The sequence below is a fragment of the Caenimonas terrae genome, assembly GCF_042655405.1.
Taxonomy (GTDB): Bacteria; Pseudomonadota; Gammaproteobacteria; order Burkholderiales; family Burkholderiaceae_C; genus Ramlibacter; species Ramlibacter terrae_A.
Map to the genome: position 1 here is coordinate 107854 of NZ_JBHSMF010000009.1, position 219303 is coordinate 327156.

Here is a 219303-nt window from a genome sequence, read left to right on the forward strand (position 1 = left end):
AGCCGGAGCCGGAGCCGTCGGCACCGCCAGCGCCGCCAGCGCCGCCCGCGCCGCCCGCGCCGTCGATCGCCACGCCGGCCCCGGCCGCCGCAGTGCCGCCGCCCGTGGCGGCGCGGCCGATCGCCGCCCCTGCACCGGCGCCGGAGCGCTCCTCCGCCGACGACCCGGACAGCATCGTGGCGCCGCCGCTGTATCCCTGGTTTCCGTCCGAGGTGCACGACTCGCAGCTGCCGCGCGAATCGCGGATCGAAGCGGAAGAGCCCGACCTGGACAGCGTTTCCTTCGTCCGCAAGGCGCGCCGCCAGGCCCTGTGGAAGCGGCCGCTGGTGCGGACGCTGCTGGTGCTCGTCCTGCTGGCGCTGGCCGGCCTGCTGGCGCTGCAATACGCGGTGCAGGAGCGCGACAAGCTGGCGGCCACGCAGCCGCGGCTGCGGCCCTGGCTGCAGCTGCTGTGCGGTCCGCTGCACTGCGAGATCCAGCCGCCCCGGCAGATCGACGCCATCGTGGTCGACAGTTCTTCGTTCAACCGGCTGCGCAGCGACGTGTACCGGTTGAGCTTCAGCCTGCGCAACCAGGCTGCGATGCCGGTGGCGATGCCTTCGATCGAGCTGACGCTGACCGATTCCCAGGACCAGCCCGTGATCCGCAGCGTGCTGGCGCCGCGCGACGTCGGCGCGGCGGCGGTGCTGGCGCCGGCCGGCGAATCGAGCAGCACCGTCGCCGTCTCGGTGGCGGCCGATTCCAGCGCCAGCCGCATCGCCGGCTACCGGCTGCTGGCCTTCTATCCCTGACCCAACTTTTTCCCCGAGGTTCTTCCCAATGGCAGCAGTGATTTGTGGCTCCCTGGCCTTCGACACCATCATGACGTTCGAGGGCCGTTTTTCCGAGCAGATCCTGCCGGACCAGCTTCACATCCTCAACGTGTCCTTCCTGGTGCCGGCGCTGCGGCGCGACTTCGGCGGCTGCGCCGGCAATATCGCCTACGCCCACAAGCTGCTGGGCGGGCGGCCGCTGCCGATGGCCACCGTCGGCAGCGACGGCACCGAGTACGTCGAGCGCCTCAAGGGCCAGGGCATCAGCACCGAATTCGTCAGCCAGGTGCATGACACCTACACGGCGCAGGCGATGATCATGACGGACCGCGACAACAACCAGATCACCGCCTTCCATCCGGGCGCGATGATGCAGGCGCACCGCACCAAGATCGCCGCCCGCAGCGACATCCGGCTGGGCATCATCTCGCCGGACGGCCGCGACGCGATGCTGCAGCACGCGGCGCAGTTCAAGGCGGCCGACATCCCCTTCGTGTTCGACCCGGGCCAGGGCCTGCCGATGTTCGACGGCACCGAACTCGCCGCCTTCGTCGACCAGGCCAGCTGGGTCACGGTCAACGACTACGAGGGCAAGATGCTGTGCGACCGCACCGGCCTGTCGAACGCCGAGATCTCGCGCCGGGTCCAGGGCCTGGTGGTGACGCTGGGCGCCGAGGGCTGCGAAGTCTGGGTCGGCGGCGAAAAGACGGTGGTGCCGCCGGTCAAGGCCAGGGAAGTGGTCGATCCCACCGGCTGCGGCGACGCCTGGCGCGGCGCGCTGCTGTACGGGCTGGAGCAGGGCTGGGACCTGCGCAAGTGCGCGGCGCTGGGCAACCAGATCGGGGCGCTGAAGATCGCCAGCCGCGGGCCGCAGAACTACGACCTGGGCACGCTCAAGTTCTGACAACTGGCGCGGCAGACCTCTAGCCGCGGGCCAGCGTGACGCCGCCGTCGACCACGATGGTCTGGCCCACCACGTAGTCGCCGGCGCGCGAGGCCAGGTAGACCGCCACGCCGGCCATGTCCTCGTCGATGCCGATGCGCCCGGCCGGGATGCGCCTGGCCGTTTCTTCCGCGTGGTCGCGCGCGATCCGGTTCATCTCCGAGGCGAACGCGCCCGGCGCGATGCCGCTGACCACGATGTTGTCCTGCACCAGCCGCAGCGCCATGCGCTTGATCAGGTGGATCAGGCCGGCCTTGCTGGCCGCATACGAATAGGTCTCCTGCGGGTTGACCGAGATGCCGTCGATGGAGGCGACGTTGATCACCTTGGCCGGCCTGAGCCTGCCCGCGGCCTTGAGCTGTTCGTGCAGCGCCTGGGTCAGGAAGAACGGCGACTTCAGGTTCAGGTCCATCACCTTGTCCCAGCCCTTTTCGGGAAAGGTGTCGAAGCTCTCGCCCCAGGCCGCGCCGGCGTTGTTCACCAGGATGTCCAGCGCCGGCTCGCGCGCGGCCAGGGCGGCTGCCAGGCCGCGCGCGCCTTCGACGGTCGACACGTCGGCCGGCAGCGAGATGCACGGCCCCAGCGCCGACAGCTCGCTGGCGGTCTGGTCGCAGGCCTGGGCCTTGCGCGAGGAGATGTACACCTTCGCGCCGTGGGCCAGCAGGCCGCTGGCGATCATGCGGCCGATGCCGCGCGAGCCGCCGGTGACGAGCGCGACGCGGCCCTGCAGCGAGAAGAGGTCTTTCATGGGGGCTCCTGGAATGAGGGCCCCAGCGTAGCCTCACGGTGGCCCTTGGCAATCACCTGCATGACAGCTGATCCGGCGGGCGCTACGATTCCGCCCGTTTGTGACCAATGGAGTGACCATGAAATTGAACGACACCCGCCGGGCCCTGATGCTTGGCGCGGCAGCGGCGACGCTGCTGGCGGCGTGTGCCACCACCGAGCGGGATGCACGCGCAGTGCTGGAGCAATCGGACCGCGCGATGGGCGCCGGCAAGCTGCAGACCCTGCGCTACGCCGGCCGCGGGGCAGGCGGCATCTTCGGCCAGGCCTTCATTCCCGAGCAGGCGTGGCCGCGCGTGGCGTACATGGCCTTTTCGCGCGACATCGACTACGCCAACGCGGCGATGCGCGAGGAGTTCGTGCGCACACGAACGCAATCGACCGGAGGCGGTGCGCTGCCGCCGCTGGGAATGGGCGACCAGCGCGCGGTCGGCCTGGTGCGCGGCACTTCGGCATGGAACCTGGCCGGCACGGCGGCCAGCGCCGCGCCGGTGGCGCTGGACGGCCGCATCCACGACCTGTGGACGACGCCGCACGGCGTGATCAAGGCGGCCCTGAAGAATGGCGGCACGGTCCGCACCGAAGAGGGCAAGTCGCTGGTCACCTTCACCGAGCCGGGGCGGTTCCGGGCGACAGTGTGGATCGGCGCCGACGGGATGGTGGAGCGGGTCGATTCGGTGCAGCCCAATCCGGTGATCGGCGACACGCGGGTGGTGACGCGCTACTCGAATTACCGGGATCACGGCGGCATCAAGTTCCCCGCCCGCATCGTGCAGGACCAGGGCGGCTTCAACGTGCTGGAACTGGACGTGACCGAGGTCGTCCCGAATGCCCCGGTGGCGATCGAGACCCCGGCGTCGGTCGCCGCGTTCACCGAGACTGTCACCGTGGAGAAGGCGGCGGATGGCGTGTGGTTCCTGGCGGGGGGCTCGCACAACAGCGTCGCCATCGAGATGAAGGACCACATCCTGCTGGTCGAAAGCCCGCTCTACGACGGCCGCGCGCAGGCGGTGCTGGCGCAGGCCAACCGGCTGGTGCCCGGCAAGCAGGTGCGCTCCGTCATCAATTCCCATCACCACTTCGACCACGCGGGCGGCTTGCGCGCCGCAGCGGCGCAAGGAGTGGCTCTGGTGGTGAGCGAGCCCTCGGCCGGCTGGTTCCGCCGCGTGCTGGCCAATCCGAACACGATCAGCCCGGATGCGCTGGCCGCGTCCGGCAGGCAGGCAGTGCTGGTGCCGGCGGCCGCGCCCCTGCACCGCATCGGGGACGAGACCCGGCAGGTCGAGATCCATCTGATCGGCGACAGCTTCCACGCGCAGGGCTACGCGATGGTCTGGTTGCCGAAGGAGCGCCTGCTGATCCTGGCCGACGAATACACGCCCGGACCGCCGAATGCGCCCCGACCGGCGCAGGTCAATCCGAACAACCTGAACCTGGTGCGCAACATCGAGCGGCTCAAGCTCGACGTCGACCGGATCCTGCCGCTGCACGGCAGGATGGTTCCGGTCTCCGAGCTGATGGCGGCGGTGGGCCGCTGAAACCCGCCGGCTCAGGCCGCGGCGCGGGCCCGGCGCCGCTCGAGCCAGGCCTGCAGTTCGCCGACCACGCCTTTGCGGAAGGCCAGCACGCAGACCACGAAGATGGCGCCGATGATCACGGTGACCCAGGAACCGACCCGGTCCGACAGCATGTCCTGCAGCGTGACCACGATGCCGGCGCCGACGATCGGGCCCAGGAAGGTCCCGGCGCCGCCCAGCAGCGTCATCAGGATCACCTCGCCCGAGGTGGCCTGCAGCACGTCCGTCAAGGTGGCGAAGCCCAGCACCAGCGCCTTGAGCGAGCCGGCCAGCCCTGCCAGGGCAGCGGACAGCGCGAACACCAGCAGCTTGTAGCGGTCCACGTCGTAGCCCAGGGACACGGCCCGCGGCTCGTTCTCGCGGATCGCCTTGAGCACCTGGCCGAACGGCGACGACACGATGCGCCGGATCGCCAGGAACACGGCGATCAGCAGGCCGAACACCAGGTAATACATGACCATGTCGTTGCGCAGGGAGACCAGCCCCAGCAGCGTGCCGCGCGGCACGCCCTGGATCCCGTTCTCGCCGCCGGTGAACGGCGCCTGCAGGCAGACGAAGTACACCAGCTGCCCCAGCGCCAGCGTGATCATGGCGAAGTAGATGCCGGAGCGCCGGATCGCCAGCAGGCCGATCAGCAGGCCGGCGACCAGCGCGGCCAGCATGCCCATCGCGATCGCGGGCAGCGTGCCCCAGTGCGGTCCGGTCACCAGCCAGCTGGTGACGTAGGAGCCCAGGCCGAAGTAGGCCGCATGGCCGAAGGAAAGCATGCCGCCGTACCCGAGCAGGAGGTTGAACGCGCAGGCGAAGATCGCGAACGAGTACAGCGTCATCAGGTACACCGGGTACACGCCCAGCCAGGGCATCACCAGCCCGGCCAGCACCAGCACCGCGTAGAGGGCGAGAAGGGGTCGTGACATTGCCTACTCCCTGCCGAACAGGCCGGCGGGCCGCAGCACCAGCACGATCGCCATGATGACGAAGACCACGATGTTGGACGCTTCCGGGTAGATGACCTTGGTGAAGCCCTCGACCATGCCGAGCGCGAGCCCGCTGACGATGGCACCCAGGATCGAGCCCATGCCGCCGATGACGACCACGGCGAACACCACCACCACCAGCGACGATCCCATCAGCGGAGAGACCTGGATCACCGGCGCGGACAGCACGCCGGCCAGCGCCGCCAGCCCGATGCCGGCGCCGTAGGTGAGCATGACCATGGTGGGAACGTTGATGCCGAAGGCCTGCACCAGGCGCGGGTTCTCGGTGGCCGCCCGCAGCGTGGCGCCCAGCCGGGTGCGCTCGATGACGAACCAGGTGACCAGGCAGACGGTGATGGAGGCGACGATCACCCAGGCCCGGTAGATCGGCAGGATCATGAATCCGAGGTTGAACACACCCTGCAGCGCGTCCGGCACGGCATAGGTCTGGCCGGAGGAGCCGAAACGCTCCCGCATCAGGCCTTCGAAGATCAGGGCCAGGCCGAAGGTCAGCAGCAGGCCGTACAGCGGATCGAGCTTGTAGAGCGGGCGCAGCAGCAGCCGCTCGATCACCATGCCGAAGGCGCCGACGACGATGGGCGCGAGCACCAGTGCCAGCCAGTAGTTGATGCCGAAGGTTTCCAGGCCGATCAGGGCGGCGAAGGCGCCCAGCATGTAAAACGCGCCGTGGGCGAAGTTGACGACGCCCAGCAGGCCGAAGATCACCGCCAGCCCGAGGCTGAGCATGGCGTAAAAGGAGCCGTTGACCAGGCCCAGCATCAGCTGGCCCAGGATCACGGGGATGGGGTAGCCGAAGATTTCGGTCATGTGAGATTGGTCGCCGCTTGAAAGTGGCGGGGCGCCGCTGCGGCGGCCCCGCCACGAACCGTCACTTCTTGGCGAACGGGCACTGGCCGGTGATCGGGCCGAAGGCTTCCTCGCCCGGCATCGTCTTGATCACCTTGTAGTAATCCCACGGGTACTTGGACTCGGCCGGGGTCTTCACCTGCATCACGTACATCGGATGGATCATGACGCCGTCGGCGCGCACGTAGCCGCCCTTGACAAACATGTCGTTGATCTTGTCCTTCTTCATCTGCGCCATCACCTTGTCCGCATCCGTGCTGCCGACGGCCTTGACGGCGTTCAGGTAGTGCAGGGTGGCCGAGTAGTAGGCCGCCTGGTTCATGGTCGGCTCCTTCTTCATGATGTTGAAGTAGCGCTTGGCCCAGGCGCGGGTCTCGGGGCTCAGGTCCCAGTACCAGCCGGTGGTCAGGTACAGGCCCTGGGCGGTCTTCAGCCCCAGGCTGTGGATGTCGCTGATGAAGGCCAGCAGCGCTGCGGGCTTCATCTTCTTGGTGATGCCGAACTCCTGCGCCGCCTTCAGCGAGTTGGTGAAGTCCTGGCCGGCGTTGGCCAGGCCCAGCACCTGGGCGCCAGAGCCCTGGGCCTGCAGCAGGAAGGAGGAGAAGTCGCTGGCGCCCAGCGGCACCCGCACCTCGCCCAGCGACTTGCCGCCGTTGGCCGTCACCACGCTGGTGGCCGCATCGCGCAGCTGGGTGCCGAAGGCGTAGTCGGCGGTCAGGAAGTACCAGCTCTTGCCGCCTTCCTTGACGATCGCGCTGGCCGTGCCGTTGGCCAGCGACGTGGTGTCGTAGGCGTAATGGATGGTGTAGGGCGTGCAATCCTGGTTGGTCAGCGAGGCGCCGGCGGCGCCGATCGCGATGAACGGCACCTTCTTCTGCGCCGCCACCTTGGCCATGCCCAGCGACACGCCGGTGTTGGAGCCGCCCAGGATCATGGTGGCGCCGTTCTGGTCGGCCCACTCGCGGAACTTGGAGGCGCCCAGGTCCGGCTTGTTCTGGTGGTCGGCCGACAGGAACACGATCTTCTTGCCGAGGACGGAGCCGCCGAAATCGGCGATCGCCATCTTGGCGGCTTCGACGCCACCCTGGCCGATCACGTCCGCGTAGACGCCGGACATGTCGTCGATGTCGCCGATGACGACTTCGTTGGCCGCGGCCATCGCGGCGGGGGCGGCAAAGGCGGCTGCAAGCGCCATGAACAGCGCGGTTCTGGAAAGATATTTCATGCTTGTCTCCTTAAATGAACAAAGGGAAGTGACGCTAGACACCGAGGAATTCATGCAGCATGTCCATCCGCGAAGCCAGCTCGCCCTGGGCGAACTGCTGCACGATCTTTCCATGCTCCATCACGTAGAAGCGGTCGGCCAGCGGCGCCGCGAAGCGGAAGTTCTGTTCCACCAGGACGATGGTGTAGCCCTTGGCCTTGAGCGTGCGGATCATCTCGGCCAGCTTCTGCACGATCACCGGCGCCAGGCCTTCCGAGATCTCGTCCAGCAGCAGCAGCCGGGCGCCCGTGCGCAGGATGCGCGCCACTGCCAGCATCTGCTGCTCGCCGCCGGACAGCCGGGTGCCGGGGCTGGCGGCGCGCTCCTTCAGGTTCGGGAACATGTCGTAGACCTCGGCCACGCTCATGCCGCCTGCGCCGATCACCGGCGGCAGCATCAGGTTTTCCTCGGCCGACAGGCTGGCGAAGATGCCGCGTTCCTCGGGGCAGTAGCCCACGCCCAGCCGCGCCACCTTGTGCGGCGCCAGCTTGATCGCTTCCTGGCCCTTGATGCGGATCGAGCCGGTGCGCGCGCCGGTCATGCCGACGATCGCGCGCAGGGTGGTGGTGCGGCCGGAGCCGTTGCGCCCCAGCAGGCAGACCACCTCGCCTTCGTTCACCGTCAGGTCGACGCCGTGCAGGATGTGGGATTCGCCGTACCAGGCGTTCAGGCCGTCGATGCGCAGGAGCTCATGGACCATCAATGGGCCCCCTGCAGCGCCGCGTCGGAGGTGCCCATGTAGGCCTCGATCACCAGCGGGTTGGCGGACACCTCGGCGTAGGGACCGTCGGCGATGATGGCGCCGCGCTGCAGCACGGTGATGCGATCCGCGATCGAGGACACGACGTTCATGTTGTGTTCCACCATCAGGATGGTGCGGCCAGCGGAAATTTTCTTGATCAGCGCGGTGACGCGGCTGACGTCCTCGTGGCCCATGCCCTGGGTCGGTTCGTCCAGCAGCATCAGTTCGGGCTCCAGCGCCATGGTGGTGGCCAGCTCCAGCGCGCGCTTGCGGCCGTACGGCAGGTTCACCGTCATTTCGTCGGCGTAGTCCTGCAGGCCGACGGTCGCCAGCAGCTCGCGGGCCCGCCCGTGCAGCGGCGCCAGCGTGCTTTCGGGCTTCCAGAAATGGAAGGAGTTGCCCAGGTTGCGCTGCAGCGCGGTGCGGACGTTCTCCAGCACCGTCATGTGCGGGAAGACCGCCGAGATCTGGAACGAGCGCACGATCCCGCGGCGCGCCGTCTGGGCCGGCCGCTCCTGGGTGATGTCGGCGCCGTTGAAGGTGATGGTGCCCGAGGTCGGGTGCAGGAACTTGGTCAGCAGGTTGAAGAACGTGGTCTTGCCGGCGCCATTGGGGCCGATCAGCGCGTGGATGTGGCCGCGGCGCACCTTCAGGTCGACGTTGTTGACCGCGACGAAGCCCTTGAACTCCTTGGTCAGGCCTGTCGTCTCGAGGATGAACTCAGCTGGCAAATCGCGCTCCTGCGGCATCGCACTCCGTGGGCCCGGGGGGTCCGGGCAAAGATGGCGAATCCTAGGGATCGTTGTTGCACTGCGATAGTGGGTAAAGCCCTAGGTAGTTGCGCGGACCCGCAGGCCGGCGGCGATGCTGTCAGAATCTGACGCGCAGCCGACGCTCACATGTTGCGCCGGTATTGGCCGCCGACTTCGAACAGTGCATGGGTGATCTGGCCCAGCGAGCAGACCCGCACCGCGTCCATCAGCACCTCGAACACGTTGCGGTTGTCGATCACCGCCTGCTGCAGCCGCTTGAGCATGGCCGGGGCCTCGCCGGCATGGCGGGCGTGGAATTCCTGCAGCCGCCGCAGCTGCCCCTGCTTTTCCTCGTCGGTGGAGCGGGCCAGCTCCAGCTTGTCCTGCACGGCGTCGCCGTGCGGGTTGCGGAAGGTGTTCACGCCCACGATCGGCAGCTCGCCGGTGTGCTTGAGCATCTCGTAGTGCATCGACTCGTCCTGGATCCGGCCCCTCTGGTAGCCGGTTTCCATCGCGCCGAGCACGCCGCCGCGCTCGGCGATGCGTTCGAATTCGGTCAGCACCGCTTCTTCCACCAGCTGCGTCAACTCCTCGATGATGAAGGCGCCCTGGCTCGGGTTCTCGTTCTTGGCCAGGCCCCATTCGCGGTTGATGATCAGCTGGATCGCCATCGCGCGCCGCACGCTGTCCTCGGTCGGGGTGGTGATCGCCTCGTCGAAGGCGTTGGTGTGCAGCGAGTTGCAGTTGTCGTAGATCGCGATCAGCGCCTGCAGCGTGGTGCGGATGTCGTTGAACTGGATCTCCTGCGCGTGCAGGCTGCGGCCCGAGGTCTGGATGTGGTACTTGAGCTTCTGGCTGCGTTCGTTGGCGCCGTACTTTTCCTTCATGGCCACCGCCCAGATCCGGCGCGCCACCCGGCCCATCACGGTGTATTCCGGGTCCATGCCGTTGGAGAAGAAGAAAGACAGGTTGGGCGCGAAGTCGTCCACGTGCATCCCGCGCGCCAGGTAGGCCTCGACAAAGGTGAAGCCGTTGGACAGGGTGAAGGCCAGCTGGCTGATCGGATTGGCCCCCGCCTCCGCGATGTGATAACCCGAGATCGAGACCGAATAGAAGTTGCGCACGTTGTGGTGCACGAAGTACTGGGCGATGTCGCCCATCACCTTCAGGCTGAACTCGGTGGAGAAGATGCAGGTGTTCTGGCCCTGGTCTTCCTTCAGGATGTCGGCCTGCACCGTGCCGCGCACGTTGGCCAGCACCCACTCGCGGATCTTGGCTGCCTCGGTGTCGGTCGGCTCGCGGCCGTTGTCGGCGACGAACTTGTCCAGGTTCTGGTCGATGGCGGTGTTCATGAACATCGCCAGGATGGTCGGCGCCGGGCCGTTGATCGTCATGGACACGGAGGTCGACGGGCTGCACAGGTCGAAGCCGGAATACAGCACCTTCATGTCGTCCAGCGTGGCGATCGAGACGCCCGAGTTGCCGACCTTGCCGTAGATGTCCGGCCGCGGGTCCGGGTCGTTGCCGTACAGCGTGACCGAGTCGAAGGCGGTGGACAGCCGCTTGGCCTCCATGCCGGAGCTGAGCAGCTTGAAGCGGGTGTTGGTGCGGAAGGCGTCGCCCTCGCCGGCGAACATGCGGGTCGGGTCCTCGCCCTCGCGCTTGAAGGCGAAGGTGCCGGCGGTGTACGGATAGCTGCCAGGCACGTTGTCCAGCATCAGCCACTTGAGGATCTCGCCGTGGTCTTCGTACTGCGGCAGGCAGACCTTGCGGATGGTGGTGCCGGACAGCGACTTGGTGGTGAGCGCGGTGCGGATCTCCTTGTCGCGGATCTTCACCACGTACTCGTCGCCGCCGTAGGCCTTCTGCATGTCGGGCCACTGCTGCAGCAGGTGCAGGGCATCCTTGTCCATCCGGGCCTTGCGCTGGCCGGCCAGGTCCAGCGCCGCTTCGGCGGCCGGCGCCCGGTCCGGCTTGTCGACCTTGAGCATGCGCGCCGCTTCCTTGAGCTGCTGCACTTCGCGCGCCAGGGTGGATTGCTCCTTGGCGCGCTTCTTGTAGCCGCGCACGGTGTCGCTGATCTCGGCCAGGTAGCGGGTGCGCGCCGCCGGCACCACCGGCGTCTGGTTGGTGCTGTGGCGCACCGTCACCGGCGGCAGCCGGCCGTCCTTGATCGGCACGCCGAGTTCGGCCAGCCGCGGCTTGAGCGCCTGGTACAGCGCGGTGACGCCGTCGTCGTTGAAGCGCGCCGCCATGGTGCCGAACACCGGCATCTGGTCGGGCGCCGTGGTCCAGGCTTCCTTGTTGCGCTGCACCTGCTTGGCGACGTCGCGCAGCGCGTCCAGCGAGCCCTTGCGGTCGAACTTGTTGATCGCCACGAATTCGGCGAAGTCCAGCATGTCGATCTTTTCCAGCTGGCTGGCGGCGCCGAATTCCGGCGTCATCACGTACAGCGGGATGTCGACGTGCGGCACGATGGCGGCGTCGCCCTGCCCGATGCCCGAGGTCTCGACCACGATCAGGTCGAAGCCGGCCAGCTTGCAGGCGGCGATCACGTCGGGCAGGGCGGCGGAGATCTCGCTGCCGAAGTCGCGCGTGGCCAGGCTGCGCATGAAGACCCGCTGGCCCTTGCCCCACGGGCCGATGGCGTTCATCCGGATGCGGTCGCCCAGCAGGGCGCCACCGCTCTTGCGGCGCGAGGGGTCGATCGAGATCACCGCTACCCGCAGGCTATCGTCCTGGTCCAGCCGCAGGCGGCGGATCAGTTCGTCGGTCAGCGACGACTTGCCGGCGCCGCCGGTGCCGGTGATGCCGAGCACCGCGACCTTCTTGCGCGCGGCCTGGGCCCGCAGTTCCTGCACCACGTCGGCGCGCAGCACGCCGTTCTCGATGGCGGTGATCAGCTGCGCCAGGGCGCGCCAGTTCAGCTCGCCGTTGCCCTGGATCGCGCCGAGGTCCTGCTTGGAGTAGCCCGACAGGTCCTTGTCGCAGCGCATCACCATCTCGCCGATCATTCCGGCCAGGCCCATGCGCTGTCCGTCTTCCGGGCTGTAGATCCGGGCCACGCCATAGCTGTGCAGCTCGCGGATCTCCGGCGGCACGATCACGCCGCCGCCGCCGCCGAACACCTGGATGTGCTCGCCGCCGCGCTGGCGCAGCAGGTCCACCATGTACTTGAAGTACTCCACGTGCCCGCCCTGGTAGGAGCTGATGGCGATGCCCTGCACGTCTTCCTGCAGCGCCGCCGTCACCACTTCGTCCACGCTGCGGTTGTGGCCCAGGTGGATCACCTCCGCGCCCATGCCCTGCAGGATGCGCCGCATGATGTTGATCGCCGCGTCGTGGCCGTCGAACAGGCTGGCGGCGGTGACGAAGCGCACCTTGTGGGTGGGGCGGTAGTTCGCGAGCGCCTTGAATTCGGCGGACAGGTCGGTCATGGGATGTCTCCGGGACGCGCCGGCGCGGCAGCCGGCGGCTTGGCAATCTTAAGCCGCGACCTTACTTGACGTTGACGTAAACGTCAATCGCTGCCCGAGCCGTCAGACCACCTTCACGCCCTTGATCGCGGGGTCGGGCGGCGGGTAGCGCAGCCCCAGCGAGGCCAGCTTGTCGCGCACCACCGTGGCGACCATCAGGTTGCGGTGGGTCTTGGAATCGGCCGGCACCACGGTCCAGGGCGCCAGCTCGGTGCTGGTGGCGCCCAGCAGCGCGCCGTAGGCGGCCATGTAGTCGCTCCAGTGCCGGCGCACCTCCAGGTCACCGGGCAGGAATTTCCAGGCCTTGCCGGGGTCGTCGATGCGCTCCTGCAGGCGCTGGCGCTGTTCGTCGGGGCTGAGGTGCAGCATGAATTTCAGGATCACCGTGCCGGTCTCCGCCAGCAGCCGCTCGAAGTCGTTGATCTGGCGAAAGCGCTGCTGCGTCTGCTGCGCGGACAGCGTGCCCTGCACCACCGGCACCAGCACGTCTTCGTAATGGCTGCGGTTGAAGATCATCAGCTGGCCGGCGCCGGGCACGCTCTGGTGGATGCGCCAGAGGAAATCGTGGGCCCGCTCCGCCGGAGTGGGAGCCTTCCAGCCGATGGTGTCGGTGCCCAGCGGGCTGACGCGGCTGAACACCCCGCGGATGGTGCCGTCCTTGCCGGCCGCATCCATCCCCTGCAGCACCACCAGCACCTTGAAGCGCCGGTCCGCGTACAGCATGTCCTGCAGCACGTCGATCTCCAGCGCCAGGGCCTCGACCTTCTCCTTGTCCCTGCCCTTGTCGCCGCTGGAAAACGGCTTGGCGCCGGGGTCGAACTTCGACAGGTCCACCGGCTTGCCCTCCTTGCTGCGCGGCTGCCATGGCGGCAGCGGGTCGGTCTTGCGGCGGGGACTGGCCTTGGTCATTGCTTGCGCGGCTCAGCCGCCGTAGAGGTACTTGGGCAGCCACAGCGTCATGCCGGGCCAGACGTACATGAAGACCATGCACAGGATCACGATCAACATGTACGGCATCATGCCCGCAAAAATCTGGTTGATGGTCACGTGCGACGGCGACACGCCCTTGAGGTAGAAGGCCGACATCGCCACCGGCGGCGACAGGAATGCCGCCTGCAGGTTGACGAACACCAGCACGCCCCACAGGATCGGGTCGATCTGGAAGTGCTGCAGCAGCGGCAGGAAGATCGGCACGAAGATCACGATGATCTCGGTCCACTCCAGCGGCCAGCCCAGGATGAAGATGATGGCCTGCGACACCAGCAGGAACTGCAGCGGCGTCAGGTTCATCGACAGCACCCAGTTCTCCACCACGCTCTGGCCGCCCAGCAGCGCGAACACGGCCGAGAACAGGGCCGAGCCGACGAACAGCCAGCAGACCATCGCGGTGGTCTTGGCGGTGAGGAACACGGCCTCCTTGATCTTCTGGAAATCCAGCGTCCTGGCCTGCCAGGCCATCAGGAAGGCGCCGGCGGCGCCCACCGCCGCCGATTCGGTGGCGGTGGTGATGCCGAACAGGATCACGGCAAGCACGACGAAAGTCAGGATGGCCAGCGGCATCACCGAGGTGATCAGCATGCCCAGGATCTCGAACTGCTCGGCGTCGAACTTCCAGTAATACAGGCCCAGCAGCAGCAGCGTGAGCCCGCAGGCGATCCAGAAGCCGATGTAGAACGCCTGCGGCACGGTCACTTCGTGCGCGGGATCGACCGCCGACGGATCGCCGAACTGCTTGAGCGGCTCGTCGACCGACGCGGAGGCGGACGGCGGCGCGGATTCGCTGCCCGGAGGCTCCTGGACGCCGGCCGAACCGGGCGGTTCCTGCAGCTCGCCGGCACCGGGAGGCTCCTGCAATCCGCCCGCCGGTTCCGGCGCCGCCACGGAGGCCGGCACGCTCGCTGCGGGCGCCGTCGCCGCCAGCTTCTCGGCCTGCGCCACCGGCTGGGTGGCGGCGAGGTTGTCCTCCTGTGAGTGGATCACCACGTACCACCAGATCGCGCCGAGCGTGACCGCGGCCAGCAGCACCGGCACCAGCGACTTCAGCAGGCTGGACGCCAGCCGGCTCCAGCGCACCGGTTCGACGCCCGCGGGCGGGCGCAGGGCCCGGGCCGGCGAGGCGACGGCGGCCAGCAGGGCGGGCAGCATGCGCGGGCCGTAGCTGCTGGCGATGTGCGCCACCCACGGCCGCACCGGTACCACCATCTGCGCCGGCGGCAGCTTGGGGGCGATCTTGGGATTGATCAGGACCCAGGCGATGATGTAGATGAGGTAAAGCAGGGCCAGGAAGAAGCCGGGGAACATCGCCGCCGCGTACAGCTTGACCACCGATTGCCCGGCCACCGCCGCGTAGACGATGATCATCACGGACGGCGGGATCAGGATGCCCAGCGTGCCGCCAGCGGTGATCACGCCGGCCGCCAGCCGCGTGTCGTAGCCGGCGTTGAGCATCGGCCGCATCGCGATCACGCCCATCAGGACCACGACGGCGCCGACCAGGCCGCTGGCGATGCCCCAGAAGGTGCAGATGATCAGGGTGGTGACCGCCAGCGAGCCGGGGACGCGGCGGAACGCGAACTGCACGGCGTGGAACATCTTGTCCACCAGCGCGCCCCGTTCCATCACATAGCCCATCAGCACGAACAGCGGGATCGACAGCAGCGTCTCGTTGGTCATCGCGCCGAAGGCGCGCTGCACCATCAGGTCGAAGATCCGGTTGCTCCAGAAATGCTGGGCCGGGTCGTAGAAGGCGACGAAGCCGAACATCATGCCCAACCCCATCAGGGTGAAGGCGGTCGGGAAGCCCATCATGATGACCACGACGATGAGCCCCAGCATCGTCATTCCAAGTGCGGCATTGCTCATTGTTAACCTTTCATGCCCTTGGACTTCTCGATGGCGAGCTGGCGCGATTCCTCGTCGACGTATTCGCTGGCGGCCAGCTGCTGCGCCACCACATCGGCCTCCTCCGCGTCCTTCAGCCGGGGCGGCCATTGCCCGGTCCTGATGCACACGATGCAGCGGATGATCTCGGCCACGCCCTGCATCAGCACGATGGCGCCGGACAGCGGGATGACGAACTTGAAGGGGTACAGCGGCAGCGGCGTGGCATTGAACGTCTGTTCATGCATGGCCAGCGAGTCCTGGTAGTAGCTCCAGCCGGCCCAGGTCAGGGCGACGATGCCGGGCAGGAAGAACAGGAAATACAGCACCAGGTCCAGGCTGGCCTGCCGGCGCGGCGGCATGCTCCCGTACAGGAAGTCGCCCCGCACGTGGCCGTCCTGCGCCAGCGTGTAGGCGCCCGCCATCATGAACAGGGTGCCGTACATCATGTTGCTGGCGTCGTAGATCCAGGCGGTCGGTGCGTTCAGGATGTAGCGCTTGAAGACCTCGATGCAGACCAGCAGCATCAGCGCCACGATCAGCCATGCGAAGGCCTTGCCGATCCAGGTGCTGATCAGGTCGGCCGTGTGGAGAAGCCGTTGAACGTTCATGGTGCCGCCGGGGTAACGCTGTCAAAACAAAACCAGCCCCCGGGCAGCGCCCGGCCGGCTGGTTTTCCGGGTTGGAGGGATGTCAGGCCTTCTTGCCGGATGCGAAGTAATGGTTGTAGGCCGTCTTGAAGTCGATGGTGTAGTCGTTGTGCCACTGGCCCACGCGCTGGGCGAAGGCCCGCTGCGAGTCCATCACCTTCTTGAACAGCGGGTTTTCGGCGGCCTTCTTGGCCACGGTCTTGTCCCACGCGACGAGTTGCGCGCGCAGCACCGCGTCGGGCGTCTTGTAGAACTTGATGCCCTGCTTCTTCATTTCCTCGTAGTCCTTGGCGTTGCGGTCAGCGTGCTTCCAGCTCATGTCGGCGCTGGAGGCCTGCACCGCGTAGTCGATGATCGACTTGAGTTCCGCCGGCAGCGCGTTGTACTTGGCCTTGTTGAACAGGATCTCGAACTGCTCGCCGCTCTGGTGCCAGCTTTGCAGCATGCAGTTCTTGACCACGTCGGGAAAGCCCAGCACCCGGTCGCTGGAGGCGTTGTTGAATTCGGCCGCGTCGATCAGGCCGCGGTCCAGCGCCGGCACGATCTCGCCGCCGGGCAGCGGGTTCACCGAGGTGCCCATCTCGGTGAACATGTCCACCGCCAGGCCCACGGTGCGGAACTTCAGGCCCTTCATGTCCTCCACCCTGGCGACCGGCTTCTTGAACCAGCCCAGCGGTTGCACCGTCATCGGGCCGTACAGGTAGGACACCACGTCCATGTTGATCGACTTGTAGATCTCGTCGAGCAGCGCCTTGCCGCCGCCGTAGTAATGCCAGGCCAGCACCAGGTTGGAGTCCAGGCCGAAGGCCGGGCCCGAGCCCCAGATCGCCAGCGCCGAATTCTTGCCATAGTGGTACGCCACCACGCCGTGGCCGCCGTCGAGCGTGCCCTTGTTCACCGCCTCCAGCAGCTGGAAGGCCGGCACCACCGCGCCGGCGGGCAGCACCTCGATCTTCAGCCGCCCGCCCGCCATGTCGTTGACCTTCTTGGCGAAGTCGTTGGCGTACTCGTGGAAGATGTCCTTGGCCGGCCAGGTGCTCTGGAAGCGGAACGACGTGGTCTGTGCGACCGCAACCATCGGCGCAGACATTGCACCCGCAGCGACGGCTGCGCCCTTGAGCAGGGTGCGGCGGCGAGGGGTTTGGCTTTGGCTCATGCTGGTCTCCTGGGTTAATGAATAATCGTCAGCACGCGATCTTTCGGCAGTCAGGTTCCCATCAGGAAGAGGGTTTCCACCAACGCGACGCCGGCCGATCCACGGTCCACTCGGCAGCACTAGGAGACAAACATGGACAGAAGGAATTTTTTCCACGGCACGGCCGCTGCGGCGGCGGCGGGCGCGCTCGCGGGTTGCGCGGCGCCGGCGGGGGTGCAGGGCGCGGCCCGCACGCCGTTCGCGGTGGCGTCCACCTACATCCCGGTGGTGGGGTCGGACGAGATGTTCCCGGTGCGCCGCATCTACTGCATCGGCCGCAACTACGCCGCCCACTCGCGCGAGATGGGCTCTGACCCGACGCGCGAGCCGCCGTTCTTCTTCCAGAAGCCGTCCGACGCCGTGCAGAACGTGGCGATCGGAACCATGCCGGACCATCCCTATCCGCCGCTGACGAAGAACTACCACTACGAGGCGGAACTGGTCGCCGCCATCGGCAAGGGCGGCCGCAACATCCCGATCGGCACGGCGCTGGAGCACGTCTGGGGCTATACGCTGGGGCTGGACATGACCCGGCGCGACCTGCAGCAGGCCATGGGCAACGAGAAGAAGCCGTGGGAGATCGGCAAGAGCTTCGACCATTCGGCGCCGCTGGGGCCGATCCACAAGGTGGCCCAGACCGGCCACTTCACCAAGGGCGCGATCTGGCTCAAGGTCAACCGCCAGCTCAAACAGAACGCCAACCTGGACCAGATGATCTGGTCGGTGGCCGAGCAGGTCGCCAAGCTGTCCGAGGCCTTCGAGCTGTTCCCGGGCGACATCATCTACTCGGGCACGCCGGCCAACGTCGGGCCGGTGGTGCGCGGCGACGTGATCGAGATGCACATCGACGGACTGCCGAACCTGAGCGTCAAGATCGTCTGACCGCGCCCTGCTGCATGGCTTGCGGTGCTGCCAAGGCTGGCAGAATCGGGCCATGCAACACCACAATCCGACCCCCAGCCCCGCCGCCGAGGCCAGGCCCGCCGACGGCTACGCCGGCGACGTGACGCCGCAACTGGCCTGGCAGTGGTGGCAGCAGGGCGATGCCGTGCTGGTCGACGTGCGCACCGACGCCGAACGCGACTGGGTCGGCTTCGTTCCCGGCGCCGTGCCGCTGGCCTGGAAGCAGTGGCCCGGCATGGCGGTCAATCCGGCCTTCGACGAGGGCATCAAGGCCGCGGTGCCGGCCGGCAAGAAGGCCGTGCTGCTATGCCGCAGCGGCGTGCGTTCCATCGCGGCCGCCAGGCGCGCCACCGAACTGGGGCTGGAGGCCTACAACATCCTCGAAGGCTTCGAGGGCGACGCCGACGACCAGGGCCATCGCGGCCTCAAGGGCGGCTGGCGCTTCCACGGCCTGCCGTGGCGCCAGGGCTGAGCGCGCGCTTTTCAAGTTCTTCCCCCAACCAACGAGTTTCCATGGCTGTCAATCTGTCCGTGCCGCAGGCCGGCAACCTCCATCCGGTTCCAGGCGTGCGCATCGGCGTGGCCGAGGCCGGCATCCGCAAGGCCAACCGCAAGGACCTCACCGTCGTGCTGATCGACGAAGGCGCGTCGGTCGCCGGCGTGTTCACGCAGAACCGCTTCTGCGCCGCGCCGGTGCAGGTCTGCCGCGAGCACCTGCTGCGCGGCAGCATCCGCGCGATGGTCATCAACACCGGCAATGCCAACGCCGGCACCGGCCAGGACGGTCTGGCGCGCGCGCGAGCCACCTGCACTGCGCTGGCCGCGCAACTGGAGCTGGCGCCCGAGCAGGTGCTGCCGTTTTCCACCGGCGTGATCATGGAGTCGCTGCCCGTGGACCGGATCGAGGCCGGCCTGCCCGCCGCCATCGCCGATGCGAAGCCGGACCACTGGCTGCGGGCCGCCGAGGGCATCATGACCACGGACACGCAGCCCAAGGCGTTCAGCACGCAGGTCAGCATCGACGGCGCGCTCGTCTGCGTCACCGGCATCAGCAAGGGCGCCGGCATGATCCGGCCCAACATGGCGACCATGCTCGGCTTCATGGCCACCGACGCCCGGGTGGCGCAGGGCCTGATGCAGCAGCTGGCGCGCGAGCTGGCCGACGGCTCCTTCAACCGGGTGACGGTGGACGGCGACACCTCCACCAACGATTCGTTCGTGGTCATCGCCACCAACAAGGCGGCGCACGCCGAGATCACGTCGCTGGACAGCGCGGCCGCCAAGGCGCTCAAGGCCGCCATGCTGGAGGTCGCGCGCCAGCTGGCGCAGGCCATCGTGCGTGACGGCGAGGGCGCGACCAAGTTCATCACCGTGCGGGTGGAGGGCGGCGCCAGCACCGAGGAGTGCCTGAAGGTCGCCTATGCGATCTCGCATTCGCCGCTGGTGAAAACCGCCTTCTTCGCCAGCGACCCCAATCTCGGCCGGATCCTGGCCGCGGTCGGCTACGCCGGCATCGCCGACCTGGACCAGACCAAGATCGACCTGTACCTGGACGACGTGCACGTGGCCGTCAACGGCGGGCGCAACCCGGCCTACCGCGAGGAGGACGGCCAGCGCGTGATGAAGCAAAGCGAGATCACCGTGCGCGTGGTGCTGGGCCGCGGCAGCGTGGCGGACACCGTGTGGACTTGCGACTTCAGCCACGATTACGTCACCATCAACGCCGACTACCGCTCATGAACGACAAATTCGAGCTGCTGATCGAGCGCGCCACCCAGCTGCTGGCGCGCATCGAGGCAGTGCTGCCGCAACCGCTCACGTCCCCCGACTGGAGCCAGTCGATCGCCTGGCGCTACCGCAAGCGCTCCTCGGGCCACGGCGCGCTGGAGCCGGTGCGCCACGTCGCCGACATCCGCCTGGGCAACCTGAAGGAAATCGAGCCGCAGAAGGAGAAGATCCAGCGCAACACGCTGCAGTTCGTGCAGGGCCAGCCGGCCAACAACGTGCTGCTCACGGGCGCCCGCGGCACCGGCAAGTCCTCGCTGATCAAGGCCTGCCTGAACGAATACGCGTCGCAGGGCCTGCGGCTGATCGAGGTGGACAAGGCCGACCTGACGGACCTGCCGGACATCGTCGACGTGGTCGCCGGGCGCGCCGAGAAGTTCATCGTGTTCTGCGACGACCTGAGCTTCGAGGACGGCGAGCCGGGCTACAAGGCGCTCAAGTCGATCCTGGACGGCTCGGTGGCGGCGTCCACGCCCAACGTGCTGATCTACGCCACCAGCAACCGGCGCCACCTGCTGCCCGAGTACATGAAGGAGAACCTGAGCTACACCCACACCGACGACGGCGAGGTGCATCCGGGCGAGGTGGTCGAAGAGAAGATCTCGCTGTCGGAGCGCTTCGGCCTGTGGGTGAGCTTCTATCCCTTCAGCCAGGACGAATACCTGGCCATCACGGCGCAATGGCTCTCCTCGTTCGGCGTGACGCCGGCCAGCATCGAGGCGGCCCGGGCCGAGTCGCTGGTGTGGGCGCTGGAGCGCGGCTCGCGCAGCGGCCGCGTGGCCTACCAGTTCGCCCGCGACTACGCCGGCAGGAATGCCAGCCCCTCCTCGGGCGCCGTGGCGCCGCCCGGCGCCGCCCGGCCTTCGTGAACAAGCCGGTGCTGGTGGCGCACGGCGAGCGGCCGCGCGAGGGTGGGCCGGACCGCAAGGAGGTGGAGGTGGCCGTCGGCGTGCTGCTGCGCCCGGACGGCGCCTTCCTGCTGACGTCGCGTCCGCCGGGCAAGGTCTACGAGGGCTACTGGGAATTTCCGGGCGGCAAGGTCGAGGCCGGCGAAACCGTGGAGCAGGCGCTGCGGCGCGAATTGCACGAGGAGATCGGCCTCACCATCGGCGCGGTGCATCCGTGGAAGGTCGAGCGGGTGGACTATCCCCATGCGCTGGTGCGGCTGAATTTCTGCAAGGTGTTCGACTGGCAGGGCGAGCTGCAGATGCACGAAGGCCAGGCCTTCGCCTGGGAAACGCTGCCGGTGCAGGTGGCTCCGGTGTTGCCCGGCACGGTGCCGGTGCTGCAATGGTTCGCGGACGAACGCCGGTTCACGGGCGCCACCCACTCGGGCGCCGGCTAGGCTTTCACTGCAGCTTGGCGTCGCCGAAGGGCTGGTCGTCCGGCGGCGCCTCGCTGGCCACGCGGAAGTCTTCGCTGGCCCAGGCGCCCAGGTCGTGGTTCTTGCAGCGCTCGCTGCAGAACGGCCGGTACGGATTGGCGGGGGAGTAGATGCTGTCGCCGCCGCATCCTGGGCAGCGGACGATGCGCGGCTTGGCGCCGGAGAAAGATTGCTCGCTCATCCCCTTGCGACTCAGGAACAGAGCGTCAGTTCAAACGTGGCGTTGTCGCTGCTGGGTTGCAGCCGGTCGCCGGCTTCCTCGAGCATCAGCCGCACCGAGACCATCAGGCGGTTGCCGCTGATTTCCGGCACCAGGTGCAGCTCCGGGTCGATCCGCAGGCGCAGCAGCTGGAAGGTGCGGCCGGTGGGCAGCGTCTGCTGGAACTGGCCGGCGCCCGCCATCACCTTTTGCGGCATGCCGGCCTCGCGCAGCAGGCGCAGCAGCATGTGGATCGATTCGGCCAGCGGCGCCAGCGTGGAGGCCCAGCGTTCCAGGTCGGCCCGGCGCGCCGCCGGCGCACGGTGCTGCCAGGCGTAGTAGGCGGGAAGGTCGAATTCCGAGGTGCCGCCCGGGATGCTGATCCGGCTGCGGATGCTCATCAGCCAGTCGTTCTCGGTCAGCGTCTGGCCGGCCTTGCCCGGCAGGTTGTTCAGGCTGGCGAAGCAGCCGTCCAGCTTGGCGATCACTTCGTCCAGCACCTTCTCGGCGATGGCGGGGTTGCCGCGGTAGCCGTTGAGCGCCTGCTTCTGCTTTTCCAGGTCCTTCATCACGTCGGACTTGAGGTCGGCGCGGGCGCCCACGTCCATCACTTCGAAGATGGTCGCCAGCGCATAGTGGTGGTCGACGGGGTGGTCGCGCGGAACCAGCAGGCTCAGCCGCCGGAACAGGTGTTCCAGACGAAGGTAGGTGCGGATGCGTTCGTTGAAAGGATATTCGTAGAGGATCACGCTGCTTCGGGTTCCGGCAAGGCCGCCATCATAGCCCGAAGCGTTTTGCAGCAAGCGCAACCTCGGCCTGCAACTGCAAGAGAGTGAGTCCTTCGTTGCAGATCACGACATCGGCGGCCGCCAGCCGCTGCGCGCGGGGCGCCTGCGCGGCGATGATCGCCTCCACCTGCGCCCGCGTCAGCGCGCTGCGCGCCACCACGCGGGCAATCTGCGTTTCCACCGGGCAGTCCACCACCAGGACCTGGTCCACCTGCCGGCGCCAGCGCCCGGACTCCACCAGCAGCGGGATGTCGAACACGATGCAGCGGCTGCCGCTGCCGTGCGCAGCCTGCACCTGGCGTTCGCTCTCCGCCCCGACCAGCGGATGGATGATCGCTTCCAGCCGCTCGCGCGCCTTCGGGTCGGCGTAGGCGTGCTCGCGCATCAATGCGCGGTCCAGTGCGCCGTCCACGCCGATGAAGTGCCGGCCGAACTCGCGGGCGATGTGGGGCAGGGCGGCGCCGCCGGGCGCCGTGACCGCGCGCGAAATCGCGTCGGCGTCGATCACCGCGGCGCCGAGCGCCGCGAACATCTGCAGCACCGTGCTCTTGCCGCTGCCGATGCCGCCGGTGAGCCCGACCCGCAGAAGCGGCATCACGCCGCCGCCGGGCCGCCCCAAGGCGGCGTGCGCCCCCCCGGGGGGCAGTGCAGCGGCAACGCCGCAAACGTGGGGGCCCACATACCTCTACAGCCCGATGGCGCGCAGGATCGAGTCCGGGCCGAAGATCATGGCCGTCAGGCCGGCGCCCGCCAGGAAGGGCCCGAACGGCACCTGGCCGCCCTCGCGCAGGCCGCTGGTGAATTTCATGGTGATGCCGACGATCGCTCCGATCACGGACGCCATCAGGATGATCGGCACCAGCGCGGTCGGCCCGAACCAGACGCCGAGCGCGGCGAACAGCTTGAAGTCGCCGAAGCCCATGCCTTCCTTGCGGGTGAGCAGCTTGAAGCCCTGGTAGACCAGCCACAGCGACACGTAGCCGGCCACTGCGCCCCAGATGGCTTGTGCGACGGGCACGCCGGTCCAGCGCAGCGCGGCGCCGACCAGCCCGGCCCACAGCAGCGGCAGGGTGATGTCGTCCGGCAGCAGCGTCGTGTCCCAGTCGATCATTGCCAGCGCCACGATGGCGGCGCTGAAGCCGCACCACATCAGGCCGGTCGGGTTGGCGCCCCAGCGCTGGATGCAATAGAAGAACAGCGCGCCGGTGGCCAGTTCCACCACCGGATAGCGGATGCTGATCGGCTGCTTGCAGGCGGAGCACTTCCCGCGCAACGCCAGCCAGCTGAAGACGGGGACGTTCTCGTACCACCGGATCTGGTGGCCGCACTGGCCGCAGCGCGAGCGCGGCACCATCAGGTTGAAGGGCGGCGCCTCGGGCACCGGCTGGCCCTGCAGGTCGGCGCATTCGGCCGCCCACTGCCGCTCCATCATCTTGGGCAGCCGGTAGATCACGACGTTGAGGAAACTGCCCACGAGCAGGCCCAGCACGCCGACCACAGCGGCGTCCAGCATCGCCGAACCGAACATCAGACGACCTGGCCCAGCTTGAAGATCGGCAGGTACATGGCCACCACGATGCCGCCGATCAGGCCGCCGAGGAACACGATGATGATCGGCTCCATCAGGCTGGACAGGCCGGCGACCATGTCGTCCACCTCGGCCTCGAAGAAGTCGGCCGCCTTGCCCAGCATGTGGTCCACCGAGCCCGATTCCTCGCCGATGGCGCACATCTGCAGCACCATGCTGGGAAACAGGTTCACGTTGGTCATCGCCACCGTCAGGCTGGTGCCGGTGGACACTTCCTGCTGGATCCGCTCGGTGGCCTTGGCGAACACCGAGTTGCCCGACGCGCCGCCCACCGAGTCCAGCGCCTCGACCAGCGGCACGCCGGCCGCGAACATCGTCGCCAGGGTGCGGGTCCAGCGGGCGATCACCGACTTGTAGATCAGGCTGCCGAACACCGGGATCTTCAGCATGACCCTGTCCATGAAGGCCTGCACCTTCTCGCTGCGTTTCCAGGCCTGCATGAAGAAGTAGAAGCCGCCGCCGATGCCGCCGAAGATCAGCCACCAGTACTTGACGAAGAACTCGCTCATCGCGATCACCACCAGCGTGGGCGCCGGCAGGTCCGCGCCGAAGGAGCTGAACACCTCCTTGAACGCCGGGATCACGAAGATCATGATCACCGCCACCACCACGAAGGCCACCACCACCACCGAGATCGGGTACATGAGCGCCGACTTGATCTTGGACTTGATCGCCTCGGTCTTTTCCATGTAGACCGCCAGCCGGTCCAGCAGGGCTTCCAGGATACCGGCGGCTTCGCCGGCCTCGACCAGGTTGCAGTACAGGTTGTCGAAGTAGAGCGGGTACTTGCGGAACGCCGCCGACAGCGAAGTGCCGGTTTCCACGTCGGTGCGCACGTCGTTCAGCAGCTTGGTGACGCTGGCGTTGGCGTTGCCGCGGCCCACGATGTCGAAGGCCTGCAGCAGCGGCACGCCGGCCTTCATCATGGTGGCGAGCTGGCGGGTGAAGATGGCGATGTCCTTGGGCTTGATGCGCTGGCCGCTGCGCATCCGCCGCTTCTTGATCTTGGTCGGCGAGACCCCCTGCCGGCGCAGCGACGCGGTGACCTGGTTCTCGCCGGCGGCGCGGGTTTCCCCGCGCACCTGCTTGCCGTTGCGGTCGCGGCCTTCCCATTCGAAGACGAACTCGGTGATCTTGGTTGCTGCCGTGGCCATGTCAGACGTACCCCTCGTGATTGCCCGTTTTATTCATTGGTGCAGCCCAGCACTTCCTCCAGCGAAGTGATGCCCAACCTCACCTTGTTCAGCCCGGAAACGCGCAGGCTGTTGACCCCTTCCGACTTCGCCTGCTCGGCGATCTCCATCGCGCTGCCGTCCTTGAGGATGATGCGCTGGATCTCGTCGGTGATCGGCATGACCTGGTAGATGCCGACCCGGCCCTTGTAGCCGTTGTTGCACATGCTGCATCCCACCGGGCGGTAGGGGGTCCAGGAGCCGTCGACTTCCTCGTCCTTGAAGCCGGCATCCAGCAATGTCTCATGCGGAATGTCGGCCGGCGCCTTGCAATTGGGGCACAGGCGCCGCGCCAGCCGCTGCGCCGTGATCAAAATCACGCTCGACGCGATGTTGAACGGGGCGATGCCCATGTTGCGCATCCGCGTCAGGGTGGTCGGCGCGTCGTTGGTGTGCAGCGTGGACAGCACCAGGTGCCCGGTCTGGGCCGCCTTGATGGCGATGTCCGCCGTTTCCAGGTCGCGGATTTCGCCGACCATGATCACGTCCGGGTCCTGCCGCAGGAACGATTTGAGCGCCGCCGCGAAGGTCAGGCCAGCCTTCTCGTTGACGTTGACCTGGTTGACGCCCGGCATGTTGATTTCGGACGGGTCTTCGGCCGTGGAGATGTTCACTCCCGGCTTGTTCAGCAGGTTCAGGCAGGTGTACAGCGACACGGTCTTGCCGGAGCCGGTCGGTCCCGTCACCAGCACCATGCCGTACGGGCGCTGCACCGCGCTGAGCAGCCTTTCCTTTTCCACCGGGTCGTAGCCGAGCGCGTCCACGCCCAGGCGGGCGCTGCTCGGGTCCAGGATCCGGATCACGATCTTCTCGCCGAACAGCGTGGGCAGGGTGCTGACCCGGAAGTCGATCACGCGGTCGGGGCCGACCTTGAGTTTCATCCGGCCGTCCTGCGGCACCCGCTTTTCCGAGATGTCCATCCGCGAGATCACCTTGATCCGCGATGCCAGCTTGTCCTTGATGGCGACCGGCGGCGAGGCGATCTCGCGCAGTTCGCCGTCCACCCGGAAGCGCACGCGGTAAGTCGTCTCGTAGGGTTCGAAGTGCAGGTCGGAGGCGCGCATCGTGAACGCGTCCAGCAGCATCTTGTGCAGGAACTTGACGACCGGCGCATCCTCGACTTCGGACGGTCCGGCCTGCTCCTCGTCGACCACCGCCGACTCCATCGAGGCGTCGTCGAACTCGAAGTCGTCGCCGATGATGCTGTCCATCTCCTGCGTGGCGGTGGTGGCATGCGCCTCCACCATCTTGGACAGCTTGTCGTATTCGGCAATGATCCAGTCCACGCCCAGCTGGGTGGCGAACTTGATCTTCTCGGCGGCCTGGCTGTCCGACGGGTCGGCAGTGGCGACGATCAGCCGGTTGTTGCGCTTGCTCAGGACCACCACGCGGTAGTCCTGGCAGATCTTGGTGTCCAGCAGGCCCTTGGGCAGGCGGGCCAGGTCGATCGCTTCCAGGTCCAGCAACGGCGCGCCGAAGGCGGTGGACATAGTGTGCGCCAGGTCCGAGGCCGAGACGGCGCCGGAGCCGGTCAGTTCCGCGATGAACCGCGTCCGGTTGGCCTGGGACTTCTTGTGGACGTCTTCGGCCGCCTTCTGTCCCAGCTTGCCGGCCGACACCAGCGCGCGGGCGAGACCGGGCAGGGCAACGGCGGGGGCGTCTGTAACGGCTGGGTCGACTGCTGCCATGTGAGAAGGATGTACTGAGGGTTGCGGCCGGCAGGGGCGCCGGGCGGTGCTGCAAATCATCGCTGATTGCCCTGCGACTGTAAATCGCTCGGTCGGTTCGGGCCGCCAAGTGTGGCGCCACGGGTTCACTGGGCGAAAATGACCGCATGAAAACCACCATTCCGCCGCCCGATGCGCACCAGGAGTTGCGCGAGGGGATGCGCGCGCTGTGCCGCGGTTTCGACGCCGGCTACTGGCAGCGGGTCGACCATGAGCGCGCATACCCTGAGGAATTTGTCACGGCCCTGACCCGGGCCGGCTGGCTGGCCGCCCTGATTCCCCAGCAGTACGGCGGCTCCGGCCTGGGCCTGGCGGAAGCGTCGGTGATCATGGAGGAGATCAATTTCTCCGGCGGCAACGCCGGCGCCTGCCACGGCCAGATGTACAACATGGGAACGCTGCTGCATCACGGCTCCGAGGCGCAGAAGCAGCAGTACCTGCCGGCGATCGCCAGCGGCAAGCTGCGGCTGCAGTCGATGGCCGTCACCGAACCGACCACCGGCACCGACACCACCCAGCTCAAGACGACGGCGGTGCGCAAGGCGGGCCGCTATGTCGTGAACGGCCAGAAGGTCTGGATCTCGCGCATCCAGCATTCCGACCTGATGATCCTGCTGGCCCGCACCACGCCGCTGGCCGAGGTGCGGAAGAAGAGCGAGGGCATGAGCATCTTCCTGGTGGACCTGCACCGGGCCATCGGCCACGGCATGGAGGTGCGGCCGATCGGCAACATGGTCAACCACGAAACCAACGAGGTGTTTTTCGACGACCTGGAGATTCCTGAGGAGAACCTGATCGGCGTCGAGGGCCAGGGCTTCAAATACATCCTGACCGGGCTGAATGCGGAACGCACGCTGATCGCGGCCGAATGCATCGGCGACGCCTACTGGTTCGTCGACAAGGCCCGGCGGTACGCCAGCGAGCGGGTGGTGTTCAACCGCCCCATCGGCCAGAACCAGGGCGTCCAGTTCCCGATCGCCGACGCCTACATCGAGACCGAGGCGGCCAACCTGATGCGCTTCAAGGCCTGCTCGCTGTTCGACGCCGGCCAGCCCTGCGGCGCCGAAGCCAACATGGCCAAGTACCTGGCCGCCAAGGCCTCCTGGGAGGCGGCCAACACCTGCCTGCAGACCCACGGCGGCTTCGGCTTCGCCCACGAATACGATGTGGAACGCAAATTCCGCGAGACGAGGCTTTACCAGGTGGCTCCCATTTCAACCAATCTGATCTATTCCTACGTCGCCGAGCACCTGCTCGGGCTGCCGAGGTCCTTCTGATGGCGCGCCCGCTCGACGACATCACCGTCGTATCGCTGGAACACGCGATCGCCGCTCCCTTTTGCACCCGCCAGCTGGCCGACCTGGGCGCGCGCGTCATCAAGGTGGAGCGGCCCGGCAGCGGCGACTTCGCCCGCGACTACGACCACCGCACCAAGGGGCTTGCCTCCCACTTCGTCTGGGTCAACCGCTCCAAGGAAAGCCTGACGCTGGACCTGAAGCAGCCCGCTGCGCTGGCGACGCTGAAGGAGCTGGTCGCCACCGCCGACGTCCTGGTGCAGAACCTCGCCCCCGGCGCCGCCGCGCGCATGGGCCTGGGCTACGAGGAATTGAGCCGGCGCCACCCGCGCCTGGTCGTGTGCGACATCTCGGGCTACGGCAACGACGGGCCGTATCGCGACAAGAAGGCCTACGACCTGCTGATCCAGAGCGAAGCGGGCTTCCTATCGGTGACGGGCACGCCGCAGGAACCGTGCAAGGCCGGCAACTCCATCGCCGACATCGCGGCGGGCATGTACGCCTACAGCGGGGTCCTTTCGGCGCTGATGCAGCGGCACAAGACCGGCAAGGGCTCGCACGTCGACGTGTCCATGCTGGAGGCGCTGGGCGAGTGGATGGGGTTTCCCCTTTACTACGCCTATGAAGGCCAGCCGGCGCCCACGCGCAGCGGCGCGTCCCACGCCACCATCTATCCCTACGGCCCGTTCCAGGCCGGCGACGGCAAGACCGTGATGCTGGGGCTGCAGAACGAGCGCGAGTGGAAGGCCTTCTGCGCCGAGGTGCTGCTGCTGCCGGCGCTGGCAACCGACGCGCGCTTCAGCAGCAATGCGCGGCGCCACGAGAACCGGGATGCGCTGCGCGACCTGATCGTCCAGGCGTTCGCGCCGCTGAGCGCGCAGCAGGTCATCGAGCGGCTCGACCAGGCGCAGATCGCCAACGCCCGCGTCAATGCCATGGCCGACGTGTGGGCGCATCCGCAGTTGCAGGCACGCGAGCGCTTTCGCAGCGTCGGCTCGCCCGCCGGCCCGATCAACGCGCTGCTGCCGCCGGCAGCCAACAGCAGTTTCGACTACCGGATGGATCCCATCCCGGCGATCGGCGAGCACAGCGAGGCGATCCTGCGCGCGCTGGGACACGGCGATGCCGAGATCGCCGCCTTGCGCGCCGCCGGCGCCATCTGAGAAGGCAGGCCCATGAGCTCCAACGCATTGACGCTCGGCGACCCGCTGCTGGACCAGGAGCACGCCGAGCTCCAGCGCCTGATCGATGTCCTGCAGGCGGCCCCGCCGGACGCAGCCCTGGCCGCGCTCGACGCGCTCAAGGCACACGCCGCGCTGCACTTCGGCCAGGAGGACGGCGACCTGCGCCGGCTGGGCGGCGCCAATGCCACCTGCCACCTGGACGAACACGCGGCGGTGCTGCGTTCGCTGGACGAAGTCAGGGCGGTGCTGGAGCGGCCACAGCCGCCCGCCGACCTGGTCGGCCGGCTGGCGGCAGAACTGTCTCGCTGGCTGCCCGAGCACGTGCAGGCGATGGACGCGGGTATCGCGTCCGTGCGCACCCGCGAGCGCTTCGGCGGCGCACCGGTGCAGCTGACCCGCCGCAGCGCTTCGTGACGGACGCGCTCAGCGGCGGGCGATGAGCATGCCCAGCAGCAGCCCGATGCCGGCACCTACTGCGATCGATTCCCAGGGGTGCTCGCGCACGTAGCCGTCGGCGCTGCGGCCGGCGTCGCGCGCGCTCTCCAGCATCGCCTCTTCGGCCGAGCCGATCCGCTCGCGGGCGCGCTTGACGCTGTCCTCCAGCCGGGCCCGGGCATCGGTGTAACCCTTGCTCGCGTCGCCGGCGGCGTGCCGCAGCAAGGCCTGCGCGTCCTCCAGCACCGTGCTGAAATCCTCCACCAGCCGGGACCGGCTCTTGTTCAGTGAATCGCTTGCATCGTTCATGGAAAACTCCTAGGTCGGTCGGCCATTTTGATGCACAAAGGCGCTGCCTGGGCACTGCGCCCGGTTGCGCCGGATCGGCGCCGGCAGAACAATGGGTGGTCCTCCGCTGGGCCGGCGGAGGCCTCGACCAGGATCAAAGGACGGCCCGCAAGGAGCAGACATGTACCAGCGAATCCTCGTTCCCGTCGACGGCAGCCCGGCCTCCGAGCGCGGCGTGCAGGAAGCGATCGGGCTGGCCGGCAAGCTCAACGCCAGGCTGCTGTTCCTGCACGTGCTGGACGACTACCCGATGCTGCAGGAGATGACCACGGCCGGTGCGCTGGACGCGATGCTCAGGGACCTGCGCCATGCCGGCCTGGACGTGCTGGCCAGGGCCCGGCAAGCGGCCGAGCAGGCCGGCGTGCATTGCGAAACGCTGATGCGCGAGGTGGCGGGCCGCCGGGTGGCAGACGTGATCGTCGACCAGATCGGCCTGCACCACTGCGACCTGGTCGCCATCGGCACCCATGGCCGGCGCGGACTGGCAAGGCTGGCCATGGGCAGCGATGCGGAGCAGGTGGTGCGGCACAGCCCGGTGCCGGTGCTGCTGGTGCGGCAGGCCGCGTCGGCAACGGGTTGATCTGCGTCAAGCCGGCGGGGCGGGCGGCTGCCTATAGTGGGCCAAGGAGAATGCTATGTCCCATCCTGCCGCCACGATCATCCATGAGGAACACGCCGCGGTCGCGGCCATGCTGCGATCGCTGCAGGCGATGGTGCAGCAGGGCCCCGGCGAAGCGCCGGAGCGCTTCTTCGACGTGGTGCGGGCAATGCTGTTCTACATCGATGAATTTCCCGGCCAGCGTCACCACCCCAAGGAATCGAACCTGCTGTTTCCCAGGGTGCTTCAGGTCTGCCCCGAGCTGATGCCGGTGATCGAGCAGCTGGAAAGCGAACACCTGTCGGGCGAAGGCAACGTGCGCGAGCTGCAGCACAAGCTCGCAGCCTGGGAATACCTGGGCGAGTCGCGCCGGCCCGACTTCGAGGATGCGGCCAGGAAATATGTGGACTTCTACCTGAACCACATGCGTGTCGAGGAACGCGAGTTGCTGCCGGCCGCCGAGCGGGCGCTGTCGGCCGCCGACTGGGCCGAGCTCGATGCCGCTTTTTCTGCCGACCGCGACCCGCTGGCGGGCGGCGTGCGCGAGGCGCAATTCGACCGGCTGTTCACCCGCATCGTGTTGCAGGCCCCGGCACCGATCGGCGTCGGGCCGAGCACCGAACGCCTGCTACCGGCCTGAGGCGGCCGGCGGCGGAAAGTCCAGCCGCTGGCGACTAGCGAAGCTGCGCTCCAGGCCGGTGACGGGATCGCGAAACGCGATGCTTTGCGCCAGCAGTCGCAGCGGATTGCCGGGTTCATCGCCCCCCTGGGGCAGCAGCGCCGGATAGATGCGGTCGCCCAGGATCGGCAGCCCCAACGCCGCCATGTGGACGCGCAGCTGGTGCCGCTTGCCGGTCAGCGGATGCAGGCGGTAGCGCGCGTGCGCGCCGCGTGTCTCGACCAACTCGATCCGCGTCTGCGCGTTCGCTTCGCGCGCCGCATCGACGGGCGCCTCGCGCATCTGCATGAAGTGCCCGCCCTCGACCAGGGTGCTCGCCCGCTCCAGCGGGAATCGCAGCAGCGGGTTGCTGGCGGCGATCGCCTGGTAGACCTTGGCGACCGCGCGGCCCGCGAACAGCGCGTGGTAGCCGGCGCAGGTGGCGGGCTGCTTGGCGAACAGCACGATGCCGGCCGTCTCGCGGTCGATCCGGTGCAGGGGGGTGAGGGCATCGAACCCGAGCTGGCGGCGCAAGCGCACCAGCAGGGTTTCCTGCAGGTAGTCGCCCGACGGCGTCACCGGCAGGAAGTGCGGCTTGTCGGCCACCACCAGCAGCTCGTCTTCGAACAGCACGCTGGCCCGCGCCGCGTTCGCCGGCTCGTTGGCAACCGTGCGGTAGTAGTACAGCCTCCCCAGGGGAAGATAAGGCTCGCCCGGCGCGACGCGGCGGCCGGTGCCGTCCACGACATCGCCGGCTTCCATGCGGCAAGTCCACTCGGCCATGGAGATCGCCGGAAAGCGCTGCACCAGGAAGTCCAGCAGGCTCGCCCACTGGCCCGCTGGCAGCGCCACCTGGCTGGGACCGACGCCGTCGCGGACCGGCAGCACCGGCTACTCCTCGGTCCCGGGTCCGGCCCCCACGGCCTGCGCCAGCCGCCTGGCCCGGGCCAGCCGCCATTCGCCGTCCGGTTCCTGGCCGTATACATCGTCGAGCGTGCTCGCGGTCTCCTGCAGGTGCGTGTCCAGCGCCACCCGGTTGTCGAACACGAAACATTCGCCGCGCCAGTCCAGCTGCGCGTCGGGCACCTGCTGGAAGTAGTTCAGGATGCCGCCTTCCAGCTGGTAGACCGGCATGTCCATCTCCAGCATCCAGGCGCTGGTCTTTTCGCAGCGGATGCCGCCGGTGCAGTACATCGCGATGCGCTTGCCCTGGGCCTTCCACTGCGCTGCGTGGGCCCGCACGTAGGCCGGGAAATCGCGGAAGTTGGTCACCTGCGGATCGATCGCGCCTTCGAAATGCCCGAGCCGGTATTCAAAACTGTTGCGGTTGTCCAGCAGCACCAGGTCGGGATCCTTGATCAGCTCGCGCCAGTCCTGCGGGCTGACATTGATGCCGGTGACGCGCGCGTCCACGCCTTCGATGCCCAGCGGCACGATCTCCTTCTTGACGTGCACCTTCAGCTTGCCGAAGGGCGGCGTCGTGCATGCGCTGCGCTTGAAGGCCATGCCCGCGAAGGCGCCGGCGAAGGCGGCGTCCTGTACCAGAGCCGCTTCGATGAAGTCGACGGCTTGCCGGGAGCCGGCCAGCATACCGTTGATGCCTTCGGTGGCGACCAGGATGCTGCCGGTCAGCCCGCCGAGCTGCGGCTGCGCCAGCAGCGAACGCAACGACGCGCCGACCCGCTCCGGGTCGGGCAGCGGCGCGAATCGATAAAACGCCGTATGGATCATTGATGAAATTCCTGGTCGGGGTGAGAGGATTCGAACCTCCGGCCTCTACGTCCCGAACGTAGCGCTCTACCAGGCTAAGCTACACCCCGATTTTTCCGCCGAGATCTGCGCCCCGGGCCTGAATCGCTTCAGTTGCGGCGCAGCAGCAGTTGAGCCGCCAATTGTAGCAAACCTTCGGACCATTCATTGCGCGGCAGCCGCTGCGCCGCTTCGATCGCACGTTGCGCCTCGTCCGCGGCGGCGCGCCGGGTCACGTCCAGCGCGCCGGTCTGGCGCACGATGGCGACGATGCTTTCGAGTTCGGCGGCTGCCCCGGTCTCCACCGCGTGGCGGATCAGCGCGCTCTGCTCGGGCGTTCCGCGCTGCATGGCCGCGATCAGCGGCAGCGTGGCCTTGCCCTCGCGCAGGTCGTCGCCCAGGTTCTTGCCCATCTCGGAAGCGTCGCCGTCGTAGTCCAGCACGTCGTCGATCACCTGGAACGCCGTGCCCAGGGCCTGGCCGTAGTCGGCGCAGGCCTGCTCGATCTCCGGAGAACTGCCGGCCAGCACCGCGCCTAGGCGGGCGCTCGCCTCGAACAGCTTGGCGGTCTTGGACCGGATCACCCTCAGGTAATCGGCCTCGGTGAGCGAGGCGTCATGCATGTTCATCAGCTGCAGGACCTCGCCCTCGGCGATCACGTTGGTGGCGTCGGCGAGGATTTCCATCACCCGCATCTGGCCGGCGTCCAGCATCATCTGGAAGGCGCGCGAGTAAAGGAAGTCGCCCACCAGCACGCTGGCCGGATTGCCGAAGCTTTCGTTGGCGGTGGCGCGGCCCCGGCGCAAGGTGGATTCGTCCACCACGTCGTCATGCAGCAGGGTGGCGGTGTGGATGAATTCGACCACTGCCGCCAGGTTGAAGCGCTGCTCGCCGCGGTAGCCCAGCGCGCCGCAGATCAGCAGCAGCAGGGCCGGGCGCAAGCGCTTGCCGCCGGCCGAAATGATGTAGCGCGAGACTTCGCCCACCAGGGGTGCGCCGGAGTCGAGCCGGTTGGCGATGACGACGTCGACGCTCTCCATGTCGCTCGCCACGAGGGCGAGAACGGAAGCGGTGCTGGAGGAGTTGGCGGTCAAGGCGGAAAAGCGGAAGGAATTGGCCGATTATAGGAAGCAGGGTGACCGTTCCCCGGCCGCCAGGGTGGCCCGTTGTTAGTGGGCGCAAACGGTGCTATAATTTTGGGCTCTGCGGAAATCCGTCCGCGGAAACTCTATTTCAAGAGGTCAACATGTACGCGGTCATAAAAACCGGGGGCAAGCAGTATCGCGTTGCTTCCGGCGAAAAAATTAAAGTAGAACAGATTGCTGCGGACGTAGGCCAGGAAATCGTGATCGACCAGGTTCTTGCTGTCGGCGACGGCAGCGGACTGAAGGTCGGCACACCCCTGGTGTCCGGCGCAACTGTGATTGCCACTGTCGTGGCTCACGGCAAGCACGACAAGGTTCGCATCTTCAAGATGCGCCGTCGCAAGCATTATCAGAAGCGCCAGGGCCATCGCCAGCAGTTCACCGAACTGCAAATCGGCGTGATCGCCGGTTAAGCCAATCAGGAGCAGCAGAAATGGCACAGAAAAAAGGCGGCGGCTCGACGCGAAACGGCCGGGATTCCCAGCCCAAGATGCTCGGCGTGAAGGCTTTCGGCGGTGAACTGATCACTGCCGGCGCCATCATCGTGCGCCAGCGCGGCACCCGGTTCCATCCGGGCACCAACGTGGGCCTGGGCAAGGACCACACGCTGTTCGCACTGGTCGACGGCCACGTGACCTTCGCGGTCAAGGGCCCGATGAACAAGTCGACGGTGAGCATCACCCCGGCGTAATCGACCTTCGATTCGCCTCGAAGCCCCGATTCGTCGGGGCTTTGTTTTTTATACTGTAGCCATCATGAAGTTCGTCGACGAAGCCTATATCGATGTTGCCGCGGGCGACGGCGGAGCCGGCTGCGTCTCGTTCCGTCACGAGAAGTACAAGGAATTCGGCGGTCCCAACGGCGGCGACGGCGGCCGCGGCGGCCACGTGTTCGCGGTCGCCGACCCCAACCTCAACACGCTGGTGGACTTTCGCTATTCGCGCCGCCACCACGCCAGGAACGGCCAGCACGGCATGGGTTCCGACATGTTCGGTGCGGCCGGCGACGACATCACGCTGAAGATGCCGGTGGGCACCATCATCACCGACGCCGAGACCGGCGAGGTGCTGCACGAACTGCTCAAGCCCGGCGAGATCATCACCATCGCCAAGGGCGGCGACGGCGGCTTCGGCAACATGCGGTTCAAGAGCGCGATCAACCGCGCGCCGCGGCAGAAGACCCCGGGCTGGCCCGGCGAGGGCCGCAAGCTCAAGCTGGAACTGAAGGTGCTGGCCGACGTCGGCCTGCTGGGGATGCCCAATGCCGGCAAGTCCACCTTCATCACGGCGGTGTCCAACGCGCGGCCGCGGATCGCGGACTACCCCTTCACGACGTTGCATCCGAACCTGGGAGTGGTGCGGGTCGCGCCGGAGCAGAGCTTCGTGGTCGCCGACCTGCCCGGCCTGATCGAGGGCGCTTCCGAAGGCGCCGGCCTGGGGCACCTGTTCCTGCGGCACCTGCAGCGCACCCGGCTGCTGCTGCACATCGTGGACATTGCGCCCTTCGACGGCGCCGACCCGGTGGCGCAGGCCAAGGCCATCGTGGGCGAACTGAAGAAGTACGACGCCGCCCTGTATGAAAAGCCGCGCTGGCTGGTGCTGAACAAGGTGGACATGGTGCCGGCGGACGAGCGCGAGGCGCGCGTCAAGGACTTCGTCAAGCGCTTCAAGCACAAGGGCCCGGTGTTCGAAATCTCCGCGCTCACGCGCGAAGGCTGCGAAAGCCTGATCAAGGCCGTCTACAAGCACATCAAGTCGCAGCAGGTTGCCGAGCAGCCGGCCACCTACATCGATCCGCGCTTCTCGGGCGACGCCGCCGAATGAGCGCCGGAGCTGCCTCCACGGTGCTTCGCGATGCGAAACGCATCGTGGTCAAGGTCGGCTCCAGCCTGGTCACCAACGAGGGCCGCGGGCTGGACGAAGGAGCGATCGGCGAATGGTGCCGCCAACTCTCGGCGCTGGCCCAAGACGGCCGCGAGGTGATCATGGTGTCCAGCGGCGCCATTGCCGAGGGCATGAAGCGCCTGGGCTGGGCCACGCGGCCGCACCAGGTGCATGAACTGCAGGCCGCTGCCGCAGTCGGCCAGATGGGGCTGGCCCAGATGTACGAAACCAAGCTGCGCGAGAACGGCCTGGGCTCGGCCCAGGTGCTGCTCACGCATGCCGACCTGGCCGACCGCGAGCGCTATCTCAACGCCCGCTCCACGCTGCTCACGCTGCTGCAGCTCAAAGTGATCCCGGTCATCAACGAGAACGACACCGTGGTCAACGACGAGATCAAGTTCGGCGACAACGACACGCTGGGCGCCCTGGTCGCCAACCTGGTCGAAGCGGACGCGCTGGTGATCCTGACCGACCAGAAGGGCCTGTTCAGCGCCGACCCGCGCAAGGATCCGGCGGCCGTCTTCGTGCACGAGGCGCGGGCGGGCGACCCGGCGCTGGAGGCGATGGCCGGCGGCGCCGGCTCCAGCCTGGGCCGCGGCGGGATGATCACCAAGATCCTGGCGGCCAAGCGGGCCGCCGGCTCGGGTGCTTCCACCGTGATCGCCTGGGGCCGCGAACCGGACTGCCTGCTGCGGCTGGTGCGGGGTGACGCCATCGGCACGTTGCTGCTGGCGACCACGCAGAAGAAGCAGGCGCGCAAGCAGTGGATCTCGGACCACCTGCAGCTGCGCGGCGCGATCACCGTGGACGAAGGCGCCGCAGCCAAGGTGCGCGACGACGGCAAGAGCCTGCTGCCGATCGGGATGACGGCGGTGGAGGGCGATTTCTCGCGCGGCGACGTGATTGCCATCCGCGACCCGCGCGGCGGAGAAATCGCCCGCGGGCTGGCCAATTACGCGGCGGCGGAGGCAAGGCTGCTGTGCCGCAAGGCCTCGGGCGACATCGAGCGGCTGCTCGGTTATGTGGCCGAGCCGGAGATGGTCCACCGGACCAACCTGGTCGTGACGCGCTGACGGCGGCTGCGCCCGCCGCGGCCAGCCCCCGCTACCTGTTCCAGAAGCGCCAGTTCACGCTGCCGCCCAGGTCGCGCACGATCTGCGCGGCCGACTGGTTGGCCGCATTGCCATTGCAGGCGCCGGTTCGGGCGATCACCAGGCTGTGGCGGGACGGCCGTGCCTCCGACAGCGAACGCCACAGGCTGTCCTTCACGGGAACCCAGCCCTTGTCCGGACTGTGCCGCGCATACAGCCGGACCTCTCCCGTGCTGCAGCGGATGCCCTCGTAGAAGGCATTGACCGCGCCGGTGTTGCTGGTGGCGACCACCACGTAGCGCACGATGCCGTCCGGCGTCAGGGCCACGGACGCGGGATCGACGCCGAAGCGCAGGGTCGACTCCGGGATGTCGATGGGCAGCAGCCGGTCCAGGCGCAGCGGCGCCGGCGGCGGCGCTTCCACTTCCTTCCAGTCCGGATCGGCATCGCTCAGCTGCGCGTGGGCCGCGCCGGCAACGATGGCAAGCGCCAGCGCCCAGGCTCTAGTTCGCAGCATGCTTGTCGTCCTGGGCCATGGCCTTCAACGCCGATTGTGGATCCGGCTCGAAGGTGGCCCCAGGCGGCAGCTCGAACGCTCCTCCCGGCATCTGGTCCATCCCGTCGGCGCCGTCGTGGTCGCGCGAGCGCATGCCGCTGCGCAAGTAGCGGTTGCGATGGTCGTGCCGGGGCAGGAAGCGGGCCAGTTCGGTCAGCGCCATCTCGTAGACGCCGCGCTTGAATTCGACGACCACGTCCAGCGGAACCCAATAATCGTTCCAGCGCCAGGCGTCGAACTCGGGATGGCTGGTGGCGCGCAGGTTTAGGTTCCAGTCGTGGCCAACCAGCTGCAACAGGTACCAGATCTGTTTCTGGCCCTTGTAGTGGCCGCGGGCGTCGCGGCGGATGTACCGGTCTGGCACCTCGTAGCGCAACCAGTCGCGGGTTCTGGCAACGATGCGCACATGCTCGGCGTGCAAGCCCACTTCCTCGTGCAGCTCGCGAAACATGGCCTGTTCCGGGGTTTCCCCCCGGTCAATGCCACCCTGCGGGAACTGCCAGCTGTGGGTGCGGATGCGCTTGCCCCAGAATACCTGGTTTTTCTGGTTGAGCAGGATGATGCCGACGTTGGGCCTGAAGCCGTCCCGGTCAAGCATAATCAAACCCCAAATTTTTAACTGAGTTCATTATGCACGCCGGTGCCCTGCGGGCAAGGGTCCGGCGCGGCGGAAGGACGTGTTTCGCCCCCCAATGAAAGCTTCCCAGTTCTTTATTTCCACCCTCAAGGAAGCGCCGGCTGACGCCGAAGTGGTCAGCCACCAGCTGATGACCCGCGCCGGCATGATCAAGAAGCTCGGCGCCGGCATCTACAGCTACATGCCGCTGGGCCTGCGGGTGGTGCGCAAGATCGAGGCGATCGTGCGCGAGGAGATGAACCGCGCCGGCGCCGTCGAACTGCTGATGCCGGTGGTGCAGCCGGCCGAATTCTGGCAGGAGACCGGGCGCTGGGAGGCGATGGGTCCTGAGCTGATGCGGGTCAAGGACCGGCACGACCGCGATTTCATCATCCAGCCGACCAGCGAGGAAGTGGTCACCGACATCGCCCGCCAGGAGCTGCGCAGCTACAAGCAGCTGCCCAAGAATTTCTATCACATCCAGACCAAGTTCCGTGACGAGCGCCGGCCCCGGTTCGGCGTGATGCGCAGCCGCGAATTCATCATGAAGGACGCCTACAGCTTCGACCGCGACATGGCGGCGGCCAAGGCCAGCTACCAGGTGATGGCGCAGGCCTATCGCGCCATCTTCGACCGCTTCGGCCTGCGTTACCGGGCCGTCGCGGCCGACAGCGGCGCGATCGGCGGCGACCTGTCCGAGGAATTCCAGGTGATCGCGGCGACCGGCGAGGACGCGATCGTCTACAGCCCGGACGGCGATTACGCCGCCAACATGGAAAAGGCCGAGGCGCTGGCGCCGGCCGCACCGCGCAAGCCTGCGTCCGCGCCGATGACGAAGACGCCGACGCCCGGCAAGGCCACCTGCGCCGAGGTCGCCGAACTGCTGCAGGTGCCGCTGAACACCACCGTGAAGTCGCTGGTTCTGGCCACCGACCAGGTCAACGAGCGCGGCGAGGTCGTCAAGTCCCAGGTCTGGCTGTTGCTGCTGCGGGGCGACCACGACATGAACGAGATCAAGGTCGGCAAGGTGCCGGGCCTGGACGCCGGCTTCCGCTTCGCCACGGTGGCGGAGATCGTGGACCATTTCGGCACCAAACCGGGCTATCTTGGCCCGATCGGCCTGAAAAAGCCGGTGAAGATCGTCGCCGACCGCGAGGTTGCTGTGATGAGCGACTGGGTCTGCGGCGCCAACGAAGAGGACTTCCACATCACCGGCGTCAACTGGGGCCGGGACCTGCCCGAAGCCGACGCGGTCGCCGACCTGCGCAACGTGGTGGAAGGCGATCTGTCGCCGGACGGCAAGGGCGCTCTGGCGATCGAACGCGGCATCGAGGTCGGCCATGTGTTCTACCTGGGCACCAAGTACAGCAAGCCGATGAACGCCACCTTCCTGGACGAGACCGGCAAGCCGCAGCCGATGGAGATGGGCTGCTATGGCATCGGCATCACCCGGCTGCCGGCCGCCGCGATCGAGCAGAACCACGATGAGCGCGGCATCATCTGGCCGGACGCGATCGCGCCGTTCACCGTGGTGATCTGCCCGATCGGCATGGACCGCAGCGCGGAGGTCAAGGCCGCCGCCGAGAAGCTGCACGACGAGCTGCTCGGCGCCGGGGTCGACGTGCTGCTGGACGACCGGGGCGAGCGTCCCGGCGCGATGTTCGCCGACTGGGAACTGATCGGCGTGCCGCATCGGGTGGTGATCTCCGACCGCGGCCTGAAGGAAGGCCAGCTCGAATACCAGCATCGCCGCGACAGCGCGGCCACCAAGGTGCCGGCGGCCGGCGTGTTCGAGTTCATCCAGGGTCGGTTGGCGCCGTGATCTCCAGGAGAAGGCTGCTGCTGGCTGCGCCGGGCGCAATGGCGGCGTGGGCGCTGCCGCACCAGGCGCTGGCCGGCGGCCAGGTGGAGGAGCCGCTGATGGACTCGGTGCGCACCGCCCTGAGTTCGGCGGTCGCCAATTCGGCGCCGCCGGTGCCCGAATTTGCCGACACCGATGCGCGCCTGCGCTACCTGCGCTGGCTGGGCATCATGAGCACGCGGCTGCGCAAGCGCCAGACCGAGTGGGTGGAGCGCAAGGAATTCCTGCAGACCGTCTGGTACGAAAGCCGGCGCGCCGCGCTGGACACCGGCCTGGTGCTGGGCCTGATCCAGGTGGAGAGCAATTTCCGCAAGTTCGCGCTCAGCCCGGTGGGCGCCCGCGGCTACATGCAGGTGATGCCGTTCTGGACCCGGGTGATCGGCGACGGCGACGCCGGCAAGCTGTTCCACATGCAGACCAACCTGCGCTTCGGCTGCGTGATCCTGAAGCACTACATCGACCGCGAGAAGGGCGACCTGTTCATGGCGCTGGGCCGCTACAACGGCAGCCGCGGCAAGCCGCAATACCCGGATGCGGTGTTCGCCGCCAGCCGGGCCTGGGATTTCCACGACCTGCCGGCGGTCGTCAAGTCGCCGGACCCGACCCGGCCGGCCGACCGCCTGCCCGGCGGGCCGAACTAGCCGCCAGCACGGCTACTGGACGAACCCCATCTTCACCTTCGACGCCCCGGCCTTGGGCAGGTCGTCGGCAGAGATGGCATCGCGCTGGTCCAGCCGCGCGTTGCCGAAGCCGGTCATCAGCGCGCGCCGCATGTCGCGCGGCGCCAGTTCCGCCAGCAGGTCCAGCAGGTCGTCGCCCGGTTCCGGCACGAAACCCTGGCCCCAGCCGTGCTCGGCGCGGATGCCGCGGTACAGGTTGCGCGCGATCTGGCGGGAAGCCTCGAACGACGGCGCCTCGATCTCGAACACGTTCATCCGGTTCATGATCGGCTCGGGGATGCAGCGCTCGTCGTTGGCCGTCATGATCCAGATCACCTGGCTGGCGTCGATCGCCACCTCGGCGAATTCGTCCATGAAGGAGCCGGCGGTGTCGTGTTCCAGCAGGCTGTACAGCGACCCGAGCGGGTCGTACTGGGCGTCGGCCGCCGCCTTGTCGATCTCGTCGACCACGATCACCGGGTTGGCGTACTGCCCTTCCACCAGGGCCTCGAACACCTTGCCGGGCTTGGCGCCCTTCCATTGCGAGGACGCCCCGGACAGCAGCCAGCCGGCCGTCATCGAGCTCATGGGCACCAGGTTCATCCCCGTTCCCAGCAGCTCCGCCAGCTTGCGGGCGAAATGGGTCTTGCCGATGCCGGGCGGGCCGAGCAGCAGCATCGGCGTCACTTCGAGCCCGTCGCAGCAGTCCTGCGCCAGTGCGACGTGGCGCTTGACGTCGTCGAGCGCGTCGGCGAAGTTGGGGAGCTGCTCGTAGAGCGAGGCCATGTCCGGCAGCCCGCTGGGCTTGACCTGGAAGCGCTCGGGGCCGCGCTCGAGCATCCGCTCATAGGTGCTTCGCAGGTTCTCGTGGTCCTTGCCCGGCAGCTTGGCGAGCTTGCGCTCGACGTCGTGCGGACGGAACACGTTGCGAAGGTTGGCGATCGGCAGCTTGAACGCTGGCGACTGCGGGGCGACAAGACTACGGGATTCCATGGTCCACACTCCTTACGACGACGGCCTCTGCTTTCATTTCAGCATAAGCCGTGCCAACCTCAGCGGGAGCGGGAAAGAAAGCGCGCCGCAATGTCAGCAATTGCCGACAGTGGCTGGCAGCCGCGTTGCGCGACTGCCAACGACTCACGAGGACTGCTGCGTGGCGCCGAGCACCTGCTGCAGTTCGCCGCTCTGGTACATCTCCATCATGATGTCCGAGCCGCCGATGAATTCGCCCTTGACGTACAGCTGGGGAATGGTCGGCCAGTTGCTGTATTCCTTGATGCCCTGGCGCACTTCGTCGTCTTCCAGCACGTTGACGGTGGTCACCGCCTTGGGGTCGACGCCGCAGGCCTTCAGGATCTGGATGGCGCGGCCGGAAAAGCCGCATTGCGGGAAACTTGCGTTGCCCTTCATGAACAGCAGCACTTCGCTGGTCTTGACGAGTTGGTCGATGCGTTGTTGCGGGTCGCTCATGGGAATCTCCTTGCAGGCCAGGCCTTTGACATTGGGGTCGATTATCCCCGTTCAAGCCATTGTCCGCCGGAGCAGCGTTCGATGCCCGCCAGGTCGCGCCGGCTGGCCACCGCGGTGAAGCCGGCCCCCAGCAGCAGCGCCCGGACGGCCGGGGCCTGGTCCCAGCCGTGCTCCAGCAGCAGCCAGCCGCCGGGCCGCAACCGCCCTGGAGCCTGGGCGACGATGGCGCGGAGATCGGCCAGGCCGTCGGCGCCGGCGGCCAGTGCCGACAGGGGCTCGTGGGCAAGAGCCGCCAGATGCGGGTCCCCGGCCGGCACATACGGCGGGTTGCTGACAATGATGTCGTAGCGGCCGGCCGTTCCTGTCAGCCAGGACGCCTGGCGCAAGGCGACGTCCAGGCCCAGCGCCTGCGCATTCGCGGTCGCCACTTCCAGCGCGCCCGGGCTGGCGTCCACCGCTTCCACGACGGCGTCCGGGCGGGCCTTCTTGATCGCCAGCGCGATGGCGCCGCTGCCGGTGCCCAGGTCAATGACGCGGCGAGGCCCGGATGCCGGCTCGAACCCGCGATGGTTGCCAAGCAGCTCCAGCGCCCAGTCCACCAGCGTCTCCGTGTCCGGCCGCGGCACCAGCACCCGCGCATCGACATGCAGCGCCAGCCCGAAGAATTCCTTGCGGCCGACGATATAGGCCAGCGGTTCGCCGCCCGCCCGGCGGGCGCACAGTTCCCGGTACGCCTGCGCATCCGCCGGCGCGAGAGCGTCGCCGTCGTGCGCCAGCACCCAGGCGCGGTCGGCCGGCGCCCGCCCCAGCGCGTGCAGCAGCAGCAACTGCGCGTCCAGCCGCTCCAGGCCCAGGGCCGCGGCCGCCGCCAGCGCCTGCGCGATGGTCATGCGCGGGCGCCGCCGGCCGCGCCGAGCTCGAGTTCCTCGAGCTGCTCCGCCTTGCGGGCCAGCCGCAGCGCCTCGATCACCTCGTCGAGTTCGCCATCCATGATGAACTGCAGCTTGTACAGCGTCAGGTTGATCCGGTGGTCGGTGAGCCGGCCCTGCGGGAAGTTGTAGGTGCGGATGCGGTCGGAGCGGTCGCCGCTGCCGATCAGGCCCTTGCGGGTGGCCGCTTCCTTTTCGGCCCGGGCGCTGCGTTCCTTCTCGTGGATCCGCGCCACCAGCACCTGCATCGCCTTGGCCTTGTTGCGGTGCTGCGAGCGGTCGTCCTGGCACTCGGCCACGATGCCGGTCGGGATGTGGGTGATGCGCACCGCCGAATCGGTCTTGTTGATGTGCTGGCCGCCCGCGCCCGAGGCGCGATAGGTGTCGATCCGCAGGTCGGCCGGGTTGATCTCCACCGCCTGCGCTTCGTCCGGTTCGGGCAGGGCGGCGACGGTGCAGGCGCTGGTGTGGATGCGGCCCTGGGTTTCGGTGGCGGGCACGCGCTGCACCCGGTGGCCGCCGGATTCGTACTTGAGCATCCCGTAGACCCCGACGCCGGGATCGGACCTGGAGCCGTTGCCCACCACGTGCACGACCACTTCCTTGTAGCCGCCGACCTCGCCCAGGCTCTCGCTGACGATCTCGGTGCGCCAGCCCTGGCGCTCGGCGTAGCGGGTGTACATGCGCAGCAGGTCGCCGGCGAACAGCGCCGACTCGTCGCCGCCGGTGCCGGCGCGGATTTCGAGGAAGGCGTTGCGCGCGTCGTCCGGATCCTTGGGCAGCAGCAGGCGCTGCAGTTCTTCTTCCAGCGTCGCAATGTCGGTCTCGGCCTCGGCGATTTCCTCCTGCGCCATCTGCGCCATGTCGGGGTCGTCCAGCATCTCCCTGGCGCCGGCCAGGTCCTTCTCGCGGTGCAGGAAGGCCTCATAGCGCGCCGCCACTTCGCTCACCTCCGAGTGCTCGCGGGTGAGCGCGCGAAAGCGGTCCATGTCGCTGACCACGTCCTGCTGCGACAGGAAGAAGTCCAGTTCCTGCAGCCGGACCGGGTAGCGCTCGAGTTGTTGTCTCAGGAATGGTTTCATGGATCCAGGGGAGGGGGCTTCGACTGGCTCAGCCCGAGCGGAGAGGCAGGGCGAACGAAGCCGTTCACCCTGAGCTTGTCGAAGGGCGCTAACGCTCTTTGCGCAGGAAGAAATGCTTGATGGCGGAGGTGGCGCGCTCGCGGGCGGTGGCATCGCCGGCATGCAGCTCCGCCAGCGCGCCGTGCAGCATCTTCTGGGTCAGGCCGCGTGACAGCGCTTCCAGCACGGCGTCCACGTCCTCGCCGCGGGCCAGCAGCTTGCGGGCCCGCGCGATCTCCAGCTGCCGCCACTCCTCGGTCTGGGCGTTCAGCTGCTGGATCAGCGGCACGCCGGCGCGGTGGTCCATCCAGTGCATGAAGCTCTGGACCCCGGCGTCGATGATCGCCTCGGCCTGCGCCACCGCCGCCTGGCGGTTGGCCTGGCCGGTCTGCACTACATGCGCCAGGTCGTCGACCGTGTAGAGGTACACGTCCTCCAGCGCCTTGACCTCGGGCTCGATGTCGCGCGGCACGGCCAGGTCCACCATGAACATCGGCCGGTGCTTGCGGGCCTTGAGCGCCCGCTCCACCGCCCCCAGGCCGATGATCGGCAGCGTGCTGGCGGTGCAGCTCACCACCGCGTCGAATTCGTGCAGGCGCGCCGGCAGGTCGGCCAGCCGCATCACCTCGGCGCCGAAGCGCCCGGCCAGCCGCTCGCCGCGCTCCAGCGTGCGGTTCGCGATCGCCATGCTCTTGGGATTCTTGGCGGCGAAATGCGTGGCCGCCAGTTCGATCATCTCGCCCGCGCCGACGAACAGCACCCGGATCGTGCCCAGGTCCTCGAACAGCTGGCCGGCCAGCCGGACCGCCGCTGCCGCCATGCTGATGGAATGGGCGCCGATCTCGGTGGCGCTGCGCACCTCCTTGGCCACCGCAAAGGAGCGCTGGAACAGCTGGTTCAGCGTCGTTCCCAACGCCCCGGCCTGGTCGGCGGCGCGCACCGCCTCCTTCATCTGGCCCAGGATCTGCGGCTCGCCCAGCACCATCGAGTCCAGGCCGCTGGCCACGCGGAACGCGTGGCGGGCCACCAGCCCGTCCCGCAGCTGGTAAGCATGCGAGCGCAGCAGCGACGGGGTGACGCCGCCCGAGCGGGCCATCCAGTCCAGCGTGTGTTCTACGTCCTGCTGGTCGCCGGCGCAGTAGATCTCGGTGCGGTTGCAGGTGGACAGGATGGCCGCTTCCGGCTGCCGGCTCAGCGAGCCCCTGAGCCCATGCAGGGTGGGCTGGATCTGTTCGACCGCATAGGCGAAGCGGCCGCGCAGGTCCACCGGCGCGGTCGTGTGATTGATGCCCAATGCCCAGACAGCCATGCCGGATTATAAAATTTGCCGGTGATCGCCGTTCTTGTTCTATCTCAAAGGCCCTGAAAGATGGGCCCACTCGACTTCTTCTGGCACCTGTGCGGCCTGCTGGCGCCCGCCCTGGGCGTGGGCCTGCTGGTGAGCCTGGCCGGCCGGACGCTGCTGCCGGAGGGAGCGCGGCCGGCCTCCTGGCTGGCAGCGTGGATGGTCGCTTTCCTGGCCGGCTCGGCCGCCTTGCTGGCCGGCCTGGCCCTGACGGGCCGCGACGGCACCATGGCGGCTTATGCCGGCCTCGTGCTGGCCTGCGCCACCAGCCAGTGGCTGCTCGGCCGCAGCTGGAGATGACGCGGCTGGGATAATCGGGCGATGCTGTACCTGCTGTCTCCGGCCAAAACCCTCGATTACGACTCCCCGGCGGGCGACCTGCCGCATTCGGAGCCGGGCTTCGTCGAGCTGTCCACCCGGCTGATCGAGGTGCTGCGCAAGAAGTCCGCCCGCCAGCTGGCCCGGCTGATGGACCTGAGCGACAAGCTGGCCACGCTCAACGTGGAGCGCTACCAGGCCTGGACGCCCGAATTCGGCCGCCACAACGCCAGGCAGGCCGTGCTGGCCTTCGACGGCGACGTCTACGACGGCCTGCGCGCCCGGGAGCTGGAGCGCGAGGACCTGGACTGGGCCCAGCGCCACCTGTGCATCCTCAGCGGCCTGTACGGCGTGCTGCGGCCGCTGGACTGGATGCAGCCCTACCGGCTGGAAATGGGCACCGCCCTGAAGGCCGGCAAGGCGGGCAACCTCTACCAGTTCTGGGCACCGCACATTGCCGCCTACCTGAATCGCCGGCTGCAGGCCGACCCGTCGCCGGTGGTGGTGAACCTGGCCTCGCAGGAATATTTCAAGGCAGTGGACACCAGCGCGCTCAAGGCCCGCGTCATCGACGTGGTGTTCGAGGAGCTGCGGCCCGGCGGCTACAAGATCATCAGCTTTTCGGCCAAGCGGGCGCGCGGGCTGATGGCACGCTGGGCCATCCAGCAGCGGGTGGCGACGCCCCGGACGCTGGAAGGATTCGCGCTGGACGGCTACGCTTTCGACGGCGCCGTGTCGCGGCCCGATCGCCTGGTGTTCCGGCGCAACAATCCAGCCGTGGAGGCAGCATGACGCAACAGATCACGCCGCAGCTGCGGCAATGGATCGTCGAACAGGCCCAGGCCGGCCACCAGGCCGAAGCGGTGCTCCAGTCGATGCTGGCCTCCGGCTGGTCGGAGGACGTGGCCGTGGAGGCGATGGAGTCGACGCTGCGCGGCCATCTGGAGGAAAAGGGCGTGGCATCGACCCTGCCGCCGCCGGTGAAGGTGCCGGACCTGCAATTGCAGGAAGCACCGCTGTACGTGGACGCCGGCGACCGCCAGGTCCATGTGCTCAACGCGATGGAGAACCCGCGCATCGTGGTGTTCGGCAACCTGCTGTCGGACCAGGAATGCGACCAGCTGATCGAGCTGGCCAAGCCGCGGCTGGCCCGTTCGCTCACCGTCGCCACCAAGACCGGCGGCGAGGAAGTCAACGACGACCGCACCAGCAACGGCATGTTCTTCCAGCGCGGCGAGAACGAGGTGGTCAAGCGGCTGGAAGCCCGGCTGGCGCGGCTGCTGAACTGGCCCGAGGAAAACGGCGAGGGGCTGCAGATCCTGCACTACCGCCCGGGCGCGGAATACAAGCCGCACTTCGACTATTTCGACCCGGTGGAGCCGGGCACGCCCACCATCCTCAAGCGCGGCGGCCAGCGGGTCGCCACCATCGTCATGTACCTGGCCGAGCCGGAGAAGGGCGGCGGCACCACCTTCCCGGACGTCAACCTGGTGGTCGCGCCCAAGCGCGGCAACGCGGTGTTCTTCAGCTACGACCGGCCGCATCCGGTCACCCGCACGCTGCATGGCGGCGCGCCGGTGCTGGCCGGCGAGAAGTGGATCGCCACCAAATGGCTGCGCGAGCGGCGGTTCGAATGAGGGTGGTCGCCAACGGCATTGCACTGGAGGTGGAGGACAGCGGCGCCGACGGCTCGCAGTCCGGCTGGCCGGCGGTGCTGCTGCTGATGGGCCTGGGCATGCAGCTGACGGCCTGGCCGCCGGCCTTCGTCCGCGCGCTGGTCAGCGCGGGCTTCCGGGTGGTGCGGCTGGACAACCGGGACATCGGACTGTCGCAGGACTTCGACCACCTGGGCCGGCCCAACCTGATGTGGCAGAGCGTCAAGCGCCGGCTCGGACTGCGGGTGCATGCGCCTTATTCGCTGCGGGACATGGCGCAGGATGCGCTCGGCGTGCTGGACGTGCTCGGGATCGGCCGGGCCCACGTGGTCGGCGTCAGCATGGGCGGGATGATCGCGCAGCGGGTTGCCCTGGCGGCGCCGGTGCGGGTGCTGAGCCTGACCAGCATCATGAGTTCCAGCGGCGCGCTCGACCTGCCCGGCCCGCGCGCCGACGTGCTGCGTGCGCTGCTGACCCGGCCGGCGGACCGCAGCGAGGAAGCGGCGATCGAGAACACCGTGCGCTTCTTCAGGCTGATCGGCAGCCCCGCCTTTCCCCTGGACGACCAGACGCTGCGCGACGCCGTGCGCGCGTCGATGAAACGCAGCTTCCATCCGGCCGGCACCTTGCGCCAGATGGTGGCCGTGATCGCCGACCTCACCCGCGCCGAGGAGCTCGCCCGCGTCCGGACGCCGACGCTGGTCGTGCACGGGCGCGACGATCCGCTGGTGCCTTACGCCTGCGGCGTGGACACCGCGCGCCGCATCGCCGGCGCCCGCCTGGTGGGCGTGACCGGCATGGGGCACGACATGCCGCCCGGCGTCATCGAACACATCCTGGGGCCGCTGCTGCCGCACCTGGAATCCGCGAGGAGCGCCGCTTGACCACGCCCGAACAATCGCTGCTGGGAAAGCCGGCGCCCTACGTCGACCGGTATGACCCGTCGCTGCTGTTCCCGCTCTCGCGCCGGCCCAAGCGCGACGAGCTGGGGTTGTCCGCCACGCTGCCCTTCTTCGGCGCCGACCTGTGGACCGCTTTCGAGCTGAGCTGGCTGACACTGCGCGGCAAGCCGCAGGTGGCGATCGCCCACGTCACGGTGCCGTGCGAGACGCCCAACATCGTGGAGAGCAAGTCGTTCAAGCTTTACCTGAACAGCTTCACCAACAGCCGCTTCGCCTCGGCCGACGAGGTGCGCGACCGCATCCGGGCCGACATCAGCGAAGCCGCGTGGCGCGGCGCCGCCACGCAATCGTCGGTCGGGGTCAAGCTGCTGCTGCCGGACCAGTTCGACAAGGAGCCGGTGCACGAACTGGACGGCCTGAGCCTGGACCGGCTGGACATCGAATGCACGGACTACCAGCCGCGGCCCGAACTGCTGACCGCCGCCTTCGACGAGAAGCCGGTCGACGAAACGCTGACCAGCAATCTCCTCAAGAGCAATTGCCTGGTGACCGGCCAGCCGGACTGGGGCAGCGTGCAGATCCGCTATTCGGGGCCGCAGATCGACCAGGGCGGCCTGCTGCGCTACCTGGTGAGCTTTCGCAACCACAACGAGTTCCACGAGCAGTGCGTCGAACGGATCTTCATGGACGTCTGGCGCCGCTGCAAGCCGGCCAAGCTGATGGTGTACGCCCGCTACACCCGGCGCGGCGGGCTGGACATCAATCCCTGGCGCACCAGCCATCCGGGCGCGCCGCCGCCCAACGTCCGCACCGCCCGCCAGTAGCCGCCGCCCGCCGCAGCGCAGCGGCTGCTCAAAGCTCGCGGAACGAGGCCAGCGGCGGCAGGTCGGGGAACACGCCGGCGCGCTTTTCCTTCATCGCCGTCACGGCTTCGCGCACATGGGCGTTGCTCCAGATGGCGCCCTGCACCCAGCCCATCTGCCTGAGCGAATCGTCCACCGGATGGTCGCGCGTGTAGTGGATCACCTGCTTGGTGCCCCAGATGGCGACCGGGGGCTTGGCGGCAATCTCCGCCGCGCATTGCAGCGCCGCGGCGACCATCGCTTCCTGCGTGTCGAACACCTCGTTGACCAGGCCGTGCGCCAGCGCCCGGGCCGCCGTCAGCCGGCGGCCGGTGTACGCCAGCTCCTTGACCAGGCCCAGCGGCAGCAGCTTGGGCAGGCGCTGCAGGGTGCCGACGTCGGCCACCATGCCGATGTTGATCTCCTGCACGCAGAAGAAGGCGTCGCTGGTCGCATAGCGGATGCAGCAGGCCGTGACCATGTCCACCGCGCCGCCGATGCAGCCGCCCTGGATCGCCGCGATCACCGGGATGCGCAGGGTCTCCAGCCTGGTGAACGTGGCCTGCATGTCGGTCAGCAGGTCGAAGATCGCGGCCCGGCCCTCGGGGCTGCTGTCGTCCATCGCGATCGCGCCGCCGAAGGTCTCCAGCGCCATGCCGGCGCTGAAGTGCTTGCCGGTGGAGGAGATCACCAGCGCCCGGGCCGTGCCTTCGCGGTGCAAGGTGGCGAGAACGTCATCGAGCTCGCGCCAGAAGGTGGGATGCATCGTGTTGAGCGTCCCGGGCTGGTTCAGCACGAGGTGGGCCACGGCGCCTTGCCGTGACAGTGAGAAGGATTGCATGGCAGTCTCCGGTTGCACGGAGACTGTAACGGGGCTTTAGCGCACCCAGTCGCAGCGCAGGCGGCGCGCCCGGTGCGCCCTGGTGCGCCAGGCGACGTACAGGCCGGGCGCGGCGATCGCCAGCACGCACAGCGGCACGGCCCACACCTTGTGCAGCGCGTAGGCCGGCAGCCAGCCGACCCAGCCCATCACCCACAGCGTCAGCATCGCATCCCACAGGTGGTATTCCAGCGGATTGTGGTGGCGGTGGCTCACGTGCCATTGCTTGATGCGTTGCAGTTCGGCGAGCGGCATGGAAATCTCCGGTGGCGGGCCTGTAAGTTTGGTGTCAGTTTTCAATGTAGGCCGCGGCCCGCGAGCCGTCAAACAAGCTGCGGGCCGGAAGCGGAAAAAAGCCCGCAAAGTTGCGGGCTCGTGTCGTCAGCTTCGCTGGAACAGCATCAGCCGCGATTCGGTGGTGGCGTTGTCGCGGTTGGCTGTGACCGACAGGTCGTAGCGCGTGCCGGGCACCGGCAGCGAACTGGCGTTGTCCCGCACATAGCGCGGGTTGAAGTCGAAGGCGAAGTCGCCGTTGGCGTCGGCCTGCACCGATTCCGACAGCAGGCGCTGCGCCACGCCGGCGTCGTAGCGCCGGCCGGTGGGCGGCACCGCGTCCACCTGCACACGCACGCTGGCGAACGGCACCGTGTGGCCGCGGATGGTCGTCACGTCAGTGCCGATGTAGCCGTTGTTCTGGTGGCTCACGATCGCCAGCGGCAGGCCGGAGGTGGGCGCGCCCAGCACCGACGAGCCGACGTCGAAGCTCCAGGACTTCTGCGCCACGTTGCCGGCCCGGTCGGCCGCCATCACTTCCACCGTGTGGTGGCCCGGCGGCAGCCGGTCGCGCAAGGAGAATTCGCGCGGCGTGATCTGCGCCAGCGAGGTGACGTCGCGGCCCGACACGGTGATGCGCACGGACTGCGGGTCCACGCCGGAGCCGGTGGCATCGAAGGTGCCGGACACCAGGGTCGGGCCGGGACCCACGGACTCGCCCTGGCGCGGCAGCAGGTTGCCGATCTGGGGCGGCCGGTGGTCGCTGACCAGCGGCAGGCTCAGCGTGGCGGTGGCGATGCGGTTGTCGTCCGCGCGCAGGGTGGCGGTGACGGGGCCGGCCGCCGCCAGGTTGTCGTGTTGGCGGACCGTGTAGGTCCCTTCGTAATGGCCCGGCCGCGTCTCGCGCATCGGCACGTGGGTGGCCACGCCTGGAATATCCAGCCAGGCCGTGGCGCCGGGAACGCTCGTCAGGCCGAACTGCAGTTCGGCGCCGGGCTCGGCCCGGCCCAGCGGTGCCAGCGCGAAGCGCTCGATGCGCAGCGGCGCGGCGCCGGATTGCACGACGATCGTCGAGGGCGGCGCGACGATGAGCGGTTGCGCCGGCGCGGCGGCGACCGGCGCCATGAAGGAGGGCGGGAAGGTGTAATTGGCCACCGCGGTCCGGCCGGCGGCCGTCAGGCTGACCTTGATCACCGCCGCCGGGTCGATGCGGTCGGCGCGGCGCACCGTGTAGCGCGCGCTGTATTGGCCAGGCGCGGTCTCCCTCAGTGCCAGCGGGGCGTCCAGGCCCGGGATGCGGGCGCTGGCCTGGCCGCCAGGCGTTCCCTGCAGGGTCAGGCGCAGCTGCGAACCCGCCGCGACGCCGTTGTCGGCATTGACTTCCAGGCCGCTGGTCTGGGGCGCAGCGGCCACGACGATGGTGCCGGCGGCCGATGCCGGCAGGCTGAACAGGCCCGCGTGCGCCAGCAGGCACAGCGCGGCGGCTTGACTTAGCAGATGTTTTCTCATCGCGACACCTCGGATGCAAAGTACGGATGCGTCCAAGGTAGGGCGGCATTGCCCGCCTGTGTGTAGTCCGAAGGGGCCGGCCGCGGTAGGAAGGGATTGCTCAGAACAGGTCCAGCGTGCCGGGCCTTGCCTCTGCCGTGTCGGCGCCATCCGGCGCCGGCGCTTCGTTGGCGGCCGTTTCCACCGCCGCGCCGGCCTTTTCCAGCTTGCCCACGCGCACGCCCAGCAGGCGCAAGCGGCGCTCGAGTTGCACGCGCTTGAGGCATTGGCCCGCCACCTGCCGGATGGTCTTGGGATCGTCGGTGAAGTGGTCGATGGTCTGGTCCCGGGTCGCGATCCTGAAGTCGTCGTAGCGCAGCTTGATGCCGATGGTCTTGCCCACATAGCCCTTGCGCTGCAGGTCGCCGGCCACCTGCCTGCACAGGTCGGTGAAGATGGCGCCCAGCTCGGCCCGGTCGCGCACCGCGTGCAGGTCGCGGTCGAAGGTGGTCTCGCGGCTCATCGACACCGGTTCGCTCTCGGTCACCACCGGCCGGTCGTCGCGGCCCCAGGCGGCGTCGTGCATCCAGGCGCCGTAGGACTTGCCGAAGTTGTCGACCAGCCACTCGCGTTCCTGGGCGGCGATGTCGCCCACGGTCAGCAGGTGCAGCTTGTGCAGCTTCACTTCGGCCTTGGGCCCGATGCCGTTGATCTTGCGCACCGGCAGCGGCCAGATCCTGGTACGCACATCGTCCTGGTAGACGATGGAGATGCCGTTGGGCTTGTTGAATTCGCTGGCCATCTTGGCGATCAGCTTGTTGGGCGCCACGCCGATCGAGCAGGTCAGCCCGGTCTGCTGCTGGATCGCCTTCTGGATCAAGCGGGCCAGCACCCGGCCGCCCTCGCGCTGGCCCCCGGGCACCTCGGTGAAGTCGATGTAGACCTCGTCCACGCCGCGGTCCTCCACCACCGGCGCGATCTCGCGGATGATGGACTTGAACTGGCGCGAGTACTTGCGCACCTCGTCGAAGTCCACCGGCAGCACCAGCGCGTCGGGCGCCAGCTTGGCCGCCTTCATCATGCCCATGGCCGAACCGACGCCGAACTGCCGCGCCGGGTAGGTCGCGGTGGTGATGACTCCGCGGCCCACGTAGTCCTTGAGCAGCGGAAAGGCCTCGACCGGGATTTCCGACAGCGGACGGTCCGAATACTTCTCCCGGATGATCTCGTCCACCTTGCGCCGGCCGCCACCGATCACGATCGGCAGGCCCCTGAGCTGCGGGTAGCGCAGCAGCTCCACGGAGGCGAAAAACGCGTCCATGTCGAGGTGGGCGATGCGGCGGATGGGGGGGTCGGCGGGCACCTCGCAAGCATAGCGAAGGGGCCGGCGCCGGCCGGGGCCTATAGTGTCCCTTGTTCAGCCACATCGCATTACGGGAGAAATCCATTGGCCGCATACGCAGTGAAACACATCGCTGAGGAGCAGGGCCCCCTGCTCGCGAACCTCAAGACGATCCGCAAGACCCCGCATTCCTACACCTCGCGCGAGCCCGAGGCCAGCGAGGCGGCGGCCGGCGGCGACGTCTACGTGGTCGAAGTGCGCAAGGAAAAGGCCCTGCGCACCTACTGGCTGGGCTACAAGTACCAGGCCAAGGAAAAGTACGCGCCGGCCGGCGGCGGCGTCTGGAAGGGCGGCTTCCGGTTCCGCAACTCCTGCACCCCCGGGGACCGCGCCGACGGCGTCTATTTCGAGGTGCTGCCGCAGATCACCGATTCGGCGCTGTGCGAGTGGTTGTCCACCCAGACCCCGATGGTGGTGTTGCCGCAGCCGATCGTCGACCAGCTCGAGGCCATGATCGACACCCACGCCGAGGCGGCACGCTACTACGCCTGAAGGCGGGAACGGGAACGGGAGCGGGAGCGGGAGCGGGGACAAGGACGCAGAAAGCGCAGAAGCAACGCAGAAAGCGCAGAAGGGGAAACCAGGTTGAATTGAATTCAATCCCACTGTCTTTCTGCGTCTTCTGCGTCCGGCTGTCCGCTTTCAGAGCCGCGCGCATACAACCACCAGCCCGATTGCAACCAGCGCCAGGCCGACCTGTTCGGCCAGGCCCAGCTTCTCGCGGAACAGGCGCCGCGACACGAGATAGCTGAAAAGCACTTCCACCAGCCCCAGCGTGCGGACATCGGCGGCGGGACGCAGCGCGAAGCCGGTGAACCATCCAAGCGAAGCCACGGCCCCCATGCCGCCCGCCAGCAGCGAGATGCGCCAGGCCTGGCGGATGCCGCTCAATGCCTGCGGCGCGCGCCACGCCAGCCAGCTTCCGAGCAGCAGCGATTGCAGGGCCTGCGCGCACATCACGCCCCAGGCCGCAGCCAGCCAGGGCGACAGGCCGGGCAGCTGCAGCGCCGCACCCCGGTAACCGACGGCCGACAGCGCGAAGCCGGCGCCCGAGGCCAGCCCCAGCACGGCAACCTTGCCGCCCCAGCCGCGCGCTGCCTCGGCCCCCGGCTTGCCGTTCGTGCCCTGCGGCAGCGACAACATCACCACGCCGGCGCTGGCGACGCCGATCGCCAGCAGCGTCAGCCAGGCCGGCACCTCGTGCAGGAACAGCGCCGCGAACAGTGCCACCTGCAGCACCTCGGTCTTGGAATAGGTGACGGCGACGATGAAATTGCGCTCCTTCATCGCGCCCAGCAGGAACGCGGTGGCGGCGATCTGGCTGACCGCGCCGAACGCCACCCAGGCGAAAAAGGCAGTCGTGAATGCAGGAAGCGCCAGCCCCGCCCCGGACAATCCCTGCAGCACGACCACCGCCAGGGCGGCGAACGGCAGGCCGTACAGGAACCGGACCAGGGTGGCGCCGAGCGTGCCGACCTGCGCCGTCAGGGTGCGCTGCGCCGCGTTGCGCGCGGTCTGGGCGGCGGCCGCCGCCACCACGATCGGAATCCAGGCCCAGGCGGCGACGGAAGATGCTTGCATCGAAGGGTTATAGCGGGTTGGCCGCGGCGCCGATTCTGTGCGACGCTCTCGGCATCTTGAAACGCACCAACCGCTTCGCCATCATCGGCAACGCCGGCTCCGGCAAATCCACCCTGGCCTGGCAACTGGCCGGCGAAATGGACCTGGCCCTGCTGGACCTGGACATCGTGGCCTGGGAACCGGACCGGGTCGCCGTCCCGCGGCCGCCCGACGTGGCGGCGGCCGACGTCCACAGCTTCTGCCGCTCCTATCCCGACTGGGTGGTGGAGGGCTGCTATCCGGGCCTGATCTCCACCGCGCTGAACTACCGGCCGCTGCTGCTGCTGCTGGACCCGGGCATGGACCAGTGCCTGGCCAACTGCCGCGCCCGGCCCTGGGAGCCGCACAAATACCGCTCGCGCGCCGAGCAGGACCGCAAGCTGGGCATGCTGATGGCGTGGGTGGAGGGCTACTACGAGCGCGACGGCGAGTTCTCGCTGGCGGCGCACGAGGCGCTGTTCGAGGCCTATCGCGGGCCCAAGCAGCGGCTGTCGCGGCTGCCGGGGCCGGACTTCCAGCCGCGCGGCATGGCCAGCTGGGGCCAGCGCTGAAGGCCGGACCCGCAGGGTTTCAGTAGGTGCCGGGCAGCAGGATCGACTTGTCCACCTTGTGGATGTCGGTGTGGCCGCAGAAGGCCATGGTCAGGTCCAGCTCCTTGTGGATGATCTGCAGCGCCTTGGTCACGCCTTCCTCGCCCAGCGCGCCCAGCCCGTACAGCATCGAGCGGCCGATGTAGGTGCCGCGCGCGCCCAGCGCCCAGGCCTTGAGCACCGACTGGCCGGAGCGGATGCCGCCGTCCATGTGCACCTCCATCCGGTGGCCGACCGCCTCCACGATCGCCGGCAGCGCGGAGATCGAGGAGGGCGCGCCATCGAGCTGGCGGCCGCCGTGGTTGGAGACGATCAGTGCCTCGGCGCCGGTATCCGCGGCGATGCGCGCGTCTTCCGCGTCCTGGATCCCCTTGAGCACCAGCTTGCCGCCCCAGCGCTTGCGGATCCATTCGACGTCGCTCCACGACAGCGCCGGGTCGAACTGCTTGGCCGTCCATTCCGACAGCGAGCCCATGTTCTCGATGCCCTTGACGTGGCCGAAGATGTTGCCGAACTGGCGCCGCGGCGTGCCCAGCATCCCCATGCACCAGCGCGGCTTGGTCATCAGGTTCAGGATGTTGGCCAGGGTCGGCTTGGGCGGCGCCGACAGGCCGTTGATGATGTCCTTGTGGCGCTGGCCGATGATCTGCAGGTCCAGCGTCAGCACCAGCGCCGAGCAGTTGGCCGCCTTGGCGCGGTCGATCAGGCTCTCGATGAAGCCGCGGTCGCGCATCACGTACAGCTGGAACCAGAACGGATGGCGGTCGGTGGCCTGCGCCACGTCCTCGATCGAGCAGATGCTCATGGTCGAGAGCGTGAACGGGATGCCGAACTTCTTGGCCGCGCGGGCCGCCAGGATCTCGCCGTCGGCATGCTGCATGCCGGTCAGGCCGGTGGGCGCGATCGCCACCGGCATCGCCACCTCCTGGCCCAGCATCCGGGTGCGGGTGGTGCGGTTCTCCATGTTCACCGCCACCCGCTGGCGGAATTTGATCCGGTCGAAGTCCGCTTCGTTGGCGCGGTAGGTGCTCTCGGTCCACGAGCCGGAATCGGCGTAGTCGTAGAACATGCGGGGCACGCGCTTCTTGGCCAGGACGCGCAGGTCCTCGATGGTGGTGATGACGGGCACGGGCTCTCCTCGGTTTGCAGGAATGCTACCGCCTGCCCCGGCCCGCGGCCTGAAGAAATCTCAGGGGGGACGAATTTCGTTCATCCCCCCAGGGGGCGCGGAATCAGCCGACCCGCACCGGCACGAAGATCTTGTCGGTGCCGCGCTGGATCAGCAGCGCCACCGACTTGCCGGCCTTGGCCATCATCGAGCGCACCTGCTCGATGCTGGTGACCGGCGCGCCGTTGACCGCCAGCAGCACGTCGCCCGCTTCGACGCCGGCGCGCGCGGCGGCACCGCTCGCGTCTTCCACCAGCAGGCCGCCGTCGACGCCGGCTTGCCGCTGCTCGCCGCGCTCCAGCGGCCGCAGCGCCAGCCCCAGCTTGCCGCCTTCGGTGGCGTCGGGCCGTGTGTCGTCCTGGGCCACCTTGTCGGCGGCGTTGGCCAGCCGCGGCGTCAGCTGCAGCCGGTTGCCCTTGCGCCAGACGTCCAGCTTCACCGTGCTGCCCGGCGTCGCCAGGCTGATGATGGCCGGCAGGTCACCGGAGGCGACGATGGGCTGGCCATCGACGCCGCGGATCACGTCGCCCGACTTCAGGCCCGCCTTGTCGGCCGGGCTGCCCTTCTCGACGCTGGAGACCAGCGCGCCTTCGGGCTTGTCGAGGTTGAACGAATCGGCCAGCGCCTGGTTCACTTCCTGCACCGCCACGCCCAGCCGCGCGTGCTGCACCTTGCCGGTGGTGACGATCTGGTTGCGGATCGCGGTGGCCAGGTCGATCGGGATCGCGAACGACACGCCCATGTAGCCGCCGGACTGGCTGTAGATCTGCGAGTTGATGCCCACCACCTCGCCGCGCGAGTTGAACAGCGGGCCGCCCGAGTTGCCCGGGTTGACGGCGACGTCGGTCTGGATGAAGGGCACGGCGCTGTCGTCGGGCAGCGTGCGGCCCTTGGCGCTGACCACGCCGGCGGTGACGGTGTTCTCGAAGCCGAACGGCGAGCCGATCGCCAGCACCCATTCTCCGACCCGCAGGCTCTTGACGTTGCCCAGGGCGACCACCGGCAGGTTCTTGGCGTCGATCTTGAGCACGGCGACGTCGGTCTTGGGATCGGCGCCGAGCACCTTGGCCTTGAACTCGCGGCGGTCGGTCAGCTTGACCGTCACCTCGGTGGCGTCCTTGACCACGTGGGCGTTGGTCAGGATGGTGCCGTCGGCGCTGACGATGAAGCCCGACCCCTGGCCGTGCATCGGTACGCTGCGCGGCACCATGCGGCCCTGGCCCTGCTGGAAGCGGCGGAAGAATTCGGACAGGTCGCCGCCCTGGAAGGCTTCGGCGCCCATCTCCTCGCCGCCGGTCTTGCGCATGCCGCTGACGCTGATGTTCACCACGGCCGGGCCGTAGCGTTCGGTGATGGCGGAAAAGTCGGGCGGCGCGATGGTGCCGACCGGGGCCGCGGCCACGGGCGCCGCCGCCTGGGCTGGTGCCAGCAGGGCGACTTGCGGCGCGGACGCGGCATTGGCGTGGTTGTGCAGCGCCTCGACGCCGGCGCCGCCGACGACGCCGGCAGCCAGCAGGGCCAGCACCAGCGGCGCGGACTTCATGGAAGCTTGGGACATGGGTTGCTCCTGGGAAAGGGATGGTGGAACGGTGGAAGGGATCCGACCACCCAACTGTGGCGCCGTCCGCTTAGGACAGCCTTAAGCCGGCCGCGGGAAGCGCACTTCGCAGCGCAGTCCACCCAGGCGGGGCGAGCTGTCGAGCGTGACGGTGGCGCCGTGGGCGTCGGCGATGGTCTTGACGATGGCCAGCCCCAGGCCGCTGCCCTGCGCATGGTTGCCGGGCACCCGGTAGAAGCGGTCGAACACCCGGTCCCGCTCGGCCTGCGGCAGGCCCGGGCCGCTGTCCTCCACGAACAGGCAGGGCGAGCGGTCGCGCAGGGCCAGCGAGATGTCGACCTGGCCGCCGTCCGGCGTGTACTTGATCGCGTTGTCCAGCAGGTTGCGCAGCAGGGTGTGCAGCGCCTCGGGCCGGCCCTGCACCTGGAGCGGCTCGCTGTCGCCGGCCGCCAGGCCCAGGTCGATGCGCCTGGCCTGCGCCTGCGGCAGCACGTCGGAGACCACCTGCCGCACCAGCTCCTGCAGGTCGACGCTCTGCGCCTCGGGCGGCTTCTGGCGTTCGCCCTCCTCGCGGGCCAGCGCCAGCAGCTGGCCGACCAGCTCGATGGCGCGGTCGATGCCGTCGTTGAGCCGGGCCACCGCGGCGTCGCGGCTGGCGTCGTCCTGCGGCCGGCGCAGCGCCTGGGCCTGCAGCTTGAGCGCCGTCAGCGGCGAGCGCATTTCGTGGGCGGCGTCGGCCACGAAGCTGCGCTGGGTGTCGAAGGCCTGGCGGGCGCGGCCGAACAGCAGGTTCAGCTCGCGCACCAGCGGCAGCATCTCTTCCGGCAGGTCGGCGTCGGGCAGCGGCGAGAGGTCGCCGGCGGTGCGCGAAGCCACCTGGCGCCGGGTGCGTTCCACCGGCGCCAGCGAGCGGTCGATCAGCCACCATGCGATCAGCATCAGCAGCGGCGCCAGCAGAGCGATCGGCAGCACCGCCCGCAGCGCCATCGCGCGCGCCCGGGCCTGGCGGGCGTCCAGGTCCTGCGCGATCTGCACCGTCTGCTCCGGCGTCTGCAGCGAATACACCCGATAGCGCACGCCGCCGGCGACGCCGTCGGAAAAGCCCAGCACCGCCTGCGCCGGCAGCTGCGAATGCGGCGAGCGGAAGATCTGGGCGCCGTCCGGGCCCCAGATCTGCACCATGAAGTCGTAGGCCGGATCGCCCGGCGACAGCGCCAGCCCGGGCGGCAGGCCGCCGCGCAGCGAGCGCGCCATTTCCTGCAGGTGCTCGTCGAACAGCGCGTCGGCCTGCGCCAGCGCGGTGCGGTAGGCCGTGCCGGCCTGCAGCACGGACACCAGCGCGATGGCGGCCAGCACTACCCACAGCAGCCGGCGCCGCAGCGACGGCGGGGCGGGACGGGTGCCGGCGGCCTGGCTCATTGCCGCGGCACCAGGTAGCCCAGGCCGCGCACGGTCTGGATCATGTCGGCGCCCAGCTTCTTGCGCAGGCCGTGGATGTAGACCTCGATCGCGTTACTGCTGATCTCGTCCTTCCAGCCGTACAGCTTCTGCTCCAGCTGGCTGCGCGAGAACACCGCGCCGGGCCGCTGCAGCATCGGCTCGAGCACCGCCCATTCGCGCGCCGAGAGCGACACCGGTTCGCCGTTGACGTCGGCCTCGCGGGTGGCGGGGTTCAGCGTGACGCCCATGTGGCTGAACACCGGCTCGGCCCGGCCGGCGCTGCGCCGCAGCAGGGCGCGGATGCGGGCCATCAGTTCGTCGGTGTCGTAGGGCTTGACCACGTAGTCGTCGGCGCCGGCGTCCAGCCCGGCGACCCGGTCGGCCACGCCGTCGCGGGCGGTGGCGATCAGCACCGGCATGGTCTGGCGCCGCGTGCGCAGCGAGCGCAGCACGTCCAGGCCGCTGCGCCCGGGCAGGCCCAGGTCCAGCAGCACCAGGTCGTAGTCCTCGCTCTGCAGGGCGGTGTCGGCCATCGCGCCCTCGCGCACCCAGTCGACCGCGTAGTGCTCCGCGCGCAGCGCATCGAGCACCGCCTCACCGATCATCGGGTCGTCTTCGACCAGCAGCAGTCGCATGGAGTCCTGTGGGTGCAAAGCCCGGATTATCCGGGCCGATGCTGAAACCAGGCTGAAGCGTGCACTTGTGCCAGCCGCATGAAGACTGAACAGTATATATTGTGACTTGTAAGTCTTGTTACCAGATCCCAATGCGAAACCAACTCCGATTCCTGTCCCTGCTGGTCCTCCTCGCCGCCGCAAGTCCGGCCGCCGTCATCGCGCAACCGATGGCCCTGACCGAGGCGTCCGAGCTGCTGAGCCATCCCTGGGTGGAACCGCCACCCAACCGCCAGCCCGAGGCCTACTTCACCAACCTCAGGGACGGCGACAGCCGGGTGGCGCCGTTCGTGCTGCGCTTCGGCCTGTCGATGCGCGGCATCGTGCCCGCCGGCAAGACGGCCGGCCGCGCCGGCCACCACCACCTGTTGATCAACCAGCCGCTGCCGCTGGACTTCAAGAAGCCGCTGCCTTTCACCGACCAGTACATCCACTTCGGCAAGGGCCAGATGGAAACGGTGATCAATCTCAAGCCCGGCACCTACAACCTGAACCTGCTGCTGGCCGACCAGGGCCACATTCCCTATTTCGTCTTCAGCAGGCCCCTGCGCGTGACGATCACGGCGCAGGACCCGAAGCTCACCCCGGCGGCGGTGCTGGGCCCGCGGCGGATCGAGATCCTGAACCTGGCCGACCAGCAGGCCGTGAAGGGCCCGTTCCGGGTCCAGTTCCACGCCAGCGGCTACAACATCTCCCACCGCGACGCCGGCGTGCCGGACAGCGGCCACTTCCGGCTGACGCTGGAGCGCGGCGGGCGCAGGGAATTGCTCGATTTCCGCCAGGGCCAGACCGAGGTCTGGCTCAACCCGCCGCGCGGCGATTACGCGCTGCAGCTCGATCTGGTGGACAACACCAGCGACCGGCCGCTGGCATCGGCGCCGCCCCTGCGGCTGAACGTCAGCACCAGCGCCGGCTTGTGACCCGGCCTCAGGCCAGGCGCTGCTTGTGGCGCTCGATCTGCAACCGCACCTGCGCCGGCGCGGTGCCGCCCAGGATGTTGCGGGCGTTGAGCGAGCCGCGCAGGCTCAGCACGCCGTAGACGTCCTTGTCGATCTTGGGATTGAACTGCTGCAGCACCGCCAGCGGCAGCTCCGACAGGTCCACCTGGTGCGAGATCGCCGCCTTGACCGCATGGGCCACCGTCTCGTGGGCGTCGCGGAACGGCAGGCCCTTCTTCACCAGGTAGTCGGCCAGGTCGGTGGCGGTCGCGTAGCCCTTGAGCGCAGCCTGCTCCATCGCCTCGGGCTTGACGGTGATGCCGCCGACCATCTCGGCGAAGATCCGCAGCGTGTCCTTGAGCGTGTCCACAGTGTCGAACAGCGGCTCCTTGTCTTCCTGGTTGTCCTTGTTGTAGGCCAGCGGCTGGCCCTTCATCAGCGTGATCAGGCCCATCAGGTGGCCGACCACGCGGCCGGTCTTGCCGCGCGCCAGTTCCGGCACGTCGGGGTTCTTCTTCTGCGGCATGATCGACGAGCCGGTGCAGAAGCCGTCGGCGATGTCGATGAAGCCGAAGCTCTGCGACATCCACAGCACCAGTTCTTCCGACAGCCGGCTGATGTGGATCATCGCCAGCGCGGCGGCGGCGGTGAACTCGATCGCGAAGTCGCGGTCGCTCACCGCGTCCAGCGAGTTCTGGCAGACGCCGTCCATCCCCAGCGTCCGCGCCACCAGCTCGCGGTCCAGCGGATAGCTGGTGCCGGCCAGCGCCGCCGCCCCCAGCGGCAGCCGGTTCAGGCGCTTGCGCGCGTCCTGCAGCCGCTCGGCGTCGCGGCTGAACATCTCCACGTAGGCCAGCATGTGGTGGCCGAAGCTCACCGGCTGGGCCACCTGCAGGTGGGTGAAGCCGGGCAGGATCACTTCCACGTTCTTTTCGGCGATGGCAAGCAACGCCTTCTGCAGGTCGACCAGCAGGCCGGCGATCAGGTCGATCTCGCCGCGCAGCCACAGCCGCACGTCGGTGGCGACCTGGTCGTTGCGGCTGCGGCCGGTGTGCAGGCGCTTGCCGGCATCGCCGGCCAGCTGGGTCAGCCGCGCCTCGATGTTCAGGTGCACGTCCTCCAGGTCGAGCTTCCACTCGAACTTGCCGGCCTCGATCTCCTGGCGAACCTGCGCCAGGCCCTGCTCGATGGCGGCGTGGTCGGCCTTGGAGATGATGCCCTGGGCCGCGAGCATGCCGGCATGGGCCAGCGAGCCCTCGATGTCGGCCTGCCACAGGCGCTGGTCGAACAACACGCTGGCGGTGTAGCGCTTGACCAACTCATTCATCGGCTCCGAGAACAGGGCCGACCAGGCGTGGGATTTCTTGTCGAGTTGGGAAGTCATGGGGCAATAATCGGGATCTGACCCCAATTGAGATGAAAGACTCGCAAATTTTATCGGCCTTCATGGAAGAGCCGCGCGCCCGGCCCAAGCCGGAGCGCGTGCTGGTGTTCGACGCCTGCCATGTGGGGGTCATCATGCGCGCGGTGCTGTTCGTCGAGGCCACGCTGATGACGGGGGCGATGTACGGCGCCGCCACGCCGATGGACTGGCTGCTGCGGGTCGCGCTGCTGACCGGCGCGGCGCTGCCGGCCACGCTGGCCTGGCTGATCGTCGCCTGCAGCCTCAAGGGCCAGCTGGAGCGCCTGTCGCCGCCCTGGCAGGCCGTGTTCGGCATCGCCCTGGGGGCGGCGGCCGGCATCTACGGCTGCGTGCTGCTGCGGCTCACGGGCGTCACTGCGTCGCCGCCGTGGCTGGCGTCCGCCATCACCGGGGCGCTGCTGTCCGCGCTGCTGGTGGCCGCGCTGATCCTGCGTGCCAAGGGCCGGACCCCGGCCGCCACCACCGCGCGCCTGTCGGAGCTGCAGGCCCGCATCCGGCCGCACTTCCTGTTCAACACGCTCAACAGCGCGATCGTGCTGGTGCGGCAGGACCCGGCGCGGGCCGAGACGCTGCTGGAAGACCTCAGCGACCTGTTCCGCCACGCGCTGGCCGACCAGGGCGAATCGGTGACGCTGGCCGAGGAAGTGGCGCTGGCCCGGCGCTACCTGGCGATCGAGCAGGTCCGGTTCGGCGACCGGCTGCGGCTCGAATGGGCGCTCGACGAGAACGCCGGCAACGCCAGGCTGCCGCCGCTGCTGCTGCAGCCGCTGGTGGAAAATGCCGTCAAGCACGGCGTCGAGCCCAGCCCCGAGGGTGCCCAGGTGAAGATCAGCACCCAGCGGCGCGGCGGCGTGGTGGTGATCAAGGTCACCAACACCGTGCCGGCCGGCCAGGGGCGGCGCGGCCACGGGGTGGCGCAGGACAATGTGCGCGACCGGCTGCGGCTGCTGCACGACGTGCAGGGTCAGTTCCAGACCGCCCTGGTCGACGGCATCTACCAGGTGCGCATCGAGGTTCCCGCTTGACAGGCTCTCCATGGAGGTTGCTATGACACTTCAGGTGCTGGTTGTCGATGACGAAACCCTGGCCCGGGCGCGGCTGCGAACCCTGCTTGGCGACTGCACCGCGCCGGCCGCCCATGTCGGCGGCGAGGCGGCCAACGCCACCCAGGCCATGGAGCTGCTGCGCCGCCAGGCCTTCGACGCGGTGCTGCTGGACATCCGCATGCCGGGCGCCGACGGCATGGCGCTGGCCCAGGCGATGCGGATGCTGGCGCAGCCACCGGCGGTGATCTTCGTGACAGCCCATGCCGAACATGCGGTGGAGGCGTTCGACCTGGAAGCCGCCGACTACCTGACCAAGCCGGTGCGGCTGGAGCGCCTGCAGATGGCTCTGCAGAAGGTGGAGCGATCGGCGCTCGCCAGCCGCGGCGCCCAGCCCGAGGCCGCGCCGGAGGTGCTGGTGATCCAGGACCGCGGACGCACCGAACGTGTGCCATTGCCGGAAGTGCTGTATTTCAAGGCCGAACTGAAGTACGTGACGGTCCGCACCGCGGCCAGGAGCTATATTCTGGACGCCTCCCTCAGCGAGCTGGAGGACAAGTACCCGGCGCAGTTCATGCGGGTCCACCGCAATGCGCTGGTGGCCCGCCACGCGGTCCGGGCGCTGGAAAAACATGACGATCCCGAGGAAGGCGAGGTCTGGGCGGTGCGCCTGAACGGCATCGACGAAGTACTCGCCGTGTCGCGCCGGCAGCTGTCTGCGGTGCGCGAGGCGCTGGCCGGCTGAACCCGGGACCGGGCGGTAAACGATTGGGAACGATGGACAAACACAACGACGACGAAGAGCAGACAGTTCCCGCCACCACCACGCCGCCGCCTCCGACGCCGTCACCTGCGACGCCTGCGGTCCCGGCCGATGAACGCACCCAGGTGCTGCTGCATGTTCCGGTGAACGTGCGCAGCGCGACGCTGATCGTGCTGGCGGCGCTTGCCGTGCTCGCCACCCTGCACCTGGCCAGCGACTTCTTCATTCCGGTGATGGTCGCCTTCATGTTCAGCCATGCGCTGGCGCCGGTGGTCGATGCGCTCGAGAGCTGGCGCGTTCCGCGCGCCATCAGCGCCGCGGTGCTGATCCTGGGCCTGCTGGGGGGCATCGGCTTTTCGGCCTACTCCTTCAGTGACGATGCCAATGCGCTGATCGCGTCGTTGCCCGAGGCGGCGCAGAAGGTGCGCGGCGCCGTGCGTGCGCGCCGGGACAAGCCGGAGACGCCGCTGGAAACGATGCAGAAGGCGGCAGCGCAGCTGGAACAGGCGGCGGAGGAAGCCAGCCCGGCCGCCACCGCGCCCAAGAGCAACGTGCAGCGGGTGGTGATCGAAAAGCCCCGCTTCGACCTGCGCGAGCACCTGTGGAACGGCACGATGGGACTGGTCAGGCTGGTCGGGCAGGTCGTGGTGGTCACCTTCTTGACCTACTTCCTGCTGCTGGCCGGCAATACGTTCCGGCGCAAGCTGGTCAAGATCACCGGCACCACCCTGTCGGACAAGAAGATCACGGTGCAGGCGCTGGACGAGATCGCCTCGCAGATCCAGCGCTACCTGCTGGTGCAACTGGTGACCAGCGTGATCGTCGGCGTCGCCACCGGCCTGGCGTTCTGGGCGCTGGGGCTCAAGCACGCCGTGGTGTGGGGCTTCGCCGGCGGCCTGCTCAATCTCATTCCCTACATCGGCTCGGCTGTCGTCACCGGCGCCGCGGCGCTGGTGGCCTTCCTGCAGTTCGGCTCGGTCAACATGGCACTGGCGGTGGCCGGCGCGTCGCTGGCCATCCACACCCTCGTCGGCAATCTGCTGATGCCCTGGCTGACCAGCCGCTCCAGCGCCATGAATCCGGTGGCCGTGTTCATCGGCGTGCTGGCCTGGGGCTGGCTGTGGGGCGTGTGGGGCCTGCTGCTGGGCATCCCGATCATGATGGTGGTCAAGGCGGTGTGCGACCGCGTCGACCACCTCAAGCCGGTTGGGGAACTGCTGGGGACCTGAAGGTCTGGGCCGGCCCGGCCGGCCCGTCGCCGCGCACGAGCAGCACCGCCTTGCGCGGCAGCTGGTCAAGCTCCACCCATTCGCCCCATGCCACTTGCCGGTCCGCGCTCACCAGCGAGCGCGGATGCAGGTCGCGCTCCCAGTGGATGCGGATGTCGCGTCCCTGCAGCTGCAGCCGGATCTCGAATGCCGGCCAGTGCGCCGGCAGCCGCGGCGACAGCGACAGCGCGCCCGGCCGCACCGACAGTCCCAGCAGCGTTTCCACCGCGGCGCGGTACAGCCACGCGGCCGAACCGGTGTACCAGCTCCAGCCGCCGCGGCCGACGTAGGGCGCTTCGCTGTAGATGTCGCCGGCAGTGACGTAGGGCTCCAGCTCGTAGGCGGCCGCCCGCGCGGGCAGCTGGCTGCGGTGCGCCGGGCTGATCGCCTGGAAGCTGGCCCATGCGCCCTCGCGGTCGCCGCTCAGGGCCTGCGCCATCAGGGCCCACACCGCGCCGTGCGAATACTGGCCGCCGTTCTCGCGCACGCCAGGCGGGTAGGCCTGGATGTAGCCCGGATTGTTTTCCGAATGCTGCAGCGGCGGGGTCAGCAGCTTGAGCAGGCCGGCCTCGTCGTCCACCAGTTGCCGCTTCATCGCCGCCAGCGCCGGGCCGGTGAACGCCGGCGTCGATGCGCCCGAGAGCACCGACCACGCCTGCGCGATCAGGTCGATCCGGCATTCGTCGTTGGCCTGCGAGCCCAGCGGCGCGCCGTTGTCGAAGAAGGCGCGCCGGAACCAGCCGCCGTCCCAGCCGGCAGCGTGCAGCGCCGCGATCCAGCCGTCGCGCGCCTGCAGCCAGCGGCGGGCCCGCTCGCCGTCGTCGCGGGCCTGCGCCACCGGCGCGAAGCGTTCCACCACCGTGCACAGGAACCACGCCAGCCACACCGACTCGCCCTTGCCCTGCTGGCCGACCCGGTTCATGCCGTCGTTCCAGTCGCCGGTGCCCATCAGCGGCAGCCCGTGCTGGCCGACCTTCAGGCTGCGGTCGATGGTGCGGGCGCAGTGCTCGTACACGCTGGCCGTGGCCTCTGACACCTGCGGCGTGTAGTAGGCGTCTTCGGCGCCGTCCGGGATCTGCGGACCTTCCAGGAACGGCACCTGCTGCTCCAGCAGGCCGGCGTCGCCGCTGGTCTCCAGGTAATGGGCGCAGGCGTAGGGCAGCCACAGCAGGTCGTCGGAGAAGTGCGTTCGCACGCCTTCACCGCCGGGCGCATGCCACCAGTGCTGGACGTCGCCTTCGGGAAACTGGCGGGCCGCGTTGAGCACGATCTGCTCGCGCAGCCGCTGCGGGTCCGCCAGCCCCAGCGCCATCGCGTCCTGCAGCTGGTCGCGAAAGCCCGAGGCGCCGCCGGCCTGGTAGAAGCCGGCCTTGGACCAGATCCGGCAGGACACGGTCTGGTACAGCAGCCACTGGTTGACCATGGCGTCGAACAGCGGGTCCGGCGTGCGCACCTGCACCACGTGCTGCAGCTGCGACCACCAGCGCTTGACCTGCGACAGCGACTCGAGCGGATCGCGGTTCTGCCAGCTGGCTGCCAGGTCCTGCGCGGCCGCCGCCGTCGTGCCGTGCCCCAGCACAAAGGCGAAAGCGGTGCTCTGGCCGGGCGCCAGCACCAGGTCGGCGGCCAGCGCGGCGCACGGGTCCAGCCCGGTGCCGGCGCGGCCGGCGAAACGTTCCGGCAGGCCCAGGCGGCCGGCGATGTCGAAGAACTCGGAGCGGTCGCAGGTCCATTGCGACAGCCGGGGGCCGCCGGTCAGCGTCACGAAGCCGGTGTGGCCGCCGAAGCCGGCGCGCTGCTCGCGCTGCTGGCCGAACACGGCCGGCAGGGTGGCCGATTTCCAGCTGGCGACGCCGCGCCGCTCGCCGCGGTTGGCGCCCAGCTGCCACTCCACCAGCGCCACGGCGCGCAGGCGCCGGCGGGTGGTGCCGACGTTCTCCAGCCGCACCCGCACGATCTTGGCCGGCTGCTCGCGGTCGGCGAAGAAGGTGGTCTCGACCTCGATGCCGTCTTTTGCGCTCTCGAACACGCTGTAGCCCTGGCCGTGCCGCACCCGCAGCGGCCCGCCGGCCCGGGCCAGCGAGAGCACCTCGCCGCTGTCCAGGTCCTGCAGCAGCCAGTGCTCCGACGCCGGGTCGGCCACCGGGTCGTTCGACCAGGCGCTGACCTGGTGCAGCCGGCTGTTGACCGACCAGGTGTAGCCGCTGCCGGTCTCCGACACCTGGAAGCCGAACCCGGGGTTGGCGATCACGTTGACCCACGGCCGCGGCGGCGCCTGGCCGGCCGCCAGGTCGAAGCGGAATTCGCCGCTGGGTGCGTCGAAGACGCCGGTCACCGGCGCCGGCTTGTCTTTCGCAGCGCCCGGCTCGATCGCCGCCGGCACGGGCGCCAGCGCTTGTGCCGCCGGGCCGGCCCACAGCTCCCGCAGCGCGGCCACCTGCACGTCCAGCGGCCGGCCGTCGGCGCTGAGGATCGCCCGCGCATGGCCGACCAGTGCCGCCTTCTCGGCCACCGACACTTCCTGCTCGCGCAGCAGGAAGAAGCCGCCGGCGTCGCTGCGCGGAAAGCTGTTCTGCACCGCCTGCGCCAGCCGGTCGCGCAGCGCCAGGATGTCGCGCTGCAGCGGCATCAGGTAGGAATTGGGTTCGCTGTTGAGAACCACCACGTCCACCGCCAGCCCGCCGAAGCTCCACCACGGCTGGGCCCGCAGCAGCGACTGCACCAGCGGGATGCCGTGCGACGAATGCACCCGCACCAGCACGATCGGCTTGTCGCCCGACAGGCCGAAGCGCCAGAGCGCGCGCTGGTCCAGCGGCGCCCGCTCGATCGGCGCCCGCGGCGCGCTGTACATCAGCGCGGTGGTGAGGTCCTGCAGCGCCAGGTTTTCTTCCGGCGCCAGCCCGAGGTCGCGCAGCCGCACCTGGGCCAGCGTCGCGGCCATGCGCTCGGCGCGCTCCACGTGCATCGACTGCAGGTAGCTGTCGATCCGCGTCTCCAGTTCACCTTCGTGCTGGGCGGCGGTGGTGGCGAAGGTAAGCCGGGCCAGCGCGCCGGGCGCCAGCCGCACCCGCACTCGCAGGCAGGCGACCGGATCGAGCCCGTTGACCGGCGCGCCGTTGCCGTCCAGCGCCTGCGGCGCCAGCGCGGGCGCCCACAGCGGGCGGTTGCGGCCACGGAAGCTGCGCCGGTCGGTGATGCATTCGATCGATTGCAGCTCGCCGTCGACGCCGGCCAGGAAGTGCGCCGCCGCGATCTCCGGGTCGCCGTGCAGGCGCGGCCGCCGGGTCATCACCAGCGCCCGCCATTCGGCCCGCCACACGCTCTGGATGAACAGGTTGGAGAAGGCCGGATGCGCCTCGTCGGCCGCCGCCGCCGCCAGCACCGGCTCGAAGCTGGAGACCAGCTCGTAGGTTGCCGCCGTGCGGCCGGTGTTGCGCAGCGTCACGATGCGCAGCTCGGTGTCGTCCTCGGGGCTGACCAGCACCGTGATGCCGGCCTCGATCTCGTCGCCGCGGGCGTCGAACTGCACGCGGTCGGCCATGAAGCGGGCGTGGTAGCGCCAGTCCGGGCCGGGCGCCGGGCTGGCCGTCAGCGAGACCAGGCCGGGCTGGCCCTCGCGCCGCAGGTAGAAGAAGCTGCCGTAGGCATCGCGCAGCAGGTCGTCGCGCCAGCGCGAGATGTTCTGGCCGTTCCAGCGACTCACGCCGGCTCCGTTGGCGCGCAGGGCGACGCTGTAGCGACCGTTGGACAGCAGGTGGGTCGGCTGCCAGCCGTCGGCCAGCGGCAGGACGCTGCGCGACTGGAACACCGGGTGCTGGCGGTTGTCGCCGGGCTCGGGCGGATGGCGCGGATCGGCGCTCTCCACGATCTGGCGCGGCGTGCCTTCGTGCAGCAGCATCTCGTGCGCCATCACCAGGGCATCGGCCGTGAACCAGCGCCGCGGCGCGTCGGCGCACAGCACGTTGCACAGCGCCACGATCGACATGCCGTGGTGGTGCGCCATGAAGGTCTGCACCACGCTGAAGGGGTGGTCGGCCGGCTGGCGCGAGACGGTGAAGTCGATCGACTCGTACATGCCCAACGCGCCACGCCCGCCCAGCACTTCCAGCCGCTGCAGGTTGGCGGTGGCGGCGGCCGGCTGGAACATGCTCGCCAGCAGGCTGGCGTAGGGCGCGATCACGCGGTCGCCCGGCGGCGTGCGGCGCAGCGCCAGCCGCGGCGCGCCGAACGGGCCGTATTGGAAGGCCAGCGAATGATCCTGCGCGAAATACGCGGACTCGGAGATGCCCCAGGGCAGCTCCATCGCCTCGCCGGTGGCCTGTTGTTCGGCGACGGCGGCGCAGGCGGCGGAGTGCAGCAAGCCGCCCACCGGCTCGGGCATCAGCAGCGAGGGCATCAGGTACTCGAACATCGAGCCCGACCAGGACTTCAGGCCCGCCGTCACGCCGACCGACAGGAACGGCCGGCCCAGCGTGCCCCAGTGGCGGCGCGGCACGTCGCCCTTGGCGATCGCGAACAGGCTGGTCAGGCGCGATTCGGACGCCAGCAGGTCGTAGTAGCTGGCGTCCAGCACCTGCTCCTGCACCCGCAGCCCGATGTGGAACAGGTGGCGCTTGCCGTCGTAGACGCAGCCGAAGTCCATCGCCATGCCCAGCGCGCGGCAGCGGCCGGCGATGGCCAGCAGCGCGGCCTGTGCGGCGCTGCCGTCGGTGCCCTGGCGCGCCAGTTCGCGGCAGGCCTGCGCCACCGTCAGCAGCAGGCCGGCCAGGTTGCCGCTGTCCACGGTCGACACGTAGGCCGGCGGCAGCACCGCCAGCGTGCGCGTGTCGTACCAGTTGAGCAGGTGGCCGCGGTGCTTTTCCAGCCGGTCGATCGTGTCCAGGGTTGCCTGCAGGCGGCTCGTGAGCTCGCCGGTGCTGATCCAGCCGAATTCGCGGGCGCAGCACGCCGCCAGCAGGTACAGGCCGATGTTGGTGGGCGAGGTGCGATGCGCGATCGCCTCTTCGGGCACCAGCTGCAGGTTGTCCGGCGGCAGGTGGTTGTCCTCGGCGCCGACGCAGCGCTCGAAGAAGCGCCAGGTGTCGCGGGCCAGCGCCTGCAGGTACAGGCGGTCCTTCTCGCGCAGGGCCTCCACCGGCACGCGCCCGGCCATCCGCGCCGCCCACCAGTTGGTCAGCGGCGAGCAGGCCCACAGGGCGAACAGCACGAAGCCGGTGCGCGGATACACGCCCCACAGCAGCGACGCGGCCGCCAGTGCGATGCACAGCAGCGAGACCGGCCAGTGCTGCCGCACGAAGAAGCCCAGGTCCTGGCGCGCGGCCGCCTGCGCCTGTGCGGCGGTGGTCCACTCCAACAGCTTCCGGCGGCTGACGGCCAGCCGCCAGAGCGAACGCAGGATCGCGTCGAGCAGCAGGCCGGCGTGCGCCGCCAGCTGGCTGAACTGCCAGGCGGCGCCAGCCAGCGCCCGCTGCAGTTCCAGCCGGCCGACGTGGAAGAAGTGGCGCCAGGCGATGTGCCGGCGGGTGGGCACCAGGCCGGCGAGCGCCGACAGCAGCGGCCCGGCCAGCAGGGCGCCGAACACCATCACGATGGCGCTGGCGGGACCCAGCGAGCCTTCGAACACCGACAGCGCCAGCAGCGCGGCGCAGGCCGGCTGCACCAGCGAGCGGCGCAGGTTGTCGCTCATCTTCCACAGGCCCAGGGAGTCGATGCCGAAGCGCTTCGCGTGCCGCATCAGGGGCAGCAGCTGCCAGTCGCCGCGGGTCCAGCGGTGCAGCCGCGAGGCGGCCACGCCGGGATGCTGCGGATACTCCTCCACCAGCGTGACGTCGCTGACAAAGCCGCAGCGCGCGATGCTGCCTTCCAGCAGGTCGTGGCTCAGGACCGCCTCGCCTGGCAGGCGGGCGTCGAGCACCGCGTGGCAGGCCGCGACGTTCAGCAGCCCCTTGCCGGTGAAGCTGGCGGTGCCGAACAGGTCCTGGTAGACGTCGGACACGGCGCTGTTGTAGGGATCCAGGCCGGCCTGGCCGGCGAACATCTGGTGGAAGCGGGTATTGCGGCCGTCGGCCGTCAGCGGCGTGACCAGCCGCGGCTGCAGGATGCCGTAGCCGGCCACCACGCGGCGCGCGCGGGCATCGATCTTCGGCTCGTTGAGCGGATGGGCGCCGATCGCCACCAGGTCGCGCAGCGCCCCCGGCGGCAGGCCGGTGTCGCTGTCCAGCGTCAGGATGAAGCGGATGCCGCTCGCCAGCCGCAGCCCCGGCGCCAGCGGCAGGAAGCCGTCCCAGCCGCCGGTGGCCAGCGCCCGCACCAGCATCTCCAGCTTGCCGCGCTTGCGTTCCCAGCCGAGCCAGCGCTGCTGGGTCTCGCACCAGCTGCGCGGCCGGTGGATCAGCAGGAAGCGCGGCGGCGCGCCCTCCGCTGCCGGCGAGCGGGCGTTGAGGTCCTTGAGTTGCGCCACGGCATCGGCCAGCAATGCAGCGTCGGTATGGAGCGTGGCCGCGTCGGCGTCGGCCCAGTCGGTCAGCAGCGCGAACTGCGCATGCGGTTCGCGGTTGGCCAGCCAGTGGCGCTCCAGCTGCGCCAGCAGCTCGCGGGTGGAGGCCGGCGAGGTGAGCATGGTGGGAATCACCACCAGCACCGCGTCCTGCGCCGTGATGCCCCCGGCCAGTTCCAGCCGCGGCAGCAGCTCGATCTTCAGCGACTCGGCCAGCAGCCGGTGCACCAGGGAGGCGGCCGCTTCCGATGCCGGCCAGGCCAGCAGGAACAGCGACAGCGCTTCCCACCAGCCGCCGGGCGCCAGGCGGTGCGCCGCCAGCCACAACAACACCCCGGAGCCCAGTGCGATCGCGAGTGTGTACAGCCACAAACGGGAGTGCCGCCGGCGCGGCGGGCGCGGCAGGTGCAGGGCGGCCGCGAGCGCGTTGCGGCCTTCGCCGATCAGGTAATAGCCGGCGGTGTGCTGCACCGGCGGGCCGCTGGAGGCCTGGGCCAGCGCCACCACTTCCTGCGCCACCTCGCGCTCGGGCCGGCGGCTCTGGCGCGCCAGCTGCTCCATGGCGCGGGTGATCTGCTGGCGGGTGATCTCGCTTTCCTGGCCGAAGCTGGGCAGCTGCCGCAGCAGCTGCAGCGGCCGGCTGACCGGCTCGATCAGTTCCACCCAGTCGATCTGGCCGATCAGCCGCAGCGTGGTGATGATGTTGCTGACGGTGAGGTTGGCAGCCACCTGGGCCGACTGGCTCTCCATCACCAGCGCCGGGCCGTCCGGGCAATGGCGTTCCATCCACTTCACCAGCGCCGGCACGGAGTCCAGATGGTCGATCGGCACCCGCTGCCACAGCTGCGTCAGCCAGGCCCGGCGCAGGCCGCAGCGGGTCATCTGCGCGTCCATGCTGTCCAGGTGTTCGTCGGTGACGTGCTCGGCGGCGTCGCCGACGGCATGCGCCAGGTCGCGCGCCAGCTTGCCAGCGGCGATCTCGTCGGCCATGCGGCGCAGGTTTTCCAGCAGCACCACCCGCAGCGTCGTCGGCAACGCCCACAGCTCGGACAGCCGCAGTTCGCTCACTTCCTGGTAGGCGTTGAGGAAGGCGGTGAAGGTCTGCGGATCGAGCACGCTGTCGGTGTGCGCCACGTAGGCCCAGGCGATGCCGTAGACCCGCGGCAGCCCGGCCAGCGGCTGGGCCGCCAGCTTGGGCAGGTCGGCGTAATAGCGGCGCGGCACGCCTTCGCGGATCTGTTCGAGCTGGGCCTCGACCAGGTGGAAGTTGTCCAGCAGCCATTCGGCCGCCGGCGTCACGTAGTGGCCGCTGCGCGAGGTCAGCGCGATCTGGTCATAGGCGCTGCGCAGCGCCTGCAGGTTTTCCTCGACCCGCGGAAAGAAGGGGGCGCCGCCGATCGGGCGCTCTTCCACCAGCTGGGCCCGTGCCAGGCTGCGACCGTGTTCCTCGAAGCGGTGGACGCCGAACAGTTCGGCGCGGATCGGCGGCTCGGTCCCGACGCCGCCCTGCAGGATGCTGCGGGCGTAAGGGGTGACCGGCCCCAGCCAGTCGACGGCGGCGCCGGCGCGGGGCGTCAGGCGAGCGCCAGCAGCAGGCACAGCCCGGTCGCTCCGACCAGCGCGCCGGTGGTGACGATGTGGCCGAAGGCCATCGCCTTGATCCACTCAAAGGCCGAGAGCACAGGCAGCAGCGAGCCGTGGCTGCGCTGGCAATCGTTCATGTGGGAGGCCAGGGCCATCATGTCGCTGGACACGATGGTGTTGATGTCGGCAGGCGGGTGGGCCTGCGCGTGGGCTGCGTTCATTGCTCGACTCCGGTGGTGTGCCCGGACAGGGAGCGCCGGGGGCGGCCTGTCTTGTCCAAAGGCGATCAGCCGATGGTACGCAGAATCCGGGAAAACGCTGTCGGACAAGACGAGCGCCGGCGTAGGACCTCTCCCACGCCGGCTGCCTCAGCCGGTGTTGCGCAATCCGGCCGCGATGCCGTTGATGGAGATGTGGATGCCGCGCTGGGCCCGCTCGTCGATCTGGCCGGCGCGGTGCCTTCGCACCAGCTCGACCTGCAGGTGGTGCAGCGGGTCGATGTACGGAAAGCGGTGCTTGATCGAGCGCTGCAGGCCCGGATTGCCGGCCAGCCGCTGCTTGTTGCCCGTGATCAGCTGCAAGGCCTGGGCGGTGCGGTGCCACTCGGCCTCGATCAGGGCGAAGATGCGCTTGCGCAGGCGAACGTCGGTGACCAGGCCGGCGTAGCGCGAGGCCAGCGCCAGGTCGCTCTTGGCCAGCACCATGTCCATGTTCGACAGCAGCGTGCGAAAGAAGGGCCACTGCTTTTCCATCTTCTGCAGCAGCGCCAGCTGCTCCTTGTCCACCGTTCGGGCGGAGCCGGTCGAAACCCCGGCGGCGAGGAACTCCTGCACCGCGGTGCCGAAGCCGTACCAGCCCGGCAGCGTCAGGCGGCACTGGCCCCAGCTGAAGCTCCACGGGATCGCGCGCAGGTCCTCGATGCGCTGCGAGGGCTTGCGGGACGCGGGGCGCGAGCCGATGTTCAGTTCGGCGATCTCGCGGATCGGCGTCGAGCTGAAGAAGTACTCGGTGAAGCCGGGCGTTTCGTAGACCAGCGCGCGGTAGGCCTTCATGCTGGCCTGCGACAGGCTCTCGGCCGCCTGCAGGAAGGCCGGCGGCGCGGTCTTGGTCGGCTGCAGCAGCGTCGCCTCCAGCGTCGCCGCCACCAGCGTCTCCAGGTTGCGCCGGCCGATCTCGGGATTGGCGTACTTGGAGCCGATCACTTCGCCCTGCTCCGTCAGGCGCAGCTGGCCGCGCACGGTGCCGGGCGGCTGCGCCAGGATCGCTTCGTAGCTGGGGCCGCCGCCGCGCCCGACGGTGCCGCCGCGGCCATGGAACATCCGCAGCTGGATGTTGTGCGAGTTGGCCAGCTGGTCGAACAGCTGGACCAGTGCGATCTCGGCGCGGTACAGCTCCCAGTTGCTGGTGAAGATGCCGCCGTCCTTGTTGCTGTCGCTGTAGCCCAGCATGATGTCCTGCTCGGCACCCGAGCGCTGCACCATCCTCGCGATGCCGGGCAGGGCGTAGAACTCGCGCATGATCGGCGCGGCGTTGCGCAGGTCCTCGATGGTCTCGAACAGCGGCACCACGATGAGATCGTTTTTGGCCTGCGCGTCGAGCGTGCCGTGCAGCAGGCCCACTTCCTTTTGCAGCAGCAGCACCTCGAGCAGGTCGCTCACGCTCTCGGTGTGGCTGATGATGTAGTGGCGGATCGCCTGCGGGCCGAACTGCTCGCGCATGCGCCTGGCCATCTCGAAGATCGCCAGTTCCTTGTCGCTGTGCTGCGAATAGTCGGCGCCGACCACCCGCAGCGGCCGCGCGTCGGCCAGCAGCCGCAGCAGCAGCGCCCGCTTGTCCTCTTCGGACAGCCTGGCGTAATGCGCCTCGACCCGCGCCGTCGCCAGCAGCTCCGCCACCACCAGTTCGTGCTGATCCGAGCTTTGCCGCAGGTCCACGGTCGCCAGGTGGAAGCCGAACACTTGCACCGCCCGCACCAGCGGATGGAGCCGCTGGGCAACGAGAGCCTGGGCGTGGTGCGCCAGCAGCGAGGCCTGGATGGTGCGCAGGTCGGCCAGGAAGTCCTCGGCCCGCGGATAGGGGTTCTGCGGCGCCACCGCATGGCGGGCCGCCTCGCCGCCGGTCAACTCCCTGAGCGTGGCGGCCAGCCGCGAGTAGATGCCGGTCAGCGCGCGCCGGTACGGTTCGTCCTGCCGGTGTTCGTTGCGGTCGGGCGAGCGCTCGGCCAGCGCCTGCATGTCGGGGGTGACGTCCACCAGCATCGCCGACAGCGACAGCTCGCCGCCGAGAAAGTGCACCTCGGTCAGGTAATGGCGCAGCGCCACTTCCGATTGCCGGCGCAGCGCGTATTCGAGGGTCTGGGCGCTGACGTTGGGGTTGCCGTCGCGGTCGCCGCCGATCCACTGGCCCATGCGCAGGAAGCTGGCCACCGGCTGGTTGCCCAGCTCGCGCTCCAGGTCGGCGTAGATCTTCGGGATCTCGCGCAGGAAGGTCGACTCGTAGTAGCTCAGCGCATTCTCGATCTCGTCGGCCACCGTCAGCTTGGTGAAGCGCAACAGGCGCGTCTGCCACAGCTGCATCACGCGGGCGCGCAGCTGCACCTCGTTGGCCGCCAGTTCGCGCGGCGCCAGCGCGTCCCTGGGCAGCGCGTGCGACTTGATCTCGTCGCGCGCCACCAGCAGGTTGGCGATGTCGCGCTCGGCGTCCAGGATGCTCTTGCGCTGGACCTCGGTGGGATGGGCGGTGAGCACCGGCGACAGGTGCGCGTGCGCCAGCATCTGCGAGATCGCGCGCGGCGCGATGCCGGCCCAGCGCAGCCGGGCCAGCGCCACTTCGATGCTGCCTTCCTGGGTCTCGCCGGCGCGTTCGTGGATGGCGCGGCGCCGGATGTGGTGCCGGTCCTCGGCCAGGTTGGCCAGGTGGCTGAAATAGGTGAAGGCGCGGATCACGCTGACGGTCTGCTCGCCCGAGAGCGACTTCAGCAGCTTCTTGAGCGCCTGGTCGGCGTCCGGATCGGCGTCGCGCCGGAACGCCACCGACAGCTTGCGGATGCGCTCGACCAGCTCGTAGGCGTCGACGCCTTCCTGGTCGCGGATCACGTCGCCCAGGATGCGGCCCAGCAGCCGGATGTCCTCGACCAGCGGGCGTTCGTTGTCGCGGGCCCGGCGCGTCGGCGTCGGGGAGTCCGTCGTGGGTTGCGGCATCGGTGGGTTCCTCGGGCAGCGCTCGAAATGGCAGGCGAGGCCCATGCTAGCATCGGCTTCCCCCACTGAATCGACCGCAGGCCCACGTGCGCAACCTCGTCATCGCCACCCGTGAAAGCCGCCTTGCGCTCTGGCAGGCGGAGCACGTGAAGGCGCTGCTCGAACAGGCCGGGCATGGCGTTTCCCTGCTGGGGATGACCACCCGGGGCGACCAGATCCTGGACCGCACGCTGAGCAAGGTCGGCGGCAAGGGCCTGTTCGTCAAGGAGCTGGAGACGGCGCTGGAGGAGGGCCGCGCCGACCTGGCCGTGCACTCGCTCAAGGACGTGCCGATGGACCTGCCCGAGGGCTTCGCGCTGGCCTGCGTGATGGAGCGCGAAGACCCGCGCGACGCCCTCGTCTCGCCGAAGTACGCGACGCTGGCCGAGCTGCCGCAGGGCGCGCTGGTCGGCACCTCCAGCCTGCGCCGCGTCGTGCTGCTGCGCGCGCTGCGGCCGGACCTGAAGATCGAGCCGCTGCGCGGCAACCTCGACACCCGCCTGCGCAAGCTCGACGAAGGCCAGTACGACGCGATCGTGCTGGCGGCGGCGGGCCTGAAGCGGCTGGGCCTGTCGCAGCGGATCCGCCAGACCTTCGAGCCGGCGCAGATGCTGCCGTCGGCCGGGCAGGGCGCGCTGGCGATCGAAGTGCGCAGCGCGCGCGCCGACCTGATGGAACTGCTGGCCCCGCTGGCCGACCAGCGCACCTGGATGGCGGTGGCGGCGGAGCGCGCGGTCAGCCGCGCGATGGGTGGCAGCTGCTCGATGCCGCTGGCCGCGCACGCAAGTTTCTCCGGCGAATACCTGCAACTGTCGGCGGCCTGGGGCGATCCGGATGCCGGCGGCCCGCTGGTGCGCGCGATGGACGCCGCTGCCGTGGCGGACCTGGAGCAGGCGGCGGCGCTCGGCACCGGGGTTGCCGCGCAATTGCGCGCCAGTGGCGCCCGCTGATATGGTCCCCGCTGATATGGCCCCCACGCTTGTCACTTCGCGAACTGCGCTGGACGTGCCGCCGCCGCAAGCAGCGGCTCTTCGCCCCGTCCGAGACTGCGCAGGCAGTCTCGGAGCCGCGGGACTCAGCCCCGCGGGGGCTTCAGTGCCCTTGGGGCGGCCCGGCGGGCTCTGATGCGCGTGCTCGTCACGCGGCCGGCGCGCGAAGCGCAGCGCTGGGTCCACGAACTGCGCCTGCTTGGCGTGGATGCGGCGGCGCTGCCGCTGATCGAGATCGCCCAGCCGCCCGACGAGGACCTGGTGCGGCGCGAGTGGGCCAGGCTGGACCGCTACCAGGCCGTGATGTTCGTCAGCGGCAACGCGGTCGAGCGCTTCTTCGCCTTGCGGCCGCCTTCGCTGCCGGCCTGGCCGCGGGCCGACGCCCGGGCCTGGGCACCCGGGCCGGGCACGCGCGACGCGCTGGTGCGCGCCGGCCTGCCTCTGGCGGCCGTCGACCAGCCGGATGCGAAGGCGACACAGTTCGACTCGCAGGCGCTGTGGGAACAGGTCAAGGCACAGGCGGTGCCCGGGTGCCGCGTGCTGGTGGTGCGCGGCGGCGATGCGGCCGGACAAGGCAGCGGCCGCGACTGGCTGGCGCGCCAGCTGGCCAAGCGCGGGGTCGAGGTCGACACCGTGGTCGCCTACAGCCGGCGGGCTGCGCACCTGACGCCGGCACAGCGCGAGCTGGCGCAGGCGGCTGCCGCCGACGGTTCGGTCTGGCTGTTCAGCAGCTCCGAGGCGATCGGCCACCTGCGCGCCGAACTCTCCGCGCAGGGCTGGGGCGGCGCTCGCGCGATCGCGACCCATCCGCGCATCGGGCAGGCCGCGACCGACGCCGGTTTCGGTGTTGTGCGCCTGTCACGGCCCACGCTGGCCGAGGTGGTCGCGTCGATAGAATCGATCCGATGAGTTCCGAGCCCGTCAGCACGCCGGTGGTGGAAGCCGTTCCGGCCGTCGCCGGCACGCCCGTCACCTGGACGCCGCCGCGCGGCATCACGCTGCCGCGGCCGGTGCTGTTCGTGCTGGTGCTGCTGACCGGGCTGGCGCTGCTGCTGAGCGCGATGCTGTGGCAGCGCCTGAGTTCCATCCAGGAGCAGCTGGCGCGCCAGAGCGCCGATTCCGGCAGCCAGGCGGTGGAGGCGCGCACGCTGGCGCGGCAGGCGCAGGACCTGGCGCGTGACACTGCGGCGCGCCAGGCGGTGATGGAGTCGAGGCTGTCGGAAGTGGCGATGCAGCGCACCCAGCTCGAGGAGCTGATGCAGAGCCTGTCGCGGTCGCGCGACGAGAACCTGGTGGTGGACATCGAGTCCGGGCTGCGGCTGTCGCAGCAGCAGGCGCAGCTGTCCGGCAGCGTCGAACCCCTGCTGGCCGCGCTGCGCACGGCCGACCAGCGGCTGGCGCGGGCCGCGCAGCCGCGGCTGTCGCGCCTGCGCGCTGCCATCGCACGCGACATCGACCGCCTCACGTCGGCCCGCGTCACCGACCTGCCGGGCCTGATGACGCGGCTGGACGAACTGGCGCGCGTGGTCGACGACCTGCCGCTGGCCAACGCGGTCGCCAGCAGCCGGCCGGCCGGCGACATCAAGGAGCAACTGCCGCCCGGCGCCACCTGGCTGCAGCGCAGCATGGCGGTGCTGCACGAAGAGACGCGGGCGCTGCTGCGCGTCAGCCGGATCGACCAGCCAGAGGCCGTGCTGCTGGCGCCGGAGCAGGGCTTCTTCCTGCGCGAGAACCTCAAGCTCAAGCTGCTCAACGCGCGGCTGGCGCTGTTGTCGCGGCAGACCGAATCGGCGCGGGCCGACGTGGCCGCGGCGGCGGCGGCGCTGAATCGCTATTTCGATCCCGCCTCGCGCAAGACCCAGGCCGCCGCCGGCCAGTTGCAGCAGATCCAGGCCCAGATGCGCAGCGTGGAACTGCCGCGGCTGGACGGCACCATGGCGGCGCTCGCCACCGCGGCGGCGGGGCGCTGAGGCGGCCGTATGCGAGCGGCACTCTGGCTCCTGGCCCTGTTCGGCGTCGCGGTGGCGATCGCCCTGTTCGCCGGCAACAACCAGGGCACCGTGACGGTGTTCTGGCCGCCGTACCGGGTCGACCTGTCGCTCAACCTGGTGCTGCTGCTGTTGTTCGCGGCCTTCGTGTTCCTGCACGCCGCGCTCGGCGCCCTGGCGGCGCTGTTCGACCTGCCGCGGCAGGCGCTGCGCTGGCGCGCGCAGCAGAAGGAGCGGGCCATCTTCGGCTCGCTGCTCGACTCGATCTCGCACCTGACGGCGGGCCGCTTCATCCGCGCCCGCAAGTCGGCCGAGGTGGCGCTGGCCCAGGAAAAGTCGCTGGCCGGCAGCGGCGACAAGCTGGCCAACGCGCCGCAGGTGCGCACCCTGGCGCACCTGCTGGCCGCCGAAAGCGCGCAGGCGCTGCAGGACCGGCCGGCGCGCCAGGAACACTTGCAGCAGGCGCTGGAACAATCGTCGGCGCGCGACGCGCAGGAGACCCACGAAGGGGCCTTGCTGCGGGCGGCCCGCTGGGCGCTGGACGACCGCGATCCGCAGGCGGCGATCGGCTGGCTCAAGGAATTGCCGCAAGGCGTGGCCCGTCGCACCGTCGCACTGCGGATGAAGCTCAAGGCCGCGCGGCTGGCCGGCCAGACCGGCGATGCGCTGGAAACCGCACGGCTGCTGGCCAAGCATCGTGCCTTTTCGCCGGCCGCCGCCGAGAGCATCGTGCGCGGCCTGGCGATCGATCTGCTCAATAGCGCGCACGATCCGGCGCAACTGCAGCGGGTCTGGACCGCGCTGGAGGCGGCCGAGCGGGCCATGGCCGAACTGGCGGTGCATGCTGCGCAGCGCCTGACCACGCTGGGCGGCGACGCCGTGCTGGCGCGCGAATGGCTGCTGCCGGTGTGGGAGCGCCAGGGGACGCTCGGGCCCGGCCTGAAGGTCAAGCTGGTCGCCGCGTTGGAGGATGGCCTGGACACGCTGGACCCCGCGTGGCTGGCGCGGATCGAATCGGCGCAGCGCGCCAACCCGCGCGACGCCACGCTGCAGTACCTCGCCGGCATGGCGTGCATGAAGCGCCAGCTCTGGGGCAAGGCGCAGCAGCTGCTGATGCAGGCCGCCATGGGCCTGCAGGACGTCCGGCTGCACCGCAAGGCCTGGCGCGCGCTGGCGCGGCTGGCCGAGGAGCGGGGCGACGCCGAGGCCGCGCAGCTGGCGTACCAGCGCGCCGCTGACGAATAGCCGGCGAACGTCATGCCGGCCACGGGCCGGCGTCCATACGCCACGCAAGAAAAAACCGCCGATCAGAGCGCAGGCATGGCCTCCTCCTGATCGACGGTTTGCTTCGTCGCGTCTGGGTCCCGGCCCGAAGGCCGGGATGACGGTTCTTACTGCTGCGGCGGGGTGCCCGGTTGCTGCTCGAACGGCAGCTTCAGCTCGCGCAGGTCGCGCTTGGTTTCCACCAGCACCAGCGGGCCCTCGTCCGCCACCGCGACCGGCGCGCGCTCGCGCGGGATGTGGATCGGCTTGGGCTCGGCGGCAATCGCGGCCTGCACTGCCGCGATCTTCTCGGCGTCGGAGTTGACCCATTGCAGGCCGGAGCCCTGGGCCACCTGCGCCAGCTCGCCGACCGGCAGCTCGAAGCGCTGCACGCGCGGCAGGCCGGCTGCGGCCACCGCCGGCTCCATGCGGGGCGCTTCGGCGCGCGGCGCCTGGGCCTCACGCACCGGTTCCGGCCTGGCGGCCGGCTCGAAGCGCGGTGCCTGCTCCTGGCGCGGTGCCTGCTCCTGACGCGGTGCCTGCTCCTGACGCGGTGCCTGCTCCTGGCGCGGTGCCTGTTCCTGGCGCGGTGCCTGTTCCTGGCGCGGGGCGGCGGGTTGCGCTTCCTCGCGGCGCGCAGCCTCGGCTTGCGCCATGCCGTTGCCGTTGGCATCCTGGCTGGCGAAGCCGGTCGCGTAGCGCTGGCCAACCGGCGGCTGGGCCATCGGCTGCTGCGGTGCCGCCACCGGAATGGCGGACTCGCTCATCGGCTGGGTGTCGCTGAAGCCGTCCTCGCGGGCCGGACGATCGCCACGCTCGCCGCGGCGATCGCGATCGCGACCGCCACGCTCGCGCGAGCGGCCACGGCGCGGCTCTTCGCCATCGGCCTGCGGACGCTGGCCGTCACCATGGGTGTGCGATTCCAGCACCGCGTTGGCGGCGACCGGCTCGGGCGAGCCGGCCTCGGCGAGGTCGCCGACGGAACCGGCGGCACCTGCCAGTGCATGCGCTTCCACGCCCGCTTCGGCCGGCTGGCCGCCTTCGGGGCGCGGGCCACGGTCGGTGCGGGGGCCGCGATCGCCGCGCTCGCGCCGGCCTTCGCCGCCACGCTCGCCGCGGTCACGCCGGCCTTCGCCGCGCGGGCCGCGCTCCTGGCGCTGCGCCTGCTCGCCTTCGGTGGCGGCATGGGATGGCGTGCCCGGGATGCCGATCTCCGGCGACTCCATCGGCGGGCGGCCTTCCTGGTCGCGGCGCGGACCGCGGCCTTCGCCGCGCGGTTCGCGCGGCTCACGCGATTCACGCGGCTCGCGGGCCTCGCGCGGCTCGCGCTGTTCGCGGCCCTCGCCGCCACGGTCGGCACGCGGCTCACGCGCTTCGCGGTTGTCGCGGCCTCGGCCTTCGCCGCCGCGTCCCTCGCCGCGGGCCTGGCCCTCGACGCCTTCGGCGCGCATCGGCTCGCGGCCCTCGCCCTGGCGCTGCTCGCCGCCACGGCCACCACGGCCGCCGCGCCGGCCGTCACCGCGGCCTTCGCCCCGGCGGCCGTCGCGGCGTTGCTCGCCATCGCGGCGCGGCTCGCCGTCACGGCGCGCTTCGCCGTCGCGGCCACCGCGGGCGCCTTCGCGCTTTTCTTCCTTCTTCGGCTCGACCACCGCAATCGGCTTGCCAGCCGGTGCCGGCGGCGCGCCGAACAGGCCCTTGAGCCATCCCATGAAGCCGGTCTCGGCCGGCGCCGGTGCTGCCACCGGGGCGGGCGCAGGCGCCGGTGCGCGCACCGGCGCCTTGGCGGCCACCGGTTCGACCGGCCTGGCGACCGGTTCCGGACGCGGCACGGCGATCGGTGCGGGCGCGTCGGGCAGCACGCCCTTGATGATCGGCTCCTGCTTGTTCTGGCGTTCCTGCGAGCGGCGCGTCACCGTCGTCGGATCTTCGATCTCTTCGGCCATGTGGTAGCTGGCGACGACGTTGTCCAGGCGCGGGTCGTCGTGCTTCAGGCGCTCGAGCCGGTAGTTGGGCGTCTCCAGCGTCTTGTTGGGAACCATCAGCACGTTGATGCGCTGCTTGAGCTCGATCTTGGCGATCTCGGCGCGCTTTTCATTCAGCAGGAACGAAGCGACTTCCACCGGCACCTGGCACAGCACCGAGGCCGTGCTGTCCTTCATCGACTCTTCCTGGATGATGCGCAGGATCTGCAGCGCGGAGCTTTCCGTGTCGCGGATGTGGCCGTGGCCGCCGCAGCGCGGGCAGGGGATGGACGCGCCTTCGGACAGGGCCGGGCGCAGGCGCTGGCGGCTCATTTCCATCAGGCCGAACTTGCTGATGGTGCCGAACTGCACGCGGGCGCGGTCTTGCCGCAGGGCGTCGCGCAGGCGGTTTTCAACTTCGCGGCGGTTCTTCGACTCTTCCATGTCGATGAAGTCGATCACGATCAGGCCGCCCAGGTCGCGCAGCCGCATCTGGCGCGCCACTTCGTCGGCTGCTTCCAGGTTGGTGCGGGTGGCCGTTTCCTCGATGTCGCCGCCCTTGATGGCGCGGGCCGAGTTGACGTCGATCGAGACCAGCGCCTCGGTGTGGTCGATCACGACCACGCCGCCGGACGGCAGCTTCACTTCGCGGGCATAGGCCGATTCGATCTGGTGCTCGATCTGGAAGCGCGAGAACAGCGGGGCGTCGTCGCGGTAGCGCTTCACGCGGGCCGCATGCTCGGGCATCACGTGCGCCATGAACTGCTGCGCCTGGTCGTACACGTCGTCGGTGTCGATCAGGATGTCGCCGATGTCGTGGTTGAAGTAGTCGCGGATCGCGCGGATCACCAGCGACGATTCCTGGTAGATCAGGAACGCGCCCTTGCCGCCCTTGGCGGCGCCGTCGATGGCGTTCCAGAGCTTGAGCAGGTAGTTCAGGTCCCACTGCAGCTCGGGCGCGCTGCGGCCGATGCCGGCGGTGCGGGCGATGATGGACATCCCGTTGGGATATTCCAGCTGGTCCATGTTCTCCTTGAGCTCGGCCCGGTCGTCGCCCTCGATCCGGCGGCTGACGCCGCCGCCGCGCGGGTTGTTGGGCATCAGCACCACGTAGCGGCCGGCCAGCGAGACGAAGGTGGTCAGGGCGGCGCCCTTGTTGCCGCGCTCTTCCTTTTCGACCTGGACCAGCAACTCCTGGCCTTCCTTGATCACGTCGCTGATGCGGGCCTGCGAGACCGAGACACCGGGCGTGAAGTAGCTCTTGGAGATTTCCTTGAACGGCAGGAAGCCGTGCCGGTCTTCGCCGTAGTCGACGAAGCAGGCTTCGAGCGAGGGCTCGACCCGGGTGACAACCGCCTTGTAGATGTTGCCCTTGCGCTGTTCGCGCCCTTCGATCTCGATTTCGTAGTCGAGGAGTTTTTGTCCATCGACGATTGCCAGCCGGCGTTCTTCCGCCTGCGTGGCATTGATCAGCATCCGCTTCATAGCGTCACCTCATTCTTTGTCAAACATCAACCTACAGACCCGTAGCGGGTCAACGATGCCTGGCAGACGCTTCGAAACGATGGAATTGGCGTGGCGCGACGCGAGCCGAGAGTTATCTCAGCAGGCGAAGCGGGGGCGCGTGGATGGTGGCGAAGAACGGGCCGCCGGGACGGCGGCGCTGGCGCGCTGCAGGGACTGCAGCAGCTTGCACCCGCGGGGAGCGGGCTGGCGGCGATTCCATGCCCTCGGCGGGGGCCTTAAGCCACCGCCAGAAGTTCAGGAGGAGTGCCATCAACACAGGGGTTCTCGCTTGATCCGCTGCCAGCGGGGAAAGCTGGCAGCTTGGTATTCCGTATCAGTGTTTCAAAGTATCGGCGGCTCCGGCGGCGGGGGCGGGCCATTGCGGCATCCAGCCTGCAATCTGCGCGCATCCTTCGACGGTGGCATCGACCTTCCAGCGCAGCCGGCGGCAGTGTGTGGACTAAACTCCAGACAAATCAACCACTTACAGCGTTACGCTAGTGAAACACATTATAGGGGGCAATGGCCCGCCTGCAACGCCGCAGGTGAAATGGCTGGAAGTTGATGAAGAATCGGCCGGCCAGCGCCTGGACAATTTCCTGATCCGCCACCTGAAGGGCGTGCCCAAAACGCACGTTTACCGGATTATCCGCAGCGGCGAAGTGCGGGTGAACAAGGGCCGGGCCGCGGCCGATACCCGGATCGAAACCGGCGACAAGGTGCGGCTGCCGCCGGTGCGGATGTCCGACAAGGCGGCCGACAAGCTCGAACATCCGGCGCCGGCGCGCGAATTCCCGATCCTGCTGGAAGACGAGCACCTGATCGCGGTGGACAAGCCGGCCGGCGTCGCGGTCCACGGCGGCAGCGGCGTCAGCTTCGGGGTGATCGAGCAGCTGCGCCAGGCCCGCCCGGCGGCGAAATTCCTGGAACTGGTGCACCGGCTGGACCGCGAAACCTCCGGCGTGCTGCTGGTGGCGAAGAAGCGCTCGGCCCTGACCAACCTGCAGGACCAGTTCCGCGAGCGGGAAACCGGCAAGACCTACCTGGCCCTGGTCAACGGCGCCTGGCCGGCCAGCAACAAGGTGATCGACGTTCCGCTGCACAAGTACCTGCAGGCCGACGGCGAGCGCCGGGTCAAGGTGGTGGGCAAGGACGACCCGGACGGCATGCGCTCCATCACCCTGGTGAAGGTGGCGCAGCGGCTGGCGGGCTTCACCCTGCTGGAGGTGACCATCAAGACCGGCCGCACCCACCAGATCCGCGTCCACCTGGCCTCGCAGGGCCACCCGATCGCCGGCGACGACAAGTACGGCGACTTCGACCTCAACCGGGCGCTGCAGAAGCAGGGCCTCAAGCGGATGTTCCTGCACGCCTGGCGATTACAGTTCAACCATCCGGCCAGCGGCGAGCGCATCGAACTGATGGCGCCGCTGCCGCCGGAACTCAAGAGATTTGCCGACCATGCCCCAGCAGCGCCCGCGCCGGTTTGACCTGATCGCCTTCGACTGGGACGGAACGCTGTTCGATTCCACCCAGATCATCGTGCGCTGCATCCAGCGCGCGGTGGCAGACGTGGGCGGCGCCGCGCCCTCGGACAAGGCCGCGGCGTACGTGATCGGCATGGGGCTGATGGAGGCGCTGGCCCATGCGGCGCCGGACGTGCCCCCCTCGAAATATCCCGAGCTGGGTCGGCGCTACCGCGTCCACTACAACTCCCACCAGAACGACCTGGCGCTGTTCGACGGCGTGCTGGCGCTGCTGGCGGACCTGAAGGAGCGCCAGCACGTGCTGGCGGTGGCCACCGGCAAGTCGCGCCGCGGCCTGGACGACGCGCTGCGGACGGTGGAACTGCGCAGCGTGTTCGACGGTTCGCGCACCGCCGACGAAACGGCGGGCAAGCCCGACCCCTTGATGCTGCGCGAGCTGATGGCCGAGTTCGGCTGCGAGCCCGCGCGCACCCTGATGATCGGCGACACCACGCACGACCTGCAGATGGCGTGCAACGCCGGCTGCCCCAGCGTCGGCGTCAGCTACGGCGCCCACGAGCCCGATGCATTCCACGCGCTCGGGCCGATGTTCATCGCCCACTCGGTGCCGCAGCTGCACCACTGGCTGCTGGACCACGCCTGATGGACGCGCAGGTGCCGCTGTGCAACTCCGCGGACCTCGTCGACAGCGGCGAGGCCGTTCCGTTCGACGTGGTGTACGGCGGCCAGACCTGCCGCGCCTTCGCGATCCGCTTCGACGGCCAGGTCCATGCCTACCTCAATCGCTGCGCCCACGTCGCCATGGAGATGGACTGGCAGCCGAACCGCTTCTTCGACGACAGCGGCCGCTGGCTGCTCTGCTCCACCCACGGGGCCGTCTATCGGCCGGACACCGGCGCCTGCGCCGGCGGGCCGTGCCGCGGGGGGCTGGTGGCAATCGCCCTGACGGAGCGCGATGGCGTGGTGCACTGGCATACTGCCCACAACCTCCACCCTCTCGAGTTCTGAAATGACGACCCCCACGCTCTTTTCATTCGCTGCCCCCCGAGGGGGCTTCAGTCTCCTTGAGGCGGCTCGGCGGAGACTGACATGAACGAATCGCCTCCAGGCGCCCCGGACACGACCCCGGGCGAACCGCGCGTCCCCCCGCCTTTCCCCACCGGGCTGTCCGCCCAGCCGCAGCCGCGCGCCGCCGGCTGGGAGCAGGCCACGATGGAACGCCTGATGTTCGCGACCCTGGAGGAGCAGCGGACGGCGCGGCGCTGGCGCAATTTCTTCCGGCTGTCCTGGCTGGCGCTGATCCTGTTCCTGCTGTGGGCGGCGTTCCATCGCGGCTCCCCGGCCGCCGACAAGTCGACGCCGCACACCGCGGTGATCGAGATCAAGGGCGAGATCGCCTCCGGCGCCGATGCCAGCGCCGAATTCATCGTCGCCGCGATGCGCGCCGCGTTCGAGGACGACGGTGCCAAGGCGGTGGTGCTGCTGGTCAACTCGCCCGGCGGCAGCCCGGTGCAGGCCGGCATCGTGTACGACGAGATCAGGCGCCTGAAGGCCAAGTACAAGAAGCCGGTTTACGCGGTGGTGGAGGAGTCGTGCGCCTCGGCCGCTTATTACATTGCGTCGGCCACCGACAAGATCTTCGTCGACAAGGCCAGCATCGTCGGCAGCATCGGCGTGCTGATGGACGGCTTCGGCTTCACCGGCCTGATGGACAAGCTGGGCGTGGAGCGCCGGCTGTTGACCGCCGGCGAGAACAAGGGCTTCCTGGACCCGTTCAGCCCGCAGACCGACAAGCAGCGTGCCTACGCCCAGGCCATGCTGGACCAGATCCACAAGCAGTTCATCGACGCCGTCAAGCTGGGCCGCGGCGCCCGGCTGAAGGAGTCGCCCGAGCTGTTCAGCGGCCTGTTCTGGACCGGCCAGCAGGCGGTGGACATGGGGCTGGCGGACCAGCTGGGCAACCTGGACTTCGTCGCCCGCGAAATCGTCAAGGCCGAGGAACTGGTCGATTACACCCGTCGCGACAACGTCGCCGAGCGGCTGGCCAAGAAGTTCGGCGCAGCCATCGGCGACGGCGCGGTGCACGCGCTCAAGGCGATTCCCAGCCTGCGCTGAGGCCCTGTCCTGAGCTTGTCGAAGGGCCTGTCCTGAGCTTGCCGAAGGCGCTGCCTGAGCCTGCTGAAGGGCCTGTCCTGAGCTTGTCGAAGGGCCTGTCCTGAGCTTGTCGAAGGGCTAGCGCCCGATCAGGAACACGGCCGGCGTGTCGTTGTCCACGGGCGCGGGCTGCTGCTTCCACGCTTTCACCGGCAGGCTGCGGTTGAAAGCCTGCGGCAGCGTCAAGCCGCTGCTGACCGCCAGCCGGGTGTTCTGCTGCAGCACCTGCAGCAGCGCCTGCCACATCGCCGCATTGCGATACGGCGTCTCGATGAACAGCTGGCTCTGGCCGGCCTTGAGCGCCAGTGCTTCCAGCTCCCGGATCCGCTTGCCGCGCTCGGCCGGCTCCTGCGGCAGGTAGCCCACGAAGGCGAAGTTCTGGCCGTTCAGGCCGCTGGCGGCCAACGCCAGCAACAACGAGACCGGGCCAACCAGCGGCACCACCTCGATGCCAAGATCGTGGGCGGCGCGCGCCACCGACGATCCGGGATCGGCGACTGCCGGCATGCCGGCTTCGCTCAGCAGGCCGATGTCGTTGCCGGCCAGGGCAGCGGCCAGCAGGGGTCTGGCATCGAAGGTTCCTGCGTGATCGCCCTTCTTGTGCACTTCGCGCGGCAGCTCGGTGATGCGCAACTCCTGCAGCGGCGCGGCCAGCGGATGCAATTCGTTGACGCGCTTGAGGTAGGCGCGGGCGCTCTTGGCGTTCTCGCAGATCCAGTGGGTCAGCTGCGCAGCCCGCGCCAGCGTCGCGTCGGGCAGCACGTCGCGCAGCGGCGCCTGCACCGCGCAGCCGAAGTCCAGCGGCGCCGGCACCAGGAACAACCGGCCCGGCGCCGTCACAGCAGCTTCACGCCGGCGGCGCGCAGCATCCGGCAGGTGCGGATCAGCGGCAGGCCCACCAGCGCGGTGGGGTCGTCGCTGTCGATTGCGTCGAGCAGGGAGATGCCCAGCCCCTCGCTCTTGGCACTGCCGGCGCAGTCGTAGGGTTGCTCCCGTTCCAGGTAGGCCTCGATCTCGGCGTCGGACAGGTCGCGAAAGCGCACTCGCACCGGGGCCAGCTCCACTTGCTGGAAGCCGGTGTCCTGGCACACAACGGCCACCGCCGTCTGGAACACCACGCTGCGGCCGCGCATGTGCCGCAGCTGCTCGACGGCGCGGTCGTGCGTGCCCGGCTTGCCCAGCGCCAGCCCATCCAGATCGGCAACCTGGTCCGAGCCGATCACCACCGCCGCCGGGAATCGCGCTGCCACCACCTGTGCCTTCGCCAGGGCCAGGCGCAAGGCGAGCTCGCGAGGGTGCTCACCGGCGTTGGGCGTTTCGTCGACGTCGGGCGAGGCGACTTCGAAGCGAAGGTGCAGGCGCTGCAGCAGCTCCCGCCGGTAGCGCGAAGTCGACCCGAGCACGAGCAAACGCTGCGCCGGTTCAGGGGATGGGGAAGGAGCGGCCGCAGACATGCATCGATTCTCTTACACTGGCCGCATGAAAATGGAGTACGACCCGCGGCGCCTGGACGTCAAGGCATTTGCCGAGGCAGCGGCGGAGCTGTCGGGCCAGGAGCGGCTCGGCGACCATTCGCGCCTCATGGCGGAAACGGCCGGCCGCGGGGCGGAGACGCGGCTGTCGTGGTCGGTCACCGGCGAGATGCGCAATCCGGCCCATGTCCATCCCGAAATCTGGCTGCACGTCGAAGCGGACACGGTGCTGTCGCTGACCTGCCAGCGCTGCCTGGCGCCGGTGGACGTGCCGGTGGCCGTGAAGCGGCCGTTCCGCTTCGTCCAGGACGAAGCCAGCGCGATGGCCGAGGACGACCACTCCGAGGAAGACCTGCTGGCATTGAGCCGCAGCTTCGACCTGATCGAACTGGTCGAGGACGAGCTGCTGATGGACCTGCCGGTGGCGCCGCGCCACGAGGTGTGCCCGGTCCCCGTGCAGCTGGCCGTGGAAGACCCGGGTTTCGAGGCCACGCCGGCCCCGCGCGAGAACCCGTTCGCCTTGCTGCAGCGGCTCAAGACCCGCAAAGGCGAGTAAAAACAACAAGTTGGGCTATAATCGTGGGCTTCGCGCCAACGCCTTCCGGCCCAACCGCGTCCCCTCCAATCCATCCACCGGTGGCCGCCCCAGCGGTCGCCCAAAGAGCTGCCCTTGCGGGCGGCGCCACCTCAGTTTTAGGAGCCCGTCATGGCCGTCCAGCAAAACAAGAAATCGCCGTCCAAGCGCGGCATGCACCGTTCGCACAATGCCCTGGTCACTCCCGGCATCGCCGTGGAGCCCACCACCGGCGAAATCCACCTGCGCCACCACATCAGCCCGACCGGCTTCTACCGTGGCCGCAAGGTGCTCAAGACCAAGAACGACGCCTGATTGGCTTCGCCTGCGGCCCGCGCTGCGCAACGCAGGCCGCGGGCCAGTCCTGACGCCGGAGGCCCGAAGCTGGTGGTTGCTGCCATGCGGTTCGCCCTACATTTGAGCCCATGACTACTCTGGCCGTCGATTGCATGGGGGGAGACCACGGCCCCCGCGTCACCCTCGCCGCTTGCCGGCAATTCCTCGAACGTCATCCCGATGCCCGGCTGCTGCTGGTCGGCGCCCCTGAGGCGCTGAAGGCCTTCAGCCACCCGCGTGCCAGCGTGGTGGCCGCGACCGAGGTCGTCACGATGGACGACGCGGTGGAGGTTGCGCTGCGCCGCAAGAAGGATTCGTCGATGCGCGTGGCGCTGCAACTGGTCAAGGACGGCCAGGCGCAGGCCGCAGTTTCTGCGGGCAACACCGGCGCCCTGATGGCCCTGGCGCGCTACCTGCTCAAGACCATCGAAGGCATCGACCGCCCTGCGATCGCGTATCCCATGCCCAACGCCAAGGGCGGCGCCACCACGGTGCTGGATCTAGGCGCCAACGTCGATTGCACCGAACAGCACCTGCTTCAATTCGCCGTCATGGGTTCGGCCCTGGTCTCCGCGCTGAACCACGTGGACCAACCCTCGGTCGGCCTGCTGAACATTGGCGAGGAAGTGATCAAAGGCAGCGATGTGATCAAAAAAGCCGGCGAACTGCTGCGATCGGCTGCCAATTCAGGTGATCTCAATTTCTACGGGAACGTCGAGGGCAACGACATCTTCAAGGGCACCACCGACATCGTCGTGTGCGATGGCTTCGTCGGCAACGTGCTGCTCAAGACCAGCGAGGGCCTGGCGACGATGATCGGCGGCTTCCTGAAGGAAGAGTTCTCGCGCACTCCTTTGACGAAACTTGCCGCGATCGTTGCCTATCCCGTGCTATCTGCATTCAAAAATCGCGTGGACCATCGCCGCTACAACGGTGCGGCGCTGCTTGGCCTGCGCGGGCTGGTGTTCAAGAGCCATGGATCGGCCGACGAGTTCGCCTTCGGCCAGGCGCTTGGCCGCGCGTATGATTCGGCCCGCAACCAGTTGCTGGACCGCGTTCAGGCGCGCATCGCCCACGCCCGGCCACTGCTGATGGGACCGGATGCAGAGGCCCCGGCAGCCGAAACTGTCATCAACGAATAGAACATGAGACGCTTCTCCCGCATCACGGGCACCGGCAGCTACCTGCCGCCGCGCCGCGTCACCAATGCCGACCTGGCGGCCCAACTGGCCGCCAGCGGCGTCGAGACCTCCGACCAGTGGATCGTCGAGCGCACCGGCATCCGGGCCAGGCATTTCGCCGCCGACGGAGTCACCAGCAGCGACCTGGGCGTCGAGGCGGCCAAGCGGGCGCTCGAGTCCGCCGGTGTCGCCGCCGGCGACATCGACCTGATCATCGTCGCCACCTCGACGCCGGACATGGTGTTTCCCTCCGCCGCCTGCATCCTGCAGCACAAGCTGGGCGTGGCCGGTTGCCCGGCCTTCGACGTGCAGGCCGTGTGCAGCGGCTTCGTCTATGCGCTGACGATCGCCGACTCGATGATCAAGACCGGTGCGGCCAGCAAAGCGCTGGTGATCGGCGCCGAAGTGTTTTCGCGCATCCTGGATTTTTCCGATCGCACCACCTGCGTGCTGTTCGGCGACGGTGCCGGCGCCGTGGTGCTGGAGGCGTCGGACACGCCCGGCATCCTGGCCAGCGACCTGCATGCCGACGGCAAGCACGTCGGCATCCTGTGCGTGCCCGGCACCGTGTGCGGCGGCAAGGTGATCGGCGACCCGCTGCTCAAGATGGACGGCCAGGCCGTGTTCAAGCTGGCGGTGGGCGTGCTGGAAGACGCTGCCCGCGCCACGCTGGAAAAGGCCGGCCGCACGGCAGCGGACATCGACTGGCTGATCCCCCACCAGGCCAACCTGCGGATCATGCAGGGCACGGCCAGGAAGCTGAAGCTGCCGGCGGAGAAACTGGTCGTGACCGTCGACGAGCATGGAAACACCTCGGCCGCGTCGATCCCGCTGGCGCTGGACCACGCGGTGCGCAGCGGCAAGGTCAGGCGCGGCGACACCCTGATGCTCGAAGGCGTCGGCGGCGGGTTCACGTGGGGCGCGGTCCTGCTGGATTTCTGAAGCGCGCGAACACACTTTCAGAATCAGAACAAGAAGCATGAAATCCTTCGCTTTCGTCTTTCCCGGCCAGGGCTCCCAGTCCGTCGGCATGCTGGACGCCTGGGGCGGCCATCCCGCGGTTGCCGCAACGCTCGCCGAGGCTTCCGACGCGCTGGGCGAAGACCTGGGCCGATTGATCGCGCAAGGCCCCAAAGAGGCGCTGGCGATGACCACCAACACGCAGCCGGTGATGCTGGTGGCGGGCGTGGCGGCCTATCGCGCGTGGCTGGCCGAAGGCGGCGCCGAGCCGGCCGTGGTGGCGGGCCATTCGCTGGGCGAATATTCCGCGCTGGTCGCCGCCGGCGTGCTGACGCTGGCGCAGGCGGCTCCGCTGGTGCGTTTCCGGGCGCAGGCGATGCAGGATGCAGTGCCGGCAGGGACGGGCGCCATGGCGGCCATCCTCGGCATGGACGCCCGGCGCGTCATCGAAGGTTGCGCGGACGCGGTTCGCAGCTTCGGCGTCGGCACCAGCGAAGTGGTGGAGGCAGTCAATTTCAACGACCCCGGCCAGACCGTGATTGCCGGCAGCAAGGCCGGCGTCGACAAGGCCTGCGAAGTGCTCAAGGCAGCGGGCGCCAAGCGCGCCCTGCCGCTGCCGGTGTCGGCGCCTTTTCACTCCAGCCTGATGAAACCCGCTGCGCAGAAGCTCAAGGCCAGGCTGGCCGAGACGCCCTTCGCCGCGCCGCGCATTCCGGTGATCAACAACATCGAGGTCAGCGTCGAAACCGATCCGGACCGGATCCGCGCCGCCCTCTATGAACAGGCCTTCGGCCCGGTGCGCTGGGTGGAGTGCGTGCAGGCGATCAAGGCGCGCGGCGTCACGACGCTGGTGGAGTGCGGTCCCGGCAAGGTGCTGGCCGGCCTGTGCAAACGGATCGACCCGGAACTGACCGGGCTCGCGCTGTATGACAGCGCGACCCTGGCGGACCTGAAGGGGCAACTGGCATGAGCGAACAAGTATTTGCCGGCCAGGTCGCGCTGGTTACCGGCGCGACGCGCGGGATCGGCGCGGCGATCGCACAGGAACTGGCGGCCCGCGGCGTCAAGGTCATCGGCACGGCGACGACCGCGGAGGGTGCCGCCAAGATCAGCGCGGCGCTTGGCGCTCACGCCGGTTGCCGCGGCGCAGCATTGGACGTCAATGACGGCGCCGCTGCCGAAGCACTGGTCGATTCCATCGTCAAGCAGGACGGCGGCTTGCAGATCCTGGTGAACAACGCCGGCATCACCCGCGACATGCTGGCGATGCGTTTGAAGGACGAAGACTGGGACGCGGTGCTGGACACCAACCTCAAGGCTGTCTTCCGGATGAGCCGGGCCGTGATGCGCACGATGATGAAGCAGCGCTACGGCCGCATCGTCAGCATCACCTCGGTGGTCGGCGCCTCGGGCAATGCGGGGCAGGCCAATTACGCAGCGGCCAAGGCCGGCGTGGCCGGCATGACCCGGGCGCTGGCGCGCGAACTCGGCAGCCGCGGCATCACCGTCAACTGCGTGGCGCCCGGATTCATCGAAACCGACATGACTGCATCGCTGCCGGCGGAACAGCAGAAGGCGCTCCTGGGCCAGATTCCCCTGGGGCACCTTGGCAAGCCGGCAGACATCGCCCACGCCGTCGCGTGGCTCGCTTCGCCGCAGGCCGGCTACGTGACTGGACAGGAAGTCCACGTCAACGGCGGCATGTACATGGCCTGAAATAAGTCAGGGCCGGTTCGTTCGCCCGGCCGCCGGGGACGGGGAAAGACCCCTGTCCCGGGTAAAATTGCGAATTCATTCACAACCCTTTGAGGGAACCATGAGCGATATCGAAGCACGTGTCAAAAAAATCATCGCCGAACAACTCGGCGTGGAGGAGTCCCAGGTCACCAGCGAAAAAGCCTTCGTGGCCGACCTCGGCGCTGACTCTCTGGACACGGTGGAGCTGGTGATGGCGCTCGAAGACGAGTTCGGCATCGAGATTCCCGATGAGGACGCAGAGAAGATCACGACGGTGCAAAACGCCATCGACTACGCCAACACGCACCAGAAGGCCTGATCGCGCATGAGCGGAGCCCAGAACCGTTTCCCGGAGGCAGCATGAGCCGGCGGCGCGTCGTCGTGACGGGGCTTGGCTGCGTCAGCCCGGTCGGGAACTCGGCGCAGGAGTCGTGGACCAACCTGCTGGCAGGCCGCGGCGGCATCGATTCGATCAAGAGTTTCGACCCGTCCAATCTGGCCTGCCGGTTCGCCGGCGAAGTCAAGAACCTCAACATCGGCGACTGGATTCCCGAGAAGGAGGCGCGCCACATGGACCGCTTCATCCACCTCGGGCTGGTGGCGGCGATCCAGGCGGTGAACGACAGCGGGCTGCCCACCGGCGATGCGCTCAGCGCCGAGGAGGCGGACCGCATCGGCTGCAACATCGGCTCGGGCATCGGCGGGCTGCCGATGATCGAGGAAATGCACGGTGAACTGGTCAATCGCGGCCCGCGCCGCATTTCCCCCTTCTTCGTGCCGGCGTCGATCATCAACATGATTTCCGGCCACGTGTCGATCCGGTTCGGCTACAAAGGCCCGAACATCGCCGTGGTCACGGCCTGCACCACGGGCCTGCACGCGATCGGCCTGTCGGCCCGGCTGATCGAATCCGGCGATGCCGACGTGATGATCGCCGGTGGCGCCGAATCCTGCATTTCGCCGCTGGGCGTCGGCGGATTCGCCGCGGCGCGCGCGCTGTCCACCCGCAACGACGACCCCAAGACCGCCTCGCGGCCCTGGGACAAGGACCGCGACGGCTTCGTGCTGGGCGAGGGCGGCGGCGTTCTGGTGCTGGAAGAGTACGAGCACGCCAAGGCCCGCGGGGCGAAGATCTACGCGGAGCTGGCCGGCTTCGGCATGAGCGGGGACGCCTTCCACATGACGGCCCCGGACGTGGACGGTCCGCGCCGCTCGATGGTCAACGCCTTGCGCAACGCCGCGATCAACCTCGACGAAGTGCAATACCTCAATGCCCACGGCACCTCCACGCCGCTGGGCGATCTGAACGAGACCAACGCGATCAAGGCCGCGTTCGGCGACAGCGCCAGGAAGCTGGTGGTCAATTCCACCAAATCGATGACGGGCCACCTGCTGGGCGGGGCGGGCGGCATCGAATCCGTGTTCAGCGTGCTGGCCATCCACCACCAGAAGAGCCCGCCCACCATCAACATCTTCAACCAGGATCCGGAGTGCGACCTGGATTACTGCGCCAACGAGGCCCGGGACCTGAAGATCGACGTGGTCGTGAAGAACAACTTCGGCTTCGGCGGCACCAATGGCACCCTGGTTTTCAAGCGCATCTGAGCGGCGCGCCGGGCACCGCCCGCCGCTGGTCTGAAACCGTTTCCATGCACAACGCGCCGGCCGTGACTTATCCGGTGGCGCGTCCCCGATTCGCCGGCCTGCTGGCAGCCGCGCTCTGGCTGGCCGGCGTCGCCGTGGCCCTGCTGTGGGTGCTTGCAGCGGCCAACCCCGGCTGGCGGCAGGCGCTGGCCGCCGCCGTGCTCGCCATGGCCGGCGGGTGGGTCCTGGCGTCCTGGCTGCGCTCGCCGCAAGGGAACCTGCGTTGGGACGGGACGGCGTGGACCGCGACCTTCGATGCCGGCCCGGGTGACGTGGAAGCGGCGATGGACTTGCAGCGGTGCATGCTGGTGCGCTGGTCCTCGCCCAGTTCATCACGGTGGCTCTGGCTGGAACGCAGCCGCGATCCCCGGCACTGGCTGGACCTGCGCCGTGCGGTATATTCGCGCCCCAGGCCGCCAGCGCGGCCTCCTGCGCGCCCGCCAGTGGCGACACCATGACCAAAGCCTCCGCACCGCCCACGCCATCCGACACCGACCTGATGCTGGTGGAACGGACAGTGGCGGGCGACCAGAAGGCGTTCGAGCTGCTGGTCATCAAGTACCAGCGGCGCATCGAGCGGCTGATCGGCCGGATGGTGCGCGACGTCGACCTGGTGGAGGACATCGCCCAGGAAACCTTCATCCGCGCCTACCGGGCGCTGGCGCAGTTCCGCGGCGACGCCCAGTTCTACACCTGGCTGTACCGGATCGCGGTGAACACGGCCAAGAAGGCGCTGATGGACCTCAAGCGCGACCCGCTGGTGTCGGAAAGCGCATTGCGCGGCGGCGGCGACGACGAAGATGAAACTTCCGCCGTGGAGAACGAACTAACCTCCTCGGAAACGCCCGAGACGGTGCTCGCCGCCAAGGAAATCGCAGGAGCGGTGAACTCGGCCATGGAGGCGCTGCCCGAGGAATTGCGCCAGGCGGTCACGCTGCGCGAGATCGAGGGCCTGAGCTATGAAGAGATCGCGGAAGTGATGAATTGCCCGATCGGCACCGTGCGTTCCAGGATTTTCCGGGCGCGCGAGGCCATTTCGGCGAAAGTCAGGCCCATGCTGGAGAACCAGACGGGCAAGCGCTGGTGATGCGCGAATTGGCAAGGTGATGCGATGGACAAGATGCAAATGCACGAAATGATCTCGGCGCTGGCCGACGGCCAGCTGCGCGGCGAAGCGCTCGAACGCACGATCGGGCTGGTCGCCACGGATGCCCAGGCCCGCGCCGCCTGGCACACCTACCACCTGATCGGCGATGTGCTGCGCTCGGGAAGCCTGGCCACCGGAACCGAGCCGGCCGCCTTCCTGGCCGGCTTCCAGGTCCGGCTGGAGCGCGAGCAGGCCAATCCCCGGCCGGAGGCGGGCGCGCCGGCGCCCCTGCCGGCGCAATCGCAGCAGGTCGTGCGCCCCAGGGGTGATGCCGCAAACGACGGCAGCTTCCGCTGGAAGCTGGTGGCAGGTTTCGCGTCGCTGGCCGCAGTGACGGCGATCGGGTGGACGGCGGTGGGCGATTCCATGCGGGCGCAGCAGCCGCAACTCGCCAGTGCGCGGCCGGCGGCCGCCGTCGCCTCGCTGGAACACCCGCCGGCAATGATTCGCGATCCGCGGCTGGACGAGCTGCTGGCGGCCCATCGCCAGCTCGGTGGCGGCGCTTCGGCGCTGCAATCGCCCGCGGGATTCCTGCGTAACGCGACTTTCGAGGGCCCGGCCCGCTGAAGGCGCCCGTCACGCATGCTCCAAGTTTCGCCCGCCTCGTCGCTTCGCCTGTTCGCCCGCCTGCTCGTCACCCTGGCTGCCTTGAGCGCGCTGGGCCTGGCCGGTGCCACGCCGCCGGCTGGCCATGCGGGCGCCAACGGCAGGAACACTGAACGCAGCGTGGGGGAATGGCTGCTGCGGATGCACGAGGCGTCGCGCCGCCGTAGCTATGTCGGCACCTTCGTGGTGTCGTCCTATGCCGGCGCGCTGTCCAGCGCCCGCATCTGGCATGCCTGCGAGGGCGACGTGCAGATGGAGCGGGTGGAAAGCCTCAGCGGCGCGCCGCGCGCGATCTTCCGGCGCAACGACGAAGTCATGACCTTCCTGCCGGAGCAGAAGGTGGCGCGCAGCGAAAGGCGCGAATCGGCCGGACTGTTCCCCAACCTGCTGACCGGCACCGAGAGCTCCATCCCCGAGTTCTATGGCGCGCGCACCGTCGGCACCGACCGCGTCGCCGGCCATGACGCCGACGTGGTCGAGCTCGCGCCGAAGGACAACCTGCGCTACGGCTACCGGATCTGGAGCGAGCGCAAGTCCGGCCTGGTGGTGAAGCTGCAGACGCTGGACACGGAAGGCAACGTCCTGGAACAGGCCGCGTTTTCCGAGTTGCAGCTAGACGCGCCGGTGCGGATGGACCGCCTGGCCCAGATGATGGCCAGCACCGACGGCTACCGGGTGGAGAAATCCGACGTGGCCAAGACCACCGCGCTGGCCGAGGGCTGGACCCTGAAGACGCCGGTTGCCGGCTTCAAGTCGATGAGCTGCTACAAGCGCCCGGCCAGCGACAACGCGATGCAGTGGATCTTTTCGGACGGCCTGGCTTCGGTGTCGCTGTTCGTGGAACCCTATGACCGCCAGCGCCACACGCAGGAGGGCTTGTTCGCCGCGGTCGGGGCCACCCAGACCCTGACCCACCGGGTGCAGGACTGGTGGGTGACGGCGGTGGGCGAAGTGCCGCCTTCCACCCTCAAGGCCTTTGCCACCAGCCTTGAGCGGCGCCGATAAGCCCCCAGATCATCCCGTGCCGCGAGATGCGAGAACCACTGTTGCCGCGCCGCATTCCCAGCAATATCCTTATCAAGAGGTCCATATGTTCCAGCTCGATTGGAAGAAATTCCGTGCCCATGCCCTGGTGAGCGCGCTCGCGCTCACCGGCACCGTGGCGCTGGTGCCGGCCCAGCCGGCGATGGCCCAGTCCGCGCCGCAGATGAAGGGGCTGCCTGACTTCACCGAACTGGTGGAGCAGGTCGGGCCGGCCGTGGTCAACATCCGCACGCTGGAGCGCGCCCGCCCCAGCGCCGCCGGCAGCGGGCAGATGGACGAAGACATGCAGGAGTTCTTCCGGCGCTTCTTCGGCCAGCCCGCCCCCGGCGCGCCCCGCCAGGCGCCGCGGCCGAACCGGCCGCAGCCGCAGGACGAGGATGCGCAGCCGCGCGGCGTCGGTTCTGGCTTCATCCTGACCTCCGACGGGTTCGTCATGACCAACGCCCACGTCGTCGACGGCGCCGAGGAGGTGATGGTGACGCTGCCCGACAAGCGCGAGTTCAAGGCCAGGGTGGTCGGCACTCCCGACAAGCGCACCGACGTGGCGGTGATCAAGATCGACGCCACCGGCCTGCCGGCCGTGAAGATCGGCGACGTCAACCGCCTCAAGGTGGGCGAGTGGGTGATGGCGATCGGCTCGCCGTTCGGCCTCGAGAACACCGTCACGGCCGGCATCGTCAGCGCCAAGCAGCGCGACACCGGCGACTACCTGCCGTTCATCCAGACCGACGTGGCGATCAATCCCGGCAATTCGGGCGGCCCGCTGATCAACATGCGCGGCGAGGTGGTGGGCATCAACAGCCAGATCTATTCGCGCTCCGGCGGCTTCATGGGCATCTCGTTCGCGATCCCGATCGACGAGGCGATCCGCGTCAGCGAGCAACTGCGCTCGCCCGCCGGCCGGGTCTCGCGCGGGCGGATCGGCGTGCAGATCGACCAGGTCACCAAGGACGTTGCCGAGTCGATCGGCCTGGGCAAGCCGCAGGGCGCCCTGGTGCGCAGCGTGGAAAGCGGATCGCCCGCCGACAAGGCCGGAATCGAGGCCGGGGACATCATCACCCGCCTGGACGGCAAGGCGATCGAGCGCGCCACCGATCTGCCACGCATGGTCGGCAACACCAAGCCGGGCAGCAAGGCGACGGTGACGGTGTTCCGGCGCGGCGGCTCCAAGGACCTGGGCGTGACCATCGCTGAGTTCGAGGCCGAGAAGCCGGTCAAGCGCGTGTCGGAGAAGGAGGCGGAAAAGCCCAAGGGTTCTGCCGCCGCCCAGTCGGTCGGCCTGGTCGTCAGCGACCTGACGGACGCGCAGAAGAAGGAAATGAAGATCAAGGGCGGCGTCAAGGTGGAAACGGTGGCGGAGGCCGCCGCCCGCGCCGGCATCCGCGAGGGCGACATCATCGTGGCGATCGGCAACACCGAGATCCACTCGGTGCGCGAGTTCGATGCCGTGATCGCGAAGGTCGACAAGAGCAAGGCAGTGCCGGTGCTGCTGCGCCGAGGCGAGCTTGCCAGCTACCTGCTGCTGCGACCGTCGCGCGGCTAGCGCAGTCCGGCGTCAAGGGCGCGAAGGCCCCAGCCCGAGGTCGGGTTTGGGGCTTTTTTTCGACGGCCGCTCAAATATTTATCGTGCAGTTTTGCACGATATAAAGTGTGCACTTGCTAACTTATAATCCTGGTATGCACGTTTTTCGATAGAATGCGAGGGTCGGTGGCGTGATTAGAGGCATATGCGCCATGCCCCAGACCACCATGCGGGATGAATGCAGACGCTCCACCGGCAGTCCACAGATCGCCCACACCTTGTCCAGACAGCTGCCCCCAGAATTTGTTGATAACCTGTGCATAAGAATCCTGTTGCAGCCCTGCAACGACCCTTCCCGGGCACCCCTCGCTCTGTACGCCCCGGGCTTTTTGCCTACAATGAAGCTCCAACTATCGCAGTTGCCATAGATTGTTGGTTCAGGGCGCGTCACCACTCGACGCGCCCTTTTTTCTTTCCGGCTGCCGTTTGAATTCAATCACTTAAGCGTTCCCGTTGATGAATCACATCAGAAACTTTTCGATCATCGCGCACATCGACCACGGCAAATCGACACTCGCGGACCGCTTGATCCAGCGCTGCGGAGGACTCTCGGATCGCGAGATGGAAGAGCAGGTTCTCGACTCGATGGATCTGGAAAAGGAGCGTGGGATAACCATCAAGGCGCAGACCGCGGCGCTCAAGTACAAGGCGCAGGATGGACAGGTCTACAACCTCAATCTGATCGACACGCCGGGCCACGTGGACTTCTCGTACGAGGTCTCGCGCTCGCTGTCCGCATGCGAAGGCGCGCTGCTGGTGGTCGATGCCAGCCAGGGCGTGGAAGCGCAGACCGTCGCCAACTGCTACACGGCGCTCGAACTCGGCGTCGAAGTGGTTCCGGTCCTGAACAAGATGGACCTGCCGCAGGCCGATCCGGACAACGCGAAGCTGGAAATCGAGGACGTGATCGGCATCGACGCGACCAACGCCATTCCGTGCTCCGCCAAGACCGGCATGGGCATCGACGAGATCCTGGAAGCGGTCGTCGCCCGGATCCCGGCGCCCAAGGGCAATCCCGACGGCCCGCTGCGCGCCATGATCGTCGACAGCTGGTTCGACAGCTACGTCGGCGTGGTGATGCTGGTGCGGGTGGTCGACGGCCGGCTGGCCAGGGGCGAGCGTATCAAGCTGATGGCCAACGACCTCCAGTACAACGCCGACAACCTCGGCGTCTTCACCCCCGCCAACGAATCGCGCCCGGCGCTGGAAGCGGGGGAGGTGGGCTACATCATCGCCGGCATCAAGGAACTGCAGGCGGCGAAGGTGGGTGACACTATCACCCTGGTCCGGCCCGGCACCGGCGGCGCCGCTTTCACGGCCACCGAGCCGCTGCCAGGCTTCAAGGAAATCCAGCCCCAGGTGTTCGCCGGCCTGTACCCGACCGAGGCCAACCAGTACGACTCGCTGCGCGACGCGCTGGAAAAGCTCAAGCTCAACGACGCCTCGCTGCATTACGAGCCGGAAGTGTCCCAGGCGCTGGGCTTCGGCTTCCGCTGCGGCTTCCTGGGCCTGCTGCACATGGAGATCGTGCAGGAGCGGCTGGAGCGCGAGTTCGACCAGGACCTGATCACCACGGCGCCGAGCGTCGTCTACCAAGTGGTCAAGCCGGGCGGCGAGATCATGATGGTGGAGAACCCGTCCAAGATCCCGGACCAGGGCAAGCTGGAGGAAATCCGCGAACCGATCGTCACCGTGCACCTGTACATGCCTCAGGAGTACGTCGGGCCGGTGATGACCCTGGCCAACCTCAAGCGCGGCGTCCAGCTGAACATGGCCTACCACGGCAAGCAGGTCATGCTGACCTACGAGATGCCGCTGGGCGAGATCGTGCTGGACTTCTTCGACAAGCTCAAGTCCGTCAGCCGCGGCTACGCCTCGATGGACTACGAGTTCAAGGAGTACCGCGCCTCCGACGTGGTGAAGGTGGACATTCTGCTCAACGGCGAGAAGGTGGACGCCCTGTCGATCATCGTCCACCGCACCCAGGCCCAGTACCGCGGCCGCGCCGTCGTCGCCAAGATGCGCGAGATCATCAGCCGCCAGATGTTCGACGTCGCGATCCAGGCCGCGATCGGGGCCAACATCATCGCCCGCGAGACCATCAAGGCGCTGCGCAAGAACGTGCTGGCAAAATGCTACGGCGGCGACATCAGCCGCAAGCGCAAGCTCCTCGAGAAACAAAAAGCAGGCAAGAAAAGAATGAAGCAGATCGGGTCGGTCGAAGTGCCGCAGGAAGCGTTCCTCGCAATCTTGCAGGTGGAGGAATGATGCCGGTATTGACCGCGGCGGTCCTGGCCGCCTTCGCCGGCTACGCCGGTGCCTGGTACCTGGGCATGGTCGAAGGCAACTTCGCGCTGCTGCTGTTCCTGGCGACCATCGTGACCGGCCTGTACTGGCTGGCCGAGCGCCTGTACTTCCTGCCGCGCCGGCGCCAGGCCGCCGCCGCCCTGGAGGCCCAGGCCGCCCAGCGCAAGGGCGAACTGGCCGCCCGCGGCATCGCCCCGGTGGACGCCGACCTGGCCACCGCCCGCCAGCGCCTGCTGATGCAGCCCTGGTGGCTGGACTGGACCGCCGGACTGTTCCCCGTGATCATCGCGGTGTTCGTGCTGCGCTCGTTCCTGTTCGAGCCGTTCAAGATTCCCTCCGGTTCGATGATCCCCACGCTGCTGGTGGGCGACCTGATCCTGGTGAACAAGTACACCTACGGGCTGCGGCTGCCGGTGCTGAACACCAAGCTCACCAACGGCACGCCGCCGCACCGGGGCGACGTCATGGTGTTCCGCTATCCGCCCAAGCCGAGCCTGGACTACATCAAGCGGGTGATCGGCGTGCCGGGCGACCAGGTGGCATATCTGAACAAGAAGCTGACCATCAACGGCCAGCCGGTGAGCAAGGTCGCACTGCCTGATTTCTTCGACGAAGACGCCATGCGCTACTTCAAGCAGTTCGAGGAAGAGATCGGCGGCAAGCGCCATCGCCTGCTCAATGACGACGACCGCCCGGCCTTCATCCCCGGCGTGGAAGACTTTCCCTTCAAGCAGAATTGCCAGTACAGTGTCGAAGGGGTCACATGCAAGGTGCCGCAGGGGTACTACTTCATGATGGGCGACAACCGGGACAATTCCCTGGATTCGCGCTACTGGGGCTTCGTGCCGGACAGGAACATCGTCGGCAAGGCGTTCCTGGTCTGGATGAACTTCAGCAGCCCCAAGCGCATCGGCGCCTTTGATTAGAAGTTGTTGTCAATAAACCGGCGGAAGGGTTCATCCATGAAGGATCAGATCAAGTCTCGGCAGGACGGCTTTTCGCTGTTCGGCTTCCTGTTCGTGGTCGGTGTGCTGGCGTGCGTCGGCGTGCTGGCCGCCCAGGCTTTCCCGACCGTGCTTGAGTACCAGGCGGCGCTCAAGGCGGTGCAAAAAGCCTCGGCCGGCAACACGGTCGGCGAAGTGAAAACCATCTTCGACAAGGCGGCGCAGATCGACGACATCAATGCGATTTCCGGCAAGGACCTGGTGGTGACCAAGGAGGGCGACAAGGTCGTGGTCTCCTTCGCCTACAACAAGGAAATCCACATGTTCGGCCCCGCCTTCCTGCTGCTCAAGTACGCGGGGCGGTCCAAGTAGAAGCCCGAGCCAGCGTGGATGGCGATCTGTCAGCGCTGCAGGATCGCCTGCAACACCGCTTTGCAGACCCGCGGCTGCTGACGCGCGCGCTGACCCATCGCAGCTTTTCGTCGGACCACAACGAACGGCTCGAATTCCTGGGCGATTCGGTCCTGAACCTGGCGGTTGCGGCGCTGCTGTACGGCCGGCTCAGCACCCTGCCGGAAGGCGAGCTGTCGCGCGTGCGCGCCAACCTGGTCAAGCAGGAGACGCTGCATCAGGTGGCGGTCGGCATCGGCCTGCCCAAGGTGATCCGGCTGGGAGAAGGCGAATCGCGCTCCGGCGGCAACAAGCGGCCGTCGATCCTGGCCGACGCGCTGGAAGCGGTGATCGGCGCCGTCCACCTGGACGCCGGCTACGGCGCCGCCGAGGCGCTGGTCCACCGGCTGTTCGAGGCGGTGGAGATCACGCCCCAGATGCCGGCGGCCGCCAAGGACCCGAAGACCGAGTTGCAGGAATGGCTGCAGGGCCGCAAGATGAAGCTGCCGATCTACCGCGTGGCTGCCACGCTGGGCGCGGCCCACAAGCAGACCTTCGACGTCGAGTGCGAGGTGCCGGAGCTCGGCGCCGTCGAGCGCGGCATCGGCGCCTCGCGCCGCGCCGGCGAACAGGCGGCCGCGGCAGCCATGCTGCTGAACCTGAAAGCGAAGACCAAATGACAGACGCCCCCGAAACCCCCGCCGCCCAACCTGTCCCCGATCCGGCGGCCGCCGGCCAGCGCTGCGGCCTGATCGCCATCGTCGGCAAGCCCAACGTCGGCAAGTCGACCCTGCTCAACGCCCTGGTGCAGCAGAAGATCAGCATCACGTCCAACAAGGCGCAGACCACGCGCCACCGCATCACCGGCATCCGCACGGTGGGCAAGGCGCAGTTCGTGTTCGTCGACACGCCCGGCTTCCAGACCCGCCACAACACCGCCCTGAACAAGTCGCTGAACAAGACCGTGCTCGGCGCCGTCGGCGACGTCGACCTGGTGCTGTTCGTGGTGGAGGCGGGCAAGTTCCTGCCGGCCGATGCCAAGGTGCTGGAGCTGCTCAAGCCGGGCATCCCGGCGCTGCTGGTGGCCAACAAGCTGGACGAAGTGCACCGGCGCGGCGACATCGCGCCCTGGCTGCAGGAGATGCAGAAGCGGCACGCCTTCACCGAGTTCGTGCCGATGTCGGCCAAGAACGCCAAGGACGTGGAGCGCCTGTTCGGCATCTGCGAGAAATACCTGCCCGAGCAGCCCTTCTGGTACGCGCCGGACGAGCTCACCGACCGCAGCGAGAAATTCCTGGCCAGCGAGACCGTGCGCGAGAAGCTGTTCCGCTTCACCGGCGACGAGCTGCCGTACACGTCGACGGTGGTGATCGACAAGTTCGAGGAAGAACCCAGTCCCAAGCACGGCCGGATGGTCAAGATCGCCGCCACCATCGTGGTGGAGCGCGACGGCCACAAGGCGATGGTGATCGGCGACAAGGGCGAGCGGCTCAAGCGCATCGGCACCGAAGCGCGCCAGGAGCTGGAAAAGCTGATGGGGGCCAAGGTGTTCCTCGAGCTGTGGGTCAAGGTGCGCAGCGGCTGGGCCGACGACGAGGCGCGGGTGCGCAGTTTTGGCTACGAATAGGCGGATCTCCGACGAACCGGCGTTCGTGCTCCACCGCTACGACTGGAGCGAATCGAGCCTGATCCTGGAAGTATTCACCCGCCGCCACGGCCGCATCGCCCTGGTGGCCAAGGGCGCCAAGCGCCCCAGTTCCAGCTTCCGCCCGGTGCTGTTGCCGCTGCAGCCGCTGCGGGTCAGCTTCGGCGGCGACGCCGAGATCCGCACGCTCAAGGGCGCCGAATGGGTCGGCGGCCAGGTGATGCCGACCGGCGATGCGCTGCTGTCCGGCTACTACCTCAACGAACTGCTGATCCGCCTGCTGGCGCGCGACGATCCGCATCCCGGCCTGTTCGACGCCTACGCCTCGGCGGTACAGGTGCTGGCCTCCGAGCATGGCGAGGCCCTGCAGCCGGCGCTGCGGGCGTTCGAGCTGGTGCTGCTGCGCGAGATCGGCCTGCTGCCGGTGCTGAACCTGCAGACCCCCACGCTGGCGCCGCTGCAGGCGCAGGCACGCTACAGCCTGGTGCCCGAGGGCGGCCTGGTGCAGGCCGCGCCGGGCGACGACCGCGCCAGCCTGGACGGCGAGCAATGGCAGCTGCTGCAGCTGGCGCTGGACGACCCCGCCCCGTTTTCCGCCACGCTGCCCGAGGCAGCGATGGTGATGGCGCAGCTCAAGCCGCAGCTGCGCACCCTGCTGCACTACCATTGCGGCGTGACCACCTTGCGCACCCGGCAGATGATGAAAGACCTGCAGGCCCTATAGATATGACACCCACGCTTGCCGCCCCCACAGCCCTGTCCGTCAACCTGAACAAGGTGGCGCTGGTGCGCAATACGCGCTCGCTGGGCATTCCCAGCGTGGTCCGGGCCGCCACCCTGTGCCTGCAGGCCGGCGCCCACGGCATCACCGTCCATCCCCGGCCGGACGGCCGCCACATCCGCAGCGACGACGTCCACGATCTGCACAGGCTGCTGCAGGCCTGGCCGCGCGCCGAATACAACATCGAGGGCAACCCGTTCCACAACCTGATGGACTTCGTGCGCCAGGTCCGGCCGCACCAGTGCACCTTCGTTCCCGACGCCGAGGGCCAGTCCACCAGCGACCACGGCTGGGACCTGGCGGCCGACGGCGACAGGCTGCGGCCGCTGATCGCGGAAGCCCGGGCACTGGGCGTGCGCGTCAGCCTGTTCATGGATCCCGTGCCCCGGGCCATGGCGGCCGCGAAGGCCATCGGCGCGGACCGGGTCGAGCTTTACACCGAAAGCTACGCCCGCGCCCATGGGACGGCGTCCGCCCGGCCCGTGCTGCAGGCATTCACCCATGCCGCACAGGCCGCGTTGGCCGCCGGCCTCGGCGTCAACGCCGGCCACGACCTGAACCGCGCCAACCTCACCGAATTCCTGCTGCAGGTGCCGGGGGTGCGCGAAGTGTCGATCGGACACGCCCTCATTGCCGATGCCCTGGAGCTGGGCTACAAGGCCACCGTGCGCTCCTATCTCCAGTGCATCGAGCAGGCGTTCGCCGCCTCCGCCGGCCAATGATCTACGGCCTCGGAACGGACATCTGCGACGTCCGCCGGATCCGCGCTTCGCTGGAGCGGCACGGCGAGCGCTTCGCCCGCAAGATCCTGAGCGATGCCGAACTGGCCACCTGGCACCACCGCAGCGCGCGCTGGCCCGAGCGCGGCGTGCGCTACCTGGCAACCCGTTTTTCGGCCAAGGAAGCGTTCAGCAAGGCGGTCGGGCTGGGCATGCGGATGCCGATGACCTGGCGGCTGTGCGAGGTGGGCAAGCTGGCCAGCGGCCAGCCCGTGATCGTGCTGCACGGCGGCCTCAAGGAGTGGTTCGATGCGCGCGGCCTGTCGGCCCATGTCAGCGTGACCGACGAGACCGATTACGCTGCCAGCTTCGTCGTTGTTGAAAAGAACAAACCATGAATGAACATGCCCCGCTGATCCTGGACATCGCCGGACCCGACATGACGCCGGCGGACCGCCGCCGCCTGGCCCACCCGCTGACCGGCGGCGTCATCCTGTTCGCCCGCAACTGGCGCAGCCGCGAACAGCTGGCCGACCTGTGCGCCGACATGAAGGAAGTGCGGGGCGACCTGCTGGTCTGCGTCGACCACGAGGGCGGGCGGGTGCAGCGCTTCCGCCAAGGCGGCTTCACGCACCTGCCGCCGATGCGCGCCCTGGGCGAGCTGTGGATGAACGACGGCGGCGGGCCCACCGGCAGCGGCGCGATGGCGGCCAGCAATGCCGCCACGGCGGTCGGCTATGTGCTGGGCTCCGAGCTGCGCGCCTGCGGGATCGACCTGAGCTTCACGCCAGTGCTCGACCTCGACTGGGGCGAGTCGGGCGTGATCGGCGACCGCGCCTTCCACCGCGACCCGCGGGTGGTGGCGCTGCTGGCCAAGGGCCTGATGCACGGCCTGCTGCAGGCCGGCATGGCCAATTGCGGCAAGCACTTCCCCGGCCACGGCTGGGTGAAGGCCGATTCGCACACGGACATTCCGGTGGACGAGCGCAGCCTGGTGGCCATCCTGGCCGATGATGCCGCGCCTTACGAATGGCTCAACACGGTGCTCACCAGCGTGATGCCGGCCCACGTGATCTACCCCGAGGTGGACCGGCGGCCGGCGGGCTTTTCCAGCCGCTGGCTCAACGACATCCTGCGGCGGCAACTGAGTTTTACCGGCGCCATTTTCAGCGACGACCTGAGCATGGCCGGCGCCCGCGTGATCGACGGCAAGCAGGTGAGCTACTCCGATGGCGCAGTCTTTGCGCTGAATGCCGGCTGCGACATGGTCCTTCTTTGCAACCAGTCGGTCGATGGCGGCGCTGCGGTGGACGAACTGCTCGACGGCCTGGACCAGGCCCGGCGCAACGCGCAATGGCGCCCCAACGGCGCCAGCGAGCAGCGCCGGCTGGCGCTGCTGCCCGGCAAGCCGGCGCTGCACTGGGACGAGCTGATGACCGAGCCGGCCTACCGCCACGCGCTCGACATGCTGCCCTGAGGCCGGCCACGGGGTTCAGCCCCAGGCCAGCTTGCCGTGCGCTTCCATCTGCGTCAGGTAAAGGCGCAGGTCGAACTCATACTGGTGGTACTGCGGCTCCATCCGGGTGCACAGCTGGTAGAAGGCCTTGTCGTGGCCCTTCTCCTTGAAGTGCGCCAGCTCGTGCACCGTGATCATCCGCAGGAACTCCGGCGGCCCGTCGCGAAACAGCGTGGCGACCCGGATCTCGCGCTTGGCCTTGAGCTTGCTGCCCTGCACCCGCGAGACGGTCGTGTGCGTGCCCAGCGCGTTGCGGATCACGTGCAGCTTGCTGTCGTAGGCCACCTTGCTCAGGGGCTCCGAGCTGCGCAGGAACTCGCCCTTGAGCTCCATCACGTAGTCGTACAGCGCCCGGTCGGTGCGCACCGCGTGGACGGATGGGTACTTCCGCAGCAGCAGTTCGCCCAGCTTGTCCTGCGCCAGCAATTCGCGCACCTGGTCCTGCACCGGTTGCGGATAGCCCGCGATGTAGTTCGGCACGCTCATCGGCGGCCGCCCACGTAGGCCAGGCCGGAGGCGACGCCGCCGAACAGGTCGCCCTCGACCACCGGCGTGCCCGGAAAGCGTTCGCGCAGCGAACGCTGGAACGGCCGCAGCGAGGACGAGCCGCCGGTGAGATAGATCGCGTCGAGCCGGCCGGGCGCCAGGCCGGCGCCGGCCACGCAGTCCGCCGCGCAGGCAACCACCTGGTCCAGCAGCGCCGCCAGGTGCCTGCCCATTTCGCCGGCGCCCAGCAGCGCCTGCAGCCCGGGCTCCACCTGCGCCAGGTCGATCAGCGCGGTCTGGTCGTGCACCGAGCTGTGGATCTTGGCCTGTTCCACCTCGCTGGCCAGCAGGTGGCCCAGCCGCCGGTCCAGCACCGTCATCAGGCGCTCGTGCAGGCCGGTGTCCGTGTAGCTGCTGCGCAGGTCGCGCGCCTGCCGCACCATCTTCGGCGTGTACATCCAGTGGATCAGGTGCCAGCTGGAGAGATCGAGGAAGCTCGGGCTGGGCACCTCGCGCCCGCTCGGGCCGAGGTGCCGGAACCCCAGCAGCGGCATCACCTGCTCCAGGTTCAGCTTCTGGTCGTAGTCGGTGCCGCCGATGTGGACGCCGGCCGTCGCCAGGATGTCGTCCGTCCGATCCGGCCGGGCCATGCGCCCGGGGCCGAGCCGCACCACGGTGAAGTCGGAGGTGCCGCCGCCGATGTCCACGATCAGCACCAGCGCCTCGCTCTTTATGCGGCGCTCGTAGTCGAAGGCGGCGGCGATCGGCTCCAGCTCGAACGCCACCTCGTCGAAACCGGCGGTGGCGGCCGCCTGCGCCAACGCGGCCTGGGCCCGCTGGTCGCGCTGCGGATCGTCGTCGACGAAATGCACCGGCCGGCCGATCACGGCCCGGTGCGGCGCGTGGTCCAGGTGCCGCGTGGCGCGCCCACGCAGCTCGCCGAGGAAGCGCGCGATCACCGCCCGGAAGCTGACCACGCCGCTGCCGATCGCCGTTTCCTCGTCCAGCAGGCTGCTTCCCAGCAGGCTCTTGAGCGAGCGCATCAGCCGGCCCTCGACGCCCGCCAGGTAGAGGGCAATGGCTTCGCGGCCGAAGTGGGTGCTGTGGTCTTCCGAATTGAAGAACACCGCGGTGGGCATCGCCGTGGCGGCGCCTTCCAGCGGCACCAGCCGCGCCAGGCCATCGGCGCCCAGGTACGAAACCGCGGAGTTGGAGGTGCCGAAGTCGATTCCCAGCGCCGCATGGCTGGCGCGCGCCACCATCGGCTTCAGCTCTCGCGGCGCAGCGCGGGAAACAGGATCACGTCGCGGATGCTGGGGCTGTCGGTCAGCAGCATCATCAGGCGGTCGATCCCGATGCCGCAGCCGCCGGCCGGCGGCATGCCGTACTCCAGCGCGCGCACGAAGTCGTGGTCGTAGAACATGGCTTCGTCGTCGCCCGATTCCTTGGCGTCCACCTGGGCGGTGAAGCGAGCCGCCTGGTCTTCCGCGTCGTTCAGCTCGGAGAAGCCGTTGCCGAACTCGCGGCCCGTGATGTACAGCTCGAAGCGCTCGGTGACTTCGTTGCGGGTGTCGTTCGCGCGCGCCAGCGGCGAGATCTCGGTCGGGTGTTCCATGATGAAGGTCGGCTGCCAGAGCTTTTCCTCCACCGTCTCCTCGAAATACAGCACCTGCAGCGACGCCAGCGAGCGCGCCGACAGCTTGTTCTTTTCCTCGGTCATGCCCAGCTTGCGCAGCGCATTGGTGAGCCATTCGCGGTTGTCCACGTTGTCGCCGGCCTCGGTGTGCTCGACGATCGCTTCGCGGATGGTCAGGCGCTCGAACGGCTGGCTCAGGTCCACCGGCTTGCCGCCGTAGCTCAGTTGCAGCGTGCCCACCGCCTTCTGCGCCGCGTCGCGCACCAGCGCCTCGGTGAAGTCCATCAGGTCGCGGTAGTTCCAGTAGGCCGCGTAGAACTCCATCATGGTGAACTCGGGGTTGTGGCGCACCGAGATGCCTTCGTTGCGGAAGTTGCGGTTGATCTCGAACACCCGCTCGAAGCCGCCCACCAGCAGCCGCTTCAGATACAGCTCCGGCGCGATCCGCAGGAACATCTCCTGGTCCAGCGCGTTGTGGTGGGTCACGAACGGCCGGGCGTTGGCGCCGCCGGGGATGGGATGGAGCATCGGTGTTTCCACCTCGAGGAAGTCGTGCTGCACCATGAAGTCGCGGATGCCGCTGATGGCCTTGCTGCGGGCCACGAAGCGCTTGCGCGCCGCCTCGTCGGTCATCAGGTCGACATAGCGCTGGCGGTACTTCACTTCCTGGTCGGCGATGCCATGGAACTTGTCGGGCATCGGCCGCAGGCTCTTGGTCAGCAGGCGCACGCTGGTGGCGTGGATCGACAGCTCGCCGGTGCGGGTCTTGAACACCTTGCCTTCGGCCGCGATGATGTCGCCCAGGTCCCAGTGCTTGAAGGCGGCGTAGAGCTCTTCACCCACCTCGTCGCGGGTCACGTAGAGCTGGATCCGGCCGCTCTGGTCCTGCACGGTGGCAAAGCTGGCCTTGCCCATCACCCGCTTGAGCATCATCCGGCCGGCCACCCGGGTGGTGGTGCCTTCGGCCGCCAGCGTTTCCGTGCTTTTCTCGCCATGCAGGCGCAGCAGCGTGGCCGCGTGGTGTTCCGGCTTGAAGTCGTTGGGGAAGGCCACCGCGCCGCCCTGTTTCTGGACCTCGCGCAGGGCCTTGAGCTTGTCGCGCCGCTCGGCGATCAGCTGGTTTTCGTCGATGACGGGGGCAGGCGCTGCGGGATTGTTCTGGTCGGACATGGGTGGGGAAGGTGTGCAGGCCGAAGCAGGCCGGGGCGGCCGGTGAGGGCCAAACCCCACATTTTAGTTTTTTGTGGGTGCCCGCTCACAGCGCCCTCGATAATCCAGCCCATGTTGCTGAAAGCGGGTGCGTTGTCCCTGGCCTTGCTGCTGGCCAGCCGGGTTCTGGGCCTGCTGCGGGAATCCGCGCTGGCGGCGACCTTCGGCGCTTCCGGGCTGGCCGACGTAGCGGTGCTGATGCTCACGCTGCCGGACTGGCTGGTCGGCGTGCTGGCCAGCGGGGCGCTCGGGTATGTGCTGTTGCCGGCCTGGGTCGGGCGCGAGCCGCAGCAGGTCGCCGCCAGCCAGCGCCGGGTCGCGCAGATCCTGCTGGCTGGCGCTGTCCTATTGGGGCTGCTGCTGATGCTGCTGCGCGAACCGGCCATCGGCTGGCTGGCCGGGGGCCTGCCGCCAGCGGCGCGGCCGGCGGCCGGCCAGGCCCTGGTGTGGAGCGCGCTGGCGCTGCCGGCGGCCCTGCTGGCGGCGCTGTGGACCACGCGGCTGCAGCACGAGCGCGACTTCCTGGGCATGTATTCGTCGGGCATCGTGGTGAACCTGGTGCTGCTGGCGGCGATCGCGCTGGCGGCGCTGGGCACCGGCGGCATGCAAGCGGTCGGCTGGCTGGGCTGGGGCCTGCTGGCCGCGATGCTGCTGCGGCTGGCCTGGCTGCGCTGGCGGCAGGGGCCGGTGGCGGCGCCCGTCGATGCGGCGCCGTCGGCGTCCTTGCCGCGCCTGGGCCTTTGGCTCTGGGCCGTGTTGTCCGCCGGCCTGCCGCTGGCGCTGCCGTTCGCGGCGCGCTCGCTGGCGTCGCAATCCGGCGAAGGCGCGCTGGCCACCTTCAACTACGCCTGGAAGCTGGTCGAGTTGCCGCTGGTGCTGGCGATCCAGCTGGTGGCCTCGCTGGCCTTTCCTGCCATCGCGACGGCACTGGCCGGCGCACCCGTGGGCGGCGCGCCGGCGTCGGCTGGGGTGGCGGTCCGCAGCGCCTTCGCGCTGGCCTTTGCGCTGGCCTGCGCCTGCGCCGCGGGCCTGGTTGCCGGCGCCCCGGCCCTGGCGCAGCTCCTTTTCGGCTGGGGCCGGATGGAACCTGAGGCGCTGGTGCGCATCGCCCAGTGGGCGCGGACCGGTGCCTGGAGCCTGTTGCCGCAGGCCGTGATCGCGGTCGCGCTCACCGTGCTGGCGGCGCAGGGGCGGATGCGGACCGCGGTGTTTGCCTATGCGCTGGCGCTGGCGGCCTTCCTGGCGATCGGCGCCGCTGGCGTGCGCGACGGCGGGGCGCTGATGGTGGCGCTCAACTGCGTGCTGGCCGCCGTGGCCGCGGCCACGGTCGTCGCGCTGGGGCCACAGGTGCGCCAGTGGCTGCCGTGGGGCGTGCTGGCAGCGGCGCTGGCCGTGCTGCTGGGGCTCACGCTGGCCGTGCGCCTGCTGCCGGTCCCCGCCAGCATCGTGCCCGGCCTGGCGCTGGCGGTCGCCGCGGCCTGCGCGGTGCTGGGCGCCAGCTGGCTGGCGGGCAGCGGCCTGCGCGCAGCGGCACGCGATAATTGAAACGCATGCTCGACCTGATCCAGATCACGAACGACCCGGCGTTCGCGCGCCGCTGCGACGCGCTGGACGGCATGCGCCTGTTCGTGGACCTGGAGCGGCTGGGCAAGGCGCAGCGGCAGGCCGGCCGCAACAGCTTCATCAGCTCCCACCAGGTCGATGACGTCGGCCGGATCAAGGCGCAGCTGCGGCGCTCGCGGCTGATGGTGCGCGTCAACCCGCTGCATCCGGGAACGCGCGCCGAGGTGGAGGCGGTGCTGGCGCAGGGCGCGGACATGCTGATGCTGCCGATGTTCGAGAACGCCGGCCAGCTGCGCGAGTTCCTGGCCCTGGTCGGCGGCCGCGCGCCGGTCTCGGCGCTGCTGGAAAACGCCGGTGCGCTGGCAACGGTGGAGGAATGGATCGCGGCGCCGGGCCTGTCCGAGGTGTTCGTCGGCCTGAACGACCTGCACCTGTCGCTGGGCCGGCGTTTCATGTTCGAGCCGCTGGCCGAGGGCCTGGTGGACCGCGTCGCGGCGCTGGCGCGGGCGCAAGGCCTGCGCTTCGGCTTCGGCGGCATCGCCCGGCTGGAGGAAGGCCTGCTGCCCGGGCGCGACGTGCTGGCCGAACACCTGCGGCTGGGCTCCGGCGCGGTGATCCTGTCGCGCACCTTCCATCGCAGCGACAGCAGCAACAGCTTCGAGGACGAAGTGGCAGCGCTGCGCGCCACCGAGGCGGCGCTGGCGCTGCGCACGCCCCAGCAGGCGCTGCAGGACGGGCGCCGCATCGCGCTGGCGATCCGCGGCATCGCGCAATCGATGGCCGAAGCGGCATGAAGCGCGCGATGGACCTCGTGCTCTCGTTCATCGCGCTGTTGCTGTTGTCGCCGCTGATGCTCGTGACGGCCGCCGCGGTCGCCGCGGACAGCGGGCGGCCGGTGCTGTTCGTGCAGCGGCGGGTCGGCCGCGGCGGCCGCGAGTTCGGCATGCTCAAGTTCCGCAGCATGGCCAGGGACGCCGCCGCCACCGGGCCGCACTACACCGCCAGCAACGATCCGCGGATCACCCGCGTCGGCCGCTTCATCCGCCGCACCAGCCTGGACGAACTGCCGCAGCTGCTGAACGTGTTCAAGGGCGACATGAGCCTGGTCGGCCCGCGGCCCGACCTGCCGGCGCAGCGCGCCGACTACAGCGAGGCCGACTGGATCGAGCGCTGCAGCGTGCGCCCCGGCATCACCGGGCTGGCGCAGGCGCGGCTGCGCTCGCAAGCGACGCCGGCCCAGCGGCTGGCGCTGGACCTGCAATACGTGCGCGAGTGCAGCCTGGCGCTGGACTTTCGGATCCTGCTGTGGACGCTGGCGCGGCTGCGCGGGCACGGCAGCAACTGAGGCGACAACGCGATGTGCGGCATCTTCGGCTACTGGGATCGCTCCCGCCGCGCGCTGGACGACAGCGTGCTCGAGACCATGGCGCGCAGGCTGGTGCACCGCGGGCCGGACGACCAGGGCATCCACCACCAGCCGGAGCGCGGCGCCGCAGTCGGCAACCGGCGGCTGGCGATCATCGACATCGCCGGCGGCCACCAGCCGATGGTCTCCGACGACGGCATGGTGGCGGTGGTGCAGAACGGCGAGATCTTCAATTTCGTCGAGCTGGCCGACATGCTGCGGCGCGACGGCGTCACGCTGACGACCAATTCCGACACCGAGGTGCTGCTGCGGCTGTACGAGCGCGAAGGCATCGCCTTCGTCAGCCGCCTCAACGGCATGTTTGCCATCGCGATCGACGACGCTCGCGAGGACGCGATGTACCTGGTGCGCGACCGCATCGGCGTCAAGCCGCTGTACATCGCCGACGACGGCGAACGCATGGTGTTCGGCTCCGAGATCAAGGCCATCCTGCCGGCCGCCGGCGGCGAGCGAACGGTGCAGGCCGTGGACCTGGAAGCCATCCACCACTACCTGAGCTTCAACTACATCCCTGCGCCCTGGACGATCTGGAAGGACGTGCGCCACGTGATGCCCGGCACCTGGATGCGCTTCAGCCGCACCGGGGTGCAGACCGAGGCCTGGTGGAGCCTGGCGGCGCAGCGCGAGAAGGACCACCGCTTCGAGGACTGGTCGGCCGAATTCCTGTCGATCCTGGACGACGCGACCCGGATCCGGCTGCGCGCCGACGTGCCCTGGGGCGCGTTCCTGTCCGGGGGCGTCGACTCCAGCACCATCGTCGCACTGATGACGCGCCACGTGGACCAGCCGGTCAAGACCTTCTGCATCGGCTTCGACGATCCGCTGTACGACGAATCGCCGTTCGCGCGCGAGGCGGCGCGCCGCTTCGGCTGCGACCACACCAGCGAGATCGCGCAGCTGAACATGCTGGACCGCTGGCCGGAAGTGCTCTATCACCTGGACCAGCCGCACGGCGACGCCTCGTTCATCCCGACCCTGCGCGTGAGCGAGCTGGCGGCCAAGCATGTGAAGGTGGTGCTCACCGGCGACGGCGGCGACGAGCTGTTCGCCGGCTACGACAAGTACGCCGGCTACTTCAGCCAGCCGGACGCTTTCACCCGGCCGCTGGCGGACTTCCACCGCAGCTATTTCGATTCGATCTCGCTGTTCTCGCCGCAGGCCAAGCAGGCGCTGTACCAGCCGGGCATCGCCAAGGGGCTGCGGGACGTCGACAGTTTCGCCGTCGCCGAGCCCTGGCTGCAGGAGGCGCAGCATTTCGACCGGATCAACCAGGTGCTCTACCTGGACATGCAGCTGCTGCTGTCGGGCAACAACCTGGTCAAGCCGGACCGGATGGGCATGGCGGTGTCGATCGAGGCCCGCACGCCGTTCCTGGACTGGCGGATGATGGAATTCGCGTTCCGTTCGCGCGGCAACACCAAGCTGCGGGCCGACGACAAGAAGCACTGGTACAAGCGGGCGGCGGCGCCGCTGATGGGCGGCGACCTGGCGTATCGCCGCAAGCAGATGTTCACCGTGCCGATCGGCGACTGGTTCCGCACCAGCAGCTACGACTGGCTGGCGGCCACGCTGGACAACAGTGATCTGGTCCACCGGCTGTTCCGCGCCGACGTGGTCCGCGACATGCTGGTGCGGCACCGCGACGGCAGTGCGAATTTCACCCGCGAATTGCGCGCGCTGGCGGCGCTCGCGCTCTGGGCCGAACAGGCGCTGGCTTGATGCAGCAGCCCATGGATTCGACTGCGCAAGAACAGGAGAGCGGCCATGGCCGACCCATTCAGGCTTGACGGAAGGACAGTGGTGCTCACCGGCGCGGCCGGCGTGATCGGCACGCAGGTGGTGCTGGCCTTCGTCGAGGCCGGCGCCAGGGTGTGCGCGATCGACCGCAACGCTGCGCTGCTCAAGCAGAAGCTCGGGCCCGAGCACGCCAGCCTGCTGCATTGCCCCGCCGACGTGTCCAGCCAGGAGGCGCTGCTCAAGGCCCGCAAGAAGCTGGAAGCGAAGTGGGGCCCGGCCGATGCCTTGATCAACAACGCGGTCGCCCGCTCCGCCAACTACTTCGAACCCTTCGAGACGGCCGACCTGCAGGAGTGGAACGAGGTGATGGCGGTCAACCTGGCCGGGGCCATGCTGGCCTGCCAGGTGTTCGGCGGTGCGATGGCCGAGCGTGGGCGCGGCAGCATCGTCAACGCGCTGTCGGTCTACGGCATGGTGGGGCCGGACCAGCGCATCTACGAGGGCTCGCAGCACCTGGGCAAGCAGGTCACCTCGCCGGCGGTGTACGGTGCCAGCAAGGCCGGCCTGTGGGGCCTGACCCGCTACCTGGCCACCTACTGGGGCAAGCAGGGCGTGCGCGTCAACGCGGTGTCGATGGGCGCGGTGAGCAGCGGCCAGAGCGACGAGTTCACCGCCAACTACGTGCGCCAGGTTCCGCTGGGCCGGCTGGCCGATGCCGCCGACGTCGCCGCCGCGATGCGCTACCTGGCCAGCGATGCCTCCAGGTACGTGACCGGCCACAACCTGGTGGTCGACGGCGGGCGCACCGCATGGTGAGCGGCGACGACGGCGGCCTGCCGCTCTGGCTGTTCGTTTCCTATGGTGGCGGCCACGCCAAGGCCTTGCTGCCGGTGGCGCTGCGGGCGAAGGAGCTGGGCCTCGCGCAGCCCGTCTACCTGGCGCTGACCACCGCTGCGGCGCCGGTGCGCGCCAGCGGCCTGCGCACGCTGGGCTTTCTCGATTTCCTGGAACCCGGCGACCTGCGCGCGCTGCACAAGGGCCAGGAGCTGGCCGCCCAGCTCACGGTGCAAGCCACCGACCGCCAGGAGTCGGTGGCCTACCTCGGTCTTTCCTATACCGAAATGGAGGATCGCCTGGGCGTGGACGAGGCGGCGCGCCAGTACCGCAAGTACGGGCGCCAGGCCTTCCTGCCGCTGGGCGTGCTGCGGCGTGTGATCGGTTCGCTGCGGCCGGCGCTGGTCGTGGCCACCAATTCGCCGCGCGCCGAACAGGCCGCCATCGAAGCGGCCCGCGGCCTGGGCGTGCCCAGCGTGTGCCTGGTGGACCTGCTCGGGATCTGGGAGCGCGACACCCTGGTGCGGCGCGACTATGCGGATGCCCTGTGCGTGCTGAACGCCGGCGTGCGCGACAGCCTGGTCGCCGCCGGACGCCGGGCCGGCGATGTCCATGCGACGGGCAATCCGGCCTTCGACTCCCTGCACGACCCGGCGATCCGCGCCGAAGGCGCCCGCCTTCGCACGCAGCTCGGCTGGGACGGGCTGCATGTCTGCATGTATGCATCGTCGCCGGAGCCCGCGCACTCCCCGGATGTGGAGGGCATCGGTGATCCGGCATTCCCGCGCCGCATCGAGCAGGCGCTGCTCGACGCGGTGCGCGCCAATCCGGCGCTGGCCCTGTGGATCCGCCGCCATCCGAGCGAGGCCGGGGCCGGCGTCGTGCTGCGCGAGCCGCATCCGCGCATCCGGGAGTCGACCTCCGCCATGCCGGTGCACGCATGCATCCACGCCAGCGACGAAGTCATCGTCACGGTCTCCACCGTCGGCGTGGAGGCAGCGATCGCGGGCAAGGTCGTCACGCAGGTGCGGGGCTCGATCCTGGACCACCTGAGCCCGTACCTGGCGCTGGGACTGGCCGACCGCGAACTCACGCTGGCGCAGCTGGCCGGTGCCTATGCGGGGCCGGTTCTTGCGCGTACCGCGGGGACATCCGCTCGCGCTGCATTCGCCGCCGGCGCCGCGACCGACCGCGTGGTGCAGGTACTGCAGTCGGTGCAGGGGCGCGGCCGTGGGCACTGAAGGCATGCAGGCGCTCACCCAGGCCCAGGCCGTCGCGCACTACGAGGCGATGGACCTGCGGGCCCGGCCGGCCACATTGCATCCGGGCTATGTCGCCGCGGATGCCAGCCGCGACCCGCGGCTGCTGCCGACCTATTTGCTGTACCAGGCGCAGGGACAGCGCTGGCTGCACAGCCTGCACCTGACGGCCATTCCCGGCACCGACCTGAAGGACGCTAGCTCGCCCTATGGCTACGGCGGGCCCTTGTCCACCTCCGACGACGCCCGATTCCTGGCGCAGGCCTGGCAGGCCTGTTCGCAATGGATGGTGCAGCAACGCGTGGTGGTCGACTACGTGCGCTTCCACCCGGTGCTTGGCAACGAGCGCTGGTACGGCGGCAGCGCCAGCGACAACCGGGAGGTGGTGGTGATGGACCTGCAAGGCGCGGACTTCGCGCTGGCCTACCCGCCGCGCCTGAAGCAGACCCTGAAGAAGGCGCAGCGTGCCGGACTGGTCTACCGCGAGACAGCGCTGGCGCCGCACGCACGCTCATTCGGCGCGTACTACCGCAGCGCCATGGCCGACATCGAAGCGGACCCGTTCTTTCTGTTCGGCGACGCTTATTTCGAGCTGCTGGCCGCCACCGGGCTGGCGACGCTCGGTGCGTGCCAGCGCGCCGGCGATGCGGACGGGCCCTGGCTGGCGGCCAGCGTGTTCCTGCAGGGGCGGGGACTGCGCGAGTACCACCTGGCGGCGACGACGGCCCAGGGGCGCGAGGTGGGCGCCTCGTCGTTCCTGTTGCACGAGGCCGCGCTGGCCGCGCGTGCCCTGGGCGTGCCGCGCCTGTATCTGGGCGGGGGAAGCAATCCGCGGCCCGACAACTCGCTGTTGTTTTTCAAGTCGTCCTATTCGGGCCGGCGGCTGCTTTACCGCACCGGCTCCAGCGTCTTCAGGGCGGCGGATTATGATGAATTGAAGCGGCGCTTCGCCGCGGACTGGTCCGCGCACCCGGAGCGGCCCATTTTCTACCGCAAGGTCTAGCGCTTCATGGCCTGGGATCGACTCAGGTGAAGCACCTGCCCGGGGACGGGAGCCGCAAGAAATTGAACAAGACCGCCAGGACCATCGCGACCATCTGCGCCCGCGGCGGCAGCAAGGGGCTGCCACGCAAGAACGTGCTTGCCTTCGGCGGCCGGCCGCTGATCGCCCACAGCATCGAGCAGGCGCTGGCCTGCCCTGCGATCGACGCCGTGTACGTCTCGACCGACGACGACGAGATCGCCGACGTCGCGCTGCGCCACGGGGCGCAGGTTCCGTACCGGCGGCCGGCCGAGCTCGCCTCCGACAGCGCCGCCAAGATCCCCGCGATCGAGCACCTGGTGCGCCACCTGGAAGCGCTGGGCGAGGTGATCGGTACCGTCGTGGACCTGCAGCCGACCTCGCCGCTGCGCGCACAGGCTGACCTGGCGGCGGCGCTGGCACTGGCGGGGCGGGCCGAGCTGGTGGTGACCGTGACCGAGCCTTCGCACAACCCTTACTACACCCTGGTGGAGGCCGGCGCGGATGGCCGGATGCACCTGAGCAAGCCCGCGGACTTCGCCCGCCGGCAGGATGCGCCGGCGGTCTGGGGCCTGAACGGATCGATCTACGTCTGGAGCCGCGCCGGCCTGGCGCACGCCGCCGATGCCGGGTTCTGGGCCGTGTCGATGCTGGCCTCGCCGATGCCGCGCGAGCGCTCGGTGGACATCGACGACGCGCTCGACTTCGAGCTGGCCGAGTGGTACCTGCGCCGGCAGCAGGCACTGGTGGCAGACTCGCGGCCATGAGCAAGGTATTCGTCATCGCCGAAGCCGGCGTGAACCACAACGGCAGGCTGGGCCTGGCGCTGCGCCTGATCGAGGCCGCCCACGCCGCCGGCGCCGATGCCGTCAAGTTCCAGACCTTCCGCGCCGAGGACGTGGTGACGCCGACGGCGCGCACGGCCGATTACCAGCGCGCCAACACCGGGGCGACCAGCCAGTTCGAGATGATCAAGGCGCTGGAGCTGGACGAGGCGGCGCACCGCGAACTGGCGCGCCACAGCGAGCGCGTCGGCATCGAATTCTTCTCCACGCCGTTTTCGCTGGAGGCGGTGGACCAGCTGGTGGCGCTGGGCGTGCGCCGCATCAAGCTGCCCTCCGGCGAGATCACCAACCGCCCGCTGATCGACAAGGCAGCATCGGCGCGCCTGCCGCTGCTGATGTCTTCCGGCATGGCGACGCTGGAGGAAGTGCGTACGGCGGTCGGCTGGATCACCGCACGCTGGCAGGCGATCGGCCATGCCCCGTCAGCGCAGTCACTGCTGCTGATGCACTGCACCTCCGCCTATCCGGCGCCGGCCGCCACGCTGAATTTGCGGGCGATCGCCACGATGGCGGCCGCCTTTCCCTGGCCGGTGGGTTATTCGGACCACAGCGAAGGCATCGAAGCGGCAACCGCAGCGACCGCGCTCGGGGCGACGGCGATCGAGAAGCATCTGACGCTGGACAAGGCGCTGCCCGGACCGGACCACCGCGCTTCGGCCGACGCCGCGGAGTTCGCGGCGATGGTCCGCTCCATCCGCCTGGTCGAGGCCATGCTGGGCGACGGCATCAAGCGGCCGGACCCGAGCGAGGCGAACACCCGCGATGTGGCGCGCCGCAGCGTGGTCACCACCCGCAGCCTGCCGGCCGGCCACGTGCTGGCCGAAGCCGACCTGGCCTTGCGGCGCCCGGGGACCGGCATCGCGCCGGACCAGTGGGAGGCGCTGCCGGGACGGCGGCTGGCGCAGGACGTGCCGGCCCATACCTGCCTGCAGTGGTCCATGCTCGAGGCCGACTGATGGCAGCAACGCGCCGCATCGCCTACCTCACCGGCACCCGCGCCGACTTCGGCCTGATGGCCGGCACGCTCAAGCAGCTGCACCAGCAACCGGACACGCAGGTGTCGTTGCTGGTCACGGGCATGCACCTGAGCGCCGAGTTCGGCATGACCGTGGACGAAGTGGAGGCCCTCGGGCTGCCGATCGCCGCGCGCATCGCGCTGAACGTCGACGACCGCAGCGAACTGGCCATGGCGCAGGCCGTGGGGCAGGCCGTGACCGGGATCGCGCAGGCGCTGGCGCAGCTGCGGCCGGACCTGCTGCTGTTGCTGGGCGACCGCGGCGAGATGCTGGCCGGCGCCATCGCCGCCCTGCACCTGGGCATCCCGGTGGCGCACCTGCACGGCGGGGAGCGCTCGGGCACCGTCGACGAGCCGATCCGCCACGCCATCACCAAGCTGAGCCACCTGCACCTGGTCGGCACCGAGGAATCGCGCGCGCGGGTGGTGCGCATGGGCGAGCAGCCACACAACGTGTTCATCGTCGGCGCGCCCAGCCTGGACGACGTCATCCAGCGGCCGCCCACGGCGCGCGAGCAGGTGCTGCAGGCGCTCGGCGTGCCGCAGGCGGCGCGCTATGCGCTGGTGCTGTTCCATCCGGTCGTGCAGGAAGCAGGTCGCGCGCAGGCGCAGGTGGAAGCGCTGGTGGAGGCGCTGCGCCTGCAGGTGCTGGCGCGCGGCATGCACGTGGTCTGGCTGGCCCCGAACGCGGACGCCGGCTCCGCCTCCATCGTCCAAGCGATGCAGCGCGCCGGCGGCAGCCAGGTGCATTGCGTCACCCATCTGCCGCGTGACCGCTATCTCGATGCGCTGGCCTGCGCCGACGTGCTGGTGGGCAATTCGTCGTCCGGCATCATCGAAGCCGCGTCGTTCGGAACGCCGGTCGTCAACATCGGCAACCGGCAGCGGCTGCGCCAGCGCAACGCCAACACCGTCGATTGCGAGGGCGATGCCGCCTCGATCGGCCAGGCCCTCGCCGCCGCCCTGCAACGGGGCCGTTTCGCCCCCGACAATGTCTACGGCGACGGCCGCTCCGGCCAGCGCATCGCCGCGCTGCTGGCCACCGTGCCCCTGCCCCCGTCGCTCCTGGACAAGTCCAATGCCTACTGAGACCCCCGACAACGTCCGCCGGCTCCTGGTGCCGCCCTCCATGCCGTGGCGCGATGCGGTCGCGCGGATGGACGAGGAGGCGCAGGGCATCCTGCTGGTGGTCGATGGCAAGGGCGCGCTGCTGCGCACCATCACCGACGGCGACTTGCGGCGGGCGGTGCTGGCTTGCGTTTCCGAGCAGGCGACGCTGGCCGACCTGCCGGGCCCGGCGCAACCGGTCGCGGTGCGCGAGGACGCAGGCATCGACGTCGTGCGCGGCCTGATGGAACAGCACCGCATCCTGCACGTCCCGGTGCTGGACGCCGGGGGCCGGCCGGTGGACCTGGTCCACGGCAGGGAGCTGGCCTCGCGCATCTGGCTGTCGTCGCCGCACCTGGGCGAGGAAGAAACGGCCTTCGTCGAGGACGCCTTCCGCACCAACTGGATCGCGCCGCTGGGCCCGCACGTGGACGGCTTCGAGCGCGAGCTGGCGGCCCACGTCGGCATCGGCCACGCGGCCGCCGTCAGTTCGGGTACGGCCGCCATCCATCTCGCGCTGATCCTGCTGGGCGTGCAGCGCGGCGACACCGTGTTCTGCTCGTCGCTGACCTTCGTCGGCAGCTGCAACCCGATCCTGTATTGCGGCGCGCAGCCGGTCTTCATCGATTCGGAGCCTGGCAGCTGGAACATGTCGCCGGCGGCGCTGGAGCGGGCGCTCGAATGGGCCAAGCGGGCCAACCGGCTGCCGCGCTGCGTCATCCTGGTCGACCTCTACGGCCAGAGCGCCGACATGGATGCCTTGCTGCCGCTGTGCGAACGCTATGGCGTGCCGGTGCTGGAGGACGCGGCGGAATCGCTGGGCGCGCGCTACAAGGGCCGCGCCAGCGGCACCTTCGGGCGGATCGGCGTCTATTCCTTCAACGGCAACAAGATCATCACCACCTCGGGCGGCGGCATGCTGGTGGCCGACGACCTCGCGCTGATGGACCGGGCCCGCAAGCTCGCGACGCAGGCGCGCGAGCCGGCGCCGCATTACGAGCACGTGGAGATGGGCTTCAACTACCGCATGAGCAATGTGCTGGCCGGCATCGGCCGCGGCCAGCTGCGGGTGCTCGACGAGCGGGTCGCCCAGCGCCGGCGGGTTTTCGAACGCTACCGCGAGGCGTTTGCCGACCGGCCGCAGGTGCAGTGGATGCCCGAGCCGGCGGGATCGCATTCGACGCGCTGGCTCACCTGCTTCATGCTCGCGGGCGGGCAGGCGCAGCGCCGGCGCGACCAGGTGCTCAAGAGCCTGGAGCGCCACAGCATCGAGGCCCGGCCGGTGTGGAAGCCGATGCACCTGCAGCCGCTGTTCCGCGGCGCGCCGTACTTCGCGCACGACGAGGGCTCGGACGTGGCCGCCTCGCTGTTCGACGCCGGCATCTGCCTGCCGTCGGGGTCGAACCTGACGGACGCCCAGATCGGGCACGTCATCGAGCACCTGCAACGCGCGCTGTCGGTCGCCGAGGAGCAACGTGCGCCGTCTTAGAAGCATCCTGCTCACCCTGGTCATCGACATGGTGCTGGTGCTGCTGGCATGGGCCGGCGCGTTCTGGCTGCGCTTCAACCTGGAGGTACCGCCGGAGTTCAGGGCGCTGGCGATCGAGTCGGCGCCCCTGTGCGTGCTGGCGTACGCCGCCGGCCTGGCGGCGGCCAGGGTCTATCGCCACGTCTGGTCGTACACCGGCCTGCCGGAACTGCGGCAGCTGACGCTGGGCGTGGCGCTGGGCGCCTTGCTGTGCACGGCCATGGTGCTGATGCTGCGGCTGCCGGCGTTTCCGCGCTCGGTGATGTTGCTGCATCCGCTGATCGCGCTGCTGCTGCTGGGCGCGGTGCGAATCGCCGCCCGCACGCTGGCCGAGCGGCGGATGTCGTTCCGCGCCGACGGCCGCCCGCTGGTGATCGTGGGCTCGCTCGCTGATGCATCCGATGCACTGCGCGCGCTCAAGGGCTCGCACCAGTGGCAGCCGGTCGCGATCGTATCGCCGGTGGCCTCCGAAGTGGGCCGCGCGATCCAGGACATCCGCGTCATGGGGCCGGTGGGCTCGCTGGCCGAGGTCTGCGCCGCCACCGGAGCCCAGACCGCGCTGGTGGCCAGCCCGCCAGGCTCGAGCGAGCGGCACGAGGCGCTGCTGGCCAGCTCCGGCGTGGCGCTGCTGACCATGCCGCGGCCGGACGAGTGGCTCAAGACCGAGAGCGCCGGCCCGCGCCGCATCGAGCTGGAAGACCTGCTGGGACGGGCGGCGGTGCAGCTCGACGTGGCGGGCCTGTCCGAGCTGTTCTCCGGCAGGACGGTGCTGGTGACCGGCGCCGGCGGCTCGATCGGCGCCGAACTGTGCCGGCAGATCGCGCGCTTCGGCGTCGCGCGGCTGGTCTGCGTGGATGTGTCGGAATTCGCCATCTACCAGCTCGAACAGGAACTGCGCGAGGCGCACCCGCAGATGCAGGGCGTCTACTACACCGCCAACGTGCGCGAGCTGGAGCGCCTGCGCGCCATCGTGCAGGCGCAGGCGCCGGCCGTGGTGTTCCACGCCGCCGCCTACAAGCACGTGCCGCTGATGGAGGAACTCAACGAGATCGAGGCGGTGCAGACCAACGTGCTGGGCACCCTGAACATGGCGCGCGTGGCCGGCGAGTGCGGCGCCAAGCGCTTCGTGCTGGTCTCCACCGACAAGGCGGTCAATCCCACCAACGTGATGGGCGCCAGCAAGCGGCTGGCGGAGCAGGTGGTGCAGGGCGTCGCGGCGCTGCATCCGCAGACGCAATACGTGTCGGTGCGCTTCGGCAACGTGCTGGGCTCCAGCGGCTCGGTGGTCCCGCTGTTCACCCGGCAGATCGCCCGCGGCGGCCCGGTGACGGTGACGCACCCCCAGATCGTCCGCTACTTCATGACGATCCCGGAAGCCTCGCAGCTGGTGCTGCAGGCGGGGCTGATGGGCGAGTCGGGCCAGATCTTCGTGCTGGACATGGGCGAGCCGGTCAAGATCGTCGAACTGGCCCGCATGCTGATCCGGCTGTCCGGCCGGACCGAGCAGGAGATCCCGATCACATTCACCGGCCTGCGGCCGGGCGAGAAGCTGTTCGAGGAATTGCTGGCGAGCGACGAGACCAGCGTGCCGACGCCGCATCCGAAGCTGCGGGTGGCCAAGACCTCCGGGCCGCTGCCGGAGATCGACGCCGTGCTGCGCTGGGTGGCGCAGGCCGGGCCGGCGCCGTCCGCCGCCGACCTGCGCGCCTGGCTGCGCTCGCTGGTGCCCGAATACACCGCCCCGCGCTGAGGCGCGCGATTCAGCCGGAAATGCCGGTGCGCGCGAGCACGTCGCTCACCAGCTCCAGCCGCACCAGCGGGTTGTCCAGTTCCATCAGCCGCTGCTTCAGTTGCACCGGCAGCGGCAGCAGCTCGCACCAGCGGTTCGCCACCCAGCCGCAATCGGCCAGCCGGTAGGGGCCGTTCAGCGGCATCTGGCCGCCGGCGCCGGCCTTGAGCTGCAGCGACTGGATCAGGCGGCCCAGCGCGTCCGCCGTGGGCTTGAGGTCGTCCGGCACCGGCACCGGCAGGTCGGCGCCCAGCCGTTCCACGTCTGCCACCCACAGGCCGTGGCGCAGCTGGTCGCTGGAGGTGATGCGAAAGCGCTGCTCGCCATGCGCGCGGATCACCATCAGCCCCGGCTGCGGCGTCTCGAGGTCGACGATGGTGGCGATGGTGCCGACCCGGGCGAACGCTTCCTTGCCGCCGGGCACGCGCACCTCGCTGCCCTCGGTCAGCGAGACCACGCCGAAGGGCGCGCCGGCCTTGTGGCACTTGCCGATCATGTCGAGGTAGCGCACCTCGAAGATGCGCAGCGGCAGCACGCCGCCGGGGAACAGGACCGTGCCCAGCGGGAACAGCGGAAGGGAGGTGAGGGTGAGTGCAGAAGACAAGAGAGCTTTCCGTTTCTGCCCGTTATCATCCCACGACCGAAACCTGGCGGCCCATGCTCTTCCAAATCACCTCATTCCTGCTCGACATCGCCGCCGGCCTCTTTGGCGGCGCCTGCCTGCTGCGGATGTACATGCAATACCAGCGGGTGCCGTTCGGCAACCCGGTCGGCCGCTTCGTGTTTGCGCTGACCGACTGGCTGGTGCTGCCGCTGCGCAAGGTGATTCCGTCGCGCGGTCGGGTCGATGCCGCCAGCCTGGTCGGGGCCTTCCTGATCGAGCTGGTGCAGTTCGCCCTGCTTTGGCTGCTGCTGCCGGGCGTGACGCCGCTGACGGTGCTGCCGCTGCTGGCCCTGTTCGGGCTGGTGCGGCTGGTGATCTCCGGCCTCACGGGGCTGGTGATCGTGTACGCGATCCTGTCGTGGGTGCAATCCGATTCGCCGCTGGTGGACGTGATCGACCGCCTGTGCGCGCCGCTGCTGCGGCCGTTTCGCAAGCGCATTCCGCTGGTGGGGGGCATCGACCTGTCGCCGCTGGCCTTGCTGGTGCTGCTGCAGATCGCGGCGATCGTGCTGGGTTATCTGCAGGCCGCCGTGCTGCTGCACTGACGGTTATTCGACCGCGTCGGCCGGTTGCCGCTGGAGCATCGCCAGCGCGTGCGACACGGTCTTGCGCAGCTCGCGCCGGTCGCAGATGAAATCCACCGCGCCCTTGGTCTGCAGGAACTCGGCGCGCTGGAAGCCTTCGGGCAAGGTGACGCGCACGGTCGATTCGATCACCCGCGGGCCGGCAAAGCCGATCAGCGCCTTGGGCTCGGCGATCACGATGTCGCCGACGAAGGCGAAGCCGGCGCTGACGCCGCCCATGGTCGGGTCGGTGAGCACGCTGATGTAGGGCAGGCCCTTCTTGGCCAGCCGGGTCAGCGCCGCATTGGTCTTGGCCATCTGCATCAGGGACAGCAGCCCTTCCTGCATCCGCGCGCCGCCGGTGGCGGTGAAGCACAGGAATGGCACCTTCTGCTCGATCGCCGATTCGACGCCGCGCACGAAGCGCTCGCCGACCACGCTGCCCATGCTGCCGCCCATGAAGTCGAATTCGAAGGCGGCGGCCACCAGGCTGATGCTGTGCACCGCGCCGCCCATCACCACCAGCGCGTCGGTCTCGCCGGTGTTTTCCAGCGCTTCCTTCAGCCGCTCCGGATACTTGCGGCTGTCTTTGAACTTGAGCGCGTCGACCGGGAGCACTTCCTGCCCGAGCTCGTAGCGGCCCTCGGCGTCCAGGAAGCCGTTCAGGCGCGCACGGGCGCCGATGCGGTGGTGGTGGCCGCAGGTGGGGCAGACGTTCTGGTTCTGCTCCAGGTCGGTCTTGTACAGCACCGTCTCGCAGCTCGGGCACTTGACCCACAGGCCTTCGGGCACGCTGCGGCGGTCGGCCGGATCGGTCTGCTGGATTTTGGGAGGCAGAAGTTTTTCAAGCCAGCTCATGCGGTCTCCTGGGACGGAACAGACGATTCTATGCGTCCAGCGCGCAACGGATCCCGCGCAGGAACTCAGCCACCGCGGCGATCCCCTGCGCCCGGGGCTGGCCGTCGAGCAACTGGATGATCCTGGTGCCGATGATGACGGCGTCGGCGCTCTTGCCGATGGCTCTGGCGGTGGCGGCGTCGCGGATCCCGAAGCCCACGCCGACCGGCACCTTCACGTGCGCGCGGATCCTCGGCAGCATCCGCTCCACCGCATCGGTGTCGAGGTTGCCGGCGCCGGTGACGCCCTTGAGCGAGACGTAATAGACGTAGCCGCTGGCCACCCGCGCCACCTGCTGCATGCGCTGGTCGGTGCTGGTCGGCGCCAGCAGGAAGATCAGGTCCATGCCGCTGGCGCGCAGCCTGGCGGCGAATTCCTCGCATTCCTCGGGCGGATAGTCGACGATCAGCACCCCGTCCACGCCGGCGGCGGCGGCGTCGCGCACGAAGCCGTCCTGGCCGTGCTTGAGGTCGTAGCGCTCCACCGGATTGGCGTAGCCCATCAGGACCACCGGCGTGGTCTGGTCCTTCTCGCGGAAGGTCCGCACCATCGCCAGCACCTGCGTCATGCCGATGCCCAGCGCCAGCGCCTGCTCGCCCGCCTTCTGGATCACCGGGCCGTCGGCCATCGGGTCGGAGAAGGGCACGCCGAGCTCGATCACGTCTGAGCCGGCGGCCACCATCGCGTGCATCAGTTCGGGCGTGGTGTCCGCAAAGGGAAAGCCGGCGGTCACATAAGGCACCAGCGCCTTGCGGCCGGCCTGCTTCAAGTCGGAGAAGCGGTTGGCGATGCGGCTCATTGCTTGGCGCCCTTCACCTGCAGGCCGCGCATGGAGGGGCGGTCGTAGAAGTCCGCGCCGGCCAGGTCGGCGACGGTGCCCAGGTCCTTGTCGCCGCGGCCCGAGAGGTTCACCAGGATCGACTGCTGCGGCGCCATCGTCGGGGCCAGCTTCATGGCATAAGCCAGCGCATGGCTCGATTCCAGCGCCGGGATGATGCCTTCGGTGCGGCACAGGTAATGGAACGCCTCGAGCGCCTCGGTATCCGTGATGCCGACGTATTCCGCCCGGCCGATGTCCTTGAGCCACGCGTGTTCGGGGCCGACGCCCGGATAGTCCAGGCCGGCGCTGATGCTGTGCGTCTCGGTGATCTGGCCGTCCTCGTCCTGCAGGATGTAGGTGCGGTTGCCGTGCAGCACGCCGGGGCTGCCGCGCTGCAGAGAAGCGGAATGCTTGCCGCTGTCCAGGCCCTCGCCGGCCGCCTCCACGCCGATCAGCCGCGTGTTCTCGAACGGGATGTAGGGGTGGAAGATGCCCATCGCATTGCTGCCGCCGCCGACGCAGGCCACCACGACGTCGGGCTGGGCGCCCGCCATCTCGGGCATCTGCTGGATGCACTCGTTGCCGATCACGCTCTGGAAGTCGCGCACCATCATCGGGTAGGGGTGCGGTCCGGCCACGGTGCCGATGATGTAGAAGGTGTTCTCGACGTTGGTCACCCAGTCGCGCATCGCTTCGTTCAGTGCGTCCTTGAGCGTCTTGCTGCCGGATTCGACCGGCACCACGGTGGCGCCCAGCAGGTTCATCCGGTAGACGTTCGGGCTCTGGCGCCGGACGTCGGCGCTGCCCATGTAGACCACGCATTCCAGGCCGTAGCGGGCGCAGATGGTGGCCGTCGCCACGCCGTGCTGGCCGGCGCCGGTCTCGGCGATGATGCGCGGCTTGCCCATGCGCCGGGCCAGCATGGCCTGGCCGATCACGTTGTTGATCTTGTGGGCGCCGGTGTGGTTCAGGTCCTCGCGCTTGAGGTAGATCTGCGCTCCGCCCATCTCGCGGCTGGTGCGCGCCGCGTGATAGACCGGGGAAGGGCGGCCGACGAAGTGCTTGAGCTCGTAGCGGAATTCCTCCAGGAACTCCGGATCGTGCTGGTACTTCGCATAGGCGTCGCGCAGCTCGTTGATCGCGTGGGTCAGCGTCTCGCTGACGAAGCTGCCGCCGTAGATGCCGAAGTGGCCGGCGACGTCAGGTTGTTGATAGGAGGGCATGTTGGTTCAGGGCAAGGAGCTGGTCGGCGGCACGCACGGCCGCGACGAACTGATGGATCTTTTCCGGGTCCTTGATGCCCTTGGACACCTCGACGCCGGAGCTCACGTCAACCGACAGCGACCTGCATCGCGGCCGGACCTGGGCGATCCCATCGGTCACGTTTGCAGGCGTCAACCCACCAGACAAGACGAGGTGAGCGTTGACGCTTGGTGGAAGACGTGACCAATTGAATGCCTTGCCGCCGCCGCCGTACCCCTCGACGTGGGCGTCGAGCAGGATGGCCTGGGCCTGGGGGAATGTGGAAGCGAAGTTTACCAAGTCGAAAGGCTGTGCCTGGTCCAGGGGAATGCGTGCCGCCCGCAGGAACGGCCGGGTGCCGTTGCCGGTGGCGGCCAGACATTGCTGCAGGGTCTCGTCGCCGTGAAACTGGACCACGCAGGCGCGCATGCGGGCGCAGGCCTGCAGGATCGTGTCGGTTGCTTCGTTGACGAACAGCAGCACCGGCGTCACGAAGGGCGGCAGGCGGGCCGCCAGTTCGGCCGCGCGCTCGGGCGCGACGTACCGGGGGCTGGGCGGGTACAGCACGAAGCCGACGGCATCGGCGCCGGCCGCCACCGCGGCATCGACGTCCTGCTCGCGCGTCATGCCGCAGATCTTGATGCGCGTGCGGTGCGCCAGCGGGTTGTGCGCGGTCATGGCAGCCAATCATACGCAGGGGTGCGGTCCGGCAGGCCCCAGTGCGGCTGGTAGACCGGCCCGAGGAAATACAGGCCGGCGGACGAGAAGGTCGGGGCCGCGGCGTCGCGGTTCCTGGCCCGCAGCACCTCGCCCATCCACGACGGCGGGTTCAGGCCCTGGCCGATCGCCAGCAGGCAGCCCATGAGGTTGCGGATCATGTGGTGCAGGAAGGCGTTGGCCTCGAAGTCGAAGCGCCAGTAGGCGCCGCGCCGCGTGATCTGCACGCGGGTGAGGGTCTTGACCGGGCTGAGCGCCTGGCAGGCGGATGCGCGGAAGGAGGTGAAGTCGTGCTCGCCCAGGACCTGGAGGGCGGCCTCGCGCATGGCCTCGCCGTCCAGCGGCCGGAACACCCAGCCGACCCGGCCGGCGTCCAGGCTGGGCCGGACCTTGGACTCCAGCACCAGGTAAGAGTAGCGGCGCGCGATGGCGCTGGCGCGGGAGTGGAATTGGTCCGGGACCGCGCGGGCCCATTCCACCGCGATGTCCCGCGGCAGGAAGCGGTTGGTGCCGCGCACCCAGGAAGACTCATCGCGCTGCAGGCCGGTGTCGAAATGGACCACCTGCATCAGCCCGTGCACGCCGGCGTCGGTGCGGCCGGCGCAGACGGTGGATACGGACTGGACGGTGAATTCGGCCAGCGCGGCCTCGAGCCGGTCCTGCACGGTGCGGCCCGAGGCCTGGCTTTGCCAGCCTTCGTAGGCCTGCCCGTTGTAGCTGATGCCCAGAGCCAACCTCATCGGCTTGCTCCGGGATCAGGGTCTTCCACGCACAGGGGAGGCGGGCGCGCGCCCGCTGCGGCGCCGGCGCCGGTTGCCGTCAGGTGATCTCGGCGAGGAAGCGCTGCGCACGGGTCTTGAGGTCGCCCGAGGCTTCGGCCAGCACTTCTTCGGCCAGGCTGCGGGCGCCGTCCGGGTCGCCGATGGCGTTGAATTCCTGCGCCAGCGCGAGCTTGGTCGCCAGCGGGTCGTCGCCGGCGCTTTCGACTTCGAAGCCCCCGGTGCTGCCGCCGCTGTCCAGGTTCAGCAGCGGGGCGTGGCCGGAATCGTGCGATGCCGCGGCCGCCGGGGCTGGGGCCGGGGTCGAGACGGAAGGCAGGTCCAGCGACAGCGAGCCCATGTCGAATTCGATCATTCCCGAATCGGGCTCCGGCGCCGCCGCCGCGTGGCCAGCCGGGGCAGCCTGGGGCGCCGAGGCGCTGCGATTCGGGCTGTTCGCGGAGGCCGTCAGGTCGGGCGCGTCCAGCCGTGCCGCCGTCGCTGCCGGCGCGGCAGTCGGCATGTCGAAATCCATGTCCAGCGAAGGCATCGGCTCGGGCGCTGCCACCGGCGCGGCCGCACGCATGGGCGCGACCGGAGCGGGGGCATGCGCTGCCGGCGCAGCGAGCGGCATGTCGTCGCCTAGCGAGAAGTCCAGGTCAAGGTCGACATCCGGATTTGCCGGTTCGGCCGCGGAGGGAACGGACACGGTCTGGACCGGCTGGGTGGCCGACATCGCGTTCACCAGCGCTGCGCCTCCGCCGACCGCGGCCGCCGCGGCCATGCTGCCTTCGGTGGGCTGGCCACCGGGGCGGTACAGCGGATTGCCCGGATCCAGTTCCTGGCCGAGCTCGCAGATATGTTCCCACTCCGGGCCTTCGCCGTGCGTCAGGCTGTAGGCCTCGGTGGCGACCAGTTCAAAGGCCTTGGCATCGCGCCGCTTGGAATAGATCTCCAGCAGCTTGCTGTGGATGGCCACGCGTTGCGGGTTGGTCCGCATCGCTTCCTTGAGGATTTCCTCGGCCTGCAGGTCGCGCCCGTAGGCCAGATAGACGTCCGCTTCAGCGACCGGGTCGACGTCGCCTGCGGCGTCGAGCTGGCTGGGCGAATAGACCATCGAGGAGCCGGTGGGGCTGCCTTCGTTGGTGTCGATGCGCTGGCCGCCGCTGGCGCCGAAGAAGGAGTCGGGCTGAAGCCGGCTTTCCAGGAACGAGCTGTCCACCTGCGACGATTTCTTGCGACGGCGGGCCCGGTAGAAGCCTACCCCCAGCAGCAATGCGATCAGGCCGCCGGCCGCGGCCGGAACAATCGGATTCTCGAGCAGGTCGTCCACCAGGCTGGTTTCCGCCGGCGCCGCCGGACGGGCCGCCGGCTTCGGGGCAGGGACGGCCGATGCGGTGGCGGCAGTGGGCGGAACAACGACTGGCGCGGTGATCGGCGCGGCATCGGAGGCGGCGCTCAACGCTGCGGAAGCCACTGGCGCCGGGGTTGGTGCGGGCGTGGGCTCCGGGGTCGGGGCAGGGGTCGGAGCCGGTGTCGGGGCTGGCGTCGGCGCCGGCGTGGGTGCAGGCGTTGGGGCCGGCGTCGGTGCAGGAGTGGGTGCCGGTGCCGCTGCCGGCCGGGCCGCTGTCGCAGCAGCGCCGATCGGGACGGCCGCGCCGGGTGCCTTCGCCGCGCTGGCGCCGCCGCGGGCGGCAGCCGCGCCGCTGGGGGCCGGAGTGGCCGCTCCACTGGCGGTTCCCAGCTTGTTCAGGTCCGCAATGTTCTTGTTCAGTTCGGCAACGCGGGTTGCCGCTTCCTTGGCCGAGCGCTCGCGGGCGATGCGGTCCTCGTTGGCCTTGGCCTGGATGCTGCCCTTGGACAGCATGAGCTTGTCGGGCGTGGCCGCGGTGGGCTTCTTCTCTTCTACGCTGGCCTGCACCTTGCCGGTGGCCTGGCGCTGCGCGGCCTCGATCCTGCTGGCCGGAACACCCTCTGCCAGCTTGCGGCGAAACTCGTTGAAGTCGCGGCTCTGCGCCACCACGGTCTGCCTGGCCTCGCCGGCCGGGACCGCACCGGCCTCGCTTGCCCCAGGCACTTCGAGCACTGCGCCGGCCTTGAGCCGGTTGATGTTGCCGCCGGCGAACGCGTCCGGATTGGCACGCAGCATGGCCACCAGCATCTGGTCGAGCGAGATGGTCGGCGGCTTGTTGGCGGCGGCGATGGCGCCGGCGGTGTCGCCGGGCCGGACCGTGACCTGCTTGCCTTCCGCTGCGCCGGGTGCCGCGGGGGCGGCGGCACGCGGTGCGGCCGGCGCGATCGCGACCGGCGCCCGTGGAGCGGGTGCGCCGCGCGGACCGGACGGGGCAGGGGCTGGAGCCAGCCGTGGAACGGGAGCGGCGGCGACAGCGGGCGGCGGTGCCACCGGTGAAACTTGCGCCGCGAGCGGGGCCGGAATCGGCTGCCTCAGCGTGGGCGGGTCGAACAGCAGCGTGTAATCACGCACCAGGCGGCCCGACGGCCAGCTTGCTTCGAGGATCAAGTCGACGAAGGGGTCGTTGATCGGCCGGTCGCTGGTCAGCCGCAGAAAGAATTTGCCATCCGGACGACGCTGCAGGGTGATCTGCATGTTCGACATCGCCGGGTTGTATTCCATCCCGGCAGTGCGGAAGGCGTCCGGCGAAGCGATCGCAGCCTTCAGGCCGGCTGCCTCTTCAGCGTTGATTTCCGGGATCTCGATATCGGCCCGCAGCGGTTCGCCGAGGGCGGACTGCACCGAAACCCGGCCGAGGGCAAGGGCTTGCGCATCCGTCGCGGGAATGCCCAGCAGGACCGCGGCGGCGACGGCAAGGGCAGTTGCCTTCCAATGTGGTTTTTCCATCGGATTTTGCGGCCCCACTGCTCGGTCTGCAGGCAGTTTTTTTCTCATCATGCGGACATTCGCCTCGGGCTGAATTTGCTAAAAATGACCTTAACATCAATGTCTTAGACTGACAAGCTGAGACATCTTTTAACTTCGGACCGAGCCTTTTGCGGCACTTCACGCGGGCTCGCATGTGGCCGCGAGACAACGGCCTGTAACACGACGCTACAGGCCCTTTGCGCTTAATGGTCCAGCAAAATGCGCAGCATGCGGCGCAGCGGTTCGGCGGCGCCCCAGAGCAGTTGATCACCGATGGTGAAGGCGCCCAGGTACTCGGGCCCCATCGCGAGCTTGCGCATCCGGCCCACGGGAATGGTGAGCGTTCCGGTGACGGCGACCGGGGTCAGCTCGCGAATGGTCGCTTCCTTGGTGTTGGGAACCACCTTTACCCAGCTGTTGTCGGCGGCGATCATCGCCTCGAGGTCGGCCAGCGGCACGTCCTTCTTCAGCTTGAAGGTCAGCGCCTGGCTGTGGCAGCGCATGGCGCCGACCCGCACGCAGAACCCGTCGACCGGTGTGGCCGGCGTGCCAAAGCCCGCGCCCTGGCCCAGGATCTTGTTGGTCTCGGCGCCGGCCTTCCACTCTTCCTTGGACATGCCGTCGCCCAGGTCCTTGTCGATCCATGGGATCAGTGAGCCGCCCAGCGGCACGCCGAAGTTGGCGACTTCATCGCCGGACAGCGACTGCTGCCGGGCCAGCACCTTGCGGTCGATTTCCAGGATGGCGGACTTGGGGTCGTCCAGCAGGGCCTTCACTTCGCTGTTGAGCGTGCCGAACTGGGTGAGCAGTTCGCGCATGTGCTGGGCGCCGCCGCCGGACGCCGCCTGGTAGGTCATGCTGCTCATCCACTCGACCAGGCCGGCCTTGTACAGGGCGCCCACGCCCATCAGCATGCAGCTGACGGTGCAGTTGCCGCCGATCCAGTTCTTGCCGCCCTTGGCCAGCGCGTTCTTGATGACCGGCATGTTGACCGGGTCCAGCACGATGATCGCGTCGTCCTTCATCCGCAGCGTGGAGGCGGCGTCGATCCAGTGGCCGGTCCAGCCGCCGGCGCGCAGCTTGGGGAACACTTCGCTGGTGTAGTCGCCGCCCTGCGCGGTGATGACGATGTCGCACTTCTTCAGGGCGTCGAGGTCGAACGCGTCCTTCAGCGTGGTTTCGTTCTTCGCCTGGGCCGGGGCCTTGCCGCCGGCGTTGGAGGTGGAGAAGAACAGCGGCTCGATCAGCCCGAAGTCGCCTTCGGCCTGCATGCGGTCCATCAGCACCGAGCCGACCATGCCGCGCCAGCCGACCAGGCCGACCAGCGGTTGTTGTCCATTCGTGAGTTTCATGTCGTACGCCCTTTATCAAGTCTTTGAACTTTTCCCCCGGCTCGTCGGCCGGGAGGGGCGAGACGAACCGGAGCTGACTAGCCCTTGGTGGTCTTCTTGGTCATCGCGGCCACGACGGCGTCGCCCATCTCGCGGGTGCCGACCTTGTTCGTGCCTTCCGACCAGATGTCCGGCGTCCGCAATCCGCAAGCCAGCACGGACTGCACGGCCGACTCGATCCGGTCGGCTGCACTGGGCTGGTTCAGGGAGAAGCGGAGCATCATGGCGGCAGACAGGATTGTAGCCAAAGGATTGGCCACGCCCTTGCCGGCGATGTCGGGCGCGCTGCCGTGGCTGGGCTCGTACAGGCCCTGGTTGCTGGCGTTCAGGCTGGCAGAGGGCAGCATGCCGATCGAGCCGGTCAACATGGCGGCGGCGTCCGACAGGATGTCGCCGAACATGTTGCCGGTCACCACCACGTCGAACTTCTTGGGCGCCTTGACCAGCTGCATCGCGGCGTTGTCCACGTACATGTGGTCCAGGGCGACGTCGGGATATTCCTTGCCCACCTCGGTCATCACGTCCTTCCACAGCTGGAAGGTTTCCAGCACGTTGGCCTTGTCGACGCTGGTGACGCGCTTGCCGCGCTTGCGCGCGGCCTGGAAGGCGACATGGCCGATCCGCTCGATCTCGGGGCGGGTGTAGCGCATGGTGTCGAAGGCTTCCTCAGCGCCCGGGAAGTTGCCGTCCGGCGAGACCCGGCGGCCGCGCGGCTGGCCGAAATAGATGTCGCCGGTCAGCTCGCGGATGATCAGGATGTCCAGGCCCGACACCAGCTCGGGCTTGAGGCTGGAGGCGCCCACCAGCTCCGCGTAGCAGATGGCGGGGCGGAAGTTGGCGAACAGGCCCAGGTTCTTGCGCAGGCCCAGGATGGCCTGCTCGGGCCGCAGCGGCCGGTCCAGCTTGTCGTATTTCCAGTCGCCGACCGCGCCGAACAGGATGGCGTCGGACTCCCTGGCCAGCTTGAGCGTGGCGTCCGGCAGCGGATGGCCGTGCGCGTCATACGCGGCGCCGCCGACCAGCGCGCTTTCCATCTCGAACTTCAGGTCCAGCGCCTGCAGCACCTTGACGGCCTCCGCGACGATTTCGGTGCCGATGCCGTCACCCGGCAGGACTGCGATCTTCATGATGTCTTCTCTTCTTCCAGTGAATCAACCGATGAGGGTGTGGGCCAGCCAGGGCTTCTCGGCCAGGCGGCGGGCTTCGAAGGCCTTGATCTTGTCCTTCTTCAGCAGCGTCAGGCCGATGTCGTCGAAGCCGTTGGTCAGGCAGTACTTGCGGAAAGCCTGGACGTCGAACGGGATCTCCTCGCCCTGCGGCTTGACGACCACCTGGCGCTCCAGGTCGATCGTCAGCTGGTAGCCGGGGAAGGCCAGCGCCTCGTCGAACAGCCGGGCCACCTGTGCCTCCGGCAGCGCGATCGGCAGCAGGCCGTTCTTGAAGCAGTTGTTGAAGAAGATGTCGGCGAAGCTGGGCGCGATGATCGCGCGGAAGCCGTACTGGTCCAGGGCCCAGGGCGCGTGCTCGCGCGAGGAACCGCAGCCGAAGTTCTTGCGCGCCAGCAGGATCGAGGCGCCCTTGTAGCGCGGCTGGTTGAGCACGAAGTCGGGATTGGGCTTGCGGCTGGCCGGATCCTGGCCCGGCTCGCCGTGGTCCAGGTAGCGCCATTCGTCGAACAGGTTCACGCCGAAGCCGGTCTTCTTGATCGACTTGAGGAACTGCTTGGGGATGATGGCGTCGGTGTCGACGTTCTCGCGGTCCATCGGCGCGACCAGACCCTTGTGTACGTTGAATTTTTGCATTTGTAACTCCTGAAAGCGGGGTCAAGGACGGCTGTCCGTCCTAAGCGAACTGCCGGATGTCGACGAAGTGGCCGTGCACGGCGGCGGCGGCTGCCATGGCGGGGCTGACCAGGTGGGTGCGGCCACCCGCGCCCTGCCGGCCCTCGAAGTTGCGGTTGCTGGTCGACGCGCAGCGCTCGCCCGGCTCCAGCCGGTCCGCGTTCATCGCCAGGCACATCGAGCAGCCGGGCTCGCGCCACTCGAAACCCGCAGCCTTGAAGATCTCGTGCAGGCCCTCGCGCTCGGCCTGGTCCTTCACCAGGCCGGAGCCGGGCACCACCATCGCCAGCTTGACGTTCTTGGCCACTTTCTGGCCGAGCTTCTTGACCACCGCGGCGGCTTCGCGCATGTCCTCGATCCGGCTGTTGGTGCACGATCCGATGAACACCTTGTCCACGTACAGGTCGTTGAGCGCCTTGCCCGGCTCCAGGCCCATGTACTTCAGCGCCCGCTCGATCGCGTCGCGCTTGCTGGCGTCCTTTTCCTTGTCCGGGTCCGGCACCCGGGCGTCCACGCCCAGCACCATCTCGGGCGAGGTGCCCCAGGTGACCTGCGGAACGATGTCGGCCGCGTTCAGTTCCACCACCCGGTCGAACTTCGCATCCGGGTCCGACTGCAGCGTCTTCCAGTAGGCGACGGCGTGGTCCCACTCGACACCGGTCGGCGCCAGCGGCCGGCCCCTGATGTACTCGATGGTCTTGTCGTCCACCCCGACCAGGCCGGCACGGGCGCCGGCCTCGATCGCCATGTTGCAGACCGTCATGCGGCCTTCCATCGACAGCGCGCGGATCGCGGACCCGGCGAACTCGATCGTCGAGCCGGTGCCGCCGGCGGTGCCGATCTTGCCGATGATGGCCAGCACGATGTCCTTGGCCGTCACGCCCGGCGCCACCTTGCCGTCGACCCTGATCAGCAGATTCTTCGCCTTCTTGGCCAGCAGGGTCTGCGTGGCCATCACGTGCTCGACCTCGCTGGTGCCGATGCCGTGCGCCAGGGCGCCGAAGGCGCCGTGGGTGGAGGTGTGGGAATCGCCGCAGACCACCGTCATGCCCGGCAGCGTCGCGCCCTGCTCGGGGCCGATCACGTGCACGATGCCCTGCCGCTTGGAGAGAAACGGGAAGTAAGCCGCCGCGCCGTATTCCGCCATGTTCTTGTCCAGCGTGGTGATCTGCTCCTTGCTGATCGGATCGGTGATGCCGTCGTAGCCCAGTTCCCAGCCGGTGGTGGGCGTGTTGTGGTCGGCGGTGGCGACGATCGAGCTCACGCGCCAGACCTTGCGGCCGGCGACGCGCAGCCCTTCGAAGGCCTGCGGACTGGTCACTTCGTGCACCAGGTGGCGGTCGATGTACAGGACGGCGGTGCCGTCGTCCTCGGTGTCGACGACGTGTTCGTCCCAGATCTTGTCGTAGAGCGTGCGTGCCATGGTTGCTTTCCTTTGGATTCGTTCAGGCGGCGGTTGCCGGCTCGGGCGCGTCGGCCCGGGCGGTGAGGTGGTCCACCAGCAGGCGGGCGGTGACCGGCAGGGTGGAAAAATCGCGGGCGACCAGCTCGATGCTGCGGCGGGCCCAGGCGTCGGTCAGCCGCACGCTCTCCAGGTCGCCGACGCCGTGCATCAGCTCGAAGGCGCGGCGCGGCATCACGCCGACGCCCAGGCCGTTGTGGATCATGCGGCACATCGCATCCAGCCCGGTGACGTGGATGCGCAGCCGGATGGTGCGGCCGGCGGCTGCCGCGGCATCGCGCATCGCCAGGTAGATCGAACTGTTCGAATGCAGGCCGACGTGGTCGCAGTCCAGCGTGGCCTCGAAGGGCACCGCCTTCTTCCTGGCCAGCGCGTGGCCGCGCGGGACGATCAGCACCAGCTGGTCCTCGCGGTACGGCAGCGTCTGCAGGTCGTGGCCCGGGCCGGGAACGCCGGTGTTGCAGATGCCGAGGTCGGCCGTGCCTTCCTGCACCGCGCGGATCACCTCGGTCGAGAGGTGCTCCTCCAGGTCCACCTTGACCTGCGGATGGTCCTTGACGAACTGGCCCAGGTCCTCGGGCAGGAACTGCACGATCGCCGAGATGCTGGCGTGGATGCGCACGTGGCCGCGCACGCCGTCCGCGTATTCGGACAGTTCGGCCTGCATCTTCTCCAGGCTGAACAGCACCGAGCGCGCGTGGTGCAGCAGGCTCTCGCCGGCCGGCGTCAGGTCCACGCCGCGGGTATGGCGGTACAGCAGCGGGGTCTCCAGCGTCGCCTCCAGGTCCGACAGCCGCTTGCTCACCGCCGACGCGGCGATGAACTCGCGCTCCGCCGTCTTGCCGATCGAACCGAGCTCGCAGACGGCGACGAACAGCTGCAGCGACGTCAGGTCGATGCGGCGGGCGAAGGAGCGGTCGGAGGGGCGCATTGCAATTCAAGTCATCGCGGTTGGCGATGAGAAGAGTATTTTCTCTCATCACGGCAGGCTTGGCCATCGCGAACCGCGATGCCCATCCTGCCGAGCCGGCTGTTTAGGCGCCAATGAAAAGGCCCGCCGAGGCGGGCCTGATCTTCCCGCCGCCGGGCTCAGCGCTTGGCGATGTCCGGCACGTCGCGCCGGGTGGCGCCGACATAGAGCTGGCGCGGGCGGCCGATCTTGTACTCCGGGTCGCCGATCATTTCATTGAGCTGGGCGATCCAGCCGACGGTGCGGGCCAGGGCGAACACCGCGGTGAACAGGCCGACCGGGATGCCGATCGCGCGCTGCACGATGCCCGAGTAGAAGTCCACGTTCGGGTACAGCTTGCGCGAGACGAAGTATTCGTCCTCCAGGGCGATCTTTTCCAGCGCCATCGCCAGCTTGAACAGCGGATCGTTTTCCAGGCCCAGCTCGCCCAGCACTTCCTTGCAGGTCTCCTGCATCAGCTTGGCGCGCGGGTCGTAGTTCTTGTACACGCGGTGGCCGAAGCCCATCAGCTTGACGTTGGAGTTCTTGTCCTTCACCTGCTTGATGAAGTCGCCGATCTTGTCGACGCCGCCGTTCCTCTGGATGTCGTGCAGCATGTTCAGCGCCGCCTCGTTGGCGCCGCCGTGGGCCGGCCCCCAGAGGCAGGCCACGCCGGCCGCGATGGCCGCGAACGGGTTGGTGCCCGACGAGCCGCACAGCCGCACCGTGGAGGTGGAGGCGTTCTGCTCGTGGTCCGCGTGCAGGATGAAGATGCGGTCCAGCGCGCGCTCCAGCACCGGGTTGACGACGTAATCCTCGCACGGCGTGGCGAACATCATGTGCAGGAAGTTGCCGGCGTAGGACAGGTCGTTCTTCGGATAGATGTACGGCTGGCCGGCGTTGTACTTGTAGGCCATGGCCACCAGCGTGGGCATCTTGGCGATCAGGCGGATCGCCGAGATCTCGCGGTGCTCCGGATTGTTGATGTCGGTGCTGTCGTGATAGAAGGCCGACAGCGCGCCGACCAGCCCGGTCATGATCGCCATCGGGTGGGCGTCGCGGCGGAAGCCGCGCAGGAAAAACTGCATCTGCTCGTTGACCATGGTGTGCATGGTCACGGTGCGGGTGAAGGTCTTCTTGACCTCGGCGTTGGGCAGCTCTCCGTACAGCAGCAGGTGGCAGGTCTCCATGAAGTCGCACTGCGTCGCCAGCTGCTCGATCGGGTAGCCGCGGTACAGCAATTCGCCCTTGTCGCCGTCGATGTAGGTGATGGCGGACTGGCAGGAGCCGGTCGACATGAAGCCCGGGTCGTAGGTGAACATGCCGGTCTGTGCGTACAGCTTGCGGATGTCGATCACGTCGGGGCCGACGCTGCCCTGGTAGACCGGCAGGTCGACGCTGGGGCTGCCGTTGCTGAACGAGAGGGTGGCTTTGTTGTCGGCGAGTTTCATGTCTGTTTCCTTCTGATCTGTTAGGGCCGCAGCAGCCCGAGGAGTTCTCTTATGTCGCTTGTGTCCGCTTCGCCTTCCGGTTCCTTGCGCCGCAGCAGCAGGTCCAGCAGGTCGTTGTCCGCCATCTCCATCAGGACGCCCATGGCCTGCGCCTGGCGCGCCGTCAGCTGCGCTTCGTGCTTCTCGAAGAAGCGCTCGATCAGCAGATCGTTCTCCAGCAGCCCGCGGCGGCAACGCCACTTCAGCTTGGAAAGCGCCCTGTCGCCCAGGGGCTGGTCGAGGCCGGTTTGCACTAGATTGCCCGGCGAACCATCAATTCCTTGATCTTGCCGATCGCCATCGCCGGGTTCAGCCCCTTCGGGCAGACGTCCACGCAGTTCATGATGGTATGGCAGCGGAACAGGCGATAGGGGTCTTCCAGATTGTCCAGCCGCTCGCCGGTGCCTTCGTCACGGCTGTCGGCAATGAAGCGATAGGCCTGCAACAGGCCGGCAGGCCCGACGAACTTGTCCGGGTTCCACCAGAAGCTGGGGCACGCCGTCGAGCAGCTCGCGCACAGGATGCACTCGTACAGGCCGTTGAGCTCCTCGCGCTCCTCGGGCGACTGCAGCCGCTCCTTCTCGGGCGGGATGGTGTCGTTGATCAGGTACGGCTTGATCGAGTTGTACTGCTTGAAGAACTGCGTCATGTCCACGATCAGGTCGCGCACCACCGGCAGGCCCGGCAGGGGCTTGAGCACGATCGTGCCCTTGAGCGTGAGCATGTTGGTCAGGCAGGCCAGGCCGTTCTTGCCGTTGATGTTCATCGCGTCCGAGCCGCACACGCCTTCGCGGCAGGAGCGGCGGAAAGACAGCGTCGGGTCCTGCGCCTTGAGCTTCATCAGCGCGTCCAGCAGCATGCGTTCATGGCCATCGAGCTCGATCTCGATGGTCTGCATGTAGGGCTTGGCGTCCTTGTCCGGGTCGTAGCGGTAGATCTGGAAAGTGCGGTTCATCTTAGAAAGTCCTGACCTTGGGAGGCACGGAGTCCACCGTGAGGGGTTTGAGGTTGACCGACTTGTACGACAGGCGGCTGCCTTCGCTGTACCAGAGGGTGTGCTTCATCCAGTTGGCGTCGTCGCGGCCCATCGGGGCGACCGGATCGTCGGTGGGGCGCTCGTAGTCATCCACCGTGTGGGCGCCGCGGCATTCCTTGCGGGCGGCCGCCGACACGATGGTCGCCTGGGCGCACTCGATCAGGTTGTCCACTTCGAGCGCCTCGATCCGCGCGGTGTTGAAGATCTTCGACTGGTCCTTCAGCGCGATCGAGCCGACCCGAGAGCGCAGCGCCGCGATCTTGGCGACGCCTTCGTCCATGCTGGCCTGGGTGCGGAACACGCCCGCATGCAGCTGCATCGCCGCGCGGATGTCGTTGGCCACGTCCTGCGAATATTCGCCGGTGGAGGCGTTGTCCAGCCGGTTGAGCCGTTCCAGCGAGCGGTCGGCGGCGTCGGCCGGCAGCGGCTTGTGGGCCTTGCTGCGGTTGTTGTATTCGGCGATGTGGTTGCCGGCGGCGCGGCCGAACACCAGCAGGTCCAGCAGCGAGTTGGTGCCCAGGCGGTTGGCGCCGTGCACGCTGACGCAGGAACACTCGCCCACCGCGTACAGGCCGTTGACGACCGCGCGGTCGTCGCTGCCCTGCTGCGTGACGACCTGGCCGTGGATGTTGGTCGGGATGCCGCCCATCTGGTAATGGATCGTGGGGACGACCGGGATCGGCTCCTTGGTGATGTCGACGTTGGCGAAGTTGACGCCGATCTCGTACACCGAGGGCAGGCGCTTGTGGATGGTCTCCGCGCCCAGGTGGTCCAGCTTGAGCAGGATGTAATCCTTGTTCGGGCCGCAGCCGCGGCCTTCCTTGATCTCCTGGTCCATGCAGCGCGAGACGAAGTCGCGCGGCGCGAGGTCCTTCAACGTCGGGGCGTAGCGCTCCATGAAGCGCTCGCCGTTGCTGTTCATCAGGATGGCGCCCTCGCCGCGGCAGCCTTCGGTCAGCAGCACGCCGGCGCCGGCCACGCCGGTCGGGTGGAACTGCCAGAACTCCATGTCCTGCAGCGGGATGCCGGCGCGTGCCGCCATGCCCAGGCCGTCGCCGGTGTTGATGAAGGCGTTGGTGCTGGCGGCGAAGATGCGGCCGGCGCCGCCGGTGGCCAGCAGCACGGTGCGCGCTTCCAGGATGTGCAGCTCGCCGGTTTCCATCTCCAGCGCGGTCACGCCGACCACGTCGCCCTCGGCGTCGCGGATCAGGTCCAGCGCCATCCATTCGACGAAGAAGCTGGTGCGTGCCTTGACGTTCTGCTGGTACAGCGTGTGCAGCATCGCGTGGCCGGTGCGGTCGGCGGCGGCGCAGGCGCGCTGCACCGGCTTCTCGCCGTAGTTGGCGGTGTGGCCGCCGAACGGACGCTGGTAGATCGTACCGTCGGGATTGCGGTCGAAGGGCATGCCCATGTGCTCGAGGTCATAGACCACCTCGGGCGCCTGGCGGCACATGAACTCGATCGCGTCCTGGTCGCCCAGCCAGTCCGAGCCCTTGACCGTGTCGTAGAAGTGGTAGTGCCAGTTGTCCTCGCTCATGTTGCCCAGCGAGGCGCCGATCCCGCCCTGTGCGGCCACGGTGTGCGAACGGGTGGGGAACACCTTGGACAGCACGGCGACGTTCAGGCCGGCGCGCGAGAGCTGCAGCGAGGCGCGCATGCCGGAGCCGCCAGCGCCGATGATGACGACGTCGAACTTGCGCTTGGTGATGTTGTTCTTGGTATAGGACATGAAGCTCACACTCTCCAGAGGACTTGAACGGCCCAGCCGGCGCAGCCCACCAGCCAGGCGATGGCGAAGACCTGGAGCAGCAGGCGCGCCCACACGGGCTTGACGTAATCCATCCAGACGTCGCGCATGCCGACCCAGACGTGCCACAGCAGGGCGCCGATGACGACGAAGGTCAACACCCTCATCCACTGGCTGGCGAAGATGCCGGCCCACTTGTCGTAGCCGATCGGTCCCCGGGTGAAAAGGACCTGGGCCAGCACCAGCAGCGTGAAAAGGGCCATCAGGCCGGCGGTGACGCGCTGGCTGAGCCAGTCGCGCATTCCGTAATGGGCGCCGACGACGATGCGCTTGGTGCCGTAATTGACTGCCATGTTGCTTCCTTGTTCTTGTTGTCGGTGTCAGTAAAGGCCGAACAGCTTGGCGCCGAGCACCACCGTCAGCGACAGGCTGGCGACAAGCGTGAAGGCGGCGGTCCTGCGGCCAGTGTCCTTGGTCACTGCGGCGTGGCTGGTGTCCATCCACAGGTGGCGCAGGCCGGCGAAGAAATGGTGCAGGTAGGCCCAGATCAGGACCAGCACCACCAGCTTGATGAACCAGCCGGGAAAGATGCCCAGGCCCTGGCCGAAGGCGCTGGTGAATTTCGCATACGAGATTTCGGAAGAGATCGACTTGTCGAACATCCAGATGATGAACGGCAGCAGAAAGAACATCAGCACACCGCTGACCCGGTGCAGGATCGACACCAGGGCAGCCAGGGGCATCCGGTAGCCGGGAAGGTCCGTCAGCACGTTGATGTTGCGGAATTCGGGCCGCTGCTTGGCTGGCTCTGTCATGGCTTGGCTTTCTTCGGGGAACGCATGAGGTTCTTGTGCTTGTGGAGATGCATCCAACCCAAAATTCTATTGCAATGCACAAACCGTCACAGGGACGTTGCCGATTCGCCGGTCAATTCAGGTCGTTGCGATAGTGGTGGGTGTCGGTGCGGTACAAGCCCCGCCGCAGTTCCATCGGGACGTCGTTGTACGTGTAGGCAATGCGTTCCACGCTCAGCAGCGGCATCTGCTGCGAGACCTTCAGCGCCGCCGCCTGCTGCGGGTCGGGCAGCACGGCGCGGATCTTTTCTTCGGCCCGCACCATGCGCACGCCGAACTCGAGCTCGAACATCGCGTAGGTCGGTCCCTGGTAGCCGGCCGCCTGTTCGGCAGTGAGTCCCTTGAAGGCATTGCCCGGCAGCCACAGGTCCTCCAGGATGGTCGGCACGCCGCCGAAGGACAGCACGCGCCGCACCTGGATCACCGGGTCGCCGGTGCGCAACGCCAGCGCCCGCGCCACTTCGGCGCTGGCGCGCACCCGCTTGCAGTCCAGCACCGCGCGCTGGGCCGGGCCTTCGCTGTCGCGATCGCCGCTGTCGGGCATCAGTTTCAGGAAGCGGTAGCGCACATGCTGTTCGGCGTGGGTGGCCACGAAGGTGCCCTTGCCCTGCCGGCGGATCACCAGGTTGTCGGCGGCCAGTTCGTCGATCGCCTTGCGCACCGTGCCCTGGCTGACCCGGAAGCGCGCCGCCAGGTCCATCTCGCTGGGGATCGCCTCGCCCGGCTTCCACTCGCCGCTTTGCAGGCTCTGCAGGATCAACTCCTTGATCTGCTGGTAGAGCGGGCTGAACGCCGGCGTCGCCCCGGCGGCGGGCTCCGCCACGGCGGGATCGGCCTGGGAATGGGGCGAGGTGGCCATGGGGCGGCAGCTTGTCGGTGGGCTCGTGCTGGGGGCGGAATTGCGTTGGAATGATATCTTATATAAGACATAAGACAAATTGACCGACGCCGGGTTTCGCGCGTAAAATCCTCGGGTTTTCCAGCGCTCCGGGGCCCGTTCCGGGGCACCCGCGGAAGCCAAGATTTCGCAACCTTCCTTCGGAGATTTCCCATGAGCAAAAAACCCGTCCGCGTCGCCGTCACCGGCGCCGCCGGCCAGATCGGCTACGCCCTGCTGTTTCGCATCGCCTCCGGCGAGATGCTGGGCAAGGACCAGCCGGTGATCCTGCAGCTGCTGGAAATCCCCGACGAGAAGGCCCAGAAGGCGCTCAAGGGCGTGATGATGGAGCTGGAGGACTGCGCCTTCCCGCTGCTGGCCGGCATGGAAGCCCACAGCGACCCGATGACCGCCTTCAAGGACACGGACTACGCGCTGCTGGTGGGCTCGCGCCCGCGCGGCCCGGGCATGGAACGCGCCGAGCTGCTGTCGATCAACGGCGCCATCTTCACCGCGCAGGGCAAGGCGCTGGACAAGGTCGCCAGCCGCAACGTCAAGGTGCTGGTGGTCGGCAACCCCGCCAACACCAACGCCTACATCGCGATGAAGAGCGCTCCCGGCCTGCCGCGCGAGAACTTCACCGCCATGCTGCGCCTGGACCACAACCGCGCGCTGTCGCAGGTCGCGGCCAAGACCGGCGTGAAGGTCGGCGACATCGAGAAGCTGACGGTGTGGGGCAACCACTCGCCCACGATGTATGCGGACTACCGCTTCGCCACCGCCAACGGCAAGGCCATCAAGGACATGATCAACGACCAGGAATGGAACGCCAACGTGTTCCTGCCCACCGTCGGCAAGCGCGGCGCCGCCATCATCGAAGCGCGCGGCCTGTCGTCGGCCGCCTCGGCCGCCAACGCCGCCATCGACCACATGCGCGACTGGGCGCTGGGTTCCAGCGGCAAGTGGGTGACGATGGGCGTGCCCTCCAACGGCGAATACGGCATCCCCAAGGACACGATGTTCGGCTTCCCGGTCACCACCGAGAACGGCAAGTACACCATCGTCAAGGACCTGCCGATCGATGCGTTCAGCCAGGAGCGCATCAACAAGACGCTGCAGGAACTCAAGGACGAACAGGCCGGCGTGGCCCACCTGGTCTGAAGGCTGCACCCCGCCGCATGAACGACTGGAATCCCGCGCTGTACCGCCGCTTCGAGGACGAGCGCACGCGCCCTGCGCGCGAGCTGCTGGCGCGGGTTCCGCTGGTCGACGCGGCGCGGGTCGTGGACCTGGGCTGCGGCCCGGGCAATTCCACCGAACTGCTGGTGCAGCGCTTTGCCGGCGCAGAGGTCAGCGGCACGGACAACTCGGCGCCGATGCTCGAAAGCGCCCGCCAGCGGCTGCCATCGGTGCGTTTCGGGCTGAGCGACATCGCGCACTGGCAACCGGCGCAGGCACCGGACCTGATCTATGCCAACGCCGCGCTGCAATGGGTGCCGGGGCATGAGGTGCTGATCCCGCGCCTGTTCGCTGCGCTTGCGCCCGGCGGCGTGCTGGCGGTGCAGATGCCGGACAACCGCGCCGAGCCGACCCACCGCGCCATGCGCGAGGTGGCGGCGCTGGCGCCGTGGGCGCAGGCGATCGGCGACGTCGACGCGCTGCGCTCGGCCGTCCTGCCGCTGGCGGCCTATTACGACCTGCTGGCGCCCCAGGCCGCACTGGTCGACGTTTGGCACACCGTCTACCAGCACCCGATGGCGTCGCCGGCGGCGATCGTCGAATGGGTCAGCGGCACCGGGCTGAAGCCCTTCGTCGAGCGGCTGCCGGCCGCCCTGCAGCCCGGCTACCTGGCGGAATACGAACGGCGCATCGCGCAGGCCTACCGGCCGCGGGCCGACGGCAAGCTGCTGCTGGCGTTCCCGCGCATGTTCATCGTGGCGCAGCGCAAGCCATGACCGACGCTGCTACCCATCCCCGCGCGGCGCTGCTCGGCGCCCAGGGCGGCGCCGTGGTGCTGCCGGTCTGCGACCACTACAGCGGCGTCGAGGTGCGCATGCGAAAGAGCCTGCAGCTGCAGGCCGAGATGACCGAGGAATTCGGCGCCTGCGTGTTCGACGTCACCCTCGATTGCGAAGACGGCGCGCCGGTCGGTGGCGAGCCCGAGCACGCCGCGCTGGTGGTGGCGCTGGTCACGCTGGCCAGCCCGAAGGCGCGGGTCGCGGTGCGCGTCCATCCGGTGGACCATCCGGCCTTCGAGCAGGACGTGGCCAGCATCGCCGGCAAGGTCGGCAACCGCCTGTGCCACATCATGGTGCCCAAGGTGGAATCGCCCGCCGACATCGATCGCGCTGCCAGGGCGCTGGACGCGGCCGGCGCCAAGCGGCTGCCGCTGCACGCCCTGATCGAATCGCCGGCGGCCGTCCACCGGGCGTTCGACATCGCCGCCCATCCCCGGCTGCAGTCGCTCAGTTTCGGGCTGATGGACTTCGTGTCGGCCCATGGCGGCGCAATCCCGGCCGAGGGCATGGGCATCGAGGGCCAGTTCACCCACCCGCTGGTGGTGCGCGCCAAGCTGGAGATCGCCTCGGCATGCCATGCGCATGGCAAGGTGCCCTCGCACGGCGTGGTGACGGAGTTCAAGGACAGCAAGGCACTGGGCAATGCGGCCCGCCGGGCGGCCCGCGAATTCGGCTTCACGCGGATGTGGAGCATCCATCCGGACCAGATCCGGCCCATCCTCGCCGCCTTCGCGCCCAGCGCCGGCGAAATCGAGACCGCCGCGAAGATGATCCTGGCCGCTGCCGCTGCGCAGTGGGCACCGATCAGCTTCGAGGGCAGGTTGCAGGACCGCGCCAGCTACCGCTATTACTGGCAGGTGCTGGAACGGGCGCATCGCACCGGCAGGTCGCTGCCGGCAGAAGTACGGGGCTGGTTCGACGCCGGCCCGCAGCACCAGAACACTCACGGAGCAGTTGCATGAAGTTCGCTATCGCCGCTTTCCCCCTCGCCCTGCTGCTGGCCACCGCGCCTGCGCTGGTGCAGGCCCAGGTCAACCACGCCGCCAAGAACACCGTCAAGAAGCGCGGCGGCAAGGTCGTGCCCAAGACCGTCGAGGAGAAGACGCCGATCGACGACGATCCGGCCGTCGTGCTGACGGACGCCGACCTGCTGGTGGCCAAGCAGGTGCTCACCGGCGACATTCCCTGCGAGCTCGGCGCCACCGTCCACATCACGCCGCACAAGCGCGAAGGCTTCTTCATCGTGCGCACCGGCATCCAGCGTTTCCGCATGCATCCGGTGGAAAGCAAGACCGGCGCGATCCGGCTGGAAGACCCGGTGGCCGGCGCCATGTGGCTGCAGCTGTCCAACAAGTCCATGCTCATGAGCCAGAAGATGGGCAAGCGCCTGGCCGACGATTGCATGAACCCGGCGCAGATGGCAGTGAACGAGGGGCTGAAGAAGAACCCGATCAACATCCTGGAGCCGGCGCCGGTCAAGGTGGTGGCGCCCGCCGTCGCCGTCGAATCGCCGGCTGCGATCGCCGGCACCGCGGCGTCGCCGCCGGCCACTCCCGCCTCCGCCGTCCCGCCGCCGGCGCCGGCTGCCCCGGAGACACCGTCGCCCGCCGCGGCCCCTGCCGGCACGGCACCTGCTGCGCCGGTTGTCCCGGCTGTTCCTGCCGCGACGACCAACTGACGCCATCCCTTTGCATTGAACGGAGAAGAACCATGTTGCAAGCCTATGTCGACCACGTTGCCGAGCGCGCCGCGCTGGGCATCCCGCCGCTGCCGCTGTCGGCCAAGCAGACCGCCGAACTGATCGAGAGCCTGAAGAACGTTTCCAGCGGCGAGGCGGAATTCCTGCTGAACCTCATCACCAACCGCGTTCCCGCCGGCGTCGACGATGCCGCCAAGGTGAAGGCGAGCTACCTCGCCGCAGTGGCGCACGGCACCGAGAAGTGCCTGGTGATCAGCCGCGAGAAAGCCACCGAGCTGCTGGGCACCATGCTGGGCGGCTACAACATCGGCCCGCTGGTGGACCTGCTGGACGACCCGGAAGTGGGCAAGGTCGCGGCCGAAGGCCTGAAGAAGACGCTGCTGATGTTCGACCAGTTCCACGACGTCAAGGAAAAAGCCGATGCCGGCAACGAGAACGCCAAGGCCGTGCTGCAAAGCTGGGCCGACGCCGAGTGGTTCACCAGCCGGCCCGAAGTGCCGGAGAGCATCAAGGTCTCGATCTTCAAGGTGGCCGGCGAAATCAACACCGACGACCTGTCGCCGGCGCCGGACGCCTGGAGCCGCCCGGACATCCCGCTGCACGCGCTGGCGATGCACAAGAACCCGCGCCCCGGCATCACGCCCGAGGAAGAGGGCAAGCGCGGCCCGGTGAAGTTCATCGACGAACTGAAGGCCCGCGGCCACCAGGTCGCCTACGTCGGCGACGTGGTGGGCACGGGCTCCTCGCGCAAGTCGGCCACCAACTCGGTGCTGTGGTTCACCGGCCAGGACATCCCGTTCGTGCCGAACAAGCGCTTCGGCGGCGTCTGCCTGGGCGGCAAGATCGCCCCGATCTTCTACAACACGATGGAAGACGCCGGCGCGCTGCCGATCGAACTGGACGTGTCGAAGATGGAGATGGGCGACGTGGTGGAACTGCGTCCCTACGACGGCAAGGCAATCAAGAACGGCGAAGTGATCGCCGAGTTCAAGGTCAAGAGCGACGTGCTGTTCGACGAAGTGCGCGCCGGCGGCCGCATTCCGCTGATCGTCGGAAGAGGTTTGACGGCCAAGGCGCGCGAGGCGCTGGGCCTGCCGCCCTCCACGCTGTTCCGCCTGCCGACGCCGCCGGTGGACAGCGGCAAGGGCTTCACCCTGGCGCAGAAGATGGTCGGGCGCGCCTGCGGCCTGCCGGAAGGCCAGGGCATCCGCCCCGGCACCTACTGCGAGCCGCGCATGACCTCGGTCGGGTCGCAGGACACCACCGGCCCGATGACCCGCGACGAACTCAAGGACCTGGCCTGCCTGGGCTTCTCGGCCGACCTGGTGATGCAGTCGTTCTGCCACACCGCGGCCTATCCGAAGCCGGTGGACGTCAAGATGCACCACGAGCTGCCGGACTTCATGTCCACCCGCGGCGGCGTCTCGCTGCGCCCCGGCGACGGCGTGATCCACAGCTGGCTGAACCGCCTGCTGCTGCCGGACACCGTCGGCACCGGCGGCGACAGCCACACCCGTTTCCCGATCGGCATCAGCTTCCCGGCCGGCTCCGGCCTGGTGGCGTTCGCGGCCGCCACCGGCGTGATGCCGCTGGACATGCCCGAATCGGTGCTGGTCCGCTTCAAGGGCCAGATGCAGCCTGGCGTGACGCTGCGCGACCTGGTCAATGCCATCCCGCTGTACGCCATCAAGCAGGGCCTGCTGACGGTGGAGAAGAAGGGCAAGAAGAACATCTTCTCCGGCCGCGTGCTGGAGATCGAGGGCCTGCCCGAGCTGAAGGTGGAACAGGCGTTCGAGCTGTCGGACGCGTCGGCCGAGCGCTCCGCCGCCGGCTGCACCGTGCACCTGAGCAAGGAGCCGATCATCGAGTACGTCAACAGCAACATCACGCTGATGCGCTGGATGATTTCCGAAGGCTATGCGGATGGCCGCACGCTGGCACGCCGCATCGCGGCGCAGGAAGCCTGGCTGAAGAACCCGCAGCTGCTTGAACGCGATGCGGACGCGGAATTCGCGGCCGTGATCGAGATCGACCTGGCCGACATCCACGAGCCGATCGTGGCCTGCCCGAACGACCCGGACGACGTCAAGACGCTGTCCGAGGTGGCCGGCGCCAAGATCGACGAAGTGTTCATCGGCTCCTGCATGACCAACATCGGCCACTTCCGCGCGGCCTCCAAGCTGCTGGAAAACAAGCGCGACATCCCGGTGAAGCTGTGGGTGGCGCCGCCGACCAAGATGGACGCCAACCAGCTGACCGAGGAAGGCCACTACGGCGTGCTCGGCACCGCCGGCGCCCGGATGGAGATGCCGGGCTGCTCGCTGTGCATGGGCAACCAGGCGCAGGTGCGGGAGGGCGCCACGGTGTTTTCCACCAGCACCCGCAACTTCCCCAATCGGCTGGGCAAGAACACCTTCGTCTATCTGGGCAGCGCGGAGCTGGCGGCCATCTGCTCCAAGCTGGGCCGGATCCCGACCCGGGAGGAGTACATGCAGGACATGGGCGTCCTCACCGCGGCGAGCGACCAGGTCTACCAGTACCTGAACTTCGACAAGATCGAGAACTTCAAGGCTGCGGCGGACACTGTCGCCGCGTGATGTCGCAATCCGCGCAGGCGGACATCTTCATCGAACGCAGAGGGCACTGAACAAGCGCTCAAGCCGCAGAAGAAGACCGTTGAGGGTTTCCTTTCTGCGGCTTCTGCGACCCTTTGCGCCCTCTGCGTTCCAGGTTGACTTCTGGCGCCCTCGACGCCGCTCAGCCCATGTTCAGTTCCTTGTGGTCGCCCATGGTCGGCGGGGTGCCGGTGACGGCGGCGGTGGCCATCTTCAGCAGCTGCGTCATCTTGCTTTCGTGGATGTCCCAGTACTCCGCGTGGTCGATGTGCACTTCGATCAGCTCCAGGTTGGGGTCTTCCAGGCCGCCCGGGAACCAGGCCTTGACCATCGGGTTGAACAGCCGCTCCTTCAGGGCGCGGTCCTCGCTGACGGTGGCCGTGCCGGTGATGGAGACCCAGGTGTCCTTGCCCGGATCGCCGTAGCTCAGGCCGACGTTGCCGTCGGCTTGCACCCGCTGTCCCAGTTCGGTGGCCTTGGAGACGAAGAAGTACAGCATGCCCTTCTCGTCGATCGCGCGGTTCTGCGTGGTCAGCGGATGCGCGTGCAGTTTCCCGTCGGCATGGCGGTGGGTGAACATCGCGAACTTCATGTCCTTGATCAGGTGCCACAGCTTTTCTTGCGGCGTGTCGGTCTTGCTCATTGGGGTGCGTCCTTGGCAGTCGTTTCGGGAGCCTTCGATCATGGGCCGACCGCAGAAACCCATGCGTCAGAAAATGACTTGCCGGTCTGTAGGCTTGCCGGCGAGCTCAGCCATGCAGGTGGCGCAGCGCCGCTGCGGTCGCTTCGTCGGCCGGGAAGAACGTCTCCAGCGCCAGTTCCTGCAAGGTGACGTCGTTGGGGCTGCCGAACACGGTGGTCGTGCTGATGAAACTCAGCACGCCCTGGTCGCTGCGAAACTGCAGCGGCACCGCGATGCCCAGGTGCTCGCCTTCCAGCTCCGCCTGCGGTCCGGCCGGCACCGGGTAGGCCTGCAGTTCCTCCAGCAGCGCGACCAGCGTGGCGTCGCCGGTCTGCTGGATCTGCTGGCGCAATCGCTCGAACAGGTGGCGCCGCCACTGCGCCAGGTTGACGATCCGCGGCGCCAGCCCCCGCGGATGCAGGCTCAGGCGCAGCACGTTGACCGGCGCCTGCAGCAGCGAAGGATCGGCCCCGGGCAGCAGGTGCGGCACCATGGAATTGGCCGCGACCAGGGTCCAGTGGCGGTCCACCGCCAGCGCCGGAAAGGGCTCGTGGCTTTTCAGGATCAGGTCCACGGCCCGGCGCGCCGCCGCCAGGGCCGGATCGTCCAGCGGCCGCTCGCGGTACATGGGCGCATAGCCGGCGGCCACCAGCAGCGCGTTGCGCTCGCGCAGCGGCACCTGCAGCCGCTCGGCCAGCCGCAGCACCATCTCGCGGCTGGGCGAGGAGCGTCCGGTCTCGACGAAGCTCAGGTGGCGGGTGGAGATCTCGGCGTCGCTGGCCAGGGCCAGCTGCGACAGCCGGCGGTGCTGGCGCCAGTGGCGCAGGTGCTCGCCGAAGGCGCGTGGCGGCGGGCGCGATGGAGCGCGGCCGGGAGAGGCAGAGGCGTTCATGGCCGCATGGTAGGAGCAAAGCGCCTGCCGTTGCACTACCTCCCAGGTCATGGACCGTGCGCATCCGCCGCCCAATCATGGCCGCACCTTCAACCCTCCAAGGAGATGTCCATGGCTTTGCTTTCCTCGCCCCGGTTCCTGCGCAACGTCCTGCTGGCCGATGCGCTGTCTTGCGTCGCCTGCGGCCTGCTGCAGGTCGCATTGACCCGCCCGCTGGAATCGCTGCTCAAGCTGCCGGCGCCGCTGCTGCTGGCGACCGGGTGGTTCCTGCTGGCCTATGCAGGCGTGGTGGCCGCGATCGCGACGCGCTCGCCGATCCCGCGCGCGCCTGTGTGGCTGCTGGTCGCCGGCAATGTCGGATGGGCGCTGGCCTGCGTTGCCCTGCTCGCCACCGGCGCCGCCGCGCCGAGCGCGCTGGGCACGGCCTGGGTGCTGGCGCAGGCGGCCACCGTCGCCGTGCTGGCGCAACTGCAGGCGATGGCCCTGCGGCGGCCGACGCCGCAGGCGGGCTGGGCCTGAGGCAAACGGGGCTTTCTTGTATGCTGTTTCACTCACCGCAGCGCACACAGAAAGCCTCCCATGACCCGCGTCTTCAATTTCAGCCCCGGACCCGCCACCCTGCCCGAAGCCGTGCTGCGCCAGGCCGCCGACGAGATGCTCGACTGGCACGGCAGCGGCATGTCGGTGATGGAGATGAGCCACCGCGGCAAGGAGTTCATCGGCATCCACGCCGAGGCCGAGAGCCTGCTGCGCGAGCTGATGGGGATTCCCGCCAGCTACAAGGTGCTGTTCATGCAGGGCGGCGCCATCGGCGAGAACGCCATCGTGCCGATGAACCTGATCGGCAAGACCGGCAGCGCCGACTACGTGAACACCGGCGAGTGGTCCAAGAAGTCGCTCAAGGAAGCGAAGACCTACGGCAAGGTGAGCATCGCCGCCAGCGGCGAGGCGAGCAACTTCACCGCCATTCCGAAGCAGTCGGAGTGGAAGCTCGACCCGAACGCCTCGTACGTGCACATCTGCTCCAACGAGACCATCGGCGGCGTCGAATACCACTGGACGCCGGACACCGGCGCTGTGCCGCTGGTGGCCGACATGTCGTCCAACATCCTGTCGCGGCCGATCGACGTCAGCAAGTACGGCCTGATCTACGCCGGCGCGCAGAAGAACATGGGCCCCTCCGGTCTGACGGTGGTGATCGTGCGCGAGGACCTGATGGGCCACGCGCTGCCGATCACGCCGTCGGCCTTCAACTACAAGACCCAGGCCGACGCCGATTCGATGTACAACACGCCGCCCACCTATGCGATCTACATCGCCGGGCTGGTGCTCAAGCACGTGAAGGAGCGCGGCGGCATGGCGGCGATGCAGGAGCACAACCGCGCCAAGGCCAAGGTGCTGTACGACTACCTGGACCAGAGCAGGTTCTTCAGCAATTCGGTGGCGCGCGACGACCGCTCGCTGATGAACGTTCCGTTCCAGCTCAGGGACGCCGCGCTGGATGAAGCCTTCCTCAAGGGCGCGCAGGCCAAGGGCATGATCCAGCTCAAGGGGCACCGGGTGGTCGGCGGCATGCGCGCCTCGATCTACAACGCGATGCCGATCGAGGGCGTGCGCGCCCTGGTGCAGTACATGAAGGAATTCGAGCAGCAGCATGGCTGACACCGCCGCTCCCGCGTTCCGGATCCTGGTGCTGAACCAGATCTCGGAGAACGGCTTGCAGCGGCTGCCGGCCGGGCGCTACCTGGCCGGCAAGGACATGGCCGACCCGCACGCGGTGCTGGTGCGCTCGGCCGACATGCACGCGCTGCAGATCGCGCCCACGGTGCAGGCGATCGGCCGCTGCGGCGCCGGCACCAACAACATCCCGGTCAAGGCCATGAGCGCACGCGGCGTGCCGGTGTTCAACGCGCCCGGCGCCAACGCCAACGCGGTGAAGGAACTGGTGCTGGCCGGCATGCTGCTGGCGGCGCGCAACCTGGCGCCGGCGCTGGCCTTCGTCGCCGCGCTCGATCCGGAATCCGGTCAGCTGGAGCAGGCGGTGGAGAGCGGCAAGAAGGAGTTCGCCGGCTTCGAGCTGGCCGGCCACACCCTGGGCATCGTCGGCCTGGGCAAGGTCGGCTGCCTGGTGGCTGACGCCGCGATCAAGCTGGGGATGAACGTGCTGGGCTACGACCCGGAGATCACGGTCGATGCGGCCTGGAGCCTGCCGGCGCAGGTGAAGAAGGCCGCCAGCGTCACCGAGGTGCTGAAGAACGCCGACTTCGTCAGCCTGCACGTGCCGCTGGTGGATGCCACCCGCCACCTGGTGAACGAGCAGAACATCGGGCTGATGAAGCCGGGCGCGGTGCTGCTGAATTTCTCGCGCGAGGGCGTGGTGAGCGACGCGGCGGTGCTGGCGGCGCTGGGTGCGCGGCAGCTGGGTTGGTACGTCTGCGATTTCCCGGACGGCAAGATCCTGCGGCAGCCCCGGGTGGTCGCGCTGCCGCACCTGGGCGCCTCCACCCGCGAGGCGGAAGAGAACTGCGCCATCATGGTGGCCGACCAGCTGCGCGATTACCTGGAGCACGGCAACATCGCCAACGCGGTGAATTTCCCCAGCGTCTCGATGGCCCGCGAATCGGCGTACCGCGTGGCGATCGCCAACGCCAACGTGCCCAACATGCTGGGCCAGATCTCCACCGCGATGGCGCAGGCCGGCCTGAACATCCACAACATGGTCAACAAGTCGCGCGGCGACATGGCCTATACGCTGGTGGACGTCGACAGCCCGGCCGGCGACTCGGTCCTCGCCGCCCTGCGCGCCATCGACGGCGTGCTGGCGGTGCGCTACCTGCCCGACGAACGCGCCAACTAGGGCGCCGGCAATGGCGCCGGCGCCAGGGTGAAGCGGAACACCGCGCCCTGGCCGGGTGCCGATTCGGCCCGGATCCGCCCGCCGTGGCGGCCGACGATGCGGCTGACGATGCTCAGCCCGATGCCCGAGCCCTCGAATTCGCTGGCGCTGTGCAGCCGGTGGAACGGCGCGAACAGGTCCTGCGCGTCCCGCATCTCGAAGCCGACGCCGTTGTCGCGCACGAAGAACACGGTGGCGCCGGTGTCGGGATCGACCTCCTGGCCGACCTCGATCGTCGGCAGCGCGACCCGCGCGCTGAATTTGGCGGCGTTGCCCATCAGGTTTTCCAGCACGATGCGCACCAGGCGCGGATCGGCCAGTGCATGCAGCTGCGGCGCGATCAGCACCCGCAGATCGAGCTCGGGGTGGGCCTGCCGCAGGCCGTCCGCCACCTCGTGCGCCAGCGCGCCTACGTCCACTTCGCACCGGCGCATCTCGTCGCGCGAGATGCGCGCCAGGTCCAGCAGGTCGTCGATCAGCTGGCCCATCCGCCGCGTCGCCAGCAACACCCGCTCCACCCGCGCGAGCGACGGCGGGTCCAGCCGCTCGCGGTAGTCCGCCAGCAGCTTGCCGATGAAGCCGGAGATGGTGCTCAGCGGCGCCCGCAGGTCGTGCGACACCGAATAGCTGAACGACTGCAGCTCCTGCAGCAGCTGCTGGCGCTCGCTGTCGTCGCGCGCGATGCAGTAGAACTCGCGCTGGTCCTCGGACCAGGCCGCCGACCAGACGATGCTCCTGCTGCCGCCGCCGCGGTCCAGCGAGCGGCTTTCCACCGCCGCCGTCGGATGGCCGCCCCGGGCGTCGGCCAGCAGCGCGATCGCGGCCGACCGGTCGTCCGGCGCGATCAGCGAAGGAAAGGCCCGTCCCACCAGTTCGGCTGCCCGCCAGCCCCACAGCTTCACGCAGGCGTCGCTCACCCGCACCAGGCGCAGCTCGGCGTCCAGCACGCAGATCGCGTCGAGCGAGTAATGGAAGATGCGGCCGATCTCGGAGGCGACCTGGCGCTGGCGCTGCTCGCTCTCGCGCAGCCGGCTGGCGGTGCGGCGCAGCGTCAGGATCCACAGCAGGCCAAGGGACAGCAGCAGCGCCCCGGCCAGCGCGACCGGCCGCAGCCAGGGCGGCAGCACGGTCTGCGGCTCGGTCGCGATCCAGCGCCGCATCGCCGCGTAATAGGGCGAGGACGGGTCCTGCTTGAGCGCCGCCATCTGGCGGTCCAGCGCCGCGAGCAGCGGCCGGCGCGCCCCGTGTGGCGCCGCGAAGAACAGGCCGGTGGGTGCGAAGATGATGGCCGTGTCCTCCAGACCGGCGCCACGGGCCCGGGCCGCTCCGTACAGCGGGTTGCTCACCACCGCGTCGGCCTGGCCGGCCACCACCGCCGCGAATGCCGACGCGTAGTCGGGAAAACGCACGATCGTCGGCGTGACGCCGAAGCTGGCTGCCAGGTCCGCGAAGAAGCTCTCCTGCACCGAGCCTTCCAGCACCGCAACCCGCCGGCCCTGCAGGTCCAGCAGCGAGCGGATGCCGCTGCCGGCACGGGCATAAACCTGGTTCCAGCTGGAAAGCACCGGTTCGCGCGGAAAGTCGAAGTGCTTCTCGCGCTCCGGGGTGCGGGCGACGTCGGGCATCAGGTCGATCTCGTCGCGTCCCAGCCGGGCCAGCCCCTGGGCGAAGGTGCCCGGGACGTACTCCAGGTCCCAGCCCTCGCGCTGCGCGATCGTCTCGATCACGTCGATGAACAGGCCCTGCGGCGGCTTGCCGGGCTGGTAGTCGACCTTGGGACTGTTCTGGTAGACGCCCACCCGGACATGCTGCGCGGCGGCCGGCACGGCAGCCACGAACGCCAGCACCACCAGGCACAGCAGGGTGCGCGCCGTACGGGCCGCCAGACCGGGAAATCCCATCGATCGAGTCCTTCCCGGCCGGGAAGGCCGGCGGTACTGCAAGCCATGATACCGGCCCGGCCGCGATGCCGCTGCGGGCGCTATTGGCACGGGCGAAACGGCACAATGAGGCAAAGCAACAATCCGAGGTCGAGATGCCCCATCCATTCGCCAATACCCTCAAGACTTTCCGCACGCCCTCGGGCAAGACCGGAAAGTACCATTCGCTGCCGCTGCTGGCCAAGCAGTTTCCCAAGGTCGCCCGGCTGCCGGTCTCGATGCGCATCGTGCTGGAGTCGGTGGTGCGCAACTGCGACGGCCGGAAGGTCCACACGGAACACGTGCGCCAGCTGGCCAACTGGTTCCCGAACGCCGACCGCACCGAGGAAATCCCGTTCGTGGTGGCGCGCGTCGTGCTGCAGGACTTCACCGGCGTGCCGCTGCTGGCCGACCTGGCGGCGATGCGCAGCGTCGCCGCGCGGCTGGGGCGCCCGCCCGGCTCGATCGAGCCGCTGGTGCCGGTGGACCTGGTGGTGGACCACTCGATCATGGTGGACTACTACGGGCGGCCCGATGCCATCGACCTGAACATGAAGCTGGAGTTCCAGCGCAATCGCGAGCGCTACGAATTCATGAAGTGGGGCATGCAGGCCTTCAGCACCTTCGGCGTGGTGCCGCCGGGCTTCGGCATCGTGCACCAGGTCAATCTCGAATACCTGGCGCGCGGCGTGCACCGCGGCGGCGACGGCGTCTACTACCCCGACAGCCTGGTCGGCACCGACAGCCACACCACCATGATCAACGGCATCGGCGTGGTGGGCTGGGGCGTGGGCGGCATCGAGGCCGAGGCCGCGATGCTGGGCCAACCGGTCTACATGCTCACGCCCGACGTGGTCGGCTTCGAACTGAGCGGCCGGCTGCGCGAAGGCGTGACGGCCACCGACCTGGTGCTGACCGTCACCGAGATCCTGCGCAAGGAAAAGGTGGTGGGCAAGTTCGTCGAGTTCTTCGGCGAAGGCACCCGCACGCTGGCACTGCCGGACCGCGCGACCATCGCCAACATGGCGCCGGAATACGGCGCCACCATGGGCTTCTTTCCGGTGGACGAACGCACCATCGAGTACTTCCGCGGCACCGGCCGCAGCAAGGACGAGATCGAGGCCTTCGAGGCGTATTTCCGGGCGCAGGGCATGTTCGGCATTCCGCTGGCCGGCGAGATCGACTATTCGCAGGTGGTGCGGCTGAACCTGGGCGACGTCACGCCCAGCCTGTCGGGGCCGAAGCGGCCGCAGGACCGCATCGAGCTGGGCAAGGTGGCGGACCAGTTCGCATCGCTGTTCTCCAAGCCGCCGGCCGAGAACGGATTCAACCAGTCGTCCGACCTGCTGATGACGCGCCACCTGGTGCGGTACGGCGGCGAGGCCCACGACCCCAAGGTGCCGTCCAATCCGCCGACGCCGCCGGCCGCGCCGCGCTTCGTCTACGAGATGGAAGCCAACAAGCCGACGCTGGCGTCCGCGCAGTTCGAGGCGCCCTCGCAGGACGTCTCGGTGCAAGACGTGACCATCGGCAACGGCGACATCCTGATCGCCGCCATCACCAGCTGCACCAACACGTCCAATCCCGGCGTGCTGCTGGCAGCAGGCCTGCTGGCCAAGAAGGCGGTGGCGGCCGGCCTGAGGGTGCAGCCGCACATCAAGACTTCGCTGGCGCCCGGCTCGCGCATGGTGACGGAATACCTCACGCAAACCGGCCTGATGGCGCCGCTGGAGCAGCTGGGTTTCGCGCTGGCCGGCTACGGCTGCACCACCTGCATCGGCAATTCGGGCGACCTGGCGCCCGAGATCAACGAGGCGATCAACAAGAGCGACCTGGTCTGCGCCGCGGTGCTCTCGGGCAACCGCAATTTCGAGGCCCGCATCCATCCCAACATCAAGGCCAACTTCCTGGCCAGCCCGCCGCTGGTGGTGGCCTATGCCATCGCCGGCACCGTGCTGCGCGACCTGATGACCGAGCCGGTGGGCAAGGGCACCGGCGGCAAGGACGTCTGGCTGGGCGACATCTGGCCGACCAGCGACGAGATCTACGCGCTGATGAAATTCGCGATGAACGGCAAGGCCTTCCGCGCCAACTACGGCAAGGTCAAGACCGAGCCGGGCGAGCTGTGGGAGAAGATCCGCGGCGTCTCCGGCGAAACGTACACCTGGCCCAAGAGCACCTACATCGCCGAGCCGCCGTTCTTCAAGGACTTCACGCTGGAGCCGGCGGCGGCGAAGAACGGCTCGCGCGACCCGAAGGGCGCGGACGCCGTGTCGGTGCGCAACGCGCGGATCATGGCGATGTTCGGCGATTCGATCACCACCGATCACATCTCGCCGGCCGGCTCCATCAAGGAGAGCTCGCCGGCCGGCCAGTGGCTGCTGGCCAACGGCGTGCCCAAGCCCGACTTCAACAGCTACGGCGCGCGGCGCGGCAACCACGAGGTGATGATGCGCGGCACCTTCGCCAACGTGCGGATCAAGAACCTGATGCTGCCGGCGCTGCCGGACGGCTCGCGCGAGGAGGGCGGCCTGACCATCTACCGCGGCCCGGACGGCGCGGCCGAAAAGCTGTTCATCTACGACGCAGCGATGAAGTACATCGCCGACGGCCAGCCGACGGTGATCTTCGCCGGCGAGGAATACGGCACTGGATCGTCGCGCGACTGGGCCGCCAAGGGCACTCAGCTGCTGGGGATCAAGGCGGTGATCGCGCGCAGCTTCGAGCGCATCCACCGCAGCAACCTGGTCGGCATGGGCGTGCTGCCGCTGCAGTTCCAGGGCAGTGACACCTGGCAGTCGCTGCGCCTGACCGGCGAGGAAAGGGTGGACGTGATCCCGTCGCCCGACCTCAAGCCCCAGAGCGAGGCCAAGCTGGTCATCACCCGCAAGGACGGCAGCCGCGACGAGATCCGTCTGGTGCTGCGCATCGACACGCCGATCGAGGTGGACTACTACCGGCACGGCGGCATCCTGCCCTTCGTGCTGCGGCAACTGCTGGCCGCGTGAAGGTCCTGGTCCTCGGCGCCGGCGTCATCGGCACCACCGCTTCGTACTACCTCGCCAGGGCGGGGCACGAGGTGACGGTCGTCGAGCGGCGCGAGGGCCCGGGGCTGGAAACCAGCTTCGCCAACGCGGGCGAGGTGTCGCCCGGCTACTCCGCGCCCTGGGCCGGACCGGGCGTGCCGCTGAAGGCGGTCAAGTGGCTGCTGATGCGGCACCGGCCACTGGTGATCCGGCCGCGGCTGGACCTGCACCTGGTGCTGTGGGGCCTGTCGATGCTGCGCAACTGCACGGCGGCCCGCTACGAGATCAACAAGAGCCGGATGGTGCGGGTGGCCGAATACAGCCGCGACGTTTTGCGCCAGTTGCGCGCGGACACCGGCATCCGCTACGACGAGCGCATGCAGGGCACGCTGCAGCTGTTTCGCACCCAGCACCAGCTCGATGGCACCGGCGCCGACATCGAGGTGCTCAAGCGCTTCGGCGTCGGCTGGGAATTGCTGGACCGCGACGGCTGCATCCGCCAGGAGCCGGCGCTGGCGCGGGTGAAGGACAAGTTCGTCGGCGGCCTGCTGCTGCCCGGCGACGAAACCGGCGACTGCTTCAAGTCCACCAGCGAGATTGCGAAGCTGGCGCGGGCCGCCGGCGTCAGCTTCTCGTTCGGCACCGGCATCCGGCAGCTGAACGCGCGCGGCGGGCAGATCGATTCGGTGGAGACGGATCGGGGTGCGCTCCAGGCCGACGCCTATCTGCTGGCGCTGGGGAGCTACTCGCCGCTGCTGCTGCGGCCGCTGGGGCTGAAGCTGCCGGTGTATCCGGTCAAGGGCTACTCGCTGACGGTCCCGATCGCCGACGCGCCGACGGCGCTGGGCCGGGCGCCGGAATCGACCGTGATGGACGAGACCCACAAGGTGGCGCTGACGCGGCTGGGCGACCGGATCCGCGCCGGCGGCACCGCCGAACTGAGCGGCTACGACCCGTCCTTGCACGTGGCCCGCCGCCGCACGCTGGAACATGTGGTGAGCGACCTGTTCCCGGCCGGCGGCGACGTGGCGCAGGCCAGCTTCTGGAGCGGCCTGCGGCCGATGACGCCGGACGGCACGCCGGTGCTGGGCCCGACGCCGCTGCGCAATCTCTGGTTGTCGACCGGCCACGGAACGCTGGGCTGGACCATGGCCACCGGCACCGGCCAGCTGATGGCCGACTGGATCAGCGGGCGCCAGCCGGCCATCGACACCGAAGGCCTGACGATCGCGCGCTACTAGCCGCGCGGGGAAAAGAAGGCCAGCTTGTGGCCGCGCGGCAGCTGCTTGAGGCGGTACTCCGCTTGCAGCGCTTCGCCCTTGCTGGCGTACTGCAGGGCGGCCAGTACCCGCAGCGGCGGGTTGGCGCGGGTGTAGCGGGCGCCGCGCCCGAACAGGTGCAGCAGGAAGCGCTGTTCGACGTCGCGGGCGATGCCGGCGTAGTAGCTGCCGCCCTCGCATTCGAGCAGGTAGAGCCAGTAGGGGATGGACGGCGCGGTCACGGCGCCGACTTTACCTGCCCCCCGGGTGTCGCTCAGAACTCGTATTCGGTCTGCAGCCGCAGCGTGGTGCGCGGCGAGGCGCTGGTGAGGCCGAACAGCAGCGCGGCGTTGTATCGCACGGCCTGCCGGGTCCCGACCTTGAGCTTGCCGAACACGGCCGGCCCGACCTGGTGGTCCTGCGCCGACGACGCGGCCCAGTGATCCCAGCGGCCGAACGAGCCGAAGCCCTGCGCGCCCCACTCGAAGCGCTCGGACGCGCGGTATTTGAGCTGCGCCTCGTAGTGCAGCTCGGTGTCGAACGGCTCGCTGGCCCGCACGTGCTTCTGCCACAGCAGGTTGAGGTTGCCCTGCACGGCGCCCCATTCGCTTTGCAGCAGCGGGCCGTACGTCACTTCGTAGCCTTCGGAGCGGTCTTTGGGCCGCTCGATCTCCAGCAGCAGGCCGATGTCCACCGGGTACTTGCCGGTCGGGGTCAGCTGGAACTTGTTCTCCCATTCGACGGCGTCGAACCCGCCGGCGGAGCCCGGCTCGCGCTTCCATTTTCCGTACAGCTCGGTGAACCACCACGAGGTCGCGCCCCAGCCGAAGCCGACCGAGGTGGCGGTGCCGCTGCCGCCGTCCTTGAACTTCTGCGCGCCCCACTTGAAGTCGATCTCGCGTTCGCCTTCTTCGACGATGGGCGTCTTCACATAGTCGTTGGGGCCGGCGCGCACGAAAGCTGGCGCGAGCAGCGGGCAGAGGACGGCGAGCGTCCCCGCCCATCGGGCGAATCGCATGAAGACTCCTGGAGAGGTGGGGGAAAGAAAAGTCCTAGCGCGCGCCGGCCAGGGGCCGGGCGGGTGGGCCGGCCGCGTCATGGTGCACGTGCCGGCGCACCTGCCGTGTGGCGAGCCCGATCACCAGCAGGGTGGCGACATAGAAGGCCAGCTGCAGGCCGGAAGGCGTCGCGTCGTAGCCGGCCAGCGCATGCAGCAGGATGCCCAGCGGCGACTCGGTCGCCAGCAGCCGCGAGCTGTCCCACACCGGCGCCGACCAGAGTTCCACCAGGCCGGACTGCGCCAGCGCACGCGCCAGCTGGCTGGCGATCGCGGCGGCCAGCACCACGATCAGCACGTTGGTCACGGCAAACAGGTGCTGCGGCTTGACGCGCGACAGGCCCAGGTAGATCAGCAACCCCAGCAGCACGCCCGCCGCCAGCCCCAGGGCAGCGGCCAGCACCATCGAGTGCGTGTCGGTGGCGGCGCCGGTGGCCAGGCCGGCCACGAACAGGACGGTTTCCGCGCCTTCGCGCAGCACTGCCAACGCCACGGCCACCGTGAGCGCCCGCGGGCCGCGGCTGCCGTCGCGCACCGAGGAGCCCAGCTGCTTCGCGTCCATGGACATCTCGCGGCCGTGGGTGGAAACCCAGATGCAGTGCCAGGCCAGCATCACCAGCGCCAGCGACAGGATGCCGACATTGACCAGGTCCTGGCCGATGCCGTCGGCCAGGGCGCTGACCTGGTCCGCCCCGGCGGCCAGCGCCAGGGCGCCCAGCACGCCGGCGGCGACGCCGCTGGCCAGCCAGCGGGCCCGTCCCGCCAGGCCGCGGGTCGCGGCCGCCACGATCCCCACGAACAGCGCCGCCTCGAGCGTCTCGCGAAACACGATCAATGCGGTGGCGAACATGGGGGTTGGTCCTGACAAGCTTATTCGGCGACCACGGCGCCCTTGGCCGTCGCTTCGTTGTACTCGCCGTAGAACTCGTACTTGCCGGGCTTGAGCGGGCCGATGAAGATCACGGCCTTGGCGCCGCCGGGAATCACCTTCTCCCGATTGAGCTTGTGGCTCTCGAATTCCTCGGGTGTCGGGTCCTGGTTGTGCACCGTCAGCTTGACGCGCTGCCCGGCCGGCACTTTCAGCTCCGCCGGCTCGAAGCGGTGGTCCTTGATGACCAGCAGCGCCTCAGCGTCGGCCGCCACGGCCAGCTGCGCCAGCCCCAGCACGATCGCGCCGGCGCTTGCCTTGATGAGACGGGAGGAGGGAAGAAATCGGGTCATTGGCCTGCTCTTGTATGCGTTGGCCAAAGTGTAATGCGAATGATTCGCAAACGCAAGCGCTGCCTTTCGAGCCCGGACCCGGGGCAGGGTGTCAGCCGCGCGCCTTCTCTGCGTCCAGGCTGGGATGGGGCTGCGACGGCTCCAGCGGAGTGCCCGCGGCCGCCTGCCGGCCGGCCTCCAGCGCCGCCTGCAGCCGGGGGACGACGGCCCGGGGGTGTTCGCCCAGGCCGCGCACGATGCAGACCCCGTCGGCGCCGCAGCGCGCGGCCTCGAACACCTTGTCGGGCTCCAGGATGCCGCCGATCGCCACCACCGGCGCGCCGGCCATGCGGCACCACCACGCCAGGTTGTCCAGTCCCTGCGGCCGCCACGGCATGGCCTTGGTCAGCGTCGGCCAGACCGGGCCGCAGGCGATGTAGCGCGGGCCCAGCACGCGGGCCCGGCACAACTCCCACAGGCTGTGCGAACTGATGCCCAGCGCCATGCCGGTGGCCGCCAGCTCGGCGCGGCCGGCGTCGCCCAGCGCCAGCACGTCCTCCTGCCCCAGGTGCACGCCGCGTGCCCCCACTTCGGCGGCAAGCCGCCAGTGGTCGTTGACGAACAGCTCGGCACCGGCCTCATCGCAGGCGGCGACGCTGCGCCGCACCTCGCCGCGCAGCATGTCGGACCACGCGGCGTCGGGCCGCTCCGGCGCCTTGATGCGCAGCTGCACGGTCTTCACCCCGGCCGCCAGCACCTGCTCCATGCGCTCGGCGCTGTCGACGATGGCGTACAGGTCCAGCCGCCGTCCGGGCCGCGATGCCGGGGCCGCGGTTGCCGGCTGCTCGCCCCAGGACAGCAGCGGCAGCGCCTGCGGATGGCAGGTCCGCGTCATCGCCAGCACCGCGGCGTCGGCGGCGACGAAGCCTGCGCCGAGCGCGGCCTCGAACTGGCGGGCAAAGCCGTCGCGGGTTCCTGCTGCCGCGACCGGCGTCAGCCAGCCACGCGCGTGTTGCGTCTCCAGCCAGCAGCGCAGGGCGCCGTCCGCATCCTGCTGCAGGTCCACGCCGGGGAACAGCATCATGGCGCGCCCCCGAGCAGCAGCGGCTCGCCGCCGACCGGCGTGCTGGCCACGGCGAAGTCCTGCTGCGCCATCACGCCGGCCTGGCGCGCGATGCGCCCGCCCTCGATCGCCAGCCGGAAGGCGCGCGCCATCGCGGCCGGGTCGCGCGCCTGCGAGACCGCGGAGTTGAGCAGCACCGCATCGAAGCCCAGTTCCAGCGCCTGGGCCGCGTGTGACGGCGCGCCGATGCCGGCGTCGATGATCAGGGTGGTGTCCGGCAGCCGCTCGCGCAGCGTGCGCAGCGCGAACACGTTGAGCAAGCCCTGGCCGGAGCCGATCGGAGCGCCCCAGGGCATCAGCAGCGGGCAGCCGGCATCGAGCAGCCGGCGGCAGCCGACCAGGTCGTCGGTGCAATACGGAAAGACGGTGAAGCCGTCCTTCACCAGCTGCGCCGCCGCCGCGTGCAGCTCGAACATGTCGGGTTGCAGCGTGTGTTCGTCGCCCACCACTTCCAGCTTGAGCCAGGGCGTGTCGTACAGCTCGCGCGCCATGTGCGCCAGCTGGATCGCCTCGCGCGCGCTGCGGCAGCCGGCGGTGTTGGGCAGCAGGCGGGCGCCGGTGTCCGCCAGCGCCTGCTGGATCACGCCGATGAAGCCGTTGTCGCCGGCCGCCGCCAGCGTGCGCTTCAGGCCCACGGTGACGACCTGGGTGCCGGCCGCGACGATCGAGTCGCGCAGCACCTGCGGCGATGGATAGCCGGCGGTGCCGAGCAGGAAGCGGCTGGTCATGGACACATCGCCGACCGTCCAGCAGTCGGCGCCGGTCGATGGAGTGGAAGCATTCATCGTCGTCATCACTTTCAATTCATCCGCCCACGATGGGCTGGAACAGCAGCACGGCGTCGCCTTCCTGCAGCACGCAGGACCCGCGCTGGCCGCGCGCCACGAACATTCCGTTCACCGCCGTGGACACCTTGTTCGGCGCGTGGCCGAGCGAATCCACCAGCGCGGCCAGGCTGCTGCCGGCGGGTACCGAGTGCGGCTTGCCATCCAGCGTCAGTGCAATCACGGTCAGTTCATTCATGGGCCAGCTCCGCTGTCTGTCGCGGCGCCAGGCCGCATTGCCGCAAGGCGTCTTCCACCAGCGCCGGCGCGATCAGCCAGCCGTGGCGGAACAGGCCGTTGATGCGCACCAGGCCGGACGCGCTCTCGATGTGCGGCTCGTTGTCCGGCAGCGCCGGCCGCAGGTTGACGTCCAGCCGCTGGATGCGCGCTTCGGCCAGCGCCGGCAGCACGCTGTGCGCGGCCGACATCAGTTCGACGGCGCTGCGCAGCGAGACCGGCGAGCGGTCCTCGCTCTCGATCTCGCTGGCGCCCACCAGCACGACGTCGCCGGGCCGCGGCACCAGGTACACCCGATGGCGCGGATGCAGCAGCCGGACCGGCCGCGTCAGTCCATGGCCCGGCGCGTGCAGCCATACGGTCTCGCCGCGCACGCCGCGCACCGGCAGTTCCGGCCGGCCGCCGGTGCCGCGCACGTCGAACACGAGGTCGAATCGCTGCTTGCTCCCGTCCTGCAGCAACAGCGTTCCGGGCGCGACCGATTCGACCGCCTGGCCCCAATTCCATTGGACCGCTGGCGCTTCGGCGTGGAGCGCGAGCAGCGCTGCAACCGGATCGATCTGGCCCTCGCCCGGCAGGAACCACGCGTGAGCGGCGCCGTGCAACGCCGGCTCCAGCTGCGCCAGTTGCGCCATTGACAGCGGCTGCGCATGCGCCGTGCCCGCGGGCGCAGCGGCCAGGCGTGCCAGCACCCGCTGCGCGCTGCCGGCGTCGCTGCGATGGGCCAGCAGCAGGCTGCCCTCGGTGCTGAATTGGGGCGGCGCCTGCAATTGCGCCACGATGGCGCGCCACAGCGCGATGGAGCGCCAGCCCAGCGCCGCCACGTCCGTGGAACTGGTGTCCAGTTCCGCCAGCGGGCTGAGCATGCCTGCGGCCGTGAAACCGGCGGCCTGCCGGCCGTCGAAGGTCGGCAGCGCATCGGCGGCCGGATCGAACACGCCGACGCGGTGGCCGGCCCGCGCCAGCTGCCATGCCAGCAGCCGCCCGAGCAGGCCGGCGCCGGCGATGCCGATCGATGCCTTGTCCTTCATTTCATCACCAGCCCACCGTCGACGAACAGCACCTGTCCCGTCATGAAGCGGCTCCAGTCGGAGGCCAGGAACAGCACCGGGCCGGCCACGTCCTCGGGCCGGGCGATGCGGCGCAAGGGCGTGGCGGCGACGATGGCCTCGCGGAAGTCCTCGCGCGTGGCGCTGCTTCCGTGCGTGGGATAGACCAGGCCCGGCGCGACGCAGTTGACGCGGATGCCCAGTGGCCCGAGTTCGGCGGCCAGGTTGCGGCTGAACCCGACCAGCGCGGACTTCGCCGTGGTGTAGTCGTGGTACGGCACCACCGGCCGCTCCACCAGGTCGCTGACGATGTTGACGATGCTGCCCTGCGCCCGCTGCTGCATGTGCGGGACCAGCGCCTTGCAGACGTTGTAGCTGGCGCCCACCGAGCCGTCGAACTGCGCCTGGTAGTCCTGCCATTGGAGCTCGCCGAACAGCTTGCGCCGCTGCGGATCGAAGGCGTAGGGGCGCAAGGCGTTGTTCACCAGCACGTCGATGCGGCCGGTGTCGGCCAGCACCTGGTCGACCATCGCCTGCACCGCGTCGGCGGAACCGACGTCGGCCTTCACCGCCCAGGCGTCGCCGCCGGCCGCCTTGCAGCCGGCGACCACCTCGGCGGCCGCCGCGTCGTTGCTCAGGTAATTGACCGCCACGGTGGCTCCTTCGGCGGCGAAGGCCTGGGCGATGGCGGCGCCGATGCCGCGGCCGGCACCGGTCACGAGCACCACCTTGCCCTCGAAGTTCATGGCCGGGGTCCCGGCAGCAGGTCGCTGCTCACCACATCCGACACCTTGATCGGGTGCTCGATCATGCCCAGCGAGCGATAGGCATCGGCAGCCTTCTGCAGCGATGCGAGGTCCAGCGCGCCGAGCCCCGACCTGGCCGTCGCAGGCGACACGCTGGCCGCGTTGCGCAGCTGGATCACCGCCAGGTTGGTCGCGCGGTCGGTGCCGTCGATGGCGCGCTTCATCGCCAGCGTCGCCGCTTCGTCGGGGTTGGCGATCATCCAGGCGGCGCTGTCGCGGTAGGCCTTGAGGAAGCGCTTGAGCAACTCGTGCTTCTGCTGGTAGACCGACTCGCGCACCACGAACATGTCGCTGGAGACGTTCAGCGAGTCCTTCACCTCCATCACGTTCACCTCGCCCAGGCCCTTGAGCCGGCCGACCAGCAGGCCGGTGTCGGTGGCGGCGGTGGCGTCCACCTGGCCTTGCAGCAGCGGCGCAAAGTTCAGCAGGCCGGTGACGACGATGGTGACGTCCGATTCGGCCAGCCCGGCCTGGTGCAGCAGCACCAGCAGGTGCTGCCGGGTGCCGCTGGACAGGCTGTAGACCCCGATCTTCTTGCCCTTGAGGTTCGACGGCCTGGTGATGTTGCGCGACTTGAGCGACACCACGTTGAACACGTTCTGCGGATAGATGTCGTAGATCGCGCGCAGCTTCTCGCCCTTGTCCAGCGCCGAGAAGAACGAGCCCGGGTCGGTAAAGGCGACGTCGGCCTGGCCGGTGAGGATGTTGCGGATGGCGTCGCCGCCGCCGGCGCCGGGCACGTAGGCCAGTTCGATCCCGTTGGCCTTGAAGATGCCCTTGTCCTGCTCCACCAGCAGGTGGGTGATCTCGGTGATGGGCTTGCTCCAGCCGGCCACCGTCACCTTCTCCAGCGGCGCCGCCGACTGGGCGGGGCTGGCGCCCGCGAGGCACAGGAGGGCGGCGGCCAGCAGAGCGGCACGGCGGAAAGACGAGAATGTCATCGAAGCTTCCTTCAGGGGGTTTGGGTATAGGGAGCGAGCAGCCAGCGCTCCAGCGAGAGCGTGGCCCGGTAGAGCGCGAGGCCCAGGGCGGCGATCACCACCAGCACGGCGAACATCAGCGGCGTGTCCATCATTCCCTGCGACGCGATGATCAGCGCGCCCAGGCCCTTGCTGGCGCCGATGAACTCGCCGACCACGGCGCCGACCAGGGCCAGCACCACGGCCACCCGCAGGCCGGCCAGGATGGCGGGCAGCCCGCTCGGCAGCTTGAGCCGCAGCAACGTCTGGCGCCGGCTGGCGCCCAGCATGCGGAACAGCTCCAGCCGCTGCGGGTCCACCTGCTGCAGCGCGGTGACGGTGTTCTCCATCAGCGGGAAGAAGCAGATCAGCGCGGTGATCACCACGGTGGAGGTCATGCCGAAGCCGAACCAGACGATGAACAGCGGCATCAGCGCCAGCTTGGGGATCACCTGGCTGACCACGATGTAGGGCTTGAGCAGGCCCTGCAGCACGCTCGATTCCGCCATCAGCACGCCGCTGGCGAAGCCGATCGCGCAGCCGATTGCCAGCCCGGCCAGCAGTTCCATGGCGGTGGCCAGGATGTGCGGCCACAGGTAGCCGCTGGCCAGGCCGGTCCACAGCGAGCGGCCGACCGCCGAGGGAGCCGGCAGCACCAGCGCCGACAGGCCCGCGGCGCGCGAGGCCAGTTCCCACGCCGCCAGCAGCACCAGCAGCAGGGCGACGGAGCCGACGCGCGACTGGATGGGTGTGAGCGTCATGCGGTGGCCAGGTCCATGGCCGCGCGCACCTGGGCGCAGTGGCGGTTGAAGGCGGCGCCGTAGCGCACCTCGGGCTCGCGCGGCTTGGGCACGTCGATGCGGATGTCCTGCACGATGCGCCCGCCGTCCATCACCGCCACCCGGTCGCCCAGGTAGACGGCTTCGGCGATGTCGTGGGTGACGAACATGACGGTGGTGCGGCGCAGGCTGCACATCTGCAGCAGGTCGTCCTGCAACTCGGCGCGCGTGATCGCGTCCAGCGCGGCGAACGGTTCGTCCAGCAGCAGCAGCGCCGGCTCCAGGATCAGGGCGCGGGCCAGCGCGACCCGGCTCTGCTGGCCGCCGGACAGCTGGCGCGGGTAGTGGCGCGCGTGGGCCGAGAGCCCGAGCAGTTCCAGCAGCCGGCCGGCCTTGTCGATCTCCTGCGCCGTCGGCGTGTGCTGCAGCGAGACCGGCAGCAGCACGTTGTCGATCACGCGGTGCCATTCCAGCAGCGTCGGCGACTGGAACACGAAGCCCAGTTGCGGCCCCGGCGCCAGCAACCGCCGGCCCTGCAGGCTGATGCTGCCGCTGTCCGGCCGCAGCAGGCCGGCCGCGAGCTTGAGCAGCGTGGTCTTGCCGCAGCCGCTGCGCCCGACCAGGCAATGGAATTCGCCTTCCGCGATGTCCCAGTCGACCGCCTGCACCACCGGCGGCCAGCCGGGATAGGTGAAGCTCACCTTGTCGATTTCGAGGAAGTGCATCGGTGCGCTCATTCGGCGTAAGGCGCGATGCGGTCCGCGGCCAGTTCGGCCGACTGCTCGATCTCGACCATGCGCACCAGGTCCAGCAGGTTGAAGCGGCCGTCGTGGTGCCAGCCGGCCTCGGGCGAGGTCATCGAGCCGATGGCCGCGATGCGCGTCACGCCTGCTGCGCCCAGTTGGTCCGCCAGCCGGTAAAGCTGCGCCGGCGCCACCGCCAGTCCGGCGGTCTGCAGGAAAGGGCGGTGCGCCTCCACCTGCGCGATCACGTCGTCGAGCGCGTCGACGGCGACGACCTGGATGCTGCGGTTGGCCGCCGTCGGCGCCAGCGAGCCGGCCAGGTCGGCATAGGACACACCCCAGTCCGCGCCCTCGGCGCCGACCAGTTCCACGCCGCTGCCCGCCAGCGCCTGCAGTTCGCCGGCCTGGCGCCAGCCGGCCACGGCGGCCGCGTCGTCCAGCGCCAGCGTCCGGCGCGGAAAGCGCCGCTGCAGGTTGGCCAGCTCGCTGGCGAGGTAGTGCGCAAACTCGCGCGGCGCCACCTGGCCGCCGCGCTCCACGTAGAACATGTGCGGCGAGTAGCAGCCCTGCTGGTCGTAGCGCATCACGTCGTGGGCCGCCAGCCGCGCGGTGGCCGGCCCGCGCAGGCTGTCCAGCGCCGCCGCGCCGATCATCCCGAAGCCCAGCTTGTGGCCATACGGCAGGAAGCGCGTCGTCACCGGCAGCTGGCGGCGGATCTCGTCCAGCGCCGCGTTGCCGCCGTAGGCCAGCACGGTGTCGGCCTGCGCATAAAGCGCGGCGGCCTGCTCCGTCTCGCCGCCTTTCCACCAGACCGCCGCCAGGCAGTCGGCCCACGGCGGATGGACCTCGGCCAGCAGCCGGCAGAACAGGCTGGCGAACAGCGGCTCGGCACTGGGCAGCTTGCCGATGCTGCCGGCCTTGACCAGCAGGCCGCAGGCCAGGCTCCACAGCGGCAGCGCCGGCACGTTGCCGGCCCAGGAGTGGACCAGCAGCTGCGGCCCGAACGCCCTGGCGGCGCCGCCCTTGGGCCGCGGCTGGAATTCGTCGAGCAGCTTGGGGTTGCCGAAGTCCTCGGCGACGAAGCGTTGCAGCTGCGGCGCGCGGAAGGTCTTGAAGAAGCCGGTCAGGCCCAGCCGCACCATGTCGGCGTCGTAGCCGCTGGTGACCGGCAGCAGGCGGTCGGCCTGCCGGCGGTACGGATCGGCCGGGTCCAGCAGCCGCGCGATGGCACGATCGATCACCTCGACGATCTGGGAGACGGTCATGGTGCGCAGGTGCAGGCGGCTCGCTTGCTGCACGCGCCGGGCCAGCGCCGTCATCTGCTGCGCGCTCAGCACCGGAACCTCTACCTCGGCCCGTCCGGCTGCCGACGCGAAGGCCAGCGTGCGCCACTGGACATCGCCATGGGCCAGGCCGGGCAGGTAGCCGGCGATGACGCGCTGGGTGCTCATGCCGCGGCCGCCGCCTTGATGAATTCTTCCACCGCCAGCGAGCAGCCCTTGGCCTGCGCGCCCTCGGCGCGCCCGAGCAGCAGGAAGCCGCCGTCGGCGGCGAGGCCGACGTCCTCGGTCAGGATGGTGGTGACCGAGTTGAAGTTGGCCAGGTCGCAGTGCGCCAGGATGCCGCGCTCGCCGGCCGGCACGTCGCGGCCGCTGAGCGGGTCCACGATGCGCGAGCGGATCCAGTGCGGGCCCGACTTGACCGAGGGCACCTGCGCGTTGCCCGCGTCGTAGAACTGCGTGCTCAGCTCCGTCATGCCGTACATGTTGATGCAGCGCGAGCGGTCGACGCCCAGCGCCTGCGAGAGCTGCGCATAGAAGGCGTCCAGCGGCAGCTCGCGCGACTGGCCCTTGTAGCCGCCGGTGTCCAGCACGCGGCTGCCGGCCGGCAGGCGGAACGAGCGCCCTTGTTCGCGCAAGGCGTCCAGCAGGTGGACGAAGCTGAAGCTGGCGCCCAGCAGGGCGAAGGGCGTTGCATTGCGCTGCGCCCTGGCGAGCGCTTCGCACAGGCCGGCGCTGTCCAGGCCCTGCGGGCCGACGTAGTAGCGGCTGTCGGCGGTGCCGAACTCGCTGGCCGCCAGCGCGAGGTAGTGCGCCAGCGACGAATTGGGCATCAGCTGTTCGTCCGGGAACAGGATCGCCATCTCGATGCGGGCGCTGCCTTGCATGAAGCGCCGGGCGAAGTTGCGCGTCATCGAGCTGTCGTACACCGCCAGCGTCGGATGGAAATGCCGGCCCTTGATGTCGCTGCGGGTGGTGCCGCTGGTCATGAACACGCGTTCGCCGGCCTGCGGCGGCCGGCTGCGCAGGCTCAGTTCCTTGAAGGCGTCGATCGGCACGGGTGGAATGCCGGGCCAGTGCTTCACGGTGCGCGGCGTGGCGCCGCGCCGCTGGCAGAAGCGCCGGTAAGGCTCGTCGCTGGCGTACTGGTAGGCGAACAGGCGCAGCGCCAGCGCGTCGAACTGCGCGTCGTCGCAACCGTCCTGCGCGATGAACGCCAGCACCGCGGCGACGACCTCGTCGTGATCGGAGATGCTGCTCATGTCAGTGCAGCGGCAGCAGCCGCATGGCTTGCGGTGCATGGGAATGGTTCAGGGGCCCGCTGCCGGCGCCGGTGCGCACCTGCGCGCCGGCCTCCAGCGCGGCGCGCACGTAGGCGCGGGCGAGTTCCACCGCCGGCTGCAGCCGGGCGCCGAGCGCGAACTGCGCGGCGATCGCGCTGGACAGCGTGCAGCCGGTGCCGTGCGTGTTGCCGGTCGCGATCCGCGGCGCCCGCATCCAGTGCGGCGCGCCGTCGCGCACCAGCAGCAGGTCGCTGACGGTGGCGCCGGCCAGGTGGCCACCCTTGAGCAGCACCGCCGGCGCGCCCATGGCCAGCAATTCGCGCGCCGCCAGTTCCATGTCCGCCTCGCTTTGCAGCGGCCGTCCCACCAGCAGGCCTGCTTCGTCCAGGTTGGGCGTGACCAGGGCGACGCGCTGGAACAGCTCGCGCACCAGCACGGCCTGGGCCTCGTCGTCGATCAGCTTGGCGCCGCTGGTGGACATCATCACCGGGTCGAGCACCACACGGGACAGACCGTGGCGATCGATTGCGGCGGCCACCGTCGCCACGGTTTCGGCGCTGTGCAGCATGCCGATCTTGACGGCGTCGACGCCGATGTCCTCGACGACCGCATCGATCTGGTCGCGCAGCATCTGCGCCGGCACCGAATGGATCGAGCGCACGCCCAGCGTGTTCTGCGCCGTCAGGGCCGTGACCGCCGTCATGCCGAAGCAGCCGAGCGCGGCGAAGGTCTTGAGGTCGGCCTGGATGCCGGCGCCGCCGCCGCTGTCGGAACCGGCGATCGACAACACGCGCGGATAGCGGAAGCGCGGGGGAGCGGCGGCAGGGACGTTCATCTGGATCCTTCGTGACCGTGACAACAGGTGCTCCGAAGGCCACCGGGACCCGGCAGGCGACGCCGCAGGGTCAGGGTGGAGGCTCTTCTTCCGCCGGCATTAACCGGTTCAAGTTCACGGGTTTGAATCTCAGCACTTGCGTGCACCCCGGAGCGGAGCCGATCTTACTCCCCTTGCGATGCGCTGTGCACAATCGCCCTCATGAGCAAGCAAGTCCTGATCGCGGGCGCCGGCATGGGCGGCCTGGCCGCCGCCATCGCCAGCGCGCGCGCCGGCTGGCATCCGCGCGTGTTCGAGCAGGCCGATGGCTTCGGCGAGGCCGGTGCCGGCATCCAGCTCGGGCCCAACGCGACGCGGGTGCTGGAAGCCTGGGGACTGGGGACGGCGCTGGCGCGGGTGGCGGCCTTTCCACAGCGGCTGGCGGTGCGCAGCGCCGGCAACGGCGAGGTGCTGGCCCAGCTCATGCTCGGCCCCGCGCTGCTGGAGCGCTACGGCGCTCCCTACGCCACCTTGCACCGCGCCGACCTGCATCGCGTGCTGCTGGACGGCGCTGCTGACGCCGGAGCGGAACTGCTGGTGCAGGCGCGCATCGAGCGCGTGCGCGAGGCGCCCGACGCGGTGCTGGTCAGCCTGGGCGGGCCGACCGAGATCGAGGGCGACGCGCTGGTCGGCGCCGACGGCTTGTGGAGCCGCGTGCGGCAGGAGATCTGGGCCGACGGGCCGCCGGTGTCGACCGGCCACCTGGCGTACCGCACGCTGGTCGCGCAACAGGACCTGCCGAAGTCGCTGCGCAGCGACGAGGTCACGGTGTGGCTGGGTCCGCGGCTGCACGTGGTGACCTATCCGGTGCGCGGCGGCGACTGGCTCAATGTGGTGGCGATCGTGCAGGGCGCGCTGACCGCGGAGCCCGAAGCCTGGGACCAGGCCGCGGCGGCCGGCGACCTGCAGCAGGCGCTAGGTGCGACCTGCGCCGCGCTGCAGGAGCTGGTGCAGGCCGCGCCCGACTGGCTGCTGTGGGTGCTGCACGAGCGGCCGCCGCTCAAGGGCGCGCAGGCGATGTCGCATGGCCGGGTGGCGCTGCTGGGCGACGCCGCGCATCCGATGCGGCCTTACCTGGCGCAGGGGGCGGGCATGGCGATCGAGGACGCGCAGGAACTGGGACGCTGCCTGGCGATGGCGCGCGACCGCATCGCCGATCCGGCCACCGCGCTGCGCCGCTATGCGCTCAATCGCTGGGAGCGCTGCGCCCGGGTGCAGCGCCAGGCCGAGCGCAACGGCCGGATCTTCCATGCCACCGGCCCGGTGCAGTGGGGCCGCGACCTGTCGCTGCGCCTGCTGGGCGAACGGCTGCTGGACCAGCCGTGGCTGTACCGGTGACGGCGGTCACGTCATCCCGGGCCTGACCGGGATGACGCGCCGGCATGACAGGACTCACAGGTCGGTGCGCAGCTTCCAGATCTCCGGGAACAGCACCACGTCCAGCATCTTGCGCAGGTAGCTGACGCCGCCGGTGCCGCCGGTGCCGCGCTTGAAGCCGATGATCCGTTCCACCGTCGTCACGTGGCGGAAGCGCCAGAGCCGGAACGCGTCCTCCAGGTCGGTCAGTTCCTCGCCCAGCTGATAGAGATCGAAGTACTGCTTGGTGTCGCGGTAGACGATCAGCCAGGCCTTTTCCACTTGTTCGCTCTCGGCATAGGGCTGGGTCCAGTCGCGCGCGATGTGGTCCTGCGGCACCGGCAGCCCGCGCCGCGCCAGCAGGCGCAGGGCCTCGTCGTAGAGCGACGGCGCCTCGTACGCCTGCTGCACCAGCGCCAGCAGGTCGGGCCGGTGCGCGTGCGGCTTGAGCATCGCCGCGTTCTTGTTGCCCAGGACGAACTCGATGCAGCGGTATTGCGCGCTCTGGAAGCCGCTGGAGCTGGCCAGGTACGGGCGGATCGCGCTGTACTCCGGCGGCGTCATGGTCGCCAGCACGTCCCAGGCGTGCACCAGCTGCTCCATGATGCGCGACACCCGCGCCAGCATCTTGAACGCGGTGCCCAGTTCGTCCTGCGCCACCGCCGCGATCGCCGCGTGCAGCTCGTGCAGCATCAGCTTCATCCACAGCTCGCTGGTCTGGTGCTGGATGATGAACAGCATCTCGTTGTGGTCGGGCGAGAGCGGCTTCTGCGCGCCCAGGATGGCGTCCAGCTGCAGGTAGTCGCCGTAGCTCATGTCGCGGCTGAAATCCAGCTGCGCCTTTTCCTCGCGCACGATGTCTTCCGGTGTTGGCGTCGGCTTCATGCTCAGGTCACCGCGTGCTTCTGGTTGAACTCGGGCCGCTCCCACTCGCTGCCGGCCAGCACCTGGCGCAGCTGCTCCACCGCGTTCCACACGTCGGCGAAGCCGGTGTACAGCGGCGTGAAGCCGAAGCGCAGGATGTCGTGGTCGTCCGTTCGGGCTGAGCCTGGCCTGTCCTGAGCTTGTCGAAGGATCGAAGCCCCGGCGCGGAAGTCGCCGATCACGCCGCGCGCGATCAGCGCCTGCACGATGGCGTAGGCGCCGTGCTTGCGCGTGAGGCAGACCTGCGATCCGCGCCGCCCATGCTCGCGCGGCGTGGCCAGGCCCAGCCCGTGGCCGGCGCAGCGCTCTTCCACCAGGGCGATGAACAGGTCGGTGAGCGCCAGCGACTTGGCGCGCACCGCCTGCATGCCGCCCACGGCTTCGGCCGCGACGAAGGCGTCCAGCCCGCACTCCAGCGCCGTCATGCTCAGGATCGGCTGGGTGCCGCACAGATAGCGCGAAATGCCCGGCGCCGGCCGGTAGTCGGGCGTGAACTCGAACGGCGCCGCATGACCCCACCAGCCGGCAAGAGGTTGCCAGAAGCGGTCCGCATGGCGCGGATGCACCCACACGAAGGCCGGCGCGCCCGGGCCGCCGTTGAGGTACTTGTAGCCGCAGCCCACGGCGAAGTCCGCCTTCGCCGCATGCAGGTGGACCGGCACCGCGCCCGCGCTGTGCGCCAGGTCCCAGACCGTCAGCGCTCCGGCGGCGCGCGCCTGCGCGGTGAGATGCGCCATGTCGAGCATGGCGCCGGTGCGGTAATTCACGTGCGTGAGCATCAGCACCGCGGTGTCGTCGGCCAGCGCCGCTTCGATGCGGTCGCTGTCCACCAGGTGCAGGTCGTAGCCACGCTGGCGGCACAGGGCCTCGGCGATGTAGAGGTCGGTCGGGAAGTTGCTGCGCTCGCTCACCACCTTGCTGCGCTTGGGTGCGTCCTGCCCGGCGATCTGCAGCGCGGCGCTCAGCACCTTGTACAGGTTGATCGAGGTGCTGTCGGTCGCCACCACCTCGCCGGCCTCGGCGCCGATCAGCGGCGCGATCTTGTTGCCCAGTTTCTGCGGCAGCTCGAACCAGCCGGCGCTGTTCCAGGAGCGGATCAGGCCCTGGCCCCACTCCTGCGTCACCGCCTGGACGACGCGCGCCGCCGCGGCCACCGGCATCGCGCCCAGCGAGTTGCCGTCCAGGTAGATCACGCCCTCGGGCAGCTTGAACAGCTTGCGCAGGCCGCGCAGCGGGTCCTGCGCGTCGCGCGCGAGGCAGTCTTGCAGTGTGGTCATGGCAGGTCGGAGGATGGCGCGGGATTGGGAATTTCGCGCAGGATGGCGCGAACGGGGGAGGCGTCCGCCGTCATCAGTTTCAGCGGCAGCGCGATCAGCTCGTAATCGCCTTCCGCCACGTCGTCCAGCACGAGGTTCTCCAGCACCCGCAGCCGGCGGCGGCGGATCGCCTGGTGGCTGGGCAGCTCCTTGCTCTCGGCCGGGTCGATGCTGGCGGTGTCGATGCCCACCAGCAGCACGCCGAGATCGGCCAGCTGCTCGATGGTCGCGGCGGCGAAGGCGGCGAGCTGCGGGTCCCAGCGCTCCACCGGCGCGCGCTCGTAGGTGCGCACCAGCACGCGCGCGGGCAGGTCCCTGGCCGCATGGGCGAGATGCTCCCATGTCACCAGCGGTCCCTTGCCGATCGCGTGGATCACGCGGCAGGGGCCGAGGTAGGGCTCCAGCGCCAGCTGGCCGGAGGTCTGGCCGGTGGGGTCGTAATGCAGCGGGGCGTCCGCGTGGGCGCCCACGTGGGGCGACAGCGTGATTTCGCTGACGTTGACCGGGCAGCCCGGCGCGATCTGCGCGGCCCAGCGCTGGCGGTACGGCGTGTCGCCGGGAAAGACCGGAGCGCCCTCCTGGACGGGGGGAGAAATGTCCCAGATGCGCGTGCTCATGGAGCGGAGTTTGCGCCGCCCGTTTCGGCCGTGGTGTCGGTTCCCGCCAACAGCGCGCAAAAATACTTGAGGCCTAAAGGATCGCCGCGGCCGGACCGCGGCCGGCGCCATCCTGCAAGCTGTGGAGGCGCCGCAACCGGGCGTCAACCCGCGCCGGCAAAGGCTCGTTGACCGGTCACTGTATGTCGATACAGGCCCGTGAAAGTCCCTCCGTTTCCAATTTCAGGAGCATCCCATGGAACTGCACACCGCCCGCGAGATCATCAACGTCCTGGCCCAGGGCATCCATCCCGTCACCGGGGAGATGATGCCGCCCGACAGTCCGTACAACGAGCCCCCGGTGATCCGCGCGCTGTTCGCGGTGTCCGAGGCGCTCCAGCAATGCGACGGGCCTCGGGGGCGGCGCGAGCCGCCGGCCAATGCCGGCAAGACCTGGACCGGGGAGGACGACGACAAGCTGCTGGCCGCCTTCGACGCCGGCCGGCAGATCAAGCAACTGGCGCTGGAGCTGGGCCGCAGCCGCGTCGCCGTCGAGGCGCGGCTGGTCAAGCTCGGGAGGATCGAGGGCCGGCCCGGCCTGCCGCTGCGGCCCGGCCACCAGCCCTGAGGGTCAGGCCACCTTGCCCAGCAGCAGGAACTCCATCAGCGCCTTCTGCGCATGCATCCTGTTCTCGGCTTCGTCCCACACCACCGACTGCGGGCCGTCGATGACATCGGCTTCGACCTCTTCGCCGCGGTGGGCGGGCAGGCAGTGCATGAACAGGGCATCCGGCCTGGCGGCGCGCATCATGTCCGCGTCGACGCACCAGTCGGCGAAGGCCTTGCGGCGTTCCTCGTTCTCCGCCTCGTAGCCCATGCTGGTCCAGACGTCGGTGGTCACCAGGTCGGCGCCGCGGCAGGCTTCCATCGGGTCGTTGAACACCTTGTAGCTGTCGCGGCTGCGGATGCCGGCCACGGCCTGGTCCACCTCGTAGCCGCTGGGCGTGCTCAGGTGCACCGTGAAGCCCAGCAGGTCCGCCGCCTGCAGCCAGGTGTTGGCCATGTTGTTGCCGTCGCCGACCCAGGCGACGACCTTGCCCTTGATCGAGCCCCTGTGCTCGATGTAGGTGAAGACGTCCGCCAGGATCTGGCAGGGATGGAATTCGTTGGTCAGGCCGTTGATCACCGGCACCCGCGAGTGTTCGGCGAAGCGCTCGATCTTGTCCTGGCCGAAGGTGCGGATCATCACCAGGTCCACCATGCGGCTGATCACCTTGGCGCTGTCCTCGATCGGCTCGGCCCGGCCCAGCTGGCTGTCGCCTGTCGTCAGGTGGACCACGGAGCCGCCCAGCTGGTACATGCCGGCCTCGAAGCTCACGCGGGTGCGGGTGGAGGCCTTCTCGAAGATCATCGCCAGCGTGCGGTCCGCCAGCGGGTGGTACTTCTCGTAGGCCTTGAACTTCTTCTTGATCGCAGCGGCGCGCTCGAACAGCCAGGCGTATTCGTCGGCGCTGAAGTCGCTGAACTGCAGGAAGTGGCGGATGGCCATGCTCATTCCGCGAGGAACTGCTTGACCAGCGGCACCAGCAGCGCAACGATCTCGTCGGCCTCCGCGATCGTGATGATCAGCGGCGGCACCAGCCGGATCACGGTGTCCGCGGTGACGCTGATCAGGAGGCCCGCCTCCGCGGCGCGGGTGGTCAGCACCGAGCAGGGCCTGGCCAGCTCCACGCCGATCATCAGGCCCTGGCCGCGCACCTCCACCACGCCGTCGAGGCCGCCCAGTTCGCGCGCCAGCGCGCCCTTGAGGTGGGCGCCGACGCGCGCCGCGTTCTCCAGCAGGCCGTCCTCTTCCATGATCCGGATCGTTTCCACGCCGGCACGCATCGCCAGCGGGTTGCCGCCGAAAGTGGTGCCGTGGTTGCCCGGCTGGAAGATGTTGGCGGCCTTGGGGCCGGCCACCACGGCGCCGACCGGCACGCCCGAGCCCAGGCCCTTGGCCAGCGGCATCACGTCCGGCACGATGCCGGCCCACTGGAAGGCGAACCACTTGCCGGTGCGGCCCATGCCGCACTGCACCTCGTCGATCATCAGCAGCCAGTTCTTCTGGTCGCACAGTTCGCGCACCTGCTGCAGGTACTCGATCCGCATGGCGTTGATGCCGCCTTCGCCCTGGATGGTTTCGAAGAACACGGCCACCACGTTGGGGTTGCCTTCGGTGGCGGCCTTGAGCGCGCCGATGTCGTTCAGCGGCACCCGGATGAAACCTTCCACCAGCGGCCCGAAGCCCTTCTGCACCTTCTCGTTGCCGGTCGCCGACAGGGTGGCGATACTGCGGCCGTGGAAGGCCTTCTCGTAGACCACGATCTCCGGCCGCTCGATGCCGCGGTCGTGGCCGAACTTGCGCGCCAGCTTGAGCGCCGCCTCGTTGGCTTCCAGCCCGGTGGAACAGAAGAACACGTTGGTCATGCCGGAGAGCTCGACCAGCTTGGCGGCCAGCTTTTCCTGGTTCGGCACGTGGTAGTAGTTGCTGCTGTGGATGATCTTGCCGATCTGGTCCTGCAGCGCCGGCACCAGCTTGGGGTGGTTGTGCCCCAGCGTGTTGACCGCGATGCCGCCCAGGCCGTCGAGGTAGGACTTGCCGTTGACGTCCCACACGCGCAGTCCCTGCCCATGCGACAGCGCAATCGGCACCCGGCCGTAGGTGTTCATGGTGTGGGGGGAGGACGCCTCGATCATTGTCATTGAATTCTCTCCATCAAACAAAAAGGGCTCAACGAAGTGAGCCGCTGAGGGTTGATTTTAGGCACAGAGCTTGCACGCGAAGGGTGAGGGATTCGCATCACAGCGATGCGCCGCGGGACCGGCAGCCGCCGGTCCCAAGTCTTATATAAGATACAATACTTGTGCACCGCAGCAACGGCCATCCCGGGGCGGCGGTCCGAGCACACGCCACCAAGAATGGTCTCCAACGACGCCAAAGAACTCTTCATCCAGGGCATCACCCGGGACGGGAAGACCTTCAGGCCCAGCGACTGGGCGGAGCGCCTGGCCGGCGTAATGAGCCAGTTCCGCCCCGGCGGCGCCCATCCCGGCAGCCATCTGAGCTATTCCCCCTGGTGCATTCCCACCGTGGTCAACGGCGTCAAGTGCGTCGTCGTCAACCGCGAGCTGCGCCAGCTGGAGCCGATGGCCTGGGACTTCGTGCTGCACTTTGCGCGCGACAACGACCTGCAGGTGGCCGAGGCCTGCCTGCTGCCGGATCCTCCGAAGAGCTAGTCAGTTGAGGACAGAGCGGCTCGCGCTCGCGCGCCGCCGGCCTGTCCCCAAGGTATTCGGGTGCCAGCAAAGCCGGGCCTTGCCCGGTTGTGCTTCGCCCAACAAAAAACCGCCCGAAGGCGGTTTTTTGCTTTGCTGGCAGCGCACCCGTACAAACGGCAGGCTGACGAATCAGCCTGGGCTGTTTGCCTGAAGCGTCAGGCGGCGGCCTGGGCCAGGGACAGAGCCTTGACCTTGGCGGACAGGCGGCTCTTGTCGCGAGCTGCCTTGTTCTTGTGGAAGATCTCCTTGTCGGCGACCTTGTCCACGATGGACTGGGCCTTGGCAAAGAGTTCGGTCGCCTTGGCCTTGTCGCCAGCGGCGACGGCCTTCTCGACGTTCTTCACCGCGGTGCGGTACTTGGAGCGCAGGGACGTGTTGGCTGCATTGAGCTTGACGTCCTGGCGTGCGCGTTTGCGGCCCGACGCGAGGCGGGGGTTCTTTTTCTTGGGTTTGGCTGAGGCCATGGTGTGAGTTCCTTGTGTTGAAGGATGATGCCAGCAAAGCCTTCCATTATAGGCGATCCCGTCATCCCGGCCGGCCAGGGGGAATCGGCCCGGGGGCGCGGGCTACACTCGGGCCGGTGTCCCTGCTCAAAGCCGCCTCCACCGTCTCCCTGCTGACCCTGGCTTCGCGCGTCACCGGCCTGGTGCGCGACGTCCTGATGAGTTCCGTGTTCGGCGTCAGTGCCCTCACCGACGCGTTCTACATCGCCTTCCGCATCCCCAACATGTTCCGCCGGGTGCTGGGGGAGGGCGCATTCAGCCAGGCCTTCGTCCCGGTTCTGTCCGCCACCCGGACGACCGACGGCGACGCCGGCGCCAAGAGCCTGGTGGACCACGTGGCTACGCTGCTGCTCTGGTCGCTGGTGGTCCTGTGCATCGCCGGCGTGCTGGGGGCGCCGCTGCTGGTCTGGGCGCTGGCCAGCGGACTGAAGAAAACGCCCCAGGCCTACGACGCGGCGGTCGTCATGACGCGCTGGATGTTCCCCTACATCGGCTTCATGTCGCTGGTGGCGCTGGCCGGCGGCATCCTGAACACCTGGAAGCGCTTCGCCGTGCCCGCCGCGTCGCCGGTGCTGCTGAACCTGGCCATGATCGGCACCATTGCACTGGGCGCGCCGTGGTTCCGCAGCCTCGGCATCGAGCCGATCTACGCGCTGTGCATCGGCGTGATGGGCGGCGGCGCGCTGCAGCTCGCCATCCAGCTGCCGGCGCTGCGCGCCATCGGCATGTGGCCGCGCATCGGGGCCACGGCTGCGGCCCTGCGCGAGGCCTGGGCCGACCCGGCCACCCGCAAGATCCTGGGGCTGATGCTGCCGGCCCTGCTGGGTGTCAGCGTGGCCCAGATTTCCCTGTTGATCAACACCCAGATCGCGTCTTACCTGCCGGCCGGCAGCGTGAGCTGGCTCAATTCGGCCGACCGCCTGATGGAATTCCCGACCGCGCTGCTGGGTGTTGCGCTGGGTGTGGTGCTGATGCCGCAGCTGGCGGCGGCGCGCGCCGGCGACGACCCCACGCGCTACTCCGCGATGCTGGACTGGGGACTGCGGCTGGTGGTGCTGCTGGCCGTTCCCTGCTCGGTGGCGCTGCTGGTGTTCGCCCGGCCGCTGGTCGCCACCCTGTTCCATTACGGCGCCTTCAAGGACACCGACGTCACCCAGGTGGCGCTGGCGCTGGGCGGCTATGGCACCGGCCTGCTCGGTCTGGTGGCGATCAAGGTGCTGGCCGCCGGCTACTACGCCAGCCACAACATGAAGACGCCGATGCGCATCGCGATCGTTTCCCTGGCGGTCACCCAGGCGCTCAATTTCGCGCTGGTGCCGCTGCTGGCCCATGCCGGCCTGGCGCTGTCGATCGGGCTGGGGGCGCTGCTCAACGCCGGCCTGCTGCTGGCCGGCCTGTTGCGGCGCGGCAGCTACCGGCCGCTTCCCGGCTGGGGCGTGTTCGCGCTGCAAGTGGTCGCCGGCAGCGCGCTGCTGGCGGTGTTCCTGATGTGGGGCGCCGCCAGCTTCCCGTGGACGGCGATGCGCGCGCAGCCGCTGCAGCGCGTGGGCCTGATGGCGTCCATGCTGCTTGGCGCGGGCGCTCTTTACTTCGTCGCGCTGGCGGCGGCCGGCCTGAAGCTGCGGCAGTTTGTCACGCGCTGAATGCGGGTGCGCGGCGGCCGGAACTTGACGGCCCCCGGCGCCTCCATTACAAAGATCTCATGCTGCTGAACTTGTCCGCTCCGACACCACTCGAGTACTTCAGCTCGCTGGTGCAGAGCGACGACCATTTTCCGCTGCTGGAAGCCGCCGCCAGCCTGGCGCAGGACGAATACCCGGACCTGGACGTGCAGCAGATCCTGGGCGACGTGGACCAGCTGCTGGCCCGCCTGAAGCGCCGGCTGCCGGCCGACGCGGCGCCCCTGCACCGGCTGCGGTCGCTCAACCAGTTCTTCTTCCGCGACCTCAGCTTCGGCGGCAACGTCAACGATTACTGCGATCCGGACAACAGCTACCTGAACGTGGTGCTGCGCACCCGGCGCGGCATCCAGATCTCGCTGGCCGTGCTGTGGATCGAACTGGCGCAGGGCCTGGGCCTTCATGCGCGGGGCGTGTGCTTTCCGGGCCACTTCATGGTCAAGGTCAACCTGCCCAAGGGCCAGGTGGTGATCGACCCGTTCACCGGCCAGTCGCTGTCGCGCGAGGAGCTGTCGGAGCGGCTGGAGCCGTACAAGCGCCGCAACGGCCTGGTCGACGAATTCGAGGTGCCGCTGGGGCTTTACCTGCAGGCGGCGCCGCCGCGCGACATCATCGTGCGCATGCTGCGCAACCTGAAGGAAATCCACCGCTCGCAGGAAGACTGGCAGCGCCTGATCGCGGTGCAGGACCGGCTGGTGATCCTGCTGCCCGATGCCTGGGCCGAATACCGGGACCGCGGGCTGGCCCATGCGGAGCAGGGCCACTCTGCGCAGGCCGTCGGCGACCTGGAAACCTATCTGGTGCACGCGCAGGACGCGCTGGACATCGACGCCATCGCCGACCGCGTGGCGGACCTGCGCCGCGCCCGCAGCTAGCGGCCCGGCGCCGGCCGCGGCCGCAGCGCCAGCAGGGCCAGGGCGCCCACCGCCAGCGCCGCGCCGGTCACGAAGGTCGTCCCCGGCCCCCGCAGGTCCCACAGCAGGCCGGCGACGCCGCTGGCGATCAGCAGGGCCACGCCGCTGACCAGGTTGAAGAAGCCGAAGGCGGTGCCGCGCAGGTCGTCCGGCGCGGTCTGCGCCACCAGCGTCGCCAGCAGGCCCTGGGTCATCGCCATGTGCAGGCCCCACAGCGCAATGCCGGCCCACAGCACCGGGCCGTCCGCGCGCCACGCGAGCAGCAGGTCGGCGGCCACCAGCGCCAGCATCCCGCCGGCCAGCAATGCGGTCTGGCTGACCTTGTCGGAGAGCTTGCCGAACGGATAGGCGCCGACCGAATACACCAGGCTCATCAGGATCAGCACCAGCGGCGTCCAGGCCAGCGCCAGCCCGCCCTGCTGGGCCCGCAGCACCAGGAAGGCTTCGCTGAAGCGGGCCAGCGTGAAGACCGCGCCGACGGCCACCACCCACCAGTAGTCGCGCCCCATGCGCTGCAGGTTGGCGTGCCGGATCGGGTTGGTCCGCTTCGCGCCCGGCGCCGGCGCCGGTTCGCGGATGGCGGTCGCCAGCAGCGCCACCGACAGCAATCCCGGCACCACCGCCACCCAGAAGACGGCGCGCACGTTGTTGGCCCACAGCAGCATCAGGCCGATGGCCAGCAGCGGGCCGAGGAAGGCGCCGACGGTGTCCAGCGACTGGCGCAGGCCGAAGGCGGCGCCGCGCATGCCCGGCGGGGCCAGGTCGGCCACCAGCGCGTCGCGCGGCGCGCCGCGGATGCCCTTGCCGACGCGATCGAGCAGGCGCGCCGTCACCACCAGCACCGGGCCGCCGGCCAGGGCGAACAGCGGCTTGGACAGGGCGCCCAGCCCGTAGCCGGCCACGGCCAGCGGCTTGCGCCGGCCCCAGTAGTCGCTGAGCACCCCGGAGAACACCTTGACGATCAGGGCGGTGGCCTCGGCCGCGCCCTCGATCAGGCCAACGGCCAGCGCGCTCATTCCCAGCGTGGTCACCATGAAGACCGGCAGCAGGCTGTGGATCATCTCGGAGGAGATGTCCATCAGCAGGCTGACGAAGCCCAGCACCCAGATGGCAGCGGGCAGCCGCCTGGCGCCCGCCGGCGTCGTGTCCATCGGGCTCAGCCGACGACCACGGCGGCGCCGGTGCCGCGGGCTGCGATGGCGCCGATCCGGTAGACCGTCTCGCCGCCTTCGCGCAAGGTTGCGGCGACCGCGTCGGCCTGCGCCGGGTCGACCACCACCACCATGCCGATGCCGTTGTTGAAGGTGCGGTTCATCTCGGTGTCGTCGATGCCGGCCGTCGCCTGCAGCCAGGCGAACAGCTCGGTCTGCGGCCAGCTGCCCTTGCGCAGGTGCGCCGCCGTGCCGTCGGGCAGCACGCGCGGGATGTTCTCCAGCAGGCCGCCGCCGGTGATGTGCGCCAGCGCCTTGATTCCCTGTCCTGAGCCTGTCGAAGGGGCCTGTCCTGAGCCTGTCGAAGGGGCCTGTCCTGAGCCTGTCGAAGGAGGATGCTTGGCCAGCGCCGCCAGCACGCTCTTGACGTACAGGCGGGTCGGCGCCATCAGCGCCTGCCGGAACGGCGCGCCGTCCAGCGTGGCGGGCGCGCCGGCGCCGCTGCGCTCGATGCACTTGCGCACCAGCGAAAAGCCGTTCGAATGGACGCCGCTGGAGGCCAGGCCGAGCACCACGTCGCCCGGCTTGACGTCCTTGCCGGTGAGGATCTTCGACTTCTCCACCGCGCCCACCGCAAAGCCGGCCAGGTCGTATTCGCCGGCCGGATACATGCCGGGCATTTCGGCCGTCTCGCCGCCGATCAGCGCGCAGCCGGAGAGTTCGCAGCCGCGGGCGATGCCGCCGATCACGGCCGCCGCCGTGTCCACATCGAGCTTGCCGCAGGCGAAGTAGTCCAAGAAGAACAGCGGCTCCGCCCCCTGCACCAGCACGTCGTTCACGCTCATCGCCACCAGGTCGATGCCGACGGTGTCGTGCATGTTCCACTCGAAGGCCAGCTTGAGCTTGGTGCCGACGCCGTCGGTGCCGCTCACCAGCACCGGCTCCTGGTAGCGCTTGGGCACCTCGAACAACGCCCCGAAGCCGCCGATGCCCGCCAGCACGCCCTCGCGCATCGTCTTTCGGGCCAGCGGCTTGATGCGCTCGACCAGCGCGTCGCCGGCATCGATGTCGACGCCGGCGTCTTTGTAGGAGAGGGGAGTTTGGGTCATGGAGTGGGGCTCGGGGGCGCCTGCGCGGGGCAGGCGGGCACGGCCCGATAGAATTTGCCTACATTTTAGCTACGCATGCAACCCACATCGACTCAGAAACGCGCGGCCGCCTGGATGCTGATCGCACTCCTGGCCGCGCTGGCCCTCTGGCTGCTGGGTCCGGTGATCACGCCGTTCGCCGTCGCCTCGGTGCTGGCCTATGCCCTGACGCCGCTGGTGGACCGCATCGACTCCCTGTGGAACGGACGGGTGCCGCGGGTGCTGGCGGTGATCCTGGTGGAACTGCTGTTCATCCTGGCGCTCTCGGGCATCGTGCTGATGACCGTGCCGATCCTGGCCAAGGAAATCCCGCTGATGCGCGAACAGCTGCCGCTGCTGGTGGACAAGCTCGACACCGTGCTGGCGCCGTGGCTGGCCCAATACGGCATCCACGTGGCGCTGGACGTGGGCAGCCTGAAGGCGCAGGTGCTCAAGTACCTCAACACCAACTACGAGGAGGCCTTCTATTCGCTGCTGGCCTCGCTCAAGCTGGGGGGCAGCGTGGCGCTGACCGTGGTGTTCAACGTGGTGCTGATCCCGGTGGCGCTGTTCTACCTGCTGATGGACTGGGACCGGTTCATCGCCAAGCTGCTGGAACTGGTGCCGCCCAACGCCCGGCCCAAGTTCGATTCCTTCACCCATGAGGCCGACCTGGTGCTGGGCCAGTACCTGCGCGGCCAGCTGCTGGTGATGCTGATCATGGCGATCTTCTACAGCACCGGGCTGGCGCTGTTCGGGCTGGACCTGGCGCTGCCGATCGGCTTCTTCACCGGGCTGGCGATGTTCATTCCGTACCTGGGCTTCGGCATCGGCCTGGGGCTGGCGCTGCTGGCCGGCGCGCTGCAGTTCGCCTCGGCCAAGGCGTTGGTGATGGTGGCCGTGGTCTATGGCACCGGCCAGGTGATCGAGGGCTTCTACGTCACGCCGCGCTTTGTCGGCGAACGCATCGGCCTGCATCCGCTGGCGGTCATCTTCGCGCTGCTGGCGTTCGCGCAGCTGTTCGGCTTCGTCGGCGTGCTGGTGGCGCTGCCGGCCAGCGCGGTGCTGCTGGTGGCGATCCGGCGGCTGCGGGTCGGCTACATGGCCAGCAAGCTGTACCAGTCATGAAGGCGTCCCGATGAAGCAGATCGCCCTGGACATCGGGCTGGCGCCCGGTCCGACGCTTTCGAGCTATTTCGCCGGCAGCAACGAGCCGGCGCTCAAGCACCTGCAGCTGTGGGCCGGCAGCCCGACCCGCTCGCCGGTGCCGACCTATCTGTGGGGCGAGAGCGCCTCGGGCAAGACCCACCTGCTCAAGGCGGTGGAGCATTCGCTGCGCGAACAGGGCGCCAGCGCCGGCTGGCTCGACGCCTCGGTCCACGAGCCGCCCGAATTCGACCCGGCCTGGGCGGTGGTGCTGCTGGACGACGTGCATCTGTACACCGCCGTGCAGCAGCATGCGGCCTTCAACTGGTTCGTCAACGCCCAGACCCACCAGCGGGGCGTGCTGGCCGCCGGGCTGCTGCCGCCGGCCGACCTGCAGCTGCGCGAAGACCTGCGCACCCGCCTGGGCTGGGGCCATGTGTTCCACCTGCAGGTGCTGCACGAGCCGGAGCGCCGCGCCGTGCTGCGCCAGGAGGCGGACGCCCGCGGCGTCTTCCTCGGCGACGACGTGATGGACTTCATGCTGACCCGCTTCTCGCGCGACCTGGGCAGCCTGGTGGCGCTGCTGGGCCGGCTCGATGGCTATGCGCTGCAGACCAAGCGCGCCATCACCATCCCCCTGATCAAGTCCATGCTGGAGAACGAGTGACTGCCAAGCCCGCCAGGAGCCGACTGGCCCTGTTCGATCTGGACCACACCCTGTTGCCGATCGATTCCGACTACGCCTGGGGCGTGTTCACCCAGGAGATCGGCTGGACCGACCCGGAGCTGTTCCGGCGCAAGAACGACGAGTTCTACCAGCACTACAAGGCCGGCACGCTGGACATCCACGAGTACGTGCGCTTCGCCACCGATGCGGTGCGGCAGAAGGGTCCCGTGGAGGCCGCCGCCGCCCACGACCGCTTCATGCGGGAGGTGGTGCAGCCGCACCTGCTGGAGGAGTCGATCGCGCTGGTGCGGCGCCACCAGCAGGCCGGCGACGAGGTGGTGATCGTCACCGCCACCAACGAATTCGTCACCTGGGCCATCGCGCAGGCCTTCGGCGTCACCGAGCTGATCGCCGTCGAACTGGAGCGCGACGGCGACGGCTGGATCACCGGCGCCATCCGCGGCGTGCCCTCGGCCCGCGAAGGCAAGGTGACGCGGGTGGAGCAGTGGCTGGCCGCCACCGGCCGCGGCTGGGGCGACGTCGAGACCACCTTCTATTCCGATTCCTTCAATGACCTGCCGCTGCTGGAGAAGGTCGACCACCCGGTCGCCACCAATCCGGACGACCGGCTAAGGGCCGTCGCGCAGCAGCGCGGCTGGCGCATACTCGACCTGTTTGACAAGAAATGATCAAGAAATTCATCGACAAGCTGCTGGGGAAATCCGCCAGTTCAGCCAGTAAGAACCGCTTCGGCAAGCGCCAGGAAGTGGGACCCGAGGAGCACGGCATCAACCCCGCGCTGGTGGACGAGCGGGCCCTGAACGTGGTGCACACCCTCAAGCAGGCCGGCTTCGAGGCCTACATCGTGGGCGGCGCCGTGCGCGACCTGCTGGTGGGCCTGCGCCCGAAGGACTTCGACGTCGCCACCGACGCCACGCCCGAGCAGGTCAAGGGCCTGTTCCGGCGCGCCTTCATCATCGGCCGGCGTTTCCGCATCGTCCACGTCGTCTATGGCCGCGGGCGCGAGCACGAGGTGATCGAGGTTTCCACCTTCCGCGCCTACATGGACAACGCCGCCGCCGAACAGGTGGCCGGCAACGAGAAGACCAGCAAGAGCGAGCTCGCCGGCATGAAGCACGCGGTTGATTCCACCGGCCGGGTGCTGCGCGACAACGTCTGGGGCCCGCAGGAGGAAGACGCCACCCGCCGCGACTTCACCGTCAACGCGATGTACTACGACCCCGAGACCCAGATCGTGGTGGATTACCACAACGGCATCAAGGACGCCAAGAAGCTGACGCTGCGCATGATCGGCGACCCGGCCACGCGCTACCGCGAAGACCCGGTGCGCATCATCCGCGCCGTGCGCTTCGCCGCCAAGCTCAATCCGCTGGGCTTCAAGCTCGACCCGAAGACGGCGGCGCCGCTGGTGCAGTCGCAGGCGCTGCTGGCCGACGTGCCGCAGAGCCGGCTGTTCGACGAGATGCTCAAGCTGCTGCAGACCGGCCATTCGCTGGCCACCATCGAGCAGCTCAAGGGCCTGGGCATGGCGCGCGGCATCTACCCGCTGCTGGACGTGGTGGTGGAACGCGCCGACGAGCCCTTCGTGAAGGCGGCGCTGCAGGACACCGACCGCCGGGTCGGCGAGAGCAAGCCGGTGGCGCCCAGCTTCCTGCTGGCCTGCGTGCTGTGGGCCGACGTGCGCGACGGCTGGGCCCAGCGCCTGGAGAAGAAGCAGCATCCGTTTCCGGCGCTGCAGGATGCGATCGACGACGTCTTCAATGCGCGCATCGGCGATGTCTCGGGCCGCGGCAAGCTGGCGGCCGACATGCGCGAGATCTGGATGATGCAGCCGCGCTTCGAAAAGCGCATCGGCAGCACGCCGTTCAGCCTGGTGGAGCAGCCGCGCTTCCGTGCCGGCTTCGACTTCATGCGGCTGCGCGCCGACGTCGGCGAGGTGGACGTGGTGCTGGCCGACTGGTGGCAGGAATTCAGCCAGGCCAGCGACGCGGTGCGCGAGGACCTGGTGGTCCAGGCGCGCGAGGAACAGGGCAAGGGCCAGCGCCGGGTGCGCGTGCCCAAGCCGCCGGTGGCGGCGCCGCGGGCCGACGACACCCCGGGCCGCTGGCCGTCCGCGTTCGCGCAGCGCGACGAAGATGCTGACGGCGGCGACAACGCCGACGAGGACGAGGGCCGGCCGCAGGACGGCGCCGAGGGCGCTTCCGCCGATGCGCCGCGCAAGCGCCGCCGGCGCCGCCGCAAGCCGGCCGGCGAGGGTGCAGCGCCCCGGCCGCCCGGCGACAGCGGCGGCCAGTAGGCGATGCAGGGCGCGCCGCAACGCGAGCCCGTCAGCGCCTGGATCGGGCTGGGCGCCAATCTGGGCGATGCGCGGCAGGCCGTGCTCGATGCGATGGACGCGATCGGCGCCGTGCCCGGCACCGCCGTCACGCAGCGCTCGTCCCTGTACCGCAGCGCCCCGCTGGAGGCCGGCGGACCCGACTACATCAATGCCGTCGTCGAAGTGCGCACCGCGCTGACCGCGCCCGAGCTGCTGGCGCAGCTGCAGCGCATCGAGCAGGGCGCCGGCCGCACCCGGCCCTACCGCAACGCGCCGCGTACGCTGGACCTGGACCTGCTGCTGTTCGGCGCCGGCTCGATCGCCAGCGCGCGGCTGACGGTGCCGCACCCGCGCCTGCAGGAGCGCGCCTTCGTGCTGCTGCCGCTGGCCGAGATCGCGCCGCAGGCGGTGCCGGCCGAAGCGCTGGCGGCCGTTACCTCCCAGGTCATTGCCCGCGTGACGTAGCGCGCCGACGATGGAGGCCTCACCACAAGGAGGTCTTCATGAGCGACACCGGCCTGATTGCAATTGCCTGCGGGCTGATCATCGGTTTCGGCGCCATCGGCGCCTGCCTGGGCATCGGCGTGATGGGCGGCCGCTTCATCGACGGCGCGGTCCGCCAGCCCGAGCTCATGGAACCGCTGCAGGTCAAGATGTTCCTGCTGACGGGACTGATCGACGCCAACTTCCTGATCGGCGTCGGCGTGGCGATGATGTTCGTCTTCGCCAACCCGTTCGGCAAGTAGCCGCTAGAACCAGCCGACCAGGCCCGACTGCTTGGCGTTCTGGGGATTGGAGCCGGCGGCCCGCACCCGGTCCAGCGCCTCGGCCTGGTCCAGCCCCAGCGCCTTGAGCACGCAGGCCGCCGCGGTGCCGGTGCGGCCCAGGCCGGCGGCGCAATGCAGCATCACCGCGTCGCCCTGGCGCAGCGATTGCGCGATGCGGGCGATCTCGCGCCGGAACCCGGGCGGATCGTCCGGCAGTCCGAAGTTGGGCATCGGCAGGTTCTGCCAGCGAAACGGCAGCCGGCCCTGGTCCAGCGCCGCGTGGTAGGCCGGCGAGAGTTCGGCCACTTCCTGCCGCGGCGTCAGGCACACCACCAGCGCCAGCCCGGCACGCCGGGCCTCGCTGTCGAACGCATGCCACGGCACGCAGCGGCCCGGCATGGAGGAGAGCCAGAGCGTGCCCGGGACATCGGGCGGCAGGGCGACGGGACGCAGCGTCATGCCGCGATTTTCCATCGCACGCCCGGCTACTGCGCGCCGCCGGAGCGCTTTTTGAGCACCTCGACTTCGCTCACCGCGGCCGCGCGGTTCCCCCACGAGGTGCGCAGGTGGGTCAGCACGGCGGCGACGTCGGCGTCGCTGAGCAGCAGCACGTAAGGCGGCATGCCGTACGGCCGCGGGTTGCCGGCGGTGGCCGGCGGGAAGCCGCCGTACATCACCACCTGCACCAGGTTGGAGGTTTCCTTCAGCTGCACCGCCCGGTTGCCGGCCAGCGGCGGATAGGCGCCGGCCACGCCCTGTCCCTGGTCGCCGTGGCACTGCGCGCAATGGTGTTCGTAGAGCTTGGCGCCGCGCTGCGCCTTGCCGGCGTCCACGGCGACCGCCGCTGGCGGCGGCGCCGTCGCCGTCGGCACCAGCCCCTTCATGAACACCGCCATGGCGCGCAGGTCGTCGGCGTTCCAGTGCTGGGTGCTGTTGAACACCACCTCGGCCATCGGCCCGAGCACGAAGCCCCGGGGCGAGATGCCGGTCTGCATCACCCGCACCACGTGCTCCAGCGGCCAGTCGGCCACGCCGGCCTCGGCCGCCGAGGTGAGCGATGGCGCATACCAGTTCTGCATCGGAATCAGGCCGCCCGACAGGTCCAGCATGTCGCTGCTGGCCCCCAGGGCATTGCGCTGCGTGTGGCAGGCGGAGCAGTGGCCCAGCCCGTCCACCAGGTAGGCGCCGCGGTTCCAGTCCGCCGAGCGGGCCGAATCCTGGACGTAGAGCGCCGGCCGGAAGTACAGCGCCCGCCACACCGCCAGCGCCGCCTGGGTGTTGAACGGCCAGTCCAGCGCGTGCGCCTTGTTCTGCTGTTTCGCCGGCGGCTGGCTGCGCAGGTAGTCGAACAGCGCGTCCGAATCGGCGCGCGTCACCATCGTGTAGTTGGGATAGGGAAAGGCCGGGTACAGCAGCCGGCCGTCGCGCGAGCGGCCGTTGTGCAGCGCGCGCCAGAACTGGCCGGCCGACCAGTTGCCCAGGCCGGTGGCCGGGTCCGGTGTGAGGTTGGACGAATAGAGGATGCCGAACGGCGTTTCGATGCCGCGCCCGCCGGCGTACGGCACGCCGCCGCGCGCCGTGTGGCAGCCGGCGCAGTTGCCCAGGCTGGCGAGGTAGGCGCCGCGCGTGACCTGCTGGGCGACCGGCGCCGCGGCCGGCGGCGAATCGTCGATCTTGTCCTCGCCGCGCACGTTCAGGTACCAGACCAGTGCCAGCAGCACTGCCACGCCCACCAACAGGCCGAGCAGCAGCCGTTTCATGGCGCCTGCCTCCCGGCCGGCAGGCTGGCGCTGCCGCAGGCGATCTCGGGCGGCTTCGGCAGCGAGGCGGCGGGATGGCTGTTCGCGCCCGGAACCTGCTGCGACAGCCAGGTTGCCACCGCGGTGATCTCGTCGGGCGCCAGCCGCCTGGCGACGTCGGCCATGCAGTCCGGCGCATGGGCGCGGCGCTGGCCGGTGCGCCAGGCACCGAGCTGGCTGGCGATGTAGTCGCGCGGCAGGCCGATCAGGCCCGGCGTGTTGGGCTGCACGCCGGTCAGCGCCGGCCCGTGGCACAGCGCGCAGGCCGGGATGCCGCGCTGCGGATCGCCCTGGAGCGTCAGCGACTGTCCCTGCTGCAACAGCGCCGGACTCGCCGCCGTCGCATGCGGCTGCACGTAGGGCAGGTCGAGCGCGGCGAAATACTGCGCGATCTCCAGCAGGTAGGCCTGCGACAGCGGATCGACCAGCCGCGTCATCAGCCCGTAGTGGCGGCGGCCGTCGCGGAAGTTCAGCAACTGGTTGTACAGGTAGCCGGCCGGCTTGCCGGCAATCCGCGGGTAGTAGCCGTCCGGGCCGGCCCGGCCTTCCTTGCCGTGGCAGGCGCTGCAGGCCAGGGTGCGCTGGGCCATGCTGTCCTCGAACACGGGGGCCGCGGCGGCGAGACTGGTGCCGGCGGCCAGCAGCACGGCGAAGAGAATGCGTTTCACGATCAGTGGAATCATGCCACCGCGAGTGTCCGCGTGCGGTCCCCGGGCGCTAGCGCGAGGGCAGCGAATCGAATTGCAGCAGCACGTCCGATTGCGGATAGGCCACGCACGGCAGGATGAAACCTTGCGCCTTTTCTTCCGCCAGCAGGCCCGGCCACGCGATGCGGTAGGAGACGCGGCCCTCGGCCAGCAAGCAGATGCAGGTGCGGCAGCTGCCGTTGCGGCAGGAGTTGGGCAGATCCAGGCCGGCGGCGGCAGCCGACAGCAAGAGCGGCTGCTGCGCCGGTGCGTCGAAGGCCGCGCCGCCCGGCTGGATCCGGGCCCGGAAGGTCGGCGTGGTCGGCGTCATCGGCCCCGGGTCGGTCATGGCCCATCATAATCAGCGCCCACATCACCGATTTCGAGATTCCATGCCCAGCTACAAGGTCCGCCCTGCCGTCGACAGCGACGCCGATGCCATCGCCGCGGTCCACGCCGCTTCCTCCCGCGCCGCCTATGAAGGCCTGGTTCCGGACCAGCACGAAACCCTGCCGATGGAAAAGCGCCGCGCGTTCTGGCGCGACGCCATCGAATACAGCGAGCCGCAGGTCCACGTCGCGATCGACGAAGAGGGCGCGCTGGTCGGCTTCGCCGGCTTCGACCGCTCGCGCGATCCCAAGTCCAAGCCCACCACCGGCGAGATCTGGGCGCTGTACGTGCTGCCTTCGCACTGGAACAAGGGCGCCGGCCTGGCGCTGTGGGACGCGACCCGCGAAGGCCTGATCGAGGAGGGCTGCACCGAGGTGACGCTCTGGATCCCGCTGCTGAACACGCGCGCCATCCGCTTTTGCGAACTGGCCGGCTTCAAGCGCGAGAACAACACGGCCAAGACGGCGGTGATCGGCGGCGTGAAGCTGGAGGAAATCCGGCTCAAGCGCAAGCTCGACTGAGGTCCGATGGCCTCCAGCCTGCTCGCGCTGATCGACGACATCGCCACGCTGCTGGACGACGTCGGCGTGCTGACCAAGGTGGCGGCGCAGAAGACGGCCGGCGTGCTGGGCGACGACCTGGCGCTCAATGCGCAGCAGGTCAGCGGCGTCAGCGCCGACCGGGAACTGCCGGTGGTCTGGGCGGTGGCCCGCGGCTCCTTCGTCAACAAGGCGATCCTGGTGCCGGTGGCGGTGGCGCTCAGCGCGCTGGCACCGTGGGCCGTCACACCGCTGCTGATGGCCGGCGGCGCCTTCCTGTGCTTCGAGGGCTTCGAGAAGCTGGCCCACCGGCTGCTGCACAGCAAGCACGAAGACGATGCGCAGCACAAGCTCCTGACCGAGGCGCTGGCCGATCCCGCGGTGGACCTGTGCGCGCTGGAGAAGGACAAGATCAAGGGCGCGGTGCGCACCGATTTCATCCTGTCGGCAGAGATCATCGCGATCACGCTCGGCACCGTGGCCGACAGCGACATCGTCACGCGGCTCACGGTGCTGTCGCTGATCGCAGTGGTGATGACGGTGGGCGTCTACGGCATCGTCGCGGGCATCGTCAAGCTCGACGACCTGGGCCTGTACCTCACGCGCAAGGCCGGCGCCGCCCGTGCGGTGGGCGCGGCCATCCTGCGCGCCGCGCCGTGGTTGATGAAGTCCCTGTCGGTCGCCGGCACCGCCGCGATGTTCCTGGTCGGCGGCGGCATCCTGGCGCATGGCTTCACGCCCCTGGGCCACGCGATCGAGGGCATCGCGCCAGGGCCGGCCCATGGCGTGGTCAAGCTCGCGCTCAGCGTGCTGGTCGGCATGGTGGCCGGCGCCGTGGTGCTGGGCGTCGTCACGCTGGCGCAGCGCCTGTTCGGGCGCGGCAAGGCCGCGGCAGCGTGACCCAGCAAGCCATGCTCGAGTGGGTGGAGCAGGAGCAGCCCCGCAGCGCGCGCTGGCGCTCGGAAGCCGGCAGCGCGCCGCCGCGGCGGATCCAGCCGGCCGACGACACGATGACCGCCGACGCGGCTTACCGGCTGGCCAGCGAGGGCACCGGCCTGCTGTGGCGCGGCGATTTCCAGAACGCGCGGCAGCTGCTGCAGGCGCTGGCGCGGCGCGCCGACCGCAAGCCGCGCAAGGGTGCCCCGGCTGGGCCCGCCGAACCGGGCGAGGCCTTCCACCGGCACCGCATGGCGCAGGGGCAACGAGCCCGCATCCTCTCGATGCTGCTGATCGAACTGGCAGGCGACTACGCCATTGCGCTGCGGCGCGCGCCCGACCTGCGGCTGGCCTGCGCCGAAGCCTGGGGCCCGCCGGACGGCATGCCGTCGGTGGCCTCGCTGCGCGAACTGCTCGGGCTGGTCGGCGCCCACGAGTGGCGCAAGAAGGGCGTGGAGATCGCCGCGCTCGGGCCGGCGCCGAACAACCGCATCCATGCCCATTACGGGGTGTTCTCCCCGGTGCGCGGCGAGTACATCGACCTGGTCGCGCAGGCGCCGCTGCCGGCCACCACGCTGGCGTTCGACATCGGCACCGGCACCGGCGTGCTGGCCGCGCTGCTGGCGCGGCGCGGGGTGCAGCGCGTGGTGGCCACCGACCAGGACCCGCGCGCACTGGCCTGTGCCCGCGACAACATGGCGCGCCTGGGCCTGGCCCAGCGCGTGGAGGTGGTGGAGGCCGACCTGTTTCCGCCGGGCCGGGCGCCGCTGGTGGTGTGCAATCCGCCGTGGGTGCCGGGCCGCGCGAGTTCGCCGATCGAACGCGCGGTGTACGACGAGGGCAGCCGCATGCTGCGGGGCTTCCTGGCCGGCCTGGCGGCGCACCTGGGACCCGGCGGCGAGGGCTGGCTGGTGCTGTCGGACCTGGCCGAGCACCTGGGGCTGCGCAGCCGCGGCGAGCTGCTCGAATGGATCGAGGCCGCCGGCTTGCAGGTGCTGGGGCGCAGCGAGGCGCGGCCGCACCATCCCAAGGCCAGCGATCCGGACGATCCGCTGCACGCCGCGCGCTCGCGCGAGGTGACGGCCTTGTGGCGGCTCGGCGCCCGCGGCTGAAAGGCCCGCGTCCTACGCCCGGCCCGGCGGGCCGCTGGTAACTTCGCCGGATGGACTTTTCCGCGCAATGGCTGGACTGGATGCAGTGGCCGGCCATGCTGGCCACGGTGCTGGCCGCCTGGCTGGTCGGCTCGGACCGCGAGCGCCGGCGCAGCGCCGGTTTCTGGGTGTTCCTGGCGAGCAATGCGCTGTGGATCGTCTGGGGGGTGCACGACGGCGCGATGGCCCTGATCGCGCTGCAGCTGGCGCTGGCGGCGCTGAACCTGCGCGGGGTGTTCAAGGCCAAGGCCAAGGTCAAGCAACAGGCGCGGCCGGCCGCCGCATCGTAGGTTGCCTCCTACCGGAGCTCGCGCCCTTGGCGGATAAGCAGGCTTGCTCGTCCTTCGGACAATGGTCCATCGCAACTCGAACTGCCCGGAGGGTGCCATGACCAGTCTTTCCCAGCCGTCACAGGCTTCGGCGTCCACGCCCTCGGGCATGGCCATGGCTGCGGCCGACTCCGGCTGGTCCGGCGCGATGGACGACATCGCGCTGGGCTGCGAGTGCGCCGATCCGGCGCTGCAGATCGCGATGTGGGGCCTGGAAGCGGGCGATGCCGGGCCGGGCGCCGTTTCCGTCTCCTGATGCCATGACGCCAGCCAAGCGACCCGCCCCCGACGACAGCCAGCGCAATCGCGACCGCGAGGACTTCTGGTCCGCGCTGCGCATGGGCTTGCTGGTGGGCGGCGCCGCGCTGGCGATCGGACTGCCGGCGCTGCACTACTGGAAGCGCCCGGTCCCGACCACCTTTCCCGCGCAGGCCAGCCAGGTGCAGGTGCAGCCGCAGGCTGTGCCGCCCGCACCCGCGGCGCCGGCCGAGGCCGCGCAACCGCCGTTGCGGCTGGCCTCGTTCGGCAACGAGCATCCCACCGACGCGGTGCGGCAGATTGCCAACTGGAGCGTCTACACCGGCGACCACAAGCAGATGGCGCTGGTCGTCGTCGACAAGAAGGATGCGCGGGTGTGGGTGTTCGATCCGCAGGGCAAGCTGGTCGCCAACACGCCGGCGCTGCTGGGGGCGGCGATCGGCGACGACAGCGTTCCCGGCATCGGCGAGAAGCCGCTGTCGCAGGTCCGGCAGGAGGAGAAGACCACGCCGGCCGGCCGTTTCATCGCCGAACCGGGCGTCAATGCCAGCGGCGAGGACGTGGTGTGGGTCAGTTACGACCTGGCCGTGTCGATGCACCGCGTGCGGCCGGTCGTCAAGGCCGAACGCCGGCTGGAGCGGCTGGCGTCGCCGACGCCGGCGGACAACCGCATCTCCTTCGGCTGCATCAACCTGCCGCCGAAGTTCTACGAGCAGGTGCTCAGCCCCACCGTGCGCAAGTACGGCGCCGTGATCTACGTGCTGCCGGAAACGCGCAGCCCCGCCGAGATGTTTGGCGCGTACGACGTGACGCCTGACACCCATCTCGCGCTGCGCTGAAAGCGCAGGTTCCGTCTTACAGCGGGGCGCGCCGGCAACTGACGTTGCGCGCCGCCCAGGCTCTTATGGTTGATGCAGCTGGGATCATCCAGCTCCAACCATCAAAGCCAATCAGGAGTCAGTTCCCATGAATGCATCCCGTCACCTCAAGACCCTGCTCGCAGGCGCCGCGGCCGTCGCCCTCATCGGCACCGCGATGGCCCAGGGCAACCCGCCCAATCCGGCCGTCAAGAGCGCCCCGGTCGGCGCCGGCCAGCAAAGCACCCAGAACACGCCCATGGGCACCACCGGCACCCCGGCTGGCGGATCGACCGCAACCGGCGCGACCAGCAACAGCAGCTCCAGCAACATGGGCACCGCCAGCACCGGCAACACCCCGTCGGGCACGTCGATGGGCTCGTCCAGCACCTCGGCCGACACGTCGATGACCCCGGTCACCAAGACCCACCGCGCGCGTCACATGAAGCGCGCTGCGCGTGCCGACCGCAACTGACAAGAACACGCTGTCACACTACAAGCGGGCCCTCGGGCCCGCTTTTCGTTGTGCGCGGCCTTCAGGCCGGGCGCCAGGGATTCTCCGCCACCGCGCAGCCGCTGATGCGCCAGCTCGCATCCGGCTGGCGCTCCAGCGCGAACAGCGCGATCCACGACTTGTCGTCGCCGTCGGTGATCTGCACCATCTGCAGCACGGTGCCGTCGTCTTCTTCCGGCTTGAGGAAGGCGAAGGAGGCCGGCCGGTAGACCATCGGATAGGCGCCGCGCACCATCGCCAGGAAGCGCAGCGGATTGCCGATCGCCTCGCGCACCGACGGAGTCGCGGTCTCGAAGGCGCTGTCGGCGTCGTCGTCGGCGAAGGCGTTGAGCTGCGCCATCACCACCTGTCGCACCGCCTCGGCGTCGGTGGGCGCCAGCGGCGTCGCGCTCGCATGCATCGAGGCAGTCGCAGCCCCGAACGCCAGCATCAGCAGCAACGCAAGACGAAACAAAGCCGGGCGCATGGAAGTCTCCCAACGTTGACCTTCAATCCAGAATAGGCGAGGGCGTCGGGTTGCCTGTAGGCAGAAGGCGCGGCGGCGCGTGGGACGCCGCAATCGGGCGCCGGGCGGAGAAACTGCCGGCGACGAGGACAGCCGGGCACGCTGGACAATGTTCTGACGATTCGCGAACCGCGGAGGTCCGATACCTGTCTTTGTAGCGCGTGGCCCGGCTGGCAACCGCAGTGTGTTGGGAGCCGCAAGGCCTTCTCGCAAGCCGCCCGCCCGACCGGCTGTAGTCCGGCTCCGTCAGCTCTTGCTCAGTCGAACAGCGCCTCGAAGCCGGCGGCCGGCTCGAAGCGCCGGTCGCGGTAATGCAGCCGCGTCGGGCCCGGCATGGCGCGCGTGGCCACCGGATGGCGCTCGTCGCCGGGATAGCTGATGACGCGCACGCCATCGAGCTCGAACGGTTCGGGCTGGATCACAGGCGGCAGCCGGCTGCGCGCCTGCTCCAGCACGCTGGCGACGCTGCGGTGGTGGCTGAGGTGCGCCAGACTCATGATCTGCGGCGGCGCCAGCTCGATCGCGCGGTCCCGGTACTGCTCCAGTGCCGCCCGCGGTTGCAGCCACACGCTGTCGGTCGCCTCGTGGTTGTCGTGCGTGGCCTGCTGGCCGGCCGGCACCGCGGCCACGAAGAAGCGGGTGTCGAAGCGCTTGTTCATCACCGACGGCACCCGCGGCGTGATCCAGCGCGTCCACGGCGTCAGTGCGCTCGCGTTCAGCCGCAGTTGCATCAGCGCCAGCATCTCGTCGAAGGCGCGGCCTTCGCGCAGCAGCGCCGTTGCCTGCGTCGCCAAGGCGGCATGCGCGCCGTCGGCGTACAGCAGGCCGGTCTCCTCGAACGCTTCGCGCAGCGCCGCCACGTAGATGCCGGCTGCGGCGACCGGGTCCAGCTCCGGTTCGCCGAGCACGGCGTGCAGGCGCTGCGGCGGCTGGTCCAGGTGCGCAGCCATGTCGAGCAGCGCGTCCTGCCGGTCCACCTTGCCGCCGGGAAACACATAGGCGCCGCCCAGCACGTCCGACAGCCCATGGCGCTTGATCAGGAAGACTTCGAGCCCACCGGGCGCGTCGCGCAGCATGACGACGGTGGCGGCGGCGCGGACCGGCCCGCTGACCGGTTCGTGATTGAGTTCCATCCGGCTAGGCTAGCAGAGCCGCCGCAGCTCACTGCGCCTGGCGGTTGCCGGAGGTGTGCCCGGCCATGCGGCTCAGGATCAGCTGCCTGGTGGCGAGCACTTCGCTCTCGAACGGTCCGCGCAGCTTGAGCGCTTCGTCCACCTCGCGCAGCGCCTCGGCATTGCGGCCCTGGTCGGACAGGGTCTGCGCCAGGTTGTTCATCGCCACCGTCGACTGCGGGTGCCGCTGCAGCGTCTGGCGCAGCACCTGGGCCGCTTCCGCCAGCGCGCCGCCTTGGTGGTGCAGGTTGGCCAGGCCGATCGCGGCCGGCAGGTTGTCCGGCCAGCGCACCAGCGCCGCCTGGTAGCCGGCGATGCTGGCCTGTGGGTTGCCGGCCCGCTCCAGGCCGACCAGCGCATTGATCCAGCCCGGTTCGGTGGCGGTGGCGGGAATGCGGTCCGGCGCCGTCACCACCATCGCCCAGTAGCCGCTTTTCATCCAGCTGCGCTCGAAGGCGGTGAACGGCATCACCAGCCGCGGCTCGCTGCCCGAATGCAGGTACAGGTCGCCGCGCTCGTAGTCGTAGCCGGTGAGCACGGAGTAATGCCATTGGGTGAAGAACTCGCCCACGTCCTGCAGCAGGATCACCGGATTGCCGGCCGCGACCTCGCGCAGCACGTCGGCGTAGCGCGGCGCCAGCAGGTAGCCGACCCGGCCCCAGCGGCGCGGTGCCGCCAGCATCTCCACCTGCAGGCTGCCCTGGCGCGCCGGCAGGTAGATCTGCCGCTCCAGCGGCTCGGGCGTGACCGCCACGCCGGTGTGCACCAGCACCGTGGCCATCGCCGCCGGGCCGCACTGGTTTTCCAGCTGCGGAAAGAAGGGCACCGCTGCGACCTGCGTCTGCCGCGGCACCCCGGCCGGCCAGGCGCTGCGCAGCGTCATCGTCTGCGGCACGAAGTAATTGCCGAACTGGGCGCATCCCGACAGAGCAACGGCGGCCGCGCAACAGACAAGGCCCGCGATCAGGCGGGCCCTGGAGCATGGACGGGCGGGCGCGCTGCCCGCCCCTGGCTTATCTGCGGAAAGCAAAGTACCAGATCAGTCCGGCAACCACCACCACGGCCAGCCAGCCGCCCGCATCGAGACCCCCCGCCGGTGCGGTGTGCATGTCGCCTGCCAGCTTGAGCACTTCCTGGTCGGTCATGGAGGCGACCCGTTCGCGGGCCATGGCGGGATCGATGCCCTGGGCCTGGAGCTGCGCGGCCGTCTCGGCCCGGTCCAGGACGCTCATCACCAGGCTGCGCTGGGTGGCTGCGCCACCGACAGCCGCGGCCTGCTCCGTCCCGATCATGCCGGCTCGCGCCGTCTGGAACGACAGCGCCATCATGGCGACGATGAGGACGCGGCAAGTGTTTTTCTTCAACGAGATCATCTTCAGGCTCCTAGGTTTGCAAGTTGGATGTAAAGCAGATCAGCGCTGCCGCCAAAAAAACCGGAGGTGGCGCGAGGTCAATATACGCCGCCCGATGCGCCTTGTGTACCGGCCTTGGCGGCCGCGCAACGCGGCCTGACAAACCGGTACAAAAAAGCGGCGGCAGCGGTCGCGGTGACGCACTGACGGGCAGCCCCGGCGGCTTCCTACACCGTGTTGCGCCGGGCGCGCGCCAAATGGCCGCACTTCCAGGAGAAACCGATGTTCAAGATGTTCGCCGCAGCCGGCCTCGCCGTGCTGGTCACGGCCTGCGCCGCGCCCGACCCGGTCTCGGCCAACGACCCGTTGCGGCCGGCGCGCGGCTCCACCGCCAATGGCGAGGCCATCGCCGCGGAATTGGGCTTCCACCCCCCGGTCTACCGCGCCAACAAGCCCGACGGCCCCAACTGAGCGGACGGCGCGGGCGGGGACGGCAAAATACCCGCATCCATCGACTCCCGAAAGCGCGTGCATGTCCCTGCTGGAATCCATCGACAAACAAACCGGGCCGCAGCCGCGTGCCAGCGTGATCGTGCTGCACGGCCTGGGCGCCGACGGCAACGATTTCGTCCCCGTGGCCAGGGAACTGGACCTCTGCGCGGCCGGCGACGTGCGCTTCGTCTTCCCGCATGCGCCGGTGATCCCGGTCACCATCAACGGCGGCTATGAAATGCGCGCCTGGTACGACATCCTGGGTGCCGACCTGATGCAGCGCGAGGACGAAAAGGGCCTTCGCAGTTCCCTGGCGCAGGTGGAAGCGCTGATCGAGCGCGAGAAGGCCCGCGGCATCGAGGCCGGGCGGATCGTGCTGGCCGGTTTTTCGCAGGGTTGCGCGATGGCGCTGCTCACCGGCCTGCGACACCGCGAACGGCTCGGCGGCATCGTCGGACTGTCGGGTTACCTGCCGCTGGCCGCCACCACGGCGGCCGAGCGCCATGCCGCCAACACGGCGACGCCGATCTTCCTGGCGCACGGGCGGATGGACCCGGTGGTGCCGCTGGACCGCGCGATCGCCTCGCGCGACGCCTTGCAGGCGCTTGGCTATTCGGTGGAATGGCACGAGTACCCGATGGCGCACTCGGTCTGCATGGAGGAGATCGCCGATCTCAACCGCTGGCTGCTCGGCGCCCTCGCGTCGGGCCGCTAGCCGGCGGCGCCGGGCACGACCCCGGTCGGTTCGTCCTTGCGGATGCTGTCGCGGTCGCGGTGGTGGTCGCGCAGCTTGCCCAGGCTGTGGTCGAGCGCGTGGAGCAGCTTGCGTGCCGCGCCGCGGAAGGCTTCGTCCTGCGTCTCGGCATGGTGGTTGACGGCGATCGGCTGGTGGCCGGCCAGCCGCGCTTCCATCATGCAGCGCTTGTCGGCGTTGGCGCTCTTGCCGCTGTTCTCGTCGCTGAGCTGGACCTCGATCCGGGTGATGTCCTGCTGGAAGCGGGCGAGCGTCTCGCTCAGGTGCTCGCTGGCCCAGCGCTGCAGCGATTCGGTGTTGTCGACGCCGCTGCCTGTATTGACCTGGATTTGCATGGAGGGTCCTTTCGTTGGGAGATGGCCCAGTCTGGAGCCCCGCCCGCCGGGCCGGCGTAGGACGTTTGCGGCAATTCAGCCGCCGGCCTCAGGGGGCCTTCTTCTTTTCCTTGCCGCGCGGCAGCACGGTGGTGGTCGGCGGCATCGGGCGGTCCGAGGCGAGCTGCCGGGGAGGGGCGTTGTCCTTCTTCGGTTTCTTGTCCATCTTGTTGCTGCGTTGATCGCCTTTTGCCATGGTCGTCTCCGGTCGTTCGTTGATGGGAATGCCTGGCCGCCGCCGCTGCGCGCGCTGCCGCGGCCATGGGGGCGATTCTGCCACCGCCGCCACTGGCTTCCCGGCGCGAAGCCGTGGGCCAGCAGGAAATACGCAAAGGTGTTAACTTCCGCCCCATCACGCCCCGGCCCACCAGACATCCCCCATGAGCAGCTTGCAGAACGCCCTCCAATCGCTGGGCCCCCAACGCCTTGCCGGCATCCGCCGCGGCATCGAGAAGGAGAGCCTGCGCGCCAACGGCAAGGACCTGGCGCTCACGCCGCATCCCGCCGCGCTCGGTTCGGCCCTGACCCATCCGCACATCACCACCGACTACAGCGAATCGCAGATCGAGCTGATCACCGGCGTGCACGCGTCGCCCGAGAACTGCCTGGAGGAGCTGCTGCACATCCACCAGTTCACCTACCGCGCGATCGGCGAGGAAACGCTGTGGGTCTCGAGCATGCCGTGCCGGCTGCCGGCCGACGAGACCATCCCGTTCGGCCGCTACGGCCAGTCGAACGTGGGCCGGGCCAAGAGCGTGTACCGCATGGGCCTGGCCAACCGCTACGGCCGGCGCATGCAGACGATCTCGGGCATCCACTACAACTGGTCGCTGCCCGGGGTCGGCAACGAAGGCTACTTCGCGCTGATCCGCAACTTCCGCCGCCACGCCTTCCTGCTGCTGTACCTGTTCGGCGCCTCGCCGGCGCTGTGTTCGAGCTTCGTCGAGGGCCGCCAGCACGAGCTGCAGGCGATCGGCGACGGCACGATGTACATGCCGCACGGCACCTCGCTGCGCATGGGGCGCCTGGGCTACCAGAGCGACGCCCAGGCCAGCCTGGCCGTCAGCTACAACAGCCTGGACGGCTACGCGGCGTCGCTGCACAGCGCGCTCACCCAGCCCTATCCGCCCTACGAGGCGATCGGCATCATGGGCCCGGGCGGCGAATACAACCAGCTGGCCACCAGCCTGCTGCAGATCGAGAACGAGTTCTACGGCACCATCCGGCCCAAGCGCGTGATCAAGCCGGGCGAGCGTCCGCTGCACGCGCTGCGCGAGCGCGGCGTGGAATACGTGGAAGTGCGGCTGCTGGACCTCAATCCCTTCGTGCCCACCGGCATCACGGCGCCGACGCTGCGCTTCATCGACGTGTTCCTGCTGCACTGCCTGCTGGCCGACAGCCCGCCGGATTCGCCGCAGGAGATCGCGGCGCTGGGCCGCAACCAGCACAAGACCGCCGCCTACGGGCGCCAGCCGGGGCTGGCGCTGGAGCGCGGGGAGGGCGAAGTGACGCTGACCGATTGGGGCTCGCAGCTGCTGGCGGAATTCGCGCCCATCGCCGGCGCGCTGGACGCGGCCCACCAGACCACCGATTACACCGATGCGCTGCGCTCGGCCCAGGCGCTGCTGGACGACCCGGCGCTGCTGCCCAGCGCGCGGGTGCTGGCGGTCATGGAGCAGGACTACGGCAATTCGTTCCTGTCCTTCACCAAGGCGCAATCGCAGCAGACCCGCGCCAAGCTGCTGGCGCTGCCGTTCAGCGCCGCCGAACAGGCGCGCTTCGCGGCGATGAGCGCACAATCGGTCCGCGACCAGAAGGCGATCGAGGCGGCGGACACCATGCCGTTCGAGATCTACCGCCAGCAATACATCGCGCCCGAACGCCTTGGATTGGGGCGAGCGGCCGTCGCGCCGGCGCTGGCTGCGGTCTGAGCGGGATCGGCCGATCCCGGTTACAATGGTGCCTTCGATGGCGCAGGCGATCGAACGCGCCGATCCAACCCTTCCAGGCGCCTGAAGTCTCCACTGCGCACGCGTCTCCCGGGCCATCCCAAGGCCTTTGCACCGGCCCCGCCAAAGCCGGACCAGCTTCCAGGACGCAGCCCCGGACCTCCTCGCGAGGACATGCCAACGGGTTCGATAAGCGCCGGCCCGCCAACGCGGGCTTCCTGCAAGACATTGCGGATCCGCCATTTGCGGTCCGCCCGAAGATTCCATGAACGACAAAGACAACATCACGGTGGGCAAGTACCTCGTCTCGCCCATCACCAAAGCGCTGGAAGACGGCTGGTACGCCTGCTCGGTCTCCATCCGCTCCGGCGCCGCCGGCGCCCGGCACGATCGCGTGCTGCGGCTGACGCGGCTGTTCCGCTGCCGGCTGGCCGCTGCCCGCCACGCCACGGCCGAAGGCCTGCAGTGGATCGGCCAGCGCCATCCCGCCATCCAGGGCGCCGCAGCCGCGGCCGCCTAACCAGAATTCAGGAGAATCCATGGCCAAGGAAGAATTGATCGAAATGAAGGGGCACGTCGACGAGGTGCTGCCCGACTCGCGCTTTCGCGTCACGCTGGAAAACGGTCACCAGGTGATCTGCTACACCGGCGGCAAGATGCGCAAGCACCACATCCGCATCATCGCCGGCGACAACGTGTCGCTGGAAATGTCGCCGTACGACCTGACCAAGGGCCGGATCACGTTCCGCCACATCGCCGGCCGCGCCGGCCCGCCGCCGGCCCGCCGCTAGGCAGCCCGGGCCGATGCCGCTTCGCGGCACGGTCCTACAGCAAGGGGCTGCTGCCGGGCCCACAGTCGGGCTGGGTAATCAGCCCGTACCCCAGGAGCCGGCATGTCCCGATTTTTCCCCCTGGCCGGCCGCATCCTCGCGCTGGCCATCGTTTCCCTCTTCCTGGCCGGACCCAGCCTCGCCGATGACGACTACGGCAACGGCAAGGGCAAGGGCAACAAGCATGGCGACAAGCACTCCGAGAAGGCCGAGCGACAGGCCGACAGGCAGGAGCGCAAGGGCGACCACCAGGAAGCAAAGCGCGACAAGCATCGCGATCGCGACGACGTGCAGGTCGGCCACTACTTCAACGACCACCAGCGCGAAGCCGTCCGCGGCTATTACGGCCAGCAGTACGGCGACGGCCGCCGTTGCCCGCCTGGCCTGGCCAAGAAGAACAACGGCTGCATGCCGCCCGGACAGGTCCGCTACGCGGTGGGCCAGCCGCTGCCGCGCACCGTGCCGGTGTACCAGGTGCCGCAGCCGGTGATCGTGCAGCTGCCGGTCGCGCCGCCCGGCTATCGCTACGTGCGGGTCGGCAACGACATCCTGCTGGTCTCGCCGCAGAGCCAGATGGTGGTGGACGCGATTTCCGGCCTGCTGCGCTGAGCGCCCGCGGACCGGGGCCGGTCACTCGGCCTTGATGTTCGCTTCCTTCACCACGCGCGCGTTCGCGGCGTGGTCCTTGGCGATCAGCGCCGCAAACTGCTGCGGCGTGCCCGTGCTGACCACGTTGTCCAGCTTGCGCAGCTTGTCCTGCAACTCCTTGTCGGCCAGCACCCGGTGATGTCGGCGTTCAGGCGCCGCACCACGTCGGGCGGCGTCGACGCCGGCGCATAGAAGCCGAACAGCGAGGTCAGGTTCGCCTCCGGATAGCCCAGTTCGGCCAGCGTCGGCACCTGCGGCATGGCCGCCAGCCGCTGCGGTCCGGTCACTGCCAGCACCCGCAGCTTGCCCTCGTCGATCAGGCTGTTGATGGTCGCGAACGGGTTGGCCACCAGCAGGTCGAACTGCCCGCCGGCCGCGTCGGTGACCAGCTGGCTGCCGCCCTTGTACGGCACGTGCGTCAGGTCGGCGCCCGACTTGCGCCGGATCTGCTCGATCATGATGTGGCCGAGCGTGCCGAAGCCGGAACTGGCGATGCTCACCTTGCCCGGCTGCGCCTTCGCCAGCGCGATCGCATCGGCCAGGCTCCTGCCCTTGAACCTGGGCGTGGCCAGCAGGTAGACCGGCGAGTACATGACCGAGGCGACCGGCGTGAAATCCCTGATCGGGTCGTACAGCACCTTCATGATGTGCGGGTTCAGCGTCAGCGGGCTGATCGCGGCGAAGGCCAGCGTGTGGCCGTCGTCGGCCTTGGCCACCGCGTCCATGCCGATGGTGCCGCCGGCGCCGGCCTTGTTGTCGACGATCACCGCCTGGCCCAGCAGCGGCGCCAGCTTGTCGCCGAGCATGCGGGCCACCACGTCGGTGACGCCGCCGGCCGGGTAGGGCACCACGATCCGGACGGGGCGGCTCGGCCAGTGCGGCTGCGCCAGGGCATGGCGCGCGCCTGCCAGGCCGGCCAGCAGGCCCGCCGCGAATTGGAGCGTGCTGCGGCGGCTGGTCACCGGTTCATGTCCTCGAGTTCCTGGGCGAACCATTGCCGCGCCAGCCGGTCCCAGAAGCTCGCGCCCAGGCCCAGGATGTCGTCGTTGAAATCGTAGGCGGCGTTGTGCAGGTTCACGCCCGGCTTGCCGTGCGGCCCGTTGCCGATGAAGCCGTAGCTGCCTGGAACCTTTTCCAGCATGAAGCCGAAATCCTCGGACGTCATCGCCGGCGGCACGTCGAAGTGCGCGTTGCCCTTGCCGACCATCGCGCCCATCACGGCGGCCATGAAGCGCGCCTCGTGCGGGTGGTTGACGGTGGTGGGATAGCCCGGCTTGATGGTCACTTCCGCACTGGCGCGGTGGGCCTGCGCGATGTGGCTGCTGATGCGCTGGATGCCTTCGACCAGGTGGTTCAGCGTGGCGGTGCTCAGCGTGCGGCAGGTGCCGTAGATGAACGCCTCGTTGGGGATGATGTTCTCCACCGTGCCCGAGTCGATCTTGCCCACCGTCAGCACCGCGCTATCGAGCGGATCGACCGTGCGCGACACCAGCGCCTGCAGCTGGCCGACGATCGCGCAGGCGATCGGGATCGGGTCCACCGTGGTGTGCGGCTGCGCCGCGTGGCCGCCCTGGCCGCGGATGCGGATCTGGAAGCGGTTGGCCGAGGCCATGATCGGCCCCACCCGCACGCCCATCTCGCCGGCCGGCAGCGCCGGCCAGTTGTGGAGCGCGAACACGGCCTTCACCGGAAACCGCTCGAACAGTCCGTCTTCCATCATCAGCCGGGCGCCGGCGCCGCCTTCCTCGCCCGGCTGGAAGATGAAGTGCACCGTGCCGTCGAAATCGGGCTTGCGCGCCAGCAGCGTGGCGCCGCCCAGCAGCATGGTGGTGTGGCCGTCGTGGCCGCAGGCGTGCATGCGGCCGGCGCTCTTGCTGGCGTACTCGAAGCCGTTGGCTTCCTGCACCGGCAACGCATCCATGTCGGCGCGCAGGGCGATGGCGCGGGCCGGGTCCGCAGCATTGGGCCCGGTCCCGCGCAGCGTGGCGACCAGGCCGGTGCCGCCCATGCCGCGATGCACCGGCAGGCCCAGGGCGGTGAGCCAGGAGGCGACCTGGTCGGCAGTGCGGTTCTCCTCGAACTTCAGTTCGGGATGGGCGTGCAGGTCGTGCCGGAAGTTGATGAGCTTGCCGAGGTAGGGCTGGATATCGGGGGATGATTGCATGCGCGCGCCGGGCCGCGCAAAAGGCGGCGCCGACGCTTCGATCTTAGCCGCTAGCCCGCCGCGATGCGGCCGGTCAGCGGATACATCGGGTCGTTGTAGCCGTGGGTCGATGCATAGCCCGGCGGCACCAGCTGGTCGACGAAACTTTCGTCTTCAGCATCGAGCTTGAGCGACAGCGCGGCCAGGTAGTCCTTCCACTGATCGAGGGTGCGCGGCCCGCCGATCACGCCGTTGACCAGCCGGTTGTTCAGCACCCAGGCGATGGCGAACTGCGTCGGGCTCATGCCGCGGCGTTGTGCATGCGCCTTGAACTGCTGCGACAGTTCCAGCGACTCGGGGCGGAACTCGGTCTGGTGGATGCGCATGTCGCCGCGCGCGGCGCGGGTGCCCGCTTCCGGCTCCGCGCCCGGCTGGTACTTGCCGGTGAGCACGCCGCGCGCCAGCGGGCTGTACGACACCACGCCGACGCCGTAATGCTGGCAGCAGGGCAGCAGCTCGGTCTCGATCAGCCGCGTCACGGCGCTGTACGGAGGCTGGCACACGACCGGCTGCGGCACGCCCATGCGGCGCGCCGTCTCCACCATCCGCGCGACCCGCCAGCCGCGGAAATTCGAGACGCCGTAGTAGCGGATCTTGCCGACGTCGATCAGGCGCGCCATCGTCGACAGCGTTTCCTCGATCGGCACCGTTTCGTCGTCGCGGTGCATGTAGTACAGGTCGATGTAGTCGGTGCCCAGCCGCTGCAGGCTGGCCTCCACTGCCTGCAGCAGCCAGCGCCGCGACAGGCCGCGGTCGTTGGGCGCCTGGCCGACCTGGTTGGCCACCTTGGTGGCGACGACCCAGCGGTCGCGGTCGGCGGCGATCGCGCGGCCGACGATGCGCTCGGACTCGCCCTTGGCGTAGACGTCCGCGGTGTCCAGGGCGTTGAGCCCGGCGTCGCGGGTGGCGTCGATGATGCTGATCGAATCGGCTTCGCTGGTCTGGTCGCCGAACATCATCGTGCCCAGCCACAGCTGGGGCACCTTCAGGCCGCTGTGGCCGAGGGGACGGTAGATCGGGGCGGTCGGCGTGCTCATGGTTGAAACTCCTTGAGCCGCGATTGTGCCGCCGCCGGCGCGGCAGGGGCCTCGGTTGCCGCGCCGCTGCAGCGGCGCCGGCGTCAGCGCATGTCGCTGCGGCGGAACACGTCGGTCTTGGCGAAGGAGGCGTGCGCAGCGGCATCGTGGCCGTTGCGCGGCGCCGCGTCCGGCGCCGCCGGCAGCGCCAGCAGGCCGGCCGGTTCGGTCGCGGCGAACTGCGGCGAGGACTGGGTGGCCGCGTGGCGCTGCAGGTCGGCGTCGCGGACGGCGAACAGGCGCTCGAGGTCGGCCTTGGCCTCGCGCCTGGAATCCTCGAATGCTTCAGGCACCGCCTTGCGGGCGGCCTGTCGAATGGCGGCCGCAGCAGCCGGCCTTGCTGCGGACGGATCGGGAGTTGCGGCCGGCCCCGAAATCACGATGGAGCCGCCGAGCAGGTCGGCGGGGTCACGATGCCTGAGGGCGGACTGGACGGCCAGTTCCGCCACGTCGGTGTCTTCCTCGCCGAAGGCGGAGGTCCAGATGCCCGGATGCGGCATCGGCGGGCAGGCGCTGTCGTCCTCCAGCGAGTACTGCCACGAGATGCCCAGCAGCCAGCGCTCGGCCAGCGGGTCCAGGGTCAGCACCCGCTTCCGGTACGCGTTCTCGAACGCGATGCCGTGCAGCATCAGCCGCGGGTCCCAGTGCTTGAGCAGCAGCCGGACGTGGATGCCGGGATCGCGTCCGCGGGACGTGGCGGCCAGCAGGTCGACTCCGACCCAGGAGCCCGGGATCCCGGCGCGGTTGAGCGTGTCGCGCAGCACCAGTCGCAGCAGTTCGCGCCGGCTGGAGTTTTCCTGCGACATCGGGCTCTTGGTGTTGAGCGTGGACGCGGGAACCGAGCTGGGGGCAGGTTGCGATGCCGGGTTGCCGGCAGAGTTCGAACTGGTAAAGATGCGTTTCAGGAAGCTCATTGCGTTCTCCGGTGGCAGACTGCGGGACCATCCCGGTTCGCCTACCTGTTACCAGGTTGTACTAATAGTAACAATATGTTTATATGGCCGCAATCCAGGCTCGTCTGATACGTGGCAAAAAGCGGTAATTTTTGGCCCCCCTGATCCGTTTTCACCTCCAAATACTCCATTCGAATGACCTCCACCCTGCCCCCCTACGAAGTCCTCCCGCGCGACCTGCAGCCCTACCGCGAGGGCAATACCGGCATCGACTACGTCCATCGCTTCGAGTCCGGCCGGGCCGGCCCGCACGTGCTGGTCAATGCGCTGACCCACGGCAACGAGTTCTGCGGCATGGTCGCCGCCACCCACCTGCTGGACCGGGGCATCCGGCCCAAGATCGGCACGCTCACGGTGAGCTTCGCCAACGTCGGCGCCTATGAGAGCTTCGACCCGGCCGAGCCGTTCAAGAGCCGGCAACTGGTGCAGAACCTGAACCGGATCTGGGCGGCGGCGGAACTGGACGGCACGGCCGACAGCCCCGAGCTGCGCCGGGCCCGTGCCCTGCGGCCCGCGGTGGCGCAGGCCGACCACATCCTGGACATTCACTCCACGTCGCAGGACGTCGTTCCGTTCTGGGTCTATCCGGCGTACGAACGCAATGCGGAGGTGGCGCTCGCGATCGGCCGGCCCCCGGTCCACCTGGTGATGCCCGGCGGCCTGGGCTCGGGCACGCCCCTGATCCAGCATGGCCGCCACGGCGACCCGCAAGGCACCGGCACGGCGATGGTGGTGGAGTGCGGCCAGCACTTCCTGCAGTCGTCCTCGGACCTGGCAACCCAGGTCGCGCTGGACTTCCTGGCCCACTTCGGCCTGATCGATGCCGATCCGGACCGTGCACCGTTGCCGCCCCAGCGCCGCTTCGAGCTGTTGCAGACCCACGTGATCAAGACGACGCAATTCCGCTTCGCCCGGCCGGTGGTCGGCTTCGAAGTGTTCGACCAGGGCGAGCTGGTTTACACCGACGGCGAGGATGAAGTGCGCTCGCCGGTGGACGGCTGCACCATCTTCATGCCCTCGCGCGAGGCCACGCCCGGCAAGGAGGCCGTTTACCTCACCCGCCCGATCGACTGAGCACGCAAGCGTGCCTCATTGGCTGCGGCCGAACACCAGCAGCAGGTTGTTGGCCGGCATCTGGTGGCGCGCCTGCAGCCGCAGCCCGACCTGGTTGGCCTGGGCCGCCACGTCGGCGAGCCGGCGGATGCCCCAGCGCGGGTCGCGCTCGCGCAGGCTGGCATCGAAGGCCAGGTTGCCGGGCGCGGTCGGCACGCCATCCTCCAGGTACGGGCCGTAGGTAATCAGTACCCCGTCCAGCGCCAGGTGGCGCGCCGCGCCGCGCATCAGGGCGGCGCAGGTGGGCCAGGGCGAGATGTGCAGCATGTTGGCGCAGTAGACGGCGTCGAAGGGCCCGTCGAACGGCGGGCCGCTGGACGGCCATTGCGGCGCCATCACGTCCAGCAGCACCGGCGACCGCACGTTGGTCAGGCCGGCCTGCTGGCTCCAGGCTTCGATCGCCGGCAGCGCCGGCGGATCGGCGTCGCTGGGTTGCCAGATCCAGCTGCGCATCGCGGCGCCGAACCAGGCCACGTGCTGGCCGGTGCCCGACGCGATTTCCAGGGCCGTCCCGCGCGCAGGCAGCACCTGCTGCAGCACCTCCAGGATCGGTTGCTTGTTGCGGTCGGCCGCGGGACTGCTCGCCAGTGGGGTTGTCATGGGGTCATTTTCTGCTTTCGCGCGGTAGAGTGCCGCCACCAACCAGAAGGAGACATCATGTCCGCGATTTCACCTGCATCCACCGGCCTCGCCGCCCGCTGGCGCTCGGCCCTGCTCGCCGGCCTGGCGCTGCTGGCGCTGGCCGCCAATGCCGCCGACTATCCGGCGCCGCACGAGGGCAGCTGGGTCGCCAGGGATTTCCGCTTCCACACCGGCCAGGCCTTTCCCGAATTGCGGCTGCATTACGTCACCGTCGGCGCGCCCAGCGGCGAGCCGGTGCTGGTCCTGCACGGGACCACCGGCTCCGCCGCCAGCATGTTGACGCCGGCGTTCGCCGGCGAGCTGTTCGGCCCCGGCCAGCCGCTGGACGCCAGCCGCTACTACATCATCATTCCGGACGCGATCGGCGCCGGCAAGTCGACCAGGCCGTCGGACGGCCTGCGCGCGAACTTTCCCCACTACAACTATGACGACATGATCCAGGCGCAGTACCGGCTGGTGACGGAGCACCTGGGCGTCAAGCACCTGCGCCTGGTGATCGGCAACTCGATGGGCGGCATGCAGACCTGGATGTGGGGCGAGAAATACCCGGGCTTCATGGACGCCCTGGTGCCGATGGCCTCGCAGCCGGCCGCCATGTCCAGCCGCAACTGGATGCTGCGCCGCCTGATCGTCGACTCGATCCGCAACGATCCCGAGTGGAACAACGGCAACTACACCAAGCAGCCGCGCAGCGCGCAGTTCTCGCAGGTGTTCTTCGGCATCGCCACCAGCGGCGGCAGCCAGGCCTTGTACAAGGCGGCGCCCACCCGCGAGAAGGCCGACCAGCTGCTCGACGCGCGGCTGAAGGCGGCTTACACCGGCGACGCCAACGACCACCTGTACCAGTGGGAGTCGTCGGCCGACTACGACCCGTCGCCCGGCCTGGAGCGCATCGAGGCCGCGGTGCTGGCCATCAATTCCGCCGACGACGAACGCAACCCGCCCGAGACCGGCGTGATGGACCGCGAGATGAAGCGGGTGAAGAACGGCCGCTACTACCTGATCCCGGCCAGCGAGCAGACCGCCGGCCATGGCACCACCGGCCAGGCCAGGTGGTGGAAGCAGCAGCTGGCCGACTGGCTGGCGGCCGTGCCGCACCGGCCCTGAGCCATCCACTATCCTCTGGGCCTTTCGCAGATCATTCGGACGGAGTTTTCATGGCTTTGGATTTCAAGGGGCGGGTGGCGATCGTGACCGGCGCCGGCGGCGGACTGGGCCGGCAACATGCGCTGGCCCTGGCCGCGCGCGGCGCGCGGGTGCTGGTGAACGACCTCGGGGGCGCCGTCAACGGCGAGCTGGCGGCTGGCGCGCAGGGCGCGGCGCAGAAGGTGGTGGACGAGATCCGCGCCGCCGGCGGCGAGGCGATTGCCAGCGTGGCGTCGGTGACCGACTTTGCCGCGGTGCAGGCGATGGTGCAGCAGGCGGTGGACGCCTGGGGCGGCGTCGACATCCTGGTGAACAACGCCGGCATCCTGCGCGACAAGAGCTTCTCCAAGATGGAGCTGGCGGACTTCCGCCTGGTGCTGGACGTGCACCTGATGGGCGCGGTGCATTGCAGCAAGGCGGTCTGGCCGCTGATGGTGGAACGCAAGCATGGCCGCATCGTGATGACCACCTCGTCCAGCGGCCTGTACGGCAACTTCGGCCAGGCCAACTACGGCGCCGCCAAGATGGCGCTGGTCGGCCTGATGCAGACCCTGGCGATCGAGGGCGAGAAGCACAACATCCGGGTCAACTGCCTGGCCCCGACAGCGGTCACGCGCATGACCGAGGACCTGTTCCCGCCCGACATGCTGCAGTCCTTCGGCCCGGAGGCGGTGGTGCCCGCGATGCTGGTGCTGGCCAGCGACGACGCGCCGACCCGCACCGTGCTGTGCGCGGGCGCCGGCGGCTTCGAGGCCGCGCACATCACGCTGACGCAGGGCGTGCACGTCGGCATGGGGCCCGATGCGCCGGAGCGGCTGGCCGCGCGGCTGGCGCAGGTGCTGGACCGCGCCGGCGAGATGGTGCCCGGCAGCGGAACGGCGCAGGGCGCCAACGAGATGCGGCTGGCGCGCGAGGGAAAGTAGGCGACCGATCGAACTCGTCGATCAGGAGGATGGCAGCTCCTGTTGTCGATCGACTGTCTTCGGACCGATCGCGTCCATCGCGACGCCGAGGTCGCCGACAAACGCCTCGAACGCTGCTGGCTGCTCCCCCGGCTGCATCCGCAGCAGCGCCGACGGATGCAGGGTCACCAGCACCGGCAAGCCGTCCTCGCGCTGCAGCCAGCGGCCGCGCTCCTGCGTGACGGCCACCGGCCGCCCCAGCAGCGAGCGCGCCGCCGTCGCGCCCAGCGCCACCAGCGCCCGGGGTTGCACCAGCGCGATCTCCTGCTCCAGCCACTGGGCGCAGGCGGCCGCCTCCTGCTGGCCGGGCGTCTTGTGGATGCGGCGCCGGCCCCGCAGCTCGAACTTGAAATGGCGCACCGCATTGCTGACGAACAGCGATTCGCGCGGCAATGCCAGCCGCGCCAGCGCGCGGTCGAACAGCTGGCCCGCCGGTCCGACGAAGGGCCGCCCCTGCAGGTCTTCCTGGTCGCCCGGCTGCTCGCCGACCACCATCAGCGCCGCGCCCACGGGCCCTTCGCCGTTGACGGCCTGCGTGGCGCAGGCGCCGATCGGGCAGCGGCGGCAGTGCTGCGTGGTCTGCCGCAGCTCCTGCAATGACTGCACGCTGGCTGTTGGCGGCGCATCAGGCACCGCCGGCGGCAGCCGCGTGAAGCGGCGCGCGGTTTCGCTGGCGGGCTGGGCGATCATCCGGCCGCTGCGCTCGCGCGCCTGCGCCGCCAGCGGGGCGATCAGCGCGGCTTCCGGCAGGTTGTGCCAGTACTTGCGCGGCATCTCCTTGCGCATCATCGCCAGCTTGAGCCGGGCCGGATTGAAGATGTTGCGGTAGTAGGTCAGCCACAGCTGTTCGCCGGCATCGGCCGGCGGCGCCTGCTCGCGCCCGACGCCGGGGCTGAACTGCAGCGCGCCGCCGGGCCGCCACTGCGCGCAGCGGTCCGGCGTCAGGATGGCCCAGCGCATCTGGGCGAAGCGGCGCATGAACCACGGCGCGTTGGCCTGCACGATGTGGTGCTCCGGCTCGAACCAGGCCACGTGCAGCGGGCCGGCAGCGTCGCCGTCGCCGACCTCGCGAAAGCGCACGAAGGCCCGCATCTTGTGGATGTCGTGTCCCACGGCATGCGCCATGTCGCGGGCCCGCAGCATGTCGGCGTCCAGCGGGTCGTGCCGCAGCTGCGGCTCATGCGCCAGCCGCCACAGCAGCCGGTAGAGCAGGGCGAAGCGCTGCGGATCGCGGTGCAGCACCACGCTCTCGCACAGCGCCAGGAACGACGCCGGCACCGCCACCTTCGGCGCCGGCGCGGCCGCAGCGGCTTCGGCCGGCGCCGCGGCGTCGGCGAACAGGTCGTCGCTGCGCGCCTGCGTGCTCCATTGCACTGCATCGGGCGCAACCTGCGCGGCCAGCAGCGCGCGGGCGCGTTCGCGAAAGCCCGCGAGATCCGTTTCTCCGGCCAGCCGCACGTGCATGGCTAAAACAGGGCGGCCTGCTGCGGCGCCGCCTTCGCGCCGAGCGCCAGCGGATGCCGCGCATCGACCACGCCGGCCGGCCGGTGGTCGGCCGCGACGACGAAGGGCAGCACCTTGTGGGTGGGCACCCGCAGGCGCTTGAGGTCGTCGGCGCGCAGCCGCCGGCCGCGCCGCGCCAGCAGCAGCCGGTCCACCGCCTTCACGCCCAGGCCGGGCACGCGCAGCAGCAGCTCGCGCGGCGCCAGGTTCAGGTCCACCGGAAAGCACTCGGGATGGGCCAGCGCCCACGCCAGCTTGGGATCGACCTGGAGCGACAGCATGCCGCCGCTGCCTGGCGGCGCGATCTCGCCGGCCTCGTAGCCGTAGAAGCGCATCAGCCAGTCGGCCTGGTACAGCCGGTGCTCGCGCACCAGCGGCGGCGCCTGCAGCGGCAGCGAGGAGGACGCATCCGGGATCGGGCTGAAGGCCGAGTAATAGACGCGCTTGAGGCGGTACGCGCCATAGAGCTGCGCGCTGGTGGCCAGGATGGAGGCGTCGTCCGAGGCGTCGGCGCCGACGATCATCTGCGTGCTC

General features: G+C 69.1%; 219 protein-coding genes, 1 tRNA gene and 1 riboswitch (1 of these 221 only partly in view). Of the genes, 110 read left to right on the forward strand and 110 right to left on the reverse strand.

Annotated features, from left to right (window positions below):
• Both ACFPOE_RS14175 and ACFPOE_RS14180 read left to right on the forward strand, forming a co-directional pair.
• Positions 1 to 791, forward strand: a 791-nt coding sequence (locus tag ACFPOE_RS14175; protein ID WP_376850775.1) for a DUF3426 domain-containing protein, incomplete at its 5' end; no start/stop codon positions are given.
• Positions 792 to 819: 28 nt separating this feature from the next.
• Positions 820 to 1716, forward strand: a complete 897-nt coding sequence (locus tag ACFPOE_RS14180; protein WP_376850776.1) for a carbohydrate kinase family protein — start codon at positions 820 to 822, stop codon at positions 1714 to 1716.
• 19 nt (positions 1717 to 1735) lie between these two features.
• Here the strand turns inward: ACFPOE_RS14180 and ACFPOE_RS14185 are convergent, their stop codons facing one another.
• Complete coding sequence (locus ACFPOE_RS14185; RefSeq protein ID WP_376850777.1) at positions 1736 to 2503, reverse strand: SDR family oxidoreductase; 768 nt, start codon at positions 2501 to 2503, stop codon at positions 1736 to 1738.
• Between the two features lie 118 nt (positions 2504 to 2621).
• On the opposite strand from ACFPOE_RS14185, the gene ACFPOE_RS14190 reads away from it, so the two are divergent.
• Positions 2622 to 4079 carry an MBL fold metallo-hydrolase gene (locus ACFPOE_RS14190; RefSeq protein WP_376850778.1) on the forward strand — a complete coding sequence of 486 codons (1458 nt, stop codon included), beginning with the start codon at positions 2622 to 2624 and terminating at the stop codon, positions 4077 to 4079.
• Between the two features lie 11 nt (positions 4080 to 4090).
• Here the strand turns inward: ACFPOE_RS14190 and ACFPOE_RS14195 are convergent, their stop codons facing one another.
• From ACFPOE_RS14195 to ACFPOE_RS14240, 10 genes are all read right to left on the reverse strand, one after another.
• Positions 4091 to 5035: a branched-chain amino acid ABC transporter permease gene (locus ACFPOE_RS14195; protein ID WP_376850779.1), complete on the reverse strand. Its 945-nt coding sequence runs from the start codon at positions 5033 to 5035 to the stop codon at positions 4091 to 4093.
• A 3-nt stretch (positions 5036 to 5038) separates the two neighbouring features.
• Positions 5039 to 5923, reverse strand: coding sequence for a branched-chain amino acid ABC transporter permease (locus ACFPOE_RS14200; RefSeq protein ID WP_376850780.1), 885 nt, complete (start codon positions 5921 to 5923; stop codon positions 5039 to 5041).
• 61 nt (positions 5924 to 5984) lie between these two features.
• Positions 5985 to 7187, reverse strand: coding sequence for an ABC transporter substrate-binding protein (locus tag ACFPOE_RS14205; protein WP_376850781.1), 1203 nt, complete (start codon positions 7185 to 7187; stop codon positions 5985 to 5987).
• Between the two features lie 34 nt (positions 7188 to 7221).
• The gene (locus tag ACFPOE_RS14210; RefSeq protein ID WP_376850782.1) at positions 7222 to 7926 is read right to left on the reverse strand and encodes an ABC transporter ATP-binding protein; all 705 of its coding nucleotides are present in this window, start codon (positions 7924 to 7926) and stop codon (positions 7222 to 7224) included.
• Positions 7926 to 8699, reverse strand: coding sequence for an ABC transporter ATP-binding protein (locus ACFPOE_RS14215; RefSeq protein ID WP_376850783.1), 774 nt, complete (start codon positions 8697 to 8699; stop codon positions 7926 to 7928). Before ACFPOE_RS14215 ends, ACFPOE_RS14210 begins: the two co-directional genes overlap by 1 nt.
• Before the next feature lie 164 nt (positions 8700 to 8863).
• Positions 8864 to 12157: a fused isobutyryl-CoA mutase/GTPase IcmF gene (gene icmF, locus ACFPOE_RS14220; protein ID WP_376850784.1), complete on the reverse strand. Its 3294-nt coding sequence runs from the start codon at positions 12155 to 12157 to the stop codon at positions 8864 to 8866.
• A 102-nt stretch (positions 12158 to 12259) separates the two neighbouring features.
• Entirely contained in the window at positions 12260 to 13105 is an 846-nt protein-coding gene (locus ACFPOE_RS14225; RefSeq protein ID WP_376850785.1) for a PPK2 family polyphosphate kinase, read from the reverse strand.
• 12 nt (positions 13106 to 13117) lie between these two features.
• Complete coding sequence (locus tag ACFPOE_RS14230; RefSeq protein WP_376850786.1) at positions 13118 to 15058, reverse strand: TRAP transporter large permease; 1941 nt, start codon at positions 15056 to 15058, stop codon at positions 13118 to 13120.
• Between the two features lie 2 nt (positions 15059 to 15060).
• Positions 15061 to 15687, reverse strand: coding sequence for a TRAP transporter small permease subunit (locus tag ACFPOE_RS14235; RefSeq protein ID WP_376850787.1), 627 nt, complete (start codon positions 15685 to 15687; stop codon positions 15061 to 15063).
• Positions 15688 to 15769: 82 nt separating this feature from the next.
• Positions 15770 to 16882 (reverse strand): TRAP transporter substrate-binding protein, encoded by a 1113-nt coding sequence (locus tag ACFPOE_RS14240; RefSeq protein WP_376850788.1) that lies wholly within the window; start codon positions 16880 to 16882, stop codon positions 15770 to 15772.
• A gap of 132 nt (positions 16883 to 17014) precedes the next feature.
• Here ACFPOE_RS14240 and ACFPOE_RS14245 point away from each other — a divergent pair, with 132 nt between their 5' ends.
• From ACFPOE_RS14245 to ACFPOE_RS14265, 5 genes are read left to right on the forward strand one after another with little or no spacing between them, the layout of a single operon-like run.
• Complete coding sequence (locus ACFPOE_RS14245) at positions 17015 to 17803, forward strand: fumarylacetoacetate hydrolase family protein (RefSeq protein WP_376850789.1); 789 nt, start codon at positions 17015 to 17017, stop codon at positions 17801 to 17803.
• A gap of 52 nt (positions 17804 to 17855) precedes the next feature.
• Entirely contained in the window at positions 17856 to 18296 is a 441-nt protein-coding gene (locus ACFPOE_RS14250; protein ID WP_376850790.1) for a rhodanese-like domain-containing protein, read from the forward strand.
• Positions 18297 to 18337: 41 nt separating this feature from the next.
• Entirely contained in the window at positions 18338 to 19564 is a 1227-nt protein-coding gene (gene argJ, locus ACFPOE_RS14255; RefSeq protein WP_376850791.1) for a bifunctional glutamate N-acetyltransferase/amino-acid acetyltransferase ArgJ, read from the forward strand.
• A complete protein-coding gene (locus ACFPOE_RS14260; RefSeq protein WP_376850792.1) occupies positions 19561 to 20478 on the forward strand; it encodes an ATP-binding protein in 918 nt (305 codons plus the stop codon). Before argJ ends, ACFPOE_RS14260 begins: the two co-directional genes overlap by 4 nt.
• Positions 20475 to 20954: an NUDIX domain-containing protein gene (locus ACFPOE_RS14265; protein ID WP_376850793.1), complete on the forward strand. Its 480-nt coding sequence runs from the start codon at positions 20475 to 20477 to the stop codon at positions 20952 to 20954. The genes ACFPOE_RS14260 and ACFPOE_RS14265 overlap by 4 nt, the downstream gene beginning before the upstream one ends.
• 4 nt (positions 20955 to 20958) lie before the next feature.
• Here the strand turns inward: ACFPOE_RS14265 and ACFPOE_RS14270 are convergent, their stop codons facing one another.
• The 6 genes from ACFPOE_RS14270 to pilB all read right to left on the reverse strand — a co-directional run bounded on the left by ACFPOE_RS14270 (position 20959) and on the right by pilB (position 26488).
• Complete coding sequence (locus tag ACFPOE_RS14270; RefSeq protein ID WP_376850794.1) at positions 20959 to 21174, reverse strand: DNA gyrase inhibitor YacG; 216 nt, start codon at positions 21172 to 21174, stop codon at positions 20959 to 20961.
• Between the two features lie 11 nt (positions 21175 to 21185).
• Positions 21186 to 21941 (reverse strand): cell division protein ZapD, encoded by a 756-nt coding sequence (zapD, locus tag ACFPOE_RS14275; RefSeq protein WP_376850795.1) that lies wholly within the window; start codon positions 21939 to 21941, stop codon positions 21186 to 21188.
• A gap of 28 nt (positions 21942 to 21969) precedes the next feature.
• The gene (gene coaE, locus ACFPOE_RS14280; RefSeq protein WP_376851901.1) at positions 21970 to 22575 is read right to left on the reverse strand and encodes a dephospho-CoA kinase; all 606 of its coding nucleotides are present in this window, start codon (positions 22573 to 22575) and stop codon (positions 21970 to 21972) included.
• Positions 22576 to 22665: 90 nt separating this feature from the next.
• On the reverse strand, positions 22666 to 23508 hold the full coding sequence (locus ACFPOE_RS14285; RefSeq protein WP_376850796.1) for a prepilin peptidase: 843 nt from the start codon (positions 23506 to 23508) through the stop codon (positions 22666 to 22668).
• Positions 23508 to 24722, reverse strand: a complete 1215-nt coding sequence (locus ACFPOE_RS14290; protein WP_376850797.1) for a type II secretion system F family protein — start codon at positions 24720 to 24722, stop codon at positions 23508 to 23510. Before ACFPOE_RS14290 ends, ACFPOE_RS14285 begins: the two co-directional genes overlap by 1 nt.
• 29 nt (positions 24723 to 24751) lie before the next feature.
• Positions 24752 to 26488, reverse strand: coding sequence for a type IV-A pilus assembly ATPase PilB (pilB, locus tag ACFPOE_RS14295; protein WP_376850798.1), 1737 nt, complete (start codon positions 26486 to 26488; stop codon positions 24752 to 24754).
• A gap of 146 nt (positions 26489 to 26634) precedes the next feature.
• Here pilB and ACFPOE_RS14300 point away from each other — a divergent pair, with 146 nt between their 5' ends.
• The 3 genes from ACFPOE_RS14300 to ACFPOE_RS14310 are packed head-to-tail and all read left to right on the forward strand — an operon-like array spanning position 26635 to position 29420.
• The gene (locus ACFPOE_RS14300) at positions 26635 to 27804 is read left to right on the forward strand and encodes an acyl-CoA dehydrogenase family protein (protein ID WP_376850799.1); all 1170 of its coding nucleotides are present in this window, start codon (positions 26635 to 26637) and stop codon (positions 27802 to 27804) included.
• Positions 27804 to 28985, forward strand: coding sequence for a CaiB/BaiF CoA transferase family protein (locus ACFPOE_RS14305; protein WP_376850800.1), 1182 nt, complete (start codon positions 27804 to 27806; stop codon positions 28983 to 28985). The genes ACFPOE_RS14300 and ACFPOE_RS14305 overlap by 1 nt, the downstream gene beginning before the upstream one ends.
• A gap of 12 nt (positions 28986 to 28997) precedes the next feature.
• Positions 28998 to 29420, forward strand: coding sequence for a hemerythrin domain-containing protein (locus ACFPOE_RS14310; RefSeq protein ID WP_376850801.1), 423 nt, complete (start codon positions 28998 to 29000; stop codon positions 29418 to 29420).
• 9 nt (positions 29421 to 29429) lie between these two features.
• Here the strand turns inward: ACFPOE_RS14310 and ACFPOE_RS14315 are convergent, their stop codons facing one another.
• Positions 29430 to 29750 (reverse strand): ElaB/YgaM/YqjD family protein, encoded by a 321-nt coding sequence (locus ACFPOE_RS14315; protein ID WP_376850802.1) that lies wholly within the window; start codon positions 29748 to 29750, stop codon positions 29430 to 29432.
• A gap of 160 nt (positions 29751 to 29910) precedes the next feature.
• Between ACFPOE_RS14315 and ACFPOE_RS14320 the strand changes: the two genes are divergently transcribed.
• Both ACFPOE_RS14320 and ACFPOE_RS14325 read left to right on the forward strand, forming a co-directional pair.
• A complete protein-coding gene (locus ACFPOE_RS14320; RefSeq protein ID WP_376850803.1) occupies positions 29911 to 30369 on the forward strand; it encodes a universal stress protein in 459 nt (152 codons plus the stop codon).
• A 55-nt stretch (positions 30370 to 30424) separates the two neighbouring features.
• The gene (locus ACFPOE_RS14325) at positions 30425 to 31027 is read left to right on the forward strand and encodes a hemerythrin domain-containing protein (RefSeq protein WP_376850804.1); all 603 of its coding nucleotides are present in this window, start codon (positions 30425 to 30427) and stop codon (positions 31025 to 31027) included.
• On the opposite strand, the gene ACFPOE_RS14330 is transcribed toward ACFPOE_RS14325, so the two are convergent.
• The 4 genes from ACFPOE_RS14330 to ACFPOE_RS14345 form a co-directional block, all read right to left on the reverse strand.
• On the reverse strand, positions 31016 to 31933 hold the full coding sequence (locus ACFPOE_RS14330) for a pseudouridine synthase (RefSeq protein ID WP_376850805.1): 918 nt from the start codon (positions 31931 to 31933) through the stop codon (positions 31016 to 31018). The two genes, ACFPOE_RS14325 and ACFPOE_RS14330, sit on opposite strands and share 12 nt — an antisense overlap.
• 3 nt (positions 31934 to 31936) lie before the next feature.
• Positions 31937 to 32776, reverse strand: a complete 840-nt coding sequence (gene trhO / locus ACFPOE_RS14335; protein ID WP_376850806.1) for an oxygen-dependent tRNA uridine(34) hydroxylase TrhO — start codon at positions 32774 to 32776, stop codon at positions 31937 to 31939.
• A gap of 12 nt (positions 32777 to 32788) precedes the next feature.
• Positions 32789 to 32865: transfer RNA gene (locus ACFPOE_RS14340), tRNA-Pro, on the reverse strand.
• 39 nt (positions 32866 to 32904) lie between these two features.
• Positions 32905 to 33834, reverse strand: coding sequence for a polyprenyl synthetase family protein (locus tag ACFPOE_RS14345; RefSeq protein ID WP_376851902.1), 930 nt, complete (start codon positions 33832 to 33834; stop codon positions 32905 to 32907).
• Positions 33835 to 34040: 206 nt separating this feature from the next.
• On the opposite strand from ACFPOE_RS14345, the gene rplU reads away from it, so the two are divergent.
• The 4 genes from rplU to proB all read left to right on the forward strand — a co-directional run bounded on the left by rplU (position 34041) and on the right by proB (position 36895).
• Positions 34041 to 34352 carry a 50S ribosomal protein L21 gene (gene rplU / locus ACFPOE_RS14350; protein WP_376850807.1) on the forward strand — a complete coding sequence of 104 codons (312 nt, stop codon included), beginning with the start codon at positions 34041 to 34043 and terminating at the stop codon, positions 34350 to 34352.
• 20 nt (positions 34353 to 34372) lie between these two features.
• A complete protein-coding gene (rpmA, locus tag ACFPOE_RS14355; protein ID WP_376850808.1) occupies positions 34373 to 34630 on the forward strand; it encodes a 50S ribosomal protein L27 in 258 nt (85 codons plus the stop codon).
• Between the two features lie 64 nt (positions 34631 to 34694).
• Positions 34695 to 35762 carry an Obg family GTPase CgtA gene (gene cgtA, locus ACFPOE_RS14360; protein ID WP_376850809.1) on the forward strand — a complete coding sequence of 356 codons (1068 nt, stop codon included), beginning with the start codon at positions 34695 to 34697 and terminating at the stop codon, positions 35760 to 35762.
• Positions 35759 to 36895, forward strand: coding sequence for a glutamate 5-kinase (gene proB, locus ACFPOE_RS14365; protein ID WP_376850810.1), 1137 nt, complete (start codon positions 35759 to 35761; stop codon positions 36893 to 36895). Before cgtA ends, proB begins: the two co-directional genes overlap by 4 nt.
• Before the next feature lie 31 nt (positions 36896 to 36926).
• On the opposite strand, the gene ACFPOE_RS14370 is transcribed toward proB, so the two are convergent.
• A complete protein-coding gene (locus ACFPOE_RS14370) occupies positions 36927 to 37430 on the reverse strand; it encodes a CNP1-like family protein (RefSeq protein WP_376850811.1) in 504 nt (167 codons plus the stop codon).
• Positions 37417 to 38067 carry an RNA pyrophosphohydrolase gene (locus tag ACFPOE_RS14375; protein WP_376851903.1) on the reverse strand — a complete coding sequence of 217 codons (651 nt, stop codon included), beginning with the start codon at positions 38065 to 38067 and terminating at the stop codon, positions 37417 to 37419. Before ACFPOE_RS14375 ends, ACFPOE_RS14370 begins: the two co-directional genes overlap by 14 nt.
• 94 nt (positions 38068 to 38161) lie before the next feature.
• Here ACFPOE_RS14375 and ACFPOE_RS14380 point away from each other — a divergent pair, with 94 nt between their 5' ends.
• Together ACFPOE_RS14380 and ACFPOE_RS14385 are read left to right on the forward strand one after the other, a co-directional pair.
• Complete coding sequence (locus ACFPOE_RS14380; RefSeq protein ID WP_376850812.1) at positions 38162 to 39907, forward strand: proline--tRNA ligase; 1746 nt, start codon at positions 38162 to 38164, stop codon at positions 39905 to 39907.
• A 38-nt stretch (positions 39908 to 39945) separates the two neighbouring features.
• Positions 39946 to 40587 carry a lytic transglycosylase domain-containing protein gene (locus ACFPOE_RS14385; protein WP_376851904.1) on the forward strand — a complete coding sequence of 214 codons (642 nt, stop codon included), beginning with the start codon at positions 39946 to 39948 and terminating at the stop codon, positions 40585 to 40587.
• A 12-nt stretch (positions 40588 to 40599) separates the two neighbouring features.
• On the opposite strand, the gene ACFPOE_RS14390 is transcribed toward ACFPOE_RS14385, so the two are convergent.
• From ACFPOE_RS14390 to hemA, 5 genes are all read right to left on the reverse strand, one after another.
• On the reverse strand, positions 40600 to 41598 hold the full coding sequence (locus tag ACFPOE_RS14390; RefSeq protein WP_376850813.1) for an AAA family ATPase: 999 nt from the start codon (positions 41596 to 41598) through the stop codon (positions 40600 to 40602).
• 144 nt (positions 41599 to 41742) lie between these two features.
• Positions 41743 to 42075 (reverse strand): Grx4 family monothiol glutaredoxin, encoded by a 333-nt coding sequence (grxD, locus tag ACFPOE_RS14395; RefSeq protein WP_376850814.1) that lies wholly within the window; start codon positions 42073 to 42075, stop codon positions 41743 to 41745.
• A 41-nt stretch (positions 42076 to 42116) separates the two neighbouring features.
• Positions 42117 to 42965 (reverse strand): peptide chain release factor N(5)-glutamine methyltransferase, encoded by an 849-nt coding sequence (gene prmC, locus ACFPOE_RS14400; protein ID WP_376850815.1) that lies wholly within the window; start codon positions 42963 to 42965, stop codon positions 42117 to 42119.
• The gene (gene prfA, locus ACFPOE_RS14405; RefSeq protein ID WP_376850816.1) at positions 42962 to 44086 is read right to left on the reverse strand and encodes a peptide chain release factor 1; all 1125 of its coding nucleotides are present in this window, start codon (positions 44084 to 44086) and stop codon (positions 42962 to 42964) included. The genes prmC and prfA overlap by 4 nt, the downstream gene beginning before the upstream one ends.
• 88 nt (positions 44087 to 44174) lie before the next feature.
• On the reverse strand, positions 44175 to 45434 hold the full coding sequence (hemA, locus tag ACFPOE_RS14410; RefSeq protein WP_376850817.1) for a glutamyl-tRNA reductase: 1260 nt from the start codon (positions 45432 to 45434) through the stop codon (positions 44175 to 44177).
• A gap of 60 nt (positions 45435 to 45494) precedes the next feature.
• Here hemA and ACFPOE_RS14415 point away from each other — a divergent pair, with 60 nt between their 5' ends.
• From ACFPOE_RS14415 to queF, 5 genes are read left to right on the forward strand one after another with little or no spacing between them, the layout of a single operon-like run.
• Positions 45495 to 45770: a hypothetical protein gene (locus ACFPOE_RS14415; RefSeq protein WP_376850818.1), complete on the forward strand. Its 276-nt coding sequence runs from the start codon at positions 45495 to 45497 to the stop codon at positions 45768 to 45770.
• Positions 45771 to 45791: 21 nt separating this feature from the next.
• The gene (gene yaaA, locus ACFPOE_RS14420) at positions 45792 to 46580 is read left to right on the forward strand and encodes a peroxide stress protein YaaA (RefSeq protein ID WP_376850819.1); all 789 of its coding nucleotides are present in this window, start codon (positions 45792 to 45794) and stop codon (positions 46578 to 46580) included.
• Positions 46577 to 47425: a 2OG-Fe(II) oxygenase gene (locus ACFPOE_RS14425; protein ID WP_376850820.1), complete on the forward strand. Its 849-nt coding sequence runs from the start codon at positions 46577 to 46579 to the stop codon at positions 47423 to 47425. Before yaaA ends, ACFPOE_RS14425 begins: the two co-directional genes overlap by 4 nt.
• On the forward strand, positions 47422 to 48327 hold the full coding sequence (locus ACFPOE_RS14430) for an alpha/beta fold hydrolase (RefSeq protein ID WP_376850821.1): 906 nt from the start codon (positions 47422 to 47424) through the stop codon (positions 48325 to 48327). The genes ACFPOE_RS14425 and ACFPOE_RS14430 overlap by 4 nt, the downstream gene beginning before the upstream one ends.
• The gene (gene queF, locus ACFPOE_RS14435) at positions 48324 to 49169 is read left to right on the forward strand and encodes an NADPH-dependent 7-cyano-7-deazaguanine reductase QueF (protein WP_376850822.1); all 846 of its coding nucleotides are present in this window, start codon (positions 48324 to 48326) and stop codon (positions 49167 to 49169) included. The genes ACFPOE_RS14430 and queF overlap by 4 nt, the downstream gene beginning before the upstream one ends.
• A 28-nt stretch (positions 49170 to 49197) precedes the next feature.
• Here the strand turns inward: queF and ACFPOE_RS14440 are convergent, their stop codons facing one another.
• From ACFPOE_RS14440 to dinB, 4 genes are all read right to left on the reverse strand, one after another.
• Positions 49198 to 50028 (reverse strand): enoyl-CoA hydratase-related protein, encoded by an 831-nt coding sequence (locus ACFPOE_RS14440; protein WP_376850823.1) that lies wholly within the window; start codon positions 50026 to 50028, stop codon positions 49198 to 49200.
• Between the two features lie 36 nt (positions 50029 to 50064).
• Positions 50065 to 50322 carry a hypothetical protein gene (locus ACFPOE_RS14445; protein ID WP_376850824.1) on the reverse strand — a complete coding sequence of 86 codons (258 nt, stop codon included), beginning with the start codon at positions 50320 to 50322 and terminating at the stop codon, positions 50065 to 50067.
• Between the two features lie 126 nt (positions 50323 to 50448).
• Complete coding sequence (locus ACFPOE_RS14450; protein WP_376850825.1) at positions 50449 to 51849, reverse strand: Ig-like domain-containing protein; 1401 nt, start codon at positions 51847 to 51849, stop codon at positions 50449 to 50451.
• A gap of 100 nt (positions 51850 to 51949) precedes the next feature.
• Positions 51950 to 53191 carry a DNA polymerase IV gene (gene dinB / locus ACFPOE_RS14455; protein ID WP_376850826.1) on the reverse strand — a complete coding sequence of 414 codons (1242 nt, stop codon included), beginning with the start codon at positions 53189 to 53191 and terminating at the stop codon, positions 51950 to 51952.
• A 99-nt stretch (positions 53192 to 53290) separates the two neighbouring features.
• Between dinB and ACFPOE_RS14460 the strand changes: the two genes are divergently transcribed.
• Positions 53291 to 53722, forward strand: coding sequence for a hypothetical protein (locus ACFPOE_RS14460; RefSeq protein WP_376850827.1), 432 nt, complete (start codon positions 53291 to 53293; stop codon positions 53720 to 53722).
• Positions 53723 to 53872: 150 nt separating this feature from the next.
• Here ACFPOE_RS14460 and ACFPOE_RS14465 read toward each other — a convergent pair whose 3' ends face one another.
• Complete coding sequence (locus ACFPOE_RS14465; RefSeq protein ID WP_376850828.1) at positions 53873 to 54811, reverse strand: EamA/RhaT family transporter; 939 nt, start codon at positions 54809 to 54811, stop codon at positions 53873 to 53875.
• A gap of 56 nt (positions 54812 to 54867) precedes the next feature.
• On the opposite strand from ACFPOE_RS14465, the gene ACFPOE_RS14470 reads away from it, so the two are divergent.
• A complete protein-coding gene (locus ACFPOE_RS14470; RefSeq protein ID WP_376850829.1) occupies positions 54868 to 55401 on the forward strand; it encodes a P-loop NTPase family protein in 534 nt (177 codons plus the stop codon).
• Positions 55402 to 55420: 19 nt separating this feature from the next.
• Here ACFPOE_RS14470 and ACFPOE_RS14475 read toward each other — a convergent pair whose 3' ends face one another.
• The 4 genes from ACFPOE_RS14475 to ACFPOE_RS14490 all read right to left on the reverse strand — a co-directional run bounded on the left by ACFPOE_RS14475 (position 55421) and on the right by ACFPOE_RS14490 (position 60241).
• Complete coding sequence (locus tag ACFPOE_RS14475) at positions 55421 to 56569, reverse strand: alpha-hydroxy acid oxidase (protein ID WP_376850830.1); 1149 nt, start codon at positions 56567 to 56569, stop codon at positions 55421 to 55423.
• A 103-nt stretch (positions 56570 to 56672) separates the two neighbouring features.
• Entirely contained in the window at positions 56673 to 58166 is a 1494-nt protein-coding gene (locus ACFPOE_RS14480) for a DegQ family serine endoprotease (RefSeq protein WP_376850831.1), read from the reverse strand.
• A gap of 81 nt (positions 58167 to 58247) precedes the next feature.
• The gene (locus ACFPOE_RS14485; protein ID WP_376850832.1) at positions 58248 to 59585 is read right to left on the reverse strand and encodes an ATP-binding protein; all 1338 of its coding nucleotides are present in this window, start codon (positions 59583 to 59585) and stop codon (positions 58248 to 58250) included.
• Positions 59582 to 60241: a response regulator gene (locus ACFPOE_RS14490; protein WP_376850833.1), complete on the reverse strand. Its 660-nt coding sequence runs from the start codon at positions 60239 to 60241 to the stop codon at positions 59582 to 59584. Before ACFPOE_RS14490 ends, ACFPOE_RS14485 begins: the two co-directional genes overlap by 4 nt.
• A gap of 131 nt (positions 60242 to 60372) precedes the next feature.
• Between ACFPOE_RS14490 and ACFPOE_RS14495 the strand changes: the two genes are divergently transcribed.
• Positions 60373 to 61200 carry a DUF4399 domain-containing protein gene (locus ACFPOE_RS14495; protein ID WP_376850834.1) on the forward strand — a complete coding sequence of 276 codons (828 nt, stop codon included), beginning with the start codon at positions 60373 to 60375 and terminating at the stop codon, positions 61198 to 61200.
• Positions 61201 to 61207: 7 nt separating this feature from the next.
• On the opposite strand, the gene argH is transcribed toward ACFPOE_RS14495, so the two are convergent.
• Positions 61208 to 62602, reverse strand: coding sequence for an argininosuccinate lyase (argH, locus tag ACFPOE_RS14500; RefSeq protein ID WP_376850835.1), 1395 nt, complete (start codon positions 62600 to 62602; stop codon positions 61208 to 61210).
• Between the two features lie 32 nt (positions 62603 to 62634).
• Between argH and ACFPOE_RS14505 the strand changes: the two genes are divergently transcribed.
• From ACFPOE_RS14505 to ACFPOE_RS14515, 3 genes are read left to right on the forward strand one after another with little or no spacing between them, the layout of a single operon-like run.
• Complete coding sequence (locus tag ACFPOE_RS14505) at positions 62635 to 63666, forward strand: sensor histidine kinase (protein ID WP_376850836.1); 1032 nt, start codon at positions 62635 to 62637, stop codon at positions 63664 to 63666.
• A gap of 22 nt (positions 63667 to 63688) precedes the next feature.
• Positions 63689 to 64429, forward strand: coding sequence for a LytR/AlgR family response regulator transcription factor (locus ACFPOE_RS14510; protein ID WP_376850837.1), 741 nt, complete (start codon positions 63689 to 63691; stop codon positions 64427 to 64429).
• Between the two features lie 32 nt (positions 64430 to 64461).
• Positions 64462 to 65676: an AI-2E family transporter gene (locus ACFPOE_RS14515; protein WP_376850838.1), complete on the forward strand. Its 1215-nt coding sequence runs from the start codon at positions 64462 to 64464 to the stop codon at positions 65674 to 65676.
• Here the strand turns inward: ACFPOE_RS14515 and ACFPOE_RS14520 are convergent.
• The 3 genes from ACFPOE_RS14520 to ppc form a co-directional block, all read right to left on the reverse strand.
• Complete coding sequence (locus ACFPOE_RS14520; protein ID WP_376850839.1) at positions 65645 to 73810, reverse strand: glycoside hydrolase family 94 protein; 8166 nt, start codon at positions 73808 to 73810, stop codon at positions 65645 to 65647. The two genes, ACFPOE_RS14515 and ACFPOE_RS14520, sit on opposite strands and share 32 nt — an antisense overlap.
• A complete protein-coding gene (locus ACFPOE_RS14525) occupies positions 73786 to 74016 on the reverse strand; it encodes a hypothetical protein (RefSeq protein ID WP_376850840.1) in 231 nt (76 codons plus the stop codon). The genes ACFPOE_RS14520 and ACFPOE_RS14525 overlap by 25 nt, the downstream gene beginning before the upstream one ends.
• A gap of 147 nt (positions 74017 to 74163) precedes the next feature.
• Complete coding sequence (gene ppc / locus ACFPOE_RS14530; RefSeq protein WP_376850841.1) at positions 74164 to 76995, reverse strand: phosphoenolpyruvate carboxylase; 2832 nt, start codon at positions 76993 to 76995, stop codon at positions 74164 to 74166.
• Positions 76996 to 77081: 86 nt separating this feature from the next.
• Between ppc and hemC the strand changes: the two genes are divergently transcribed.
• The 4 genes from hemC (at position 77082) to ACFPOE_RS14550 (ending at position 81256) form a co-directional block, all read left to right on the forward strand.
• Positions 77082 to 77984 (forward strand): hydroxymethylbilane synthase, encoded by a 903-nt coding sequence (hemC, locus tag ACFPOE_RS14535; RefSeq protein ID WP_376850842.1) that lies wholly within the window; start codon positions 77082 to 77084, stop codon positions 77982 to 77984.
• A 174-nt stretch (positions 77985 to 78158) separates the two neighbouring features.
• The gene (locus ACFPOE_RS14540) at positions 78159 to 78932 is read left to right on the forward strand and encodes a uroporphyrinogen-III synthase (RefSeq protein ID WP_376850843.1); all 774 of its coding nucleotides are present in this window, start codon (positions 78159 to 78161) and stop codon (positions 78930 to 78932) included.
• Complete coding sequence (locus ACFPOE_RS14545) at positions 78929 to 79993, forward strand: uroporphyrinogen-III C-methyltransferase (protein WP_376850844.1); 1065 nt, start codon at positions 78929 to 78931, stop codon at positions 79991 to 79993. Before ACFPOE_RS14540 ends, ACFPOE_RS14545 begins: the two co-directional genes overlap by 4 nt.
• Positions 79994 to 80002: 9 nt before the next feature.
• A complete protein-coding gene (locus ACFPOE_RS14550; protein ID WP_376850845.1) occupies positions 80003 to 81256 on the forward strand; it encodes a heme biosynthesis protein HemY in 1254 nt (417 codons plus the stop codon).
• Positions 81257 to 81402: 146 nt separating this feature from the next.
• On the opposite strand, the gene ACFPOE_RS14555 is transcribed toward ACFPOE_RS14550, so the two are convergent.
• Positions 81403 to 84720: an Rne/Rng family ribonuclease gene (locus ACFPOE_RS14555; protein WP_376850846.1), complete on the reverse strand. Its 3318-nt coding sequence runs from the start codon at positions 84718 to 84720 to the stop codon at positions 81403 to 81405.
• 521 nt (positions 84721 to 85241) lie between these two features.
• Here ACFPOE_RS14555 and ACFPOE_RS14560 point away from each other — a divergent pair.
• From ACFPOE_RS14560 to ACFPOE_RS14575, 4 genes are all read left to right on the forward strand, one after another.
• Positions 85242 to 86231, forward strand: coding sequence for an RluA family pseudouridine synthase (locus tag ACFPOE_RS14560; RefSeq protein ID WP_376850847.1), 990 nt, complete (start codon positions 85242 to 85244; stop codon positions 86229 to 86231).
• Positions 86203 to 86871 carry an HAD family hydrolase gene (locus ACFPOE_RS14565; RefSeq protein ID WP_376850848.1) on the forward strand — a complete coding sequence of 223 codons (669 nt, stop codon included), beginning with the start codon at positions 86203 to 86205 and terminating at the stop codon, positions 86869 to 86871. Before ACFPOE_RS14560 ends, ACFPOE_RS14565 begins: the two co-directional genes overlap by 29 nt.
• Positions 86871 to 87236 carry a Rieske (2Fe-2S) protein gene (locus ACFPOE_RS14570; RefSeq protein WP_376850849.1) on the forward strand — a complete coding sequence of 122 codons (366 nt, stop codon included), beginning with the start codon at positions 86871 to 86873 and terminating at the stop codon, positions 87234 to 87236. The genes ACFPOE_RS14565 and ACFPOE_RS14570 overlap by 1 nt, the downstream gene beginning before the upstream one ends.
• Positions 87237 to 87317: 81 nt before the next feature.
• Entirely contained in the window at positions 87318 to 88343 is a 1026-nt protein-coding gene (locus ACFPOE_RS14575; protein ID WP_376850850.1) for a S49 family peptidase, read from the forward strand.
• Between the two features lie 117 nt (positions 88344 to 88460).
• Here the strand turns inward: ACFPOE_RS14575 and ACFPOE_RS14580 are convergent, their stop codons facing one another.
• Both ACFPOE_RS14580 and ACFPOE_RS14585 read right to left on the reverse strand, forming a co-directional pair.
• A complete protein-coding gene (locus ACFPOE_RS14580) occupies positions 88461 to 89222 on the reverse strand; it encodes an SAM-dependent methyltransferase (protein WP_376850851.1) in 762 nt (253 codons plus the stop codon).
• On the reverse strand, positions 89219 to 89836 hold the full coding sequence (locus ACFPOE_RS14585; RefSeq protein WP_376850852.1) for a Maf family nucleotide pyrophosphatase: 618 nt from the start codon (positions 89834 to 89836) through the stop codon (positions 89219 to 89221). The genes ACFPOE_RS14580 and ACFPOE_RS14585 overlap by 4 nt, the downstream gene beginning before the upstream one ends.
• A gap of 25 nt (positions 89837 to 89861) precedes the next feature.
• Between ACFPOE_RS14585 and ACFPOE_RS14590 the strand changes: the two genes are divergently transcribed.
• The 22 genes from ACFPOE_RS14590 (at position 89862) to nagZ (ending at position 108928) form a co-directional block, all read left to right on the forward strand.
• A complete protein-coding gene (locus ACFPOE_RS14590; protein WP_376850853.1) occupies positions 89862 to 90410 on the forward strand; it encodes a YceD family protein in 549 nt (182 codons plus the stop codon).
• Positions 90411 to 90560: 150 nt separating this feature from the next.
• Positions 90561 to 90743 carry a 50S ribosomal protein L32 gene (gene rpmF, locus ACFPOE_RS14595; RefSeq protein ID WP_153585002.1) on the forward strand — a complete coding sequence of 61 codons (183 nt, stop codon included), beginning with the start codon at positions 90561 to 90563 and terminating at the stop codon, positions 90741 to 90743.
• 110 nt (positions 90744 to 90853) lie between these two features.
• Positions 90854 to 91906, forward strand: a complete 1053-nt coding sequence (gene plsX, locus ACFPOE_RS14600) for a phosphate acyltransferase PlsX (RefSeq protein ID WP_376850854.1) — start codon at positions 90854 to 90856, stop codon at positions 91904 to 91906.
• A gap of 3 nt (positions 91907 to 91909) precedes the next feature.
• Positions 91910 to 92887: a beta-ketoacyl-ACP synthase III gene (locus tag ACFPOE_RS14605; RefSeq protein ID WP_376850855.1), complete on the forward strand. Its 978-nt coding sequence runs from the start codon at positions 91910 to 91912 to the stop codon at positions 92885 to 92887.
• A gap of 37 nt (positions 92888 to 92924) precedes the next feature.
• A complete protein-coding gene (gene fabD / locus ACFPOE_RS14610; protein ID WP_376850856.1) occupies positions 92925 to 93875 on the forward strand; it encodes an ACP S-malonyltransferase in 951 nt (316 codons plus the stop codon).
• The gene (fabG, locus tag ACFPOE_RS14615) at positions 93872 to 94621 is read left to right on the forward strand and encodes a 3-oxoacyl-ACP reductase FabG (protein ID WP_376850857.1); all 750 of its coding nucleotides are present in this window, start codon (positions 93872 to 93874) and stop codon (positions 94619 to 94621) included. The genes fabD and fabG overlap by 4 nt, the downstream gene beginning before the upstream one ends.
• 100 nt (positions 94622 to 94721) lie before the next feature.
• Positions 94722 to 94961 carry an acyl carrier protein gene (gene acpP / locus ACFPOE_RS14620; protein WP_048441207.1) on the forward strand — a complete coding sequence of 80 codons (240 nt, stop codon included), beginning with the start codon at positions 94722 to 94724 and terminating at the stop codon, positions 94959 to 94961.
• Between the two features lie 41 nt (positions 94962 to 95002).
• A complete protein-coding gene (gene fabF / locus ACFPOE_RS14625) occupies positions 95003 to 96247 on the forward strand; it encodes a beta-ketoacyl-ACP synthase II (RefSeq protein ID WP_376850858.1) in 1245 nt (414 codons plus the stop codon).
• Positions 96248 to 96291: 44 nt separating this feature from the next.
• A complete protein-coding gene (locus ACFPOE_RS14630) occupies positions 96292 to 96744 on the forward strand; it encodes a hypothetical protein (RefSeq protein ID WP_376850859.1) in 453 nt (150 codons plus the stop codon).
• On the forward strand, positions 96741 to 97373 hold the full coding sequence (gene rpoE, locus ACFPOE_RS14635; RefSeq protein WP_376850860.1) for an RNA polymerase sigma factor RpoE: 633 nt from the start codon (positions 96741 to 96743) through the stop codon (positions 97371 to 97373). The genes ACFPOE_RS14630 and rpoE overlap by 4 nt, the downstream gene beginning before the upstream one ends.
• A 24-nt stretch (positions 97374 to 97397) precedes the next feature.
• Positions 97398 to 98000 (forward strand): sigma-E factor negative regulatory protein, encoded by a 603-nt coding sequence (locus ACFPOE_RS14640; protein WP_376850861.1) that lies wholly within the window; start codon positions 97398 to 97400, stop codon positions 97998 to 98000.
• Positions 98001 to 98015: 15 nt separating this feature from the next.
• Entirely contained in the window at positions 98016 to 99044 is a 1029-nt protein-coding gene (locus tag ACFPOE_RS14645; RefSeq protein ID WP_376850862.1) for a MucB/RseB C-terminal domain-containing protein, read from the forward strand.
• 85 nt (positions 99045 to 99129) lie between these two features.
• On the forward strand, positions 99130 to 100626 hold the full coding sequence (locus ACFPOE_RS14650; RefSeq protein ID WP_376850863.1) for a DegQ family serine endoprotease: 1497 nt from the start codon (positions 99130 to 99132) through the stop codon (positions 100624 to 100626).
• Between the two features lie 495 nt (positions 100627 to 101121).
• Positions 101122 to 102933, forward strand: coding sequence for a translation elongation factor 4 (gene lepA, locus ACFPOE_RS14655; RefSeq protein ID WP_376850864.1), 1812 nt, complete (start codon positions 101122 to 101124; stop codon positions 102931 to 102933).
• A complete protein-coding gene (gene lepB / locus ACFPOE_RS14660; protein ID WP_376851905.1) occupies positions 102933 to 103898 on the forward strand; it encodes a signal peptidase I in 966 nt (321 codons plus the stop codon). The genes lepA and lepB overlap by 1 nt, the downstream gene beginning before the upstream one ends.
• Positions 103899 to 103934: 36 nt before the next feature.
• On the forward strand, positions 103935 to 104288 hold the full coding sequence (locus ACFPOE_RS14665) for a DUF4845 domain-containing protein (RefSeq protein ID WP_376850865.1): 354 nt from the start codon (positions 103935 to 103937) through the stop codon (positions 104286 to 104288).
• A 14-nt stretch (positions 104289 to 104302) separates the two neighbouring features.
• A complete protein-coding gene (rnc, locus tag ACFPOE_RS14670) occupies positions 104303 to 104986 on the forward strand; it encodes a ribonuclease III (protein WP_376850866.1) in 684 nt (227 codons plus the stop codon).
• Positions 104983 to 105933 (forward strand): GTPase Era, encoded by a 951-nt coding sequence (gene era / locus ACFPOE_RS14675; RefSeq protein ID WP_376850867.1) that lies wholly within the window; start codon positions 104983 to 104985, stop codon positions 105931 to 105933. The genes rnc and era overlap by 4 nt, the downstream gene beginning before the upstream one ends.
• Positions 105920 to 106675, forward strand: a complete 756-nt coding sequence (recO, locus tag ACFPOE_RS14680) for a DNA repair protein RecO (RefSeq protein WP_376850868.1) — start codon at positions 105920 to 105922, stop codon at positions 106673 to 106675. Before era ends, recO begins: the two co-directional genes overlap by 14 nt.
• A 2-nt stretch (positions 106676 to 106677) precedes the next feature.
• Entirely contained in the window at positions 106678 to 107454 is a 777-nt protein-coding gene (locus ACFPOE_RS14685) for a pyridoxine 5'-phosphate synthase (RefSeq protein WP_376850869.1), read from the forward strand.
• Positions 107451 to 107849: a holo-ACP synthase gene (acpS, locus tag ACFPOE_RS14690; protein ID WP_376850870.1), complete on the forward strand. Its 399-nt coding sequence runs from the start codon at positions 107451 to 107453 to the stop codon at positions 107847 to 107849. Before ACFPOE_RS14685 ends, acpS begins: the two co-directional genes overlap by 4 nt.
• A complete protein-coding gene (nagZ, locus tag ACFPOE_RS14695) occupies positions 107846 to 108928 on the forward strand; it encodes a beta-N-acetylhexosaminidase (RefSeq protein WP_376850871.1) in 1083 nt (360 codons plus the stop codon). Before acpS ends, nagZ begins: the two co-directional genes overlap by 4 nt.
• Positions 108929 to 108943: 15 nt before the next feature.
• Here the strand turns inward: nagZ and ACFPOE_RS14700 are convergent, their stop codons facing one another.
• Genes ACFPOE_RS14700 through lysS form a run of 3 tightly spaced genes read right to left on the reverse strand, consistent with a single transcriptional unit; the run spans position 108944 to position 112259 of the window.
• A complete protein-coding gene (locus ACFPOE_RS14700; protein ID WP_376850872.1) occupies positions 108944 to 109453 on the reverse strand; it encodes a M48 metallopeptidase family protein in 510 nt (169 codons plus the stop codon).
• Entirely contained in the window at positions 109450 to 110715 is a 1266-nt protein-coding gene (locus ACFPOE_RS14705; RefSeq protein ID WP_376850873.1) for an Hsp70 family protein, read from the reverse strand. The genes ACFPOE_RS14700 and ACFPOE_RS14705 overlap by 4 nt, the downstream gene beginning before the upstream one ends.
• 5 nt (positions 110716 to 110720) lie before the next feature.
• Positions 110721 to 112259, reverse strand: a complete 1539-nt coding sequence (gene lysS / locus ACFPOE_RS14710) for a lysine--tRNA ligase (protein WP_376850874.1) — start codon at positions 112257 to 112259, stop codon at positions 110721 to 110723.
• 111 nt (positions 112260 to 112370) lie between these two features.
• Here lysS and ACFPOE_RS14715 point away from each other — a divergent pair, with 111 nt between their 5' ends.
• Genes ACFPOE_RS14715 through ACFPOE_RS14770 form a run of 12 tightly spaced genes read left to right on the forward strand, consistent with a single transcriptional unit; the run spans position 112371 to position 126383 of the window.
• Positions 112371 to 113843 (forward strand): lipid II flippase MurJ, encoded by a 1473-nt coding sequence (locus ACFPOE_RS14715; protein ID WP_376850875.1) that lies wholly within the window; start codon positions 112371 to 112373, stop codon positions 113841 to 113843.
• Positions 113844 to 113848: 5 nt separating this feature from the next.
• Positions 113849 to 114655 (forward strand): aldolase/citrate lyase family protein, encoded by an 807-nt coding sequence (locus tag ACFPOE_RS14720; RefSeq protein ID WP_376850876.1) that lies wholly within the window; start codon positions 113849 to 113851, stop codon positions 114653 to 114655.
• Positions 114656 to 114663: 8 nt separating this feature from the next.
• Positions 114664 to 115206, forward strand: coding sequence for a sugar transferase (locus ACFPOE_RS14725; RefSeq protein ID WP_376850877.1), 543 nt, complete (start codon positions 114664 to 114666; stop codon positions 115204 to 115206).
• Positions 115207 to 115218: 12 nt separating this feature from the next.
• A complete protein-coding gene (gene asnB / locus ACFPOE_RS14730) occupies positions 115219 to 117006 on the forward strand; it encodes an asparagine synthase (glutamine-hydrolyzing) (RefSeq protein WP_376850878.1) in 1788 nt (595 codons plus the stop codon).
• Positions 117007 to 117051: 45 nt separating this feature from the next.
• Complete coding sequence (locus ACFPOE_RS14735) at positions 117052 to 117840, forward strand: SDR family oxidoreductase (RefSeq protein ID WP_376850879.1); 789 nt, start codon at positions 117052 to 117054, stop codon at positions 117838 to 117840.
• On the forward strand, positions 117834 to 119099 hold the full coding sequence (locus ACFPOE_RS14740) for a UDP-glycosyltransferase (RefSeq protein ID WP_376850880.1): 1266 nt from the start codon (positions 117834 to 117836) through the stop codon (positions 119097 to 119099). The genes ACFPOE_RS14735 and ACFPOE_RS14740 overlap by 7 nt, the downstream gene beginning before the upstream one ends.
• Positions 119089 to 120120: a hypothetical protein gene (locus ACFPOE_RS14745; protein WP_376850881.1), complete on the forward strand. Its 1032-nt coding sequence runs from the start codon at positions 119089 to 119091 to the stop codon at positions 120118 to 120120. The genes ACFPOE_RS14740 and ACFPOE_RS14745 overlap by 11 nt, the downstream gene beginning before the upstream one ends.
• A gap of 26 nt (positions 120121 to 120146) precedes the next feature.
• Positions 120147 to 120905 (forward strand): acylneuraminate cytidylyltransferase family protein, encoded by a 759-nt coding sequence (locus ACFPOE_RS14750; protein WP_376850882.1) that lies wholly within the window; start codon positions 120147 to 120149, stop codon positions 120903 to 120905.
• Entirely contained in the window at positions 120902 to 121939 is a 1038-nt protein-coding gene (gene neuB, locus ACFPOE_RS14755) for an N-acetylneuraminate synthase (protein WP_376850883.1), read from the forward strand. The genes ACFPOE_RS14750 and neuB overlap by 4 nt, the downstream gene beginning before the upstream one ends.
• On the forward strand, positions 121939 to 123087 hold the full coding sequence (gene neuC / locus ACFPOE_RS14760; protein ID WP_376850884.1) for a UDP-N-acetylglucosamine 2-epimerase: 1149 nt from the start codon (positions 121939 to 121941) through the stop codon (positions 123085 to 123087). The genes neuB and neuC overlap by 1 nt, the downstream gene beginning before the upstream one ends.
• On the forward strand, positions 123077 to 124594 hold the full coding sequence (locus tag ACFPOE_RS14765) for a DegT/DnrJ/EryC1/StrS family aminotransferase (RefSeq protein ID WP_376850885.1): 1518 nt from the start codon (positions 123077 to 123079) through the stop codon (positions 124592 to 124594). Before neuC ends, ACFPOE_RS14765 begins: the two co-directional genes overlap by 11 nt.
• Entirely contained in the window at positions 124581 to 126383 is a 1803-nt protein-coding gene (locus tag ACFPOE_RS14770; RefSeq protein ID WP_376850886.1) for a polysaccharide biosynthesis protein, read from the forward strand. Before ACFPOE_RS14765 ends, ACFPOE_RS14770 begins: the two co-directional genes overlap by 14 nt.
• A 10-nt stretch (positions 126384 to 126393) precedes the next feature.
• Here the strand turns inward: ACFPOE_RS14770 and ACFPOE_RS14775 are convergent, their stop codons facing one another.
• On the reverse strand, positions 126394 to 127026 hold the full coding sequence (locus ACFPOE_RS14775) for an LON peptidase substrate-binding domain-containing protein (RefSeq protein ID WP_376850887.1): 633 nt from the start codon (positions 127024 to 127026) through the stop codon (positions 126394 to 126396).
• Positions 127027 to 127079: 53 nt separating this feature from the next.
• Here ACFPOE_RS14775 and ACFPOE_RS14780 point away from each other — a divergent pair, with 53 nt between their 5' ends.
• Positions 127080 to 127631: a YggT family protein gene (locus ACFPOE_RS14780; protein WP_376850888.1), complete on the forward strand. Its 552-nt coding sequence runs from the start codon at positions 127080 to 127082 to the stop codon at positions 127629 to 127631.
• Between the two features lie 3 nt (positions 127632 to 127634).
• On the opposite strand, the gene accD is transcribed toward ACFPOE_RS14780, so the two are convergent.
• From accD to ACFPOE_RS14870, 18 genes are all read right to left on the reverse strand, one after another.
• A complete protein-coding gene (accD, locus tag ACFPOE_RS14785) occupies positions 127635 to 128507 on the reverse strand; it encodes an acetyl-CoA carboxylase, carboxyltransferase subunit beta (RefSeq protein ID WP_376850889.1) in 873 nt (290 codons plus the stop codon).
• Between the two features lie 28 nt (positions 128508 to 128535).
• Positions 128536 to 129345, reverse strand: coding sequence for a tryptophan synthase subunit alpha (gene trpA / locus ACFPOE_RS14790; protein WP_376850890.1), 810 nt, complete (start codon positions 129343 to 129345; stop codon positions 128536 to 128538).
• Positions 129342 to 130589, reverse strand: a complete 1248-nt coding sequence (gene trpB / locus ACFPOE_RS14795) for a tryptophan synthase subunit beta (RefSeq protein WP_376850891.1) — start codon at positions 130587 to 130589, stop codon at positions 129342 to 129344. The genes trpA and trpB overlap by 4 nt, the downstream gene beginning before the upstream one ends.
• The gene (locus tag ACFPOE_RS14800) at positions 130567 to 131286 is read right to left on the reverse strand and encodes a phosphoribosylanthranilate isomerase (protein ID WP_376850892.1); all 720 of its coding nucleotides are present in this window, start codon (positions 131284 to 131286) and stop codon (positions 130567 to 130569) included. The genes trpB and ACFPOE_RS14800 overlap by 23 nt, the downstream gene beginning before the upstream one ends.
• The gene (gene truA, locus ACFPOE_RS14805) at positions 131283 to 132065 is read right to left on the reverse strand and encodes a tRNA pseudouridine(38-40) synthase TruA (protein ID WP_376850893.1); all 783 of its coding nucleotides are present in this window, start codon (positions 132063 to 132065) and stop codon (positions 131283 to 131285) included. Before truA ends, ACFPOE_RS14800 begins: the two co-directional genes overlap by 4 nt.
• 79 nt (positions 132066 to 132144) lie before the next feature.
• Entirely contained in the window at positions 132145 to 134943 is a 2799-nt protein-coding gene (locus tag ACFPOE_RS14810; protein ID WP_376850894.1) for a motility hub landmark protein FimV, read from the reverse strand.
• A 224-nt stretch (positions 134944 to 135167) separates the two neighbouring features.
• Entirely contained in the window at positions 135168 to 136316 is a 1149-nt protein-coding gene (asd, locus tag ACFPOE_RS14815) for an aspartate-semialdehyde dehydrogenase (RefSeq protein ID WP_376850895.1), read from the reverse strand.
• Positions 136317 to 136393: 77 nt separating this feature from the next.
• Positions 136394 to 137482, reverse strand: coding sequence for a 3-isopropylmalate dehydrogenase (gene leuB / locus ACFPOE_RS14820; protein WP_376850896.1), 1089 nt, complete (start codon positions 137480 to 137482; stop codon positions 136394 to 136396).
• A gap of 24 nt (positions 137483 to 137506) precedes the next feature.
• Positions 137507 to 138157 carry a 3-isopropylmalate dehydratase small subunit gene (leuD, locus tag ACFPOE_RS14825; RefSeq protein ID WP_376850897.1) on the reverse strand — a complete coding sequence of 217 codons (651 nt, stop codon included), beginning with the start codon at positions 138155 to 138157 and terminating at the stop codon, positions 137507 to 137509.
• A gap of 40 nt (positions 138158 to 138197) precedes the next feature.
• Complete coding sequence (gene leuC / locus ACFPOE_RS14830) at positions 138198 to 139619, reverse strand: 3-isopropylmalate dehydratase large subunit (protein ID WP_376850898.1); 1422 nt, start codon at positions 139617 to 139619, stop codon at positions 138198 to 138200.
• Positions 139620 to 139641: 22 nt separating this feature from the next.
• Entirely contained in the window at positions 139642 to 140589 is a 948-nt protein-coding gene (locus ACFPOE_RS14835; protein ID WP_376850899.1) for a LysR family transcriptional regulator, read from the reverse strand.
• A 158-nt stretch (positions 140590 to 140747) separates the two neighbouring features.
• Positions 140748 to 142058: a citrate synthase gene (gltA, locus tag ACFPOE_RS14840; RefSeq protein WP_376850900.1), complete on the reverse strand. Its 1311-nt coding sequence runs from the start codon at positions 142056 to 142058 to the stop codon at positions 140748 to 140750.
• Positions 142059 to 142078: 20 nt separating this feature from the next.
• Positions 142079 to 142351, reverse strand: coding sequence for an FAD assembly factor SdhE (locus ACFPOE_RS14845; protein WP_376850901.1), 273 nt, complete (start codon positions 142349 to 142351; stop codon positions 142079 to 142081).
• Positions 142351 to 143052, reverse strand: coding sequence for a succinate dehydrogenase iron-sulfur subunit (locus ACFPOE_RS14850; RefSeq protein WP_376850902.1), 702 nt, complete (start codon positions 143050 to 143052; stop codon positions 142351 to 142353). Before ACFPOE_RS14850 ends, ACFPOE_RS14845 begins: the two co-directional genes overlap by 1 nt.
• 1 nt (position 143053) lies before the next feature.
• Positions 143054 to 144862, reverse strand: a complete 1809-nt coding sequence (sdhA, locus tag ACFPOE_RS14855; protein ID WP_376850903.1) for a succinate dehydrogenase flavoprotein subunit — start codon at positions 144860 to 144862, stop codon at positions 143054 to 143056.
• Positions 144863 to 144867: 5 nt separating this feature from the next.
• Positions 144868 to 145233: a succinate dehydrogenase, hydrophobic membrane anchor protein gene (sdhD, locus tag ACFPOE_RS14860; protein ID WP_376850904.1), complete on the reverse strand. Its 366-nt coding sequence runs from the start codon at positions 145231 to 145233 to the stop codon at positions 144868 to 144870.
• A gap of 27 nt (positions 145234 to 145260) precedes the next feature.
• Entirely contained in the window at positions 145261 to 145695 is a 435-nt protein-coding gene (gene sdhC / locus ACFPOE_RS14865) for a succinate dehydrogenase, cytochrome b556 subunit (protein WP_376850905.1), read from the reverse strand.
• Positions 145696 to 145807: 112 nt separating this feature from the next.
• On the reverse strand, positions 145808 to 146593 hold the full coding sequence (locus ACFPOE_RS14870; RefSeq protein WP_376850906.1) for a GntR family transcriptional regulator: 786 nt from the start codon (positions 146591 to 146593) through the stop codon (positions 145808 to 145810).
• Positions 146594 to 146785: 192 nt separating this feature from the next.
• On the opposite strand from ACFPOE_RS14870, the gene ACFPOE_RS14875 reads away from it, so the two are divergent.
• From ACFPOE_RS14875 to ACFPOE_RS14895, 5 genes are read left to right on the forward strand one after another with little or no spacing between them, the layout of a single operon-like run.
• A complete protein-coding gene (locus ACFPOE_RS14875) occupies positions 146786 to 147772 on the forward strand; it encodes a malate dehydrogenase (protein WP_376850907.1) in 987 nt (328 codons plus the stop codon).
• 17 nt (positions 147773 to 147789) lie between these two features.
• Positions 147790 to 148566 (forward strand): trans-aconitate 2-methyltransferase, encoded by a 777-nt coding sequence (tam, locus tag ACFPOE_RS14880; protein ID WP_376850908.1) that lies wholly within the window; start codon positions 147790 to 147792, stop codon positions 148564 to 148566.
• Positions 148563 to 149591, forward strand: coding sequence for an HpcH/HpaI aldolase/citrate lyase family protein (locus tag ACFPOE_RS14885; RefSeq protein WP_376850909.1), 1029 nt, complete (start codon positions 148563 to 148565; stop codon positions 149589 to 149591). Before tam ends, ACFPOE_RS14885 begins: the two co-directional genes overlap by 4 nt.
• Positions 149588 to 150307 (forward strand): hypothetical protein, encoded by a 720-nt coding sequence (locus ACFPOE_RS14890; RefSeq protein ID WP_376850910.1) that lies wholly within the window; start codon positions 149588 to 149590, stop codon positions 150305 to 150307. The genes ACFPOE_RS14885 and ACFPOE_RS14890 overlap by 4 nt, the downstream gene beginning before the upstream one ends.
• A 32-nt stretch (positions 150308 to 150339) precedes the next feature.
• Positions 150340 to 152925, forward strand: coding sequence for a bifunctional aconitate hydratase 2/2-methylisocitrate dehydratase (locus ACFPOE_RS14895; protein WP_376850911.1), 2586 nt, complete (start codon positions 150340 to 150342; stop codon positions 152923 to 152925).
• Positions 152926 to 153085: 160 nt separating this feature from the next.
• Here ACFPOE_RS14895 and ACFPOE_RS14900 read toward each other — a convergent pair whose 3' ends face one another.
• Positions 153086 to 153586: a pyridoxamine 5'-phosphate oxidase family protein gene (locus ACFPOE_RS14900; protein ID WP_376850912.1), complete on the reverse strand. Its 501-nt coding sequence runs from the start codon at positions 153584 to 153586 to the stop codon at positions 153086 to 153088.
• Positions 153587 to 153692: 106 nt separating this feature from the next.
• Positions 153693 to 154517: a helix-turn-helix domain-containing protein gene (locus tag ACFPOE_RS14905; protein WP_376850913.1), complete on the reverse strand. Its 825-nt coding sequence runs from the start codon at positions 154515 to 154517 to the stop codon at positions 153693 to 153695.
• 111 nt (positions 154518 to 154628) lie between these two features.
• On the opposite strand from ACFPOE_RS14905, the gene ACFPOE_RS14910 reads away from it, so the two are divergent.
• From ACFPOE_RS14910 to ACFPOE_RS14920, 3 genes are read left to right on the forward strand one after another with little or no spacing between them, the layout of a single operon-like run.
• Positions 154629 to 155036: a hypothetical protein gene (locus ACFPOE_RS14910; RefSeq protein WP_376850914.1), complete on the forward strand. Its 408-nt coding sequence runs from the start codon at positions 154629 to 154631 to the stop codon at positions 155034 to 155036.
• A gap of 60 nt (positions 155037 to 155096) precedes the next feature.
• Positions 155097 to 156179, forward strand: coding sequence for a 3-phosphoserine/phosphohydroxythreonine transaminase (serC, locus tag ACFPOE_RS14915; RefSeq protein ID WP_376850915.1), 1083 nt, complete (start codon positions 155097 to 155099; stop codon positions 156177 to 156179).
• Positions 156172 to 157374, forward strand: a complete 1203-nt coding sequence (locus ACFPOE_RS14920) for a phosphoglycerate dehydrogenase (RefSeq protein ID WP_376850916.1) — start codon at positions 156172 to 156174, stop codon at positions 157372 to 157374. The genes serC and ACFPOE_RS14920 overlap by 8 nt, the downstream gene beginning before the upstream one ends.
• Here the strand turns inward: ACFPOE_RS14920 and ACFPOE_RS14925 are convergent.
• Positions 157371 to 159314, reverse strand: coding sequence for an ATP-binding protein (locus tag ACFPOE_RS14925; RefSeq protein ID WP_376850917.1), 1944 nt, complete (start codon positions 159312 to 159314; stop codon positions 157371 to 157373). The two genes, ACFPOE_RS14920 and ACFPOE_RS14925, sit on opposite strands and share 4 nt — an antisense overlap.
• A gap of 134 nt (positions 159315 to 159448) precedes the next feature.
• On the opposite strand from ACFPOE_RS14925, the gene ACFPOE_RS14930 reads away from it, so the two are divergent.
• Both ACFPOE_RS14930 and ACFPOE_RS14935 read left to right on the forward strand, forming a co-directional pair.
• Positions 159449 to 162340, forward strand: coding sequence for an aconitate hydratase (locus tag ACFPOE_RS14930; RefSeq protein WP_376850918.1), 2892 nt, complete (start codon positions 159449 to 159451; stop codon positions 162338 to 162340).
• Positions 162337 to 163599 (forward strand): D-amino acid dehydrogenase, encoded by a 1263-nt coding sequence (locus ACFPOE_RS14935; protein WP_376850919.1) that lies wholly within the window; start codon positions 162337 to 162339, stop codon positions 163597 to 163599. Before ACFPOE_RS14930 ends, ACFPOE_RS14935 begins: the two co-directional genes overlap by 4 nt.
• Here the strand turns inward: ACFPOE_RS14935 and ACFPOE_RS14940 are convergent.
• The 15 genes from ACFPOE_RS14940 to thiD form a co-directional block, all read right to left on the reverse strand.
• Positions 163596 to 163859 carry a GIY-YIG nuclease family protein gene (locus tag ACFPOE_RS14940; RefSeq protein WP_376850920.1) on the reverse strand — a complete coding sequence of 88 codons (264 nt, stop codon included), beginning with the start codon at positions 163857 to 163859 and terminating at the stop codon, positions 163596 to 163598. The genes ACFPOE_RS14935 and ACFPOE_RS14940 overlap by 4 nt on opposite strands.
• A gap of 32 nt (positions 163860 to 163891) precedes the next feature.
• A complete protein-coding gene (locus ACFPOE_RS14945) occupies positions 163892 to 164635 on the reverse strand; it encodes a hypothetical protein (protein WP_376850921.1) in 744 nt (247 codons plus the stop codon).
• A 34-nt stretch (positions 164636 to 164669) separates the two neighbouring features.
• A complete protein-coding gene (locus ACFPOE_RS14950) occupies positions 164670 to 165524 on the reverse strand; it encodes an FTR1 family iron permease (protein WP_376850922.1) in 855 nt (284 codons plus the stop codon).
• A 20-nt stretch (positions 165525 to 165544) separates the two neighbouring features.
• Positions 165545 to 165895, reverse strand: coding sequence for a cupredoxin domain-containing protein (locus tag ACFPOE_RS14955; RefSeq protein WP_376850923.1), 351 nt, complete (start codon positions 165893 to 165895; stop codon positions 165545 to 165547).
• 91 nt (positions 165896 to 165986) lie between these two features.
• Positions 165987 to 166958 (reverse strand): thiamine phosphate synthase, encoded by a 972-nt coding sequence (locus ACFPOE_RS14960; RefSeq protein ID WP_376850924.1) that lies wholly within the window; start codon positions 166956 to 166958, stop codon positions 165987 to 165989.
• Entirely contained in the window at positions 166955 to 167791 is an 837-nt protein-coding gene (locus tag ACFPOE_RS14965) for a thiazole synthase (RefSeq protein WP_376850925.1), read from the reverse strand. Before ACFPOE_RS14965 ends, ACFPOE_RS14960 begins: the two co-directional genes overlap by 4 nt.
• A gap of 10 nt (positions 167792 to 167801) precedes the next feature.
• Positions 167802 to 168020 (reverse strand): sulfur carrier protein ThiS, encoded by a 219-nt coding sequence (gene thiS, locus ACFPOE_RS14970; RefSeq protein WP_376850926.1) that lies wholly within the window; start codon positions 168018 to 168020, stop codon positions 167802 to 167804.
• On the reverse strand, positions 168013 to 169089 hold the full coding sequence (locus tag ACFPOE_RS14975) for an FAD-dependent oxidoreductase (protein WP_376850927.1): 1077 nt from the start codon (positions 169087 to 169089) through the stop codon (positions 168013 to 168015). The genes thiS and ACFPOE_RS14975 overlap by 8 nt, the downstream gene beginning before the upstream one ends.
• The gene (locus tag ACFPOE_RS14980; RefSeq protein WP_376850928.1) at positions 169086 to 169853 is read right to left on the reverse strand and encodes an SDR family oxidoreductase; all 768 of its coding nucleotides are present in this window, start codon (positions 169851 to 169853) and stop codon (positions 169086 to 169088) included. Before ACFPOE_RS14980 ends, ACFPOE_RS14975 begins: the two co-directional genes overlap by 4 nt.
• Positions 169850 to 170854 (reverse strand): ABC transporter substrate-binding protein, encoded by a 1005-nt coding sequence (locus ACFPOE_RS14985; protein ID WP_376850929.1) that lies wholly within the window; start codon positions 170852 to 170854, stop codon positions 169850 to 169852. The genes ACFPOE_RS14980 and ACFPOE_RS14985 overlap by 4 nt, the downstream gene beginning before the upstream one ends.
• An 11-nt stretch (positions 170855 to 170865) precedes the next feature.
• Entirely contained in the window at positions 170866 to 171633 is a 768-nt protein-coding gene (locus ACFPOE_RS14990; RefSeq protein WP_376850930.1) for an ABC transporter permease, read from the reverse strand.
• Entirely contained in the window at positions 171630 to 172376 is a 747-nt protein-coding gene (locus tag ACFPOE_RS14995; RefSeq protein ID WP_376850931.1) for an ABC transporter ATP-binding protein, read from the reverse strand. The genes ACFPOE_RS14990 and ACFPOE_RS14995 overlap by 4 nt, the downstream gene beginning before the upstream one ends.
• A gap of 8 nt (positions 172377 to 172384) precedes the next feature.
• Positions 172385 to 173845, reverse strand: a complete 1461-nt coding sequence (locus ACFPOE_RS15000; protein ID WP_376850932.1) for an acyl-CoA reductase — start codon at positions 173843 to 173845, stop codon at positions 172385 to 172387.
• Positions 173842 to 174936: a LuxE/PaaK family acyltransferase gene (locus ACFPOE_RS15005; RefSeq protein WP_376850933.1), complete on the reverse strand. Its 1095-nt coding sequence runs from the start codon at positions 174934 to 174936 to the stop codon at positions 173842 to 173844. The genes ACFPOE_RS15000 and ACFPOE_RS15005 overlap by 4 nt, the downstream gene beginning before the upstream one ends.
• Before the next feature lies 1 nt (position 174937).
• Positions 174938 to 175792 (reverse strand): bifunctional hydroxymethylpyrimidine kinase/phosphomethylpyrimidine kinase, encoded by an 855-nt coding sequence (thiD, locus tag ACFPOE_RS15010; protein WP_376850934.1) that lies wholly within the window; start codon positions 175790 to 175792, stop codon positions 174938 to 174940.
• Positions 175793 to 175860: 68 nt separating this feature from the next.
• Positions 175861 to 175952, reverse strand: a riboswitch (TPP riboswitch).
• A gap of 41 nt (positions 175953 to 175993) precedes the next feature.
• Here thiD and ACFPOE_RS15015 point away from each other — a divergent pair.
• Positions 175994 to 177169 carry an FAD-dependent monooxygenase gene (locus tag ACFPOE_RS15015; protein WP_376850935.1) on the forward strand — a complete coding sequence of 392 codons (1176 nt, stop codon included), beginning with the start codon at positions 175994 to 175996 and terminating at the stop codon, positions 177167 to 177169.
• Between the two features lie 54 nt (positions 177170 to 177223).
• Here the strand turns inward: ACFPOE_RS15015 and kynA are convergent, their stop codons facing one another.
• From kynA to kynB, 3 genes are read right to left on the reverse strand one after another with little or no spacing between them, the layout of a single operon-like run.
• A complete protein-coding gene (gene kynA / locus ACFPOE_RS15020; RefSeq protein WP_376850936.1) occupies positions 177224 to 178072 on the reverse strand; it encodes a tryptophan 2,3-dioxygenase in 849 nt (282 codons plus the stop codon).
• A 2-nt stretch (positions 178073 to 178074) separates the two neighbouring features.
• Positions 178075 to 179388 (reverse strand): kynureninase, encoded by a 1314-nt coding sequence (kynU, locus tag ACFPOE_RS15025; protein WP_376850937.1) that lies wholly within the window; start codon positions 179386 to 179388, stop codon positions 178075 to 178077.
• Positions 179385 to 180044, reverse strand: coding sequence for an arylformamidase (gene kynB, locus ACFPOE_RS15030; RefSeq protein WP_376850938.1), 660 nt, complete (start codon positions 180042 to 180044; stop codon positions 179385 to 179387). The genes kynU and kynB overlap by 4 nt, the downstream gene beginning before the upstream one ends.
• A 235-nt stretch (positions 180045 to 180279) precedes the next feature.
• On the opposite strand from kynB, the gene ACFPOE_RS15035 reads away from it, so the two are divergent.
• Positions 180280 to 180651 carry a hypothetical protein gene (locus ACFPOE_RS15035; RefSeq protein WP_376850939.1) on the forward strand — a complete coding sequence of 124 codons (372 nt, stop codon included), beginning with the start codon at positions 180280 to 180282 and terminating at the stop codon, positions 180649 to 180651.
• A gap of 3 nt (positions 180652 to 180654) precedes the next feature.
• On the opposite strand, the gene argF is transcribed toward ACFPOE_RS15035, so the two are convergent.
• The gene (argF, locus tag ACFPOE_RS15040) at positions 180655 to 181572 is read right to left on the reverse strand and encodes an ornithine carbamoyltransferase (RefSeq protein WP_376850940.1); all 918 of its coding nucleotides are present in this window, start codon (positions 181570 to 181572) and stop codon (positions 180655 to 180657) included.
• A 2-nt stretch (positions 181573 to 181574) separates the two neighbouring features.
• Positions 181575 to 182768, reverse strand: coding sequence for an aspartate aminotransferase family protein (locus tag ACFPOE_RS15045; protein ID WP_376850941.1), 1194 nt, complete (start codon positions 182766 to 182768; stop codon positions 181575 to 181577).
• A gap of 216 nt (positions 182769 to 182984) precedes the next feature.
• On the opposite strand from ACFPOE_RS15045, the gene ACFPOE_RS15050 reads away from it, so the two are divergent.
• Positions 182985 to 183302, forward strand: coding sequence for a DUF3579 domain-containing protein (locus ACFPOE_RS15050; RefSeq protein WP_376850942.1), 318 nt, complete (start codon positions 182985 to 182987; stop codon positions 183300 to 183302).
• A 197-nt stretch (positions 183303 to 183499) separates the two neighbouring features.
• Here the strand turns inward: ACFPOE_RS15050 and rpsT are convergent, their stop codons facing one another.
• Positions 183500 to 183808, reverse strand: coding sequence for a 30S ribosomal protein S20 (gene rpsT / locus ACFPOE_RS15055; protein WP_376850943.1), 309 nt, complete (start codon positions 183806 to 183808; stop codon positions 183500 to 183502).
• A 116-nt stretch (positions 183809 to 183924) separates the two neighbouring features.
• On the opposite strand from rpsT, the gene murJ reads away from it, so the two are divergent.
• Both murJ and ACFPOE_RS15065 read left to right on the forward strand, forming a co-directional pair.
• A complete protein-coding gene (murJ, locus tag ACFPOE_RS15060) occupies positions 183925 to 185490 on the forward strand; it encodes a murein biosynthesis integral membrane protein MurJ (protein ID WP_376850944.1) in 1566 nt (521 codons plus the stop codon).
• A gap of 59 nt (positions 185491 to 185549) precedes the next feature.
• Positions 185550 to 186401 (forward strand): SirB1 family protein, encoded by an 852-nt coding sequence (locus tag ACFPOE_RS15065; RefSeq protein ID WP_376850945.1) that lies wholly within the window; start codon positions 185550 to 185552, stop codon positions 186399 to 186401.
• Here ACFPOE_RS15065 and ACFPOE_RS15070 read toward each other — a convergent pair.
• Together ACFPOE_RS15070 and purM are read right to left on the reverse strand one after the other, a co-directional pair.
• Positions 186398 to 187591 carry an MFS transporter gene (locus ACFPOE_RS15070; protein ID WP_376850946.1) on the reverse strand — a complete coding sequence of 398 codons (1194 nt, stop codon included), beginning with the start codon at positions 187589 to 187591 and terminating at the stop codon, positions 186398 to 186400. The two genes, ACFPOE_RS15065 and ACFPOE_RS15070, sit on opposite strands and share 4 nt — an antisense overlap.
• A 5-nt stretch (positions 187592 to 187596) precedes the next feature.
• Complete coding sequence (purM, locus tag ACFPOE_RS15075) at positions 187597 to 188700, reverse strand: phosphoribosylformylglycinamidine cyclo-ligase (protein ID WP_376850947.1); 1104 nt, start codon at positions 188698 to 188700, stop codon at positions 187597 to 187599.
• 75 nt (positions 188701 to 188775) lie between these two features.
• Between purM and ACFPOE_RS15080 the strand changes: the two genes are divergently transcribed.
• The 6 genes from ACFPOE_RS15080 to atpE are packed head-to-tail and all read left to right on the forward strand — an operon-like array spanning position 188776 to position 193615.
• On the forward strand, positions 188776 to 189846 hold the full coding sequence (locus tag ACFPOE_RS15080; RefSeq protein ID WP_376850948.1) for an AI-2E family transporter: 1071 nt from the start codon (positions 188776 to 188778) through the stop codon (positions 189844 to 189846).
• A 10-nt stretch (positions 189847 to 189856) separates the two neighbouring features.
• Complete coding sequence (gene hda, locus ACFPOE_RS15085) at positions 189857 to 190531, forward strand: DnaA regulatory inactivator Hda (RefSeq protein WP_376850949.1); 675 nt, start codon at positions 189857 to 189859, stop codon at positions 190529 to 190531.
• Complete coding sequence (locus tag ACFPOE_RS15090; protein WP_376850950.1) at positions 190528 to 191220, forward strand: histidinol-phosphatase; 693 nt, start codon at positions 190528 to 190530, stop codon at positions 191218 to 191220. Before hda ends, ACFPOE_RS15090 begins: the two co-directional genes overlap by 4 nt.
• Positions 191217 to 192848: a polynucleotide adenylyltransferase PcnB gene (gene pcnB / locus ACFPOE_RS15095; RefSeq protein ID WP_376850951.1), complete on the forward strand. Its 1632-nt coding sequence runs from the start codon at positions 191217 to 191219 to the stop codon at positions 192846 to 192848. Before ACFPOE_RS15090 ends, pcnB begins: the two co-directional genes overlap by 4 nt.
• A gap of 3 nt (positions 192849 to 192851) precedes the next feature.
• Positions 192852 to 193334, forward strand: a complete 483-nt coding sequence (gene folK, locus ACFPOE_RS15100) for a 2-amino-4-hydroxy-6-hydroxymethyldihydropteridine diphosphokinase (protein WP_376850952.1) — start codon at positions 192852 to 192854, stop codon at positions 193332 to 193334.
• Between the two features lie 38 nt (positions 193335 to 193372).
• Complete coding sequence (gene atpE, locus ACFPOE_RS15105) at positions 193373 to 193615, forward strand: F0F1 ATP synthase subunit C (RefSeq protein ID WP_376850953.1); 243 nt, start codon at positions 193373 to 193375, stop codon at positions 193613 to 193615.
• A gap of 3 nt (positions 193616 to 193618) precedes the next feature.
• Here the strand turns inward: atpE and ACFPOE_RS15110 are convergent, their stop codons facing one another.
• From ACFPOE_RS15110 to ACFPOE_RS15125, 4 genes are read right to left on the reverse strand one after another with little or no spacing between them, the layout of a single operon-like run.
• Positions 193619 to 194095 (reverse strand): protein-tyrosine phosphatase family protein, encoded by a 477-nt coding sequence (locus ACFPOE_RS15110; RefSeq protein ID WP_376850954.1) that lies wholly within the window; start codon positions 194093 to 194095, stop codon positions 193619 to 193621.
• Between the two features lie 26 nt (positions 194096 to 194121).
• Positions 194122 to 195396 (reverse strand): c-type cytochrome, encoded by a 1275-nt coding sequence (locus ACFPOE_RS15115; protein ID WP_376850955.1) that lies wholly within the window; start codon positions 195394 to 195396, stop codon positions 194122 to 194124.
• Positions 195393 to 196118: a c-type cytochrome gene (locus tag ACFPOE_RS15120; protein WP_376850956.1), complete on the reverse strand. Its 726-nt coding sequence runs from the start codon at positions 196116 to 196118 to the stop codon at positions 195393 to 195395. The genes ACFPOE_RS15115 and ACFPOE_RS15120 overlap by 4 nt, the downstream gene beginning before the upstream one ends.
• Before the next feature lie 34 nt (positions 196119 to 196152).
• Positions 196153 to 196470 carry a 2Fe-2S iron-sulfur cluster-binding protein gene (locus ACFPOE_RS15125; RefSeq protein ID WP_376850957.1) on the reverse strand — a complete coding sequence of 106 codons (318 nt, stop codon included), beginning with the start codon at positions 196468 to 196470 and terminating at the stop codon, positions 196153 to 196155.
• A 43-nt stretch (positions 196471 to 196513) separates the two neighbouring features.
• Between ACFPOE_RS15125 and ACFPOE_RS15130 the strand changes: the two genes are divergently transcribed.
• The 7 genes from ACFPOE_RS15130 to ACFPOE_RS15160 all read left to right on the forward strand — a co-directional run bounded on the left by ACFPOE_RS15130 (position 196514) and on the right by ACFPOE_RS15160 (position 201056).
• The gene (locus tag ACFPOE_RS15130) at positions 196514 to 197032 is read left to right on the forward strand and encodes a GNAT family N-acetyltransferase (RefSeq protein ID WP_376850958.1); all 519 of its coding nucleotides are present in this window, start codon (positions 196514 to 196516) and stop codon (positions 197030 to 197032) included.
• A gap of 6 nt (positions 197033 to 197038) precedes the next feature.
• A complete protein-coding gene (locus ACFPOE_RS15135; protein WP_376850959.1) occupies positions 197039 to 197950 on the forward strand; it encodes a DUF808 domain-containing protein in 912 nt (303 codons plus the stop codon).
• Between the two features lie 11 nt (positions 197951 to 197961).
• Positions 197962 to 199098, forward strand: coding sequence for a methyltransferase (locus ACFPOE_RS15140; protein ID WP_376851906.1), 1137 nt, complete (start codon positions 197962 to 197964; stop codon positions 199096 to 199098).
• A gap of 50 nt (positions 199099 to 199148) precedes the next feature.
• Positions 199149 to 199427 (forward strand): hypothetical protein, encoded by a 279-nt coding sequence (locus ACFPOE_RS15145; RefSeq protein ID WP_376850960.1) that lies wholly within the window; start codon positions 199149 to 199151, stop codon positions 199425 to 199427.
• A gap of 97 nt (positions 199428 to 199524) precedes the next feature.
• Positions 199525 to 199722, forward strand: coding sequence for a hypothetical protein (locus ACFPOE_RS15150; protein ID WP_376850961.1), 198 nt, complete (start codon positions 199525 to 199527; stop codon positions 199720 to 199722).
• Between the two features lie 4 nt (positions 199723 to 199726).
• The gene (locus tag ACFPOE_RS15155; RefSeq protein WP_376850962.1) at positions 199727 to 200563 is read left to right on the forward strand and encodes a hypothetical protein; all 837 of its coding nucleotides are present in this window, start codon (positions 199727 to 199729) and stop codon (positions 200561 to 200563) included.
• Between the two features lie 127 nt (positions 200564 to 200690).
• A complete protein-coding gene (locus ACFPOE_RS15160) occupies positions 200691 to 201056 on the forward strand; it encodes a proteophosphoglycan ppg4 (protein WP_376850963.1) in 366 nt (121 codons plus the stop codon).
• 61 nt (positions 201057 to 201117) lie between these two features.
• On the opposite strand, the gene ACFPOE_RS15165 is transcribed toward ACFPOE_RS15160, so the two are convergent.
• The 4 genes from ACFPOE_RS15165 to ACFPOE_RS15180 form a co-directional block, all read right to left on the reverse strand.
• Positions 201118 to 201561 carry a DUF4864 domain-containing protein gene (locus ACFPOE_RS15165; protein ID WP_376850964.1) on the reverse strand — a complete coding sequence of 148 codons (444 nt, stop codon included), beginning with the start codon at positions 201559 to 201561 and terminating at the stop codon, positions 201118 to 201120.
• A 296-nt stretch (positions 201562 to 201857) separates the two neighbouring features.
• The gene (locus tag ACFPOE_RS15170) at positions 201858 to 202733 is read right to left on the reverse strand and encodes an NUDIX hydrolase (RefSeq protein WP_376850965.1); all 876 of its coding nucleotides are present in this window, start codon (positions 202731 to 202733) and stop codon (positions 201858 to 201860) included.
• 28 nt (positions 202734 to 202761) lie between these two features.
• On the reverse strand, positions 202762 to 203667 hold the full coding sequence (locus ACFPOE_RS15175) for a PA2778 family cysteine peptidase (protein WP_376850966.1): 906 nt from the start codon (positions 203665 to 203667) through the stop codon (positions 202762 to 202764).
• Between the two features lie 118 nt (positions 203668 to 203785).
• The gene (locus ACFPOE_RS15180; RefSeq protein ID WP_376850967.1) at positions 203786 to 204145 is read right to left on the reverse strand and encodes a PA2779 family protein; all 360 of its coding nucleotides are present in this window, start codon (positions 204143 to 204145) and stop codon (positions 203786 to 203788) included.
• A gap of 261 nt (positions 204146 to 204406) precedes the next feature.
• Here ACFPOE_RS15180 and ACFPOE_RS15185 point away from each other — a divergent pair, with 261 nt between their 5' ends.
• Positions 204407 to 204595, forward strand: a complete 189-nt coding sequence (locus tag ACFPOE_RS15185; protein ID WP_376850968.1) for a hypothetical protein — start codon at positions 204407 to 204409, stop codon at positions 204593 to 204595.
• A gap of 61 nt (positions 204596 to 204656) precedes the next feature.
• Positions 204657 to 205331 (forward strand): alpha/beta hydrolase, encoded by a 675-nt coding sequence (locus ACFPOE_RS15190; protein WP_376850969.1) that lies wholly within the window; start codon positions 204657 to 204659, stop codon positions 205329 to 205331.
• Here ACFPOE_RS15190 and ACFPOE_RS15195 read toward each other — a convergent pair.
• Positions 205328 to 205705 (reverse strand): HPF/RaiA family ribosome-associated protein, encoded by a 378-nt coding sequence (locus ACFPOE_RS15195; RefSeq protein WP_376850970.1) that lies wholly within the window; start codon positions 205703 to 205705, stop codon positions 205328 to 205330. The two genes, ACFPOE_RS15190 and ACFPOE_RS15195, sit on opposite strands and share 4 nt — an antisense overlap.
• Before the next feature lie 88 nt (positions 205706 to 205793).
• On the reverse strand, positions 205794 to 205940 hold the full coding sequence (locus ACFPOE_RS15200; RefSeq protein ID WP_376850971.1) for a hypothetical protein: 147 nt from the start codon (positions 205938 to 205940) through the stop codon (positions 205794 to 205796).
• Positions 205941 to 206124: 184 nt separating this feature from the next.
• Here ACFPOE_RS15200 and gshA point away from each other — a divergent pair, with 184 nt between their 5' ends.
• The 4 genes from gshA to ACFPOE_RS15220 all read left to right on the forward strand — a co-directional run bounded on the left by gshA (position 206125) and on the right by ACFPOE_RS15220 (position 209132).
• Positions 206125 to 207675 carry a glutamate--cysteine ligase gene (gene gshA, locus ACFPOE_RS15205; RefSeq protein WP_376850972.1) on the forward strand — a complete coding sequence of 517 codons (1551 nt, stop codon included), beginning with the start codon at positions 206125 to 206127 and terminating at the stop codon, positions 207673 to 207675.
• Between the two features lie 283 nt (positions 207676 to 207958).
• A complete protein-coding gene (locus ACFPOE_RS15210; RefSeq protein ID WP_376850973.1) occupies positions 207959 to 208213 on the forward strand; it encodes a hypothetical protein in 255 nt (84 codons plus the stop codon).
• A gap of 19 nt (positions 208214 to 208232) precedes the next feature.
• Entirely contained in the window at positions 208233 to 208484 is a 252-nt protein-coding gene (infA, locus tag ACFPOE_RS15215; protein ID WP_141514019.1) for a translation initiation factor IF-1, read from the forward strand.
• Between the two features lie 102 nt (positions 208485 to 208586).
• Entirely contained in the window at positions 208587 to 209132 is a 546-nt protein-coding gene (locus tag ACFPOE_RS15220) for a DUF1236 domain-containing protein (RefSeq protein ID WP_376850974.1), read from the forward strand.
• An 83-nt stretch (positions 209133 to 209215) separates the two neighbouring features.
• Here ACFPOE_RS15220 and ACFPOE_RS15225 read toward each other — a convergent pair whose 3' ends face one another.
• The 4 genes from ACFPOE_RS15225 to ACFPOE_RS15240 form a co-directional block, all read right to left on the reverse strand.
• The gene (locus ACFPOE_RS15225; RefSeq protein WP_376850975.1) at positions 209216 to 210133 is read right to left on the reverse strand and encodes a tripartite tricarboxylate transporter substrate binding protein; all 918 of its coding nucleotides are present in this window, start codon (positions 210131 to 210133) and stop codon (positions 209216 to 209218) included.
• Positions 210130 to 211335, reverse strand: coding sequence for a M20 aminoacylase family protein (locus tag ACFPOE_RS15230; protein WP_376850976.1), 1206 nt, complete (start codon positions 211333 to 211335; stop codon positions 210130 to 210132). Before ACFPOE_RS15230 ends, ACFPOE_RS15225 begins: the two co-directional genes overlap by 4 nt.
• A gap of 50 nt (positions 211336 to 211385) precedes the next feature.
• The gene (locus tag ACFPOE_RS15235) at positions 211386 to 212411 is read right to left on the reverse strand and encodes an aldo/keto reductase (RefSeq protein WP_376850977.1); all 1026 of its coding nucleotides are present in this window, start codon (positions 212409 to 212411) and stop codon (positions 211386 to 211388) included.
• Between the two features lie 83 nt (positions 212412 to 212494).
• Positions 212495 to 213364, reverse strand: a complete 870-nt coding sequence (locus ACFPOE_RS15240; RefSeq protein WP_376850978.1) for a hypothetical protein — start codon at positions 213362 to 213364, stop codon at positions 212495 to 212497.
• A gap of 174 nt (positions 213365 to 213538) precedes the next feature.
• On the opposite strand from ACFPOE_RS15240, the gene ACFPOE_RS15245 reads away from it, so the two are divergent.
• Positions 213539 to 214477, forward strand: coding sequence for a M14 family metallopeptidase (locus ACFPOE_RS15245; protein WP_376850979.1), 939 nt, complete (start codon positions 213539 to 213541; stop codon positions 214475 to 214477).
• Positions 214478 to 214492: 15 nt separating this feature from the next.
• Here the strand turns inward: ACFPOE_RS15245 and ACFPOE_RS15250 are convergent, their stop codons facing one another.
• Complete coding sequence (locus ACFPOE_RS15250; protein ID WP_376850980.1) at positions 214493 to 215116, reverse strand: DUF938 domain-containing protein; 624 nt, start codon at positions 215114 to 215116, stop codon at positions 214493 to 214495.
• A 57-nt stretch (positions 215117 to 215173) separates the two neighbouring features.
• On the opposite strand from ACFPOE_RS15250, the gene ACFPOE_RS15255 reads away from it, so the two are divergent.
• Entirely contained in the window at positions 215174 to 216265 is a 1092-nt protein-coding gene (locus tag ACFPOE_RS15255; protein WP_376850981.1) for an alpha/beta fold hydrolase, read from the forward strand.
• Between the two features lie 50 nt (positions 216266 to 216315).
• Positions 216316 to 217227, forward strand: coding sequence for an SDR family NAD(P)-dependent oxidoreductase (locus ACFPOE_RS15260; protein ID WP_376850982.1), 912 nt, complete (start codon positions 216316 to 216318; stop codon positions 217225 to 217227).
• A gap of 21 nt (positions 217228 to 217248) precedes the next feature.
• On the opposite strand, the gene ACFPOE_RS15265 is transcribed toward ACFPOE_RS15260, so the two are convergent.
• Both ACFPOE_RS15265 and ACFPOE_RS15270 read right to left on the reverse strand, forming a co-directional pair.
• The gene (locus tag ACFPOE_RS15265; RefSeq protein WP_376850983.1) at positions 217249 to 218730 is read right to left on the reverse strand and encodes a UdgX family uracil-DNA binding protein; all 1482 of its coding nucleotides are present in this window, start codon (positions 218728 to 218730) and stop codon (positions 217249 to 217251) included.
• A 2-nt stretch (positions 218731 to 218732) separates the two neighbouring features.
• Positions 218733 to 219303, reverse strand: partial view of a putative DNA modification/repair radical SAM protein gene (locus tag ACFPOE_RS15270; RefSeq protein WP_376850984.1) — the end only. The gene runs 704 nt beyond the window's last position; only the last 571 of its 1275 coding nucleotides appear in the window; the start codon falls outside the window, past its right edge; its stop codon occupies positions 218733 to 218735.

Excerpts from the sequence above, each read along its gene's own strand:
- sdhD (WP_376850904.1), bottom strand. The coding sequence starts at position 145,233 with ATGGCAGTCAATTACGGCACCAAGCGCATCGTCGTCGGCGCCCATTAC.
- ACFPOE_RS14425 (WP_376850820.1), top strand. The coding sequence starts at position 46,577 with ATGACGCAACAGATCACGCCGCAGCTGCGGCAATGGATCGTCGAACAG.
- ACFPOE_RS14800 (WP_376850892.1), bottom strand. The coding sequence starts at position 131,286 with ATGACCGCGCACAACCCGCTGGCGCACCGCACGCGCATCAAGATCTGC.
- ACFPOE_RS15130 (WP_376850958.1), top strand. The coding sequence starts at position 196,514 with ATGCCCAGCTACAAGGTCCGCCCTGCCGTCGACAGCGACGCCGATGCC.
- neuB (WP_376850883.1), top strand. The coding sequence starts at position 120,902 with ATGAGCAAGGTATTCGTCATCGCCGAAGCCGGCGTGAACCACAACGGC.
- ACFPOE_RS15235 (WP_376850977.1), bottom strand. The coding sequence starts at position 212,411 with ATGAGCACGCCGACCGCCCCGATCTACCGTCCCCTCGGCCACAGCGGC.
- ACFPOE_RS14605 (WP_376850855.1), top strand. The coding sequence starts at position 91,910 with ATGAGACGCTTCTCCCGCATCACGGGCACCGGCAGCTACCTGCCGCCG.
- lysS (WP_376850874.1), bottom strand. The coding sequence starts at position 112,259 with ATGTCCGACCAGAACAATCCCGCAGCGCCTGCCCCCGTCATCGACGAA.
- ACFPOE_RS14575 (WP_376850850.1), top strand. The coding sequence starts at position 87,318 with ATGAACGAATCGCCTCCAGGCGCCCCGGACACGACCCCGGGCGAACCG.
- ACFPOE_RS15140 (WP_376851906.1), top strand. The coding sequence starts at position 197,962 with ATGCTCGAGTGGGTGGAGCAGGAGCAGCCCCGCAGCGCGCGCTGGCGC.
- ACFPOE_RS14965 (WP_376850925.1), bottom strand. The coding sequence starts at position 167,791 with ATGACGACGATGAATGCTTCCACTCCATCGACCGGCGCCGACTGCTGG.
- ACFPOE_RS14495 (WP_376850834.1), top strand. The coding sequence starts at position 60,373 with ATGCGAAACCAACTCCGATTCCTGTCCCTGCTGGTCCTCCTCGCCGCC.
- ACFPOE_RS14985 (WP_376850929.1), bottom strand. The coding sequence starts at position 170,854 with ATGACATTCTCGTCTTTCCGCCGTGCCGCTCTGCTGGCCGCCGCCCTC.
- ACFPOE_RS14930 (WP_376850918.1), top strand. The coding sequence starts at position 159,449 with ATGCCCCATCCATTCGCCAATACCCTCAAGACTTTCCGCACGCCCTCG.
- ACFPOE_RS14515 (WP_376850838.1), top strand. The coding sequence starts at position 64,462 with ATGGACAAACACAACGACGACGAAGAGCAGACAGTTCCCGCCACCACC.
- ACFPOE_RS15155 (WP_376850962.1), top strand. The coding sequence starts at position 199,727 with ATGACGCCAGCCAAGCGACCCGCCCCCGACGACAGCCAGCGCAATCGC.
- ACFPOE_RS14990 (WP_376850930.1), bottom strand. The coding sequence starts at position 171,633 with ATGACGCTCACACCCATCCAGTCGCGCGTCGGCTCCGTCGCCCTGCTG.
- ACFPOE_RS15245 (WP_376850979.1), top strand. The coding sequence starts at position 213,539 with ATGACCTCCACCCTGCCCCCCTACGAAGTCCTCCCGCGCGACCTGCAG.
- acpS (WP_376850870.1), top strand. The coding sequence starts at position 107,451 with ATGATCTACGGCCTCGGAACGGACATCTGCGACGTCCGCCGGATCCGC.
- ACFPOE_RS15115 (WP_376850955.1), bottom strand. The coding sequence starts at position 195,396 with ATGAAACGGCTGCTGCTCGGCCTGTTGGTGGGCGTGGCAGTGCTGCTG.
- ACFPOE_RS15160 (WP_376850963.1), top strand. The coding sequence starts at position 200,691 with ATGAATGCATCCCGTCACCTCAAGACCCTGCTCGCAGGCGCCGCGGCC.
- ACFPOE_RS14180 (WP_376850776.1), top strand. The coding sequence starts at position 820 with ATGGCAGCAGTGATTTGTGGCTCCCTGGCCTTCGACACCATCATGACG.
- ACFPOE_RS15080 (WP_376850948.1), top strand. The coding sequence starts at position 188,776 with ATGCAACCCACATCGACTCAGAAACGCGCGGCCGCCTGGATGCTGATC.
- serC (WP_376850915.1), top strand. The coding sequence starts at position 155,097 with ATGACCCGCGTCTTCAATTTCAGCCCCGGACCCGCCACCCTGCCCGAA.
- gltA (WP_376850900.1), bottom strand. The coding sequence starts at position 142,058 with ATGAAACTCGCCGACAACAAAGCCACCCTCTCGTTCAGCAACGGCAGC.
- ACFPOE_RS14320 (WP_376850803.1), top strand. The coding sequence starts at position 29,911 with ATGTACCAGCGAATCCTCGTTCCCGTCGACGGCAGCCCGGCCTCCGAG.
- thiD (WP_376850934.1), bottom strand. The coding sequence starts at position 175,792 with ATGAACGTCCCTGCCGCCGCTCCCCCGCGCTTCCGCTATCCGCGCGTG.
- tam (WP_376850908.1), top strand. The coding sequence starts at position 147,790 with ATGAACGACTGGAATCCCGCGCTGTACCGCCGCTTCGAGGACGAGCGC.
- grxD (WP_376850814.1), bottom strand. The coding sequence starts at position 42,075 with ATGAGCGACCCGCAACAACGCATCGACCAACTCGTCAAGACCAGCGAA.
- gshA (WP_376850972.1), top strand. The coding sequence starts at position 206,125 with ATGAGCAGCTTGCAGAACGCCCTCCAATCGCTGGGCCCCCAACGCCTT.
- ACFPOE_RS15015 (WP_376850935.1), top strand. The coding sequence starts at position 175,994 with ATGAGCAAGCAAGTCCTGATCGCGGGCGCCGGCATGGGCGGCCTGGCC.
- ACFPOE_RS14195 (WP_376850779.1), bottom strand. The coding sequence starts at position 5,035 with ATGTCACGACCCCTTCTCGCCCTCTACGCGGTGCTGGTGCTGGCCGGG.
- prfA (WP_376850816.1), bottom strand. The coding sequence starts at position 44,086 with ATGAAACCATTCCTGAGACAACAACTCGAGCGCTACCCGGTCCGGCTG.
- ACFPOE_RS14720 (WP_376850876.1), top strand. The coding sequence starts at position 113,849 with ATGCTCGACCTGATCCAGATCACGAACGACCCGGCGTTCGCGCGCCGC.
- thiS (WP_376850926.1), bottom strand. The coding sequence starts at position 168,020 with ATGAATGAACTGACCGTGATTGCACTGACGCTGGATGGCAAGCCGCAC.
- ACFPOE_RS14450 (WP_376850825.1), bottom strand. The coding sequence starts at position 51,849 with ATGAGAAAACATCTGCTAAGTCAAGCCGCCGCGCTGTGCCTGCTGGCG.
- ACFPOE_RS14200 (WP_376850780.1), bottom strand. The coding sequence starts at position 5,923 with ATGACCGAAATCTTCGGCTACCCCATCCCCGTGATCCTGGGCCAGCTG.
- ACFPOE_RS15240 (WP_376850978.1), bottom strand. The coding sequence starts at position 213,364 with ATGAGCTTCCTGAAACGCATCTTTACCAGTTCGAACTCTGCCGGCAAC.
- leuB (WP_376850896.1), bottom strand. The coding sequence starts at position 137,482 with ATGAAGATCGCAGTCCTGCCGGGTGACGGCATCGGCACCGAAATCGTC.
- ACFPOE_RS14650 (WP_376850863.1), top strand. The coding sequence starts at position 99,130 with ATGTTCCAGCTCGATTGGAAGAAATTCCGTGCCCATGCCCTGGTGAGC.
- neuC (WP_376850884.1), top strand. The coding sequence starts at position 121,939 with ATGGCAGCAACGCGCCGCATCGCCTACCTCACCGGCACCCGCGCCGAC.
- ACFPOE_RS14570 (WP_376850849.1), top strand. The coding sequence starts at position 86,871 with ATGGACGCGCAGGTGCCGCTGTGCAACTCCGCGGACCTCGTCGACAGC.
- ACFPOE_RS14640 (WP_376850861.1), top strand. The coding sequence starts at position 97,398 with ATGGACAAGATGCAAATGCACGAAATGATCTCGGCGCTGGCCGACGGC.
- ACFPOE_RS14505 (WP_376850836.1), top strand. The coding sequence starts at position 62,635 with ATGAAAGACTCGCAAATTTTATCGGCCTTCATGGAAGAGCCGCGCGCC.
- ACFPOE_RS14370 (WP_376850811.1), bottom strand. The coding sequence starts at position 37,430 with ATGCTGCGAACTAGAGCCTGGGCGCTGGCGCTTGCCATCGTTGCCGGC.
- ACFPOE_RS15005 (WP_376850933.1), bottom strand. The coding sequence starts at position 174,936 with ATGAGCAGCATCTCCGATCACGACGAGGTCGTCGCCGCGGTGCTGGCG.
- ACFPOE_RS15210 (WP_376850973.1), top strand. The coding sequence starts at position 207,959 with ATGAACGACAAAGACAACATCACGGTGGGCAAGTACCTCGTCTCGCCC.
- atpE (WP_376850953.1), top strand. The coding sequence starts at position 193,373 with ATGAGCGACACCGGCCTGATTGCAATTGCCTGCGGGCTGATCATCGGT.
- ACFPOE_RS15165 (WP_376850964.1), bottom strand. The coding sequence starts at position 201,561 with ATGCGCCCGGCTTTGTTTCGTCTTGCGTTGCTGCTGATGCTGGCGTTC.
- ACFPOE_RS14550 (WP_376850845.1), top strand. The coding sequence starts at position 80,003 with ATGCGAGCGGCACTCTGGCTCCTGGCCCTGTTCGGCGTCGCGGTGGCG.
- ACFPOE_RS14270 (WP_376850794.1), bottom strand. The coding sequence starts at position 21,174 with ATGAGCGAGCAATCTTTCTCCGGCGCCAAGCCGCGCATCGTCCGCTGC.
- ACFPOE_RS14905 (WP_376850913.1), bottom strand. The coding sequence starts at position 154,517 with ATGAACGCCTCTGCCTCTCCCGGCCGCGCTCCATCGCGCCCGCCGCCA.
- asd (WP_376850895.1), bottom strand. The coding sequence starts at position 136,316 with ATGAAACTCACGAATGGACAACAACCGCTGGTCGGCCTGGTCGGCTGG.
- ACFPOE_RS14725 (WP_376850877.1), top strand. The coding sequence starts at position 114,664 with ATGGACCTCGTGCTCTCGTTCATCGCGCTGTTGCTGTTGTCGCCGCTG.
- infA (WP_141514019.1), top strand. The coding sequence starts at position 208,233 with ATGGCCAAGGAAGAATTGATCGAAATGAAGGGGCACGTCGACGAGGTG.
- nagZ (WP_376850871.1), top strand. The coding sequence starts at position 107,846 with ATGAATGAACATGCCCCGCTGATCCTGGACATCGCCGGACCCGACATG.
- ACFPOE_RS14205 (WP_376850781.1), bottom strand. The coding sequence starts at position 7,187 with ATGAAATATCTTTCCAGAACCGCGCTGTTCATGGCGCTTGCAGCCGCC.
- ppc (WP_376850841.1), bottom strand. The coding sequence starts at position 76,995 with ATGCCGCAACCCACGACGGACTCCCCGACGCCGACGCGCCGGGCCCGC.
- argH (WP_376850835.1), bottom strand. The coding sequence starts at position 62,602 with ATGACTTCCCAACTCGACAAGAAATCCCACGCCTGGTCGGCCCTGTTC.
- ACFPOE_RS14445 (WP_376850824.1), bottom strand. The coding sequence starts at position 50,322 with ATGCCGCTCGCCGAACTGCAACGCATCAAGCAATGGCACGTGAGCCAC.
- ACFPOE_RS14480 (WP_376850831.1), bottom strand. The coding sequence starts at position 58,166 with ATGTCCCAAGCTTCCATGAAGTCCGCGCCGCTGGTGCTGGCCCTGCTG.
- rpmF (WP_153585002.1), top strand. The coding sequence starts at position 90,561 with ATGGCCGTCCAGCAAAACAAGAAATCGCCGTCCAAGCGCGGCATGCAC.
- ACFPOE_RS15200 (WP_376850971.1), bottom strand. The coding sequence starts at position 205,940 with ATGGCAAAAGGCGATCAACGCAGCAACAAGATGGACAAGAAACCGAAG.
- ACFPOE_RS14735 (WP_376850879.1), top strand. The coding sequence starts at position 117,052 with ATGGCCGACCCATTCAGGCTTGACGGAAGGACAGTGGTGCTCACCGGC.
- era (WP_376850867.1), top strand. The coding sequence starts at position 104,983 with ATGACAGACGCCCCCGAAACCCCCGCCGCCCAACCTGTCCCCGATCCG.
- cgtA (WP_376850809.1), top strand. The coding sequence starts at position 34,695 with ATGAAGTTCGTCGACGAAGCCTATATCGATGTTGCCGCGGGCGACGGC.
- ACFPOE_RS14185 (WP_376850777.1), bottom strand. The coding sequence starts at position 2,503 with ATGAAAGACCTCTTCTCGCTGCAGGGCCGCGTCGCGCTCGTCACCGGC.
- ACFPOE_RS14225 (WP_376850785.1), bottom strand. The coding sequence starts at position 13,105 with ATGACCAAGGCCAGTCCCCGCCGCAAGACCGACCCGCTGCCGCCATGG.
- ACFPOE_RS14700 (WP_376850872.1), bottom strand. The coding sequence starts at position 109,453 with ATGAGCGTGCCGAACTACATCGCGGGCTATCCGCAACCGGTGCAGGAC.
- ACFPOE_RS14895 (WP_376850911.1), top strand. The coding sequence starts at position 150,340 with ATGTTGCAAGCCTATGTCGACCACGTTGCCGAGCGCGCCGCGCTGGGC.
- ACFPOE_RS14300 (WP_376850799.1), top strand. The coding sequence starts at position 26,635 with ATGAAAACCACCATTCCGCCGCCCGATGCGCACCAGGAGTTGCGCGAG.
- ACFPOE_RS14385 (WP_376851904.1), top strand. The coding sequence starts at position 39,946 with ATGGCGGCGTGGGCGCTGCCGCACCAGGCGCTGGCCGGCGGCCAGGTG.
- rpoE (WP_376850860.1), top strand. The coding sequence starts at position 96,741 with ATGACCAAAGCCTCCGCACCGCCCACGCCATCCGACACCGACCTGATG.
- ACFPOE_RS14545 (WP_376850844.1), top strand. The coding sequence starts at position 78,929 with ATGAGTTCCGAGCCCGTCAGCACGCCGGTGGTGGAAGCCGTTCCGGCC.
- hda (WP_376850949.1), top strand. The coding sequence starts at position 189,857 with ATGAAGCAGATCGCCCTGGACATCGGGCTGGCGCCCGGTCCGACGCTT.
- lepA (WP_376850864.1), top strand. The coding sequence starts at position 101,122 with ATGAATCACATCAGAAACTTTTCGATCATCGCGCACATCGACCACGGC.
- ACFPOE_RS14890 (WP_376850910.1), top strand. The coding sequence starts at position 149,588 with ATGAAGTTCGCTATCGCCGCTTTCCCCCTCGCCCTGCTGCTGGCCACC.
- ACFPOE_RS14440 (WP_376850823.1), bottom strand. The coding sequence starts at position 50,028 with ATGCAATCCTTCTCACTGTCACGGCAAGGCGCCGTGGCCCACCTCGTG.
- ACFPOE_RS15250 (WP_376850980.1), bottom strand. The coding sequence starts at position 215,116 with ATGACAACCCCACTGGCGAGCAGTCCCGCGGCCGACCGCAACAAGCAA.
- pilB (WP_376850798.1), bottom strand. The coding sequence starts at position 26,488 with ATGGCAGCAGTCGACCCAGCCGTTACAGACGCCCCCGCCGTTGCCCTG.
- ACFPOE_RS15050 (WP_376850942.1), top strand. The coding sequence starts at position 182,985 with ATGGTCTCCAACGACGCCAAAGAACTCTTCATCCAGGGCATCACCCGG.
- ACFPOE_RS14245 (WP_376850789.1), top strand. The coding sequence starts at position 17,015 with ATGGACAGAAGGAATTTTTTCCACGGCACGGCCGCTGCGGCGGCGGCG.
- ACFPOE_RS14590 (WP_376850853.1), top strand. The coding sequence starts at position 89,862 with ATGAAAATGGAGTACGACCCGCGGCGCCTGGACGTCAAGGCATTTGCC.
- ACFPOE_RS14715 (WP_376850875.1), top strand. The coding sequence starts at position 112,371 with ATGTTGCTGAAAGCGGGTGCGTTGTCCCTGGCCTTGCTGCTGGCCAGC.
- ACFPOE_RS14310 (WP_376850801.1), top strand. The coding sequence starts at position 28,998 with ATGAGCTCCAACGCATTGACGCTCGGCGACCCGCTGCTGGACCAGGAG.
- yaaA (WP_376850819.1), top strand. The coding sequence starts at position 45,792 with ATGCTGTACCTGCTGTCTCCGGCCAAAACCCTCGATTACGACTCCCCG.
- hemA (WP_376850817.1), bottom strand. The coding sequence starts at position 45,434 with ATGGCTGTCTGGGCATTGGGCATCAATCACACGACCGCGCCGGTGGAC.
- ACFPOE_RS14850 (WP_376850902.1), bottom strand. The coding sequence starts at position 143,052 with ATGAACCGCACTTTCCAGATCTACCGCTACGACCCGGACAAGGACGCC.
- leuD (WP_376850897.1), bottom strand. The coding sequence starts at position 138,157 with ATGCAAAAATTCAACGTACACAAGGGTCTGGTCGCGCCGATGGACCGC.
- ACFPOE_RS14485 (WP_376850832.1), bottom strand. The coding sequence starts at position 59,585 with ATGAGCCAGGCCGCCGGCACCCGTCCCGCCCCGCCGTCGCTGCGGCGC.
- ACFPOE_RS15065 (WP_376850945.1), top strand. The coding sequence starts at position 185,550 with ATGCTGCTGAACTTGTCCGCTCCGACACCACTCGAGTACTTCAGCTCG.
- ACFPOE_RS14465 (WP_376850828.1), bottom strand. The coding sequence starts at position 54,811 with ATGCAAGCATCTTCCGTCGCCGCCTGGGCCTGGATTCCGATCGTGGTG.
- prmC (WP_376850815.1), bottom strand. The coding sequence starts at position 42,965 with ATGACCATCGCGCAGGCGCTGGCGGCGGCCGCGGCCCTGGGCCTGGAG.
- ACFPOE_RS14235 (WP_376850787.1), bottom strand. The coding sequence starts at position 15,687 with ATGAACGTTCAACGGCTTCTCCACACGGCCGACCTGATCAGCACCTGG.
- ACFPOE_RS14305 (WP_376850800.1), top strand. The coding sequence starts at position 27,804 with ATGGCGCGCCCGCTCGACGACATCACCGTCGTATCGCTGGAACACGCG.
- ACFPOE_RS14375 (WP_376851903.1), bottom strand. The coding sequence starts at position 38,067 with ATGCTTGACCGGGACGGCTTCAGGCCCAACGTCGGCATCATCCTGCTC.
- ACFPOE_RS15135 (WP_376850959.1), top strand. The coding sequence starts at position 197,039 with ATGGCCTCCAGCCTGCTCGCGCTGATCGACGACATCGCCACGCTGCTG.
- sdhA (WP_376850903.1), bottom strand. The coding sequence starts at position 144,862 with ATGTCCTATACCAAGAACAACATCACCAAGCGCAAGTTCGACGTCGTC.
- kynU (WP_376850937.1), bottom strand. The coding sequence starts at position 179,388 with ATGACCACACTGCAAGACTGCCTCGCGCGCGACGCGCAGGACCCGCTG.
- fabD (WP_376850856.1), top strand. The coding sequence starts at position 92,925 with ATGAAATCCTTCGCTTTCGTCTTTCCCGGCCAGGGCTCCCAGTCCGTC.
- ACFPOE_RS14780 (WP_376850888.1), top strand. The coding sequence starts at position 127,080 with ATGCTCTTCCAAATCACCTCATTCCTGCTCGACATCGCCGCCGGCCTC.
- ACFPOE_RS14630 (WP_376850859.1), top strand. The coding sequence starts at position 96,292 with ATGCACAACGCGCCGGCCGTGACTTATCCGGTGGCGCGTCCCCGATTC.
- ACFPOE_RS14885 (WP_376850909.1), top strand. The coding sequence starts at position 148,563 with ATGACCGACGCTGCTACCCATCCCCGCGCGGCGCTGCTCGGCGCCCAG.
- ACFPOE_RS15195 (WP_376850970.1), bottom strand. The coding sequence starts at position 205,705 with ATGCAAATCCAGGTCAATACAGGCAGCGGCGTCGACAACACCGAATCG.
- ACFPOE_RS14960 (WP_376850924.1), bottom strand. The coding sequence starts at position 166,958 with ATGATGCTGTTCCCCGGCGTGGACCTGCAGCAGGATGCGGACGGCGCC.
- ACFPOE_RS14430 (WP_376850821.1), top strand. The coding sequence starts at position 47,422 with ATGAGGGTGGTCGCCAACGGCATTGCACTGGAGGTGGAGGACAGCGGC.
- ACFPOE_RS14955 (WP_376850923.1), bottom strand. The coding sequence starts at position 165,895 with ATGACCCGATTTCTTCCCTCCTCCCGTCTCATCAAGGCAAGCGCCGGC.
- ACFPOE_RS14345 (WP_376851902.1), bottom strand. The coding sequence starts at position 33,834 with ATGGAGAGCGTCGACGTCGTCATCGCCAACCGGCTCGACTCCGGCGCA.
- rplU (WP_376850807.1), top strand. The coding sequence starts at position 34,041 with ATGTACGCGGTCATAAAAACCGGGGGCAAGCAGTATCGCGTTGCTTCC.
- ACFPOE_RS14975 (WP_376850927.1), bottom strand. The coding sequence starts at position 169,089 with ATGAAGGACAAGGCATCGATCGGCATCGCCGGCGCCGGCCTGCTCGGG.
- ACFPOE_RS15035 (WP_376850939.1), top strand. The coding sequence starts at position 180,280 with ATGGAACTGCACACCGCCCGCGAGATCATCAACGTCCTGGCCCAGGGC.
- ACFPOE_RS14925 (WP_376850917.1), bottom strand. The coding sequence starts at position 159,314 with ATGGGATTTCCCGGTCTGGCGGCCCGTACGGCGCGCACCCTGCTGTGC.
- accD (WP_376850889.1), bottom strand. The coding sequence starts at position 128,507 with ATGAGCTGGCTTGAAAAACTTCTGCCTCCCAAAATCCAGCAGACCGAT.
- ACFPOE_RS15230 (WP_376850976.1), bottom strand. The coding sequence starts at position 211,335 with ATGCAATCATCCCCCGATATCCAGCCCTACCTCGGCAAGCTCATCAAC.
- argF (WP_376850940.1), bottom strand. The coding sequence starts at position 181,572 with ATGGCCATCCGCCACTTCCTGCAGTTCAGCGACTTCAGCGCCGACGAA.
- ACFPOE_RS14920 (WP_376850916.1), top strand. The coding sequence starts at position 156,172 with ATGGCTGACACCGCCGCTCCCGCGTTCCGGATCCTGGTGCTGAACCAG.
- ACFPOE_RS14525 (WP_376850840.1), bottom strand. The coding sequence starts at position 74,016 with ATGAACGCAGCCCACGCGCAGGCCCACCCGCCTGCCGACATCAACACC.
- ACFPOE_RS15150 (WP_376850961.1), top strand. The coding sequence starts at position 199,525 with ATGACCAGTCTTTCCCAGCCGTCACAGGCTTCGGCGTCCACGCCCTCG.
- ACFPOE_RS14290 (WP_376850797.1), bottom strand. The coding sequence starts at position 24,722 with ATGGCCACGGCAGCAACCAAGATCACCGAGTTCGTCTTCGAATGGGAA.
- ACFPOE_RS14810 (WP_376850894.1), bottom strand. The coding sequence starts at position 134,943 with ATGGAAAAACCACATTGGAAGGCAACTGCCCTTGCCGTCGCCGCCGCG.
- ACFPOE_RS15255 (WP_376850981.1), top strand. The coding sequence starts at position 215,174 with ATGTCCGCGATTTCACCTGCATCCACCGGCCTCGCCGCCCGCTGGCGC.
- ACFPOE_RS14685 (WP_376850869.1), top strand. The coding sequence starts at position 106,678 with ATGACACCCACGCTTGCCGCCCCCACAGCCCTGTCCGTCAACCTGAAC.
- lepB (WP_376851905.1), top strand. The coding sequence starts at position 102,933 with ATGCCGGTATTGACCGCGGCGGTCCTGGCCGCCTTCGCCGGCTACGCC.
- ACFPOE_RS14260 (WP_376850792.1), top strand. The coding sequence starts at position 19,561 with ATGAACGACAAATTCGAGCTGCTGATCGAGCGCGCCACCCAGCTGCTG.
- ACFPOE_RS15145 (WP_376850960.1), top strand. The coding sequence starts at position 199,149 with ATGGACTTTTCCGCGCAATGGCTGGACTGGATGCAGTGGCCGGCCATG.
- ACFPOE_RS14645 (WP_376850862.1), top strand. The coding sequence starts at position 98,016 with ATGCTCCAAGTTTCGCCCGCCTCGTCGCTTCGCCTGTTCGCCCGCCTG.
- ACFPOE_RS14875 (WP_376850907.1), top strand. The coding sequence starts at position 146,786 with ATGAGCAAAAAACCCGTCCGCGTCGCCGTCACCGGCGCCGCCGGCCAG.
- ACFPOE_RS14945 (WP_376850921.1), bottom strand. The coding sequence starts at position 164,635 with ATGCGATTCGCCCGATGGGCGGGGACGCTCGCCGTCCTCTGCCCGCTG.
- ACFPOE_RS15220 (WP_376850974.1), top strand. The coding sequence starts at position 208,587 with ATGTCCCGATTTTTCCCCCTGGCCGGCCGCATCCTCGCGCTGGCCATC.
- ACFPOE_RS14380 (WP_376850812.1), top strand. The coding sequence starts at position 38,162 with ATGAAAGCTTCCCAGTTCTTTATTTCCACCCTCAAGGAAGCGCCGGCT.
- ACFPOE_RS15045 (WP_376850941.1), bottom strand. The coding sequence starts at position 182,768 with ATGACAATGATCGAGGCGTCCTCCCCCCACACCATGAACACCTACGGC.
- coaE (WP_376851901.1), bottom strand. The coding sequence starts at position 22,575 with ATGCCGCTTCTGCGGGTCGGGCTCACCGGCGGCATCGGCAGCGGCAAG.
- ACFPOE_RS14995 (WP_376850931.1), bottom strand. The coding sequence starts at position 172,376 with ATGCACTTCCTCGAAATCGACAAGGTGAGCTTCACCTATCCCGGCTGG.
- ACFPOE_RS14980 (WP_376850928.1), bottom strand. The coding sequence starts at position 169,853 with ATGAACTTCGAGGGCAAGGTGGTGCTCGTGACCGGTGCCGGCCGCGGC.
- trhO (WP_376850806.1), bottom strand. The coding sequence starts at position 32,776 with ATGATCCATACGGCGTTTTATCGATTCGCGCCGCTGCCCGACCCGGAG.
- sdhC (WP_376850905.1), bottom strand. The coding sequence starts at position 145,695 with ATGACAGAGCCAGCCAAGCAGCGGCCCGAATTCCGCAACATCAACGTG.
- ACFPOE_RS15170 (WP_376850965.1), bottom strand. The coding sequence starts at position 202,733 with ATGGAACTCAATCACGAACCGGTCAGCGGGCCGGTCCGCGCCGCCGCC.
- ACFPOE_RS14315 (WP_376850802.1), bottom strand. The coding sequence starts at position 29,750 with ATGAACGATGCAAGCGATTCACTGAACAAGAGCCGGTCCCGGCTGGTG.
- ACFPOE_RS15120 (WP_376850956.1), bottom strand. The coding sequence starts at position 196,118 with ATGATTCCACTGATCGTGAAACGCATTCTCTTCGCCGTGCTGCTGGCC.
- ACFPOE_RS14210 (WP_376850782.1), bottom strand. The coding sequence starts at position 7,926 with ATGGTCCATGAGCTCCTGCGCATCGACGGCCTGAACGCCTGGTACGGC.
- ACFPOE_RS14240 (WP_376850788.1), bottom strand. The coding sequence starts at position 16,882 with ATGAGCCAAAGCCAAACCCCTCGCCGCCGCACCCTGCTCAAGGGCGCA.
- ACFPOE_RS15260 (WP_376850982.1), top strand. The coding sequence starts at position 216,316 with ATGGCTTTGGATTTCAAGGGGCGGGTGGCGATCGTGACCGGCGCCGGC.
- ACFPOE_RS14250 (WP_376850790.1), top strand. The coding sequence starts at position 17,856 with ATGCAACACCACAATCCGACCCCCAGCCCCGCCGCCGAGGCCAGGCCC.
- ACFPOE_RS14910 (WP_376850914.1), top strand. The coding sequence starts at position 154,629 with ATGGCTTTGCTTTCCTCGCCCCGGTTCCTGCGCAACGTCCTGCTGGCC.
- asnB (WP_376850878.1), top strand. The coding sequence starts at position 115,219 with ATGTGCGGCATCTTCGGCTACTGGGATCGCTCCCGCCGCGCGCTGGAC.
- ACFPOE_RS15185 (WP_376850968.1), top strand. The coding sequence starts at position 204,407 with ATGTTCAAGATGTTCGCCGCAGCCGGCCTCGCCGTGCTGGTCACGGCC.
- ACFPOE_RS14665 (WP_376850865.1), top strand. The coding sequence starts at position 103,935 with ATGAAGGATCAGATCAAGTCTCGGCAGGACGGCTTTTCGCTGTTCGGC.
- kynB (WP_376850938.1), bottom strand. The coding sequence starts at position 180,044 with ATGAGCACGCGCATCTGGGACATTTCTCCCCCCGTCCAGGAGGGCGCT.
- ACFPOE_RS14870 (WP_376850906.1), bottom strand. The coding sequence starts at position 146,593 with ATGGCCACCTCGCCCCATTCCCAGGCCGATCCCGCCGTGGCGGAGCCC.
- ACFPOE_RS14230 (WP_376850786.1), bottom strand. The coding sequence starts at position 15,058 with ATGAGCAATGCCGCACTTGGAATGACGATGCTGGGGCTCATCGTCGTG.
- ACFPOE_RS14285 (WP_376850796.1), bottom strand. The coding sequence starts at position 23,508 with ATGTTCGGTTCGGCGATGCTGGACGCCGCTGTGGTCGGCGTGCTGGGC.
- plsX (WP_376850854.1), top strand. The coding sequence starts at position 90,854 with ATGACTACTCTGGCCGTCGATTGCATGGGGGGAGACCACGGCCCCCGC.
- trpB (WP_376850891.1), bottom strand. The coding sequence starts at position 130,589 with ATGCCCTCCTATCAACAACCTGACGTCGCCGGCCACTTCGGCATCTAC.
- ACFPOE_RS14585 (WP_376850852.1), bottom strand. The coding sequence starts at position 89,836 with ATGTCTGCGGCCGCTCCTTCCCCATCCCCTGAACCGGCGCAGCGTTTG.
- ACFPOE_RS15000 (WP_376850932.1), bottom strand. The coding sequence starts at position 173,845 with ATGAGCACCCAGCGCGTCATCGCCGGCTACCTGCCCGGCCTGGCCCAT.
- ACFPOE_RS14835 (WP_376850899.1), bottom strand. The coding sequence starts at position 140,589 with ATGCGCCCCTCCGACCGCTCCTTCGCCCGCCGCATCGACCTGACGTCG.
- ACFPOE_RS14540 (WP_376850843.1), top strand. The coding sequence starts at position 78,159 with ATGCGCGTGCTCGTCACGCGGCCGGCGCGCGAAGCGCAGCGCTGGGTC.
- ACFPOE_RS15070 (WP_376850946.1), bottom strand. The coding sequence starts at position 187,591 with ATGGACACGACGCCGGCGGGCGCCAGGCGGCTGCCCGCTGCCATCTGG.
- ACFPOE_RS14390 (WP_376850813.1), bottom strand. The coding sequence starts at position 41,598 with ATGGAATCCCGTAGTCTTGTCGCCCCGCAGTCGCCAGCGTTCAAGCTG.
- ACFPOE_RS14490 (WP_376850833.1), bottom strand. The coding sequence starts at position 60,241 with ATGCGACTGCTGCTGGTCGAAGACGACCCGATGATCGGTGAGGCGGTG.
- ACFPOE_RS14740 (WP_376850880.1), top strand. The coding sequence starts at position 117,834 with ATGGTGAGCGGCGACGACGGCGGCCTGCCGCTCTGGCTGTTCGTTTCC.
- ACFPOE_RS15125 (WP_376850957.1), bottom strand. The coding sequence starts at position 196,470 with ATGACCGACCCGGGGCCGATGACGCCGACCACGCCGACCTTCCGGGCC.
- acpP (WP_048441207.1), top strand. The coding sequence starts at position 94,722 with ATGAGCGATATCGAAGCACGTGTCAAAAAAATCATCGCCGAACAACTC.
- proB (WP_376850810.1), top strand. The coding sequence starts at position 35,759 with ATGAGCGCCGGAGCTGCCTCCACGGTGCTTCGCGATGCGAAACGCATC.
- purM (WP_376850947.1), bottom strand. The coding sequence starts at position 188,700 with ATGACCCAAACTCCCCTCTCCTACAAAGACGCCGGCGTCGACATCGAT.
- kynA (WP_376850936.1), bottom strand. The coding sequence starts at position 178,072 with ATGAAGCCGACGCCAACACCGGAAGACATCGTGCGCGAGGAAAAGGCG.
- ACFPOE_RS14555 (WP_376850846.1), bottom strand. The coding sequence starts at position 84,720 with ATGAAGCGGATGCTGATCAATGCCACGCAGGCGGAAGAACGCCGGCTG.
- folK (WP_376850952.1), top strand. The coding sequence starts at position 192,852 with ATGCAGGGCGCGCCGCAACGCGAGCCCGTCAGCGCCTGGATCGGGCTG.
- ACFPOE_RS14190 (WP_376850778.1), top strand. The coding sequence starts at position 2,622 with ATGAAATTGAACGACACCCGCCGGGCCCTGATGCTTGGCGCGGCAGCG.
- ACFPOE_RS15190 (WP_376850969.1), top strand. The coding sequence starts at position 204,657 with ATGTCCCTGCTGGAATCCATCGACAAACAAACCGGGCCGCAGCCGCGT.
- rpsT (WP_376850943.1), bottom strand. The coding sequence starts at position 183,808 with ATGGCCTCAGCCAAACCCAAGAAAAAGAACCCCCGCCTCGCGTCGGGC.
- ACFPOE_RS15265 (WP_376850983.1), bottom strand. The coding sequence starts at position 218,730 with ATGCACGTGCGGCTGGCCGGAGAAACGGATCTCGCGGGCTTTCGCGAA.
- pcnB (WP_376850951.1), top strand. The coding sequence starts at position 191,217 with ATGATCAAGAAATTCATCGACAAGCTGCTGGGGAAATCCGCCAGTTCA.
- ACFPOE_RS14325 (WP_376850804.1), top strand. The coding sequence starts at position 30,425 with ATGTCCCATCCTGCCGCCACGATCATCCATGAGGAACACGCCGCGGTC.
- ACFPOE_RS14565 (WP_376850848.1), top strand. The coding sequence starts at position 86,203 with ATGCCCCAGCAGCGCCCGCGCCGGTTTGACCTGATCGCCTTCGACTGG.
- ACFPOE_RS14415 (WP_376850818.1), top strand. The coding sequence starts at position 45,495 with ATGGGCCCACTCGACTTCTTCTGGCACCTGTGCGGCCTGCTGGCGCCC.
- truA (WP_376850893.1), bottom strand. The coding sequence starts at position 132,065 with ATGAGGTTGGCTCTGGGCATCAGCTACAACGGGCAGGCCTACGAAGGC.
- ACFPOE_RS15180 (WP_376850967.1), bottom strand. The coding sequence starts at position 204,145 with ATGATCTCGTTGAAGAAAAACACTTGCCGCGTCCTCATCGTCGCCATG.
- ACFPOE_RS15110 (WP_376850954.1), bottom strand. The coding sequence starts at position 194,095 with ATGACGCTGCGTCCCGTCGCCCTGCCGCCCGATGTCCCGGGCACGCTC.
- ACFPOE_RS14900 (WP_376850912.1), bottom strand. The coding sequence starts at position 153,586 with ATGAGCAAGACCGACACGCCGCAAGAAAAGCTGTGGCACCTGATCAAG.
- leuC (WP_376850898.1), bottom strand. The coding sequence starts at position 139,619 with ATGGCACGCACGCTCTACGACAAGATCTGGGACGAACACGTCGTCGAC.
- ACFPOE_RS14705 (WP_376850873.1), bottom strand. The coding sequence starts at position 110,715 with ATGGTGGCGCGCGCCAGCCATGCGGCGCTGGGAATCGACTTCGGCACC.
- trpA (WP_376850890.1), bottom strand. The coding sequence starts at position 129,345 with ATGAGCCGCATCGCCAACCGCTTCTCCGACTTGAAGCAGGCCGGCCGC.
- fabF (WP_376850858.1), top strand. The coding sequence starts at position 95,003 with ATGAGCCGGCGGCGCGTCGTCGTGACGGGGCTTGGCTGCGTCAGCCCG.
- icmF (WP_376850784.1), bottom strand. The coding sequence starts at position 12,157 with ATGACCGACCTGTCCGCCGAATTCAAGGCGCTCGCGAACTACCGCCCC.
- ACFPOE_RS14765 (WP_376850885.1), top strand. The coding sequence starts at position 123,077 with ATGCCTACTGAGACCCCCGACAACGTCCGCCGGCTCCTGGTGCCGCCC.
- ACFPOE_RS14950 (WP_376850922.1), bottom strand. The coding sequence starts at position 165,524 with ATGTTCGCCACCGCATTGATCGTGTTTCGCGAGACGCTCGAGGCGGCG.
- fabG (WP_376850857.1), top strand. The coding sequence starts at position 93,872 with ATGAGCGAACAAGTATTTGCCGGCCAGGTCGCGCTGGTTACCGGCGCG.
- argJ (WP_376850791.1), top strand. The coding sequence starts at position 18,338 with ATGGCTGTCAATCTGTCCGTGCCGCAGGCCGGCAACCTCCATCCGGTT.
- ACFPOE_RS14510 (WP_376850837.1), top strand. The coding sequence starts at position 63,689 with ATGACACTTCAGGTGCTGGTTGTCGATGACGAAACCCTGGCCCGGGCG.
- rpmA (WP_376850808.1), top strand. The coding sequence starts at position 34,373 with ATGGCACAGAAAAAAGGCGGCGGCTCGACGCGAAACGGCCGGGATTCC.